This window comes from Saccharopolyspora erythraea (genome assembly GCF_018141105.1).
GTDB classification, from domain to species: domain Bacteria; phylum Actinomycetota; class Actinomycetes; order Mycobacteriales; family Pseudonocardiaceae; genus Saccharopolyspora_D; species Saccharopolyspora_D erythraea_A.
The window spans coordinates 7831807-8058549 of sequence record NZ_CP054839.1 but is presented as its reverse complement, the minus strand read 5'-3'; the positions used below and the strand labels follow the sequence as shown (position 1 = coordinate 8058549).

222 protein-coding genes, 4 tRNA genes and 3 pseudogenes (2 of these 229 cut by a window edge) are annotated in these 226743 nt (G+C 70.7%); 117 read left to right on the top strand and 112 right to left on the bottom strand.

What is annotated here, in order from left to right:
- The 5 genes from dcd to HUO13_RS36325 all read left to right on the top strand — a co-directional run.
- A protein-coding gene (gene dcd, locus HUO13_RS36345) for a dCTP deaminase (protein ID WP_211899347.1) crosses the window boundary here: on the top strand, positions 1-340 show its 3' portion. Its footprint begins 242 nt before the window's first position; 340 of the gene's 582 nt are visible here — the last part of the coding sequence; its start codon lies off the left edge, out of view; the stop codon is at positions 338-340.
- A 357-nt stretch (positions 341-697) separates the two neighbouring features.
- On the top strand, positions 698-2107 hold the full coding sequence (locus tag HUO13_RS36340; RefSeq protein ID WP_211899346.1) for a sugar porter family MFS transporter: 1410 nt from the start codon (positions 698-700) through the stop codon (positions 2105-2107).
- A gap of 741 nt (positions 2108-2848) precedes the next feature.
- Positions 2849-5275 carry a DEAD/DEAH box helicase gene (locus HUO13_RS36335; RefSeq protein ID WP_211903396.1) on the top strand — a complete coding sequence of 809 codons (2427 nt, stop codon included), beginning with the start codon at positions 2849-2851 and terminating at the stop codon, positions 5273-5275.
- The gene (locus HUO13_RS36330) at positions 5272-5976 is read left to right on the top strand and encodes an SWIM zinc finger family protein (RefSeq protein ID WP_249124327.1); all 705 of its coding nucleotides are present in this window, start codon (positions 5272-5274) and stop codon (positions 5974-5976) included. Before HUO13_RS36335 ends, HUO13_RS36330 begins: the two co-directional genes overlap by 4 nt.
- Before the next feature lie 484 nt (positions 5977-6460).
- Positions 6461-6685 (top strand): hypothetical protein, encoded by a 225-nt coding sequence (locus HUO13_RS36325; RefSeq protein ID WP_211899345.1) that lies wholly within the window; start codon positions 6461-6463, stop codon positions 6683-6685.
- A 174-nt stretch (positions 6686-6859) separates the two neighbouring features.
- Here the strand turns inward: HUO13_RS36325 and HUO13_RS36320 are convergent, their stop codons facing one another.
- On the bottom strand, positions 6860-9082 hold the full coding sequence (locus HUO13_RS36320) for a (Fe-S)-binding protein (protein WP_211899344.1): 2223 nt from the start codon (positions 9080-9082) through the stop codon (positions 6860-6862).
- 207 nt (positions 9083-9289) lie between these two features.
- Here HUO13_RS36320 and HUO13_RS36315 point away from each other — a divergent pair, with 207 nt between their 5' ends.
- A complete protein-coding gene (locus HUO13_RS36315) occupies positions 9290-9979 on the top strand; it encodes a GAP family protein (protein WP_211899343.1) in 690 nt (229 codons plus the stop codon).
- A gap of 113 nt (positions 9980-10092) precedes the next feature.
- Positions 10093-10518, top strand: a complete 426-nt coding sequence (locus HUO13_RS36310) for a DUF1707 SHOCT-like domain-containing protein (RefSeq protein WP_211899342.1) — start codon at positions 10093-10095, stop codon at positions 10516-10518.
- On the opposite strand, the gene HUO13_RS36305 is transcribed toward HUO13_RS36310, so the two are convergent.
- Complete coding sequence (locus tag HUO13_RS36305) at positions 10515-11522, bottom strand: LLM class flavin-dependent oxidoreductase (RefSeq protein WP_211899341.1); 1008 nt, start codon at positions 11520-11522, stop codon at positions 10515-10517. The genes HUO13_RS36310 and HUO13_RS36305 overlap by 4 nt on opposite strands.
- Positions 11523-11605: 83 nt before the next feature.
- Here HUO13_RS36305 and HUO13_RS36300 point away from each other — a divergent pair, with 83 nt between their 5' ends.
- Complete coding sequence (locus tag HUO13_RS36300; RefSeq protein WP_211899340.1) at positions 11606-12244, top strand: TetR/AcrR family transcriptional regulator; 639 nt, start codon at positions 11606-11608, stop codon at positions 12242-12244.
- A 26-nt stretch (positions 12245-12270) separates the two neighbouring features.
- Here the strand turns inward: HUO13_RS36300 and HUO13_RS36295 are convergent, their stop codons facing one another.
- Positions 12271-12771 (bottom strand): nuclear transport factor 2 family protein, encoded by a 501-nt coding sequence (locus HUO13_RS36295; protein ID WP_211899339.1) that lies wholly within the window; start codon positions 12769-12771, stop codon positions 12271-12273.
- A 150-nt stretch (positions 12772-12921) separates the two neighbouring features.
- Here HUO13_RS36295 and HUO13_RS36290 point away from each other — a divergent pair, with 150 nt between their 5' ends.
- Both HUO13_RS36290 and HUO13_RS36285 read left to right on the top strand, forming a co-directional pair.
- The gene (locus HUO13_RS36290; protein WP_211899338.1) at positions 12922-13245 is read left to right on the top strand and encodes a DMT family transporter; all 324 of its coding nucleotides are present in this window, start codon (positions 12922-12924) and stop codon (positions 13243-13245) included.
- Positions 13242-13847, top strand: coding sequence for a TetR/AcrR family transcriptional regulator (locus HUO13_RS36285; protein WP_211899337.1), 606 nt, complete (start codon positions 13242-13244; stop codon positions 13845-13847). The genes HUO13_RS36290 and HUO13_RS36285 overlap by 4 nt, the downstream gene beginning before the upstream one ends.
- A 1-nt stretch (position 13848) precedes the next feature.
- Here HUO13_RS36285 and HUO13_RS36280 read toward each other — a convergent pair whose 3' ends face one another.
- A complete protein-coding gene (locus HUO13_RS36280; protein ID WP_211899336.1) occupies positions 13849-15246 on the bottom strand; it encodes a purine-cytosine permease family protein in 1398 nt (465 codons plus the stop codon).
- A 236-nt stretch (positions 15247-15482) separates the two neighbouring features.
- On the opposite strand from HUO13_RS36280, the gene HUO13_RS36275 reads away from it, so the two are divergent.
- From HUO13_RS36275 to HUO13_RS36255, 5 genes are all read left to right on the top strand, one after another.
- The gene (locus HUO13_RS36275) at positions 15483-16265 is read left to right on the top strand and encodes a DUF4097 family beta strand repeat-containing protein (protein WP_211899335.1); all 783 of its coding nucleotides are present in this window, start codon (positions 15483-15485) and stop codon (positions 16263-16265) included.
- A 282-nt stretch (positions 16266-16547) separates the two neighbouring features.
- A complete protein-coding gene (dnaK, locus tag HUO13_RS36270) occupies positions 16548-18416 on the top strand; it encodes a molecular chaperone DnaK (protein ID WP_211899334.1) in 1869 nt (622 codons plus the stop codon).
- Positions 18417-18433: 17 nt separating this feature from the next.
- Positions 18434-19114, top strand: a complete 681-nt coding sequence (gene grpE, locus HUO13_RS36265; RefSeq protein ID WP_211899333.1) for a nucleotide exchange factor GrpE — start codon at positions 18434-18436, stop codon at positions 19112-19114.
- A 24-nt stretch (positions 19115-19138) separates the two neighbouring features.
- Positions 19139-20317 carry a molecular chaperone DnaJ gene (dnaJ, locus tag HUO13_RS36260; protein ID WP_211899332.1) on the top strand — a complete coding sequence of 393 codons (1179 nt, stop codon included), beginning with the start codon at positions 19139-19141 and terminating at the stop codon, positions 20315-20317.
- A 3-nt stretch (positions 20318-20320) separates the two neighbouring features.
- Positions 20321-20782 (top strand): heat shock protein transcriptional repressor HspR, encoded by a 462-nt coding sequence (locus HUO13_RS36255; RefSeq protein WP_282975526.1) that lies wholly within the window; start codon positions 20321-20323, stop codon positions 20780-20782.
- A gap of 478 nt (positions 20783-21260) precedes the next feature.
- On the opposite strand, the gene HUO13_RS36250 is transcribed toward HUO13_RS36255, so the two are convergent.
- Entirely contained in the window at positions 21261-22364 is a 1104-nt protein-coding gene (locus HUO13_RS36250; RefSeq protein WP_211899331.1) for an FAD-binding oxidoreductase, read from the bottom strand.
- A gap of 395 nt (positions 22365-22759) precedes the next feature.
- Between HUO13_RS36250 and HUO13_RS36245 the strand changes: the two genes are divergently transcribed.
- From HUO13_RS36245 to clpB, 6 genes are all read left to right on the top strand, one after another.
- Positions 22760-23605 carry a pyridoxamine 5'-phosphate oxidase family protein gene (locus HUO13_RS36245; RefSeq protein WP_432757806.1) on the top strand — a complete coding sequence of 282 codons (846 nt, stop codon included), beginning with the start codon at positions 22760-22762 and terminating at the stop codon, positions 23603-23605.
- A gap of 231 nt (positions 23606-23836) precedes the next feature.
- Positions 23837-24328 carry a MarR family winged helix-turn-helix transcriptional regulator gene (locus HUO13_RS36240; RefSeq protein ID WP_211899330.1) on the top strand — a complete coding sequence of 164 codons (492 nt, stop codon included), beginning with the start codon at positions 23837-23839 and terminating at the stop codon, positions 24326-24328.
- A 576-nt stretch (positions 24329-24904) separates the two neighbouring features.
- Entirely contained in the window at positions 24905-25666 is a 762-nt protein-coding gene (locus HUO13_RS36235; protein WP_211899329.1) for a MarR family winged helix-turn-helix transcriptional regulator, read from the top strand.
- The gene (locus HUO13_RS36230) at positions 25666-28230 is read left to right on the top strand and encodes an MFS transporter (RefSeq protein WP_211899328.1); all 2565 of its coding nucleotides are present in this window, start codon (positions 25666-25668) and stop codon (positions 28228-28230) included. Before HUO13_RS36235 ends, HUO13_RS36230 begins: the two co-directional genes overlap by 1 nt.
- Before the next feature lie 11 nt (positions 28231-28241).
- Positions 28242-29066: a YceI family protein gene (locus tag HUO13_RS36225; protein ID WP_211899327.1), complete on the top strand. Its 825-nt coding sequence runs from the start codon at positions 28242-28244 to the stop codon at positions 29064-29066.
- A gap of 192 nt (positions 29067-29258) precedes the next feature.
- Positions 29259-31841, top strand: coding sequence for an ATP-dependent chaperone ClpB (gene clpB / locus HUO13_RS36220; RefSeq protein ID WP_211899326.1), 2583 nt, complete (start codon positions 29259-29261; stop codon positions 31839-31841).
- A 104-nt stretch (positions 31842-31945) separates the two neighbouring features.
- Here the strand turns inward: clpB and HUO13_RS36215 are convergent, their stop codons facing one another.
- Positions 31946-32443, bottom strand: a complete 498-nt coding sequence (locus tag HUO13_RS36215) for a hypothetical protein (protein WP_211899325.1) — start codon at positions 32441-32443, stop codon at positions 31946-31948.
- A gap of 135 nt (positions 32444-32578) precedes the next feature.
- Entirely contained in the window at positions 32579-33805 is a 1227-nt protein-coding gene (locus HUO13_RS36210) for an MFS transporter (RefSeq protein WP_211899324.1), read from the bottom strand.
- A gap of 204 nt (positions 33806-34009) precedes the next feature.
- On the opposite strand from HUO13_RS36210, the gene HUO13_RS36205 reads away from it, so the two are divergent.
- From HUO13_RS36205 to HUO13_RS36175, 7 genes are all read left to right on the top strand, one after another.
- Positions 34010-34642 (top strand): TetR/AcrR family transcriptional regulator, encoded by a 633-nt coding sequence (locus HUO13_RS36205; RefSeq protein ID WP_211899323.1) that lies wholly within the window; start codon positions 34010-34012, stop codon positions 34640-34642.
- 478 nt (positions 34643-35120) lie between these two features.
- Positions 35121-37514, top strand: coding sequence for a LuxR C-terminal-related transcriptional regulator (locus HUO13_RS36200; RefSeq protein WP_211899322.1), 2394 nt, complete (start codon positions 35121-35123; stop codon positions 37512-37514).
- A gap of 216 nt (positions 37515-37730) precedes the next feature.
- Entirely contained in the window at positions 37731-38426 is a 696-nt protein-coding gene (locus HUO13_RS36195; RefSeq protein WP_211899321.1) for a hypothetical protein, read from the top strand.
- 32 nt (positions 38427-38458) lie between these two features.
- The gene (locus HUO13_RS36190; RefSeq protein ID WP_211899320.1) at positions 38459-39232 is read left to right on the top strand and encodes an SDR family NAD(P)-dependent oxidoreductase; all 774 of its coding nucleotides are present in this window, start codon (positions 38459-38461) and stop codon (positions 39230-39232) included.
- Between the two features lie 22 nt (positions 39233-39254).
- Positions 39255-39803, top strand: a complete 549-nt coding sequence (gene pyrE / locus HUO13_RS36185; protein ID WP_211899319.1) for an orotate phosphoribosyltransferase — start codon at positions 39255-39257, stop codon at positions 39801-39803.
- A 21-nt stretch (positions 39804-39824) separates the two neighbouring features.
- Complete coding sequence (locus HUO13_RS36180) at positions 39825-40484, top strand: hypothetical protein (RefSeq protein WP_211899318.1); 660 nt, start codon at positions 39825-39827, stop codon at positions 40482-40484.
- Positions 40484-41131 (top strand): TrmH family RNA methyltransferase, encoded by a 648-nt coding sequence (locus HUO13_RS36175; RefSeq protein ID WP_211903393.1) that lies wholly within the window; start codon positions 40484-40486, stop codon positions 41129-41131. The genes HUO13_RS36180 and HUO13_RS36175 overlap by 1 nt, the downstream gene beginning before the upstream one ends.
- Positions 41132-41228: 97 nt before the next feature.
- Here HUO13_RS36175 and HUO13_RS36170 read toward each other — a convergent pair whose 3' ends face one another.
- The 5 genes from HUO13_RS36170 to HUO13_RS36150 form a co-directional block, all read right to left on the bottom strand.
- Positions 41229-41912 carry a DedA family protein gene (locus HUO13_RS36170; protein WP_249124326.1) on the bottom strand — a complete coding sequence of 228 codons (684 nt, stop codon included), beginning with the start codon at positions 41910-41912 and terminating at the stop codon, positions 41229-41231.
- Positions 41913-42036: 124 nt separating this feature from the next.
- Positions 42037-42261 carry a hypothetical protein gene (locus HUO13_RS36165; RefSeq protein ID WP_211899317.1) on the bottom strand — a complete coding sequence of 75 codons (225 nt, stop codon included), beginning with the start codon at positions 42259-42261 and terminating at the stop codon, positions 42037-42039.
- Positions 42262-42361: 100 nt separating this feature from the next.
- Positions 42362-43498 carry an N-acetylglucosamine-6-phosphate deacetylase gene (gene nagA / locus HUO13_RS36160; RefSeq protein ID WP_211899316.1) on the bottom strand — a complete coding sequence of 379 codons (1137 nt, stop codon included), beginning with the start codon at positions 43496-43498 and terminating at the stop codon, positions 42362-42364.
- Positions 43495-44409 (bottom strand): ROK family protein, encoded by a 915-nt coding sequence (locus HUO13_RS36155; protein WP_211899315.1) that lies wholly within the window; start codon positions 44407-44409, stop codon positions 43495-43497. Before HUO13_RS36155 ends, nagA begins: the two co-directional genes overlap by 4 nt.
- Before the next feature lie 281 nt (positions 44410-44690).
- Positions 44691-45272 carry a SigE family RNA polymerase sigma factor gene (locus HUO13_RS36150; RefSeq protein WP_211899314.1) on the bottom strand — a complete coding sequence of 194 codons (582 nt, stop codon included), beginning with the start codon at positions 45270-45272 and terminating at the stop codon, positions 44691-44693.
- Positions 45273-45372: 100 nt separating this feature from the next.
- Here HUO13_RS36150 and HUO13_RS36145 point away from each other — a divergent pair, with 100 nt between their 5' ends.
- From HUO13_RS36145 to HUO13_RS36135, 3 genes are all read left to right on the top strand, one after another.
- The gene (locus tag HUO13_RS36145) at positions 45373-45654 is read left to right on the top strand and encodes a YciI family protein (RefSeq protein ID WP_211899313.1); all 282 of its coding nucleotides are present in this window, start codon (positions 45373-45375) and stop codon (positions 45652-45654) included.
- 208 nt (positions 45655-45862) lie between these two features.
- Positions 45863-46897: a class II fructose-bisphosphate aldolase gene (fbaA, locus tag HUO13_RS36140; protein WP_211899312.1), complete on the top strand. Its 1035-nt coding sequence runs from the start codon at positions 45863-45865 to the stop codon at positions 46895-46897.
- 94 nt (positions 46898-46991) lie between these two features.
- On the top strand, positions 46992-47405 hold the full coding sequence (locus HUO13_RS36135) for a DUF3151 domain-containing protein (protein ID WP_211899311.1): 414 nt from the start codon (positions 46992-46994) through the stop codon (positions 47403-47405).
- 34 nt (positions 47406-47439) lie between these two features.
- Here HUO13_RS36135 and HUO13_RS36130 read toward each other — a convergent pair whose 3' ends face one another.
- The gene (locus HUO13_RS36130) at positions 47440-47895 is read right to left on the bottom strand and encodes a DUF3995 domain-containing protein (protein ID WP_211899310.1); all 456 of its coding nucleotides are present in this window, start codon (positions 47893-47895) and stop codon (positions 47440-47442) included.
- An 83-nt stretch (positions 47896-47978) separates the two neighbouring features.
- Positions 47979-48482: a hypothetical protein gene (locus HUO13_RS36125; protein ID WP_211899309.1), complete on the bottom strand. Its 504-nt coding sequence runs from the start codon at positions 48480-48482 to the stop codon at positions 47979-47981.
- A 126-nt stretch (positions 48483-48608) separates the two neighbouring features.
- Between HUO13_RS36125 and HUO13_RS36120 the strand changes: the two genes are divergently transcribed.
- Positions 48609-49718: an FUSC family protein gene (locus tag HUO13_RS36120; protein WP_249124325.1), complete on the top strand. Its 1110-nt coding sequence runs from the start codon at positions 48609-48611 to the stop codon at positions 49716-49718.
- Between the two features lie 49 nt (positions 49719-49767).
- Here HUO13_RS36120 and HUO13_RS36115 read toward each other — a convergent pair whose 3' ends face one another.
- Together HUO13_RS36115 and HUO13_RS36110 are read right to left on the bottom strand one after the other, a co-directional pair.
- Positions 49768-50406 carry an HNH endonuclease family protein gene (locus HUO13_RS36115; protein ID WP_211899308.1) on the bottom strand — a complete coding sequence of 213 codons (639 nt, stop codon included), beginning with the start codon at positions 50404-50406 and terminating at the stop codon, positions 49768-49770.
- A gap of 141 nt (positions 50407-50547) precedes the next feature.
- Entirely contained in the window at positions 50548-51198 is a 651-nt protein-coding gene (locus HUO13_RS36110; protein WP_249124324.1) for a hypothetical protein, read from the bottom strand.
- A 155-nt stretch (positions 51199-51353) separates the two neighbouring features.
- Here HUO13_RS36110 and HUO13_RS36105 point away from each other — a divergent pair, with 155 nt between their 5' ends.
- The 3 genes from HUO13_RS36105 to HUO13_RS36095 all read left to right on the top strand — a co-directional run bounded on the left by HUO13_RS36105 (position 51354) and on the right by HUO13_RS36095 (position 55287).
- Positions 51354-52640: an adenylosuccinate synthase gene (locus tag HUO13_RS36105; RefSeq protein ID WP_211899307.1), complete on the top strand. Its 1287-nt coding sequence runs from the start codon at positions 51354-51356 to the stop codon at positions 52638-52640.
- A 150-nt stretch (positions 52641-52790) separates the two neighbouring features.
- On the top strand, positions 52791-53690 hold the full coding sequence (locus HUO13_RS36100; RefSeq protein WP_249124323.1) for a zinc-binding dehydrogenase: 900 nt from the start codon (positions 52791-52793) through the stop codon (positions 53688-53690).
- Between the two features lie 166 nt (positions 53691-53856).
- On the top strand, positions 53857-55287 hold the full coding sequence (locus HUO13_RS36095) for a DUF2637 domain-containing protein (protein ID WP_211899305.1): 1431 nt from the start codon (positions 53857-53859) through the stop codon (positions 55285-55287).
- Between the two features lie 207 nt (positions 55288-55494).
- On the opposite strand, the gene HUO13_RS36090 is transcribed toward HUO13_RS36095, so the two are convergent.
- Positions 55495-57105, bottom strand: coding sequence for a Na+/H+ antiporter (locus HUO13_RS36090; RefSeq protein WP_211899304.1), 1611 nt, complete (start codon positions 57103-57105; stop codon positions 55495-55497).
- A 130-nt stretch (positions 57106-57235) separates the two neighbouring features.
- Positions 57236-58339, bottom strand: a complete 1104-nt coding sequence (locus tag HUO13_RS36085) for a glycerophosphodiester phosphodiesterase (protein WP_211899303.1) — start codon at positions 58337-58339, stop codon at positions 57236-57238.
- 271 nt (positions 58340-58610) lie between these two features.
- Between HUO13_RS36085 and purD the strand changes: the two genes are divergently transcribed.
- From purD to HUO13_RS36060, 5 genes are all read left to right on the top strand, one after another.
- Positions 58611-59873 carry a phosphoribosylamine--glycine ligase gene (purD, locus tag HUO13_RS36080; RefSeq protein WP_211899302.1) on the top strand — a complete coding sequence of 421 codons (1263 nt, stop codon included), beginning with the start codon at positions 58611-58613 and terminating at the stop codon, positions 59871-59873.
- Between the two features lie 221 nt (positions 59874-60094).
- Positions 60095-60397 carry a hypothetical protein gene (locus tag HUO13_RS36075; RefSeq protein WP_249124322.1) on the top strand — a complete coding sequence of 101 codons (303 nt, stop codon included), beginning with the start codon at positions 60095-60097 and terminating at the stop codon, positions 60395-60397.
- A gap of 9 nt (positions 60398-60406) precedes the next feature.
- Entirely contained in the window at positions 60407-61624 is a 1218-nt protein-coding gene (locus HUO13_RS36070) for a transglycosylase SLT domain-containing protein (protein ID WP_211899301.1), read from the top strand.
- A 283-nt stretch (positions 61625-61907) separates the two neighbouring features.
- Positions 61908-63074: a pyridoxal phosphate-dependent aminotransferase gene (locus HUO13_RS36065; protein WP_211899300.1), complete on the top strand. Its 1167-nt coding sequence runs from the start codon at positions 61908-61910 to the stop codon at positions 63072-63074.
- 160 nt (positions 63075-63234) lie between these two features.
- The gene (locus HUO13_RS36060) at positions 63235-63396 is read left to right on the top strand and encodes a hypothetical protein (RefSeq protein WP_211899299.1); all 162 of its coding nucleotides are present in this window, start codon (positions 63235-63237) and stop codon (positions 63394-63396) included.
- 10 nt (positions 63397-63406) lie between these two features.
- Here the strand turns inward: HUO13_RS36060 and HUO13_RS36055 are convergent, their stop codons facing one another.
- Complete coding sequence (locus tag HUO13_RS36055; RefSeq protein WP_211899298.1) at positions 63407-64006, bottom strand: HAD family hydrolase; 600 nt, start codon at positions 64004-64006, stop codon at positions 63407-63409.
- A 32-nt stretch (positions 64007-64038) separates the two neighbouring features.
- Positions 64039-65061 carry a threonine aldolase family protein gene (locus tag HUO13_RS36050; RefSeq protein WP_211899297.1) on the bottom strand — a complete coding sequence of 341 codons (1023 nt, stop codon included), beginning with the start codon at positions 65059-65061 and terminating at the stop codon, positions 64039-64041.
- 174 nt (positions 65062-65235) lie between these two features.
- Between HUO13_RS36050 and HUO13_RS36045 the strand changes: the two genes are divergently transcribed.
- The 4 genes from HUO13_RS36045 to HUO13_RS36030 all read left to right on the top strand — a co-directional run bounded on the left by HUO13_RS36045 (position 65236) and on the right by HUO13_RS36030 (position 67635).
- Positions 65236-65754, top strand: a complete 519-nt coding sequence (locus tag HUO13_RS36045) for a SigE family RNA polymerase sigma factor (protein WP_009948776.1) — start codon at positions 65236-65238, stop codon at positions 65752-65754.
- A gap of 14 nt (positions 65755-65768) precedes the next feature.
- Entirely contained in the window at positions 65769-66437 is a 669-nt protein-coding gene (locus tag HUO13_RS36040; RefSeq protein ID WP_211899296.1) for a hypothetical protein, read from the top strand.
- Between the two features lie 250 nt (positions 66438-66687).
- Positions 66688-67011 carry a DMT family transporter gene (locus HUO13_RS36035; protein ID WP_009948778.1) on the top strand — a complete coding sequence of 108 codons (324 nt, stop codon included), beginning with the start codon at positions 66688-66690 and terminating at the stop codon, positions 67009-67011.
- A 42-nt stretch (positions 67012-67053) separates the two neighbouring features.
- Positions 67054-67635: a TetR/AcrR family transcriptional regulator gene (locus HUO13_RS36030; RefSeq protein WP_211899295.1), complete on the top strand. Its 582-nt coding sequence runs from the start codon at positions 67054-67056 to the stop codon at positions 67633-67635.
- 339 nt (positions 67636-67974) lie between these two features.
- Here HUO13_RS36030 and HUO13_RS36025 read toward each other — a convergent pair whose 3' ends face one another.
- From HUO13_RS36025 to HUO13_RS36015, 3 genes are all read right to left on the bottom strand, one after another.
- Positions 67975-69738, bottom strand: coding sequence for an ABC transporter ATP-binding protein (locus tag HUO13_RS36025; RefSeq protein WP_211899294.1), 1764 nt, complete (start codon positions 69736-69738; stop codon positions 67975-67977).
- On the bottom strand, positions 69735-71468 hold the full coding sequence (locus HUO13_RS36020) for an ABC transporter transmembrane domain-containing protein (RefSeq protein WP_211899293.1): 1734 nt from the start codon (positions 71466-71468) through the stop codon (positions 69735-69737). Before HUO13_RS36020 ends, HUO13_RS36025 begins: the two co-directional genes overlap by 4 nt.
- Positions 71469-71570: 102 nt before the next feature.
- Positions 71571-71825 carry a hypothetical protein gene (locus tag HUO13_RS36015; protein WP_211899292.1) on the bottom strand — a complete coding sequence of 85 codons (255 nt, stop codon included), beginning with the start codon at positions 71823-71825 and terminating at the stop codon, positions 71571-71573.
- Between the two features lie 398 nt (positions 71826-72223).
- Between HUO13_RS36015 and HUO13_RS36010 the strand changes: the two genes are divergently transcribed.
- The 3 genes from HUO13_RS36010 (at position 72224) to purB (ending at position 75273) form a co-directional block, all read left to right on the top strand.
- Positions 72224-72766 carry an RNA polymerase sigma factor gene (locus HUO13_RS36010; RefSeq protein ID WP_211899291.1) on the top strand — a complete coding sequence of 181 codons (543 nt, stop codon included), beginning with the start codon at positions 72224-72226 and terminating at the stop codon, positions 72764-72766.
- Entirely contained in the window at positions 72766-73614 is an 849-nt protein-coding gene (locus HUO13_RS36005; protein WP_211899290.1) for a hypothetical protein, read from the top strand. Before HUO13_RS36010 ends, HUO13_RS36005 begins: the two co-directional genes overlap by 1 nt.
- A 225-nt stretch (positions 73615-73839) precedes the next feature.
- Entirely contained in the window at positions 73840-75273 is a 1434-nt protein-coding gene (gene purB / locus HUO13_RS36000) for an adenylosuccinate lyase (protein WP_211899289.1), read from the top strand.
- A gap of 30 nt (positions 75274-75303) precedes the next feature.
- On the opposite strand, the gene HUO13_RS35995 is transcribed toward purB, so the two are convergent.
- Positions 75304-76050 carry a hypothetical protein gene (locus HUO13_RS35995; protein ID WP_211899288.1) on the bottom strand — a complete coding sequence of 249 codons (747 nt, stop codon included), beginning with the start codon at positions 76048-76050 and terminating at the stop codon, positions 75304-75306.
- Between the two features lie 119 nt (positions 76051-76169).
- On the bottom strand, positions 76170-76832 hold the full coding sequence (locus HUO13_RS35990; protein ID WP_211899287.1) for a TenA family protein: 663 nt from the start codon (positions 76830-76832) through the stop codon (positions 76170-76172).
- A 76-nt stretch (positions 76833-76908) separates the two neighbouring features.
- Between HUO13_RS35990 and HUO13_RS35985 the strand changes: the two genes are divergently transcribed.
- From HUO13_RS35985 to HUO13_RS35975, 3 genes are all read left to right on the top strand, one after another.
- Positions 76909-77802 carry a phosphoribosylaminoimidazolesuccinocarboxamide synthase gene (locus HUO13_RS35985; RefSeq protein ID WP_211899286.1) on the top strand — a complete coding sequence of 298 codons (894 nt, stop codon included), beginning with the start codon at positions 76909-76911 and terminating at the stop codon, positions 77800-77802.
- A 180-nt stretch (positions 77803-77982) separates the two neighbouring features.
- Complete coding sequence (locus HUO13_RS35980; protein WP_211903388.1) at positions 77983-78747, top strand: DUF2334 domain-containing protein; 765 nt, start codon at positions 77983-77985, stop codon at positions 78745-78747.
- 112 nt (positions 78748-78859) lie between these two features.
- Positions 78860-79261 (top strand): ATPase, encoded by a 402-nt coding sequence (locus HUO13_RS35975; protein WP_211899285.1) that lies wholly within the window; start codon positions 78860-78862, stop codon positions 79259-79261.
- Positions 79262-79349: 88 nt separating this feature from the next.
- Here the strand turns inward: HUO13_RS35975 and HUO13_RS35970 are convergent, their stop codons facing one another.
- The 3 genes from HUO13_RS35970 to HUO13_RS35960 all read right to left on the bottom strand — a co-directional run bounded on the left by HUO13_RS35970 (position 79350) and on the right by HUO13_RS35960 (position 81538).
- Complete coding sequence (locus tag HUO13_RS35970) at positions 79350-79985, bottom strand: MBL fold metallo-hydrolase (protein WP_211899284.1); 636 nt, start codon at positions 79983-79985, stop codon at positions 79350-79352.
- 73 nt (positions 79986-80058) lie between these two features.
- Positions 80059-81060: an NAD-dependent epimerase/dehydratase family protein gene (locus HUO13_RS35965; RefSeq protein ID WP_211899283.1), complete on the bottom strand. Its 1002-nt coding sequence runs from the start codon at positions 81058-81060 to the stop codon at positions 80059-80061.
- A 70-nt stretch (positions 81061-81130) separates the two neighbouring features.
- A complete protein-coding gene (locus tag HUO13_RS35960) occupies positions 81131-81538 on the bottom strand; it encodes a hypothetical protein (protein WP_211899282.1) in 408 nt (135 codons plus the stop codon).
- Positions 81539-81813: 275 nt separating this feature from the next.
- On the opposite strand from HUO13_RS35960, the gene purS reads away from it, so the two are divergent.
- The 3 genes from purS to purL are packed head-to-tail and all read left to right on the top strand — an operon-like array spanning position 81814 to position 85039.
- On the top strand, positions 81814-82053 hold the full coding sequence (gene purS / locus HUO13_RS35955; RefSeq protein ID WP_211899281.1) for a phosphoribosylformylglycinamidine synthase subunit PurS: 240 nt from the start codon (positions 81814-81816) through the stop codon (positions 82051-82053).
- Positions 82050-82751 carry a phosphoribosylformylglycinamidine synthase subunit PurQ gene (purQ, locus tag HUO13_RS35950; RefSeq protein WP_211899280.1) on the top strand — a complete coding sequence of 234 codons (702 nt, stop codon included), beginning with the start codon at positions 82050-82052 and terminating at the stop codon, positions 82749-82751. The genes purS and purQ overlap by 4 nt, the downstream gene beginning before the upstream one ends.
- Entirely contained in the window at positions 82748-85039 is a 2292-nt protein-coding gene (gene purL, locus HUO13_RS35945; RefSeq protein WP_211899279.1) for a phosphoribosylformylglycinamidine synthase subunit PurL, read from the top strand. The genes purQ and purL overlap by 4 nt, the downstream gene beginning before the upstream one ends.
- Positions 85040-85085: 46 nt before the next feature.
- On the opposite strand, the gene HUO13_RS35940 is transcribed toward purL, so the two are convergent.
- The 3 genes from HUO13_RS35940 to HUO13_RS35930 all read right to left on the bottom strand — a co-directional run bounded on the left by HUO13_RS35940 (position 85086) and on the right by HUO13_RS35930 (position 88135).
- Positions 85086-86114, bottom strand: coding sequence for a pentapeptide repeat-containing protein (locus HUO13_RS35940; protein WP_249124320.1), 1029 nt, complete (start codon positions 86112-86114; stop codon positions 85086-85088).
- A 163-nt stretch (positions 86115-86277) separates the two neighbouring features.
- Positions 86278-87405: a pentapeptide repeat-containing protein gene (locus HUO13_RS35935; protein WP_211899278.1), complete on the bottom strand. Its 1128-nt coding sequence runs from the start codon at positions 87403-87405 to the stop codon at positions 86278-86280.
- 22 nt (positions 87406-87427) lie between these two features.
- Positions 87428-88135, bottom strand: a complete 708-nt coding sequence (locus HUO13_RS35930) for a lysozyme (RefSeq protein WP_249124319.1) — start codon at positions 88133-88135, stop codon at positions 87428-87430.
- A 658-nt stretch (positions 88136-88793) separates the two neighbouring features.
- On the opposite strand from HUO13_RS35930, the gene HUO13_RS35925 reads away from it, so the two are divergent.
- Positions 88794-90857, top strand: a complete 2064-nt coding sequence (locus HUO13_RS35925; RefSeq protein ID WP_249124318.1) for a putative bifunctional diguanylate cyclase/phosphodiesterase — start codon at positions 88794-88796, stop codon at positions 90855-90857.
- Between the two features lie 236 nt (positions 90858-91093).
- On the opposite strand, the gene HUO13_RS35920 is transcribed toward HUO13_RS35925, so the two are convergent.
- Together HUO13_RS35920 and HUO13_RS35915 are read right to left on the bottom strand one after the other, a co-directional pair.
- Entirely contained in the window at positions 91094-93250 is a 2157-nt protein-coding gene (locus HUO13_RS35920; RefSeq protein ID WP_211899275.1) for a glycoside hydrolase family 15 protein, read from the bottom strand.
- Positions 93251-93597: 347 nt separating this feature from the next.
- Positions 93598-94182 (bottom strand): type VII secretion system-associated protein, encoded by a 585-nt coding sequence (locus tag HUO13_RS35915; RefSeq protein ID WP_211899274.1) that lies wholly within the window; start codon positions 94180-94182, stop codon positions 93598-93600.
- A 198-nt stretch (positions 94183-94380) separates the two neighbouring features.
- Between HUO13_RS35915 and HUO13_RS35910 the strand changes: the two genes are divergently transcribed.
- The 3 genes from HUO13_RS35910 (at position 94381) to HUO13_RS35900 (ending at position 97319) form a co-directional block, all read left to right on the top strand.
- On the top strand, positions 94381-94794 hold the full coding sequence (locus tag HUO13_RS35910) for a PRC-barrel domain-containing protein (protein ID WP_211899273.1): 414 nt from the start codon (positions 94381-94383) through the stop codon (positions 94792-94794).
- Between the two features lie 249 nt (positions 94795-95043).
- Positions 95044-96219: a S8 family peptidase gene (locus HUO13_RS35905; protein WP_211899272.1), complete on the top strand. Its 1176-nt coding sequence runs from the start codon at positions 95044-95046 to the stop codon at positions 96217-96219.
- Positions 96220-96515: 296 nt separating this feature from the next.
- A complete protein-coding gene (locus HUO13_RS35900) occupies positions 96516-97319 on the top strand; it encodes a DNA-binding response regulator (RefSeq protein WP_211899271.1) in 804 nt (267 codons plus the stop codon).
- Between the two features lie 44 nt (positions 97320-97363).
- Here the strand turns inward: HUO13_RS35900 and HUO13_RS35895 are convergent, their stop codons facing one another.
- Positions 97364-97570 (bottom strand): hypothetical protein, encoded by a 207-nt coding sequence (locus HUO13_RS35895; protein ID WP_249124317.1) that lies wholly within the window; start codon positions 97568-97570, stop codon positions 97364-97366.
- Positions 97571-97678: 108 nt separating this feature from the next.
- Here HUO13_RS35895 and HUO13_RS35890 point away from each other — a divergent pair, with 108 nt between their 5' ends.
- Positions 97679-98536 (top strand): DUF5753 domain-containing protein, encoded by an 858-nt coding sequence (locus HUO13_RS35890; protein ID WP_249124316.1) that lies wholly within the window; start codon positions 97679-97681, stop codon positions 98534-98536.
- A gap of 14 nt (positions 98537-98550) precedes the next feature.
- The gene (locus HUO13_RS35885) at positions 98551-98751 is read left to right on the top strand and encodes a DUF397 domain-containing protein (protein WP_211899270.1); all 201 of its coding nucleotides are present in this window, start codon (positions 98551-98553) and stop codon (positions 98749-98751) included.
- Between the two features lie 11 nt (positions 98752-98762).
- On the opposite strand, the gene HUO13_RS35880 is transcribed toward HUO13_RS35885, so the two are convergent.
- The gene (locus HUO13_RS35880) at positions 98763-99518 is read right to left on the bottom strand and encodes a class I SAM-dependent methyltransferase (protein ID WP_211899269.1); all 756 of its coding nucleotides are present in this window, start codon (positions 99516-99518) and stop codon (positions 98763-98765) included.
- Positions 99519-99623: 105 nt separating this feature from the next.
- Here HUO13_RS35880 and HUO13_RS35875 point away from each other — a divergent pair, with 105 nt between their 5' ends.
- Both HUO13_RS35875 and HUO13_RS35870 read left to right on the top strand, forming a co-directional pair.
- Positions 99624-100019, top strand: coding sequence for a sterol carrier family protein (locus HUO13_RS35875; protein WP_211899268.1), 396 nt, complete (start codon positions 99624-99626; stop codon positions 100017-100019).
- Positions 100020-100091: 72 nt separating this feature from the next.
- A complete protein-coding gene (locus tag HUO13_RS35870; RefSeq protein ID WP_211899267.1) occupies positions 100092-101195 on the top strand; it encodes an alpha/beta hydrolase family protein in 1104 nt (367 codons plus the stop codon).
- Between the two features lie 201 nt (positions 101196-101396).
- Here HUO13_RS35870 and HUO13_RS38475 read toward each other — a convergent pair.
- Positions 101397-101921 (bottom strand): annotated as a pseudogene (locus HUO13_RS38475) (SDR family NAD(P)-dependent oxidoreductase); the annotation flags it as partial.
- 75 nt (positions 101922-101996) lie between these two features.
- Here HUO13_RS38475 and HUO13_RS38280 point away from each other — a divergent pair.
- From HUO13_RS38280 to purM, 3 genes and pseudogenes are all read left to right on the top strand, one after another.
- Positions 101997-102802: pseudogene (locus HUO13_RS38280) on the top strand (helix-turn-helix transcriptional regulator).
- A gap of 224 nt (positions 102803-103026) precedes the next feature.
- Positions 103027-104550 (top strand): amidophosphoribosyltransferase, encoded by a 1524-nt coding sequence (purF, locus tag HUO13_RS35855; protein WP_211903385.1) that lies wholly within the window; start codon positions 103027-103029, stop codon positions 104548-104550.
- A gap of 110 nt (positions 104551-104660) precedes the next feature.
- On the top strand, positions 104661-105776 hold the full coding sequence (purM, locus tag HUO13_RS35850) for a phosphoribosylformylglycinamidine cyclo-ligase (protein ID WP_249124315.1): 1116 nt from the start codon (positions 104661-104663) through the stop codon (positions 105774-105776).
- A 68-nt stretch (positions 105777-105844) separates the two neighbouring features.
- Here the strand turns inward: purM and HUO13_RS35845 are convergent, their stop codons facing one another.
- Positions 105845-106495 (bottom strand): DUF305 domain-containing protein, encoded by a 651-nt coding sequence (locus tag HUO13_RS35845; RefSeq protein ID WP_211899266.1) that lies wholly within the window; start codon positions 106493-106495, stop codon positions 105845-105847.
- A 72-nt stretch (positions 106496-106567) separates the two neighbouring features.
- Positions 106568-106966 carry a DUF6153 family protein gene (locus HUO13_RS35840; protein WP_211899265.1) on the bottom strand — a complete coding sequence of 133 codons (399 nt, stop codon included), beginning with the start codon at positions 106964-106966 and terminating at the stop codon, positions 106568-106570.
- Between the two features lie 53 nt (positions 106967-107019).
- On the opposite strand from HUO13_RS35840, the gene HUO13_RS35835 reads away from it, so the two are divergent.
- A complete protein-coding gene (locus tag HUO13_RS35835) occupies positions 107020-107478 on the top strand; it encodes a DUF4396 domain-containing protein (protein ID WP_211899264.1) in 459 nt (152 codons plus the stop codon).
- Between the two features lie 758 nt (positions 107479-108236).
- Here HUO13_RS35835 and HUO13_RS35830 read toward each other — a convergent pair.
- Positions 108237-108416: a DUF3073 domain-containing protein gene (locus tag HUO13_RS35830; protein WP_009949167.1), complete on the bottom strand. Its 180-nt coding sequence runs from the start codon at positions 108414-108416 to the stop codon at positions 108237-108239.
- A 292-nt stretch (positions 108417-108708) separates the two neighbouring features.
- Here HUO13_RS35830 and HUO13_RS35825 point away from each other — a divergent pair, with 292 nt between their 5' ends.
- Positions 108709-109593, top strand: a complete 885-nt coding sequence (locus HUO13_RS35825; RefSeq protein WP_211899263.1) for a hypothetical protein — start codon at positions 108709-108711, stop codon at positions 109591-109593.
- A gap of 104 nt (positions 109594-109697) precedes the next feature.
- On the opposite strand, the gene HUO13_RS35820 is transcribed toward HUO13_RS35825, so the two are convergent.
- The 6 genes from HUO13_RS35820 to HUO13_RS35795 form a co-directional block, all read right to left on the bottom strand.
- Complete coding sequence (locus tag HUO13_RS35820) at positions 109698-110501, bottom strand: methyltransferase domain-containing protein (RefSeq protein ID WP_211899262.1); 804 nt, start codon at positions 110499-110501, stop codon at positions 109698-109700.
- Between the two features lie 86 nt (positions 110502-110587).
- Entirely contained in the window at positions 110588-111538 is a 951-nt protein-coding gene (locus tag HUO13_RS35815) for an asparaginase (RefSeq protein ID WP_211899261.1), read from the bottom strand.
- A gap of 52 nt (positions 111539-111590) precedes the next feature.
- Positions 111591-112151 carry an aerial mycelium formation protein gene (locus tag HUO13_RS35810; RefSeq protein WP_211899260.1) on the bottom strand — a complete coding sequence of 187 codons (561 nt, stop codon included), beginning with the start codon at positions 112149-112151 and terminating at the stop codon, positions 111591-111593.
- A 67-nt stretch (positions 112152-112218) separates the two neighbouring features.
- The gene (locus HUO13_RS35805; protein WP_211899259.1) at positions 112219-112935 is read right to left on the bottom strand and encodes a 3-keto-5-aminohexanoate cleavage protein; all 717 of its coding nucleotides are present in this window, start codon (positions 112933-112935) and stop codon (positions 112219-112221) included.
- 106 nt (positions 112936-113041) lie between these two features.
- Positions 113042-114184 (bottom strand): YgfZ/GcvT domain-containing protein, encoded by a 1143-nt coding sequence (locus HUO13_RS35800; protein WP_211899258.1) that lies wholly within the window; start codon positions 114182-114184, stop codon positions 113042-113044.
- Entirely contained in the window at positions 114181-114624 is a 444-nt protein-coding gene (locus tag HUO13_RS35795) for a Fur family transcriptional regulator (RefSeq protein WP_211899257.1), read from the bottom strand. Before HUO13_RS35795 ends, HUO13_RS35800 begins: the two co-directional genes overlap by 4 nt.
- Before the next feature lie 122 nt (positions 114625-114746).
- Here HUO13_RS35795 and HUO13_RS35790 point away from each other — a divergent pair, with 122 nt between their 5' ends.
- Positions 114747-115595 carry an aminodeoxychorismate lyase gene (locus tag HUO13_RS35790; RefSeq protein WP_211899256.1) on the top strand — a complete coding sequence of 283 codons (849 nt, stop codon included), beginning with the start codon at positions 114747-114749 and terminating at the stop codon, positions 115593-115595.
- A gap of 136 nt (positions 115596-115731) precedes the next feature.
- On the opposite strand, the gene HUO13_RS35785 is transcribed toward HUO13_RS35790, so the two are convergent.
- Positions 115732-116370, bottom strand: a complete 639-nt coding sequence (locus HUO13_RS35785; RefSeq protein ID WP_211899255.1) for an FABP family protein — start codon at positions 116368-116370, stop codon at positions 115732-115734.
- Between the two features lie 229 nt (positions 116371-116599).
- Between HUO13_RS35785 and HUO13_RS35780 the strand changes: the two genes are divergently transcribed.
- Positions 116600-117355 carry a class I SAM-dependent methyltransferase gene (locus tag HUO13_RS35780; RefSeq protein WP_211899254.1) on the top strand — a complete coding sequence of 252 codons (756 nt, stop codon included), beginning with the start codon at positions 116600-116602 and terminating at the stop codon, positions 117353-117355.
- Between the two features lie 119 nt (positions 117356-117474).
- On the opposite strand, the gene HUO13_RS35775 is transcribed toward HUO13_RS35780, so the two are convergent.
- The 6 genes from HUO13_RS35775 to HUO13_RS35750 form a co-directional block, all read right to left on the bottom strand.
- Positions 117475-117780, bottom strand: coding sequence for a DUF1416 domain-containing protein (locus tag HUO13_RS35775; RefSeq protein WP_211899253.1), 306 nt, complete (start codon positions 117778-117780; stop codon positions 117475-117477).
- A gap of 2 nt (positions 117781-117782) precedes the next feature.
- Positions 117783-118628, bottom strand: a complete 846-nt coding sequence (locus tag HUO13_RS35770; protein WP_211899252.1) for a sulfurtransferase — start codon at positions 118626-118628, stop codon at positions 117783-117785.
- A gap of 29 nt (positions 118629-118657) precedes the next feature.
- Entirely contained in the window at positions 118658-119107 is a 450-nt protein-coding gene (locus HUO13_RS35765; protein WP_211899251.1) for a DUF4395 domain-containing protein, read from the bottom strand.
- Positions 119108-119464: 357 nt separating this feature from the next.
- Positions 119465-119905: a TlpA family protein disulfide reductase gene (locus HUO13_RS35760; RefSeq protein WP_211899250.1), complete on the bottom strand. Its 441-nt coding sequence runs from the start codon at positions 119903-119905 to the stop codon at positions 119465-119467.
- Entirely contained in the window at positions 119902-120717 is an 816-nt protein-coding gene (locus HUO13_RS35755; RefSeq protein ID WP_211899249.1) for an LmeA family phospholipid-binding protein, read from the bottom strand. Before HUO13_RS35755 ends, HUO13_RS35760 begins: the two co-directional genes overlap by 4 nt.
- 88 nt (positions 120718-120805) lie before the next feature.
- Positions 120806-121570 carry an alpha/beta hydrolase family protein gene (locus HUO13_RS35750; RefSeq protein ID WP_211899248.1) on the bottom strand — a complete coding sequence of 255 codons (765 nt, stop codon included), beginning with the start codon at positions 121568-121570 and terminating at the stop codon, positions 120806-120808.
- Positions 121571-121764: 194 nt separating this feature from the next.
- Here HUO13_RS35750 and HUO13_RS35745 point away from each other — a divergent pair, with 194 nt between their 5' ends.
- The 6 genes from HUO13_RS35745 (at position 121765) to pstB (ending at position 127852) form a co-directional block, all read left to right on the top strand.
- Positions 121765-122535, top strand: coding sequence for a winged helix-turn-helix transcriptional regulator (locus HUO13_RS35745; protein ID WP_211899247.1), 771 nt, complete (start codon positions 121765-121767; stop codon positions 122533-122535).
- 129 nt (positions 122536-122664) lie between these two features.
- Positions 122665-123627 carry a mycothiol synthase gene (gene mshD / locus HUO13_RS35740; protein WP_282975493.1) on the top strand — a complete coding sequence of 321 codons (963 nt, stop codon included), beginning with the start codon at positions 122665-122667 and terminating at the stop codon, positions 123625-123627.
- Positions 123628-123859: 232 nt separating this feature from the next.
- A complete protein-coding gene (pstS, locus tag HUO13_RS35735; protein WP_211899246.1) occupies positions 123860-124975 on the top strand; it encodes a phosphate ABC transporter substrate-binding protein PstS in 1116 nt (371 codons plus the stop codon).
- Between the two features lie 85 nt (positions 124976-125060).
- Positions 125061-126149 (top strand): phosphate ABC transporter permease subunit PstC, encoded by a 1089-nt coding sequence (gene pstC / locus HUO13_RS35730; protein WP_432757805.1) that lies wholly within the window; start codon positions 125061-125063, stop codon positions 126147-126149.
- Entirely contained in the window at positions 126146-127060 is a 915-nt protein-coding gene (gene pstA / locus HUO13_RS35725; protein ID WP_211899245.1) for a phosphate ABC transporter permease PstA, read from the top strand. The genes pstC and pstA overlap by 4 nt, the downstream gene beginning before the upstream one ends.
- 15 nt (positions 127061-127075) lie before the next feature.
- Entirely contained in the window at positions 127076-127852 is a 777-nt protein-coding gene (pstB, locus tag HUO13_RS35720; RefSeq protein WP_211899244.1) for a phosphate ABC transporter ATP-binding protein PstB, read from the top strand.
- Positions 127853-128345: 493 nt separating this feature from the next.
- Here the strand turns inward: pstB and HUO13_RS35715 are convergent, their stop codons facing one another.
- Complete coding sequence (locus tag HUO13_RS35715) at positions 128346-128711, bottom strand: nuclear transport factor 2 family protein (protein ID WP_211899243.1); 366 nt, start codon at positions 128709-128711, stop codon at positions 128346-128348.
- Between the two features lie 94 nt (positions 128712-128805).
- Between HUO13_RS35715 and HUO13_RS35710 the strand changes: the two genes are divergently transcribed.
- Positions 128806-129618, top strand: coding sequence for a helix-turn-helix domain-containing protein (locus HUO13_RS35710; RefSeq protein WP_211899242.1), 813 nt, complete (start codon positions 128806-128808; stop codon positions 129616-129618).
- Positions 129619-129635: 17 nt separating this feature from the next.
- On the opposite strand, the gene HUO13_RS35705 is transcribed toward HUO13_RS35710, so the two are convergent.
- From HUO13_RS35705 to HUO13_RS35670, 8 genes are all read right to left on the bottom strand, one after another.
- A complete protein-coding gene (locus HUO13_RS35705; protein WP_211899241.1) occupies positions 129636-130562 on the bottom strand; it encodes an aminoglycoside phosphotransferase family protein in 927 nt (308 codons plus the stop codon).
- Positions 130563-130651: 89 nt separating this feature from the next.
- Positions 130652-131500 (bottom strand): helix-turn-helix domain-containing protein, encoded by an 849-nt coding sequence (locus HUO13_RS35700; RefSeq protein ID WP_249124314.1) that lies wholly within the window; start codon positions 131498-131500, stop codon positions 130652-130654.
- Positions 131501-131633: 133 nt separating this feature from the next.
- Entirely contained in the window at positions 131634-132281 is a 648-nt protein-coding gene (phoU, locus tag HUO13_RS35695; protein ID WP_211899240.1) for a phosphate signaling complex protein PhoU, read from the bottom strand.
- Between the two features lie 108 nt (positions 132282-132389).
- Positions 132390-134705, bottom strand: a complete 2316-nt coding sequence (locus tag HUO13_RS35690; RefSeq protein WP_249124313.1) for an LCP family protein — start codon at positions 134703-134705, stop codon at positions 132390-132392.
- 1163 nt (positions 134706-135868) lie between these two features.
- On the bottom strand, positions 135869-136723 hold the full coding sequence (locus tag HUO13_RS35685) for a GGDEF domain-containing protein (protein ID WP_211899239.1): 855 nt from the start codon (positions 136721-136723) through the stop codon (positions 135869-135871).
- Positions 136724-137047: 324 nt separating this feature from the next.
- The gene (locus HUO13_RS35680; RefSeq protein WP_211899238.1) at positions 137048-137473 is read right to left on the bottom strand and encodes a hypothetical protein; all 426 of its coding nucleotides are present in this window, start codon (positions 137471-137473) and stop codon (positions 137048-137050) included.
- A 10-nt stretch (positions 137474-137483) separates the two neighbouring features.
- Positions 137484-138647 (bottom strand): tRNA dihydrouridine synthase DusB, encoded by a 1164-nt coding sequence (gene dusB / locus HUO13_RS35675; protein WP_211899237.1) that lies wholly within the window; start codon positions 138645-138647, stop codon positions 137484-137486.
- Positions 138648-139000: 353 nt separating this feature from the next.
- Positions 139001-139612, bottom strand: coding sequence for a superoxide dismutase family protein (locus HUO13_RS35670; protein ID WP_211899236.1), 612 nt, complete (start codon positions 139610-139612; stop codon positions 139001-139003).
- Between the two features lie 156 nt (positions 139613-139768).
- Here HUO13_RS35670 and HUO13_RS35665 point away from each other — a divergent pair, with 156 nt between their 5' ends.
- A complete protein-coding gene (locus tag HUO13_RS35665; RefSeq protein WP_211899235.1) occupies positions 139769-140725 on the top strand; it encodes a DMT family transporter in 957 nt (318 codons plus the stop codon).
- Positions 140726-140893: 168 nt separating this feature from the next.
- Positions 140894-140969: transfer RNA gene (locus HUO13_RS35660), tRNA-Lys, on the top strand.
- A 97-nt stretch (positions 140970-141066) separates the two neighbouring features.
- Here HUO13_RS35660 and HUO13_RS35655 read toward each other — a convergent pair.
- The 13 genes from HUO13_RS35655 to HUO13_RS35595 form a co-directional block, all read right to left on the bottom strand.
- On the bottom strand, positions 141067-142155 hold the full coding sequence (locus HUO13_RS35655; protein ID WP_349253351.1) for a tyrosine-type recombinase/integrase: 1089 nt from the start codon (positions 142153-142155) through the stop codon (positions 141067-141069).
- 80 nt (positions 142156-142235) lie between these two features.
- Positions 142236-142418 (bottom strand): helix-turn-helix domain-containing protein, encoded by a 183-nt coding sequence (locus HUO13_RS35650; protein ID WP_211899233.1) that lies wholly within the window; start codon positions 142416-142418, stop codon positions 142236-142238.
- Positions 142419-142420: 2 nt separating this feature from the next.
- The gene (locus HUO13_RS35645; protein ID WP_211903420.1) at positions 142421-143983 is read right to left on the bottom strand and encodes a replication initiator; all 1563 of its coding nucleotides are present in this window, start codon (positions 143981-143983) and stop codon (positions 142421-142423) included.
- Positions 143984-144088: 105 nt separating this feature from the next.
- Complete coding sequence (locus HUO13_RS35640; RefSeq protein ID WP_249124312.1) at positions 144089-144964, bottom strand: hypothetical protein; 876 nt, start codon at positions 144962-144964, stop codon at positions 144089-144091.
- An 88-nt stretch (positions 144965-145052) separates the two neighbouring features.
- Entirely contained in the window at positions 145053-145238 is a 186-nt protein-coding gene (locus tag HUO13_RS35635) for a hypothetical protein (protein WP_211899231.1), read from the bottom strand.
- Between the two features lie 40 nt (positions 145239-145278).
- Positions 145279-145497, bottom strand: a complete 219-nt coding sequence (locus HUO13_RS35630; protein WP_211899230.1) for a hypothetical protein — start codon at positions 145495-145497, stop codon at positions 145279-145281.
- Positions 145494-146117 (bottom strand): GGDEF domain-containing protein, encoded by a 624-nt coding sequence (locus HUO13_RS35625; RefSeq protein ID WP_211899229.1) that lies wholly within the window; start codon positions 146115-146117, stop codon positions 145494-145496. Before HUO13_RS35625 ends, HUO13_RS35630 begins: the two co-directional genes overlap by 4 nt.
- Before the next feature lie 90 nt (positions 146118-146207).
- Positions 146208-146591: a hypothetical protein gene (locus HUO13_RS35620; protein ID WP_211899228.1), complete on the bottom strand. Its 384-nt coding sequence runs from the start codon at positions 146589-146591 to the stop codon at positions 146208-146210.
- Between the two features lie 48 nt (positions 146592-146639).
- Complete coding sequence (locus HUO13_RS35615; protein WP_211899227.1) at positions 146640-148187, bottom strand: FtsK/SpoIIIE domain-containing protein; 1548 nt, start codon at positions 148185-148187, stop codon at positions 146640-146642.
- 81 nt (positions 148188-148268) lie between these two features.
- Complete coding sequence (locus HUO13_RS35610; protein WP_211903419.1) at positions 148269-148454, bottom strand: hypothetical protein; 186 nt, start codon at positions 148452-148454, stop codon at positions 148269-148271.
- Positions 148451-148690, bottom strand: coding sequence for a hypothetical protein (locus HUO13_RS35605; RefSeq protein WP_211899226.1), 240 nt, complete (start codon positions 148688-148690; stop codon positions 148451-148453). The genes HUO13_RS35610 and HUO13_RS35605 overlap by 4 nt, the downstream gene beginning before the upstream one ends.
- A 24-nt stretch (positions 148691-148714) precedes the next feature.
- Entirely contained in the window at positions 148715-148888 is a 174-nt protein-coding gene (locus HUO13_RS35600; RefSeq protein ID WP_211899225.1) for a hypothetical protein, read from the bottom strand.
- A gap of 877 nt (positions 148889-149765) precedes the next feature.
- Complete coding sequence (locus HUO13_RS35595) at positions 149766-150122, bottom strand: hypothetical protein (RefSeq protein WP_211899224.1); 357 nt, start codon at positions 150120-150122, stop codon at positions 149766-149768.
- A 135-nt stretch (positions 150123-150257) separates the two neighbouring features.
- Between HUO13_RS35595 and HUO13_RS35590 the strand changes: the two genes are divergently transcribed.
- Positions 150258-151103: a GntR family transcriptional regulator gene (locus HUO13_RS35590; protein WP_211899223.1), complete on the top strand. Its 846-nt coding sequence runs from the start codon at positions 150258-150260 to the stop codon at positions 151101-151103.
- Complete coding sequence (locus HUO13_RS35585; protein ID WP_211899222.1) at positions 151100-151750, top strand: HAD family hydrolase; 651 nt, start codon at positions 151100-151102, stop codon at positions 151748-151750. The genes HUO13_RS35590 and HUO13_RS35585 overlap by 4 nt, the downstream gene beginning before the upstream one ends.
- A gap of 63 nt (positions 151751-151813) precedes the next feature.
- On the opposite strand, the gene HUO13_RS35580 is transcribed toward HUO13_RS35585, so the two are convergent.
- Positions 151814-152011: a MerR family DNA-binding transcriptional regulator gene (locus tag HUO13_RS35580; RefSeq protein WP_211899221.1), complete on the bottom strand. Its 198-nt coding sequence runs from the start codon at positions 152009-152011 to the stop codon at positions 151814-151816.
- Positions 152012-152146: 135 nt separating this feature from the next.
- On the opposite strand from HUO13_RS35580, the gene HUO13_RS35575 reads away from it, so the two are divergent.
- The gene (locus HUO13_RS35575) at positions 152147-152323 is read left to right on the top strand and encodes a hypothetical protein (protein ID WP_211899220.1); all 177 of its coding nucleotides are present in this window, start codon (positions 152147-152149) and stop codon (positions 152321-152323) included.
- A gap of 197 nt (positions 152324-152520) precedes the next feature.
- Here HUO13_RS35575 and HUO13_RS35570 read toward each other — a convergent pair whose 3' ends face one another.
- Positions 152521-152832 (bottom strand): hypothetical protein, encoded by a 312-nt coding sequence (locus tag HUO13_RS35570; RefSeq protein ID WP_211899219.1) that lies wholly within the window; start codon positions 152830-152832, stop codon positions 152521-152523.
- 6 nt (positions 152833-152838) lie between these two features.
- On the bottom strand, positions 152839-153372 hold the full coding sequence (locus tag HUO13_RS35565) for a hypothetical protein (RefSeq protein ID WP_211899218.1): 534 nt from the start codon (positions 153370-153372) through the stop codon (positions 152839-152841).
- Between the two features lie 1771 nt (positions 153373-155143).
- On the opposite strand from HUO13_RS35565, the gene HUO13_RS35560 reads away from it, so the two are divergent.
- Complete coding sequence (locus HUO13_RS35560) at positions 155144-156913, top strand: DUF262 domain-containing protein (RefSeq protein WP_211899217.1); 1770 nt, start codon at positions 155144-155146, stop codon at positions 156911-156913.
- A 1476-nt stretch (positions 156914-158389) separates the two neighbouring features.
- On the opposite strand, the gene HUO13_RS35555 is transcribed toward HUO13_RS35560, so the two are convergent.
- A complete protein-coding gene (locus HUO13_RS35555; RefSeq protein WP_211899216.1) occupies positions 158390-158698 on the bottom strand; it encodes a hypothetical protein in 309 nt (102 codons plus the stop codon).
- Between the two features lie 1706 nt (positions 158699-160404).
- Between HUO13_RS35555 and HUO13_RS35550 the strand changes: the two genes are divergently transcribed.
- Complete coding sequence (locus HUO13_RS35550; RefSeq protein ID WP_211899215.1) at positions 160405-161802, top strand: hypothetical protein; 1398 nt, start codon at positions 160405-160407, stop codon at positions 161800-161802.
- 409 nt (positions 161803-162211) lie between these two features.
- Here HUO13_RS35550 and HUO13_RS38470 read toward each other — a convergent pair whose 3' ends face one another.
- Positions 162212-162586: a hypothetical protein gene (locus tag HUO13_RS38470; RefSeq protein WP_432757804.1), complete on the bottom strand. Its 375-nt coding sequence runs from the start codon at positions 162584-162586 to the stop codon at positions 162212-162214.
- 158 nt (positions 162587-162744) lie between these two features.
- Here HUO13_RS38470 and HUO13_RS35540 point away from each other — a divergent pair, with 158 nt between their 5' ends.
- The 3 genes from HUO13_RS35540 to HUO13_RS35530 all read left to right on the top strand — a co-directional run bounded on the left by HUO13_RS35540 (position 162745) and on the right by HUO13_RS35530 (position 165532).
- Positions 162745-163278, top strand: a complete 534-nt coding sequence (locus HUO13_RS35540) for a hypothetical protein (RefSeq protein ID WP_211899214.1) — start codon at positions 162745-162747, stop codon at positions 163276-163278.
- Between the two features lie 323 nt (positions 163279-163601).
- Positions 163602-164405, top strand: coding sequence for a hypothetical protein (locus HUO13_RS35535; RefSeq protein ID WP_211899213.1), 804 nt, complete (start codon positions 163602-163604; stop codon positions 164403-164405).
- A gap of 206 nt (positions 164406-164611) precedes the next feature.
- Positions 164612-165532 carry a S1 family peptidase gene (locus HUO13_RS35530; protein WP_211899212.1) on the top strand — a complete coding sequence of 307 codons (921 nt, stop codon included), beginning with the start codon at positions 164612-164614 and terminating at the stop codon, positions 165530-165532.
- A 6-nt stretch (positions 165533-165538) separates the two neighbouring features.
- Here the strand turns inward: HUO13_RS35530 and HUO13_RS35525 are convergent, their stop codons facing one another.
- Positions 165539-165949: a DUF7144 family membrane protein gene (locus HUO13_RS35525; protein ID WP_211899211.1), complete on the bottom strand. Its 411-nt coding sequence runs from the start codon at positions 165947-165949 to the stop codon at positions 165539-165541.
- A 341-nt stretch (positions 165950-166290) separates the two neighbouring features.
- Here HUO13_RS35525 and HUO13_RS35520 point away from each other — a divergent pair, with 341 nt between their 5' ends.
- Positions 166291-168003: an FAD-dependent oxidoreductase gene (locus HUO13_RS35520; protein WP_211899210.1), complete on the top strand. Its 1713-nt coding sequence runs from the start codon at positions 166291-166293 to the stop codon at positions 168001-168003.
- An 18-nt stretch (positions 168004-168021) separates the two neighbouring features.
- On the opposite strand, the gene HUO13_RS35515 is transcribed toward HUO13_RS35520, so the two are convergent.
- From HUO13_RS35515 to HUO13_RS35505, 3 genes are all read right to left on the bottom strand, one after another.
- Positions 168022-168390: a hypothetical protein gene (locus tag HUO13_RS35515; RefSeq protein ID WP_211899209.1), complete on the bottom strand. Its 369-nt coding sequence runs from the start codon at positions 168388-168390 to the stop codon at positions 168022-168024.
- A 67-nt stretch (positions 168391-168457) separates the two neighbouring features.
- Positions 168458-168751: a DUF6221 family protein gene (locus tag HUO13_RS35510; RefSeq protein ID WP_211899208.1), complete on the bottom strand. Its 294-nt coding sequence runs from the start codon at positions 168749-168751 to the stop codon at positions 168458-168460.
- A gap of 131 nt (positions 168752-168882) precedes the next feature.
- On the bottom strand, positions 168883-169125 hold the full coding sequence (locus tag HUO13_RS35505) for a GNAT family N-acetyltransferase (RefSeq protein WP_211899207.1): 243 nt from the start codon (positions 169123-169125) through the stop codon (positions 168883-168885).
- A 12-nt stretch (positions 169126-169137) separates the two neighbouring features.
- Here HUO13_RS35505 and HUO13_RS35500 point away from each other — a divergent pair, with 12 nt between their 5' ends.
- A complete protein-coding gene (locus HUO13_RS35500) occupies positions 169138-169866 on the top strand; it encodes a DUF5134 domain-containing protein (protein ID WP_249124311.1) in 729 nt (242 codons plus the stop codon).
- A gap of 44 nt (positions 169867-169910) precedes the next feature.
- Here the strand turns inward: HUO13_RS35500 and HUO13_RS35495 are convergent, their stop codons facing one another.
- From HUO13_RS35495 to HUO13_RS35485, 3 genes are all read right to left on the bottom strand, one after another.
- On the bottom strand, positions 169911-170270 hold the full coding sequence (locus HUO13_RS35495; protein WP_211899206.1) for an FKBP-type peptidyl-prolyl cis-trans isomerase: 360 nt from the start codon (positions 170268-170270) through the stop codon (positions 169911-169913).
- 404 nt (positions 170271-170674) lie between these two features.
- Positions 170675-170881: a DUF5302 domain-containing protein gene (locus HUO13_RS35490; protein ID WP_211899205.1), complete on the bottom strand. Its 207-nt coding sequence runs from the start codon at positions 170879-170881 to the stop codon at positions 170675-170677.
- 85 nt (positions 170882-170966) lie between these two features.
- Complete coding sequence (locus HUO13_RS35485; RefSeq protein ID WP_249124310.1) at positions 170967-171827, bottom strand: helix-turn-helix transcriptional regulator; 861 nt, start codon at positions 171825-171827, stop codon at positions 170967-170969.
- 151 nt (positions 171828-171978) lie between these two features.
- Between HUO13_RS35485 and HUO13_RS35480 the strand changes: the two genes are divergently transcribed.
- Together HUO13_RS35480 and HUO13_RS35475 are read left to right on the top strand one after the other, a co-directional pair.
- Entirely contained in the window at positions 171979-172983 is a 1005-nt protein-coding gene (locus HUO13_RS35480; protein WP_211899204.1) for an aldo/keto reductase, read from the top strand.
- A 208-nt stretch (positions 172984-173191) separates the two neighbouring features.
- The gene (locus HUO13_RS35475; protein WP_211899203.1) at positions 173192-173626 is read left to right on the top strand and encodes a VOC family protein; all 435 of its coding nucleotides are present in this window, start codon (positions 173192-173194) and stop codon (positions 173624-173626) included.
- 42 nt (positions 173627-173668) lie between these two features.
- On the opposite strand, the gene HUO13_RS35470 is transcribed toward HUO13_RS35475, so the two are convergent.
- From HUO13_RS35470 to HUO13_RS35460, 3 genes are all read right to left on the bottom strand, one after another.
- Positions 173669-174238 carry a chorismate mutase gene (locus HUO13_RS35470; RefSeq protein WP_211899202.1) on the bottom strand — a complete coding sequence of 190 codons (570 nt, stop codon included), beginning with the start codon at positions 174236-174238 and terminating at the stop codon, positions 173669-173671.
- A gap of 96 nt (positions 174239-174334) precedes the next feature.
- Positions 174335-176287: a beta-N-acetylglucosaminidase domain-containing protein gene (locus HUO13_RS35465; RefSeq protein ID WP_211899201.1), complete on the bottom strand. Its 1953-nt coding sequence runs from the start codon at positions 176285-176287 to the stop codon at positions 174335-174337.
- 17 nt (positions 176288-176304) lie between these two features.
- Positions 176305-177480, bottom strand: coding sequence for a glycoside hydrolase family 27 protein (locus tag HUO13_RS35460; protein WP_211899200.1), 1176 nt, complete (start codon positions 177478-177480; stop codon positions 176305-176307).
- Between the two features lie 156 nt (positions 177481-177636).
- Between HUO13_RS35460 and HUO13_RS35455 the strand changes: the two genes are divergently transcribed.
- A complete protein-coding gene (locus HUO13_RS35455; protein WP_249124309.1) occupies positions 177637-178299 on the top strand; it encodes a phosphatase PAP2 family protein in 663 nt (220 codons plus the stop codon).
- Positions 178300-178307: 8 nt separating this feature from the next.
- On the opposite strand, the gene HUO13_RS35450 is transcribed toward HUO13_RS35455, so the two are convergent.
- From HUO13_RS35450 to HUO13_RS35430, 5 genes are read right to left on the bottom strand one after another with little or no spacing between them, the layout of a single operon-like run.
- Positions 178308-178961, bottom strand: a complete 654-nt coding sequence (locus HUO13_RS35450) for a response regulator (RefSeq protein ID WP_211899198.1) — start codon at positions 178959-178961, stop codon at positions 178308-178310.
- 8 nt (positions 178962-178969) lie between these two features.
- The gene (locus tag HUO13_RS35445) at positions 178970-180511 is read right to left on the bottom strand and encodes a sensor histidine kinase (RefSeq protein ID WP_211899197.1); all 1542 of its coding nucleotides are present in this window, start codon (positions 180509-180511) and stop codon (positions 178970-178972) included.
- Positions 180512-180550: 39 nt separating this feature from the next.
- Entirely contained in the window at positions 180551-181045 is a 495-nt protein-coding gene (locus HUO13_RS35440; RefSeq protein WP_211899196.1) for an alpha/beta fold hydrolase, read from the bottom strand.
- 52 nt (positions 181046-181097) lie between these two features.
- Positions 181098-181907, bottom strand: coding sequence for an NmrA family NAD(P)-binding protein (locus HUO13_RS35435; protein ID WP_211899195.1), 810 nt, complete (start codon positions 181905-181907; stop codon positions 181098-181100).
- Positions 181895-182335, bottom strand: a complete 441-nt coding sequence (locus tag HUO13_RS35430; RefSeq protein ID WP_211899194.1) for a nuclear transport factor 2 family protein — start codon at positions 182333-182335, stop codon at positions 181895-181897. Before HUO13_RS35430 ends, HUO13_RS35435 begins: the two co-directional genes overlap by 13 nt.
- Positions 182336-182454: 119 nt before the next feature.
- On the opposite strand from HUO13_RS35430, the gene HUO13_RS35425 reads away from it, so the two are divergent.
- Entirely contained in the window at positions 182455-183282 is an 828-nt protein-coding gene (locus tag HUO13_RS35425) for a helix-turn-helix transcriptional regulator (RefSeq protein ID WP_211899193.1), read from the top strand.
- Positions 183283-183325: 43 nt separating this feature from the next.
- Here HUO13_RS35425 and HUO13_RS35420 read toward each other — a convergent pair.
- A pseudogene (locus tag HUO13_RS35420) lies at positions 183326-184413 on the bottom strand (DUF418 domain-containing protein).
- Positions 184414-184621: 208 nt separating this feature from the next.
- Between HUO13_RS35420 and HUO13_RS35415 the strand changes: the two are divergent.
- On the top strand, positions 184622-185221 hold the full coding sequence (locus HUO13_RS35415; RefSeq protein ID WP_211899192.1) for a TetR/AcrR family transcriptional regulator: 600 nt from the start codon (positions 184622-184624) through the stop codon (positions 185219-185221).
- A 36-nt stretch (positions 185222-185257) separates the two neighbouring features.
- On the opposite strand, the gene HUO13_RS35410 is transcribed toward HUO13_RS35415, so the two are convergent.
- The 3 genes from HUO13_RS35410 to HUO13_RS35395 form a co-directional block, all read right to left on the bottom strand.
- On the bottom strand, positions 185258-185653 hold the full coding sequence (locus HUO13_RS35410; RefSeq protein WP_211899191.1) for a hypothetical protein: 396 nt from the start codon (positions 185651-185653) through the stop codon (positions 185258-185260).
- A gap of 364 nt (positions 185654-186017) precedes the next feature.
- Positions 186018-186638, bottom strand: a complete 621-nt coding sequence (locus HUO13_RS35405; RefSeq protein ID WP_211899190.1) for a YigZ family protein — start codon at positions 186636-186638, stop codon at positions 186018-186020.
- Positions 186639-187311: 673 nt separating this feature from the next.
- Positions 187312-188433 carry a 5-methyltetrahydropteroyltriglutamate--homocysteine S-methyltransferase gene (locus HUO13_RS35395; protein ID WP_211899188.1) on the bottom strand — a complete coding sequence of 374 codons (1122 nt, stop codon included), beginning with the start codon at positions 188431-188433 and terminating at the stop codon, positions 187312-187314.
- 174 nt (positions 188434-188607) lie between these two features.
- Here HUO13_RS35395 and HUO13_RS35390 point away from each other — a divergent pair, with 174 nt between their 5' ends.
- From HUO13_RS35390 to HUO13_RS35380, 3 genes are all read left to right on the top strand, one after another.
- Positions 188608-189762: an FAD-dependent monooxygenase gene (locus HUO13_RS35390; protein ID WP_249124308.1), complete on the top strand. Its 1155-nt coding sequence runs from the start codon at positions 188608-188610 to the stop codon at positions 189760-189762.
- Between the two features lie 500 nt (positions 189763-190262).
- Complete coding sequence (rsgA, locus tag HUO13_RS35385) at positions 190263-191345, top strand: ribosome small subunit-dependent GTPase A (protein ID WP_211899186.1); 1083 nt, start codon at positions 190263-190265, stop codon at positions 191343-191345.
- Positions 191342-191908 (top strand): GNAT family N-acetyltransferase, encoded by a 567-nt coding sequence (locus HUO13_RS35380; RefSeq protein ID WP_249124307.1) that lies wholly within the window; start codon positions 191342-191344, stop codon positions 191906-191908. The genes rsgA and HUO13_RS35380 overlap by 4 nt, the downstream gene beginning before the upstream one ends.
- Before the next feature lie 80 nt (positions 191909-191988).
- On the opposite strand, the gene HUO13_RS35375 is transcribed toward HUO13_RS35380, so the two are convergent.
- Both HUO13_RS35375 and HUO13_RS35370 read right to left on the bottom strand, forming a co-directional pair.
- A complete protein-coding gene (locus tag HUO13_RS35375; protein ID WP_211899185.1) occupies positions 191989-192189 on the bottom strand; it encodes a DUF397 domain-containing protein in 201 nt (66 codons plus the stop codon).
- Positions 192186-193043, bottom strand: coding sequence for a helix-turn-helix domain-containing protein (locus HUO13_RS35370; RefSeq protein ID WP_211899184.1), 858 nt, complete (start codon positions 193041-193043; stop codon positions 192186-192188). The genes HUO13_RS35375 and HUO13_RS35370 overlap by 4 nt, the downstream gene beginning before the upstream one ends.
- 172 nt (positions 193044-193215) lie before the next feature.
- Between HUO13_RS35370 and HUO13_RS35365 the strand changes: the two genes are divergently transcribed.
- Positions 193216-193449: a zinc finger protein gene (locus tag HUO13_RS35365; RefSeq protein ID WP_211899183.1), complete on the top strand. Its 234-nt coding sequence runs from the start codon at positions 193216-193218 to the stop codon at positions 193447-193449.
- Entirely contained in the window at positions 193446-193658 is a 213-nt protein-coding gene (locus HUO13_RS35360) for a hypothetical protein (protein WP_211899182.1), read from the top strand. Before HUO13_RS35365 ends, HUO13_RS35360 begins: the two co-directional genes overlap by 4 nt.
- Positions 193659-193802: 144 nt before the next feature.
- Here the strand turns inward: HUO13_RS35360 and HUO13_RS35355 are convergent, their stop codons facing one another.
- Together HUO13_RS35355 and HUO13_RS35350 are read right to left on the bottom strand one after the other, a co-directional pair.
- Entirely contained in the window at positions 193803-194633 is an 831-nt protein-coding gene (locus HUO13_RS35355; protein WP_211899181.1) for an aldo/keto reductase, read from the bottom strand.
- Between the two features lie 79 nt (positions 194634-194712).
- Complete coding sequence (locus HUO13_RS35350) at positions 194713-195924, bottom strand: MFS transporter (protein WP_211899180.1); 1212 nt, start codon at positions 195922-195924, stop codon at positions 194713-194715.
- Between the two features lie 393 nt (positions 195925-196317).
- On the opposite strand from HUO13_RS35350, the gene HUO13_RS35345 reads away from it, so the two are divergent.
- Positions 196318-197823 carry an arylsulfotransferase family protein gene (locus tag HUO13_RS35345; protein WP_249124306.1) on the top strand — a complete coding sequence of 502 codons (1506 nt, stop codon included), beginning with the start codon at positions 196318-196320 and terminating at the stop codon, positions 197821-197823.
- A 27-nt stretch (positions 197824-197850) separates the two neighbouring features.
- Here the strand turns inward: HUO13_RS35345 and HUO13_RS35340 are convergent, their stop codons facing one another.
- Positions 197851-198321, bottom strand: a complete 471-nt coding sequence (locus HUO13_RS35340) for a MarR family winged helix-turn-helix transcriptional regulator (protein ID WP_211899179.1) — start codon at positions 198319-198321, stop codon at positions 197851-197853.
- 57 nt (positions 198322-198378) lie between these two features.
- Between HUO13_RS35340 and HUO13_RS35335 the strand changes: the two genes are divergently transcribed.
- Positions 198379-198975: a hypothetical protein gene (locus HUO13_RS35335; protein ID WP_211899178.1), complete on the top strand. Its 597-nt coding sequence runs from the start codon at positions 198379-198381 to the stop codon at positions 198973-198975.
- Here the strand turns inward: HUO13_RS35335 and HUO13_RS35330 are convergent.
- The 4 genes from HUO13_RS35330 to HUO13_RS35315 all read right to left on the bottom strand — a co-directional run bounded on the left by HUO13_RS35330 (position 198920) and on the right by HUO13_RS35315 (position 203350).
- On the bottom strand, positions 198920-199672 hold the full coding sequence (locus HUO13_RS35330; RefSeq protein ID WP_211899177.1) for an ABC transporter permease: 753 nt from the start codon (positions 199670-199672) through the stop codon (positions 198920-198922). The two genes, HUO13_RS35335 and HUO13_RS35330, sit on opposite strands and share 56 nt — an antisense overlap.
- 116 nt (positions 199673-199788) lie before the next feature.
- Positions 199789-200745: an ATP-binding cassette domain-containing protein gene (locus HUO13_RS35325; protein ID WP_211899176.1), complete on the bottom strand. Its 957-nt coding sequence runs from the start codon at positions 200743-200745 to the stop codon at positions 199789-199791.
- Between the two features lie 216 nt (positions 200746-200961).
- Positions 200962-202668, bottom strand: coding sequence for an aa3-type cytochrome oxidase subunit I (gene ctaD, locus HUO13_RS35320; protein WP_211899175.1), 1707 nt, complete (start codon positions 202666-202668; stop codon positions 200962-200964).
- Positions 202669-202771: 103 nt separating this feature from the next.
- A complete protein-coding gene (locus tag HUO13_RS35315) occupies positions 202772-203350 on the bottom strand; it encodes an SACE_7040 family transcriptional regulator (RefSeq protein ID WP_211899174.1) in 579 nt (192 codons plus the stop codon).
- A gap of 97 nt (positions 203351-203447) precedes the next feature.
- Here HUO13_RS35315 and HUO13_RS35310 point away from each other — a divergent pair, with 97 nt between their 5' ends.
- The 3 genes from HUO13_RS35310 to HUO13_RS35300 are packed head-to-tail and all read left to right on the top strand — an operon-like array spanning position 203448 to position 208266.
- Positions 203448-205061: a carboxyl transferase domain-containing protein gene (locus HUO13_RS35310; protein WP_211899173.1), complete on the top strand. Its 1614-nt coding sequence runs from the start codon at positions 203448-203450 to the stop codon at positions 205059-205061.
- Between the two features lie 33 nt (positions 205062-205094).
- On the top strand, positions 205095-207113 hold the full coding sequence (locus HUO13_RS35305; RefSeq protein ID WP_211899172.1) for an acetyl/propionyl/methylcrotonyl-CoA carboxylase subunit alpha: 2019 nt from the start codon (positions 205095-205097) through the stop codon (positions 207111-207113).
- Between the two features lies 1 nt (position 207114).
- The gene (locus tag HUO13_RS35300; protein ID WP_211899171.1) at positions 207115-208266 is read left to right on the top strand and encodes an acyl-CoA dehydrogenase family protein; all 1152 of its coding nucleotides are present in this window, start codon (positions 207115-207117) and stop codon (positions 208264-208266) included.
- Between the two features lie 176 nt (positions 208267-208442).
- Here the strand turns inward: HUO13_RS35300 and HUO13_RS35295 are convergent, their stop codons facing one another.
- Entirely contained in the window at positions 208443-209123 is a 681-nt protein-coding gene (locus HUO13_RS35295) for a hypothetical protein (RefSeq protein ID WP_211899170.1), read from the bottom strand.
- Positions 209124-209594: 471 nt separating this feature from the next.
- Entirely contained in the window at positions 209595-209807 is a 213-nt protein-coding gene (locus tag HUO13_RS35290) for a heavy-metal-associated domain-containing protein (protein ID WP_211899169.1), read from the bottom strand.
- A gap of 295 nt (positions 209808-210102) precedes the next feature.
- On the opposite strand from HUO13_RS35290, the gene HUO13_RS35285 reads away from it, so the two are divergent.
- The 9 genes from HUO13_RS35285 to HUO13_RS35250 all read left to right on the top strand — a co-directional run bounded on the left by HUO13_RS35285 (position 210103) and on the right by HUO13_RS35250 (position 215588).
- Positions 210103-210342, top strand: a complete 240-nt coding sequence (locus tag HUO13_RS35285; protein WP_211899168.1) for a hypothetical protein — start codon at positions 210103-210105, stop codon at positions 210340-210342.
- Positions 210343-210605: 263 nt separating this feature from the next.
- Positions 210606-211220, top strand: a complete 615-nt coding sequence (locus tag HUO13_RS35280; protein WP_211899167.1) for a ScbR family autoregulator-binding transcription factor — start codon at positions 210606-210608, stop codon at positions 211218-211220.
- Positions 211221-211580: 360 nt separating this feature from the next.
- A tRNA-Glu gene (locus tag HUO13_RS35275) sits at positions 211581-211653 on the top strand.
- 16 nt (positions 211654-211669) lie between these two features.
- A tRNA-Asp gene (locus HUO13_RS35270) sits at positions 211670-211746 on the top strand.
- Positions 211747-211776: 30 nt separating this feature from the next.
- A tRNA-Phe gene (locus tag HUO13_RS35265) sits at positions 211777-211853 on the top strand.
- Positions 211854-212104: 251 nt separating this feature from the next.
- Complete coding sequence (locus HUO13_RS37960; RefSeq protein ID WP_249124305.1) at positions 212105-212428, top strand: helix-turn-helix domain-containing protein; 324 nt, start codon at positions 212105-212107, stop codon at positions 212426-212428.
- Complete coding sequence (locus tag HUO13_RS35260; RefSeq protein WP_249124304.1) at positions 212425-213279, top strand: IS3 family transposase; 855 nt, start codon at positions 212425-212427, stop codon at positions 213277-213279. Before HUO13_RS37960 ends, HUO13_RS35260 begins: the two co-directional genes overlap by 4 nt.
- A gap of 242 nt (positions 213280-213521) precedes the next feature.
- Positions 213522-215165, top strand: a complete 1644-nt coding sequence (abc-f, locus tag HUO13_RS35255; RefSeq protein ID WP_211899166.1) for a ribosomal protection-like ABC-F family protein — start codon at positions 213522-213524, stop codon at positions 215163-215165.
- Positions 215166-215240: 75 nt separating this feature from the next.
- Complete coding sequence (locus tag HUO13_RS35250; protein ID WP_211899165.1) at positions 215241-215588, top strand: YciI family protein; 348 nt, start codon at positions 215241-215243, stop codon at positions 215586-215588.
- 110 nt (positions 215589-215698) lie between these two features.
- Here HUO13_RS35250 and HUO13_RS35245 read toward each other — a convergent pair whose 3' ends face one another.
- The gene (locus tag HUO13_RS35245; RefSeq protein ID WP_211899164.1) at positions 215699-216370 is read right to left on the bottom strand and encodes a YczE/YyaS/YitT family protein; all 672 of its coding nucleotides are present in this window, start codon (positions 216368-216370) and stop codon (positions 215699-215701) included.
- A 61-nt stretch (positions 216371-216431) separates the two neighbouring features.
- Here HUO13_RS35245 and HUO13_RS35240 point away from each other — a divergent pair, with 61 nt between their 5' ends.
- The gene (locus HUO13_RS35240) at positions 216432-217883 is read left to right on the top strand and encodes a PLP-dependent aminotransferase family protein (RefSeq protein ID WP_211899163.1); all 1452 of its coding nucleotides are present in this window, start codon (positions 216432-216434) and stop codon (positions 217881-217883) included.
- A 226-nt stretch (positions 217884-218109) separates the two neighbouring features.
- Here HUO13_RS35240 and HUO13_RS35235 read toward each other — a convergent pair whose 3' ends face one another.
- Positions 218110-219447, bottom strand: a complete 1338-nt coding sequence (locus tag HUO13_RS35235) for a hypothetical protein (RefSeq protein ID WP_211899162.1) — start codon at positions 219445-219447, stop codon at positions 218110-218112.
- 182 nt (positions 219448-219629) lie between these two features.
- On the opposite strand from HUO13_RS35235, the gene HUO13_RS35230 reads away from it, so the two are divergent.
- The 4 genes from HUO13_RS35230 (at position 219630) to HUO13_RS35215 (ending at position 224883) form a co-directional block, all read left to right on the top strand.
- Positions 219630-220742: a S8 family peptidase gene (locus HUO13_RS35230; RefSeq protein WP_249124303.1), complete on the top strand. Its 1113-nt coding sequence runs from the start codon at positions 219630-219632 to the stop codon at positions 220740-220742.
- Between the two features lie 85 nt (positions 220743-220827).
- Positions 220828-221409, top strand: coding sequence for an RNA polymerase sigma factor (locus HUO13_RS35225; RefSeq protein ID WP_211899161.1), 582 nt, complete (start codon positions 220828-220830; stop codon positions 221407-221409).
- Positions 221410-221719: 310 nt separating this feature from the next.
- Positions 221720-222196 (top strand): hypothetical protein, encoded by a 477-nt coding sequence (locus HUO13_RS35220; protein WP_211899160.1) that lies wholly within the window; start codon positions 221720-221722, stop codon positions 222194-222196.
- Complete coding sequence (locus HUO13_RS35215; protein ID WP_211899159.1) at positions 222193-224883, top strand: CHAT domain-containing protein; 2691 nt, start codon at positions 222193-222195, stop codon at positions 224881-224883. The genes HUO13_RS35220 and HUO13_RS35215 overlap by 4 nt, the downstream gene beginning before the upstream one ends.
- A gap of 2 nt (positions 224884-224885) precedes the next feature.
- Here HUO13_RS35215 and HUO13_RS35210 read toward each other — a convergent pair whose 3' ends face one another.
- Positions 224886-226055, bottom strand: a complete 1170-nt coding sequence (locus HUO13_RS35210) for a pyridoxal phosphate-dependent aminotransferase (protein ID WP_211899158.1) — start codon at positions 226053-226055, stop codon at positions 224886-224888.
- A gap of 297 nt (positions 226056-226352) precedes the next feature.
- On the opposite strand from HUO13_RS35210, the gene HUO13_RS35205 reads away from it, so the two are divergent.
- Positions 226353-226743 carry the 5' portion of a DUF445 domain-containing protein gene (locus HUO13_RS35205; protein ID WP_249124302.1) on the top strand. 815 nt of this gene lie beyond the right edge of the window, so the window shows 391 of its 1206 coding nt (coding positions 1-391); its start codon is at positions 226353-226355; the stop codon falls past the right edge of the window.

The window sequence follows — 226743 nt, the reverse complement described above, 5'->3', positions numbered from 1 at the left end:
CGGCTCGACGTTCGAGCTCGTCAGCCTGCCCGACGACCTCGCCGGCCGCCTGGAGGGCAAGTCGTCGCTGGGCCGGCTCGGGCTGCTGACGCACTCCACCGCGGGCTTCATCGACCCGGGCTTCACCGGCCACATCACGCTGGAGCTCTCCAACGTCGCCAACCTGCCGATCACGCTGTGGCCCGGCATGAAGATCGGGCAGCTCTGCCTGTTCCGGCTCTCCAGTCCGGCCGACCACCCGTACGGCACCAAGCAGGCCGGGTCGCGGTACCAGGGCCAGCGGGGGCCGACGCCGTCGCGCGCGTACCTGAACTTCGTCCGCGCGGACACGAAGCGCTGACGCGGGTAGGGAACGAGCAGCGTTGACGCGCGCAGGCGCCAAGCGCTGACACGGTAGGCCTCGAGCGCTGGCGCGGGCTTGCGCCGCGGGTTGGCCTGGGAAGGCATCGAGTGCTGATGCCCGCCGCTGATAACAGCCAGTGTCGCGAGTCGCTGGTTGTAATCGGACGACTCCGCGCTGTTGCTGCTGGTCAGCGGCCGCAAAATAGAACATGAACGATTCAGAGGGCAAGGTGAGAAGCCTCACTCTGAATCGTGGAAGTCAAGTGCGGGTTCAGAACTTACGGTGTCGTGGCCCGGCGCACTGGAACGATCCCGCAAAGGGGCTGGATCGGCGAGCGGGCAGCGGGAGACCTCGATGTCGGTATCGCAGTCGCGAGCCCCTGGCGCTTCGACCGAACACCTGGGCCACGTGGTGATGATCGCCGGAGCGGCCGCCCTGGGCGGCTTCCTCTTCGGCTACGACACCTCCGTCATCAACGGAGGCGTCGACGCCATCCAGGCGCACTTCAACGTCGGGTCCGCGATGACCGGACTCACCGTCTCGTCGGCGCTGCTCGGCTCCGCCGTCGGGGCGGGGATCGCAGGCGGCCTGGCCGACCGGATCGGCCGGATCCGGGTCATGCAGCTCGCCGCGATCCTGTTCATCATCAGCGCCGTCGGTTCGGCGGTCCCCTTCGCGATCTGGGACCTCGCCGTGTGGCGCGTCATCGGCGGCGTGGCGATCGGTATCGCCTCCGTGATCGCACCCGCCTACATCGCCGAGGTCGCGCCCGCCGCGTACCGGGGACGGCTGGCCTCGCTCCAGCAGCTCGCGATCGTCCTGGGCATCGCCCTGTCGCAGCTGGTCAACTACGGGCTCGCCGCGGCCGCGGGCGGTAGCGCCTCCGGCATGCTCGGGCCGTTGCAGGCCTGGCAGTGGATGCTCGGCGTCGCCGCGATCCCGGCGGTGATCTACCTGGTCGTCGCCTCGGCGATCCCGGAGTCGCCGCGCTACCTGGTCGCCGCGGGCAAGCTCGACCGCGCGCGTGAGGTCCTGGCCAAGATCGAGGGTGGTGACCCCGACGCCAAGATCGCAGAGATCACCGAGGCCCTCGGTGGTGAGCACAAGCCGAAGCTGAGCGACCTGCGCGGCAAGTTCGGCGTCCTGCCGATCGTCTGGGTCGGGATGGCGATCGCCGCGCTGCAGCAGTTCGTCGGCATCAACGTGATCTTCTACTACTCGTCGTCGCTGTGGCAGTCGGTCGGTATCGACGAGAGCAGCTCGCTGCTGCTGAGCCTGTTCACCTCGATCGTGAACATCATCGGTACGTTGATCGCCATCGCCCTGGTCGACCGCATCGGCCGCAAGCCGCTGCTGGTCATCGGCTCGCTGGGTATGACGGTCTCGCTGGCCGTGACCGGCTGGGCCTTCAGCTTCGCCGAGGTCGTCGGCGAGGACGCGCACCTGCCCGCCCAGTGGGGTGTTGTCGCCCTGGTCTCCGCCTCGGCGTTCGTGCTGTTCTTCGCCGGCTCGTGGGGTGTGGTGATGTGGGTGCTGCTGGGTGAGATGTTCCCGGCCCGCATCCGCGCCGCCGCGCTGGCGCTCGGCACCGCGACGAACTGGGTGGCGAACTGGCTGGTCACGGTCAGCTTCCCGAGCCTGCGCGACTGGAACCTGCCCGCGACGTACTTCATGTACGCGGCGTTCGCGCTGATCTCGCTGGTGTTCGTGGTCCGCTACCTCAAGGAGACCAACGGCCGGTCCCTGGAGGAGATGGGCCGCTGATGCGCTGACCGCGGCAACACGGCTCCCGAGGGCGCCTCCCGACGACGTTGGGAGGCGCCCTCAGTGCTTTCCGGGGAATGGGGAATACGGACGCCGCCCTTTGCGTAGTAGGTACCGTACGGCGTACGGGTCGACTGGGAGGGGCGGTGGCCGTTGGCTTCGGCGGATCGTGCGGTGGAAGCGGCGGAGAGGCCGGAACCAGCGGAGATGCTGGAACGAGCGGCGGTAGCGGAACCAGCGGCGGCGCTGGGACGTGCGGCGGTGCCGGAACATGCGGCGGTGCCGGAACCAGCGGGAGTGTCGCAACCGGCAGAGGTGCCGCAACCGGCAGAGGTGCCGGAACCGGCGGAGAGACCGGAACCGGCGGAGACGCTGGAACGAGCGGCGGTGTTGGAAGCGGCAGAGATGCCGGAACCGGCGGACGTGTCGGAACCAGCGGCGGTAGCGGACGGGGCGGCGCTGGCGACTGCCTGGGGTTCGCGTGCGGTGGTGGCAGCGGTCCGGGCCCCGGTATCCGAACCGGCACGGACAGAGACGCAGGGGGACGGTCCGGCGGTGGCCGAGTCGGCGGGGAGTGAGCTGGCAGGGCCGTCGGCGAGTGATGGCGCAGCGGGCGAATCGCTGCAGAGCGGACAGTCGGTGCGCGAGGCGACGCAGCCCAGGGCGCAGCATCCCGTGTACGACCCCGCAGTACCCAGTCCGCTGGTGTTCGAGGCTGCCGACCCTCCCCGCCTGGGCCGGATGGCGGCGGCGGACGGCCGCGCGCTGGCGATCGGTGAAGCCGTCGAGGCGCTGCGCGTGGTCGGTGGTCCGTGGGCCGCGGCAGCAGTGCTGGCCCTGCGGCTTGTGGCGTCCGGGCAGGTCGTCCCGGGCGTCTCGTCAGGCGGCTTCGACCAGTGGACCGTCGGGCCGCTCGAACCCGACGACGTCGTGCGGGTCCAGCGGCTGGCGGCCGCTATCCCCGCCGGCGAAGAGCAGGTACGTGCGTTTCTCGACGCCGTGGCCGACTGGCTGCCGCGCACGCCGGATGGCGACGCCTTCGGTGGGATGGAACCGCGTCCGGTCTCCGGTCTTCCGATCTCCGGCGTGCGGGTGTCGCTGCGCATGGAGGTCGAGGACGACGGTGGGGCCCGCGCGGTGGTCCAGGTCCACAGCCTGGCCGATCCGGCGCTGGTGGCCGACGCCGCCGAGGTCTGGCGCGGTGCGCCCGCCTTCGGCGCGGACGCCCACGCCGAGACCGTGATCGCGTTGCGGCGGGCCGCGCAGGTGTGGGCGCCGTTGCGCCACCTCCTCGATGCCGAGGTGCCGGACGAGCTTGCACCCGATGACGACGATCTGAAGGACCTCCTGCGGAATGCCGGCAGGCTTGCGGATGCGGGTGTCCACGTGCATTGGCCGAAGCACCTCGTGCGTGACTTGACTGCGCAGGCCCACATCCGACCGGTCCGCGCAACCTCCACTGTGGACACTGACCTGTTGTGGTTCGAGTGGCGGGTGGCGCTCGGCGGCGACCCGCTCACCGCCGCTGAGATGGACGAACTGGCCCGCGCGCACCGGCCGATCGTGCGGCTGCGCGGCCGGTGGACGCTGGTCGATCCCGCGCTCGCCCGCAAGGCGTGGAAGCGCGAGCTGAAGCCGGTCACGACCGCAGCCGCGCTCGGCGCGGCATTGGCGGGGGAAACCGTGGGCGGCGAGCGCGTGCCGGTCACCGCCGAGGGTGGGCTCGCCGACCTGCGGGAACGGCTGGCCGGAAAGCCGGAGGTTTTCCCGCAGCCGGACGGACTGGCCGCGACGCTGCGCGACTACCAGCTCCAGGGGCTGAGCTGGCTGGCCCGCATCGCCGGCCTCGGACTCGGCGGCTGCCTCGCCGACGACATGGGGCTCGGCAAGACGGTCACGCTGATCGCCCTGCACCTGCATCGGCGCAGCGGGCCGACGCTGGTGGTATGCCCGGCGTCGCTGCTGGGCAACTGGGAGCGGGAGATCCGCCGCTTCGCCCCCGGCGTGCCGGTGCGGCGCTTCCACGGAGCGCGTCGTTCGCTGGACGACGCCGAGGGATTCGTGCTCACGACCTACGGGACGGTCCGCACCGACGCCGAAGCGCTGAACACCGTCCACTGGGGACTGGTCGTCGCCGACGAGGCCCAGCACGTCAAGAACCACCGCTCCAGCACAGCGAAAGCGCTGCGCACCATCCACGGCCGCGCGAGGGTCGCGCTGACCGGCACCCCGGTCGAGAACGATCTGGCCGAACTGTGGGCGATCCTGGACTGGGCGGCGCCGGGACTGCTCGGTTCGCTCGCCGGATTCCGCTCCAGGTGGGCGAAACCGATCGAGCGCGACGCCGGACGTGCACGGGGGTTGGCGGCGCTGCTGCGCCCGTTCCTGTTGCGGCGCAGCAAGTCCGACCCCGGCATCGCACCGGAGCTGCCCGCCAAGACCGAGACCGACCGGCCCGTGCCGCTCACGCGCGAACAGGCCGGGCTCTACGCGGCCGTCGTGCGCGAGACCATGGCCGAGATCGCCGAGAGCACCGACGTGGCGAGGCGCGGCCTGGTGGTGAAGCTGCTGACCTCGCTCAAGCAGATCTGCAACCACCCCGCGCACTACCTGGGCGAGGGCGCGGGAAATCTCACGGGCCGCTCCGGGAAGCTGGAACTGCTCGACGAACTGCTCGACACGATCCTCGCCGAGGGTGGTTCGGTGCTCGTCTTCACGCAGTACGTCGCGATGGCCGAGCTTCTGGAGGCCCACCTCCGCGGACGCGGGATCAGCACCAGGTTCCTGCACGGCGGGACCCCGGTGCCGCAGCGCGACGCGATGGTGCGCGACTTCCAGGAAGGCGTGGCCCCGGTCTTCCTGCTGTCGCTGAAGGCGGCCGGGACCGGGCTGAACCTGACGCGGGCCGACCACGTCGTGCATTACGACCGCTGGTGGAACCCCGCGGTGGAGGCCCAGGCGACCGACCGCGCGCACCGCATCGGCCAGACCCGGCCGGTGCAGGTCCACCGGCTGGTCGCCGAGGGCACCGTCGAGGACCGCATCGCCGAGGTGCTCCGCGCGAAGCGGTCGCTCGCCGACTCCGTCCTCGGTGACGGCGGTCCGGCGGGGCTGACCGAGCTGTCCGACGCCGAACTGGCCGAGCTCGTCGAGCTGAGGGGGGAATGATGAACGACCGCGTGCGGGGGTTTCCCGCGTTCGGGAAAGGGGCGCGCAGGCGCAGCCGCTCCGCGCGGACGTGGTGGGGCGACGCGTGGCTGCGGGCCGTGGAGGACGTCGCGCTCGACCCCGGTCAGCTCGTCCAGGGGCGCAGGTACGCGTGCGGAGGGCACGTCGGGCCGATCACCGTCAGCCCGGGCCGGATCGCCGCGTCCGTCGACGGCGACCACGACACCCACCGCACGTCGGTGTCGGTCGAGGTGCTGACCGATGCGGAGTGGTCGCGGTTGCTCGACCGCGTCGTGGCCCGCTCCGGGCACATCGCGGCGCTGCTCGACGGCGAGATGCCGCGCGAGCTGGTGGAGTCGGCCGACGACGCGGGTGTGCGGCTGCTGCCCGGCATCGGCGACCTGGAACCGGACTGCGACTGCCCCGGATTCGAGCACCCGTGCCGGCACGCGGCCGCGCTCGGCCACCAGGTGTCCTGGCTGCTGGACGCCGATCCGTTCGTGCTGTTGCTGGCGCGCGGCCGGGGCCGCGAGGAACTGCTCGCCGAACTGCGGCAGCGCCGCGCCTGCGCGGAACCGGATGCTCCGCTGCTCGAACCCGGTGAGTTGTCGCGGCTGGCCGACGGTGCGGTGGCGCGTGCGGCGCGGTTGCTGGCCGAGTGGGACGACGCGGATCAGCTCCTGGATCGCTTCGCCGGGTAGGAGCCGCGACACCCCGGGAGCCGACGTTCCAAGATCGAAAAGCATTCGGACGTGTGTCGCTCGGTCCAGTGGTGGCCGCGGAGAACGGCGCGGCGCGGCACCGGGGTGGGGGATACCGTTCGGGTAAGCGCCACCTGCGGAAACGCGCGCGATCCACAGCCTTTCCGGAGTGGAGCGCGCTCTCCGCCGCATCACCGCACCGGTGGGCGCAATGGTCCACGCGCCTCACGGTCGCGCCGGAAAGCGACACGCTTTTCGACCTGCGCCGTTGCGGCTCGAACATCATCCGGCGAGGAAACGTGAAACTACAACGGGTAGTCGCAGGCGAATTTTGAAGCCTATCGAAGGCTCGAATGCACCGGGACGGGTGGTCGTGCCCGATTGGGTCAGCGGGGCTGATCAGTTGCCCGTACTACTTGTCACCAGGCGATCTGAACAGTCGCCGGAGGAAAACCCAGAGTCAGACGAAGAGAGGTATTCACCAATGAAGGCTTCGAGCTTCCTCAAGCTGGCGGCGGCGGCCGGAATCGCTGTGGGGCTGAGCGCGTTCGCCGCTCCTTCGGCGCTGGCCGACGTCAACATCTCGGGCGGGGACCTGGCGACCGTGAAGCAGCACGGGCTGGTCAACAAGTCCGACCTTTCGGCGAACAACAAGTTCGACCTCCACCAGCACATCAAGGACAGCCTCCTCATCGAGCGCCACCACTGATCCCCCGCGCGGAGAAGGTCGGACCCCGAGTGGCACGCCCTTCTCCGCGTCCGCGCTCCGATTTCGGGTGCGGAAGAATTCGGTCCCGACGAGTTGGTTGAGCTTTTCGCTTACCGCGAATGCGAAGGAGGGGCGGACCCGGCCGGGTCCGCCCCTCCTTCTTTCGTCATCCGATCAGGCTTCGGCGCTCTCGGACTCCTTCGGAGTGTCCTCGATACCGCGTTTGACCGAGGAGAGCAGCAGCTGTGCGACGTCGACGACTTCGACGCTTTCGGCGGCGGTTTTCTCGTTCTGGCGGGCGGTCAGGCCGTCGGTGAGCATGACCCGGCAGAACGGGCAGCCGGTGGCGATCTTCGACGGCGCGGTGCCCAGTGCTTCGTCGACCCGTTCCAGGTTGATGCGCTTGCCGACCCGTTCTTCCATCCACATCCGGGCGCCGCCGGCGCCGCAGCACATCGACCGGTCGGCGTGCCGGGGCATCTCGCGGTAGGTGGCGCCGGAGGCGCCGACCAGATCCCGGGGCGGGGTGTAGACCTTGTTGTGCCGGCCCAGGTAGCACGGGTCGTGGTAGGTCACGTCCTCGGCGACCGGGGCGACCGGCACCAGCCGCTTTTCCCGCACCAGCTTGTTCAGCAACTGGGTGTGGTGCACGACCTCGTAGTCGCCGCCCAGCTCGGAGTACTCGTTGGCCAGCGAGTTGAAGCAGTGCGCACACGTCGCGACGATCTTGCGCTTGCCGGGCTCGCGGCCCTCGAACACGGAGTTGAGGACTTCGACGTTTTGCTGGGCCAGCATCTGGAAGATGAACTCGTTGCCCGCCCGCCGGGCCGGGTCGCCGGTGCAGGTCTCCTCCGGACCCAGCACGGTGTAGTTCACCCCGGCGATGTGCAGCAGCTCTGCCACGGCGCGGGTGGTCTTCTTCGCGCGGTCCTCGAACGCGCCCGCGCAGCCGACCCAGAACAGGTACTCCACATCGTCGGCGAGCTCGCCGTCGAACACCGGCACCTCGAAGTCCAGGTCCTCGGTCCAGGCCAGGCGGTCCTTGGAGTTCTGGCCCCAGGGGTTGCCCTTGTTCTCCAGGTTCTTGAACATCCCGCCCAGCTCGGTGGGGAAGTTCGACTCGATCATCACCTGGTAGCGGCGCATGTCCACGATGTGATCGACATGCTCGATGTCGACCGGGCACTGCTCCACACACGCACCACACGAGGTGCAGGCCCACAGCACCTCGGGGTCGATCACACCCAGCTCGTCCGGGCCACCCACCAGCGGCCGCTCGGCCTCGGCCAACGCGAGCGCGTCGATCTTGGCCAGTTTCTCCTCGGCGCCGTCGCCGGTGATGCCGACCTCGTCACCGGCCATGTCCTTGCTGCCGCCGGCCAGCAGGTAGGGGGCCTTGGCGTAGGCGTGGTCGCGCAGCGAGGTGATCAGCAGCTTCGGCGACAGCGGCTTGGCGGTGTTCCACGCCGGGCACTGCGACTGGCACCGGCCGCACTCGGTGCAGGTGGTGAAGTCCAGCCAGCCCTTCCACGAGAAGTCCTCGACCTTGCCCGCGCCGAACACGTCGGTGTCGGGGTCGGCCTCCTCGAAGTCCAGCGGCTTGCCGCCCGACATCATCGGCTTCAGCGCGCCCAGCGCGACGTCGCCGTCGTCCTCGCGCTTGAAGTAGATGTTGAAGAACGCCGAGAACCGGTGCCAGGCGATGCCCATGGTCATGGTCCGCGAGATCACGATCAGCCAGACCGTCGCACTCATCAGCTTGACGAAGGCGAAGACCGACACCAGGGCCGGGCTCGCCGGCAGCAGCGCGCCGACGGGGCCGGAGACGAACTCGGCCCACAGCGGCATCTCGTGCACGCCCAGCGCGGCCTTCGCCGCGCGCACGCCGAGGATGCCGATGCCCTCGATCAGCACCACGGCCTCGATGAAGTACGCCCAGGCGAAGTTCGACCCCTGGAAGCGGGAGACCCGCCCGGCCCGGCGCGGGTGGTTGCGCTGGCGGACGACGATCAGCACCAGGATGCCGACGATGGTGCCGACCCCGAGGATCTCCATGAGCAGGTGGAAGACCGCCAGGTCGTCCAGCACCGGCCAGCCCCACGTCGGCACGAAGACCTCGCCGTAGGCCTCGAAGAGCGCCAGGGAGCCGATCAAAAAGCCCCACATCACCAGCCAGTGCCAGACACCGACGTTGCGGAACTTGTTCATCCGCGTGTGCGCGGCGAACTCCTTGACCATGGTGGCCAGCCGGGCCATGACGGGACCGTTGCGGGTGCCGTCCGGTTGCCCGAGGCGGATGATCCGCACGAACCGGGCGATGGTCATGGCGAACATGCTCCAGGCGACGACGCCTAGCACGACCGAGATCGCGCCAAGCGTGAGCTGTACAGCACCCATGCTCGCGGCCTCCTGTTTCGGGGGTTGTCCGTTTGGGGAGCGTACGCCCTATTACTCGCCGGTAACCAGTGGGGCGGTGCTCTGTGGTGGGAACGCGGTGATTCTGCGAGGTTCGCTGGGTGAAAATCCAGCCCAAACTAACTGTGCAGTCGTACAGTTTTCTCGGTTACGATGGCTCCGCGACCGGAACTGGGGTTCGGAGGAAGCATGCCGTCGCTGCTGGGGTTCTATGGGTTGTCCCTGCTGGACGCCCTCAATCCGTCGGCACTCGTGGTCACGGTGCTGCTGCTGTTGCGCGGCGGTCCGTACCGGAAGCGGGTGGCCACATACGTGAGTGCGATATTCGCCACTTATCTCGTTCTGGGGGTCCTGATCTACTTCGGGCTCGACGGGGTGATGCGGCTGGCCGACAGCCTCGTCGTCGAGCGGGCCGGGTACGCCCTGGCCGCCGTGGGCGGCTCGGCGATGCTGCTCTACGCGCTGTTCCCGCCGAAGTCCGTGCGGGGCGGGGTGCGGATGCCGCAGCTGCCGGAGAACCTGCCGCTGCCGCTGGTGTTCACGGCGGGCCTCACGATCACCGTCGCCGAGTTCACCACCGCGCTGCCCTACCTCGGCGCCATCGGCGTGCTGCGCTCGCACACCGCCGACCCCGTGGCCGCAGTGCTGCTGCTGGTCAGCTACAACGCGATCTTCGTGCTGCCGCCGCTGCTGCTGATGGCGGGCTTCGCGGTGTTCGAGCCGCGCGTGCGGCCGAGGATGGAGGGCTGGCTCGCCCGGCGCCGGGAGAAGAAGGACGACACCTGGTTCTGGATCCTCGGCATCGTCGGCTTCCTGCTCGCCAGGGCCGGGATCGTGTACTGGGTGGGCGTCCTCGGTCTCCTCCCGCCCGCGAGCTGAAACCGTGGGGCACGAGGCGCCTGCTGGGTATCGTCGGTTGCGCACCGGTGACCGCCGGAGCGCTGGTTCGGTGGTTCCGGGTTCGGCCCGGCCATGCCTGGTGGGGGTCTCTGATGTCTGAGCCGGACTCGGTGCGCGCGTCCGACGCCGACCGCGAAGCGGTCGCCGAGCGGCTCCGCGCCGCCATGGGCGAGGGGCGCCTGGACCTCGCCGAGTACGACGAGCGGGTTCGCGCCGCTTACTCCGCGCGCACCTTGGCCGATCTCGTGCCGCTGACCGCCGACCTCCCCGCGCCGGCCCCGTCGAAGCAGCCGGCCGAGGTCGCAAGGAAGGAGCGCGAGCGCAAGAAGCTCGTCAAGGAGTGGCGTGACTGGGCGGGCATCTCCTTCATGCTCACCGGCATCTGGCTGGTGACCTGGCTGCCGTCGGGGCAGCCGTACTTCTTCTGGCCGATCTTCCCGATGGGCATCTGGGCCGTCGTGCTGGTAGCCGGGATGCTCTTCGGCGGCAAGGACGGCGGGGACGACGCCACGGCCTAGGCGGCCCGGGTGAAGACCTCCCGCGCTCGGCGGATGGTGTTCAGGGTCGCCGCGCGGGAGCCCGCGCCTTCGGGCATGAGCAGGACGCGGCCGACGCCCAGGGTTGCCGTCCGGTCGGCCAGCTGTGCTGCGCAGTCGGCGACGTCGCCGGCGACGTGGCAGTCCGCGAGCTTGGCCGCCTCGGCGCGGGCCTGCTCGGCGGTCGGGGCCGGGCGCGGCACCAGGGGTGTGACCAGCCGTGCGAGCTGGTGGTTCAGCTGCGCGATCCCGGTGGTCAGCAGCTCGCGCGCGGCCGGGGTGTCGTCGGCGACGGCGAAGTACGCCGAGTCGATGTTGTCCCGCGGGTCGAGCTGGTGACCGCAATCCGCCGCCGCGGCCGCGTGCTCGTCGAGCAGCGCGCGCTTCGTCCCCACGTCGACGAACGGGCTGAGCAGTACGGGCAACCCGCGCTCGCCCGCCATGCGCGCGGACTCCGCTGACGACGAGGCCAGCGCGAAGGGCGGGCCGGACCGCGCGGGTGCCGGCATCACCGCCACCTCGTCGAACCGGTACCGCTGCCCGCCTCCCTTCGCCCGCCCGTGCCGCAACGCGTCGTCGAGCAGCGCCACGGATTCGCCGATGTCGCGGAAGCCGGCCGGCCCGGTGCCGAGGATTTCCAGGTCCACCAGCGGTTGCCCGCGTCCGACGCCGAGCGTGAAGCGGTCGCCGGACAGGTGCTGCAGCACCGCGGCCTGTTCGGCGAGTGCGAGCGGGTGGTGGTTGGGCAGCACGGCCACCGCGGTGCCGACGTGCAGGTTCGTGCGGCCGAGGAGGAAAGCCGCCATGGTCAGCGCCGAGGAGTTCTGGGCCCGGGTGTTGAAGTGGTGCTCGGTCGTCCAGAGCTCGTGCCAGCCGTGCCGCTCGGCCTCGCGCGCGTAGTCCAGCGCCCACTCGAAGACCTCGCGACTGCCGGCATCGCTGCCGAACGAGTCGGTGAACAGGACGAGCCCGTACCGGGTGGTCATGTGCGCCTCCATTTTTCGTACTTGGGACGAAAAATGTAGCAGGAGGGGGCCGCCTGGTCGAGCGAGTGCGTTAGGTTCGGTGCGTGACCACCTCAGACGCCCCGCGGCGGCGCGGCAGGCCGCCGAAGCTGACCCGTCAAGCCGTCGTGGCGGCGGCGCTGGAGGTGCTCGACGAGTCGGGGCACGACGGGCTGACCATGCGCGCCGTCGCCGAGCGCCTCGGCGTGGGAAAGATGAGCCTGTACCACCACGTGGCCGACCGGGCGGAGCTGGAGCGGCTGGCCATCGAGCACCTGCTCGCCGAACTGCACGTGCCGGAGCCCTCGCTGCCGTGGCGGGAGCGGATCGCGGCGCTGGCGCACGGCGTTCGGGCGCTGGTGCGCAGGCACCCGAACGCCACGCCCCTGCTGGCGATGCGCGAGTACACCGACCCGGCGGCTCTGCGCCTGCCAGAGGCCGTGATGGCCGCGCTGCACGAGGCGGGCCTGCGCGGCGCGGAGGCGGCCGGAGGGGCGCGCCTGGTCTTCAGCTACGCGATCGGCTTCGCCCAGCTCGACCTCATCGGCTCACCTGATCCGGGTGCGTCTCCGATGGAGTCGCTGCCCGAGTCCGACTTCCCGCACGTCGTGGCGGGGGCCCGCGCGACCCGGCACCTCAGCCTGGACGCCCAGTTCGAGCTGGGCCTGCGCCCGCTGCTCGCGGGCCTGGCCCGCGCCGGGTAGGGCGGCCCCGGCGCGGGCGGGAAGCGTCAGGCGGCGTCGGTGACCCAGGGCGGCGGCGTGCCCTGCGTCCACTGCACCGCCAGCGACACCTCCCGGAAGCGCCAGCCGCCCCGCGTGCGCACCGCCTCGGCGGTGAAGCGCGCCCCGACGTCGAAGTGCGTGCCCGGCTGTTCGCCGCGCTGGTCGGTGGTCTCGCGCACGTGCACGTGGGTCATGATCGCGTTCCACCGCACGCGCGCCCGGTCGCCGTCGAGGTCGACGACGTGGTTGCCGGTCAGGTGCTGGGTCCGCTCGTACGGGGCCATGAGCGCGAGGCTGGACTCCTCGTAGCCCTCCAGCGTCCCGGCATCCCCCACCGGGTAGGAGAAGCGCACGTCGTCGGTGAACAACCCGGCCGCCGTCGCCGGGTCGAAGCGCCGCTCGTCGAGGCTCAGCGCGTAGCGGTCGACCAGCTCGCCGAGCTCGGCGCGGTCGGTCAGAACCCGGATCTGCGTGCGCAGCTCGGCGATCTCGTCATCCCTGGTCATTTCGGTCTCCCTGGTCGCGATCTCGTTCGCGCCGAAAGCCTGCGACCTCCAGTCGGCTAGAGGTCAAGTCGGCGGCGGGAGCGGTCCTGGGAGGCCGTATCCTGGACAAGTAGTGCGACCGTACAGGTTTTCGCGGGAAGGTGATGACAGGTGGCGTACCTGCTGTTGGCCGTGGCGATCCTCTCCGAGGTGACCGCGACGCTGTCGCTGAAGCTCTCCGAGGGGTTCAGCAAGCCGGTCCCCTCGGTCATGGTCGTCGTCGGCTACCTGGCCGCCTTCGCCGCGCTGGGCGCGGTGCTCAAGCTCGGCCTGCCGGTCGGCGTCGTCTACGCCATCTGGGCCGGTGCGGGCGTCGCGCTGGTGGCGGTCATCGGCGCGGTGTTCCTCGGCGAGACCATCACCGCGGTCCAGATCGGGGGTGTCGTGCTGATCGTCGGTGGTGTGCTCGCGCTCGAACTGGGAGGCGTGCATTGACCTCGCGGGCCCCGGAGACCGACGGGCGCCGCGCCAAGGGCGCGCGCAGGCGCCGCGCCATTGTCGACGCCACGCTGCGGGTCGTGGCCCGCGACGGCGTCGCGGGGGTGAGCCACCGCAACATCGCGCGCGAGGCCGGCGTGCCCGCGGCCTCGGTCGGCTACTACTTCGACAGCATCGACGACCTGCTGGTGGCGACGCTGCTCGACAGCGTCGAGGTGCTCATCGCGGAGATCGACCGGATGACCGGCGAGGTCGCGTCCAACGAGCAGTGGCCGGGGGCGGTGGCCCGGATGCTCGCCCGGATGATCGACGAGCACCGGGAACGCACCCTCGCCGAGTACGAGCTGTACCTGCTGGCCGCGCGCAGGCCGGCGCTGCGGCCCGCGGCGCGGCGCTGGATCGAGGTGGCGACCGGCTACGTCAACGGCGGGGAGGGCGGCGACCCGCCGGCGATGCGCGCGTTCTTCGCCACCATCGACGGTCTGATGATGCAGGCGCTGGTCGCCGACGAGCCGCCGACGGCGGAGGAGCTCGAAGCGTCCCTGCGCTACGTGATGCAGCCCGAGAGCTACCTGCGCTCGCTGGGCGTGATCTCGTGAGTCACTCCCTGGCGGCTGCCTCGGCGGTGGCGGTGCTGTGCACGCGGCGACGCATCGCCAGCCAGTAGATGAGCCCCGGCACCGCCAGCCCGAGCAGCCACGCGATGTCGGCGCCGCCGAGCCACGGCACCGCGAAACCGGTGAACACCTTCTCTACGTGCGAGAACGGGATCTGCACGAGGATGCCGAGCAGGTAGGCCACCAGCGCGGGCACGCACCAGCGCCCGTAGCGGCCGTCCGGGTCGTAGATCTCGTCGAGCGCGTACTTCTCCTTGCGCAGCAAGTAGAAGTCGACGAGGTTGATCGCGCTCCACGGGGTCAGGAAGTACAGCAGGAAGTGCAGGAACAGCACGAAGTTCGACAGGAAGTCGCCGCGTCCGAGAACCGCGATCGCACCGCCGGCGACGCCGACCAGCGCGATGTAGGCGATGCGCGTCGCCGGTGAAAGCTTCCTGGCCCCGCTGTTGAACGCGGTGAGCGTGGTGGCCACCGTCATGTAGCCGCCGTAGATGTTGAGGACGTTCACCGTGAACTTGCCCAGCGCGATGGCCAGCAGCAGCGGCAGCACCAGCGCCTCGCCGCCGAGCCCGACCACGTAGGCCACCTCGCGGCCCTTGAAGGCGTTGCCGGACACGGCGTAGGCCAGCGCGCCGAAGGACATCGCCCAGACCGCGCCGATCACCGTGCCCGCGTAGGTCCACCAGAACGTCGCGCGGATGGAGGTCGCCGACGGCAGGTAGCGGGAGGTGTCGGCGACGTAGGGCCCGAAGGTGAGCTGCCAGGAGGCGGTCAGCGACAGCGCGAGCAGGAACGCGGGGAAGTCGAGCTCGGCGCCGGCCAGGACCGCCGCGAAGTCGTGGCTGCCGAGCAGCCGGAACGTCAGGTACACGAACACCACGACCGACAGCAGCGACGCGATCCAGCCGAACCGGTGGATCAGCCGGTAGCCGACGATCGCGATCAGCGCCGACAGCCCGGCGTAGACCAGCACGCTCAGGTCCACCGGGAGGCCGGTGATCTCGGCCAGCGCCTGCCCGCCCAGCACGTTTCCGCTGGCGAAGTAGCCGAGGTACATCAGCACGACCAGCAGCAGCGGCAGCACCGCCCCGTGCACGCCGAACTGCGCCCGGCTCTGGATCATCTGCGGGATGCCGAGCTTGGGGCCCTGGGCCGCGTGCAACGCCATCGGGACCGCGCCGAGCGCGTTGCCCAGCGCGATCGCGACCAGCGCCCACAGCGGGTGCAGCCCGACCAGCACCGTCAGCGCTCCGGTCACCGCCGAGGTGATCTGCATGTTCGCGGCGAACCAGAGCGTGAACAGGATGCGCGGGCGCCCGTGCCGCTCGTCCTCCGGGACCGGGTCGATGGATCTGCGTTCGACTTCCAGGGATGTTGCCATTCCGCCTCCTCGGCGCTGCGCGTTGCGTTCCATTGGCGGGGGGACCACCCCGGTGAGCCAATGCCCGATCCGGAGCTGATGTCTGCGATCCAAGACTCCGGGGCGTGCGTTCGGCCGGTCCGCGGCCCCCGATCGGCGGCACCGGACCCGGGGACCGGATCAGGGGCGACCCCGATGTCCGGCCCTCGGGCCGGGCGTAAGTTCACTCCGGAGCGGATATGGGGGGGCGAAAAAGCATGGCCCGTGTGGGATTGGCGGTCGGTGGCGCGGCACTGGTGCTGCTGGGTGGAGCGGCGCTGGCCTGGGGGCAGTTCGGCGGTCAGGACCGGACGCGAACGGTGCCGGTGGACGGCGTCAGCGCTGTCGAGCTCCTCGAGGGTTCGGGTTCGGTCGCGGTCCGGTACGAGCCGGGAGCGCGCGGGGAGGTCCAGGAGCGGATCAGCTCGTCGGGCTTCTGGGGTGGCGGTGAGTCGCGGCTGCGGGTCGACGGCGGCAGGCTCGTGCTCGACACCAGCTGCGGCTGGAACTGCAGCGTCGACTACCAGGTGACCCTGCCCGCGCCCGTGCCGGTGACCGGCGAGCTCGGGTCGGGCGACCTCGAGGTGGCCGGGATGGCATCGGTCGACGCCAGGCTCGGCTCGGGCGGGGCGGACGTCCGGGACGTCGCCGGCGCGGTCTCGGTGGAGACCGGTTCGGGGTCGGTCTCGCTGGCCGGCCTCGGCGGCGACGTCGACGTGCGCACCGGCAGCGGCGGTGTGGACGGCCGGGAGCTGCGGGGCGGCCGGTTCCGCGCCGAGCTCAGCTCCGGGACCGTCGCGGCCGAGCTCACCGCACCGCAGGAGGTCGACGTCCGGACCAGCAGCGGCGGCATCGAGCTCGAGGTGCCGCAGGGGGCGTACCGCGTGCGCGCCGACACCGGCAGCGGCGGCGAGGAGATCGACGTGACCCAGGACCCGAACGCGCCCCGGAGCCTGGAGCTCTCCACGGGCAGCGGGTCCATCCAGGTCGTGCCCAGCTGACGACCGCGCCCACCCCGCGCCCGGTGCCGCCGGGCGCGGGGTGGGCGCGCGCCGGTGTCCTCCGGCGGCCTCGGCGGGTACCCGGACCAGCGAACACCCGTGCGGGAGCGGCCGCCGGGAACTCGAACACCTGCTCAGCCGTTGTCGAGGCAGAAAGCTTGAGTGTGACCGGCTCAACCGGCGTTTGACGAGACGCGGTCGGGCTCGGTAAAACTTGAGTCAGCAAGGCTCAAGGGCTGATCATGTCCTGGGCGTACTGGCAATGAGCAGGAGGAACCATCCATGGCGCGAGCGGTCGGTATCGACCTGGGGACGACCAACTCCGTCGTTTCCGTCCTGGAGGGCGGTGAGTCGACGGTTATCGCCAACTCCGAGGGCTCGCGGACCACGCCGTCGATCGTGGCCTTCGCGAAGAACGGTGAGATCCTGACCGGTCAGCCCGCCAAGAACCAGGCGGTGACCAACGTGGATCGCACGATCCGGTCGGTCAAGCGGCACATGGGCACCGACTGGAAGAACACGATCGACGACAAGGCCTACACGCCGCAGGAGATCTCCGCGCGCGTGCTGATGAAGCTCAAGCGCGACGCCGAGTCGTACCTGGGCGAGGACGTCACCGACGCGGTCATCACGGTCCCGGCCTACTTCGAGGACGCCCAGCGGCAGGCGACCAAGGAGGCCGGCCAGATCGCGGGCCTGAACGTGCTGCGGATCGTCAACGAGCCGACGGCGGCGGCGCTGGCCTACGGGCTGGACAAGGGCGAGAAGGAGCAGACCATCCTGGTCTTCGACCTGGGTGGCGGCACCTTCGACGTGTCGTTGCTGGAGATCGGCGAGGGCGTGGTCGAGGTCCGGGCCACCAGCGGTGACAACCACCTCGGTGGTGACGACTGGGACGAGCGCATCGTCGAGTGGCTGGTCGAGAAGTTCAAGTCCTCGAACGGGATCGACCTGACCAAGGACAAGATGGCGCTCCAGCGGATCAAGGAAGCCGCCGAGAAGGCCAAGATCGAGCTGTCCTCGTCGTCGACGGCCAACATCAACCTGCCCTACATCACGGTCGACTCGGACAAGAACCCGATGTTCCTGGACGAGACGCTGTCGCGGGCCGAGTTCCAGCGCATCAGCTCCGATCTGCTGGAGCGCACGCGCAAGCCGTTCGAGGCGGTCATCCGCGACGCGGGCATCAAGGTCGGCGACATCGACCACGTGGTACTGGTCGGCGGCTCGACCCGGATGCCCGCGGTGAGCGACCTGGTCAAGGAGCTGACCGGCGGCAAGGAGCCGAACAAGGGCGTCAACCCCGACGAGGTCGTCGCGGTCGGCGCGGCGCTGCAGGCGGGTGTGCTGCGCGGTGAGGTCAAGGACGTCCTGCTGCTGGACGTCACGCCGCTGTCCCTGGGCATCGAGACCAAGGGCGGCATCATGACCAAGCTGATCGAGCGCAACACCACCATCCCGACCAAGCGCTCGGAGACCTTCACCACCGCCGACGACAACCAGCCGTCGGTGCAGATCCAGGTGTTCCAGGGCGAGCGCGAGATCGCCGCGCACAACAAGAAGCTCGGCATGTTCGAGCTGACCGGGCTGCCCCCGGCGCCGCGCGGCGTGCCGCAGATCGAGGTCTCGTTCGACATCGACGCCAACGGCATCGTGCACGTCAACGCCAAGGACCTGGGCACCGGCAAGGAGCAGTCGATGACGATCACGGGCGGCTCGGCGCTGCCCAAGGACGACATCGACCGCATGGTCAAGGACGCCGAGGCCCACGCGGAGGAGGACAAGAAGCGCCGCGAGGAGGCCGAGGCCCGCAACCAGGCGGAGACGCTGGTCTACCAGACCGAGAAGGTCCTCAAGGACAACGACGAGAAGCTGCCGCAGGACGCCAAGGACAAGGTCAAGGCCGCCATCGACGAGGTCAACGAGTCGCTGAAGGGCGAGGACGTCTCGGCGATCAAGACCGCGGTCGAGAAGCTGGCCACCGAGTCGCAGGCCCTGGGCCAGGCCCTCTACGCCGACGCCGGTGCCGGCGCCGCCGGGGCCGACGCGGGTGCCGGTGAGGGTGCCGCGGGCGCTTCGGGCTCGGCCAAGGCCGACGACGACGTGGTGGACGCCGAGATCGTCGACGACGAGGACGAGAAGAAGAAGTGACGTCGGACAGGCCAGAGATGTCGCGGAACGAGGGTGAGCAGGAGCCGGTAGTGGTCAGGGATCGGCGCCGGATCGACCCGGAGACCGGCCAGCGCCGGACTCCGGCACCGGCCGAGAGCGAACCGAAGGTCGCCGGAAGCATCTCCGGGACGCTCGACGACGAAATCGCCGAAGCCGAAGCCGTCGTCGAAGAGGTCCCGTCGTCGGGCCTGCAGCAGCAGGTCGACGAGCTGACCAGCGACCTCAAGCGGGTCACCGCGGAGTACGCGAACTACCGCAAGCGGGTGGAACGCGACCGCGAGGCCGTGATCGAGGCCGCGAAGGCGTCGGTCGCGGGCGACCTGCTCACGGTGCTCGACGACGTCGAGCGCGCTGAGTCCCACGGCGACCTCAACGGAGCTTTCAAGGCCGTCGCCGACAAGCTCATCGGGTCGCTGAACGGGGCCGGGCTGGCGCCCTTCGGCCAGGAGGGCGACGAGTTCGACCCGTCGGTGCACGAGGCCGTGCAGCACAGCACGTCGCCGGAGGTCTCCGGGCCGACGGTGACCGCCGTGCTGCGGCGCGGCTACCGGTTCGGCGACCGGGTGCTGCGGCCCGCGATGGTCGCGGTCACCGACCACGAGCCGGGCGAGCAGCCCGCGGAGTCGGCGGCGGGTGAGCAGGCGCAGTCCGGTGAGAAGTCGGCAGACCAAGGTTGATACGAGCGGGAGGAGGGGCGTCCAGTGAGTGCCAGGGAATGGCTCGACAAGGATTTCTACGCCGAGCTGGGCGTCTCTTCCGACGCTTCGGCTGACGAGATCAAGAAGTCCTACCGGAAGCTGGCGCGGGAGAACCACCCCGACGCCAACCCCGGTAACAGCAGGGCCGAAGCCAAGTTCAAGGCCGTTTCCGAGGCGTACGGCGTGCTCTCCGACCCGGAGAAGCGCAAGCAGTACGACGAGGCCCGCAGGCTGTTCGGTGCCGGCTTCGGCAGCGGCCAGGGCGGAGGCGGCTTCGGCGGCTTCGGCGCCGGTACCGGAACCGGAACCGGCGGCTTCGACCTCGGCGACCTCTTCGGCGGCGCGCAGGCCGGCGGTGGCATCGGCGACCTCTTCGGCGGCCTGTTCGGCAACCGCCGCGGCGGCGCCACGTCGGCCAACCGCCCCCGGCGCGGCGCCGACGTCGAGACCGAGGTGACCATCGACTTCACCGAGTCGGTGCGCGGCGCGACCGTGCCGCTGCGCCTGTCGAGCCCGGCGACGTGCGTGACCTGCCACGGGTCGGGCGCGCGTCCCGGCACCCGGCCCCGCAGTTGCTCGACCTGCGCGGGGGCGGGGCTCGTGACGCGCAACCAGGGCGCCTTCGCGTTCAGCGAGCCGTGCCCGGACTGCCGCGGACGCGGGCAGATCATCGACGACCCGTGCCCGGAGTGCCGGGGCGAGGGAGTCAGCACCCGCACCCGCACCCTGACCGTCCGCATCCCGCAGGGCGTCTCCGACGGCCAGCGGATCCGGCTGGCCGGCCAGGGCGAGCCGGGCAGGCACGGGGCCGCGGCCGGAGACCTGTACGTGGTGGTGCACGTCAACCCGCACCGGGTGTTCGGCCGGTCCGGCAACGACCTCACGATCACCATTCCGGTGACCTTCCCCGAACTCACCCTGGGAACCACGTTGACGGTGCCCACGCTGGACGGCAAGGTCTCCTTGAAGGTCCAGCCCGGCACCAGCAGCGGCCGCACTTTGCGGGTCCGCGGCAAGGGCGTGGAGGGCAAGAGCGGCACCCGAGGGGATCTCCTGGTGACCCTGCAGGTCGCCGTTCCGTCCAAACTGGACGGCAAGGCGGAGGACGCGTTGCGCGCGTACGCGGAGGCGACCGCGGATCACGACCCTCGCGGGGACCTCGACGAGCTGCTCGGGAGGTAAGGCATGACCAGCGGTCGGAGTCGGGCGAAGCTGAGCATGACGGTCGGGTTCCCACCGGGTGCCAACGAGGACACGCCGGTCTTCGTGATCTCGGTGGCCGCCGAGCTGTCCGGGCTGCACGCCCAGACGCTGCGCAGCTACGACCGACTCGGGCTGGTCTCGCCCGGACGGACCGCGGCGGGCGGGCGCCGGTACTCGGCGCGTGACATCGCCCTGCTGCGCGAGGTCCAGCGGCTCTCCCAGGAGGAGGGCGTCAACCTCGCGGGCATCAAGCGCATCATCGAACTGGAGAACGAGGTCGATGCCCTGCGCGAGAAGGTGCAGGAGCTGATGACCGAGGTCGCCGCGGCGCACGCCGCCGCGGAGCAGGCGGCGGCGCAGGTGCACGCCTCGTACCGCCGGGACCTCGTCCCGGTTCGCCAGGAAACCGCGCTGGTCGTCTGGAAGCCCGACCGCAGGCGCTGAGCCAGCCGTGCCGTGCCGCCCCCCGCGTGGGGCGGCACGGTCACGTGGGGCACAGGGTCAGGAGCGGGCTCGGCAGGACTGGCCGGGCTGGCGATGACGGCCGGACCTGGCGATGACGGCGGGAGCCGGCGATGACGGCCCGGGCGGCGGTTGGGGCCGGATGCGTGTCCGGAGATCGGCAATGAGATCGGACTCTGATCGGCCTCTGGTCGAGAGTCCTAAATAGACAATTGGTGCGGCGTGTGTGCCGCACTCAAGCCGGTGCGACTACCGGTGACACGGCGCGGACCAGCGGTCCCCCGTGGCGTGGGCTGTCAACGGCCCGCGGCGCGGCAGCGCCCGGCCCGGTCCGCGACCACGATGTCGCTGAGATCGCCCGGGGTGGCCTGTCCGTACCCGCGATTTGCTCTGCCCAGGACGCCTGCCGGGACGTCGGGCCTCCCTGCGACGGCCCCCGCGTTGCTCGCGACGCCCCTGCTCAGTCCAGCGTGAACGGGTCGTACTGGATGTGGTCGAGCGGCGTGCCCGCTACCAGCATCCGCGACACGGTCGCGCGGATCATCGCCGGCGAGCCGCCGACCAGCACGTCGCGTTCCGACCATGCGCCGTAGCGGGTCACCACGTCGGCGAGCGTGCCGTGCTCGGCGCCTACGGCGCCCGGGTCGTTCTCCAGCACCGGGGTCACCGTCAGCCACGGGTTGCTCATCGCGACGCGCTGGAGGCCCTCGAGGTCGTAGAGGTCGTCGCGGTTGCGTCCGCCGTAGAAGAGCTGCACGCGCGGGTTGTCGCCGTACTGGGCGAGGTCGTCGATGATCGCGCGCATCGGCGTCAGGCCGGTGCCTCCGGCGATCATCAGCACGTCCCGGTCGCGCTGGCGGTCCACACCGAGGCGCCCCATCGGGGAACCGATGCGCCAGACGTCGCCCGGCCGGGCGTGACCGACCAGCGCGCGGCTGACCCAGCCGCCCTCCACGGACTTGATGTGGAACTCCATGGTGCCGTCCTCACTCGGCGCGTTGGCCGGTGTGAGGTAGCGCCACAGCCGCGGGCGCTGCGGAACCTCGACGCTCACGTACTGCCCGGGCTGGTAGGGCACCGGGTGGTCGGGCTGCACGCGCACGATCGCGACGTCCCAGCTCAGCCGCTCGTGGTGCACGATCTCGCCGTTGTACCAGGCGGGGCCCTCGTCGGCGGCCGCCGCTTCGGTCATCGCCGAGGCCATCACGGTGTAGGCCTCGGCCCATGCGCGCTCGACCTCGTCGGTCCACGACGAGCCCGCGTGCTTCTTGATCGAGGCCAGCAGCGCGGTCCCCACCGCCTCGTAGTGCGCGGAGACCACGCCGAACTTGCGGTGGTCCCGGCCGAGCTGGTGCAGGAACGGCAGCAGGTCGTCGGGGCGGTCCACCATCTGGATCACGTGGACGAGCGCGCGCAGCAACCGGCTGCGCTGCACCTCCATGTTCACCGCGAACAGGTCGCGGGTGGCCGGGGAGAGGCTGAAGAGCATTCCGTAGAAGAACCTGGCCACGTCATCGGCCTGCGGCTCCACTTCGGCCCAGCTCTCGCGGATCAGGCGGACCATCTGGCTGACCCCGGGAGATGGCTCGCGGTTCGGGGGAGGACCGGGGCTCAGTACGGCGTTCGCTGTCATGGTTCGGGCGCAGTCTTCTCCACGTAGGCGGTCGCACCGTTCGGGCACGTCGCTGTCGGCCAAGCGTCCCCCGACTAGGGGGGACCCTAACGTGTCCGCTGTGCCGCGTGCGCCTTGATGGCACTTTTGAGTGCATTTTAACTACATCTTGTTGATATTCCGGCTCTCCGTCGGGCGAACCTGGTAGCCGTCGCTGTTCGAACGAAGCGAGGCGTGACACGGTGAGGCGCGTGATCCCCGACCACTTACCCCCGGCCGGCCGTTTGCGTCCCCCGACCGGCCCATCGCATCCCCCGACCGGCTCCGTGCGATCCACGACGGGAGCAGTGCGCACCGCTGCCGGCCCGCTGCGTACCCCGGCCGGAACCGTGTTCCCGCAGCTCACCCCGAGCGGCACCGCCGACGACGACCTGCTGGAGCTTGAGCTCGCCGACCCGCCGTCCGCGCGGTCGTCCCAACCGGAACCGACGCTCGCGAAGGCGGACTCCCCGAACCGCTCCGACGACCCGAACGACCCCTTCACGGAGGGTCACCAGGGCGCTGCGCTGCCCGGGTCGGCGGGCGAGCACCTGCTCCAGTGCGCCTACGGCACCGCCAAGCGCGCCCGGCGCTTCTACGACGACCAGGTCCTCGACCACCTGAACCCGCAGATGAAGGAGTTCATCTCCCGGATGGAGATGGCCTTCGTGGCCACCTCCGACTCGCGCGGCGACTGCGACTCCAGCCTGCGCGCCGGTCCCCCCGGCTTCATCGAGGTGCTCGACGACCGGCACATCGCCTACCCCGAGTACCGGGGCAACGGCGTGATGGCCAGCCTCGGCAACATCAGTGAGAATCCGCACATCGGAATCCTGATGGTCGACTTCGTGTCCGACCTGATCGGCCTGCACGTCAACGGCAGGGCCCGCATCGTCGAGGACCCGGACCTGCGGGTCATCCACCCGGCACTGCCCGCGGAGTTCGACCGCGGTCGCACGCCCGAGCGGTGGGTGGTCGTGCAGGTCGAGGAGTCCTACGTGCACTGCCGCAAGCACATCCCGCGGATGGCTCCGGTCGTGCGGCAGCGGAGCTGGGGCACCGACGACATCAAGCGCAAGGGTGGCGACTACTTCGAGGCGAGGGGCACGCCCCGGCCGTGGCACCCCGCCGACGCCGAGGTCGGCGCGAGCTAGGCGACGCGGACGGCGGGTCCGGGGCCTGGCTGCGTCCGGCGGGACGGGCGATGGGACGGTGGGCTTCCCGCAACGACCGGCCCTTCCCGCTCGGCGGGATGTGCCTCTTCGCTCGAAGGGATCAGGGCCACGACCTGCCCAAGCCAGACATTTCGCAAGATACTGTCACCGGGGTCGCCGTGCGGGTGACCCCGGTCGGCGGAGCGCGCGAGCGCGGACGGTAGGAGAGTCGTGATCGAGCAGGAACAGGCCGGTGCTGCCGGCTCCGCCGGTGGCGTGCGGGACGAGGGCATCGACCGGCGCACGGCGGCCGAGTCCATCGAACGCGAGCTCGTGATGATGTTCCGCCGGGCGCGCAACGTGTCGAGCATGGTCGCCGAGCAGGTGCACCCGGACCTCGACCCGGCCTCCTACAGCCTGCTGCTGATGGTCGACGAGCACGGGCCGCTGCGGGGCATGGACGTCGCCGACCGCACGCGGCTCGACAAGTCCACGGTCAGCAGGCAGATCGCGACGCTGGTGGAGCTGAACCTGCTGGAGCGGGTGCCCGACCCCGACGACGGCCGGGCCCGGCGCATACAGCTCTCGGAGCTGGGGCGCGCCCGCCTGGAGCAGGTCCGCAACCAGCGGCGCAAGCACCTGCACGGCCAGTTCGCGAGCTGGACCACGCAGGACCTCAAGGACATGGCCCGGCTGCTGAACAAGCTCAACGGCATGATGTGACCCGCTGACGGCCGAGCGGGACGGGGCCTTGAGGTCCCGCGACCTGCGGTGACTCGCGGACGTCGTGGCGGCAACCCGCTGCGCGGCCCTCGCGGTCAGGGCATGAATTCGGCGGTTAGGGCGCACACGTCTCGGCTGCTGGCTCACGGCTTGGCTGGCGGCTCACGGCTCGGCTGCTGCCGCATGGCTCGGCTGCTGCCGCATGGCTTGGCCGGCGGCGCATGGCTCGGCTGGCGGCGCACGCCTTGGCTGCTGCCGTGCGACTTGGCTGGCGGCGCACGGCTAGAGGGAGCTGGCGCGCGGCTTCGCCTGGTGGCGCGCAGCCACGGCCGCCTGCTGGCGAAGCACAGGCTCCGGCTGTCCGCACGTGGGTCCGGCTGTCGGTGCGGGGTCCGGCTGTCTGCACGTGGGTCCGGCTGTCGGTGCGGGGTCCGGCTGTCTGCACGTGGGTCCGGCAGGGGTCCCTCCTCTCCCCGATCTTGATCTGCCTCACACGGCAATCTTTCGCCGCACATCAAGTTGCCTAACGCAACTAACCTTTGTATAGTTGCCTCGAGCAACTAAAGGGATGTAGCCATGGGACCCACGCCTGAACTCTGCAGCGAGCTGCTGCGCCCGCTGCGCTTCCTGATCGGCCTCAAGCACGTGGCGTTGCAGAAGGGCTTCCAGTTCAACGACGAAGTGCCCTACGCCGCGACCGGCCTGCTGGCCGAGCTCGTCCACCGCGGCGAGTGCCGGGCCTCCGACCTCGCCCAGCACCGGGTCGTCGACGCCTCGGTGGTCAGCAGGCAGGTGCACCAGCTCGAACAGGCCGGGATGATCACGCGCCGCCCCGACCCCGACGACCGGCGGGTCTCGCTGCTGCGCGCGACGGCCGACGGCGAGCGCGCGCTCGCCGCGCTGGAGCGCCGCAAGGCCGAGTGGCTCAGCCGGGCACTGAGCGAGTGGGACGACGACGCCGTCCGGCAGCTGGCCGATCTCCTGTCGACGGCGGCGAACGACCTGCACCGCGCGGCCCACGCGCAGGAGGAGGTATCGGCGGACGCGCGGCGGGTCGCCGAGCCGTCCGCCGCCGCGAAGCCCGCGCCCACCGCTGCTGAGCCAGCACCCGAACGGCCCGCAGTCCAGCGGCACGCGCCAGAGCGGACCACGCCTGCGCGGGACGCACCCGAACGGCCCTCGGTCCAACAGCCCACAGCCGAGCAGCCCACAGCCGAGCAGCCCACACCCGAGCGGGCTGCACCCCAGCAGCCCGCCCCCGCACAGCCCGTGCCCGAACACCACGCGCAGACCGCGACGCCCGCGCCCGCGGCGCGCACGACGACGGAAGGAGCCTGATGACAAGCTCGACGATCCGGCACGCGGCCCCCGAGCGGGTCGCGCCCGCGCAGGCGGACGGGACGTCCGAGCCGATGACCCACCGGCAGATCATGGAGGCGATGTCGGGCCTGATGCTGGCCCTGCTGGTCGCCATCCTCAGCTCGACCATCGTGTCCAACGCGCTGCCGCGCATCCTCGCCGACCTCGACGGCAGCCAGAGCCAGTACACCTGGGTCGTCACCGCGATGCTGCTGACCTCGACCGCGAGCACGCCGATCTGGGGCAAGCTCTCCGACCTGTTCAGCAAGAAGGCGCTCTACCAGCTCGCCATCACGATCTTCACGGTCGGCTCGGTGCTCGGCGGCTTCGCGCAGTCGATGCCGATGCTGATCGGCTTCCGCGCGGTGCAGGGCATCGGCATGGGCGGGCTGCAGGCGCTGATCCAGGTCGTGATCGCCGCGATGGTCTCGCCGCGCGAGCGCGGCCGCTACAGCGGCTACATCGGTGCGACCTTCGCGGTGGCCACGGTCAGCGGACCGCTGGTCGGCGGCCTCATCGTCGACACCCCGTGGCTGGGCTGGCGCTGGTGCTTCTGGGTCACGGTGCCGATCGCGGTCATCGCGTTCGTCGTCCTGGGCCGCACGCTGAAGCTGCCGGTCGTCAAGCGCCCCATCAAGATCGACTGGTTCGGCGCGCTGTTCCTCGTCGGCGGCGTGAGCCTGCTGCTGGTCTGGGTGTCGATGGCGGGCAAGCAGTTCGCCTGGGCCTCGCCGGAGACCGCCGCCCTCGTCGGTGGCGGCGTTGCCGCGCTGGTCGTCGCGGTGATCATCGAGAGCAGGGTCGGCGAGCCGATCGTGCCGCTGCGGATGTTCGCCAACGGCACCGTCACCCTGGCCACGATCGGCACCGTCGCGGTCGGTACGGCGATGTTCGGCGGCGCGGTCTTCCTGGGCCAGTACTTCCAGATCGCGCGCAGCTTCAGCCCCACCCATGCCGGTCTGATGACGCTGCCGATGGTCGGCGGGCTGTTCCTGTCCTCGACGATCTCGGGCCAGGTCATCTCCCGCCGCACCGGGCGCATCAAGCCGTTCCTGGTCGGCGGCGGCATCGTGCTGGTGGCCGGGATGGCGCTGCTGAGCACGATCGACCACGAGACGAACCTGGTGCTGGTCGGCTGCTACCTGGCCATGATGGGCATCGGCGTCGGCGCGCTGATGCAGAACCTCGTGCTGGCGGTGCAGAACACCACCGACAGCCGGGACATGGGGTCGGTCACCTCGGTCGTGACGTTCTTCCGGACGCTGGGCGGCTCGGCGGGGGTCTCGGTGCTGGGCGCGATCCTCGCGACCCGCGTCTCGGACTACATCGTGGAGGGGCTGGCAGGCACGCCCGGCGCCGCCCACGCGGGCGGAGGCGGCTCGCTCGACATCGACTCGCTGCCCGCGCCCGTGCAGGTCGTGGTCCGGGCCGCCTACGGCGACGCGATCGGGGACATCTTCCTCGTGTCCGCGTGCATCTCCGTGGTGACGCTGCTAGCTGTGCTGTTCATCAAGGAGGTCCCGCTGCGCACCACGGTTGATTCACAGCCCGCGCGGGGGGCTGTGGACAACTCCGCCGAAGCTGTGGACAAGTCGGTGGAAACCGGTGCGCACGAGTCCGCCGCCACCAGCGGCTATCCCCAGGTTGGGGGTGTGCGCGAAGGCACTGTGCACAGCCGCCGCGAACCTGTGGACAACTCTGTGAACAACGGGTCCGATGCCTGGTCAGAGCCGGTGAGGCCGCGGCCGTACACCACCGAAGGAGTGCAGTTGACGGGAATCCTCGACGATCTCCACCTACACGGTTCGGTGACAGACGCCTCCGGCGCTCCGGTCGAGGGCGTGGTGCTCACCCTCACCGACTCCAGCGGGCGCCAGGCGGGCCGGGTGCGCACCTCGGGCGACGGCCGCTACCGCCTCGAGGTCCCGCACGGCGGCAGCTACGTGCTGATCGCCTCCGGCGGCAGCTACCAGCCGACCGCGTCGATGGTCGTGATCGGCGACCGGCCGGTGTCCCACGACGTGCGGATGTTCGGCGCGGGCGGGGTCGCCGGCGTGGTGCGGGCCGGCGCGCGGGAGGTCTCCGGCGCGATGGTGCTGCTCACCGACGTCCGGGGCGAGGTCATCGGCTCCTGCGCCACCGGCGAGGGCGGCCGGTACGTGTTCGGCGGTCTGGTCGGCGGCATGTACGCGCTGACGGTCACCGCCGACGGATATCGCCCGACGGCGACCTCGGTCCACGTCGACGACGGCGAGCAGGTGCAGCTCGACGTGGCGTTGCAGGCCGGTACGACGCTCAGCGGCGTGGTGCGGGCCCCCGGGCTCGACGCCCCGGTGCCCGACGCCAGGGTCACCCTGCTGGACGCCGACGGCGTGGTCGTCGCGGCGGCCACCACCGGTGCCGACGGCGGCTACGAGTTCACCGACCTGCCGGAGGGCGAGTACACCGTCATCGCCACCGGCTATCCGCCGGTCGCGTCGTCTCTGCGCGTCGCGGGCGAGCAGGTCGCCCACGACGTCGAGCTGGGCCACCCCGGGAACTGAGCAGGAAAGGCATGCTGAACATGGACAACGGCCACGGCGCGGTGACCGCCACCGTGCGCGCCGGCGACGGCTGGCCGGTGCCCGGCGCGGCGCTGACCGTCATCGACCCGGCGGGCGCGCAGGTCGCCAGGGTGCAGGGCGACGACGACGGCTCGGCGGTCGCCGCCGGGCTGCCCGCGGGCACCTACACCACGATCATCACCGCGCTCGGCTACGAGCCGGTCGCGCGCACGACGATGGTGCACGAGGGCCGGGCGGCGGCGCTCGGAGTGGTCGAGCTGCGGCAGGTCGGCGGGTTCGACCTGCCCGCGCCGGGGCGGTGGCGGATCGACCCCGTGCACTCGTCGATCCGCGCAAGCGCGCGGCACCTGGGGATCAGCAGCATCCACGGCCGCTTCGCCGACTTCACCGGTGACGTCCACGTCGGCAACCCGATCGAGAACTCGGTCGTGGAGGTCGTGATCGACGCCAGGAGCATCGACACGGCCAACGAGCAGCGCGACGAGCACCTGCGCGGCGCGGACTTCCTCGACGTCGAGCGCTACCCGGAGATCGCGTTCCGGTCGACCGCGCTGCGTCCCCGCGGCGGCGACGCGTGGGACCTCGACGGCGTCCTGATGCTGTGCGGGGTGAGCAGGCAGGTGCGGCTGGACACCCGCTTCGCCGGCGTGGGACCGGACCCCTGGGGAGGCACGCGGGCGTCGGCTTCGGCGTCGGTGCAGCTGCGCCGGGAGGACTTCGCGATGAACTTCAACCAGGCGCTTCGCACAGGCATCGCGGCCATCGGCACCACGTTGCGCGTCGACATCGACATCCAGGCGGTCCGGCAGGGCTGAGGCGGCCCGGGAACGGGACTGGTCATCGGCTTCCCGGGGTTCGGGGGCATCCGAGACGCGTGCGGTCACCGGAGGGTGGCTGCACGCGCCTCTTCTTGCCGCTAGACTTGAGTGCCACCCGCTCAACTTTCCTAACGCTGACTCGTGACGGCGGCGGGAACCGGGTGGCAGGCAAGTGCGACGAGGTGAGGAATGGACGCTTTCAACCCGACCACGAAGATCCAGCAGGCGATCTCTTCGGCGGCGCAGGCCGCGACCGTCGCGGGAAACCCCGACGTCACGCCCGCCCACCTGCTCGGCGCCCTGCTCGCCCAGGGCGACGGGCTCACCGCGCCGCTGCTGTCCGCGGTCGACGCCGACCCCTCCGAGGTGCGTTCCGAGCTGGAACGGATCATCAACGCCCTCCCCGCGGCCAGCGGCTCCACCGTCTCGGCGCCGCAGCTCTCGCGGGAGGCGGTCCGGTCGCTGACCCACGGCCAGCACCTGGCCACCGAGATGGGCGACGACTACGTCTCCACCGAGCACCTGCTGGTCGGGCTGGCGACGGAGGGCGGCCAGGTCGCCGACCTGCTGCGCAGGCACGGCGCCACGCCGGACGCGCTCAAGGACGCCTTCGCCAAGGTGCGCGGGTCGGCCCGGGTGTCCAGCCCCGACCCCGAGGGCACCTACAAGGCGCTGGAGAAGTACGGCCAGGACCTCACCGACCGCGCCCGCCGCGGTGACGTCGACCCGGTGATCGGCCGCGACGCCGAGATCCGGCGCGTCGTGCAGGTGCTGTCGCGGCGCACGAAGAACAACCCGGTGCTGATCGGCGAGCCCGGCGTCGGCAAGACCGCCATCGTCGAGGGCCTGGCCCAGCGGATCGTGGCCGGTGACGTGCCGGAGTCGCTGCGCGGCAAGCGGGTCGTGTCTCTCGATCTCGGGTCGATGGTCGCGGGCGCGAAGTACCGGGGCGAGTTCGAGGAACGCCTCAAGGCGGTGCTCAAGGAGATCACCGAGTCGGCGGGCCAGATCATCACCTTCATCGACGAGCTGCACACCATCGTCGGCGCGGGCGCGACCGGTGAGGGCGCGATGGACGCGGGCAACATGATCAAGCCGATGCTCGCCCGCGGCGAGCTGCGCATGGTCGGCGCAACGACCCTCGACGAGTACCGCGAGCACATCGAGACCGACGCGGCCCTGGAGCGCCGGTTCCAGCAGGTGCTGGTCGGCGAGCCGAGCCCGGAGGACACCGTCGCCATCCTGCGCGGGCTCAAGGAGCGCTACGAGGTCCACCACGGCGTGCGGATCACCGACGGCGCGCTGGTCGCAGCCGCCACCCTCTCCGACCGCTACATCACCGCGCGGTTCCTGCCGGACAAGGCCATCGACCTGGTCGACGAGGCGGCATCCCGGCTGCGCATGGAGATCGACTCCCGTCCGGTGGAGATCGACGAGGTCGAGCGGGCCGTGCGCAGGCTGGAGATCGAGGAGATGGCGCTGGCCAAGGAGGAGGACCCGGCGTCGCTGGACCGGCTGGCCGCGCTGCGCTCCGAGCTGGCCGACCGGCGCGAGAAGCTCTCCGAGCTGACCGCGCGCTGGCAGGGCGAGAAGGAGTCCATCGACAGGATCCGCGTGCTCAAGACCCAGCTCGAGCAGCTTCGCGGCGAGTCCGAGCGCGCCGAGCGCGACGGCGACCTCGGCAAGGCCGCCGAGCTGCGCTACGGCCGGATACCGACGCTGGAGAAGGAGCTCGGCGCGGCCACCGAGGCCCAGAGCAGGCACAAGGCGATGCTGCAGGAGGAGGTCACGCCCGACGACGTCGCCGACGTGGTGAGCGCGTGGACCGGCATCCCCGCGGGCCGGCTGCTGGAGGGCGAGACGACCAAGCTGCTGCGGATGGAGGACGAGCTCTCCGCCCGCGTCGTCGGCCAGGCCGAGGCGGTGCGCGCGGTCTCCGACGCGGTGCGCCGGGCGCGCGCGGGCGTGGCCGACCCGGACCGGCCGACGGGCTCGTTCATGTTCCTGGGGCCCACCGGTGTCGGCAAGACCGAGCTGGCCAAGGCGCTGGCGGGCTTCCTGTTCGACGACGACCGGGCGATGATCCGCATCGACATGAGCGAGTACTCCGAGAAGCACTCGGTCGCGCGCCTGGTCGGGGCGCCGCCCGGCTACGTCGGCTACGACCAGGGCGGGCAGCTCACCGAGTCGGTGCGCCGCCGCCCTTACTCGGTGGTGCTGTTCGACGAGGTGGAGAAGGCGCACCAGGACGTCTTCGACGTGCTGTTGCAGGCCCTCGACGACGGCAGGCTGACCGACGGCCAGGGCCGGACGGTGGACTTCCGCAACACGATCCTGGTGCTGACCTCGAACCTGGGGTCGCAGGCCATCGCCGACCCCAACCTCACCGAGCAGCAGCGCGACGAGGCCGTCCGCGCGGTGGTGCACCAGCACTTCAAGCCGGAGTTCCTCAACCGGCTCGACGACGTCGTGGTGTTCCACGCGCTGTCGACCGAGGAGCTGACGTCCATCGTGGACATCCAGGTGGAGCGGCTGGCGCGGCGGCTGGCCCAGCGCAGGCTGGTCCTGGACGTGCAGCCCGCGGCTCGCGACTGGCTGGCGCTCAACGGCTTCGACCCGGTATTCGGCGCCCGGCCGTTGCGGCGGCTGGTGCAGTCGGCCATCGGCGACCAGCTCGCGAAGAAGCTGCTGGGCGGCGAGATCCGCGAGGGCGACAAGGTGCGGGTGGACACCAGCGACGACAACTCGGCGCTGGTCGTCGAGGCGGCCTGACGGCGCAGAGGGCGGTTCCGGCCGGAACCGCCCCCTGCGCGCGGGCGAAAAGGATCTCGGGGCCAGAGGGCACCCTGGGTTTCGCTACGCAAGGTGGCAGGCGCTCAGGCTCTCGCGGATGTGAACCGGGGACCGGCGTAGTGCTGCAACGCGCCGGCGAGCTGCTCCACCGGCTCCTTGAGCTCGTCGACCTGCACCACCGGCAGCCCCGACCAGCCGTTGCGCCGGATGACCGGCGCCTTGCTCCTGATCGGCGCCCCGGCGACCGGCCAGACCACCAGGAACGGCTTGTCGGAGGACTTGGCGCCCGGCTTGTGCTCGATCGTCAGCCCGGCCACCGCCTGCCACGGCAGCGCGCTGTCGACGCCCTGCGACGGGACCTTGAGCAGGAGCCCCCGCTCGTCGACGCGCATCTGGAACGGCCGAAGCGCCTTGATGAGCGAGACGATCCCGCCGACCAGCAGCACCGGCGACAGCAGGAAGATCAGGTTCATCCGGCCGCCCTCGAAGAACCAGCCGACCACCAGCACGGTGCCGAGCCCGCCCAGCGCCATCATGATCAGCGCGACCACCAGCGCAGTTGCGCTCTTGTGGAAATCCACTTCCGAACAACCCCCATGTCCTGTGCTTGCACGGGCGCGTCCCCCCGACGCGCCGGCGCAGGAGCTTAGGAGCGGTGGCACCGCGCTAACCGGCTTTTCGCCATCTCCACCCTGTGAAGCGGCTCGCACGCGGTGTCAGCGCCGGGCCAGCGTGGAGATCCCGGCGACCGCGGCGAACGTCCCGGCCGCCACCGCGAACACCACGGTTGCCGAGGTCAGGCCGAAGGCCGTGGTGAGGAACCCCAGGGTGACGCTGGGAACGCCGGCCGACAGGTAGGCGACGACGTAGATCATCGCCGAGGTGCCCGCCCGGTGCTCCGGCGTGGCCATGGAGGTGAGCAGCCGGAAGCCGCCCATGAACATCAGCCCCCAGCCGACGCCGAGCACGAGCGACGCCGCGAAGAACAGCACCGGGCTGCTCGCGACGACCGAGGTCGCCACCCCTGCCAGGGACGCGATGAGCAGAGGTGTCGCGACCAGCACCGCGCGCCGGCCCGGCCACCCGGCGAACAGCAGCTGCGTCAGTCCGCCGACACCGGCGAGCGTCGCCACCGCGAGCCCGCCGACCAGGTACGGCGCGCCGCTGACCATGCCCTTGGCCACCGACGGGCCGAGCGACATGTACATGCCGCCGACCGTCCAGGCCGCGAGCATCGTGGTCGCCAGGAGCGCGAAGTCGCGGCCGCGTCCGGCGGGGACCGTCGGTCGCTGCGGGCGCAGCAGCTCGCGCCAGGTGCGCCCGCTGCCGGCCACCTGCTCGGGCATCGCGAGCACGGCGGGCACCGCGGCGGCCAGCCCGACGAGGATCACCACGTAGCTCAGGGTGGTGGGGCCGGGCGCGTACTGCACCAGCGTCCCGGCCATCAGCGAGCCGAGCGCCATGCCCAGGCTCGCCGAGACGCCGTTGATCAGCGGACCGCGACTGGTGCCGGGAGGCTGGAAGTCCAGCAGGGCGCCGCTGACCGCACTGGTCGCAGCGCCCGTCGCCAGGCCCTGCAGGATGCGGCCGAGGTAGAGCCAGCCCACCGCGGGCGCCGTGGCCAGCACGACCACCGAGACGATCTCCACCGCCAGCGAGACCAGCAGCACCGGCCTGCGGCCGACGTGGTCCGACAGCGAGCCGAACATGATCAGCGACACCAGGATCGCCACCGCGTACACCGCGAACACCTCGGTGAGCACGGTCGTGGTGAAGCCCCAGCGCTGCTGGTAGATCGAGTACATCGGGGACGGCGCGGTCGAGGCCATCAGGAACACGCACAGGATGCCGCCCACCAGCCAGAAGGAGAGCGATCTGGGCAGCCGCCGCGGCAGCGCGGCGGCGCTGCGGCCGGAAGTGCGGGCGAGCTCCTGCGTGGTCATGTTCGGGGTCTCCCATCGGAACGGATCATTCCGTTCCGGAGCAACGCCGGCCGCGGAACGAAGTATTCCGCTCCGGGCGGAAAACTTTCACGTCGTTTTCCGGCGGGCTCGGCAGGCGTGTAGGAGTCGTCAGCCGGTGGGTCCGGTTCGCCCTGTTCGTCCACCTGCGGAACGGATGGTTCCGCTCCGGGGTATCGTGGGGGGATGGCGGCCCCTGGGAAGACGGTCTCGTACGACGACCGGGTCATCGCTGCTGCTCGCGAGGTGTTCGGCGAGCAGGGCTTCGCGGCACCGATGTCGGAGGTCGCCAAGCGCGCGGGGGTCGGGGTGGCCAGCGTGTACCGCCGCTACCCGAGCAAGCAGGCGCTCGCCGAGGCGGTCCGCATCGCCTCCTTCCGCCGCATCATCGCCGAGGCCGAGGGCGCGCTGTCCGAGGAGCCCGACCCCTGGTCGGCCCTGGTCCGGTTCATGTCCCGCTGCCTGGCCGCGGAGACGCCGATCGGCACCGTGCTGCCGCCGATCGACGAGCTGCACGTCTACTCAGACGAGTTCCACCCCTTGCAGGACCGGATGGCCGAGCTCGTCGAGCGGCTCGTCACCTCGGCGCAGCAGTCCGGCGCGATGCGCGGCGACGTGCACTGGACCGACATCCCGCTGCTGTTCAAGCACCTCAACCCGAAGCTGCCGATCGGCGAGGACCGCCGGGCCGCGCTGCGCGCCCGCTACCTGACCCTGGTCCTGCAGGGGTTGCGCGACGACCGGGCCGGGCCGCTGCCCGCTCCCGCACCCGACGTGGGCGAGTGGCGCGCGATGTGCGAAAACCGCGTCCGCGTCTGACGGGGAGCCACGGGCGCGCCGTCCTCGACGGCGGACGGCGGCGTAAGCACTTCGGCGAAGCGGCCTCCCCGCCGGCAAGCCGCAGCCCGCGGAGCGCGCGCACGCCCACCGGGGTGGGTGCCCGGCGTACCCCCATACGCCGGGCACGCGGTGCACACGGCCCTCGGGCCACGTCGCTGCCTGCCGGGTTGTGCGGTGCGCCGCGGCTCGCCGGACGCCCGCGCGCGGGTCGGCCTGCAACATCGCGACTGCTGATCACCAGGACACCACCGCGTCGTGGTGGTGCCGCGCGGCGAACCGCCGCGGACGCGTCCGGGCACGACGGCCCGAAGTGATCGCCTGAACACCGGCAGACACCTCAGCACGCGCGCGCCGGGCCCCGCATCCGCAACCGCTACTGAGGAAGGCACGGAGTTCGGGATGTACGTAGTGGCCGCTGGCTAGAGTTGGCCTCCGCGTTGTAAGGGGGTTGGACAGAGTGAGCAGGGCGGGGGAGCTGCCCGCGGAGGTCACGCGGTTCGTCGGCCGCACGGAGGCGCTGACCGAGGGCGCCCGGTGGCTGGCCTCGGGCCGGGACGCCGCGGGCGAAGGACGGCTGGTCGTGCTGACCGGGATAGGCGGCGCGGGCAAGACCCGCCTCGCGGTCCGGCTGGCGCGCCAGGAGCGCGACCAGGGGCACTACGACGAGGTCAAGCTCGTCGAGCTGGCCGGGGTGAGCGGCGGGGACGACGTCGTCATGGGGGCGATCAGCCGGGCCCTGGGCATCCGCCGCCACGACCAGAGCCCGCGCGCCGAACCCGTCGTGGAGCACCTCGGCGACCGCCGCGTCCTGCTCGTGCTGGACAACTGCGAGGAGCTGGTCGAGCCGGTGGGCCGGGCCCTGACGGCCCTGCTGCGCGCCGCTCCCGGCCTGTCCGTGCTGGCCACCTCGCGGCGGAGCCTGGGCCTGCACTCCTGCGGCGAGTACGACCTGCGCCTGGGACCGCTGGAGGTGCCCGCGGCGGACGCCGCCCCCGAGCGTGCCGACGCCTCCGAGGCGGTGGAGCTGTTCCGGGTGCACGCGGTCCGCAGCGCCCCGGGCTTCGTCCTGGACGCCTCGACGCGCCCGCTGGTCGTCGAGATCGTCCGGTTGCTCGACGGCCTGCCGCTGTCGATCGAGCTGGTGGCGTGCCGGTTGCGCGGCGCGAGCCTGCCGTCGCTGGCCGCGATGGCGCGCCGCTGGCTGCACGAGCTGACCGACGACGACAGGAGCGTGCCCGCTCCGCTGGCGGCGCTGCGCTCGGTGATGTGGTGGACCTACGAGTCGTGCCCGCCCGAACAGCAGCGGCTCTGGCGGCGCCTGTCGGTCTTCCGCGACGGTTTCACGCTCGCCGCGGCCGAACACGTCGGAGGTGACGACCTCGGCGGCGCCCCGGTGGACGAGCTTCTGCTGGAACTGGTCGACCGCTCGGTGCTCACGCTCGGCCGCCACGGTCGCTACCAGATGCTGGAAACGCTGCGCCAGACCGGACTCGACCGCCTCCGCGCCGCCGGTGAGGAGTCGGGGATCGCGGACCGGCACCTCGGCTACTACCGCCTGCTGGCCCACGACGCCGCCCGCGGCTGGTACTCGGAGCGCGAGATCGAGGCCCTGCAGGGCATGGGCCGGGAGATGCCCAACGTGCGGGCGGCGCTGTCGTGGTGCGAGACCGGCAACCGCAAGACCGACGCCCTGGTGCTGCTGTGCGACCTGGGGGCGCTGCGGATCTGGTGCTACGACGGCCTGCTGCCCGAGGGCGTGGACTGGTTCCGCAGGATCCTGGCGCTGCCCGCCGACGCGCCGCCCGAGGTCGAGGCCGTGGCGTGGGCGCACACGACGGTCATCGTGGTCTCCCAGGGGCTCGGCGCGCACACCGGGCGCGAGGTGCTGGCCAACGCCGAACGCGCGCTGGAGCGGACCGGTGACCCCGGTGCCGCGGCCGCCGTCGAGTACGCCCGCGGCACCTACCTCGGGTTCGCCGCGGCCTCGGCGGAGTCGGCCGAGGTGCTGGCGAACGCCCGCGAAGCGGCCCGCCGCGCAGGCGCGGCCGAAGGTACGGTCCACATGATCTCGCTGTTCCGCGCGGTGTTCCTGGCCAGCTACCGCGACGACCCGCGGGAGGCGCTGGCCGCGGGCCGGGAGCTGGTCGCCGACGCGGACCGGCACGGCGCCCGCTGGGCGCAGAGCTGGGCGGTGTGGCCGCTGGCCGTCGCCGAGACCGGGCAGGGCAGGCCGGAGCGGGCGCTTTCCCGCCTGCGCGACGCGCTGCGCATCCAGCTGGACATCGAGGACGCGTGGGGCCCGCCGTGGTTCGTCGAGCTGTGCGCGTGGGCGCTGGAGTCGCTGGGCCACAACCGGGCGGCGGCGCAGGTCTTCGGCGCCGCCCGGGCGTTGCAGGACGCGGTGGGGGCCGACCTCTTCGGGCTCGGGGTGTTCAGCGCGCGGCACACCGCCGCCTGCGACCGGGTGATGGCCGCGATCGGCCGGCGCGCCTTCGACACCGCCTACGAGCAGGGGCGCTCGGTCGGCGCCGCGTTCCGCGACGGCTCCCCGCGCCGGGACCACGCCGAGATCGTGCGGATGGTCCTGCGGATCATCGCGTCCCTGGAGGGGACCGCGACGCCGGTGCCGGGCGACGTCGCGTTGACGCGGCGCGAGACCGAGGTCGCGCGGCTGGTCGCGCACAACCTCAGCAACCGCGAGATCGCGGCCAGGCTGGTGATCTCCCCGCGCACCGTGGAAACCCACGTGCAGAACGTCCTCAACAAGTGGGGCGTCTCCAGCCGCGAGGCCGTGGCGCAGCTCGTCCCGGTGCGCCTTGCCGGCGCCGACGACACCGGGCCGGGCGGCTGACGGCCGCAACCGAGAGCTCTGCCGAACCCTCCACACCCCTTGACATACGCGGAAGCGTCAAAGACAGGCTCTGAAAGTCAGGTCGCCGAGGCCGGGATCTTCCTCGCCCCGCCGTCGTCATCGCAGGTCATCCGACGACGACTAGCCCGGTCCGGGTCGAACCCCCAGGTGATCTTCGTGTTCCGCGGCGATCGGACTACCCTGCGCTGTGTGGGTATGCCTGCCTGGGTCTGGTTCGCCGTTGCCGTCGTCGCGATCGGAGCCGGGGTCGCGCTGCTGATCACCGACCGGTCGCAGAGGACCTCGAAGAACAACCGCGAGCGACGCCGCTGGGCAGCGCTGCGCGGCTGGCAGTTCGCCGAGTCCGACCAGGTGCTGCCCACCCGCTGGGAGCGCGGCGCGCTCGCCCAGTACGGCGGGGCCACCGCCACCGACGTGGTCGCGGGCTCCACCTTCACCGCCGACGGCCGCCGCCAGGTCTACGTGCTCGACCTCGAGGTCAGCGGCCGCAGCGCCGCGGTCCTCGCCGCGATCCGCTGCCGCCGCAGCGCGCCGGCCACCGTCGAGCTGTGGCTGCCGGACGTGCCGGTGCCGCAGGACTCCGGGCTCGACCTGCTCGGCCCGGTCGGGGCGCGCTACGCCTTCGTCACCGACGTGGCGGCCGCGCGCCCGCTGGTCACCCCCGACCTGGTCGACGCGACCGAGGACATCGGCACCGACGTCACGGTGGTCTGGCTGGAGGGCGAGTGGGTGCTGGCCGCCATCGACCCCGCCGAGGCCGAGCCCGCCCGGCTGGAGCGCCTCCTGCGCGCCCTCGGTGAACTGGCCGACCTCGTCGACCCGTTCGACAGCGACCCGAACGAGGAACCCGGCGTGGCCGATCGCACGATGGAGGAGTCCGAGCAGGCGTGACTCGCTCGGCGGCCGGTGGATACGGTTCCGGTATGCCGACCGCACTCGTCACCGGTGCCACCTCGGGCATCGGCAACGCATTCGCCCGCAGGCTCGCCGCGGAGGGCTTCGACCTGGTCATCGTGGCCAGGGACGCCGAAAGGCTGACCGCGCTCGCCGAGCGGCTGAGCGCCCGGCACGGCATCCACGTCGAGGTGCTGCCCGCGGACCTGACCGACGCCGGTCAGCTCGCCACCGTCGAGAAGCGCGTCGGCTCCACCGACCAGCCGGTCGAGCTGCTGGTCAACAACGCCGGGTTCGGCACCTCCGGGACGTTCTGGGACACCCCGGCCGAGAAGTTCCAGACCCAGCTCGACCTCAACGTCGCCGCCGTGCTGCGGCTGACCCACGCCGCCGTCCGCGTGATGCGCGAACGCGGACGGGGTGACGTGGTCAACGTGTCGAGCGTCGCCGGCTTCTTCGCGGTGTCCGGCTCGACCTACGCGGCCTCGAAGGCGTGGGTCACCGCGTTCTCCGAGGGCCTCGCGGTGCCGCTGACCGGAACCGGGGTGCGGATCATGGCGCTGTGCCCGGGGTTCACCCGCACCGAGTTCCACGAGCGCGCGGGTCTGTCGATGAGCGGGATGCCCAAGGCGTTCTGGCTGGACACCCACACCGTCGTCCACGAGGCGCTGGCCGACCTGCGCGCGGGCCGGACCGTGTCGATCCCCGGCATCCAGTACAAGGCGCTGGTCGCGGTCGGGCGGCTGATCCCGCGCTCGCTCCAGCGGCGCATCGTCACCCGAGCGGCGCCTGACCGCACCTGAGCAGCGGGTACGATGGCCGCTCGTGGAAAAGGTCGACGAACAGCAGCGCAAGGAACTGGCCGGGCTGATCGAGCAGCTCGCCGTCGTGCACGGCCGGGTCGTGCTCTCCTCCGGCAAGGTTGCCGACTACTACATCGACCTGCGCCGGGCGACGCTGCACCACGCGGCATCCCGCCTGATCGGCACCCTGCTGCGCCAGCTCACCGCTGACTGGGACTACGCCGCCGTCGGCGGGCTGACGCTTGGCGCCGACCCGGTCGCGACCGCGATGATGCACGCCGACGGCCCGGTGCTCGACGCCTTCGCCGTCCGCAAGAGCGCCAAGACCCACGGCATGCAGCGCCGCATCGAGGGGCCCGGCGTCGAGGGCAGGCGGGTCCTGGCCGTCGAGGACACCTCCACCACCGGCGGCAGCGTGCTGACCGCCGTCGAGGTCCTGCGGGAGGGCGGCGCGCACGTCGTCGGCGTGGCCACCGTCGTCGACCGCGACACCGGCGCCCGTGAGGCCATCGAGGAAGCCGGGCTGCCGTACCGTTCGCTGCTCGGGCTGGCCGACCTCGGCCTGCGCTGACCGACCACTGGAGGAGTGGGCATGGGAGCCGTCGTCCTGATCGCGCTGGTCCTGATCGTGCTGATCCTGGCGGGTGGCGTGGGAGCCGGCCTCCTGCTCCGCAAGCGCCAGTTCGGCAAGTACCGCGAGCTGGTCGGACAGGGCGCGGGCTGGCGCCAGGTGCCCGCGAACCCGCAGCTCTGGCAGCGGGTCGCCGCGCTGCGGTGGTTCGCGGGCCGCCGTGGCCTGCAGGACTTCTTCCACATGGCGGGTGAGCACCGCGGCGTGCCGTTCGAGGTCGTGCAGTACCGGCGCCCGCCGGGCGTCGGCGAGCGCGTCTACACCGCCGCGGCCGTCGTCTACGTGCCGCGCCCGGTCCCGGGCCCCGGCCTCCACCTCGCCCACCGCGACTCCTGGACGCCGCTCGGGCAGGACGTGGAGGTGCCGACCGGGCACCCCGATTTCGACCGCTCGTTCCTGGTGACCTCGCAGAACCCCGACTTCGCCCGCGCCGTCATGCAGCCCGGCCTGGTCGAGGGGCTGCTGCGCGACGGCCGGATGCGCTCCCGCGTGGTCGAGTTCGCCCCGGAACACCTGGTGGTCTTCGCGACCGTGGTCGCGACCAAGGACGCGGTGCTGCCGATGCTGGACATGCTGGTCGACATCCGGGAGAACGTGCCGTGGCAGACGTTGGCGCGGTAGTGGACGAGCAGGAGCCGGGCCCCACCGAGTGGGGCACCACCGTCGGCGTCGGCCCCTGGGAAGGCCGGTGGCCCGACGACGAGCGCTACGACCCTGAGCTGCTCGCGCACGGCGACCGCCGCAACGTCGTCGACGACTACCGGTACTGGCGGCGCGAGGCGATCGTGGCCGACCTGGACCGGCGCAGGCACGGCTTCCACGTGGCGATCGAGAACTTCCAGCACGACCACAACATCGGCACGGTCGTGCGCACCGCCAACGCCTTCGCCGCGCGCGCGGTGCACATCGTCGGGCGCAGGCGGTGGAACCGGCGCGGCGCGATGGTGACCGACCGCTACCAGCACGTGCACCACCACCCCGACCTGGAGGCGCTGCGCGCCTACGCGCGCGAGCACTCACTCGCGCTGGTCGCCGTGGACAACACCCGGGGCTCGCGACCGATCGAGCGCACCGCGCTGCCCGAGCGCTGCGTGCTGCTGTTCGGCCAGGAGGGCCCGGGGCTGCGGGACGAGTCGCGGGAGGGCGCGGACCTGGTGGTGTCGATCGCCCAGTTCGGCTCGACCCGCTCGATTAACGCCGGTGTGGCCGCGGGGATCGTCATGCACACCTGGATCGAGCAGCACGCCGACCTGGCCACCGCCTGGTAGCCGGAGCCGCGCGAAAGGGCCCGCAGAACACCCGCGCGGGCCCCGGAAGGACCGGGACCCGCGCGGGTGCGGAGTCTTGGTCAGGCAGCGTCCTGGCTCAGGCGGCTGCCTTGGACTTGCGGCGTCGCTCGCGGACGTACTCGATGATGATCGGCAGGACCGAGACCAGCACGATCAGGATCGCCATGGCCTCCAGGTTCTCCTTGATCCACGGGATGTTGCCGAGGAAGAAGCCGAGCAGCGTCATGCCGACGACCCAGGCGACACCGCCGATGGCGGAGTAGAGGAAGAACTTGCGCTGGTCCATCTTGCCGACACCGGCGACGGCGGTGATGAAGGTCCGCACGATCGGCACGAACCGCGCCAGGATGATCGCGCGGGCCCCGTAGCGCTCGAAGAACTCGTGGGTCTTGTCCACGTGTTCCTTCTTGAACAGCTTCGAGTCGGGTTTGTTGAACAGCGCCGGGCCGACCTTGCGGCCGATCCAGTACCCCGTCACGTTGCCCACGAACGCGCACACCGTGAGGATCAGGCAGGTGAGCCAGATCGGCGTCTGGATCGCGTTGGTGGCGACGAACAGGCCGGTGACGAACAGCAGCGAGTCACCGGGCAGGAAGAACCCGACCAGCAGGCCGCATTCGGCGAAGATGATCAGCGCAACGCCGATCAGCGCGAACGGGCCCAGCGACCTGATGATGTGCTCCGGATCGAGCCAGTCCGGCAGCAGAGCGAGCGATGACGTGCTTGCGGCGTCGATGAGCGCGGGCAATTCGGGCGTCACGCCTGCCAACGGTACCTTGGCCGTGCTCGGACCGGCGGCCAGCCCGATCGCAGCCGGTGACCGGCCGGTCGCGGTGGCGGTGCGCGGCCTGATCGACACGTCGCGCAGCGGCGGACCGCCGGGTCTAGAGCGTCGAGAACACTCCGGCGACGGCGCCCGCGAACAAGCCCAGCACCAGCGCGAACAGCAGCACCCGCGCCACCGGCAGCCGTCGCCGGACCTCGGCGGGTGGCGGAGGGGCGCCGGGCGCGGGCGGGGCGCCGTGGCCGGCGGGGGTACCGCCGGGACTGCCGACGGCCTGGGCGCGCAGGGCCGCCGACAGCAGCCGCTCGGGGTTCTGCTCGTCCACGCCGCCAGCCTAGGCGGTGACCCCCGCCGCCCGCCGCCGAACCGCGCAGTGCCTGTTCCGCCGGATCACCGTGCCCCGCACCGAGCATCCGGGAGCGCGCTCACGCGTCGACCCAGCGCCCGTCCTTCATCACCCGGTGCAGGCCGAGGTCGTCGTCGAGCACGACCAGGTCGGCGGCCAACCCCGGCCGGATGGCACCGACCCGGTCGGACATGCCCAGCAGCGCGGCCGGGCGGGCGGAGGCGGCGGCGACCGCGGCGGTCACCGGCAGCCCGCACGCCACGAGGTTGCGGAACGCGACGTCCATGGTCAGGGTGCTCCCGGCCAGCGAACCGTCGGCCAGCCGGGGCTCGCCGTCGGTGACCGTGACCGGCAGCTTGCCCAGCTCGTAGACGCCGTCACCGGCCGCCGTCGCGCTGATGGCGTCGGTGATCAGCACCGTTCGGCCCGCCCCGGCGTGCCCGGCGGCGAGCTTGACCACGCCGGGGTGCAGGTGCACGAGGTCGCAGATGAGCTCCACGGTCACCCGCTCGTCGTCGAGCAGGGCGCCGATCGGACCCGGCTCGCGGTGATGCAGCGGCCGCATCCCGTTGAACAGGTGCGTCGCCACCGTCGCACCGGCGTCCACCGCAGGCACGACCTGCTCCAGCACCGCGTCGGTGTGCCCGACGGCCGCGATCACGCCGTTGTCGACGAGCAGGCGGACCGCGTTGACCGAGTTGTCCAGCTCCGGCGCCAGCGTGATCATCCGGATCGTCCCCTGGCCGGCGTCGAGCAGCTGCTGGACCGCGTGGGTCTCCGGCGGCCGCAGGATCGCCGGGTCGTGCGCGCCGCAGCGGGCGGAGGACAGGAACGGGCCCTCCAGGTGGATGCCCGCGATCCTGCCGTCGGTGACCAGCTCGCCGAGCGCGCCGATCTGCTTGCCCAGGTCGGCCAGCGGCGCCGACACCAGGCTCGCCAGCATCGTCGTCGTGCCGTGCGCGCGGTGGGTGTCGATGGCGGCCAGCGCCTGGTCCACCTCGGTGCCGGTGAAGGAACCGCCCCCGCCGCCGTGGCAGTGGATGTCGACGAAGCCGGGCACCAGCCACCGCCCGCCCAGGTCCATCGCGCCGGCCACCGCACCGGTGCCGACGTCTTCGATCGTCGAACCCGACACCCGCACCCAGCCGTCGTCGAGGACCCCGTCCGGGGTGACGACGCGCCCGCCTGCGAGCGTCAGCGAGGGGGACTCGTTCACCGTTGCAACCCTTCCGTCGCCAGCAGCGCCGCGCCCAGGCAGCCTGCCGTGTCACCCAGTTCCGCCAGTTCCAGCCGCGGCCTGCGGTGGAACGGCAGCAGCATCTCGTCCAGCCGCGCGGCCAGCGGGTCGGTGAGCAGGCGGCCCGCCATCGCCAGCCCGCCGCCGAGCACGATGCCCTCCGGCGCGAGCACCGCCGTCAGCGTCACCAGCCCCTTGGCCAGCGCGTCGACCGCCTCCTGCCACACCGCGGCGGCGTGCGGGTCGCCCGCGCGGACGGCGTCGGCGACCGCGGCGGCTCCGTCGACCGGGGTGCCGACGCGCGCGGTGTAGCGGCGGGCGACGGCGGCCGAGGACGCGACCGCCTCCACGCAGCCGGTGCCGCCGCAGGGGCACGGCTCGCCGTGCCCGATGTCGACGTGGCCGATCTCGCCGGCGTGCCCGCCCGCGGAGTAGATCTGGCCGTTGAAGACCAGGGCGGCGGCGATGCCGGTGCCGATGGGCATCACGATCACGTCGCGCATGCCGCGCGCCGCGCCGAAGCGGGCCTCGGCCAGACCGCCCGCCCGGACGTCGTGGCCGAAGGCCAGCGGCAGGTCGAACCGGGCCGCCAGCATGTCGCGCAACGGCTCCTCCCGCCATCCCAGGTTGGCCGAGTAGACGCCCATCCCCCGCTGCTCGTCGACGATGCCGGGCACGACGACGCCGATGGCGTCGGCGCCGTCGCGCAGCTCCTCCACGATCTCGGCGACCGTGTCGATCACGCTCTCGGCGGTGGAAGGGCCGTCGGCGCCGCGCGGGGTCCGCCGCCGGGTCTGCCGCAGCGTCCGCGCGTCGTCGGGCTCGACAGCCACCAGCGCGGCCTTCGTCTCGGTACCGCCGACGTCGACGGCGATCGCATGTGAGGTCACGAGCCGATCCTCCGCTACGGTTCCCCCAGTGGTCTACACCAACACGTGTGGTGTTGATTCTGGACGAACGGTCCCCGGCGGAGCGAGCCGGCCGTCGCGCGTCCCACGGGGCCCGCCCGGGGAGTACCCGCTCGGCGGCCTCGGGGCCCTTCAGAGGCTGTCTTTGAACTCATCTTGCGTGGCGGTGCCGGTCGCGGGGGTGGGCCAAGCGGCTGCGCCGCTTCCAAGACCAAAAACAGGCCCTCAGGATGCGGCGCGAGCCGCAGCGGTCAGGTGCTCGCTCAGTGCGATCGCATGATCCGCTGCAGGGCGTCCAGCGCCCGGCTCGCGGTCGACTTCACCGTCCCCTTGGACACGCCGGTGGCCTCGGAGATCTCGGCCTCGGAGAGGTCGCCGTAGTAGCGCAGCACGAGCACCTCCCGCTGCCGAGGTGGCAGCTCGGCCAGCGCGGCCACGACCGCCTGGTGCTCGGCGGTCAGCATCGCCAGCGACTCCGCCGACCTGGCGTCGGCCTGGTGCGGCGGCTGGTACTCGCGGGCGGTCTTGCGTCGTCGCAGCACCGAGCGGCTGCCGTTGACCACGGCGGTGCGCAGGTACCCGATGGCGGCCTTTGCATCGCGAAGGCCCGACCAGTTGCGGTAGAGCCCGGTGAACGCCTCCTGAACGACATCCTCGGCCGTGGCGGGATCGTCGACCAGCAGGATCGCCAGCCGGACCATCCGCATCCGCTGCTGCCGGTAGAGGTCCTCCAGCGTCAACGGCCGCTCGGCGGCCTCGGCGGAGGCTGTGTCCAGCGCTCGCAGGTGCCCCAGGGTGCGTTCGACGCTCCGCTCGACTCCGAGTCCGGAAGAATCGCCGACCATGATCCGGGAACCTACCCGCTCACCGATGCCCGCCGTCGCCCGACCGGGTAGCGTGCCTGCCGGACCTGGGATCGAAGGCGTCCGGAAGCGGAGGGCGAGGATGGCGAAGTTCGTGGTCGAGCTGGTGTACGGCGAGGACCGGGACCACCGGCTGGAGGTGCGGCCCGCCCACCGCGAGTACTCGAAGGATCTCGCCGCGCGCGGTGTGCTGCTCGCCGGCGGGCCCTACGCCGACGAGCGCGGCGCGATGCTGGTCTACGAGGTCGCCGACGCCGACGAGCTGCGCCGGGTGCTCGACGCCGACCCCTACACCGAGGCGGGCGTGATCGCCGAGACGACCGTCCGGGAGTGGAACGCCGTCACCGGATCGTGGGTCGCCTGAGCCATACCCCCAGGCGGGACGGCGTGTGAGTATGTCCACAGGAGCAGTTCTCATCTGAATCCTGTCACCGGCTGGAACGCCGGCCCCGCGTGCGGCACTGTGACTCGAAAGTGTCGTGCCGATCAGGCACGCCCGAGCGCGGTCCCTCACTAGGATGCGGCGCAACTCCCGCCACCCACACAGACTCCACCCCCGAGGAGGACGACCGATGCCCATCGCGACCCCCGAGGTCTACGCGGAGATGCTCGACCGGGCGAAGTCGGGCGAGTTCGCCTACCCGGCCATCAACGTGACTTCGTCGGAGACGCTCAACGCGGCGCTGCGCGGCTTCGCCGAGGCCGAGAGCGACGGCATCATCCAGTTCTCGACCGGTGGTGCCGAGTTCGCGTCCGGCACCAAGGTCAAGGACATGGTCACCGGTGCCACGGCGCTCGCCGAGTTCGCGCACGTGGTCGCCGCGAAGTACCCGGTCAACATCGCCCTGCACACCGACCACTGCCCGAAGGACAAGCTGGACGGCTTCGTCCGGCCGCTGATCGAGATCAGCCAGGAGCGGGTCAACCGGGGCGAGAACCCGCTGTTCCAGTCCCACATGTGGGACGGCTCCGCGGTCGAGCTGACCGAGAACCTGGAGATCGCCGCCGAGCTGCTCGACCAGGCGGCCAAGGCCAAGATCGTCCTGGAGATCGAGGTCGGCGTCGTCGGCGGCGAGGAGGACGGTGTCGCCAACGACATCAACGAGAAGCTCTACACCGCCCCCGGCGACTTCGAGCGCACCGTCGACACGCTCGGCGTCGGCGAGAAGGGCCGCTACCTGCTGGCGGCGACCTTCGGCAACGTCCACGGCGTCTACAAGCCGGGCAACGTCAAGCTGCGCCCGGAGATCCTGAAGCAGGGCCAGGAGGTCGCCTCGCAGAAGCTGGGGCTCGACGCCGGGTCCAAGCCGTTCGACCTGGTCTTCCACGGCGGTTCCGGCTCGCTGCTGGAGGAGATCCACGAGGCGGTCTCCTACGGTGTCATCAAGATGAACATCGACACCGACACCCAGTACGCCTTCACCCGCCCGATCGCGGACCACATGTTCAAGAACTACGACGGCGTGCTCAAGGTGGACGACGAGGTCGGCAACAAGAAGACCTACGACCCGCGCAGCTACCTCAAGGCCGCCGAGCAGTCGATGGCCGCCCGGGTCGCCAACGCCTGCGAGACCCTGAAGTCGGCAGGCCGGATGCTGGCCGGCTGAGGTCCGCGGACCGTCAGCGACGGCCCGTTCGCCGCGTGGATCCTGCGCGGTGGACGGGCCGTCGGCTTTTCCGCGCGGGTGAGAGGATGTCGGCATGACGCACGGGAACCTGCTGGAACCGCCGGCCACGCTGCTGCCGGAGAACGAGCCGGCGCGGGCCGAGCTCGCCGCCGGCACCGACGCCGCCGAGGTCGCCGCCCACCACCCCGCCTTCAGCGCCGCGTGGGCGCGGCTCGGTGAGCTGGCTCTGGAGTCCGGCGAGACCGTCGCCGCCTACGCCTACGCGCGCACCGGCTACCACCGCGGCCTGGACGCGCTGCGCAGGTCCGGCTGGAAGGGCTTCGGCCCGGTGCCGTGGAGCCACGTGCCGAACCAGGGCGTGCTGCGCGCCATCGCGGTGCTGGCCAAGGCCGCCAAGCAGATCGGCGAGGACGACGAGTACGACCGCTGCCGCCAGCTGCTCGCCGACAGCGACCCGGCCTCGCTGGAGGCGACCGGCCTGGCCTGACGGCCGTCGCGGCCCGGCGCGCCCGCGCGCCGGGTCAGCGGGTCCGCTGGTACCCGAGCGCGGCGAGACCGAAGAGGACACCGCCCGCGAGGAAGAACGGCTCGTAGAGCACCGTCGCGAAGTACGCCATCGCGTCCAGCTCGGCCAGGTGGAGCCGGCCCAGCAGCAGCGCCGCCCAGTCGACCACCGACGGCGCGCTGTGCACGACGAGCAGCGCGGCGGTGCCCCATGCGCCTGCCAGCAGCAGCCGACGCGGGAACCGGCGCCCCCAGTCCCGCACCAGGGCGAGCGCGAGCACTGCCGCACCCGCGCACAGCGGGATCGCGACGAGGTCGATGATCAGCAGCGGCAGGTTGCCCCGCACCGACAGCCCGGCGGGCAGGCCGAGCCGCCCGCCGAACAGCCAGTAGGCGTGGACGAGCGCGAACAGCGCGCCCCACGTCGCCGCGCCGTACGCCGCGGCTCGTGGTGAGTTCCTCGAGATTTCCATGCGGACACGATCGCCCGCGGCTGCCCCGGTCCGGTTCCCGCTCGGGAGCGGTCGTCCTCCCTCTCGGGAAGGATTCGCCGAAATCAGCAGAACTCCAGGCGGGACTTGAGGTCGTCGAGCCGGGCGTGCCAGTACTCCCGGGTCGGCTCGACGTCCTCGGCCGAGTCGAGCCGGTTGTGCTCGACGTGGACGCTGCTCCTGTCCGCGTCCTTGGCGATGATCGTGATGCTGACCCGGGATCGCTCGCCCCAGTCGAAGCGGGCCGATCCCGGCGCGGTCGCGGTCCGCAGCCGCAGCGGCGCGTCGGCCAGCCACTGCCTGCGTTCGCGGTCGTCGGTGAACGCGCGGTGCACCTGGGCCGCGCCCGCCGCGATCGTCCTGGAGACGGTGACCGCGGTGCGCATGCCGCGTTCCTGCTCGTAGCCGACGGTGATGCTCTGCGCCGACCAGTCGTCGACGCCGTGCTCGGCGCCGAGGTGGGCCGCTATCTCGCCGTGGGTGCGTCCGGCGGCTCCCCACCGGTCCAGCAGCGCGAACCACTCGTCCCAACCTCGCCCGGTGCGCTCGGTCAGCACCTCGTCGGACAACCGATCACGTTGACGTCCCGCACCCACCACGCACCTCCGACTCGCCGATCCGGATCAGAGACACCCTGTCCGCGGCGTTCGCGCAGGACGCGGACACCCGCGACGCCGCGCGTCGCGTGACGGACAATGTCCAGTGTGCATCGACTGCGCGAGGAGCTCAGCCGCCGAATGCGCCGCCTGCTGCGCACCGGGACGCCGATCGTGCAGTGCGCGGTGGCGGCCGGTCTGGCGTGGGCGCTGGCCAAGAACGTGATCGGACACCCGCAGCCGTTCTTCGCGCCGATCGCCGCGGTGATCTCGCTGGGCGTCTCGCTGGGTCAGCGGATGCGCCGGGCGCTGGAGCTGGTGGTCGGGGTGAGCATCGGCATCGGGGTCGGCGACATCCTGATCTCGGTGATCGGCACCGGCTGGTGGCAGATCGCCCTGGTGGTCGCGCTGGCGATGAGCACGGCGGTGCTGCTCGACAGCGGCGGCGTGATCGTGCTGCAGGCGGCGTCCTCGTCGGTGCTGGTCGCCACGCTGCTGCCGCCCGCGACGGCGGGCGGGCTGACCCGGATGATCGACGCGGCCGTCGGCGGCCTCGTCGGGTTCGTGGTGGCCGCGCTGCTGCCGGCCAACCCCCTCACGGTCGCCCACCGCAACGGACGGGTGGTGCTCGGCGCGCTGGCCGACGCGCTGCGCGGGGTCGCCGGTGCGGTGGCCGGGCTGGACACGGCGACCGCGTCCAACGTGCTGGCCGCGGCCCGCAAGAGCCAGCGTTCGGTGGAGGAGTTCCGCTCGGCGCTGGAGGCCGGGCACGAGATCGCCCGGTTCGCGCCGATCCGCTGGCGACGCCGTGGCGACCTGGAGCGCTACGAGACCGCGGCGACGCCGATCGACCGCGCGTTGCGCAACACGCGTGTGCTGGCAAGGCGGGCGCTCGCGGCGTTGCAGGACGGCGAGCCGGTGCCGCGGCCGCTGCCCGGTCTGCTGGAGGAGCTGGCGGGCGCGGTGGTGCTGCTGCGCGACGAGCTGGCGAGCGGCGTGGAACCGTTGCAGGCGCGGGAGACCGCCCGCGGGGTGGCGCGCAGGTCCACAGTGGAGCTGCTGGGTGAGGGCGACTTCTCGATGCAGGTGGTGGTCCTGCAGGTGCGGTCGATCGCGGTCGACCTGCTGCAGGCCACCGGGCTGAGCCGGACCGAGGCCATCTCCGCCCTGCCGCCGCTGCACCCGCGGGAGGAGCAGAAGGAGGACTGAGCCGCCCGCGCCGGGGCGCCGGTCATCGGCGCCCCGGCTTGGGGAGGTCTCAGCAGGTGCCGAGGGCGGTGTTGAGGGCGCCCTTCTCGGCGTCGGTGATGGTGAGCTCGTACTTGTGCTTGGAGGCCACCCACATCGAGGCGTAGGTGCAGTGGTAGTCGGTCTTGGACGGCATCCACTGGTCGGGCGTCTGGTCGCCCTTCTCCTGGTTGATGTTGTCGGTGACGGCGATCAGCTGCGGGCTTTCGAGGTCGTTGGCGAAGGCTTCGCGCTGCTGCTGGGTCCACTGGGCGGCGCCGGAGCGCCAGGCGGCGGCCAGCGGGACGACGTGGTCGATGTCGACGTCGCTGGGCTTGGTCCAGCTGCCGCCGTCGTAGGGGCTGTTCCAGGTGCCGGAGGTGGGGTAGCAGTCGGAGCCGGTCTGGACGTTCTCGCCGTCGCGCTTGAGCACGGCCTCGCGGGTGTCGCAGTTCTCGGCGCCCTCGCTCCAGTGCGGGAACTTCTCGCGGTCGTAGCCGTCCATGGAGCCCTCGGGGGCCACGGTCAGCTCGGCGAGCCAGCTCTTGGCGGTGGAGGCGTCCGGGATGGCGGGCGGCGTCGCCCCGGCCGGAACGGCCAGCCCGGCGGTGAGGGCACCGGCGAGGGGCAGGGCGAGCAACGTGGCGCGCAGCGATCGGTGGAGTGTCATGGCGTCCCTTTCGCAGGCAGCTTTTCGCCGATGACCATGAAGCAGCCAGGTGGCCGGATCAATGCCAAAGGGTGGCCGGCGGGTGACCTGACGTGAATTCGCCACCTATCGTCACACCGGTCGGTGACTTATGCACGGCGTTCAGCGGCCGGCAGCCAGCCGCAGGTCCTCGGTGTGCCGGTACCAGCCCCACTTCTCCGCGGGTCGCGGGTGCGCCACGCCGTCGCGGACCACGGTCGCCGAGCGGAAGCTCGCCTGCAGCGCCCGGCCGCGCACCACCTCCTCGCGCCTGCGCAGGAACGCGCGGCGCGTGGTGGTGACCCGGATGCCGTCGGAGGCGGGTTCCAGCATCGCCGACAATGGGTCGGAGGTCGGCTCCGGCAGCCGCGCCGCGTCCGGGTCCGGGGCGACCTCCATGCGCAGCGCCGAGCCGTTGAGCACCTGCTGGTCGTCGCAGTAGACCTGCCCGGTGATCGGCTCGACCACGCCGGAGGCGACCAGCACGCCGCCGGAGTCGTCCCTGACCAGCGGCACCGGCCGGACCGCGCCGTGCAGCGCCTGTTCGAACCCGGCGTCCCCGGTGGCCAGGCCGTAGAGGCGGGTCGCCGGCGACTCCGCGACCGGCACGTAGCCGACCTCCACGTGGGCGATCCGGTCCTTGCGCAGCAGGCGCAGCACGACGGCCGCCAGGTCGGCGTCGGTGCCGTGCACGAGCAGGCGGCCCTCGAGATCGGCCAGCAGCGAGTCGACGTCCGCGCGGCCCGGCGTGGCCGGGACGTCGAGCCATCGCACACCGTGTCCGCAAGGACGCGCTGTGCGATCGACGTTTCCGCAGGACAATGCAGTCGTACTCACGTTTGGCTCCTGGTTTACCCTGATCGACCGGCATACCCGTGGTGGACGCAGGTCCGCGTGAGCGACCACCCCAGTCCAGGTTGGAGTTTCACATGCCGGCGATCGTGCTGATCGGAGCCCAGTGGGGCGACGAGGGCAAGGGCAAGGCGACCGACCTGCTCGGCGAGCAGGCGCAGTGGGTCGTGCGCTACCAGGGCGGCAACAACGCCGGTCACACCGTGGTGCTTCCGGACGGGCAGGACTTCGCGCTGCACCTCATCCCGTCGGGAATCCTCACCCCCGGTGTGACGAACGTGATCGGCAACGGCGTCGTGGTCGACCCCGGGGTGCTGCTGGAGGAGCTGGCCGGGCTGGAGGCCCGCGACATCGACACCACCAGGCTGCTCATCTCCGCCGACGCGCACCTGATCATGCCCTACCACGTGGCCATCGACCGGGTCACCGAGCGCTACCTGGGCAAGAAGCAGATCGGCACCACCGGCCGCGGCATCGGGCCGTGCTACCAGGACAAGATCGCGCGGGTCGGCGTCCGGGTGCAGGACGTGCTCGACGAGAAGATCCTGCGGCAGAAGGTCGAGGCCGCCCTCGACATCAAGAACCAGATCCTGGTCAAGGTCTACAACCGGCGCGGGCTGGACGTCGACGAGGTCGTGGACACCGTGCTCGGCCAGGCCGAGAAGTTCGCGGGCCGGATCGCCGACACCAAGCTGCTGATCAACCAGGCACTGGACCGCGGTGAGACGGTGCTGCTGGAGGGCTCGCAGGGCACCCTGCTCGACGTCGACCACGGCACCTACCCGTTCGTCACCTCCTCCAACCCGACCTCGGGCGGTGCGTGCGCCGGTTCCGGCATCGGGCCGACCAGGATCAACGGCGTGGTCGGCATCCTCAAGGCCTACACCACCCGCGTCGGTGCCGGTCCGTTCCCGACCGAGCTGACCGACGACGCCGGGGAGAACCTGCGCAAGGCGGGCGGCGAGTTCGGCGTCACGACCGGGCGCTCACGCCGCACCGGCTGGTTCGACGCCGTCATCGCGCGCTACGCGACCCGCGTCAACGGCATCACCGACTACTTCCTCACCAAGCTCGACGTGCTCACCGGGCTCCAGACCATCCCGGTCTGCGTGGCCTACGACGTCGACGGCGAGCGCGTGACCGAGATGCCGATGACCCAGACCGGCGTGCACCACGCGGTCCCGGTCTACGAGGAGCTGCCGGGCTGGTGGGAGGACGTCAGCGGCGCCCGCGGCTTCGAGGACCTGCCCGCCAACGCCCAGGCTTACGTGAAGCGGCTGGAGGAGCTTTCCGGCGCGCGGATCTCGGCGATCGGCGTCGGCCCGGGCCGCGACCAGACCATCGTGCGACACACGATGGCGTGATTCTCGCGCTCGTCGACAGGCCCCGGTGCTCCGTGCCGGGGCCTGTCGCCTTTCCGGTGTCCTGGTCGCGGGATCACACCCGTTCGCCGGAATAGCGTCACCCGGAGTGCGGTTGTGGTGCACCGTCCGATCACCGCGAGAGAGGTCGTCATGCGCGCACTCCTGACCACGCCGGGCACCGCGTCCGGCCTGTCCCTCGGCGACGCCCCGGATCCGGTGCCCGCCGCGAACGAGGTGCTGGTCGACGTCGAGCACGTGTCGCTGAACCACGGCGAGGTCGCCTTCGCGCGGGCGCCGGAGGCCGAGCCCGGCGCGGTGCACGGCTGGGACGCCTCGGGTGTCGTCGCGCGCGCGGCCGCCGACGGCTCCGGTCCGGCCGTCGGCTCCCGGGTGGTGACCTTCGGCCTCGGCGGGGCGTGGGCGCAGCTGCGCGCGGTGCCTGTCGGCGAGCTGGCCGTGGTGCCCGACGACGTGTCGCTCGCGGTGGCCTCCGCCGTCCCGGCCGCGGGCGTGACGGCGCTGCGTGCGCTGCACCGGTCGGGCCCGCTGCTCGGGCGCCGCGTGCTGGTGACCGGTGCGTCAGGCGGTGTCGGCCGGTTCGCGGTGCAATTGGCGGCGCGGGGTGGCGCGCACGTGGTCGCGCTCTCCGGTCGCGGTGCGGGCCTTGCCGAGCTGGGCGCGCACGAGGTGGTGAGCCGTCTCGACGACGTGGGGCCGTTCGACGTGGTGATCGACAACGTCGGCGGTCCGCAGCTCGTGCGGGCGTGGGAGCTGCTGGAGCCCGGCGGTGTCGTGCAGAGCATCGGCTGGACCTCCGGCGAGCCCGCGACCTTCCCGCCGTACTCGACGGTGGGTCCCGCCAAGTCGCTGACCGCTTTCCGGATGGGTACCGATCTGAGAACGGATCTTGAATATCTGACTGGCCTGATCGCCGCGGGAGAGCTGACCGCCGACATCGGCTGGCGCGGTTCGTGGTTGCGCTACGACGAGGCCGCCAAGGCGCTGCTCGGAAGGGAAGTCACTGGTAAGGCCGTGCTCGACGTCGAGTGACCGGTGCGTCGCGGAGGTCCGCGACCGCGGCGACCTGCACCGCTTCGAGTGACCGATGGGGTGTCACTCGTTCGTGTTCGACTGTCTCTAGGATTCACCGGTGCCCCGCGACGATCACGCACCACCGCGCGGCACTGCTCATGGACCGGCTGTCTGAGGATGAACCTTGAGCGACCAGCAGAACACGAGCAAGAGCAAGGGCCTCTGGCTCTCCCGCGCGGCGCTGGGCTTCGTGGCGATGGCCGCGGTGATGGGCTGGGGCGCCAGCTTCGTCGGCCTGCACGCATACGGCCAGGACCAGATGGTCGGCTTCAGCTACTGGTCGGCGTGGCTGATCCCGGCGACCTTCGACGGCGCCGCCTTCGGCGCCACGCTGATCACCTACCGGGCCTCCATCCACGGCCGCAGCGCCCTGCGCGGCCGGCTGCTGATGTGGATCTTCACCGCGATCAGCTCGTGGATCAACTGGATCCACCAGACGACGCCGGAGGCGCGCATCGTCGCCGCCGGGCTCCCGGTCGCCGCGGTGGCCGTGTTCGACGTCGTGCTCGCCGAGCTGCGCGCCGACTACGAGGAGCGGCACGGCAAGCGCCGTTTGCGGCTGCGCCCCGGGCTCCTGCTGCTGAGGTGGCTGGTCGACCGCGGCGGCACTTCGGTGGCGTTCCGCAGGCAGGTCACCGACATCCCGGTCTCCGAGATCGCCGGGCTCGGCACGTCGACCACGGTCTCGACCGAGTCGCCCGCTTTCGTCGAGCCGCCGCGCGACGTCGCAACGACGGCCGCGCCGCAGGGGCAACCCGCGCGGCAGCAGGCGGTGGCCGCGACGGAACCGGCGGAGGCTCCGACGGTCGCCGTGGCACCGACCGCGCCTGTCGCGCGGCCGGTGGCCGCGGTCGAGGAGCGGGAGCGGGCGGTGCCCTTCGCGCCGAGCGCGCCCAGGCCGGAGCCGGTCCCGCACGTCCCGGCCGAGCCGAAGGCGAGCGGCGAGCCCGAGGTGCCCTCCGCGAAGGCCGGCGCGCCCGCCGCGGCGGCCGGCGCGCCCGCCGACCACCGCGAGCCCGCGAAGGCCGCTGGGGAAGTCCCTGCGCCGGCGGAGAGCGACGACAGGCCCGCGGCTGCGCAGGCACCGGAGTCCGGCGAGGCTGCCGACCCGCTGCCTGAGACGGCGGCGGACAAGGCCGAGGAGACCGCCGAGCCGGCTCTCGCGAAGGCGAGCGAAACCGTCTCGGTGGAGACCACCGAAGGCGACGCCGGGAAGGCAGCCGCCGAGGAGAAGCCCGACGACTCGTCCAGCAGCAAGGCCGACGAGTCGGCGACCGCCCGGATGGGCACCGCCGGGAAGGACGAGGACCCGGGCGAGAAGACGGAGGTCCTGCCCGTCGTGAAGCCGGATCAGATGACCGACCAGGACAAGCGCGAGGCCGCCCGCCGCGACTACCGCCGCTCCCTGGAGGACGGCCAGCCGCTGAGCGGAGTGGCGCTGGGCCGCCGCTACGGCTTCTCCGAGCGCTGGGGCCGCACGCAGATCGCCGCGGTGCGCGACGAGCGCCGCAGCCAGGAGCAGGCGGAGGAGCTGGTCGGCGCCGACCACGCCTGAGTGGCTGTCTTCGGACTTGCCTTGTGCGGCGGTTCCGGTGGCGGAACCTCAGGCGCCCTCTGGCTCCGGGATCTTTTTCTGACGTATCAGCCATACGCGGCGAAAAAGCTGTCCTCGCCAGAGGATGCCTGAGAACCGCGGCGGTTCCGGTTGCGGCGGTGGGCCAAGCGGCTGCGCCGCTTTCAAGATCGAAGTCAGGCCCACCGCTCAGCGGTTGCGCCAGGAGTTCTCCAGCGCGGCCTCCTGCAGGTCCAGCTCGCGCAGGACGCGGCGCAGGACCTCGTCGTCGAGGCGGCCCGCGTCGCGTTCGTCGGCCATGGCGGCCCGCTGGACCTCCAGCAGCTCCCGGCGCAGGTCGGTGAACACCTGCCGGGTGGTGTCCTCCCGCTCGTCGGGCGTCCTGCCGACCTGGTCGGCGGCGAGCATGCCCTGGTGCTCCAGCATCGTCCGGATGCGCGGCAGCACCCGGTCGAACCGCTCCTGGTCGCATTGCAGGTCTCGGGGGCTGAGCCGGTCGAGGTGGGCCAGCGCGGCGCCGGTGGCGATCCGCCTCGCCTCCGCCTCGGAGCGGTCGTCGTCCTCGGCCTCGCGCGGGTCGGTGACGCCGAGCCTGCGGATCAGCCACGGCAGCGTGGTGCCCTGGATGAGGATCGTCCCGACGGTGACGACGAACGCGACGAACTGGACCGTCTCCCGCGCCGGGAACGGCGCCCCGCTGGCGGTCGTCTCCGGGATGGCGCCCGCCGCCGCCAGGGTGACCACGCCGCGCATGCCCGTCCACGCCAGTACGGCGCTGCGCCGCCACGTGCCGCGGGGCTCCCCCGAGCGCAGCAGGTGCGACAGGCCGGGCAGGTAGTTCGACGTGTACATCCAGACGACGCGGAAGGCGATCGTCGCGAACAGGATCAGCAGGGCCGCCAGCACCACCCACCGGATGTCGCGCCCGGTCGAGACGACCTGGGCGATGACGTCGCTGAGCTGCAGGCCGATGTAGGCGAAGACCAGGCTCTCCAGCAGCAGGTTGATCGACTCCCAGACCGTGTGCTCCTGGAGGCGTCCGGCCGCGCGGGCGCGCGGCTGCTTGTGCCCGACGTAGAGGCCCGCGGCGACCACGGCCAGCACCCCGGAACCTCCGAACTGCTCGGCGAGCAGGTATGCCGAGAACGGCACGAGCACGCCGAGCAGCGTGGCGACCTGGACGTCGGGCACCCGGGTGCGCGCGGCGTGCGCGAGCACGCCGAACAGCAGCCCGACCGCGACGCCGACGACGACGGCCTGGCCGAAGACCCGCAGGTCCTCGGCGAGCGTCGGCGCGGTGCTGACGACCGCGACCATCGCCATCCGGTACAGCGTGAGGGCGGCCGCGTCGTTGATCAGGCTCTCGCCGCCGAGAATCGTCATCAGCGCGCGGGGCAGGTGGAGCTGCCTACCGATCGCCGAGGCCGTCACCGCGTCCGGTGGCGCGATCACCGCTCCGAGCACCAGCGCCGGGGCCAGCGGCAGGTCGGGGATGAGGACGAAGGCGAGCCAGCCGACGAGGAACGCGGTCACCACGACCTGGATCACGCCGTGGTAGGCGATCGGCCGGATGCGCGAGCGGAAGTTCGTGTAGGAGCTGCCCAGCGCGGCGGCGTAGAGCAGCGGCGGCAGGACCGCGGTCAGCAGCAGCTCGGGGTCGATGCGGAAGTCCTCGGTCCCCGGGACGAGCGACACCACGAGCCCGGTGAGCACCAGCAGCAGCGGTGCGGCGATCTCCCGGCTGCGCGCGAGCGCGGTGACCAGCAGCGCCCCGATCAGGACCAGCAGCAGTTGGGCCACCGCGCACCACCTCCGTCCGCGGTGGACAGGCTACGCACGGGCGGAGCCCGGTGGCTCTCGCCGCCTCCGGAGGACCGCGATGCGGACAGGCCCCTCGGCGCGGCACCGGGGCACCGCGCCGAGGACGGCCTCAGCGCGCGGCGTGCTCGTCGCGCGCGATGACGGCGGTGTCCGGGTGGTCGGCGAAGATCCCGTCGATGTCCTGGGCGAACAGCGCGGCGTAGAAGCCGAACACGTCGCCGTAGGCCGACGGCACGTCCGAGGAGCGGAAGTCGGCGGGCAGGAACTCGTTCTCCGCGCGGACCGTGTAGGGCACGACCTGCAGGCCCGCCGCGTGGGCGTCGGCGACGACGGTGGTCGGCTCAGTGAGCCGGCCCTGGTCGTCGACCGGCAGGACGACCTTGGTGTCCGGGCCGATGACGTCGGCGTAGCCCGCGATCTCCCGCAGCCCCTCGGGCTTGACCAGGTCGGCGTAGGTGCGCGGGTCTCCGGCCTCGATGAGGTCCTGCGGCGCACCGCTGTTGCTGATGAGCTGGACCAGCCCCACCTCCAGCGACTCGTCGAGCCGCTTGAGGTTGCCCACCTCGAAGGACTGCACCACGACCTTCGCGTGCCGCTTGTTCAGCCCGTTGCGGTCGAGGGTCCGCACCACGCCCGGCTCCAGCGGCAGGCCGATGCGGGCGAAGTAGCTCGGGTGCTTGGTCTCGGGGGCCACGCCGATCTCGCGGCCCAGCTCCTTGGACAGCCGCGCCCGCAGGTCCAGCACCTCCTGGAAGGTCGGCACCTGCCAGCGGCCGTTGTAGACGGTGTTGTTGGGGCGGATGTCGGGGATGCGCTCGACGGCGCGCAGCGTCTTGAGCTCCGCGAGCGTGAAGTCCTCGGTGAACCAGCCGGTCAGCTCCTGGCCGTCGATGACCTTGGTGGTCCGGCGGTCGGCGAACTCCGGCCGCTGGGCGACGTCGGTGGTGCCGCTGATCTCGTTCTCGTGCCGGGACACCAGCACGCCGTCCTTGGTGGGCACCAGGTCGGGCTCGATGTAGTCGGCGCCCATCCGGGCAGCCAGCTCGTAGGAGGCGAGGGTGTGTTCGGGGCGGTACCCGGAGGCGCCGCGGTGCCCGAAGACCTCGACGCGGTCGCCCGGTTGGGCGGGGGCCGCGCTCGCGGGGAGCTGGATCACCGTACCCAGCACCGCGGCTCCTGCGACGGCCAGCGCCGTCAGACGTGCCCGGATCATGGTTGGACCTCCGTGTGTGCTCCGGCGGCCTCGCGCCGGTCGACGATCAAGGCTCGGGCCCAACCCGAGCCGGTGCAAGCGACCATTCGCCCACCGGAAGTGGGACCGGCGCCGACCGGTGGGTGAACAGTGCCGGCCGGTGCGGGGACGTGGAGCTGAACAGGTGACGCCGACCACTCCCACGGTGCCCGGCTTGCGCCGGATGTCCGATCCGACACACCTGGACGGGGGCAGGGCTCGCCGACGGCACCGGAAGTTCTACGCTGCGCCCGTGCGAATCCTCGTGATTGGTGCCGGCGGCCGGGAGCACGCGATCGTGCTGGCGTTGTCCCGCGACCCGTCGGTGACCGCGCTGGCCTGCGCCCCGGGCAACGCCGGGACCGCCGCGCTGGCCGAATCCTATGGTGTGGACGTCGCCAAGCCCGCCGAGGTCGCGGAGCTGGCCAGGAAGTGGGCCGCCGACCTGGTCGTGTTCGGCCCGGAGACGCCGCTGGTCGCAGGCGCCGCGGACGCGGTGCGCGCCGCGGGCATCCCCTGCTTCGGGCCGTCGAAGGCGGCCGCGCGGATCGAGGGCTCCAAAGCCTTCGCCAAGGACGTCATGCTCGCCGCCGGGGTGCCCACCGCGCACAGCGAGATCGTGGACAACCCCGCCAAGCTCGACGAGGCCCTGCACCGCTTCGGGCCGACCTGGGTGGTCAAGGACGACGGCCTGGCCGGGGGCAAGGGCGTGCTGGTCTCCTCCGACTTCGACGCGGCCCGCGCGCACGCGCTGAAGCTGCTCGACGACGGGCACCCGGTGCTGCTGGAGTCGTTCCTGGACGGGCCGGAGGCGTCGCTGTTCTGCTTCGTCGACGGCACGACCGTGGTGCCGCTGCTGCCCGCGCAGGACTTCAAGCGGGTCGGCGACGACGACCACGGCCCCAACACCGGCGGCATGGGCGCCTACGCCCCGCTGCCGTGGGCTGCCGACGACCTGGTCGAGACCGTCGTGCGCACCGTCGTGCAGCCGACGGTCGACGAGCTGGCCGCGCGCGGCACCCCGTTCTCCGGGCTGCTCTACGCGGGTCTGGCGCTGACCTCCAGCGGTCCGCAGGTGATCGAGTTCAACTGCCGCTTCGGCGACCCCGAGACCCAGGCGGTGCTCTCGCTGCTGCGCACGCCGCTGGCGTCGGTGTTCAACGCGGTCGCCCACGGCGAACTGGCCGCCCTGCCGCCGCTGGAGTGGGAGCCGGGTTGCGCGGTGACCGTCGTCATCGCCGCCGAGGGCTACCCCGGCCGCCCGCGGGTGGACGACGTGATCAACGGCGGCGACGGCCGGGGCGTGCTGCACTCCGGCACCCGCAGGCGCGAGGACGGCGCGGTGCTCTCGGCCGGTGGCCGGGTGCTCTCGGTCGTGGCGAACGGCGACGACCTGGAGTCCGCCCGAGAGGAGGTGTACCGGCGGGTCGCCGGCGTGCACCTGCCCGGCTCGCACCACCGCACCGACATCGCGCTGCGCGCCGCGCGCGGCGAGGTCACCGTGCCCACCGCCTGAGCGCGCGACCGCCGAAAACGGGAGAACAGCGCGAAAATCGCATAACCGGCGAGAAGGCCGCGACGGCGCAGCGGAACGGGCGCCGCGAAACGAGTGAACCGCTCGGCGATTCCGGGAAATCCCGGCCGCCGGGCGGTTCGCTTTGGTAGGCATGAGCAGGGGATCCGATCTCCGCCGCGGATCGTTTCGCGTCATCGGCGGAAAAATCTAGGAGAGCGATTGTGACCAGAGCTGGTTACAACATGCAGGCGCTGGACGACTGCCGCGCGAAGCTGGACTCCAAGGCCGGGCCGGTCGGCGCGATCGGCGACGGTTTCGAGAACCAGCACGTGGACGCGGCGATCTTCGGCGAGCTGGACGCGGCGGGCGCGATCGCCTCGGCGATCAGGAACTTCGACACCACGGCCAAGCAGCAGTTCGACGCGGCCGAGCAGCTGCTGCGCAGCGCCGGCTCCGCGCTGGACGCGGTTCGCACCGACGTCGGCGACGTCGACGCGGCCAACGCCGAGTCGATGCGGGTCTGAGGCGGGCCGATGGGGATATCAGGCGAGATCGCGGGCCTGCCGGGCGGTGGCGAGCTCGCGGAACAGGTGCGCAGGATCGAGAACAGCCGGCCGGGTGACATCAGGCAGATCGGCACCAGGTGGCGCGAGTCGGCGGGCAAGACGGGTGAAAGCGGGCAGGACCTCTCGCGCGCGGTCGCCGGTCTGGACGGGGCGTGGGGCGGAGCCTCCGCCGACGCGTTCGTCGCCTACATGGGCAAGCTGACCGGTGGCTTCGACACCGCGCGGCAGTCGGTGGAGAGCTCGGCGGCGGCGCTGGACCGCGCGGCGCAGGTCGTGGAGACCGCCAAGGAGGCGGTGAACGCGATCGGCGAACGGGCGCTGGCCGACGCCAGGCGCGCCGAGCAGGACTACCAGAAGGCCGTCCAGGCCGCGGGCGGCGACGAGGAAGCCAAGAAGCGGGCGGCGCAGGAGCGCGACGACACCATCAGGCGGGCCATGCAGCAGCACGCGGGCGAGGCCCGCACCAGGATCGCCGAGGCGAACCAGGGGCTGGGTGCCGCGCAGGGCGAGCTGACCGGCGCCGCCGCGGGGATGGCCGACGTCTTCTCGAAGCTGCCAAAGGCAGGCGACGAGAGCTTCACCCCGGCTCCGGGTCGCAAGGTCGACTGGGACATGACCCCTCCGCCCCCGCCCGCGCAGTCCAACCCGCAGAGCACGGGTCCCTCGGGCGAGTCGGGTTCCGGTTCCGGTGGCTCCGGTTCGGGCGGTTCCGGTGGCTCGGGCGGGTCCGGCGGAGGCGGCGGATCGGACTCGGGCTCCGGCGGTGGTGGCGGCGGAGGCGGTGGCCTCGGCCCGAGCGGTGGGCCGCCGAGCGGCGGACCGCCCCCGGGCAACGTCGACCAGTGGATCCGCGAGGCGATCAAGATCCTGCAGGCCAACGGCATCCCGGTGACCGAGGAGAACATCGACGAGATCTGGACGATCATCGAGAAGGAGTCCGGCGGCAACCCGCACGCCATCAACAACTGGGACTCCAACGCCGCCAAGGGCACGCCGTCCAAGGGACTGATGCAGTGCATCGACCCGACGTTCCAGTCGTACAAGCTGCCCGGCCACGACGACATCTACAACCCGGTGGACAACATCATCGCCGGTGTCCGCTACACCTTCTCCCGCTACGGCGGCTTCGACGGCCACCCGGGGCTGAAGTCGATGTCGCAGGGCGGCGGCTACCAGGGCTACTGACGGGACGCCGGTCGCGGGCACACCGCGGCCGGCACCCGCTCGGCAGGCGCGGAACGGGCCCCCTTCCGCCGGGACTCGGTTCCGGCCGTTACGGGACGGCCTCGGCACTGCCAGTGCCGAGTCGGATTCCGGTGCCTTCGGGCCGTCCGCTGCCCGGGCTCGCCGGTCCGGCCGCTCAAGGCTCCCGGGGCTCGGTCCGCACCGGCACCGCGTTGCTCCCCTCGGGCGCCGCGGTCCGGGACTGGGCGTTGGAGTGCCGTGCGGCGCCTGGCACGCTGGGGCCATGCCAGACTCGTTGCTCGCCGCCGCCACCAGGGCCGACGTCCCGCCGTTCCACGTGATGGAGGTCGTGTCCGCCGCGGCTGCCCGGCAGCGCACCCGCGGCGACGTCGTGTCGCTGGCCGCGGGTCAGCCGTCGTCGCCCGCCCCGCGGGCGGTGCGGGAGGCCGCTGCCGACGCGCTGCACAGCCACCCGCTCGGCTACACCGAACAGCTCGGCCTCGCCGGGCTGCGCGAGGCGATCGCCGGGCACTACAACCGCACCTACGACGTGCCCGTCGAGGCGGGCGACGTCGTGGTCACCACCGGTGCTTCGGGTGCCTTCCTGCTGGCGTTCCTGGCCGCCTTCGACGCCGGTGACCGGGTCGCGCTGGCCCGGCCCGGCTACCCCGCCTACCGCAACATCCTCGCCGCCCTCGGCTGCGAGGTCGTCGAGCTGCCGTGCGACGAGTCGACCCGGTTCCAGCCCACGGTGGAGATGCTCGAGGCGCTGGACGAGCCGGTGCGCGGACTCATCGTGGCCAGCCCCGCCAACCCGACCGGGACGGTGCTGGCGAAGCGGGAGCTGGCGGAGCTGGCCGCCTGGTGCGAGCGCAACGACGTGCGGCTGATCAGCGACGAGCTGTACCACGGCATCAGCTACGAGGAGCCGCTGCACACGGCGTGGGAGTTCTCCCGCGAGGCGATCGTGGTCAACAGCTTTTCAAAACTGTGGTGCATGACCGGCTGGCGGCTGGGCTGGATGCTGGTGCCGCCCGGGCTGCTGCGCGCGGTCGACTCGCTGACCGGCAACTTCACGCTCTGCCCGCCCGCGCTGTCGCAGTACGGCGCGCTGGGCGCGTTCACCTCCGAGGCATACGAGGAGGTCAACGCGCACGTGCAGGTCTACCGGACCAACCGGGAGCTGCTGCTGGCCGGGCTCGCCGAGCTGGGCATCACCCGGGTCGCCCCCGCCGACGGCGCCTTCTACGTCTACGCCGACATCGGCCACCTCGCCGAGGACTCGATGGCGTTCTGCCGCAGGCTGCTCGAGGACACCGGCGTCGCGGTGGTTCCCGGCATCGACTTCGACCCGGTCGACGGCCACCGCTTCGTCCGGATGTCCTTCGCGGGCAGCACCGCCGACATCTCCGAGGCCCTGGCCCGGCTCGCGACCTGGCTCCGCCGCTGACCGCGACACCGCTGGTCGGGCCGGGGTGCCGGGCCGACCCCGAGAACCCTGAGTTTTCCCGGAATGTCGGTTCGGGGCGGTCGCGGTGGGCGGTTCCTCTGGCAGGCTGGAGGCACGGTCCGCTCGGGGGCCGCTGTCGGCCGAGTTGAGGTGGCTTCGGATGTTGTGGAAGGTGATCGGCGGGCTGCTGTTGCTGTGGCTCGTGATCTCGGTGGCCGGCGTGTTGTTCAAGGGCCTGTTCTGGCTCGCCGTCATCGGCGGCGCGCTGTTCGTCGCCACGGCGGCGCTGGGCTGGGCGAGGGACCGCAAGCAGCTCAAGTGACGAGGCACCGCTAGCCGAGGACGCCCAGCTCCCGCAGCTTCCGGCGGGCCGCCTCCGCGCCCGTCCAGGTCTCGGCGCGCAGGCCCGCCTCGCGCGCCGCGTCGATGTTCTCCTGCCGGTCGTCGAAGAACAGGCACTCCTGCGGACGGGCCGCGATGGTGTCCAGCAGGTGCAGGTAGATCGCCGCGTCGGGCTTGCCCAGCCGCAGGTCTCCGGAGAACACCAGGTGCTCGAAGTTGCGCGCCCACGGCTGCTGCTCGGCCACGCGGGCGAAGGTCGACGGCGCGTTGGACAGCAGTGCCAGGGTGACCCCGGCGTCCGCGAGCTCGTCGATCAGGCGCAGCGTCTCGGCGTCGGTGTCCAGCCAGCCGTTGGTGTCGGTGCCGGTCAGGGCCTCGATGCGGGTGTCGTCGACATCGACGTCGAAGTGCGCGCCCACCGCGCGCCAGTAGTCGGTGTCGGTGCCGCCCCGGTCGTAGGCGACCCGCTCGGCGAAGTAGGCCGTCTCGAACGACTCCGGGTCGGTGCCCAGCATCGCGGCCAGCTCCGGCAGCGCCCGCGTCCGCACGCTGATCACCTCGCCGTAGTCGAAGACCACCCAGCGCAGCACTCCAACCTCCCCGTCGGTCGACGTTCGCGGGCTCACCGGTCCGACCGGCCGATCCGGCGCAGGGCCTCCTCGATCGTCGCCTTGCCGACGTCGCGGTGGGTGACGAACCGGACTTGGCCGTTCATCGGGACGGCCAGCACCCCGGCCGTGCGCAGCCGCTCCAGGGTGCGACCGACGTCGGGAACCGCCGCGAGCACGATGTTGGTCTGCGGCGTCGACGCGTCCCAGCCGCGCTCGGCCAGCCCCTCGGCCAGCAGCCGCGCGTTGCCGTGGTCCTCGGCCAGCGAGTCGATGCGCTCCAGCGCCACCAGGCCCGCGGCCGCGAGCACCCCGCCCTGGCGGACCCCGCCGCCGAGCATCTTGCGCATCCGCCGCGCCTCGGTGACGAACTCCTTCGATCCGGCCACCACCGACCCGACCGGCGCGCCGAGCCCCTTGCTCAGGCACGCCTGCACGGTGTCGGCCCCGACGGTGAGGGCGGCGGGCGGCACCTCCAGCGAGACCGCCGCGTTCCACAGCCGGGCTCCGTCGAGGTGGACGCGCAGGCCGCCGTCCCGGGCCGCGGCGGCGAGCAGTGCGTGCTCGTGCGGCGGGATGACCGCCCCGCCCGCGCCGTTGTGGGTGTTCTCCAGGCACAGCAGCGTCGTGTGCAGGGCGTCGTAGCGGGCGCTCTGCCCGGTGTAGGTCCGGACCAGGTCCGCTGTGGGGCGCCCCGGCCCCGCGGTCCACTCCAGCGGCTGCGGCATGCCGCCGGCCAGCCAGGCCGCGGTGCCGAGCTCGAAGTCGAGCACGTGCGCGCCGCGCGGGGCGAGGAACCGGTCGCCGCGCTGGAGGTGCAGCGAGAGCGCGATCAGGTTGCCCATGGTGCCGCTGGGCACCCACAGGGCCGCCGCGGTGCCGAGGAGGCCAGCGGCCTTCTCCTCCAGCGCGCGCATCGTCGGGTCGTGGTCCAGCACGTCGTCGCCGACCTCGGCCGCGGCCATCGCCGCGGACATCTGCCCGTCGGGACGCGTGACCGTGTCGGAACGGAGATCGATTGGCGCCGCTTTGGTCACGAACCGATCACACCACACGAACACCGGTTCAGGGAATCGGCCCGGTGTGTGGCACCGGCCCGGGCTTCGGTATGAAGGTCGGGTGTGAGCTGGATCGCCGCCGCCCGCCGTGCAACGGTTGGGGCCGGGCGTTCCGTCCAACAGGTGGCAGTACTGACGAGCGGAGAGTTCCGCGTGGACCAGCGCGAGGAGCAGGAGTTCGCGGAGTACTTCGCGGCTCGGCGGGAGGCGGTGCGTCGGATGGCGTACATGATGTGCGGTGACTGGCACCGCGCGGACGATCTCGCCCAGACCGCGTTCATCGCGCTGCACCGCCATTGGCGCAAGGTCCGGGACAAGGGCGCGCTGGACGCCTACGTGCGCCGCACGCTGACCCGGGCGGTGATCGACGAGTCCCGGCGGCCGTGGCGCCGGGAGCGTTCCACCGAGGTCCTGCCGGACGCGCCCGAGGTCTCGGGCGAGGTGGCCAACGCGGTCGCCACCCGGCAGACGCTGCTGGCCGGGCTGCGCAAGGTCCCGCCGAAGCAGCGGGCGGTGCTGGTGCTGCGATTCCTGGAGGGACTCGACGTCGCGGGAGTCGCCGAGGTCATGAAGTGCAGCGAGGGCACGGTCAAGAGCCAGTGCGCGCGCGGTCTCACCGCGCTGCGCGAGGCCCTCGGTGACGAGCTCGGCGATCTCCGGTCGGCGTTGTGAGGAGGTGCGGTCAGGTGGACGAACGCAAGCTCGAGGAGCTGTTCCGCGAGGCGGTGCCCTCGGCGCCACCGGCGTCCTTCGACGAGGGCGACGTGGTGCGGGGCTCCCGCCGGATAACCGCGCGGCGCCGGATGGCGGCGGCGGGCGGTGGTGTCGCCGCTGCCGCGGTGCTGTTCGTCGGGGCCGGTTTCGGCACCGGCCTGTTCACGCCCGGTGACCAGGACACCGTCGCGTCTCTGCGCGAGTCCGGCCCGCAACCACCCGCGCAGCCCGCACCGACCAACGGCCCGATCGTCATGAACGACCCCGGTACGCGTTCCTCGTGTGGCGCGCCCGACGCCCGGCTGGCCGACGCCCTGGCGGGCGCGCTGCCGGAGGCGGCCGGACGGGCCGCGGTACCCGCGTCCGGCTCCTGCCCGTCGGGCTCGCAGTCGGCGGCGTTCGAGCTGACCGAGGGCGCGTCGACGGGCAACGTGAGCGTGATCGTCAGCCCCGCGTCGTCGGTCGGGGCGGAGCAGGCCAAACCGACCGAGGTGCGGCGACCGGACGGTACGGAGCAGGTCGTCCGCAAGGCGGTCAGCGGCCAGGTGCTCGTGGTGCGCAGCGACCCGGACGGCGCGACGGAGGCGCCGTTCGGGGAGCGGCTCGTCGCCATCGCAGACGGCCTCGCCGGCCGTCTCTGACAGCGCGAGGGCCGGGCGCCGAGGCTGCCCGGCCGCGCTGTCGGCCGCGAGGCGTGACCGTCGTGGTCCCGCCCAGCGGACCCTCACTCTCGCGCTCTGAATCCCCAGGCCAGCGCGATCTTCCTCGACGTCGGGCGGTGTCTTCCCTCACCGGAACGGTACATGCGTACCAAATTTTTGTACGGTAGTACCAGTCGGAGGCGATCGGGGCCCGTGCCGGTCGCCGGGCGAGTTGAAGTGAGAGGAACTCATGGCCTGGGTCGTGCTGATGCTTTCGGGAATGCTGGAAGCGGGTTGGGCCATCGCGCTGAAGATGTCCGACGGCTTCAGCCGGCTGTGGCCGACGGTCTGGTTCGCCGTGCTGGCCACCGGCAGCTTCGCCGGCCTGGCCTGGGCGATGCGGACCCTGCCGGTCGGCCCGGCCTACGCCGTCTGGGTCGGCATCGGCGCCGCGCTGACCGCCGTGATCGGCATGGTGTGGCTCGGCGACCCCGTGTCGGTGCTGAAGGTCGTCTCGATCGTGCTCATCGCGGCCGGCGTCATCGGACTGAACCTCAGCGGTGCCGCGCACTGACGCCTGCGGCGGGCGCGGCGCAACGCAATAGGATCGGCGACCATGACGACGGCCAGCACTCCCAAGGGTGAGCGACGACGGCAGGCGCTGGTATTGGCCGCCGCGCAGCTCCTGGCCGAGGGGGGTTTCGACGCGGTCCGGCATCGCGCGGTCGCCGACCGGGCGGGGCTGCCGCTGGCGTCCACCACCTACTACTTCTCCAGCCTCGACGACCTGGTCAGCGCGGCGGTCGAGTTCGAGGGCAGGCAGGAGCTCGCCGCGGCGCGGGAGTGCCTCGCCGGGCTCGGCGACGAACGGCTGCCGGCCGAGACCGTGATCGACCTGATCCTCGACCTGCTGCTGGGTTCCCGGTCCAGGGACGGGGGTGTCGAGCCGGTGCTGCTGCGCTACGAGCGCCTGGTCGGCACACCCCGGAGGCCCTACCTTGCTCCGCTGATCAGGGAGCTAAACGCGGAGTTGCAGGAGCTCGTGCGCGAGATCCTGGAACGCGGCGGCGTCGCCGGTGGCCCGGAGCAGGTGCGCCACCACTTCGCGCTGGTGGACGGCGCGGTCGTCAACGCCCTGATCGAGAGCGACCCGGACCCGCGCGGAGCGGCCCGCCGCATGCTGAGCACCCAGTTCTAGTCTTCGCCCGAGGTCCGTCGGCAGTGCGATCTGCGCCAGGCTGTTCGGAGCCAGATGCCCCGGCCGCGGCCAATCCCGCGTCAGGTGCGGGTTGCGGTGCGGTGAGAGCCTGTTTTTGAACCCGCCTTGCTGGGGGGTGTGGGCGGCGGAACCTCAGGCGTTCTCTCGCCGCGGGATCTCTTTCTCATGTATGCCGATACGCCACGAAAGAGCTGTCCTCGCGAGAGAACACTTGAGAACCCGCTGCGGTGCCGGTTGCGTAGGTGGGCCAAGCGGCTGACGCCGCTTCAAAGATCAAAAACAGGCTCTGGGGTTCGGCGCCCGGCGACGCGGCCCGCGTCAGGCGCGTTCCGGGGTCGCGGCCCGGTGCAGCTCGGCGTAGGAGCCGCCCGCCGCGAGCAGTTCCGCGTGGGTGCCGAGCTCGACGATCCGCCCCGACTCCATCACCGCCACCTGGTCGGCGTCGCGCGCCGCGTGCAGCCGGTGCGCGATGGCGATCACGGTGCGGCCCGCCAGCAGCGTCGACATCGAGCGCTCCAGGTCGCGCGAGGTCTCGTTGTCCAGCAGCGAGGTGGCCTCGTCCAGCACGAGGGTGTGCGGGTCGGCGAGCATGACGCGGGCCAGGGCGATCTGCTGCGCCACGGCGGCGGGCACCGGGTGCCCGCCCGCGCCGAGCACGGTGGCGAGCCCTTCGGGCAGCCGCGACGCCCACTCGCCGAGGCCGACGGTCTCCAGCGCGGCGAGCAGCCGCTCGTCGCTCCAGCCGTCGTCACCGGCGGGCAGGCACAGGTTGTCCCGCAGCGAGCAGGCGAACACGTGGTGCTCCTGGGTCAGCAGCACGACCTCGCGGCGCAGCCGGTCGGTCGGCAGCGAGGTGATCTCGGTGTCGCCGAAGGCCACCGAACCGGAGTCCGGCGCGTTGACCCCGGCGACGAGCCGCCCCAGCGTGGACTTGCCCGCACCTGATGGACCGACGATGACCAGGCGCTTCCCGGCCCCCACCGTCAGGTCGACGCCGTGCAGGATCTCCTGTCCCTCCCGGTAGGAGAAGCGCACGCCGCGCACGGACAGGTCGTGGCCGCGGTCGCGCTCGACGGCCGCGCCGCCCTCGCCGGGGCCGCTGACCGGTGCGCGGCCGACGCCCAGGATCCGGCGCAGCGCGGCGTTGCCGATCTGCAGCTCGTCGATCCACGCGAGCAGCTCGTCCAGCGGGTTCGACATCGCCTGCGCGTAGAGCACGACCGTGGTGATCGTGCCCAGCTCCACCGAACCCGCCGCGTACGCCCAGCCGCCGATCAGCAGGATGGCCCCGATCGGCAGGACGTAGGACATCTCCAGGCACGGCAGCCAGATCGTGAGCAGGTTGCGGTGCCGCTTCTCCTTGCCGACGGCGTTGCCCAGCACACGCTCGTTGTGCGCGATGCGGCGTTCGGAGAGCCGCAGCGCGTCCACGGTGCGCGCGCCCTCGACCGACTCGTGGGTGCTCGACTGCACCTCGGCCCACCCGGCCAGCACGCCCTGCAGCACCGGCCGGGCGCGCGGGTAGTACCAGCGGGTGCTCAGCACGATCAGGGGCACCGCGATCAGCATCCCGCAGGCCAGCAGCGGTGAGGTCACGACCATGGCGACCGCGGTCAGCAGGAGGGTGATCAGCGCGACGGTGATCTCCGGGACCGCGCTGCGCACGGTGTAGTCGAGCCGGTCGACGTCGGTGGTGGAGCGGCTGAGCAGGTCGCCGGTGCCCGCCGACTCCACGGTGCTCAGCGGGAGCCTCAGCGCGTGGCCGACGACCCCCTCGCGCGACTTGGCCAGCAGTTGCTCGCCGAGCAGCGTCGCGCGCATCCGCGCGGCCCGTGCCAGCAGCGCCTGCGCCACCAGCACGGCCAGGAAGACGCCGGCCAGCACGTCCACCCGCACTGTCGACGCGCCCGCCACGACCGAGTCGACCAGCATGCCGAGCAGCTGCGGACCTGCGAGCCCGACGACGGTTGCGGAGATGAACAGCGCCATCATCACGGCGTACGCACCGCGGTTGGCCAGCGCGGTGCGCCAGACCCAGTCGCGCACGGCGCGCTGGTCGGCCAGCGGGAGCCGGGTGTTCACGAGCTCCGTCCTTCCAGCGTCGCGGTTCTGTCGGCGGCCTGCCGCCACAGCGGGCTCTGGCTGACCACGACCGTGGTCCGCCCGGCCCGCAGCTCGCGGACCCGCCGCACGATCCGCGCCTCGGTGTGCGCGTCGACCGCCGAGGTCGGCTCGTCGAGCACGAGGACGTCGGCGTCCGAGCACAGCGCCCTGGCCAGCACCAGCCGCTGGCGCTGGCCACCGGACAGCGACCGCGCCCGCTCGTCGAGCACCGCGTCGGCGGGCAGCGCGTCGATCACGTCGTGGGCGTCGGCGGCGTGCAGAGCGGTCGGCACGTCGACGGCGGTGCCGAGGTCGAGCTCGGTGTGCACCGGGCCGGAGAACAGCAGGTCCTGGTTGTGCGCCAGCACGATCCGGCGGCGCAGCTCCGCCGGTGCGACCTCGTCGAGCGGGACGCCGTTGGCCAGCACGCGTCCGTGGGCGGCCCGCGGGTTCGCTTCCGCAGTCCGGTGATCGGAACCGTTCTTCGCGGCGGCGCGTGCGTTCGCTTGCGGTGGGTGGCCATCGGACCCGGCGCTCTGCTCGCGTCCGCCGTCGGAAGCACCGCTCGCCGCGTCGCCGTCGAGCGCGAACCGGTGGCCGGCCAGGCGTTCCGCCAGCGCCTCCCCGTCAGCGCCCGCGTCGATCACCGTGAGCTCGCCCGCGGCGATCTCCAGGCCGCGCGACTCGTCGCGCAGCGCGAGCGGACCGGTGTCCAGCGGCCTCGGCCGCTCCGGCGGTCCGGGCTCGGGCCGGGTGCGCAGCAGGTCGCACATGTGGCGGGCGGCGACCTTCGCGGTCGCGTAGGAGTAGGCGGCCTCGGTCGCCGTGCGCACCGGGATCACCAGGAACGCCGAGACGCCGTAGAAGGCAACCAGCTCGCCGACGGAGATCGTGCCGGCCAGCGCCAGCCGCGCGCCGAGCCAGGTGACCAGCACCGTGACCAGGCCGGGCAGCAGGATCTCGGCGAAGGCCAGCCACGCCTCCACCCGTCCGGACGCCACGCCCGCCGCGCGCACCCGCTGGCTGGAATCGACGAACCGCGCGTGGAACCGCGACTCCCCGCCGACACCGCGCAGGATGCGCAGGCCCGACACGATGTCGGTGGCCAGCGCGTTGAGGTCGGCCACCCGCTCGCGCTGGACCTCCTCCCGGCGGTGCAGCGGCGACAGCAGCGGGCCGATGCCGATGGTCGCCAGCGGCACGCCGACCAGCACCACGGCCCCCATCAGCGGCGAGAGCGCCAGCACCACGCCCGCGGCGATGGCGAACGAGACGAGCGAACCCGCGGCCCGCCCGACGACCTCGAACAACGCGGCGATCCGGTAGATGTCGGAGGAGCCGATGGCCACGACCTCGCCCGCCCGCACCTTGCGCGTCAGCGTGCCGCCCAGGCGGGCGACGTGGGCCAGCGCGAGCCGCTGCGAGGTGGCCGCGGCGTCGATCCACATCGTGTGCGAGACCCATTCCAGGCCGGCCGAGCCGGCCGTCTGCACCGCGCCGAGGCCGAGCACGACGAGCAGCCACGTCAGCAGCACGGAGGCGTCCCCGGTGCGGATGCCGTTGTCGATCGCGTTGCCGATCGCCAGGGGCATCAGCGCGGTCGGCAGCATCCAGAGCGCGCCGGTGAGCACCGCGACGACAGGCAGCCAGGGGCGCCGCCGCAGCAGCGACCACAGGAAACGGGATGAACCGCGCGTATCGGGAGTCATGGCGGACCAAACGGTAGTCCGGCCTGGTCAGCGCGGCGACTCATTTTCGCGCCGTCGCACCGCCGCGCATGCGGACGTGCCCGCAAGTCCGGGCGGAGCCGCTCAGAAGTCCCAGGAGATCGTGGACAAGCCGCGGCGATCGGCTTCTTCGGCGCATTGCGGGCAGCGTTCGGTGACGCTTTTCGAGTTCGGTTCCCGGCCGCTGGGCGTGGCCTGCGGAACCTTGATCAGGTCGTCGCAGAGCGTGGGCACCTGCTGGCCGGAGTACACCGCGCCGGGGCGCATCTTGGTCGCGTGCCTGAGCTTCAGGCCGGACCCGACGATCCAGAACACGTCGTGGCGATCCGGGCCGAACATTTCACCAGACCATCCGTTCGTTTGTTTTTCGGTCGGTTGACGCTGAACGACGAACTGGTGAACAGCCTGACATTCGGCCGCCGACCTGGCTACTATTTACACTTCAATTAAGGAATAGCACGTTCTCCGAATAGGCTTGTTCGCCGGTCCGGCGAGCTGACGAAGCGTCGATATGCGTGAAATCTGGTCATTCGTGCTGTTCTGAACGCAGTCGCCTGCCGCTCCAGACGGTCCCTTGCGCGACCGGCATGACGATCATCACATCCGAATCGGCCCCGCGGGTAGCGGGTTCCCGCCGCTTGGCAACCACCCCACCGCCCGCGCGTCCACCGCACGTGCAACCCCCTCCCTGCGCGGTCCGTACTACGAGGTGGTGGCGCGGAAAGGGGATCAGGCCGATGCGGGCGGAAGAGGAACGGTCTTTCCGCGAGTTCGCCACGAGCCGTGCCGTGGTGCTGCGCCGCTCGGCGTACCTGCTGTGCGGTGACTGGCACCTCGCCGAGGACCTCGTCCAGAACACCCTCCTCAAGCTCTACCGCGCCTGGCGACGGGTCGACGGGGACGCGGCCGACGCCTACGCGCGCAAGGTGCTGATGCGCGTGTGGCTCGACGAACGGCGCAAGCCCTGGCGTCGCTCGGAGAACCGCGACGGCGTCGTGCCCGACCCGGGAGACCCGCTGGCCGACCCGGCCGTGGCGGGCCAGCGAGCGCAGGCGCGCGACCTCGTCCTGCGCGCGCTGGCCGAGGTCCCGCCGCGGCAGCGGGCGGTGCTGGTGCTGCGCTACTGGGAGGACCTGCCGACTGCGGAGGTGGCCGCCGCGCTCAGGTGCTCCGAGGGCACGGTCAAGAGCCAGGCGTCGCGCGGCCTGCGCAACCTGCGGGCCGCGATCGCCAGAACCGCTCCCGACCTGGCCGGGGCGGGCGCGAGGAGGAGTGCGTGATGGATCCGGAACTGCTGCGCGAGGGCATGCGGACCGCCGTCGCCGACGAGCCGCCGCTGGGGTTCGACCCCGACGACGTGGTGGCCGAGGCGGCGCACCGGCAGCGGCGCCGCCGGACGACGGCCGCGGCGGTCGCTGCGGTCGTGGTGGCGGTGGTCGCGGGCCTGGTGCCCGCATGGCTGACCGACTCCGGCCTGACCCCGGCCGCACCGCCCGCCGCGCGTCCGGTGGAGTGGCCGCCGAAGGCGATGGCTCCGCTGCGGATCAGCGAGCCGGAACTGGCGGCGCGCGCCGCGCGGCTCGAGGCCGACCTCACGCGGATGGTGTCGCGGGCGGTCCCGGACTCCAGGGGGTTCCGCGCAGGCCGCCGGACCGGTTTCGTGCCCGCGGCCGACGGCGGCGGCTCGGCCAGCGTGAACGTCTCCGCCGACTTCGTCCGCCCGGTCACCAGCCCCGGCGTGGGGACCGCACCGATCAGGGTGCGCCTGGAGACCACCGTCTACGCGCCCGGTGCCGCGGGGCTGTCGGCGCGCGAGTCGTGCGCCCAGGAAGACCAGTACAAGGCGGTGCTGGACTGCCGGAGCTGGCCGCAGTCCGACGGATCGCTCCTCGTCGACGTGCTCACCCGGTTCCGCTCCGAAGGGACGGGGACGCCGGTGCACGACGTCTACCACTTCCGCACCGACGGAAGCGCCGTGCTGACCTCGGCCGCTTTCGCGACCGCCGAGGCCGGGGTACCCGCGTTCGAGCTGGAGCGCGTGATCACCAGTACGACCTCCGAACCCGCGATGAGCTCGAAGGAGCTCGCCACGCTCGCCACCGACCCGCTGCTGACCCTCTCCCGCTGACCACTGCGGTGGCGGTCGCCCGGGACCGCCACCGGGCCGCGCCGACGTGCGGGCGGGACCCCACCGCTCCCGCGCCGACGTGCGGGCGGGACCCACCGCTCCCGCGCCGACGTGCGCTCCACCGGCCCGCGGCCCGCGCTCCGACCGGTCGTCGGACGTTTGACCTGGTCAGCGGCAGCGGGGTGAGCGCCCCCGCCGCCGCGGGCGGCAGTATCCTGGCTGCTCGTGACGGTCAAGCCCAACCTCCCGAACGTGCTCGCCGCCCGCTACGCCTCGCCGGAGCTGGTGGAGCTGTGGTCTCCCCAGCACAAGGTCGTCCTCGAGCGGCGGCTCTGGCTCGCGGTGCTGCGCGCCCAGGCCGACCTCGGCATCGACGTGCCCGAGCAGGCGCTCTCCGACTACGAGCGGGTGCTGGAGCGGGTCGACCTCGACTCCATCGCCGAGCGCGAGCGCCAGACCCGCCACGACGTGAAGGCCCGCATCGAGGAGTTCAACGCGCTCGCCGGGCACGAGCAGGTCCACAAGGGGATGACCTCGCGCGACCTCACCGAGAACGTCGAGCAGCTCCAGGTGCGCCGCAGCCTCGAGCACGTCCGCGACCGCGTCGTCGCCGTGCTGGTCCGCCTCGGCAGACTCGCCGCCGAGCACGGTGAGCTGGTCATGGCCGGTCGCTCGCACAACGTCGCGGCGCAGGCCACCACCCTCGGCAAGCGCTTCGCCACGGCCGCCGACGAGCTGCTGGTCGGCTTCCGGCGGCTCGAGGAGCTGCTCGACCGCTACCCGCTGCGCGGGATCAAGGGACCGGTCGGCACCGCGCAGGACATGCTCGACCTGCTCGGCGGCGACCCGGCCAAGCTCGCCGAGCTGGAGCGCAGGGTCGCCGAGCACCTCGGCTTCGGCCGGGCGCTGACCAGCGTCGGCCAGGTCTACCCGCGTTCGCTGGACTACGAGGTGCTGACCGCGCTGGCCCAGCTCGCCGCCGCTCCCTCCAACGTGGCGACCACGGTCCGGCTGATGGCCGGGCACGAGCTGGTCACCGAGGGCTTCAAGCCCGGCCAGGTGGGCTCCAGCGCGATGCCGCACAAGATGAACACGCGCTCGTGCGAGCGGGTCAACGGCCTGGCGGTGGTACTGCGGGGCTATGTGTCGATGACCGGTGAGCTGGCGGGCGACCAGTGGAACGAGGGCGACGTGTCGTGCTCGGTGGTCCGCCGGGTGGCGCTGCCCGACGCGTTCTTCGCCTTCGACGGCCTGCTGGAGACGTTCCTGACGGTGCTGGACGAGTTCGGCGCGTTCCCCGCCGTGGTCGCCCGCGAGCTCGACCGCTACCTGCCGTTCCTGGCCACCACCAAGGTGCTGATGGCCGCCGTGCGGGCCGGTGTCGGCCGCGAGACCGCGCACGAGGCGATCAAGGAGAACGCGGTTGCGGTGGCGCTGGCCATGCGGGAGAAGGGCGCCGAGCGCAACGACCTGCTCGACCGGCTGGCGGCCGACGACCGGCTGCCGCTGGACCGCGAGGCGCTGGAGGCGCTGCTCGCCGACCGGCTGGCCTTCACCGGCGCGGCGGCGGCGCAGGTCGGCGACGTGGTGGCGCAGGTGGAGGCGATCGCCGCGCGCTACCCCGGCGCGGCCGCCTACACCCCGTCGCCCATCCTCTGACCTGCCGGGCGGGCGGCGACCGCCGCCCGCCTACCGGTCGCGCCAGAGGAAGAAGAACAACGACAGCGACATGACCAGCACGACGATGCAGGCGAGGATTCCCGCCGCCAGCGCTGCACCCATGCTGTCGCTCAGCACGGGGATGTCTCGCTCGCCGGGAGGGCCTTCCACGGTCACCCCGTCGTAAATGACGATGTAGCGGATCATCAGCACTATTCCCGCGCCGGAAGCGAGGGCCAGCAGGGGCAGCCCCCAGAGCGCGGCGGCTTCGCCGTCCCAACGCGGCATGTGACCTGGAGCGTCGGGGCAGTGGCGGAACAGCGCCTCGCCGATCCGGGCGCCGTCGGCGGTGCGGTCGTCGATCACCACCTTGGACCCGTCGGTGAACCTGACGGTGCACGGCAGGGATGCGACGGGGAAGTGCCGGGGCGACGGGGCCAGGGAGCTCACCTCCTGCCACGTCCAGCTCCGGCGTCCGAGCAGGGCGCGGCGTGCCAGGCCGTGCTCGTACAGCTCGACCGCCTCCCGCCGCCCGCCGCGAACGGCCCGGGACAGCCGGATCGCCGCCACCGGTAGTCCGCCGCCGATGAGCACCAGGGCGACACCCAGCACCCGGCCCGACCCGGGCACCGCCGCCAGGATGAAGAACGCCAGCAGCCCCACCCCGGCCAAACCCGCCGCGAGCGCCACCGCGCCGGTCCACCAGCGGCGGCGGTTGTCAACGGGGTGTGTGCTGAGCAGCCTGCCGAGCCGCGCGTCGATCGCTGCCGGTTCCATCGCCCGCGCCCTCCCGCCGCGGCCCCGCGGCTGTCGTGGGGCGCATTATCGGGCCGGGCGGCGGCGGGTCCGGCCGGTCCCGCCGGTGTTCACCGGTATGGCCCAACGCCGGCGGTGAGTCAGTCCCAGTGCGCGTTGAAGAAGTCCAGCTCGCAGCGCGTGGCCTGCTGGAACAGCCGCAGGCAGCGCGCCCGCGCGCGTTCGTCGAGCGCGGCGCCGACGCGGTCCAGCTCCCCGCACAGCCACTGCACCCACTGCCGGAAGTCGTGGTTGCGGTGCAGCTCGATCCACTCCGCGTGCACGAAGTTCTCCGGCGCGGCGGCGGGTGCCCGCATTGCCCACTCCAGGTAGCTCCACTCCGCGACGGTGAGCACCGCCAGCACGTCGGCGTAGCCGCCGCGCGCGTTGGTGTCGGCCATCAGCTCCCGGAACGCCACCGTCGCCGGGTCCAGCGCCGGGCTCGTCCGGTCGGACTCGCCGACGCCGAGCGCGTCGAAGGAGCGCTGGAAGTAGGTGTTCACCTCGCTGGTGACCACGGCGATGCTGGCCGCGATGGTCAGCCGGGACGAGTGGCGGTCCGCCTTGGCCAGCGCCGAGCCCAGCAGCGCGAGGAAGTCGTCGACGAACTGGAAGTCCTGCACCAGGTAGGAGCGCATCTTCGGGGTCGGGACCAGCCCCTCGAACAGCGCGTCGGTGAACGGGTGGGTGGTCACGGCGGTCCAGTCCGGTTCGCTGCGGCCGCGCAGCCACTCGGTGAAGGACGGTGCGGATGTCTCGGTCACGGCAATCCTCCTCGCCAGCCAGTCATACCAGCCCCGTCCGGCCGGGGCCTGCCCCCGATAGGGGAGAATCCGCCACGTGGTTGCACTCGCCGATTACCCCCAGATCGCGGCAGGCAAGGTCCGCCAGCTGCACGCCGTGGACGACGAACACCTGCTCCTGGTGGCATCCGACCGCATCTCGGCGTTCGACCACGTGCTGAGCACGCCGATCCCGGACAAGGGCCGGGTGCTGACGGCGATGAGCGTGTTCTGGTTCAACCTGCTCGCCGACGTCGTCCCGAACCACCTGGTCGCCTGGGACGACCCGCGCATCCCCGCCGAGGTCCGCGGCCGCGCGCTGATCGTGCGCAGGCTGGAGATGCTCCCGGTGGAATGCGTCGCGCGCGGCTACCTGACCGGCTCCGGGCTGCTGGACTACCAGCGCACCGGCGCGGTGTGCGGGGTCGTGCTTCCGGAGGGCCTGACCGAGGCTTCCCGGCTGCCGGAGCCGATCTTCACCCCGGCGACCAAGGCCGAGCTGGGCGAGCACGACGAGAACGTCAGCTTCGAGGCGGTCGCGGGGACGGTCGGCCAGGAGCGGGCCGCCGAGCTGCGCGAGCTGACGCTGCGGGTGTACGGGCGGGCGGCCGAGCACGCCCGCGAGCGGGGCGTGATCCTGGCCGACACCAAGTTCGAGTTCGGCGTCGCCGACGGCGGGTCGCTGGTGCTCGGCGACGAGGTGCTGACCCCGGACTCCTCGCGGTACTGGCCCGCCGACGGCTACGAGCCCGGCGAGGTGCAGCCGTCGTTCGACAAGCAGTACGTGCGCAACTGGCTGACCTCGGCCGAGTCGGGGTGGGACCGGGCCTCGGACACGCCTCCGCCGCCGCTGCCCGGCGACGTCGTCGCGGCGACGCGGGCGCGCTACGTCGAGGCGTACGAGCGGATCACCGGGCTGGACCTGGCCGACTGGCCTTCCCCGGCGGCCTGACCGCGCGACCGGCCGCCGACTGCGCCACCGGGTCGCCGACTGCGCCACCCGGCCGCTGATTGCGCCTCCCGGCAGCCTGCCGAGCCGGCGGTAGCGCTGGATTCGCCGGATCTGTTCCCGCCGGACATCTGCGGGTCAGGCGCAGGTCACCGGCGGAGTGCCCAATGGTGTGCCGTGAGCATGCCGCTCGTCGTCTCGCTGTCCGGGCTCGACCACCGGGTCCTGGACCATTGCGCGGACTTCGCCGCCGAGATGGATCGCCGCCGGGTACCGCTGTCGCTGCTGTTCGCGCCCAGGCCGGGCGCCGACGAGCAGTTGCTGGACTGGATCCGGCACCGCCGCCGCGGGCGGGACACCGTGGAGCTGCACGGATTCGGGCGCGGGGAGACCGCGACGGGCGTGCTGAGCCGCCTCGGACGCCCGGCGGCGACGCTGCGCAGGGCCGAGTTCGCCACCATCCCCGCGCACGAGGCCGGTCTGCGGCTGCTGCCCGCGCTGGCGATGCTCGACCAGCTCGGCCTGCGCACGGACACCTTCGTGCCGCCGAGGTGGTTCGCCTCCCCCGGCACGCTCATGGCGCTGCGGCGCCACGGGTTCGCGGTGTGCGCGGACGCGCTGGCGGTCCGGGAGCTGGAGGCCGGCCGGGTGCACCGGGCCCGCGTGCACTCGCTCGGCTCCGGTGAGCGCGCCGAACCGTGGTGGTGCCGAGCCCTGGTGCTGGGCGTCGGACGCGCAGCCCGGCGCGGGCGCATGATCCGGATCGCGGTGGACGCCGCCGGCCTGCGGCGAAGCGGGCCGAGGCAGGCGGTGCTGGACGCCGTCGACCTCGCCCTGCACCACGGCGCGCGGCCCACGACCTACGCCTCCTACGCGGGGCCGGTGCGCATCCCGCGTCCCCGCGAACCGCAGCACCGGTTGCGCAACACCGACCCGTTGTCGAGCTGAACGGGCAGATGAAAAGCCCTTCACAGCGGGTTCAGGGGCATCTCACCGGCTTCTCCGATGCTGGTTCCTGTCAGGGCGAGAAGCCGATCTGAAGGAACCGAGGCGGAAGATCATGCGTATTCGCAACACGAAGCGGGCCTGGCTGGTGGCGACCGCGGTGACGGCGGCGGTGGGACTCGGCGGCGCCGGTGTGGCGCTGGCTGGCGAGACCGGCGCGCCTCCGGCGCAGCAGCAGGCGCCCGGACAGCCCGGTGCGGTGCCCGGCCAGGGCCCGGCTGCCGGGCCCTGCGTCGACGACGACCGGGACGACCGGTTCGATGACGACAGGTTCGACGATCGGGACGACCGGTTCGACAACGACGCCGACGACCGCTTCGACGACTGCGATGACCGGTACGACGACGACCGGTTCGACAACCCGGCCGACGACCACGACGACCGGTTCGACGACCCGGCCGACGACCGCGACGACCACCACGACGACGCCGACGACGTCGCCGGACGCGACGACTGATCCCGACCGGCGGGAAGCACGGCCGTGAGCCCCCTCACGAGACGGGGTGCATCACGGCCGCTGCCTCCCAGCAGGGCGACAGCGCGGGTCAGAACCGGGTCGGCACCTCGCGGTCGAGGACGTTCACGGTCGTGTCCTCGGGGCCGAGCTGCTCGAACATCCGGTAGTGCATCTCGGGGCGGGCCAGCACCGCCTCGTGGATCGGCACCGCGACGCGCGGCCGGACCGCGCGCAGGAAGTCCACCGCCTCGGAGAGCTTCAGCCACGGGGCGCCCGTCGGCAGGCCGAGCACGTCCACCCGCTGCTGCGGCACGTGGAACGAGTCGCCCGGGTGGTAGAAGGCGCCGCCGTCGACCAGGTAGCCGATGTTGTCTACCAGCGGGAGGTCCGGGTGGATCACGGCGTGCTTGCCGCCGACGACGTCGACCGTCGTGGTGCCGAAGGACAGCGTGTCCCCCGGGGAGGCGGTGGTGACCCCGAAGCCCTTGCTCTCGGCGATCTCGGCCGAGCCGTGGTCGGCGATGAAGCGGGCGTGCGGGTTGTGCTCCAGCAGCGCGGGCACCCGGTCGAAGTCGAGGTGGTCCGGGTGCTGGTGGGTGATCAGGACGCCGTCGAGGTCCCGCAGGTCCTCGAAGCCCGGCGAGAACGTGCCGGGGTCCAGCAGCAGCCGCGCCGAACCGGTCTCCAGCAGCACGCAGGAATGTCCGAAGTGGGTGATCTGCACCTTCGCGCCCTTTCTCGCCCGCGTCGATTCCGGTTGTCACTCTGCCACAGCGGCGCGGGCGCGATAGGACTCCTCACCAGGCGCGTTGCGGCAAGTCGGCCAGCAGGGCGGCCTCCTCCCCCCGCGTGAGCCCGGCCTTGCGCTCCCGGTCGGTGCCGAGCCGGCGTTCGGTGTCGAGGGCGTCCTGGACGGTGCCGACGAGCGGCCGGATGCCGAGCCCGGCGCCCCAGGCGGCGGAGCCGTCGCGGGTGACCACGCCGTAGTGGGTCTTCGGTGCCCAGAACGGCAGCGACTTCGGGCCCGACCAAGGGTTGACGCCCGCCTCGGCCAGGTCGGCGGGTGCGACCGCGGCGAGTTCGGTGTCCTCCGGCGCGACGAGTACCGCGACCTCCCGCAGCAGGGAGCCCAGCTCGAGGACCGGCCCGGTGGCGTCGAAGGTGCCGGTGGTGCGCTGCTCCGCGGAGTCGACGATCCACTTCGCCAGCGCCACGACGTCGATGTGCTGGATCGGCTGCGCCGGCTCGTCGGGGACCAGCACCCGGCCGCCGCGCGCGAACCGGGCGGCCCAGTACCCGAAGCGGTCGGTGGCGTCCCGCGCGCCGGTGATCAGCCCGGGCCGGACGATGAACGCGCGGTCGCCGACGGTGTCGCGCACCGCGTTCTCGCTCGCGACCTTGATCGCGCCGTAGACCCCGGCGAGCTGGTCGTCGGGGATCTCGGCGGGCGGCTCGGTCAGCGGTTCCAGCAGCTCGCCGGTCGCCGTCGCGGTCTCCGCGTAGACGTTGACCGTCGAGACGAACGTCCAGTGCCCGGCCGTCGAGCCGACCGCCGCCAGCGCGTCCCGCACCCACGGGTAGGACATCTTGGCGACGTCCACGACGGCGTCGAAGCGCTCGCCCGCGAGCACGTCGACGCTCCCAGGGGCGTCTCGGTCGACCTTGACCAGGCGCGCGCCTTCCGGCACCGGGCCGGTGACGCCGCGCGCGGCGCACACGACTTCGTGGCCGCGGCGCACGGCGTCGGCGGCGACCGCGTAGGACAGGAACTCGGTTCCACCGAGCACGAGGAGTCTCATGCGATCACCCTGGCCCGCGATCTCCGCGTCGGCGACCGTTCTCGCTACCGGCGAACGCGGGCCTCGGCGGTCACTCGACGACGGTGATGGTCGTGCTCGGTCCGACGCCGCCGCCGACGCGGGTGCGGACCTCGTACACGCCCGGCGGCACGTCGGCGACGGTGGCGACCGCCGAGGCGTGGCCGTCGCGGTCGCCGACGATGCGGGCCACGCCCTCGTCGGCGCCCATGGGGTGTTCGGCGTCACGGACGAAGGCCGGTGACGAGATCCAGCTGACCGCCTCCTGGCCGTGGTCCAGGTCCAGGTGCAGCGTGTTGCCCGCCCGGACCACCGAGAGGTCGGCGGTCAGCCCCGGCTGCCCGGCGGCCTGCACCGCGGCGGCGGGCGCGGTCGCCGGAACTGCGAGCGTCGGGGCAGCGGACGCGAAGGCGAGGCCGCAGGCAATGGCGGCGGTCACGAGAACGGTTGGCTTGCGCATGGGTGCTTCCTCCCCGGGTCCGGGTTCGGCCGAGCCGGTCGCTCGCCGCCTTCCACATCCGTAAGACGCCTGGCCCGGGTGGAGGTTCAACAAGAAGTTCAACCGTGATGTCGGGAACCGGCGGCGAGCAGCCCGGGCCGTGAGCCACGCCGCAGCTCGGCGCCCCTGTCCTCACGGGCGAACTCCCAGGTCAGTTACCCTTTCAAAGTACTGCTGGCCATCCGACCGGCTCGCGAGCAGCCGGTGGATCCGCACGGAAACCGGGAGCAGCACCAGTGGCCCGAGTCGTTGTCGACGTCATGCCGAAGCAGGAGATCCTCGACCCCCAAGGTCAGGCGGTGGCCAACGCGCTGCCCCGGCTCGGTTTCGAGGGGATCTCCGAAGTCCGCCAGGGGAAGCGTTTCGAGCTGGAGGTCGCCGACTCCGTCGACGACGCGACGCTCGCCAGGATCGCCGAGACCCTGCTCGCCAACCCCGTGATCGAGGACTTCGCCGTCCGGCGGGTGGACGCATGAGCCCGGCGGAGGGCTCGAGCGCGGGCGCCAGGGTCGGTGTCGTCACCTTCCCCGGCACCCTCGACGACGTCGACGCCCAGCGCGCGGTGCGCCGCGCCGGCGCCGAGGCCGTGCCGCTGTGGCACGGCGACCACGACCTGCGCGGTGTCGACGCCGTCGTGGTGCCCGGCGGGTTCTCCTACGGCGACTACCTGCGCTGCGGCGCGATCGCCAAGTTCGCGCCGGTGATGACCGAGATCGTCGCGGCCGCGGGCAAGGGCATGCCGGTGCTCGGCGTGTGCAACGGCTTCCAGGTGCTGTGCGAGGCGGGTCTGCTGCCCGGCGTGCTCACCCGCAACGAGGGCCTGCACTACGTGTGCCGCGACCAGTGGCTGAAGGTGGAGAACAACACCAGCGCCTGGACGACCCGCTACGAGCGCGGTGCCGAGCTGCTGATCCCGGTCAAGCACGGCGAGGGCAACTACGTCGCCGACGAGGCCGTGCTCGACGAGCTCGAGGGCGAGGGCCGGGTGCTGTTCCGCTACGCCGGGGAGAACCCGAACGGATCGCGCCGCGGCATCGCGGGCATCACCGACGCCCGCGGCCGGGTGGCGGGCATGATGCCGCACCCCGAGCACGCGATCGACCCGCTGACCGGGCCCACCGACGACGGCCTCGGCATGTTCCTGTCCGTTCTGGATGCACTGGTGGCAGCGTGACCGACACCGACCTGCACGTGGACAGCGTCCAACACGCGAAGTCCACTCCCGACACCCCGCAGCCCTACGCGGAGCTGGGGCTCAAGGACGACGAGTACGCCCGCATCCGGGAGATCCTGGGCCGCAGGCCCACCGACGCCGAGCTGGCGATGTACTCGGTGATGTGGAGCGAGCACTGCTCCTACAAGTCGTCGAAGGTGCACCTGAAGTACTTCGGCGAGACCACGACCTCGGAGATGAAGGCGAAGATGCTCGCCGGCATCGGCGAGAACGCCGGGGTGGTCGACATCGGCGACGGCTGGGCGGTGACGTTCAAGCTGGAGAGCCACAACCACCCCTCCTACGTCGAGCCCTACCAGGGCGCGGCCACCGGTGTCGGCGGCATCGTCCGCGACATCATGGCGATGGGCGCGCGGCCGGTCGCGGTCGCCGACCCGCTGCGCTTCGGGCCCGCCGACGCCCCCGACACCAAGCGGGTGCTGCCGGGCGTGGTGGCCGGTGTCGGCGGCTACGGCAACTGCCTGGGGCTGCCCAACATCGGCGGCGAGGTCGTCTTCGACGAGAGCTACGCGAGCAACCCGCTGGTCAACGCGATGTGCGTCGGCGTGATGAAGACCGAGGACCTGCACCTCGCGCACGCCAGCGGCACCGGCAACAAGATCATCCTGTTCGGCGCCCGGACCGGTCTGGACGGCATCGGCGGCGTTTCGGTGCTGGCCTCGGAGACCTTCGAGGGCGACGAGAGCGGCGCCGGCCGCAAGAAGCTGCCCAGCGTCCAGGTCGGCGACCCGTTCGCCGAGAAGGTGCTCATCGAGTGCTGCCTGGAGCTGTACCACTCGGGCCTGGTCGTGGGCATCCAGGACCTCGGCGGCGCCGGGCTCTCCTGCGCCACCTCCGAGCTGGCCTCCGCCGGTGACGGCGGCATGCGGGTGGACCTGGACCAGGTGCCGCTGCGCGCCAAGGGGATGAACCCGGCCGAGATCCTCTCCAGCGAGTCCCAGGAACGCATGTGCGCGGTCGTGAAGCCGTCCGATGTGGACGCCTTCATGGACGTGTGCGCCAAGTGGGACGTCACCGCGACCGTCATCGGCGAGGTCACCGAGGGCGAGAACCTGGAGATCTACTGGCACGACGAGCTGGTGGTGGACGTGCCGCCGCGCACCGTCGCCCACCAGGGCCCGGTCTACGAGCGGCCCGTGGAGCGCCCGGCCGAGCAGGACCTGATCTCCGCCGACAGCGCGGCGACCCTGGCCCGGCCGTCCACGGCGGACGAGCTGCGCGAGACCGTGCTGCGGATGGCCGCCTCGCCGAACCTCTGCTCGCGGGCGTGGGTCACCGACCAGTACGACCGCTACGTGCGCGGCAACACCGTGCTCGCCCAGCCGTCGGACGGCGGCGTGCTGCGAATCGACGAGGAGACCGGCCGCGGCATCGCGGTCGCCACCGACTGCAACGCCCGCTACACCAGGCTCGACCCGTACGCGGGCGCGCAGCTCGCGCTGGCCGAGGCGTACCGCAACGTCGCCACCACCGGTGCGACGCCGCTGGCGGTCACCAACTGCCTGAACTTCGGTTCGCCGGAGGACCCGGGCGTGATGTGGCAGTTCCAGCAGGCGGTGCGCGGGCTGGCCGACGGCTGCCGGGAGCTGGGCATCCCGGTCACCGGCGGCAACGTCAGCTTCTACAACCAGACCGGCAGCAAGCCGATCCTGCCGACGCCGGTCGTCGGCGTGCTGGGCACCATCGACGACGTGACCCGCCGCATCCCCACCGGCATCGGCGGTGAGCAGGGCGAGACGCTGATCCTGCTCGGTGAGACCCGCGAGGAGTTCGGCGGGTCGGAGTGGGCCAAGGTCGTGCACGACCACCTCGGCGGCACGCCGCCGAAGGTCGACCTGGCCCGGGAGAAGCTGCTGGCCGAGGTGCTGGTCGCCGGTTCCCGCGACGGCATGATCTCCGCGGCGCACGACCTCTCCGAGGGCGGCCTCGCGCAGGCGCTGGTGGAGACCGCGCTGATCGGCGAGACCGGTGCGCGCGTGGTGCTCCCGGAGGACGCGGACCCGTTCGTCTGGCTGTTCTCCGAGTCGGCCGGCCGGGTGCTGGTCGCGGTGCCGCGCAGCGAGGAGCTGCGGTTCACCGAGATGTGCTCGGCGCGTTCGCTGCCGTGGGCCAAGGTCGGTGTCGCCGACGCCGGCTCGAAGAGCCTGGAGATCCAGGACATCGCCGACATCCCGCTCGCCGAGCTCCGCGAGGCGTGGGAGGGCACCCTGCCGAAGCTGTTCGGCTGAGGTCCGGGCCCGTGGGTCTTCCGGCTGCCATGGCGGCCCGGAAGACTCACGGGTCCGTTCGGAGTTCCGGCACCTCCCCTTGCCAGGTGGTGCCTGCGACGTCCACGCGACCGGCGAGGCGGACGGCTTTGAAGTTCGCTTCGCCGGCGAAGACGCAGCCGGTCATCGCCAGCGATCCCTCCACTGTGGAGTCCGCGAACTTCGTCCTGCCGCCGAAAGTGGTTCCGTCGAATTCGGCCCGGCCGTGCAAGTGCACCCTGCTGAACCACGCCCGGTCCTGGAATTCCGTCATGGTGCAGCGAAAAAGACTCGACAGCCGTCCTGATCCCGTCGTCATTCCGGTGAACCACGCGGGGCCGGTGACGACGCAGCGGCTCAGGTTGGTAGTGCTGTAGAGCCGCGCATACCGCAGGGTCATCGTGCCGATCCGGCGGCCGGACAGGTCGAAGTACTCCAGCGTGGCGCCGGTGAGATCGAGGTCGTAGCGCGGCGCTGCGACGTCGTCGGCGGCAGGCAGCAGATCGGCGATGATCCGCTGCGCGCTGAGCCGGACCTGGAGCTTGCGCTCGGCGTTGGCGGTGGCCGGACCGGGCCACTCGCCGTCGTCGTCCGGTTTCGCCGGTGCGTCGCCGTAGCGCGGGTGCAGGAACGGCCGCCGCAGGTAGGAGCACAGGACGTCGAGCACGGTCTGGGTGTAGGAGGGATTGCTGCGCGCGAGCCCTGCGAGCGCGTGCAGCGCGCCGACCCTGACCTGGTCGGCCTCGCTGCCGAGGAGTTCGACGGCGCGGGCGAAGCGTTCGTCGGAGACGCGGTCGCGGTCCAGCTCCGCCCGCCGGGTCTCCAGCTCCTGGCGCTGCCGCTCGACGTCCTGCCGCTGCTCCTCGACGCGGCGCCTGCGGTCGTTGAGCCACAGCGCGTAGAGCGCGACGATCGACCCCGCCGCGAGCCCGCCGGTCCGCAGCGCGTCCGCGCCGGTGGTCCGGGGGTCCAGGGCGAGCAACGCGGAGCTGACACCGACCAGTGCCAGCACCGCCAGCGCGATCGTCACGACCAGCCCCGCCCTGCGTTCACCCATGCGGATGATTATCGGGGTCCGTGATCATCCACGTGGCGAAACGGGGACTGTCGGTGCCAGTGGGCACACCCCCAGGCGAGCAGCGAGACCGCCGCGCTCGAACGGCGCTGCACTCGGCGGCCGGTGCCCTCGGCGCCCCTGTTCGCCGAGGTCCGGCGCGAGTTCACGCGGCGGACTCCCTGACCAGGTAGCCGTCATCGGCGGAGGCGACCAGCTCCCAGCCCACCGGCACCGACGACTCCCCGGACACCCGGATGTCGTGCAGGTGCGTCCGGGTGGGTTCGGTGCCCGGGGAGAACTCCAGCCCGCCGTCGAGGCGGGCGTGGCGCAGGTCCAGCTCACCTCCGAAGAACGTCCCCCGCAGGTAGAAGCACTCGGCGGCCTCGACGTGCTTGAGGTCCAGCGTGCCGTGGAACTCGGTGCCGTCGAAGCTGCACGGCTCGGAGGTGGCGCAGCCGTGCAGTTGCAGCCCGCCGAGGAACACCGCGCCGTCGGCGCGGATCCGCCCGAGGAAGCGGCTGTCCCGCAACGCCACGTCGCCGTGGATCCGCGCACCCTTGAAGTTCGTCGTGTGCCGGAACCGGCACCTGTAGGCCGCGATCCGCCCGACGACCCGGTTCGACAGGTTGAAGCGCTCCAGCCACGCCCTGGTCAGGTCGAGGTCGTAGACCACGGGGTCGTCGTCGCCGGTGGTGGGCAGCAGGTCGGTGATCAGGCGTTGCGCGGTCTGGCGCACGTGCCGTTCGCGCTCCAGCTCGTGCGGGATCTCCGGCCAGTCCGCATCGTCCTCCGGCAGGTCGCCGGGCGAGGTCCACTTCGGATGGTCGAAGGGCCTGCGCAGGTACGAGCACAGCACGTCGAGGACGGTCTGGGTGTAGGCCGGGTTGCCGGCGGCCAGCCCGGCCAGCGCGTGCAGCGCGCCTACCCGCACCTGGTCGGCGTCGTGGCCCAGCAGCTCGACGGAACGGGCGAAGCGTTCGTCCGCGACGCGTTCCCGGTCGTGCCCGGTGCGCCGGTCCTCCAGCTCCTGGCGGCGCTGCTCCAGCGCGTAGCGCTCGCTGTCCAGCCGCTGCCGCTCGGCTTCGAGCTCCTGGCGGCGCTCCTCGACCACGCGGCGCCGGTCGTTGAGCCACAGCGCGTAGAGCGCGACGACCGAACCGGCCGCGAGACCTCCGGTGCGAAGCGCGTCGGCACTGTTCACGCGGGGGTCGAAAACCAGCAGCGCGGTACTGGCGCCGGCCAGCGCCAGTACCGCGAGGGTGATGGTCAACGGCAGGCGGCGATCACGCATGGCGTGATCATCGCGCCTGCGGTCAGCCGTTGGCCAGTGCCTGCAGGCGGTCGTAGCCGCCGTTGAAGGAGTTCTGGTCGATCGGGGACGAGCTGTACTGCCAGATGGTGTGGAATCCCCAGTTGTACGGCAGCTTGCCCACCGAGCTTGCGTACCGGGCGACCCACAGCGGGTTGGTCGAGCTGAAGTCGCCGTTGACGCACGAGCTCCACCAGCTGGTGCTGGTGTAGATGACGGGCCAGCGCCCGGTGCGGGCGTGGTAGGTGTCGCTGAAGTCCTTGATCCACGCGGTCATCTGCGCCGGCGTCTTGCCGTAGCAGGTGCCGCCGTAGGGGTTGTACTCCATGTCCAGCGCACCCGGAAGCGTCTTGCCGTCCTTCGACCAGCCGCCGCCGTTGTCGACGAAGTAGTTGGCCTGGGCCGCGCCGCTGGATCGGTCCGGCAGCGCGAAGTGGTACGCGCCGCGGATCATGCCGATGTTGTAGGAGCCGTTGTACTGCTGGGCGAAGTACGGGTTCTTGTAACCCGTTCCCTCGGTCGCCTTGACGTAGGCGAAGCGCTTGCCCTGGTTCCACCAGTACTGCCAGTCGACGTTCTTCTGGTGGCCGCTGACGTCGATGCCCGCCACGGTCGCCTGCGCGTCGACGTCCTGCGGTGCCGCCTCGGGGTCTCCGCCTTCGTGCTTGCGGATCTGTGAGCCCATGTCGGCGTCGTCTGCCTGGTTGCTCATCGGCCGCTCCGTTCCTGGAGGGGGAGTTGCGGTCGCTTGCGCGGGGGCGCTGAACAGCAGAGCGCTCGCACAGGCAACCGATAGTAAGGAGATCCACCGTCGCCTGCGACCACGTCCACTCGGATGGTTCATCGCCGTCCCTCTCGGAGGATCATCGCCGCAGCTACCCCCGGGGGAGGGGCCGGGCGGCGTCTCACCTGAAAGTGTGGGCAGCTTTTTTCTTAATAGGTAGATCTCGTGTTATTTTCTCACCGTATCGGCCCAATCCGGACATTCCGCGGAAGGTCCTGCTGGTAAAGGTGGGATTTCGATGACCTGCACAACCCGGCGCCCGGGATGAGCGTCGAACACAGCGCGGACCGCACACGGTCCGTCACCGACCACGGGTTGCGCGCCGCCGCGGAAACCCGCTCCGCCGACATCATCTGTCCTGCTCACCCGGCGTTCATCGCTACTCTGGGTGCGGTGGGCGGATGTTCGACCACCGGGTAGTCGCGACCGTATGCTCCGGACGAGATGGCCTAGGCGACTACGACGACTGGAGGGCGTCGCAGGCATGACCGGCTGGACAGCGCCTGTGCCCGGCGCTCGCGAGGCGGCTGGGGTCGTGAGCCGGGCGGACAGGCGGCGTTACGCGTCGGCATGGGCACAGGCACTGATGGGAACCAGCTACGTGCCGATGACCAGCGCCGAAGTGGAAGGCCGCCTGTGCGGCTACACCGACCGGCTGGTCGACGCGCTGCTCAGCGATCCCTTCGACGCCGCACCGGCCCGCGACGTCGGGGTCGACCTGGTCGGCGTGCACTTCACCAGCGCCGAGTCCCTGGCCAGGACCGTCGACCTGATCGGCGCGAACCTGCTGCGCACGCTCAAGCTCGGCCCCGGACCGGACTGGGACTGCCGCATCGCGGCGCTGCAGGGCGCGGTCTGCTCCGGGTTCGTCCAGGCCGTGCGCAAGCGCACCCTCGACGAGCAGGAGGCCATCCGGCAGGCGGTGCTCGACGCCCGCGACTCCGTCGAACAGGCGCTGCGCACCAGCGAGGCGCGCTTCCGCGCCATCTTCACCGAGGCCGCGATCGGCATCGGCATCGCCGACATGAGCGGCCGGATCCTCGAGGTCAACGCTTCGCTGCGGCGGATCCTGGGCCGCCCGGCCGAGAAGCTGCGCGGCTCGATGGTCAACGACTGGATCCACCCGGCCGACAACGCCGGGATCTGGCGCCTCTACGAGGAGATGGTGCGCGGCGAGCGCGACCAGTACCGCGTGGAGAAGAAGTTCAGCAGGCCGGACGGCGGCACGGTGTGGACCGAGATGATCGTCTCGCTGGTGCGCGGCGAGGACGGTCTGCCGCTGTACCAGGTCGCGATGATCGAGGACGTCACCGACCGCAGGCTGCTCCAGGAACGGCTGCGCCACCAGGCCATGCACGACCCGCTGACCGGGCTGCCGAACCGGGCGCTGTTCCTGGAGAAGCTCGGCGTGGCGCTGGAGAACCACGGTCCGGGCGAGCGGGTGGCGCTGTGCTACATGGACCTCGACGGCTTCAAGGTGATCAACGACAGCCTCGGCCACCACGTCGGCGACGACCTGCTGGTCGCGGTGTCGGAGCGGCTGGCGCTCAGCGCGCGCGGCGAGAACCGGCTGGTCGCGCGGATGGGCGGCGACGAGTTCGTGATCCTCGTCCAGGACTCCCCGGGCACCGAGCAGGCCGTCGAGGTCGCCGACCGGGTGCTGGACGCGCTGGTCGAGCCGATCCGCATCGGCGGCCACGAGCTGTCGGTCTCGGCCAGCATCGGCATCGTCGAGCGCCCGGTGCGCGGCCAGACCGCGGCGGAGCTGATGCGCGACGCCGACGTGACGCTGTACTGGGCGAAGGCCGAGGGCAAGGGGCAGTGGGCGCTGTTCGACCCGGACCGCAACGCCACCGAGGTCGCCCAGTTCCGGCTGTCGGCGAAGATGCCCGCGGCGCTGGACAACGAGGAGTTCTACGTCGAGTACCAGCCGCTGATCGGCCTGCGCGACTTCGGCGTCGTGGGCGTGGAGGCGCTGGTCCGCTGGTGGCACCCGGAGCTGGGACGGCTCGGCCCGGACCGGTTCATCGGGCTCGCCGAGGAGACCGGCCTGATCGTGCCGCTGGGACGCTGGGTGCTGCGGCAGGCGTGCCGGCAGGCGCGGCAGTGGCAGGACGAGTTCGGCGACGCGGCGCCGTTCGTCAGCGTCAACCTCGCGGTCCGCCAGTCCCGCGACCCGAAGCTGGTGGACGACGTCGCCGCGATCCTGCGGGAGACCGGGCTGGAACCGTCGAGGCTGCAGCTCGAGCTGACCGAGAGCGCGATCATGGGCACCGCCGACGAGCCGCTGGACGCGCTGCGCGCGCTGTCCAGGATGGGTGTGCGCATCGCCATCGACGACTTCGGCACCGGCTACTCGAACCTGGCCTACCTGCGGCACCTGCCGGTGCACGAGCTGAAGATCGCCGGGTCGTTCATGGAGGGCCTTCGCGACGCGGAGCGCGCCGACCCGGTCGACGCGCGCATCGTCGGCACCCTCGTCGACCTCGCGCACGCGCTGGGGCTGACGGTCACCGCGGAGGGCGTGGAGACCCACGCGCAGGCCCGCCGGGTGGCCGACATCGGGTGCGAGACGGGGCAGGGCTACTTCTTCGCGCGTCCCTGCTCGCCCGAGCGGATCAACGCGATCATCGCCGACCACTTGGCATGAGCACCCGTCCTCCCACTGATCGGGTGAAATCAGCGATCACTTTCGGATGTCCCTCGATCGAGCGCCGATCACCCGTTCGCGCTAGTCGGTCGTTCGGGCGATGACCGGGGTCCTCCGAGTTGCGAACCCGGCAGGTTTCCGCCCAACCGCGGCGCACTTCGGTGACCGGACGGCACCCGCGGCGCACGTCCGAATTTGACCGCACGCGCTCCGCCGCCGGCGACCAGCCGCGCGCCCTAGCGGTCGCCGCGGCCGTTGCGCCTGCTGGCTTCGTGCCGTCCGTGCCCGCCGTAGAGCACCGCCGCCGAGTTGACCAGCGCGACGTGGCTGAACGCCTGCGGGAAGTTGCCGACGAACCGCCCGCTGGGCACGTCGTACTCCTCGGCGTAGAGCCCGACGTCGTTGGCCAGCGCGACCAGCCGGGAGAACATCTCCTCGGCCTCGTCCCGCCTTCCGCCCAGCGCCAGCGCGTCCACCAGCCAGAACGAGCACGCCAGGAACGCGCCCTCGCGGCCGGTCAGCCCGTCGACCCCGGCTGTGCTGGTGTCGTCGGAGGTGTTGTAGCGCTCGACGAGCAGTCCGTCGGGCTGCAACTCGCGCTGGATCGCGCGCACCGTGCTGCGCATCCGCTCGTCGTCGGCGGTCAGGAACCCGACGGCGGGCAGCAGCAGCGTCGCCGCGTCCAGCGTCCGGCCGCCGTAGTACTGCGTGAACGCGCCGACCTCGTCGTTGAAGCCGTGCTCCAGAACCTCCGCGCGAACGGTGTCGCGGATGCCGCGCCAGCGGTACAGCGGGCCCGGCAGCCCGTCCTCCTCGATGGCGCGCACCGCGCGGTCGAAGGCCACCCACACCATCACCTGCGAGTGCGTGAAGTACCGCTCCGGACCGCGCACCTCCCACAGCCCGCGGTCGGGCTCACGCCAGATGTGCTCGAGGTGGCGCATCATGCCGCGCTGCACCGCCCACGATTCCGGCGTCTCGGTCAGGCCGCGCTCCCTTGCCAGGTGCAGCGCGTCCATCACCTCGCCGTAGACGTCGAGCTGGCGCTGCCGGTGCGCGGCGTTGCCGAGCCGCACCGGCGCGGCGCCCTGGTAGCCGGGCAGCCAGTCCGCCTCCCACTCCAGCAGGTGCCGCTCGCCGTTGACGCCGTACATGATCTGCAGCTCGCGGGGGTCGCCCGCGGTCGCTCGCACGAGCCAGCGCCGCCACGACTCGGCTTCCAGCTGGCAGCCGAAGTTGTCCAGCGCCAGCAGCACGAACGTCGCGTCGCGCAGCCAGCAGTAGCGGTAGTCCCAGTTGCGGTCGCCACCCAGCGCCTCCGGCAGCGACGCGGTCGGGGCGGCGACGATCCCGCCGGTCGGCGCGTAGGTCAGCGCCTTGAGCGTGGCCAGCGACCGGTACACCGCGTCCTGGTGCGGACCGTCGTAGACGATCTTGCGGGTCCACGTCCGCCAGAAGTCCTCGCTGTCGCGGACTTCCTGCTCGGGGTCCATCGGCGCCGGCAGCTCGTCCGGGTCTGGGGACCACTGCATCACCCACGACACCCGCTCGCCGGCGCGCACGGTGCAGACCGCCTCGTGCGCGCGCTTGTGCGGCACCGGCCTGGGCAGGTCGTCGCCGCGCAGCACCACCGTGTGCGGACCGGCGACGGCGAGGATGTACTCGTCGAGCACCGGGTCGGTTTCCCGGACCCGCCGCACCCACGGCGTCGTGTCGCCGTAGGCGAAGCGCACGACCCAGCGCATCCGGACCGCGACCTCGCCGGAGAGGCATTCCACCATCCGCACCAGGCAGGGCTGGTCGTCGTGGTTCTTCTCGTGCGGCGGCATGCTGTCGACGACCCGCACGACCCCGTCGTCGGTGTGGAAGTCGGTCTCCAGCACCAGGGAGTTCTCCCGGTACCTGCGTTCGACGCGGCGCACCGGCGCGACGGGGGCGATCTGCCAGTGACCGTCGTGGTCGGCGCCCAGCAGCCGGGCGAAGCACGACGGCCAGTCGAAGCGGGGCAGGCACAGCCAGTCGACCGAGCCGTCCTTGCCGACCAGGGCGGCGGTCCGCAGGTCGGACAGGAGCGCGTAGTCCTCGATCAGCCCCGGGCCACCGCGGTCGGTGTCCAGACCGCCGGGATTCGCATCGGCTGACGGCGACCCGTCGGTGGTGATCGCGCCGCCGTCAGCGCCGTCCGGGGCACTCGGGCCACCGGGATCAGCGGCCTGCTCGCCGTGCTCGGTACCCGCCACGCCCTGGTCCGCAGCGGGCTCGGCGAGGTCGGCCCCGAGTTCCCCCAGGTCCGGTCCGTGCTCGTCCGGTCCGGCATCGGGTTCGGCCGGATCAGCTCGGTCTCCGGTCCGGCCGGTGTCCTGAGTGCCCCGTCCGCCGGGAGCGTCCGTCATCGGTGATCCCCCGTCCTGGCCGTCGGCCCTGCCACGAGCGTCGACGACATCGCGGCGCGCCGAGCGGTGCGGGAGCCGCGGTCGCCGAGCCCACCCGGAGCGAACCACGCCGCGATCGTCCGCCGCCGAGGCTATGCACGCACGCCGACGCCGTCCACCCGCGCACCGCCGGCGTCGATCCGTGCACCGCCGGCGTCGATCCGTGCACCGCCGGCGTCGCCCCGCACCCCCCGCCCGAGTCCACGGAGTTCGCCCCTACCCGCGGAGTTCGTCCGTGCGAGGACCGCGTTCGCCCGCGCGTCCTCGGCGCCCGGGTCCGCCAGCCCCGCGGACCCGGGCGCCCGGGGTCATCCCCGTTCCGAGGCCGCCTGCACGAGCACGCTGTGCGGGATGATCGCGCGGATCGCGTCGTCGACGTTGAGCCCCAGGTCCAGCCCGCTCAGCACCTCCGGCAGGTCCGCCCCGGGCACCCGGCGGAAGCCGGGCCAGCTCCGCGGGACCCGCGACTCCGAGGTGCACGCGGGGACGAGCTGCGAGCCGTCGTCCATCTCGGCGGCGAAGATCGCGTCGTCCTCGCCCTCCTCGGCGTAGAGCAGGATCTCGGCGTCGAGGACCGCGGGCGGCAGGTCGCTCTCCGGCGCCTGTCCGGTGGCGATCCGGTGCAGCACCTGCTCCAGCTCATTGGTCGGCTCCGGCAGCGAGACCGCCATCTCCGACGGCACGTACTCGTCGTTGAACTGGAAGTCCTCGTCGATCTCGCCGTCGTCGTCGATGCGGTATGCGCCGATGACCCCCTCCGGCGGCACCTGGTCACCGGACTCCTGGTAGCCGGGATCGACGATGTAGAGCCAGGTGCCGGGGGTCTGCCTGGCCTCCTCGCGCATCTGGTCGGTGATCGGCGGCGGCGCCGGGCGCTCGGGCTGCTGGGACATCGGAACTCCGTCCTCGGGGTGTGCTGGTCGTCGGGCGTCGCCCTGCGTTGTACCCGTCGAGGGTGCCAGTAGCCACCTGGACTGTGCCGAGTGGACGGACCCGGTTGGAAGTCATCCCTTTCGAGGTGCCGCCCGGACCGCGGAGGTAGCAGACTGGCAGGGGTGCGGCGGGCGCCGGGGTCGGGGAGGTGGGCGAGGATGATCGGGCAGCGTGAGGCGTTGCGGTTGTTCGGCTGCGAGGTCTTCGACCCGGACGGCCAGCGGATCGGCATCGTCGGCCAGCTCTTCCTGGACGACATCACCGAACAGCCCGCCTGGATAACCGTGCAAACTGGACTGTTCGGCACCAACGAGAGCTTCGTGCCGCTGGAGGCCGCGGCCTTCGACGGCGACACGCTGACCGTGGCCGTCACCAAGGACGCCGTCCGGCAGGCGCCGCGGGTCTCGCTCGACGAGGGCGACCTGCCGCCGGAGCAGGAGCAGGCGCTCTACCTCTACTACGGCGTCACCTATGGAGTGACCCCGGAATCACCCGATGAGGAACCCGACGTATCCGCTGAGTACGTGGAAGCCGTCCGGCTGCGGCTGCGCCGCTGGGTCGCGGCGAGCTGACGGGACCGCCCGGCGCGCGGCGGCAAAACTGTGATCCACTCCGCCCCGAGGCGGCGTGGACGAGCGCGTTTCCCCTCCGGTTCCCAGTAAGAAACCCGCAGCTGGGAAAGGTTTCATCCCCCGGAACGACCTGGTGGCGACTACTCGCCAACGCGGCCCGATCGTGGATGCCCGTGGTTACGTTCCGTTCCGAAACACCGCCGAGTCGCGTTCGGCCCCACCCGAACGCCACTTATTGGAGGGGACCACATGAAGAAGCTGCTGTACGGCACCGGAGCCAGCGTCGCGGCGGCGGCGCTGGTGTTCGCCGCCGCCCCGGCGGGCGCGGCTCCGCAGCCGGAGCTCGCCCCGCTGACCGAGCACCCGCACGCGGCCGCCGCGGGTGCCGACGCCGACACCTACATCGTCAACCTCAAGGACGGCATCGCCCCGCAGGGTGTCGACCACGAGCTGGGCGTGCAGGCCAGGAGCGTCTACACCAAGACCATCAACGGCTTCTCCGCCAAGCTCAGCAAGGAGCAGCTGCAGAAGGTCCGCGAGAGCGGCAAGGTCCAGAACGTTTCGCAGAGCTTCCGCATCCAGGTGCAGCCGCAGACCAAGGCACCGGCGATCGGTTCCTGGGGTATCGACCGCATCGACCAGCCCGAGCTGCCGCTGGACGACAAGTACGAGCCGAAGGGCACCGGTGAGGGCGTGACCGCCTTCATCCTCGACACCGGCATCGACCCGTCGCACCCCGACTTCGGCGGCCGCGCCTCGGTCGGCTTCGACGCCACCGGCGGCAACGGCCAGGACGGCCACGGCCACGGCACCCACGTCGCGGGCACGATCGGCAGCGACACCTACGGCGTGGCCAAGGGCGCGAAGCTGGTCGGCGTGAAGGTGCTCGACGACCAGGGCAGCGGCACCACCGAGCAGATCATCAAGGGCATGGACTGGGTCGCCCAGAACTCCAACGGCCCGTCGGTGGCGAACATGTCGCTGGGCGGCAGCAAGGACCCGGCGCTGGACGAGGCCGCGACCAACCTGGTCAACGACGGCGTCTTCCTCGCGGTGGCCGCCGGTAACGAAAGCCAGGACGCCGCCAACGTCTCGCCCGCCAGCGCCGAGGGTGTGTTCACCACGGCCGCTTCGGGCCAGGACGACGCCTCCGCCGACTTCACCAACTTCGGCAAGGTCGTCGAGGGCTACGCGCCCGGCGTGGACATCGTCTCCACCGTTCCCGGTGGCGGCACCGAGACCATGAGCGGCACCTCGATGGCCAGCCCGCACATGGCCGGCGTCGGTGCGCTGTTCCTGCAGGCCAACCCCGACGCCAAGCCGGCGGACGTCATCACGGGTCTGCAGGGCCAGGCGGCCAAGGGCGTGGTCAAGAACGCGCCGCAGGACACCATCGCCGACCTGCTGCAGATCGGCGAGCTGTGACGCGGCGGTGAACCGCGGTAGACAGCGGTGACAACAGCGGGCCCTTCCCCGACACGGGGGAGGGCCCGCTGTCTTCCCATTATTCCCGCAGTTCAGGGCGCTGCCGTGGACCGCGAGGGGGAACGCGGGACTACGCTGAACGGAGCTAATCCGAAGGTTGTTCGACTAAATCCTTCTAAAGTCGGTTCCTGGCGTGCGTCCGCGGTGGTTACGTTTCTGATCGAGGGGGTGTTCGGTGCCCGTTGCGGTACTGATCCGAAGCAGTGCTGCCTGGGCACATCGAGGAGGGGTGTTCCGTGCTACCCGGATACACCGAAGCGCTGGAGCGCACGCAGGCTGACGGTCGGGAGACCCGCGACTCGTCGGTGACCGAACGAGCGGTGCAGGCCCAGGTCGAGGCCAGGGAAGCGGTCGCGTCCGTCGCCAAGGCCGCCAAGGCCCAGTCCGGCAGCGGGGGCGTGCTCCAGGTGGTCAGCGGCGCCAAGCGCGTCGGCTGGGCGGCCTACGAGCTGCAGCGCAACGCCAACCACCTGGTGCAGGGCGTGGCCAAGCCGCCCTACATCACCACCGGGCCGCTCGACTCGCTGGAGTCGCGCAAGCTCGCCGAGGGCGTGGAGTTCCAGGTGCTCTACGACCGTTCGGCGCTGGCCCGCCCGCCGCAGCTGGAGATCACCTCGAAGCTGGTCGCGCTGGGCGAGCAGGCGCGGGTGATCCACGTCGCGCCGACCAAGCTCATCGTGGTCGACAACGAGATCGCGCTGCTGCCGCTGACCGCGAGCGAGACGTCGGTGGAGAGCGCGGTGGTGATCCGCAGCTCGGCGATGCTGGCGGCGCTGGCCCGCATCTTCGAGGATCTCTGGCGGTTCGCCGCGCCGTTCAGCCCCGACCAGGACCCGATGATCGGCGACAACCAGCCGTCGGAGGAGGAGCGCTGGATCCTTTCGCTGCTCGCCTCCGGGGCCACCGACGACACCATCGGCAGGCTCATGGGCTTCAGCGCCCGCACCGCCCACCGGCGCGTCCGGGAACTGATCGCCAGGCTCGGCGTGGAGACCCGCTTCCAGGCCGGGATGCAGGCCGTCAAGCTCGGCTGGCTGTAGCCCGGGAACCTATGGGGTGGAGCCCGCCCCACACGCCGGACGTCTCACACATCCGCGACTTGCGCCGCCCGGAACGCGCCCAGCGCCTCGGTGGCCTTCGCGACCAGGTTCGCCAGCCCCGACTCGGTCGCGGTCAGCTCCAGCACGTCACCGCCGGCGCCCACCCGCAGCTCGATCACGTCCTTGCACACGTTGTAGTCGATCGGGCAGCGGTCGATCATCGCCCACGCGCCCATTTCCAACCCGCTCAACGCCCTTGCTCCTTCCGCTCGGAAACCATGATCGAGACGCTAGCGGCTAAACCTTTAGCCGCGCTATGACTCGATAGAGTGGTGACTCCGTGATCGCGGCTCGGAAGAATGATCGGCATGGCGGCACGAACAGATCCGGCGGCGCTGCGCTGGCTGGTGGGCATCGAGTTGAGGCACTTCCGAAGCCGGGCGCGCATCTCGGCGGCAGCGGCGGGCAAGGAGATCCGCACGAACCAGAGCAAGATCGCGCACATGGAAAGCGGCCGGTACCGGCAGAAGCCGGACGAGGTCGCCGTTCTGCTGAGGCACTACGGTGTCCCGCAGTCCGAAGTGGACCGCGTGGTCGCCATCGCCAGCCAGGACGACGGCCCGGCCTGGTGGGAACCGTGGCGCAAGGTCGTCTCCGACGACTTCGGCATCTTCCTCGGCCTGGAGGGCATGGCCGACCGCGAGTTCCGCTACGACCCGATGGGCATACCGGCACTTTTCCAGACCGAGGGGTACGCGATGGCGGTGACGGCACTGAGCCACCGTGTTTCGCTCGACCGGCAGGACATGGTCGTGGAGTTGCGGATGGAACGGCAACGACGACTTTTCGAAGATGAGCCGTTGAAGGTCCACGCCGTGATCGAGGAGTCCGTGCTCCGGCGGGTCGCAGGGGACGCCACTGTGATGCGCGATCAGTTGGAAAGGCTGATCTACCTGGGAGAACTCCCGAACTTGACGATCAACGTCCTGCCCACCGCACGTGGTATCCGGGCAGCCATGTTCGGCGACTTCAACCTGCTCAGCCTGCCCAGTGGCAGAGAGGTCGTGTACCTGGAATCGTTGTACGGCTCCGAATACGTGTACGACAGAGACGCCGTGCGTGGATATAACCTGATGGTGAACAGCGTCCAGGCCGACATGCTCGACGAGCAGGAATCCGTCGCTCTGATCAAGTCGGTGATGGCCGAGACCACGTAGCTCGGAGGTGCCCCGTGAAGGCCACTGATCTGCCCGGAGCCTTATGGCGGAAGTCGAGCCGCAGCGGGGACAACTTCAACTGCGTGGAGATCGCCCGCTCGGGCTCCGTCGTCGGGATCCGGGACTCCAAAGACCCCGACGGCGACATCCTCGCCGTTTCCCCCGCCGCGTTCCGCCGCTTCGTCGGCGGGCTGCGCTCCGAGCAGATCGGCTGACGAAGTCCGGCTCAACCAGCTCCTCGAGCCGCGCTGCCCGTGAGCTGTGCGCGCAGGACCGTGAAGGTCGGGTTGGCGAGCAGTCCTTCCCAGAACTCCGGCCCACGCGCTTCCAGCTCTGCCGGGGGGACGACGGTCCTCTGGCGGTGCAGGTTGGTGAATCCCACGCGCTCCAGCGAGGACTCGACAACGCCCGGTGGCCAGTAGAAGGACTCGAACTCGAACGGTGGCTCGACCTCCACCCGCACCGTGGTGCGGATCCGGCCGTCCGCTTCCCCGAGGGGCGTGCAGGTCAGCCCATAGCGGGAGTAGTTGGCGAGTCCGTCCCAGTCCGCATACGGGTTGGGGTACAGCAGGACCAGGTCGCCGCCGGGCCGAACGTTGGCGGCGAGACACGACAGCATGTGCTCCAGCGCGGCCGCCCCGGGGGCGTAGCCGACCAGCCATATCGCGGTGACCACGTCGAACGTTCCGAGCACCGGCAGTTCCGAGGCGTCGATGTGGTCGTACCGCACGCCGAGCGGTTCGGCGCTCTCGACGCGTCGGGCGTGCGCGATCATCTCCTCCGCCGAGTCCACACCCAGCACCTCCGCGCCGGCGCGGCGGAACAGGCGCGGGTAGAAGCCCGTGCCGCATCCGACGTCCAGCACCGACTTCCCGGAGAGCGGCGGCACGGCCGCCATCAGCGTGGCGACCTCGGCCGATCCGATCGGAATCCGCTTGACCTGTTCGTAGGTCTCGCCAAGAACGTCGTACTGATCCGTCATCTCGCGCACCTTAATGTCACACGCTTTACGGCGGCTAATGCTTGTTCGCTCCGTACTCGCCGGGCTGCGCTCCGGGCGGGTCCGCTGAGCCATAGGCTCGTCGGCATGTCCAAGCGTCGAGCCGTCGATCCCCGGGAACTCCGCGCTGCCGTGATCGCCGTGCGCGCGTGGCTGGCCGACGAGGAGGAGCCGAAGCCGCCGCGAACCGATCTCGCCGCCGCCGTCCGGTTGAGCCTGCGGACGTTGGAGCAGGTCGCGCCCGGTCGAAGCGTCGAGGTGCGGGTGCCGCCGTTCGCCGCGGTCCAGTGCGTGGAGGGGCCGCAGCACACGCGCGGCACCCCGCCGAACGTCGTCGAGACCGACGCCCGGACCTGGCTGCTGCTCGCCACCGGCCGTCTGACGTGGGCGCAAGCGCTCGACTCCGGCAGGCTCACCGCATCGGGCTCCCGCGCGGACGTCTCGCAGTGGCTTCCCCTGGTCAGCGCCGATCAGGGACCGTGAGCCCCGTAGATCAGGGCTGAGCCAGGGGCCTTCCGGACGAGGCGGAGTGCGGGCAAGCACGAATCTTGGGGCATGAGACGAACTCTTGGTGCTATCGCCGCCGCCTCCGTGGCGTTGCTGGTGCTGACGCCGAACGCCGCGGCCGCGCGGGACACCGCGAAGCTCGCGCTGCCGGAGCCTTCCGGTCCGCACGCGGTCGGGACGACCGCCCTGCACCTGCGCGACGACGCGCGCCCGGACCCATGGGTGCCGGAGGAACGCAGGGAACTGATGGTCTCGCTCTGGTACCCGTCCGAGTCGCGGCACGGGCCGCGCGCCGCGTACGTGACGCCGACCGAGTCCGAGCTGATCCTCGAGTCGGCCGGGGTGACGGGCGTACCGGGCGAGGTCCTGAGCACCACGCGCACGCACGCCCGCGTCGGCGTGCGGCCGGTCGACGGCGAGTTTCCCCTCGTGGTGCTCTCGCCCGGCTTCTCGCTCCCGCGCACGTCGCTGACCGGGCTGGCCGAGGACCTGGCGAGCCGGGGATACGCGGTGGCCGCGATCGACCACACCTACGAGGCGAGCGCGATCACCTTCCCGGACGGGCGGGTCACCGGCTGCCTGCTGTGCGGGGCCGATCCGGACGGCGAGGTGGTGGCCGGTTCGCGGGCCGCGGACATCTCGTTCGTCCTCGACCGGCTGACCGGCGAGGACCCTCTCTGGAGCAGGAAGATCGACGCTGACCGCATCGCGATGGTCGGCCATTCCATGGGTGGGGCCGGTGCGGCGCGGGTGATGCTCACCGATCCGCGGGTCCGCGCGGGGATCAACATGGACGGGACCTTCCACCCGGCGTTGGACACCGATCTCGGCCGGCCGTGCATGATGCTCGGGTCCGACCAGCACGGCAGGCCAGGGGCCGACGAGTCCTGGGACGGGACGTGGCCGAACCTGACCGGCTGGAAGCGGTGGCTTTCGGTCGCCGGGGCGGCGCACTCCTCCTTCACCGACTACTCGCTGCTGGGGGAGCAGATGGGCGCGGAACTCGAGGACGAGCCCATCCGCGGCGAACGTGCCGCCCGGATCACCCGCCTGTACGTGGCGGCGTTCCTGGACATCCACCTGCGGGGCCGTGAGCGGCCGCTGCTGGACGGGCCCTCGCCGCGGTTCCCGGAGGTCCGCTTCGAGAAGTAGGGCCACCGGGCCGCGCTCACCACGGCACCGGTGTCCCGTCCCACGAGAAGAACGCGCCGGTGGGGCCGTCGTCCGGCAGTAGTGCCAGCCGCACGGCCCCCTCGGCCCCTCCGCCGGGTCCCCGCCGCTAGCCGCGGCCCGGGGGTTGAGGTCCGTTGCCCGCAGCCCGGTCGCGAGCGCGTTGACCTTGAAGCCTTCGTCGGCGAGCGTCTGGGCGTAGTGGATGGTGAGGGCGTTGAGCGCGGCTTTCGACGACCGGTAGGCGGAGGCTCCGCCGTGTCCGGCCGCGAACTGCGGGTTGGTGCCGGTGCTCCAGGTCAGCGACCCGGTGCCGCTGGAGACGTTGACGATGCGGGGACAGGCAGAGCGGCGCAGAGCAGGCAGGAAGGCGTTGGTCACCGCGAGGACCCCGAAACGTTGGTCTCGTAGGTCCGCCGGAACTCCTCGACGTCGGACTCGGGCGGCGAGGCGAGCGTCTCCGAGATGCCCGCGTTGTTGACCAGGACGTCCACCGTGCCGCCGAGCGGCGGCCGCGACGCTTTCGGCGTCGGTGACGTCCAGGTGCAGGAGCCGGGCACCCCCGCCGATCTCCTCGATGGCCCGGCGGCCGCGCTCGGTGTCCCGGGAGCCGACGTGCACCGTCAGCCCCGCTTCGGCCAGCTTCCGGGCGATCTCCTTGCCGATACCCTTGTTGGCGCCGGTGACCAGCGCTGTCGAATCGCTCATGCGCCGACGTTCCCAAGGGGCGGGACCCCTCATCCAGGTACGGACGATCCTCCCCGGAGCTCGTGAGGAGGCGGTATGACACGGACGGAACTCGCGCACTTCCTGCGCACCAGGCGGACGCGGCTCGACCCGGCGCGCGTCGGCCTGCCCGCCGGAGGGAACCGCCGCACCCCGGGGCTGCGCCGCGAGGAGGTCGCCCTCCTGGCCAACATGTCCGTCGACTACTGCGTCCGCCTGGAGCAGGCGCGCGGCCCGCGGCCGTCGCAGCACGTCCTGGAGGCGCTCGCGGACGCCCTCCGGCTCCCGCCTGCCGAGCGCGCGCACCTCTTCCGGCTGGCCGGTGCGAGCGCGGCACCGCCCGCCCGCCCCGTCCGCCGCGTCCGGCCGCACGTCGCCGAGATGCCGCACCGCATGCCGGACGCGGGGGCCGTCGTCACCGACGCCACGTACGACGTCATCGCCTGGAACCCCCTCGCCGACGCCCTCCTGGCGACCTGCGCGGGGAGCCGAACCTGGCCCGGCGGCACTTCCTGCGGCTCGGGAACCGCGAGAGCTCCGGGTCGGAGGAGTTCGGCCGGATCGCGGCGGCACGCCTGCGGGCCGCGGGCGCCCGCTACCCGGGCGACGAACGGCTGTCCCGCCTGCTGGCGGAGCTGCGTGCGAACAGCGAGGAGTTCCGCGAGCTCTGGGGCACCCTTCCCGTGCACGCACCCGGTCACCGCACGAAGGTGATCACCATCCCGGGGCCGGGCGGCTCCGCGTCAACTGCGACGTGCTGCCGGTCCACGACGACGACCAGCAGATCGTCTTCATCACGGCCGAAACCCGGCTCCCGCGCCGAGCGCGCCTTCCGCCACCTGCTCGGAGGGCGCCGGGGGTGACGGCCTGCGATACCGGTCACGAGCCGCCACTGCCCGTGCTGTGACCAGCCTCAACGGGGCTTCGGAGAACGGCAGGACACGAACGCCTTACAATGAGGTGTAACTCCGGCTCCGTCCCCAGGGAGTTCTCGGTGGTCACCGACCGGCCCGACCCGGACCTGACAGTCAGCACGTCCCCGACTTCCCCGGCACCCCAGCCACCGGCGCCATCGGCAGCCGACCCGCTGGAGCAGGACGTCCCGCGCGAGGAGTGCGGCGTGTTCGGCGTGTGGGCGCCGGGCGAGGAAGTCGCCAAACTGACCTTCTACGGACTGTTCGCCCTCCAGCACCGCGGCCAGGAGGCGGCGGGCATCGCCGTCGGCGACGGCTCGCAGGTGCTGGTTTACAAGGATCTCGGCCTGGTCAGCCAGGTGTTCAACGAGCAGGTGCTGGCCTCGCTGCGCGGCCACGTCGCAGTCGGGCACGCCCGCTACTCCACCACCGGCGGCGGATCCTGGGAGAACGCGCAGCCCACCTTCCGCACCACCGCGACCGGCAGCGGCCTGGCGCTGGGCCACAACGGCAACCTGGTCAACACCGCCGAGCTGCAGGAGCGCGTGGCGGCCGAGGGCGTGGACTCCTCGGCGAACACCTCCTCGCCCGCCAACGGCTGCGACCGCGCCACCAGCGACTCCGACCTGGTGTGCGGGCTGCTCGCCGCGCACGCCGCCGACAAGGGCATCGAGCAGGCGGCGATGGAGCTGTTCCCGACCGTGCGCGGGGCGTTCTCGATGGTCTTCGCCGACGAGTCGACCCTCTACGCCGCCCGCGACCCGCAGGGCGTGCGCCCGCTGGTGCTCGGCAGGCTGGAGCGCGGCTGGGTCGTGGCCAGCGAGACGGCGGCGCTGGACATAGTGGGCGCCTCCTTCGTGCGCGAGGTCGAGCCGGGCGAGCTGCTGGCCATCGACGCCGACGGCCTGCGCTCCTCGCACTTCGCCAACCCGAAGCCGAAGGGCTGCGTCTTCGAGTACGTCTACCTGGCCCGGCCCGACACCACCATCTCCGGCCGGTCCGTGCACAGCACCCGCGTCGAGATCGGCCGCAAGCTCGCCGCCGAGCACCCGGTCGAGGCCGACCTGGTCATCCCGGTCCCGGAGTCCGGCACGCCCGCCGCGATCGGCTACGCGCAGGCCTCCGGCATCCCCTACGGCAACGGGCTGGTCAAGAACGCCTACGTCGGGCGGACCTTCATCCAGCCGTCGCAGACCATCCGCCAGCTCGGCATCCGGCTGAAGCTGAACCCGCTGCGCGAGGTCATCCGCGGCAAGCGGCTGGTCGTGGTCGACGACTCCATCGTGCGCGGCAACACCCAGCGCGCCCTGGTGCGCATGCTGCGCGAGGCGGGCGCCATCGAGGTGCACGTCCGCATCGCTTCGCCGCCGGTCAAGTGGCCCTGCTTCTACGGCATCGACTTCGCCTCCCGCGCGGAGCTGATCGCCAACGGCCTCGACCTCGACGGCGTGCGCCGCTCGATCGGGGCGGACAGCCTCGGTCACGTGTCGCTCGATGGGCTGATCGCGGCGACCGAGCAGCCGCGCACCCGGCTGTGCGCGGCGTGCTTCGACGGCGAGTACCCGATCCCGCTGCCCGAGGACGCCAAGATCGGCAAGTACCTCCTGGAAGGCATGGGGGACAGGGGGCTCTCCGGGCCGGCGGAGCCGGTCCAGCCCGCGGGCTACGGGGCGGCCGACGCCCTGCGCCGGCCCTGATCCGGGCCGGTCAGATACCTCAGGGGTTCGCCTGACGCGCGTAGCGTGGGTCGTGCTACACAGTCGCGCGTCCGGCGAATCGCAAACTCGCACCAGATGTGGAGCCAGTCGTGTCCGAAGACCTGCTGTCGGGGTCGAGCGTGAACAACGAGCAACCGTCCGCCACCTATGCCGCGGCGGGCGTGAGCATCGAGGCGGGTGACCAGGCCGTCGAGCTGATCAAGCCCTGGGCCCAGCGCGCGACCCGGCCCGAGGTGCTGGGCTCGCTCGGCGGCTTCGCCGGGCTGTTCCAGCTCAAGCTGGACCGCTGGAAGGAGCCCGTGCTGGCCTCCTCCACCGACGGCGTGGGCACCAAGCTCGCCGTCGCGCACGCGCTCGACCTGCACGACACCATCGGCATCGACCTGGTGGCCATGGTCGTCGACGACCTGGTCGTCTGCGGTGCCGAACCGCTGTTCCTGCAGGACTACATCGCCGTCGGCAAGGTGGTTCCGGAGCGGGTGGCGGCCGTGGTCAAGGGCATCTCGGAGGGCTGCGTGCAGGCAGGCTGCGCGCTGCTGGGCGGCGAGACCGCCGAGCACCCCGGGCTGATGAGCGAGGGCGAGTACGACGTGTCGGCGACCGGCGTCGGCGTGGTCGAGGCCGACTCGATGCTCGGCCCGGACCGCGTGCGCCCCGGCGACGTGGTGATCGCGATGGGTTCCTCCGGCCTGCACTCCAACGGGTACTCGCTGGCCAGGAAGGTGCTGCTGGACATCGCGCGGATGCCGCTGTCCGGGCACGTCGAGGAGTTCGGCCGCACGCTCGGCGAGGAACTTCTCGAACCCACCCGCATCTACGCCAAGGACTGCCTCGCGCTGGCCGCCGAGGCCGAAGTCCGCACGTTCGCGCACGTCACCGGTGGTGGCCTGGCGGCGAATCTCGCCCGGGTCATCCCGGAGGGCCTGACGGCCGTGCTCGACCGCGGCACCTGGACGCCGGACCCGGTGTTCCGGCTGATCGCCCAGCGCGGCCGGGTCGAGACCTCGGAGATGGAGCAGACGTTCAACATGGGCGTCGGCATGGTCGCCGTGGTCACCGCCGAGGACGTCGACCGCGCGCTGGCGGTGCTCACCGCCCGCCACGTCCCCGCGTGGGTGCTGGGCGAGGTCGCCAAGCAGCCGACGGTCGAGGAGGCCGGCGAGCACGACCGCGTCGTCCTGCGCGGCAACCACCCCCGGTTCTGACCCGGGCCTCCACCTGACGCGACCGGTCGGGCCCGCGCGGAGTCCGTGCAGGCCCGATCGGTGTTTCGTCAGCGCTGCAGCAGCGCCGTCATCTCGTCGATCTCGGCCTGCTGCGAGTCGATGATCCGCTGGGCCATCGCCCTGGCGTCGGGGTTCCGGCCGTCCCGCAGCTCGGTCGCGGCCATGTCCACGGCGCCGCGGTGGTGCTCGATCATCATCCGCAGCCACATCTCGTCGAACGCCGGGCCGCGGGCCTGTTCCAGCACCCGCATGTCGTCGGCGCTCATCATCCCGGCCATGTCGTGACCCATGCCGTCGCCGGACTCCCCGGCGTGGCCGGGCCGGCCGTGCTCGCCGTGCCCCTGCGCGGGCTGCCCGCCCGGGTCGTGGCCTTCGTGACCACCGCTCCCGGCCGCGCCCCACGCCGCCAGCCATCCGCCCAACTGGTCGATCTCGGGCTGCTGTGCGGCGCGGATGCGGTCCGCGAGGCTGACGACGGCGGGGTCGGTGGTACGACTCGGCACCTGGTCGGCCATCTCGATCGCCTGCCGGTGGTGCGGAACCATGCCCTGGGCGAACGCGACGTCTGCCTGGTTGAAGGCGCTCTGCTGCTGTTGCGGAGCGGCGGGTGGTGTCTGGGTCTGGGCCCCGGTCGCGCAACCGGCGGCGAACAGTGCGGAAGCGGCCACCATCGCGGCGGCCAATGAGCGCGTGCTCATCAGAAGTCTCCTCGGGTTGAACTCAGGCGTGTCCGGGCTCCGGTCCGGTGGGAACCGGACCGGCCTGACCCGTCACAGCCGGAGCACCCGCAGGCGGTAGATGTCGGGAACCACGCAGGGCGGCGGGAGGTGCCGCCGCCTGCCGTCGATGAGCCGGTGGAACAGCGTGCGCCGGAACGGGCGGGCGGTTCCCGCCCACCACAGCGCCAGTAGCCCCAGCGCGGCGGCGGCGATGATCGCCAGGCACAGGTGGAGGGAGGAGTGGCCGGAGCCCCGCATGTCGCAGCAGTCCGAGCTCGACCGCTCGTGGTGCTGCTGTTGCGCGTCGTGCGCGCTGTGGACGTGCTCCACGGCGGTCGGTGGCGGCGCCTCGTGCGGCACCGGAAGCTGGTGCATGGCAACGACGCCGAACAGGACGAGCGCGATGAGGACAAGGCGGGTCAGCCCGCCGCCTCGCCGGTTCGTCCGCATGTCCGGGAATTTACCCCCAGGGGGTAAGCGTTGCCGGGTGCGGGGGTGAGCTCATGACGACGGCGTCCAAGGCTTCCTGGTCGGTGGCCGCATCGGCGACCTTGCACTGCCTGACCGGCTGCGCGATCGGCGAGGTCCTCGGCATGGTGATCGGCACCGCACTCGGACTGCACGACGCCACGACCATCGTGCTCGCGGTCGTCCTCGCGTTCGTGTTCGGCTACGCGCTAACCATGCGCGGCGTCCTGCGCACCGGAGTCGGCCTCGCCGCCGCTCTCAAGCTCGCGCTGGCCGCCGACACGCTGTCCATCACGGTCATGGAGATCGTGGACAACGCGGTCATGGTCATCGTTCCCGGCGCGATGGACGCCGGGCCGCTGTCGGTGCTGTTCTGGGCGGCGCTGGCGTTCTCGCTGGCGGTCGCGTTCGTGGTGACCTGGCCGCTGAACAAGTGGATGATCGGCCGTGGCAAGGGCCACGCCGTCGTCCACCACGTTCACCACAACGACTGAACCGCACCGGGAATCATCCGCCGCGCCCGGCCGTTGTACGGGGCGCCGGTGTGCGCGTGCCCCCGGGCTCCAACAAGCGCCTGCTTGGAATACCGTTCGGCTGGAGCCTTGCAGAGCCACCCGCCGAGAGGCGGCCCGCACACCGGCCCTCGCTTCTTCGGCGCTGCGCGCCTTCGCTCGGGCCTCTTTTCCTTGCGGGGGCCGAGCCCCCGCAGGCCCCCACGGTGCGGTGGTCGCTTTGCCCGGTGCTCCTTCAGCTTGTTGAGCGTTCCCGGCCTGGGTTTCGACCAGCCCCAACGTCTTCCGGGCTCGAAACGGCTTTTCCCGGCTCGGATGCCTTCATCCGCTGCTCTGGCCCACTTGCGGGTGGAGAGTGCGCTTGCTGCGTGACGGCTGCACCGTGCGCGGGATTGCCGCTGGGAACGGGAGTTCCGTCGCCGGCAGTGCCGATCCGCTTCAGGTGCCTTGGCCGCGCTGCGCTTGGCCTTGCCCGCAAGGCGTTCGATCCCTGGGCACGACATCGACGCGAGCGGCGGTCGCCGGGTTGGCGGCGCCACTCACGTCGGTCGTCGGATTCGAATAGGGATGTTCATGCCCGTCGGGTGTGCGTCGTGGAGCTCATCGCCGCACACCGGACGGGCATGTGGTGACCACAGCTCGTCAACCCACCCGCCACGGGTTGGATCACGGCGGCTTCCGGCAGCACAGACCACCGAGTGAGCAGCACCTGCGTGCTGCTCACTCGGTGGAGTTGTGCGTCAACGCCGGTAGTCGTCGTACCCGTCGTCGTATGAGTCGTCGCGGTCCTCGTCGGACCGCTCGCCAGGTGACTCCGAGGACAGCTCGCGCTGCAACGCCTCGACGTCCATGGCGGGGGAGCTGTATTTAAGCTCGCGGGCCACCTTCGTCTGCTTGGCCTTAGCCCGGCCGCGCCCCATGGCTCGACCCCCTCGCGCAGGGTGCGCGGGGCGGCCAGGGGAACGGCGGCCCCGCATGATCTCGACAACTTTTCCTGTAACTACCGTACCGTGTCGATGCGGTTCGATGCGACGTGGTGCCTGCACTGAGTCCACGTGTCGTCGGTGACGTACGCCCCACCCCGTCGGTGCGGGTCGGCGCGGTGCCGCCGGGGCGCTGTTCGCGGACCTTCCGGCCGGTCGGTCCGGGGCTCGCGGGGCGCCTCGGCGGCCTGCCGAAGCCGTCCTCACCGGGCATGGGACGATGCTCGCTGTGCCAGAGCCGTTCGTCGCCTACCTGAGGGTGTACGAACCCCTGTCCTCATTCGACTCCCCGCTGCGCGAGGCGCTGGCCTCCGCGGTGCGCAACAGCCCGGTGGAGCCCTTCGAGGCGGGGGTCCGCGAACAGGACGTGTGGTTGCGCAGCCAGGTCGCCGCGCCGCCCCGGCTGCTGCCCGGCGAGTCGCCGGACGGACATGCGCTGGAGGCGCGGGAGGTCATGGTCCTGGAGCCGGAGGACGTCCCCACCGGACCGGCCGCCACCGTGGGACCCGGCCCGCTGGTGTGCCCGATGGACCTGCGCGGCCGGTCGGCCGCGGCGCTGGTCGGTTTCCTCGGTGACGCCGAGATCCCGCTGCGCTCGGCGGTGCTGTCGTTGCCGGTGGAGAAGGCCAGGGTCCACGCCAGCGCGGTGGTCGGGGAGCTCGCGGGCAAGGCGGTGCACGTGCTGTCGTCGACGTGGACGGTCCCGCTGCCCTGGTTCGTGTTGGTCGACCCCACCGAGCGCAGGCTGGTCGCCTCGGCGGACGGCAGCCGCAAGCGGGTCTCCTGGCGGGCTCCGATGGCCGACGCGCGCCGCCGGGTCGCGCGGGCGCACTCGGTGGCGCGGGAGTCGCTCGGCGAGGAGGGTCCGACCAAGATCCTGCGGGAGACCGGCCGCTGGCTGGAGCGCTTCCACCCGCACTCCGCCGTCGAGCTGGACTACGGCGGCCTGGTGCAGATGATGAGCGACAGCGACCTGATGGCCGACACCTCGGCCGAGGACGTGCACGCGATCGTCGACGCGATGGAGTCCGGTGACGCGGGCGAGGTCGGCGAGCGCTACGAGGCCCTGCGCGACTTCTGGTCCGAGTTCGCCGCCCGCGAGCGCTACAACTGAGCGACGCGGCGGCGCTGCTGCCGACCATCTCGGGGAACTCTTCAGAACCTCGGAAGCCTTGTCAATCCGGGATCGCCGACATCGTGAACGTCCATGAGCGATCCCTAGGGGCGGCAGATGATCTCGCCGTTGAGGACGGCGAACCAGCCGTCGGCGGCCTCGGTCCACTCGTGCCACGCGGCGGCCAGCTCGTCGAGCCGCTCCCGCGTGGCCAGTCCGGCGGTGACGGCCTGCTCGGCGAAGGACGACATGCGGACCCGGTCCGCCCACAGGCCGCCCCACCACGCCCGTTCCTCCGGCGTCGCGAAGCACCACGCCGTCGCGGTGCAGGTGACATCGGTGAAGCCGGCCTCCAGCGCCCAGCCCTTGAGCATCCGGCCGCCGTCGGGGTAGGCGTCGTTGTGGTGCGCCACGCGGCGGTAGAGGTCGAGCCAGTCGGCCAGCCCGCTGTTGTCGGGTGACCAGCGCATGCCGCCGTAGTCGGCGTCGCGTGCGGCCACGACGCCGCCGGACCGGCACACCCGGCGCATCTCACGGAGAGCGGCGACCGGGTCGGTGAGGTGTTGCAGCACCTGGTGGGCGTGCACGACGTCGAAGGAGTCGTCGGGGAACGGCAGGTGGTAGACGTCGGCGGTGCGGAACGCGACGTTGGCGGTGCCTCGCGCTTCGGCCTCGGCCCGCGCGGTCCGCAGCGGTTCGTCGACGTTGTCGACGCCGAGGACCGTGCCGGGGCCGACCAGCCCGGCGAGGTCCACTGTGATCGTTCCCGGCCCGCAGCCGACGTCGAGGACGTCCTGGCCGGACCGCAGGTGCGGGATCAGGTAGGCCGCCGAGTTCTCCGCCGTGCGCCAGCGATGCGACCGCAGCACGCTCTCGTGGTGTCCGTGGGTGTACTGATCAGCGCACATGGGCGCGTCCCGAAATGTGAAACGATCGTGTCAACATGCGAACACGTTAGATCGCCAGGCGCTGGTGGCGGAAGTGTCGCGGTGGGTCAGAAGACGTCCGGGAGCAGGCGTGCGGCGCCGACCGGCCGGCCTCCGCCGAGCACCGGCGGTTCGCCCAGCGCGTCGAGCGCGGGGCCGTCCACGCCGAACGCACGCAGCGCCCCGACGGCCACCGGTGCCCTGCCGCGGGCCGCTCCGTCGGCGATCTTCACCGCGACCGCACACCCATCAGGCAGTGCGAAGGCGAAGACGCCCTCCGCGCCCTCTTTGGACAGCAGACCCGGGACCGCCCGCATCAGCTCCGTGTCCAGCCTGCCGGTCCCCGCGACGAGCCAGGGGTGGCCGCGCATCGCGTCCGCCACGCGGCGGCCGAGATCGCCGCTGAGGGCCAGATTCCGGAACATGCGTGCCAATCCGGTGAGCGGCATCGCGAACAGCGGCGCGCCGCAACCGTCCACTGCGGTCACCCGCACCTGCCCACCGCACAGATCCGCCACGGTTTCGCACAACGCCACCTGCAACGGGTGCCGCGGATCCAGGTAGTCCTCAGTGGACCAGCCGCGCAGGACGCACGTGGCGAGCATCGCCGCGTGCTTCCCCGAGCAGTTCATGGTGATCGGCCGCTTGCCGTGGCCCGAAGCGATCAGCTCGTCCCTCGCGCTGTCGAGCAAGGGCCAGTCCGGTGGGCAACCGAGCGCGTCCTCGGCGAGACCGTGCCGGCGCAGCACTTCCCGGGCGCGCCGGACGTGGTCGGGCTCGCCGTTGTGGGACGCGGCGGCGAGCGCGACGTCGGCGTCGTCGGGCAGCTCCAGCCCCGCCCGCAGCATGCCGACGACCTGCGCGGGCTTGTTCGAGGAGCGCGGGTACATCGGCGAGTCCACATCGCCCACCGCGCGCAGAACCGAGCCGTCGGAGCCCAGCACGACGACCGAGCCGTGGTGCAGGCCCTCGCGCATGCCGTCGCGGACGACCTCGACCAGCGGGACCGGGCGGTTCACGACCGGACCCGGTGGGTCGGTGGTTCGGCCGGGTCCACCGGCCCGCCGGTCCTCACGACTTGTCGCGTTCCTCCGCCAGGAGCTGGTCGACCGAGGCCGCGCCCTCCCGGTAGCGGCGGGCGATCTCGGCGTTGAGCCGGTCGACGACCTGCTGCACCTCGCGGCGCCGCGCCGACACCGAGTCCTCCTCGGCGGTGTAGTGGTGCAGCGTGGTGTCGAGCTTGGCGTCCGACAGCGACATCACGTCGGAGAGGTCGACGTCGGAGACCAGCGCCTCGACGTGCCTGCGGTGCGCCTCGGCCCGCGACGGCTCGATCGTCTGGTACCGCCCGGAACCGGCGGCCGGGCCGACCGCGTTGTCGGACAGGATGTTGACCAGCTGCTCGACCACCGAGGCGGAGCCGCCATCGCGCCGCCTGCGCTGCTCTGCGCGCACGATGTCGATCCGCGCGTGCAGCACCCTGCGCAGGTAGGAGAGGTCGGTCTCCTCCTGCGCGGCCTCGTCGCGAAGCCCGCGGACCTCGCCCAGCTCGCGTTCCTCGATGCCACTGGCGTAATCCGGGGACAGGACCCTGTCGATTCGGCGCCGTCCACCCGGGCGGACTTCGATCACGTGTCCATCCTCCGGTAACTCGTGCGTACCCGCCAGCACTTCCGCTGACCTCGTCCGGGCACTGCTGTCAGGTGAGGACCTCCGCGGCGTCGGCCAGCGGAGGTCGTTGGGCGATCTTGGCCAGTCCGGCGGCACGCGCGACGAGCTGCGCGTTGTCGCGGGCCGGGGTGTCCTCGGCGTACTCGGTGGTGTCGGCCAGCCCGACCCGCAGGTGACCGCCCGCGGCGAGCGCCGCCAGCATCACCGGCATGCTCGCGTCTCCCGCACCGGCCGCGGTGTAGGAGACCCCTTCGGGCAGCAGATCCAGCGCCGCCGAGAACGTCCGCACGTCACCAGGCATACCCTGCCCGTCAAACACCAGCACCACGTGCGAGGCGTCCGGGGGCAGCTTGCGCAGCTCGTCGAGGCTGGTCGCCTCGTAGTGGACGGCCGTGCCCAGCGCGGCGGCCCGCGCCCGGAGGTCGTCGGCGAACCCGTCGGGTGCGCCGAGCGGGCAGACGACGATGTCGGCTCCGGAGTCCAGCAGCGCGCCCAGCGGCTCGGACCGGGCGTGCGCGGTGATGCGGATGAGCTGCGTCGACCGCTCCCGCACCGCCATCACCACGTCGGCGAGGACGGTGTCGGCCCGCGGGAACAGGTCGACCACCGACGCGCCGACGCGCTCGCAGTCGGCCACCGAGCGGGCGACCTCCTCCGGCGAGACCGGCAGACCCGGTACGTCGTCGGCGGAGTGCACCCCCGTCGGTGCCACGGACAGGACCGTGCCGTTCGGCAGAGCTGTCATGCCGTCGATACTGGCACAGCGCGGCCCCGGCGCGCGGGGATCGTCCGCACCACTCGGCTCCACCGGCGGCGCCGGGCGGCGGCCGGCGCGGGCGCGCGGCGGATGATCAGCGGCCCTTCAGGCCCTGCGCGGCGATCCTCCCCGGCGGCTCGCCGGTGTCCGGCGGGACCGAGTCGGGGTCGACGGCCGCGGCTACCGCCCGGTCCTGCTCCGGGTCGCCCGCCACCAGCTCGGTGTCCACCGGTGCGGTGCGCTTGAGCAGCGCCAGCGCGACCGGGCCCAGCTCGTGGTGCAGGACCACCGTCCCGACCCGGCCGACCTTGCGCTCCCCGTGCCACACCGGATCACCGGTCTCCGGCCGGATCTCCACCGAGCCGTCCAGGTGCAGCAGCACCATCCGCCGCGGCGGCTTGCCGACGTTGTGCACCTTGGACACGGTCTCCTGACCGCGGTAGCAGCCCTTGGCAACGTGTGCGGCGACGTGCACCCAGCCCAGTTCGTGCGGGATCGCGCGGTCGTCGGTCTCGAATCCGACCCTCGGACGCAGCGCCTCGACCCGCAGCGCGTCGTAGGCCATCGTCCCGGCCGGACGCACGCCCGCGTCGGTCAGCTTCGTCCACCACTCGACCAGGTCCGCGCGCGGCACCACCAGGTCGGCGGTGAACAGCCCGCGGAACGGGACCGTCCGGACGAACCCGCCGCCCGGCAGGCCGGCGACCTCGTCGCCTCCGGACGGGACGGTCGCGAACTTCGACAGGAGCTGGGCGGCGTCCGGGCCGATGACCGACAGCAGCGCGAACTCCTCGCTCGCGTCGCGCGGCTCGACCTTGGACCAGAACCGCATCGCCTCCAGGTACTCCAGCAGCGACTGCCTGCCGTCCACGCCGAGGCTCGGCAACGCGCTGGTCGCCTGCGCGCCCGGCTCGGTGTCCAGGTACACGACGCCCTCGTGGTGGGCGACCATCACGTGGCAGTCGACGTGGCCGTGGCTGTCCAGCACCAGCGCCTCGGTGGCCCGGCCGTCCGGGAGCTCGGTCATGTGCTGCGACAGGACCAGGTGCAGCCAGCTCAGCCGCTCCTCGCCGGGCACCGCGATCACCTGCCGGTGCGACCGGTCGACCACCACGGCCGACCTGGTCGCGGAGCGCTGCTCGGCGAACGGGTCGCCGAAGTGCCACGGCACTCCGGGGTCCGCCGAGTCGTCCGGCGGCGGGACCGCGCCGGGCAGCTCCAGCAAGGGTGAGTTCATCGACGCTCCTCGACGTGGGGGGTTGCTTCGCGGCACTTGCGGCACACACCGGACAACGCCAGGTGCGTGGCGTCCAGGGTGAAGCCGCGCGCCGCGTCGAGCCGGTCGGCGAGGTCGCCGAGCAGCTCGGTCGGGACCTCGTCGATGTCGTCGCAGCGGTGGCACACCAGGTGCACGTGCTCGTGCTCTTCGACCGAGTAGGTGGGTGCGCCGTGCCCGAGGTGGGTGTGGCGGACCAGCCCGAGCTCCTCCAGCAGGTCCAGCGCCCGGTAGACGGTGGTGATGTTGATCGTCGCGGCGGTGCCCTGGACCCGTTTGCAGACCTGCTCCGGCGTGGCGTGCTCCAGCTCGCGCACCGCGTCCAGCACGAGCTGGCGCTGCGGGGTCATCCGCATGCCGCGCTGGTGCAGGGTGCTGCGCAGCGATCCCCGGTCTGTCACTGCCTGCTCCTGTGTTCGGCGCGTCGGCTTGGCCTCATCGATCGTAACTCCGCGCAGCCGCGGACCGGGTCGCAGCCGGATGCCGCCGGTCGGGATCGCGCCGGAGGTCCTAGGCTGCGCTCATGCGCGTACTGGCACTTCTAGACGGGACCCTGGCCGATCCGGAGGCGCCGCTGCTGCGCGCTGACGACCTCAGCGTGATGCGCGGGGACGGCGTCTTCGAGACGATCCTGGTCGCCGACCGCAAGCCGCGGGAGCTCGGGCCGCACCTGGACCGGCTGGAGCGCTCCGCCCGGCTGCTCGAGATGCGGCTGCCGGAGCGGTCCGCGTGGGAGCGCGCGGTGGACGCCGTGATCGACAACTGGCCGTGGGAGACCGACGGGCAGATGGCGCTCAAGCTGGTCTGCTCGCGCGGCGTCGACGGCGGTGACGGCACCCCCTCGGCTTTCGCGATGGGCATGCAGATCGGGCCGGACACGATCCGCAAGCGCCGGGACGGCGTGTCCGTGGCGACCCTGGACCGCGGCATCGCGCCCGACCTGATGGAGCGCGCCCCCTGGCTGCTGCTGTCGGCCAAGACCCTGTCCTACGCGGTCAACATGGCCGCGATGCGGGAGGCTGAGTCCCGAGGCGCCGACGAGGTCATCTTCGTGGCCACCGACGGCACGGTCCTGGAGGGACCGACCTCCACCGTCGTGCTCGCCAAGGGCCGCACCCTCTACACCACTCCGCCCAGCACCGGCATCCTGCGGGGCACCACGCAGGGCGCGGTGTTCCGCGCCGCGGAGGAGGCGGGCTGGCAGACCCGGGTGGAGACCTTCCCCGCCGAGGAGCTGCTGCGGGCCGACGGGCTCTGGCTGGCCTCCAGCGTCCGGCTGCTCACCCAGGTGCACACCGTCGACGGCACCCGCATCGCCGCCGACGCCGACCTGCACGCCGAGCTCAGCAAGCTCTACGAGTCGAACTACTGAGCCCGCTCGGCGGCTGTCTTCGAACTCACCACGAGGGTGGGCCAAGCGGCCGGTGCCGCTTCGAAGATCAAAGACAGGCTGCCGGCACGAAGGGCCCGCTCGCGCACGAGCGGGCCCTTCGCGGGTTCCGAGGGGATCAGCCGACGACGCGGTCCAGCTTGGCCGACAGGCGCGGCTGGAGCTCGTGCTCGGAGGTCGCGCGCTCCTCGACGTAGGCCAGCGCACCCTCCACGACGCCGTAGAGGCGGCTCGCGGCGGTGGCGTCCTCGGCGCTGGGCGTGCGGATCACCGCGTCGGTGGCGAACTCCCAGGTGGTCTGGTTGCGCGGCTTGCCGAAGAACATCTCCGAGACGCCACCCGCGTGCACCAGCAGGAACTCGATGGTGTCGTCGGCCTGCGGGCGCAGCCAGCCGACCTCGCGGAAGTCGGGCGCGACGACCTCACCGCCCTCGCGGTCGAGGCGCCATGCGCGGCTCTCGTAGAACACGAACGGCCGCCCGTCGTGGGCGAAGGTCACCTGCTGGCGGAACCAGTACGACTCCGGCAGCGCAGGGTGCTTGGCCTCGCCGTCGCCGCGCCACACGCCGACGAGCGGCAGCAGCGCCAGGCACGCCTGGTTCAGCTCCGCGCCGAGCCGCAGGTTCGCGGTGTCGCCGACGCCGGGCAGGTCGTCGAACTGCGGGACGTTGCGCCCGCGGGTCTGCTCGGCGCGCTCGGCGGCGGCCTGCACGGCCGCGTCGCCCGAGCCGCGCTCCGGCTGGTCACTCGAAGTCATCGGACGAAGGTTACCTGGTCAGGAGCTCAGTCGTTGTAGAGGCGGTACACCACGTAGAAGGCGAACCACAGCACCGCGATGGTGGCGAGGCCGAGCATGCCGACGAGCGAGTAGTGCAGGAAAGCAATCAGGTCCACGTGCAAGAGGATAACCACCGCGAGGCCCCGGTGGGGTGTGGCGTCGGGCATGATCTGGGGCGACGCATCAGGTGAGGAACTGGACGGAACTGATGGACTTCGACACCCTGCGCGAGCGGGCGCTGGCCTACCGGGAGGACCTGCTCGCCCGCAAGGAGAAGATCGCGCCCGCCGAGTTCGGCTGGTACCCGTACGACACGATGGCCAACATCCTGCACCTGGACGCGCTGCTGTCCGGGCCGCGGCGCTCGGTGTTCGACTCCATCGCGGGCGGCCGCGTCGCCGACATCGGCGCGGCCGACGGCGACTTCGGTTTCTTCCTGGAGTCCGAGCTCGGCTGCCAGGTCGACCTGATCGACAACGCGCCGACGAACTTCAACGGCCTGCGCGGCGCCCGCAGGCTGGTGGAGGAGCTGTCGTCGTCCACGCGGGTGCACGAGATCGACCTGGACAGCCAGTTCGACCTGCCCGCCGAGCACTACCACGCGGTGTTCTTCCTCGGGCTGCTCTACCACCTGAAGAACCCGTTCTACGTGCTGGAGGCGCTGTCGGCGCGGGCCGACCTGTGCTTCGTCTCCACCCGGATCGCCCAGCTCGCCCCCGACCACCAGACGCGGCTGAAGGACCAGCCGGTGGCCTACCTGCTGGACCCGCGGGAGGCCAACAACGACGCCACCAACTTCTGGATCTTCTCCGAGACCGGCCTGCGCAGGCTGTTCGACCGCACCGGCTGGGACGTGCTCGACTTCGTCACCGTCGGCTGCACCGAGGGCTCGGACCCGGCGGCCCAGGACCGCGACGAGCGCGCCTTCGCGCTGCTGCACTCCAAGGCCGCCGCGGGCCGCTGAGTGCCTGTCTGCGCACTCACCTCGCGCAGCGGTTCCGGTGGCGGAAACAACAGGCGCTGAGACGCCGAAGGGGCCGGTGCCGCGATCGGCACCGGCCCCTTCTCGGCCTGCTCCAGCCGTCAGGCCACCGCGATGTCCACCGGGTGGACGCCCGGGCCCTCGGCCGAGACGTCGGCCTGGCCCTTGCCGTCCCGGTGCAGCGCGCGGACGGTCCAGCTGCCCGGCGCCGCGTAGAAGGTGAATTCGCCCTCGGCCGACGACACGACCTCGGCGGTGAACTCGCCGGAGCCGTCCAGCAGCCGGACGAACGCACCGCCCACCGGCTGGTCACCGGCGCGCACCTTGCCGGTCACCACCACCTGGTCGGTGTCGGCGGCGACCGTCGTGGTGCCCTGCTGCGGCGCACCGCATCCGTTGGCGCTCATGCTCACGCTCCCTGTTCCTGGGGGTTCTCGATCGGCACGCCGACCAGCGAGCCGTACTCGGTCCACGAACCGTCGTAGTTCTTGACGTTGGTGTGCCCGAGCAGTTCCCGGAGCACGAACCAGGTGTGCGACGAACGCTCCCCGATCCGGCAGTAGGCGATGGTGTCCTTGCCGGTGTCCAGCCCGGCCTCGCCGTAGACCTGCTTCAGCTCCTCGTCGGACTTGAAGGTGCCGTCCTCGTTGGCAGCCTTGCTCCACGGCACGTTGATCGCCGACGGGATGTGGCCGGCGCGCTGCGCGGACTCCTGCGGCAGGTGCGCCGGGGCCAGCAGCTTGCCTGCGAACTCGTCAGGCGACCGCACGTCGACGAGGTTCTTGTTGCCGATCGCGTCGACGACCTCGTCGCGGAAGGCGCGGATGGAGGCGTCGGGCTCCTGCGCCTTGTAGGCGGTGGCGGCCCGGTTCGGCTCCTCCTTGGTCAGCTCGCGGCCGTCGAGCTCCCACTTCTTGCGGCCGCCGTCGAGCAGCTTGACGTCGGAGTGCCCGTACAGCTTGAAGTACCAGTAGGCGTAGGCGGCGAACCAGTTGTTGTTGCCGCCGTAGAGGATCACGGTGTCGTCGTTGCCGATGCCCTTGGCGGACAGCAGCTTCTCGAAGCCCTCCCGGTTGACGAAGTCGCGGCGGACGTGGTCCTGCAGCTCGTTCTTCCAGTCCAGCTTGATGGCCCCGGGGATGTGACCGCCGTCGTAGGCGGTCGTGTCCTCGTCCACCTCCGCGAACACGACACCGTCGGTGTTCAGGTTCTGCTCGGCCCAATCGGTGGAGACCAGGACCTCTTCACGACTCATCGAGCGACTCCTTCTTCCAATCTCGTCGGTTATCGAGTGTCTGTTGTGGACAGTCCGGCCGGTGCGAACCGACGGAGCACCAGGTACATCTGGCAGCCGAGGCAGTAGCCGAACGCCGCGTTGAGCAGTGCCGCCACCAGCGCCAACGCGTTCGCCACGAGGCCGGGCGAAGTCCAGCCCGCGGCATAGGCGACCGTCGCGACCAGCGTGAACACGAACCCGACCCCCTGCGAGAACCGCACCGGCGCGGGGTCCTCGCGCTCGGCCTCGGCGACCGGGGACAGCCGTGGCTGCACGGCCTGCCGGTACACGTAGCCCCAGGGGTTCAGCCGCATCCCGATGAACGCGCACATCGCGAAGAGGACGGTCTGCGCGGCCAGCACGCGCCAGCTCGCGGTCACCAGGCCGAGTGCGAGGATCACGCTGGTCAACGCTGCGGTGAAGCGAACCCCGCGGGGGTCCAGAGTTCCGGCGGACATGGAGGGCCCTTTCGGTGACCGTTGGACTTGCTTGCCAGCTCGTCAGGCGGTGGGATGCCTACCCCCGCAGGGGCACAACCGCGCAAGCGCCGTGGACATCCGCACTACCGCCCGGTCAGTGCCTCCAACACAGGCTGCTGCACACGCGGCAGTAGTCCACCGCGCGCCTTCTGGTCAGCAGAACGTGCACGAGCGCGAGGTTACTCCGGAGACCGGGTGTCGGAAAGGATGTTCACCAGGTGAGACGCCCGTGGGCCGACCGGGCGTCCGGAAACCGCCGTTCAGAGGGGCCGCGGCGGGTGTGGGCGGGGTGGGAGGCGGGCAGCCGTTCGGCCGAAGCGCGGGGGGTCGGGGCGGTCAGGCCAGCAGGGGCCGCAACGCCGCGTCCAGCTCGTCGCGGCGGGGCACGCCGCCGACCCGGAAGACCTCCCGGCCCGCGCCGTCGAGCACCAGCGTCGTGGGCGTGCGGTGCACGCCGAGCGGCGTCGACCACTCCGGGTGGTCGGTGAGGTCGACCTCGACGTGGCGTACGCCCTCGGTGCGCCCCACGAAGTCGGCGAGCAGGATCCTGGTGTGTCTGCACGGCGCGCAGAAGGTGGTGGAGAACTGCAGCAGCGTCACCGGCGCCGCGGGCTCGTCGTCGAGCCGCGTGCGCAGCTCCTCGGGCAGCTTGTCGTACAAGGTCACCTCGGCTCCGCCTTCCCGGACGCGCACCCTGCCCTCGCGGCCGCGCCACACCAGCCCGAAGACCAGCGCGACCACCACCGCGCCGAGCAGCGCCCACACCCCGGAGGTCATCCCGTCGTCATCCCGCCCGGGCCGATCGTCACGTTGGCCGCGCTGCCTTCCACGATCAGCGCGCCCCGCTCGACGCCCACCGCCGTCGGCGTGACCTCGAACGGCAGCAGTCCCGGGTCGAGGCTGGTGTTGAACTGCTCCAGCACCGAGCGCTCGAAGACCTCCGGCAGCGGGATCTCGCCGTAGGAACCGGTGACGATGTCGAGCTTGCGCGGCTCGATCTTGAGCTGGCCGTTGAGCAGCGACAGCACCGCGATCACCTTGACCTTGGTCTGCTCCCCGGCGATGTTGACCGACCCGTCGAGCTGCACGGTGGTCCGGGTCCGGTCGACGGTGCTGCTGGGACCGCTCTGCTCGGCGTCGCCCGAGCCGTCCGAGGAGCCGTCCTCGCTGGTGAGGGCGTCCTTGGGAGCCGGGTTGATCGTCAGGTCGGTGATACCGATGAAGCGGCCGACGTCGGAGGCCTTGAGCTTGACCCGCCCGACCAGCTCGTCGACCTGGATGCGGTCGGCCTTGCCCGCGACCACATCGGGCGTGGAGACGCGCGCGTGGTGCAGGTCGGCCTCGATGCCGACCTCGCTGAGCTGGCCGACCTTCACCGCCTGCGCGGCGAGCTGCACGTCCCGGAAGTCGCCGACCGCCGCCTGGTAGAGGAACGGGAAGCCGTTGATGCGCACCGAGGGGTCCTCGTTGAGGGCCAGTTGCTGGCGCATCTTCTTCGACACCTGGTACTCCGCGATCGCGGCCGCGCCGAAGTCGGCGGCCACCAGCAGGCCGATGACGATGACGAGCGTGATGGCGAGCTTCTTCACGGCGAGCGTCGTCCGTTCCTGTCGGGTCCGTGGCGCTGGTGCAGCCTGGACGATGTCCCGCCTCGGCGGCAACCACGATCGTGTGAAGTCACTTTATCGGCAGCTCGCGCACCGGATCGGCAGCCCACGCGGCGATGCGGTCGACGAGGCCGGGTGTGGCGGCGCTCTCGGCGTGGCGCATGCCCGGCTCCAGCCACAGCTCGGCGCGGGCGGTCTCGGCGAGCGCGACCGCGTCCGAGACCGGGAAGTAGTGGTCGTCGGCACCGTGCACGACCAGCGCCGGGGTCGGCGGCACCCGGCCGGCGAGCTCGATCGGCGAGATCGGCACGTCCTGCCACGGCGGCGCCAGCCGCACGCCGATCAGCCGGGCGCTCCACCGGCCGTGCGGCTGCTCCAGCAGCCAGTGCACGCGGCGCATGGCCGCGGTGTCGCGCACCCACCAGCGCGCCGGGCTGCTCACTGCGACCACGGCGTCCGGCCGGTCGGCGGGGCCGGACAGCGCGGTCTGGCGCAGCACGACCGACCCGCCGAGGGAGAAGCCGACGGTGACCACGCGGCGGCAGCCGAGCGCGCGCATGTGCGCCACCGCGGCGGCGATGTCCAGCGCCTCGGCGGGGCCGACGGTGGTGCGCCCGCCGGAGCGCCCGTGCCCCCGGAAGTCGATGCCCAGCACCGGCGCGTGCGCGCTGAACCGCCGCAACACGCGACGAACCCACGGCTTGCGGATGTGGTTGGTGAAACCGTGACCGACCACGACGCCGACCTCGGCCGGCAGCCCGGGACCGGTGTACAGCAACCCCTCCAGCGCGGTACCGTCCGCGGCGGTCAGCGCCACCGCGCGGGTACGACACACGCCCGTAACCTGCGTTCGCTTTCTGTTCACAATTGTGACCCGGATAGCTCGACCTGGGCTTTTCCCAGGTGTTTCGGTTATTCTCCTAGCCATCCACAGGCAACGAAGCCGGGTCGCCCGCTGGTTCTGCTCTGCGCGGACGACCGATTCCGCAGCCCCGGCTGTTCCATGGCCCTGGGATGGAGGCATTCCTCATGAGCTCTGAGCTACTCCTGCTCACCAGCGACCGCGACTGCCAGACCGTGCTGCCCGCACTGGGTCTGCTGCCGCACCGGGTGCGCGTGCTGCCTCCGGAACCGGGCGCGATCCTCTCCGCGGGCACCCACGACGTGGTGCTCGTCGACGCCCGCACCGACCTGGCCGGCGCCCGCGACCTGTGCCGCGTGCTCGCGGTGGGCGACGCTCCGGTCCTGGCGGTGGTCAACGAGGGCGGTCTGGTCACCGTCAGCGCCGAGTGGGGCGTGGACGACATCCTGCTGCCGACCGCCGGTCCGGCCGAGGTCGACGCCCGGCTGCGGCTGCTGACCACGCGGCGCGGCGCCGACGCCGGCGAGGGCGACGGCTCGCTGACCGTGGGCGACCTGGTCATCGAGGAGGCGACCTACACCGCCCGCCTGAAGGGCCGCGCGCTGGAGCTGACCTACAAGGAGTTCGAGCTGCTGAAGTACCTCGCCCAGCACGCCGGCCGGGTGTTCACCCGCGCCCAGCTGCTGCAGGAGGTCTGGGGCTACGACTTCTTCGGCGGCACCCGCACCGTCGACGTCCACGTGCGGCGGCTGCGCGCCAAGCTCGGCCCGGAGTACGACGCCATGATCGGCACCGTGCGCAACGTCGGCTACAAGTTCGTCCGCCCGTCGCGCTCCAGCCAGCCCGCGTCGCCGATCGTCGCAGAGGAACGGCAGGAGGCAGAGGTGCTGGCCGACGCCCCGGCGCAGCGCGGCGAGGAGTCCGCGGTCGCCCGCTGACCCCACCACCGACCGCGCGGCCCCGGCCCTCCCGAGCGGAGGACCGGGGCCGCGTTGTTGATCGAGGTCACCGGTTCCGGCCACGGTCGAAGGGGCCGGTCGCCCGCCCGGACCGGTACCGTTCGAGGCGTGCAGCTCACGTGGCGAAACGGACTTGATGAGGCGGAAGCGGCCGAGGTCATGGCCCTGCTGCAGGAGACGGAGCAGGCCGACGGGGTCGCCCCGGTCGGCGAGCACGTGATCCTGCGGCTCAAGGCGCACCTCGACGTCGTGCACCAGATCGAGCCGGTGCAGGCCGACGTGCCCGGCTCCGAGCACTTCATCGTGCGCGACTCCGGGGGCGAGCTCGCCGGCTACGCGCACGTCGACACGGCCGAGGAGAAGACCGCGGGGCAGCTCGTCGCCGAGCTGGCGGTGCACCCGCGTCACCGGCGGCGCGGCGCGGGGGCGCGGCTGGTCGAGGCGCTGCTCGACCGCGCGGACCTGCCGGTCGAGCCCAGCCCCGACGACACCGACACCGCGAGGCTGCGGATCTGGTCGCACGGCGAGCACCCGGGCGCGCTGCGGCTGGCCGAGCGCTACGGCCTGGTGCGCGCGCGTGAGCTGTGGCGGATGGGCCGCTCGCTGGACGCCGAGCTGGCAGAGGCCGAGCTCCCGCCGGACGTGACGATCCGTGCATTCCGGACGGGTGTGGACGAACCAGCCGTGGTCCGGGTCAATCACCGTGCGTTCTCATGGCACCCGGAGCAGGGCGCCATGACCGAGGACGATCTTCGGGTCAAAGAACGCGAGGACTGGTTCGACCCCGCCGGTTTCCTGCTCGCAGTGGACTCGCGCGACACGCTGCTGGGCTTCCACTGGACCAAAATTCACCCGGACGGCACTGGTGAGGTCTACGTGGTCGGCGTCGACCCCGACACGCAGGGTAACGGTCTCGGCCGGTCACTCACGGTGGCCGGTCTTCGCCATCTGCAGGCGAAGGGCTGTGGCCAGGTGATGCTCTACGTGGAGGCGGACAACACCGCGGCGGTCAAGGTCTACCAGCGGCTGGAGTTCGAGCGCTGGGACACCGACGTGCAGTTCGGGCGGTAGTCCGTACCCTGCGCGGCAGGTCACTGACCGCAAACGCCGAGATCACGGTGGGATTGCGAGATCACCCGGTGGGACGTGTGTCTCCTTACTAAGCGTGCCTTGTTCACCTGGGGTTCACCTCCAGGGCGGCGCGTGTCCACTCCGGCTGCTTAGCGTTCTGAACGGCGGCAGACAGCTACGGGCTCGGGCCCTGCCGCGCAACCGCCGATGTTTCCCTGAGTGGAGGAACGAAGTGAAGATCAAGCGGCACAGCGCTGCGCTCGGCTTCATCGCAGCGGGCACGCTCGTGCTCTCCGCCTGTGGCAGCGACCAGAACGTGCCCCAGGGGGGCGGCAACCCCGCGCTGGACGCCGTCCAGGTGGAGTGCGGCACCAAGCCCGTCTCGGCCGAGGGTTCGTCGGCGCAGAAGAGCGCGATGGACGTCTTCGCCCGCGACTACGGCCTCAAGTGCGCCGACCAGAAGCTGAACTACACCAAGTCCGGTTCCGGCAAGGGTGTCGCCGCCTTCACCGCCGGCCAGATCGACTTCGGCGGCTCGGACTCGCCGCTGAGCGACGAGAAGGGCGAGGTCGCCGCCGCCGCCCAGCGCTGCCAGGGGAACCCGGCCTGGAACATCCCGATGGTCTTCGGCCCGATCGCGATCTCCTACAACGTCCCCGGGGTCAGCGACCTGACGCTGAACCCGGACGTGATCGGCAAGATCTACCAGGGCCAGGTCAAGAAGTGGAACGACCCGGCGATCGCCGCGCTGAACCCGGGCAAGCAGCTTCCGGACATCGACATCGTCCCGTTCTTCCGCTCCGACGAGTCGGGTACCTCCGACAACTTCCAGAAGTACCTGAGCACGGCGACCAACGGTGCGTGGACCGGTGAGGGCAAGCAGTTCCGCCCCGGCCCGGGCGTCGGCCAGGGCCGCGACGGCAGCGACCAGGTCGCGCAGTCGGTGAAGGCCACCCCCGGCGGCATCACCTACGTCGAGTGGTCCTTCCCGAAGAACCTCGGCCTGGGCATCGCCAAGATCGACAGCGGCGCGGGCCCGGTCGAGCTGAACACCGCCAACGTCGGCAAGGCCATCGAGGGCGCCAAGATCGAGGGCCAGGGCAACGACCTGAAGGTCGACCTCGACTCGATCTACGGCAACAAGGCCCCAGGTGTCTACCCGGTCGTGCTGAACACCTACGAGATCGTCTGCTCCAAGGGCTACGACCCGGAGACCGCCAAGGCCGTCAAGGCCGTGCTGACGGTGGCCGCCAACGCCAACCCGCAGGAGCTGGAGAAGGCCGGGTACGTGCCGCTGCCCGAGGCCTTCAAGACCAAGGTCCTCGAAGCGGTCAACGCGATCTCCTGATGCAGGGAGCCGGCGGGTCCGTCCGGAGCAGCCACCGCTGCCCCCCGGATCCGCCGGGCCGAGAAGTGAGAGGCTGCAACAAGCAGTGACCGACTCCACGAGAGCCGAGACACGCCCTGCGGGCACCGGTGAGGACACCGGTGCCCCGCGGGGCGTTTCGGCGCCCAGCCCCGGACCGGAGGCCACCATTTCCGCTCCAGAGACCACAGCGGACGCGCCCGGCATCTCGTCGGGCAAGAAGGTCGTCCGCATCGGCGACCGCGTGTTCTCCTCGATCGCGACCGGATCCGGCGCGTTCGTCGTGGTGCTCATCGCGGCGATCGGGATCTTCCTCCTGATCCGCGCGGTGCCCGCATTGCAGGTCAACCAGGAGAGCTTCCTGTTCAGCGGTGTCTGGGACACCCGCAACCCGAGCAGCCTGCACTTCGGCGTGCTGTACCTGGCCTGGATCACGGTGGCCAGCTCGCTGGTCGCGCTGATCCTGGCGATGCCGATCTCCTGCGGGATCGCGCTCTTCCTCACCCAGTACGCGCCGCGCAACCTGGCCCGCCCGTTCGCCTACATCGTCGACCTGCTGGCCGCGGTCCCGTCGGTGATCTACGGCCTGTGGGGCTTCCTGGTGCTGGCGCCGGTGCTCAAGCCGATCGCGATGTGGATGAACACCAACCTCGGGTTCATCCCGCTGTTCGCCGACGGCAACTCCGACACGCTGATCAGCGGCGGCAACGTCTTCACCGCGGGCGTCGTGCTCGCCGTGATGATCATCCCGACGATCACCGGTGTCAGCCGCGAGGTCTTCCAGCGCACGCCCACCTCGCACATCGAGGGCGCGCTGGCGCTGGGCGCGACCCGATGGGAGGTCGTGCGCACCACGGTGTGGCCGTTCGGCCGCAACGGCTTCATCGGCGGCTCGATGCTGGGCCTCGGCCGCGCGCTCGGCGAGACGATGGCGCTGACGATCATCCTCAGCGCCACCTTCGACGCGCCGCGCTACAGCATCTTCGACGCCGGCGCGACCTTCGCGTCGAAGATCGCGCTCGGCTCCGGCGAGTTCAACAACAACCTGCAGGTCGGTGCCTACATCTCGGCCGGTCTGGTGCTGTTCATCATCACGTTCGCGGTGAACGCGCTGGCCAGGTGGATCGAGAGCGCCAGCGGTAAGGGGAAAGAATGAGGACCGACACCGCCGACGTGGACCGGCTGGCGACGCCCCCGGCGTTCCAGCACCTCAGCCTCGGCCGGAAGCTGAAGAACAACCTGGCGACCACGCTTTTCGCCGCCGCGTTCGTGCTGGCCGTCATCCCCCTGCTCTGGGTTCTGTTCACGCTGCTGCAGCGGGGACTGACCCCGCTGCTGAGCGCTGACTGGTGGTCGCACTCGTTCTACGGCCTGCTGCCCAACGACTTCGGCGGCGGCATCTACCACGCGCTGGTCGGCACCCTGATGCAGGGACTGGTCACCGCGGTCATCGCGGTGCCGCTGGGCGTGATGGTCGGCATCTACCTGATCGAGTACGGCCGGGAGTCGCGCCTGGCCAGGGTCGCGACGTTCATGGTCGACATCCTCAGCGGCCTGCCCTCGATCGTGGCCGGCCTGTTCATCTACGCGCTGTGGATCACCACTTTCGGCCTCACCCGCAGCGGCTTCGCGGTGGCGCTGGCGCTGCTGCTGCTGATGCTCCCGGTCGTCGTGCGCGTCACCGAGACGATGCTGCTGATCGTGCCGGACGAGCTGCGCGAGGCGTCGTACGCGCTGGGCGTGTCGAAGTGGAAGACGATCGTGCGGATCGTGCTGCCCACGGCCCTGTCGGGCATCCTCACCGGCGTCATGCTCGGCCTCGCCAGGGTGCTGGGCGAGACGGCGCCGCTGCTGATCCTGGTGGGCTACGCCAGCTCCATCAACTTCAACCTGTTCCAGGGCGAGATGGCGTCGCTGCCGCTGACCATCTTCATGGAGCGCAGCACCGGCACGGCTGCCGGTGACGCGCGGATGTGGGGCGCCGCGCTGACGCTCGTCGTCGTCATCATGCTCATCAACCTCTTGGCGACGCTGTTGTCCAAGATGGTCGCGGTCAAGACCAAGTAGGGCGGTATCCAACTCATGGCCAAGCGTCTCGACATCAAGGACCTGAACCTGTTCTACGGCAAGTTCCACGCCGTGCAGGACGTGACGTTGCAGGTGCCCGCCCGCAGCGTCACCGCGTTCATCGGCCCGTCGGGTTGCGGCAAGTCCACGGTGCTGCGCTCGCTGAACCGGATGCACGAGGTCATCCCGGGCGCGCGCGTCGACGGCAAGGTCCTCCTCGACGGCGAGGACGTCTACGACGGCAAGGTCGACCCGGTGCAGGTGCGCCGGACGATCGGCATGGTGTTCCAGCGGGCGAACCCGTTCCCGACGATGTCGATCAGGGACAACGTCGTGGCCGGGCTGAAGCTGTCGGGCGAGAAGAACAAGAAGCACCTCGACGAGATCACCGAGAGCGCGCTGCGCGGCGCGAACCTGTGGGAAGAGGTCAAGGACCGGCTCGCCAAGCCGGGCGGCGGCCTCTCCGGCGGTCAGCAGCAGCGGCTCTGCATCGCGCGGGCCATCGCGGTCAAGCCGGACGTGCTGCTGATGGACGAGCCCTGCTCGGCGCTCGACCCGATCTCGACGCTGGCGATCGAGGACCTGATCGCCGAGCTCAAGCAGGAGTACACGATCGTCATCGTCACCCACAACATGCAGCAGGCCGCCCGGGTCAGCGACCAGACGGCGTTCTTCAACCTGCGTGCCGTCGGCCAGCCCGGCGAACTGGTGGAGATCGACGAGACCGGCAAGATCTTCTCCAACCCGAACCAGAAGGCGACCGAGGACTACATCTCGGGTCGGTTCGGTTAAGGCGCCAGATGGCGCCTTAAAACGGCGCGGTAGCGCCATCCGGCCGGAGGTTGAAGCGCCAGATGGCACTTCAAAATGGCGCGGTAGCGCCATCCGGCCGCAGGTCGGATGAGCTTTACGGGGTTGGGACCGAGCGGTCCCAACCCCGTTTTCGTCTCTGCGGGCGGGGGCGCGGGAGTTTTCGACGTACTCACCCTGGCTTTGCGGGTCGCTTTGGGTGTGTGGTTTCTGGGGCGCTCGCCGCCCCCAGGCCCCCGGCAGGTCTCCGGGATGAGCGGGTTTTCGAGGCATCCTGCGGTGGGGCGGTTGGCGGTTCTCATCCCGTCGACCTCCACGAGGGCTATCAGACCGCGTCAAGGGGGCCGGCTTTTCGAGGCAGCCTGCGGTTGACATCTAGCGGGCCCCCTTGACCCGGTCTGCTCGGGCTGGCGCCAGGTCGACGGGATGAGAACCACGGCACCGCCCTGTTGGGGGCGTTGCCGTGGGTGTTCGCTCAGGCTGCCGGAACTTTGTCCAGGAAGCCGAGTACGGACTTGATGCGTCCGGTGTCGTCGAGGACGGCCACGTCGAAGCCGGCCACGACCGCTTCACCGCCCTCCGGCCCCAGCTCCCAGGTGAAGCGGCCGATGTGGTGGTGGGCGTCGACGGGCTGTCCGAGCCGGAAGTCGAAGTCGGGGAACTGCCCCTGCACGGCCGCGATCATGCCGTCGATGGCGCCCCTGCCCGCCACGTCGGCGAGCGGGTCGGTGTAGGTGGCGTCTTCGGTCCAAAGCTGGTCGATGGCGGCGCGCCTGCGCTGCGGGTCGCGCTCGTTCCAGCTCGCGATGTAGCGGCCGATGATGTCGTCGAAGTCGCTCATGGTGCTTCCCCTCGGAGGGTGCGGGCCCCGGTTGGCCCGTCGTTGCGATCAATGCTGGGGTGCCGGGGTCGTCGCGTCGATTACCTCCGGGGTAATGGCCCTGGCGACTAGATTTCCTGTTGTGGCTACGACGAAGCGGGCGGTGGGAGAGCTGCTGCGCGAGTGGCGTGAACGACGCAGGCTCAGCCAGCTCGCGCTCTCCATCGAGGCGGACATCTCCACCAGGCACCTGAGCTTCGTCGAGACCGGGCGGTCGCGGCCGACCAGTGACATGGTGCTGCGCCTTTGCGAGCACCTGGACGTGCCGCTGCGGGAGCGGAACGGCCTGCTGCTCGCCGCCGGGCACGCGCCGGTCTACCCCGCCGGCGACCTCGGCACACCGGAGATGAGCGAGGTGCGCGCCGCGCTGCGGCAGGTGCTCACCGGGTACGAGCCCTACCCCGCGCTGGTCGTCGACCGCGGCTGGAACCTCATCGACGCCAACGCCGCCGTGGGGATGTTCCTGGCGGGTGCGGACGAGGATCTGCTGGTCCCGCCGATCAACGTCCTCAGGCTCAGCCTGCACCCGCGGGGCATCGCTCCGCGCATCGCCAATCTCGGCGAGTGGCGTGCCCACGTCCTCGGACGCCTGCGCAGGCAGGCGGACGCGACCGCGGATCCGGGACTTGAGCTGCTGCACCAGAAGTTGCGCGAATACCCGTGCGACCAGCCGGAACCCGACATCGAACGTCCGGTGGCCGGGGAGGTCGCGGTCCCACTGCGCTACCGCCACGAAGGCCGTGAGCTGGCGTTCATCAGCATGACCGCCGTTTTCGGCACCCCGCTCGACGTCACCCTCGCGGAACTGGCGATCGAGTCCTTCCTCCCCGCCGACCCGGCGACGGCCGAGGCACTGCGCGACGCGTAGCGAGCGGCACTTCTACTTCAGTGCGTGGTCGGCAGGCTGCCGGCATTGGTGCCGAGCGTGGACAGGAACGTGCGCACGCCCTCCTCCCACCCATCGACGTGGGGGACGCTGGTGTGGAAGGCCACCACGGACAACGCCAGGTGCAGAGCGCGGAGCTCGGAAAGGGCGCGCATCCGGTCGGGGTCGGGGTTGTGGTGGCGGGCGACGGCATCCGGGTCGGACCAGAACAGCATCGAGAGGTCCCACTCCCGGGGGCCGAGGCAGGTGTCCTCGAAGTCGCACCACACCAGGCCATCGCGGCCGTGGATGAGAGTCTCGGTGTGAAGGTCGCCGTGCAGCGGCTGGAGGTCGCCGCTCGGCGCCTCCCACCATGGCCGGAGGCGGTCGGCGGCCGACCGGAGCTGGTCGATCTCCTGGTCGGTCAGCACGCCCCTGGCGCGGTCCAGCGCGGCAAGGCCGAGCGGGACCTCGTTCGCCACCGGGGCCAGCAGGGGCAGGTTGCCCGGGTACTCGCGCAGGACGCTGTGGAGGTCGACGAGCATCGCCGCGTAGTCGTCGGTGCTCGCGGTGCGGTCGGGGTCGGGCTCCACGTACGACCAGAAGGTGATCGTGAACCCGTCGTGCTCGTGCGGTCCCGGGGGCAGCTCGCCGCTGGGCGTGATCACGGGTGCGCCCTGCCCGGCCAGGAAGGTCGTCATGTCGATCTCGCGGCGGAGCCAGTCCGCCATCGGTTGCCGCAGCTCGGTCAGGTGGGTCGGGATCCTCGCGACCACGGGCGCCGGCCGCAGGTGGACCACCACCGAGACCACGTCGGCGAGCACGGTCGGCTCCTCGACCCGCAGCCCGTGCGACCGGGCCAGGCCGACGGCCGCGTCCACGGCGCGCGACGACTTCTCGGCATGCCATGGCGGCAGCCGCTGCCGCAACTCATCCAGCGTCGACACCGAGCGCCACCCCCAACTACCAACGGCAATTCGTGCCGCTCGACGGTAGCGCGGCGCACCGGAATCGGCCGATTGGCGCTGTGCGGCCGTCAGGTGTACTGGTCGGCGATGGCGGAGATGAAGGCGCTCGAGTCCTTCGGGTTGAGCGCCGCCTTGCACACGTGCTCGAACGCCGCGAGGTAGCCGCGGGTGTCGGCGGGCTTGTCCAGGAACCGCGAGTTCGCCGTGTCGCCGACGTGCACCACCTGCGGGTCGGCGTCGTCGGGGAACGAGAACACCGAGATCCGGTCGCCCATGAGCGGATGCCCGCCCGCGGCGAAGGGCAGCACCTGGATCGTCACGTTGCGCCGGTAGCCCATCAGCACCAGGTGCTCGAGCTGCTGGCGCATCACGGCCGGGCCGCCGACCGCCCGCCGCAGCGCGGCCTCGTCGAGCACCGCCCACAGCTCCAGCGGCTGGTCCCCGAGCAGCCGCTGCTGCCGGGTGTGGCTGACCGTCATCCGCTCGTCGAGCTCGGCGGCGGACGGCTCGGAAAGGCCGAACACGGCGCGGCCGTAGTCGGCCGTGTGCAGCAGCTCCGGGATCGGGTCCGCGCCGTAGCAGCTGACCGCCTTCGCCGCGGTCTCCAGGCCTAGGTAGGTCTCGAAACCCGGGCGCTGCGCGGTGGTCGGGTACTGCTGCCACCAGCCGCGCTGCTTGGAGTCCTGCGCGAGGTCGACCAGCGCCGCCACCTGCTCGTCGGTGGCCCCGTAGAACTCGGCCATCAGCCGCACGTCGGAGGTGCGCACCGGCACCCTGCCCAGCTCGATCTGGCTGATCTTGCCCTGGGAGCAGTCCAGGTGGGCCGCGACCTCGCGGTGGGTGCGCCCGGCGCCGTCGCGCATCTTGCGCAGCTCGGCGCCGAGGCGCCTGCGGTGCACTGTCGGGCTCTTACGCACGCCGCACCTCACGTGGCGGCCGGATCGCTGCTCTCACCCGATCGAGGATCGCACAAGACGATCGAGCTAGCGAGCAATGAGACCGAGTATTAATACGCCGATCTCGGCACCCGCTCCGACCTGCGTGAACGGCTCAGCTCGTCGGCATCTTCCCGGTCACGGTGAACACGACCCGCCGCGCCACCGACACCGCGTGGTCGGCGAAGCGCTCGTAGAACCGGCCCAGCAGCGTCACGTCCACCGCGGCGGCGACACCGTGCGACCACTCGGGGCTCATCATCACGGTGAACAGGTGGCGGTGGAGGTCGTCCATCTCGTCGTCGTCCTCCTCCAGCCCCCGCGCAGCCTCGACGTCCTGGGTCTGGATGACGGTGCGGACCCGGCCGGCCAGCTTGACGGCGATCCGGCCCATTTCGGCGAAGTGGGGCTGGACGTCCTCGGGCAGTACGGGGTGCGGGTGCCTGCGGCGCGCGGTCTTGGCCACGTGCAGGGCCAGGTCGCCCATCCGCTCCAGGTCCTCCGCGGCGTGGATGGTGGAGATGACGGTCCGCAGGTCGCCCGCGACCGGCGCCTGGAGGGCGAGCAGCCCGAAGGCGTGCTCCTCGGCGCGCGCCCGCGCCTCGTCGACCTGGACGTCCTCTTCGATGACCTGCTCAGCGAGTCCGAGATCGGTCTCCAGGAGTGCCTTGGTGGCGCGCTCCATCGCCGTGCCGACCATCGTGGACATCGAGGCGAGCTCATCGGCGAGCTTGCCGAGCTGTTCCTGGTAGACCTCACGCATACGGACCAGAGTACGTCTCGGAGGAATCGGACAAGGCGCGCCATGGTGAACCAGGGGTGAACGAGTCGTGATCGACCCGTTCGGCGCAGAGCAGGACTGTGTCCTGGCTCACTTGGCGCATACGTCGGTGCCCGCGTTGACCGTCGCGAGGTTGTCGGGCACCTGCGCGGGCGCCGTGCTCGGGGCGTGCACCGCGCCGTCGAAGCCCGCGCCCAGCTCCAGCCGCAGCACCGACCCGGCGGAGGCGTCCTCGACCAGCTGGGCGCCCGGGACGCTGCCCGCGAGCAGCTTGGCCGCCTCGGCGTTGGCCGGGCTGTGCTTGATGACCGTCCCGCTCGCGGCGGGGCCGGACTGACCGGTGCCCGTGACGTTGAACCCGAACTCCCGCAGCCGGTCACCGGTGGTCGACGCCAGGCCGCTGGACCCGGTGGTGTTGACGACCTCCACCTTGACCTGCGACGGCTGGAGCGCCGGCAGCGGGCGCGCGGTGAAGGCGGTCGCCATCGGGCCGGTGCCGCCGCTGGGCGTGGAACCGCCGGTCCCGCCGCCGCTGGCGGGCGGGGTGACCGGGACGCCCTCGATGATCGCCCGGAACAGCGCCTCGTTGTCGGCCGCGCGCAGCTCCTCCCGCCCGTCGTCGTTGGCGTAACCGGTGGTCGGGACGGTGATGAAGGTGACCTTGCCGGGATCCAGGCCCTGCATCGACTGGCCGAGCTCGAGCAGCCGGTCGGTGCCGACGTTCTCGCCGAATGTGTTGGCGGCGACCGCGTCGACGAAGCCGCTGAGCTTGTTCGGGTCCAGCAGCACCTGGCCGGACATCGTCTTGCGCAGCAGCGCCGACAGGAACAGCTGCTGGCGCTGCATCCGGCCGTAGTCGGCGGTCACGTCGCCCTGCACGTGCCGGGCGCGCACGTAGCTCAGCGCCTGCTGGCCGGTCAGGTTGTAGTGGCCGGGGTTGGGCAGCACGGTGCCGATCACGTCGTCGACCACGGGCTTCTGGGTGCAGATGTCGACGCCGTGCACCGCGTCGACCATCGACTTGAAGCCCTGGAAGTCGATGCCGAGGAAGCTGGTGATCGACAGCCCCGAGAGCTGCTGGATGACCTTGGTGGTGCACTTCGGCCCGCCCACCGCGTAGGCCTGGTTCAGCTTCGCCTTCTCCTGCGCGGGCGCCTGCTGTCCGGTGTACTTGCCGGTCGCGGCGTCCCACCGCTCGCACGCCGGGATCGCGACCTCCAGGTCGCGCGGGAAGGACACGACCACGACGCGGCTGCGGTCGGCCGGGATGTGGGCGATCATCGTCGTGTCGGCGCGTGCGCCGGGCTCGTCCTCGGTGTTTCCCACACCGTCGCCGGCGGTGGCACCCGCCCGGGTGTCCGAGCCGATCAGCAGGAAGTTCTGGTCACCGGTCTGCTTGGCCGCGTCCTTGATGTCGCCCGAGTTCGGGTCGAGCGAGGCGACCTCGCGGAACCTGGCGTCCACCCATGTCTTGGCACCCCACATGGTGCCGATCGTGACGAATATGGTCAGCGCGGCGGCCACCGCGAGCGCCTTGACGAGCAGGCCGGTGCGCCGCTTTCGCTGCTGGCGCTTCCACTCCACGCGGGAGGCCCCGGCATCGCGCCCCTCGACGTAGTCGAACGGCATGTCGGTGCCGAGCTCGGGCTCGCGGCGCTTGCCGAACAGCCACGAGTACTTCTCGCGGCGCGCGGCCTCCTCCTCGGCGATCTGGTCGTGCACGGCCGAGAAGCGCGCCAGCGTCGCGTCGATCGCGCGGACCTCGTCGTTGTCGTCGCCCTCGTCATCGTCGTCGAAGTCGTCGAATGCGTCGGCCTCGGACTTGTCCTTGGACTGCGAAGAGCTCGCGTCGGTGCCCAGGGCCGCGACTATGGACGTCTTGTCGGCGGAACTGCCGCCGACCGGCCGCGCGAGCACGGTCGCGTCGGGGCCGGAACCGTCGTCCTCGGACGTTTCGCGCTTGGGCTGCTTGGCGGCCGGAACCCTCGCGACGACCGTCTCGTCGCCGCTCTGCGGGCCCGGCTCGGCCGGAACCGCGGCGTGCTGGGTCGTCGCCTCCAGGTCGGGGTCCGGCGCGGGGCGGCCGGGCGCCTTCGCGCGCGGCGGTCCGCTAAGCCGGCCCGGCGCGGGACCGGAGGCGGGCGCACCGGGGCCCGCGGGTGCCTGCGGACCGGCCGGCGGTGCGGAAGGCCCGGAAGCCGGGCCGCCCAGAGCTTCGGTTATGCGCGTCGCCTCGGCGGCGGAAGCGTCCGCGGCGCCGCCATGGCGGCACCCGCCGCTCCGCTGCCGCGGCGCCCATGGGCGGCGGCCCGCCGGCGGGACGGGGCGGTGCGGGACGGCCGCGTCGGCCCGCGGGCGGCTCGGCCGGACGCCGGGTCGCGTCCGGGCCCGGAGCAGGCGGCTCACCGCGGCCAGGGGCCTGCGGACGCCGAGGCGGCGTCCATGCGTCGTGCGAAGAGGAACGCGGGTCGGCAGCTGGAGGCGGGGCAGGCCGCTCAGGAGCCGGACGCTCGGGCCCCGGAGGGGGACCAGGACGGCGGGAAGCGTGCGGAGCGCGCGGATCGGCGCCGCCGGGCGGACCTTGCGGCGGACGCTGTGCTTCCGGCGGCTCCGGCTGCACGTGGCGTCCGGTTCCCTGCGAGACGGCTCGACGGCCGGAAGGCCGCGGCTCGTCGGCCGACGGACGCGTCTCGGCTTGGTGCGGGCCGGTGCCCCGCGGCTCGGCTTGGTGCGTGCTGGTGCCTCGGGGTTCGGCTTGGTGCGGGCCCGTTCCGCGGGGCTCGGCCTGGTGCGGTCCGGTGCCTCGCGGCTCGGCGGCACGCGGTTCGGCGGCGGGAGGTTCGGCGGAGTGCGAACGGGACCGGCGCGGCTCGGCCGGAGGCGTGGCGGGGCGCTGCTGGCCGGACGCGGGACCGGGCTGTCCCGCCGGCGGGTGCGCGGACTCCGGCGGCTCGGGGCGGGCGCGCCTGCGGCCGCCCGTCTCGCTCGGGCCGGGCGGGCCGGGCGGGCCGGGCGGGCCGCCGCGCTGCGGGCGCCCGCCTGCCGGCGGCTGCCACGGCTGCGCGGTACCACCGCTCGGTTGCTCACCGTTCGCCGGCGGCTCGGCCTGCCTGCGGTGGTGCGAACCCGTGCCGGGGGCCTTGCCGTGCTTGGAGAGCAGGTCGATGACCCGGGTACCGCCGGTGCCGTCGTCGCCCAGCGCGCGGCGGCGCCTGCCGCCGCCGTTGGTGCTCTCGGCCGGTTGCTCCTGTCCAGGATCCTGCTCGGGACGGGAACGTCGGTGCGCGTTCATGCCTTGGCGGGGGTCCTGCGGCACCCGTTTTCCCTCCCACCTCGTGATCGATCATGTGCAATGGTTCGCCGTCGCCGGCGATCAACCCCCCGCAGCTGTATCGCTCAGCGCTCTCGAGATAGTACGGCTGATCGCCCGAACTGACGATAGTGCAGACAATTTCTTCACAATCAGTGCACGATCATGCCTGCCTGCTAGGCCAAAACACGCAAGTGTGTTAGGCCACTTGCCCGGCGCGACCCGCTCGTTGCCACCCCGGGTCGGGGCGCGGTTGCGATCAGTAACCGCCGGAGCGGTGCCCGGACGCGAGACGGACCTCGCTGCCCGTGCGGTAGGCGACCGCGTTGCGCCCGGACTGCTTCGCCGCGTAGAGCAGGGCGTCCGCGCTGATCAGCTGCTGTTCGGCCGATGGCGGTGAGGCGTCGGAGCCCAGTGTGGCGTGCTGCTCGTGCGCGACGCCGATGCTGACCGTGACCCGCAGTCCCGGCGCCATCTGCCCCCAGGGGAACCGCTCGATGCGGGCGCGGGCACCTTCGCAGGCCGCGACCGCCGCCGCAGCGTCGATGGTCGGGAACACCAGCACGAACTCCTCGCCGCCGTAGCGGGCGCAGAACGCCCCCGTCGGCAGCACCTCCTGCAGGAGGTCGACGACCCGCTGCAGCACGCGGTCGCCGAGCAGGTGTCCGTAGGTGTCGTTGACGTGCTTGAACCAGTCCAGGTCGACCAGCGCCACCGCGAGGCCGTCGGCCTCGGGGTCGTCGCTGACCAGGTCGGCCAGCCGTTCGTCGAGGTAGCGCCGGTTGTAGCTGGCGGTGAGGCTGTCCCGGCGGCTCTGCTCGCGGGCCTCGGCGTGCTCCCGGCGCAGGCGCTTGACCTCGTGGCGGAGCTGCTCCGGCACCCTGGGTGTGTCCTCTGTGGACATGAGGTCGAGAGCCGAGCGCAGGTGGTGGTAGGCCTGCCGCCACTGCCCGCGCGAGGCCAGCAGGCTCGCGATCGACTCGTGCAGCTCGGCCATGCCCGCGCCGTCGGCCAGGTCGCGTCGCCTGCCGGGAGGCGGTGTCGGGCACCGGGCCGACGCGGAGTCGTCGCGCAGAGGTTCCGGGCCTGCGAAACCGTTGCGCAGTCCGGTCATCGCACTCACCTCCCGTCCGTGGTGTCGTCGGGTGTGACGGATCGCTTGAGCTGGTCCGGCTCATGCGCGCCGCTAATTCGCTCATCCGGCTGACCCTGCGTTGCTCTGAAATGGTGAGCGCCGCTCGAGTCTTCGGCTCTTGGATGTGTACCCGCAGGAGGGGTCACTTCGGAAGCGAATCGGTTCGGACCCACCCGCACGGACGAGCAAAACCGCGTGTGTTTTCGATCACGCCATCGCAACTCCATCGCAACTCCACCGAGGCCGTGTTACGGCGCCTGCGCCGAAAGTGGGAGAACGGTGATCGACCGGGCAGCGAGTCGTTCACGACGGGCACGGCGCGAAGCCGTGCACGCGGCCGTCGAGGACGACCACGTGCTGCGAGCCGACCTGCCTGCCGACCACGGTGCCATCCCGCCGCAGGACCACTTCGACACCGATGATCCACACCTCGCCGCGCGGCGGGCCCGCGCCGTCCGGGGAGAAGCCGGGATCCGGTCGCAGCGTGGACATCGCCGGGTCCAGCTCGACGGTGGTGTCGCCGAGATCGCAGGTCTGGTCGGCGAAGTCCGGATGCTGGGTGCGGGCGAGGAAATCCCGCTGTGCGGCCGGACCCAGCCGCGCGCCGGTGTTGTAGTCGGAGAAGTACTGCCGTACCGGATCCGTGCCGGACGGCGCGCATCCGGCCACGGCCAGCCCGAGCAGCAATCCACAGTGGACGAACGCTCCGGTGCGCGGCGCGGTGGACATCGGCGCCGGCTCAGCCGCCGCTGTGGTCGATCTCGGCAGCGGTGGGCACGCACAGGTCGTCGGGGTCGTCCAGCCAGCCCTCCGGCAGCACGACGCGCCCCGCAGAGCCCTGCCTGCCGCGCGGTCCCTCCGCGTCGACCGGGAACGGGACGTCGTGGTCGAGCTGCGCCAGCAGGTCGTCGAGCTCGGCGAGCCCGGAGACCAGCCCGAAGCGGTGCCGCAGGTCCGAGCCGACCGGGAAGCCGCGCAGGTACTGGGCCATGTGCTTGCGCAGGTCGCGCAGGCCCTTCTCCTCGCCCATGTGGTCGGCGAGCAGCTCGCCGTGCCTGCGCAGGACCCGGCACACTTCGCCCAGGTTCGGCCCCTCCGGCACCGGCTCGCCCGCGAAGGCGGCCTGCAGGTCGCGGAACAGCCACGGCCTGCCGAGGCAGCCGCGCCCGACGACCACGCCGTCGCAGCCGGTCTCGGCGACCATCCGCAACGCGTCGTCGGCGCTGAAGATGTCGCCGTTGCCGAGCACCGGGATGGTGCGCACGGTCTCCTTGAGGCGGGCGATGGCGGACCAGTCGGCCTGGCCGGAGTAGCGCTGCGCGGCGGTGCGGCCGTGCAGCGCGACGGCCGCGGCGCCGTTGTCCTCGGCGATGCGCCCGGCGTCGAGGTAGGTGATGTGCTCGTCGTCGATGCCGATGCGGAACTTCACGGTCACCGGCACGCCCGCGGGCTCGGCGGCGCGCACCGCGGCGCGCACGATCTCGCCGAACAGCCTGCGCTTGTACGGCAGGGCGGAACCGCCGCCCTTGCGGGTCACCTTCGGTACCGGGCAGCCGAAGTTCATGTCGACGTGGTCGGCGAGGCCCTCGTCGACGATCATCCGCACGGCCTGGCCCATGGTCTCCGGGTCGACGCCGTAGAGCTGCATCGAGCGCGGGTGCTCGTCGGGGTCGAAGGTGACCATCTGCATGGTCGTCGGATGCCGTTCGACCAGCGCCCGGCTGGTGATCATCTCGCAGACGTAGAGGCCGGCCCCGTACTCCCGGCACAGCCGGCGGAACGCGACGTTGGTGATCCCGGCCATCGGCGCGAGCACGACCGGCGGGTCGACCTGGTAGGGGCCGATCCGCAGGGGCGCGGTGCGGGTCGCGGGCGGCGCGACCGGGGTGTCGAGTGCGGTCATCGCGGCCCATTGTCCCCGATGCCGGGGCGATCACAGCCGTGACGTCGGCCCCGCCCGGCGCCGACCGGTTGGTGGAGCGGCCGCGACGACCCGAGCGGCCCTGCCGCGCCCGCCGCGATCGTGCTTGTGACCACGGCGGCGGTCGTCGCCGTGCTCGCCGTCTGCGAGCGGGGCGACCGAGCCCTCACCGACCTCCGGCTCCTCCGTGCCACCGCCCAGGCATGCGGCCGAACCCGTCGCACCTGCTCCGCCCCGGCCATGCCGCGTGAGGGCATGATCCGGCTTCGGCCCGGCCGCGAAGGCCGACTCCGGAGCCGGGCCGCAGCGATGCCGCGCGCCGCGCGGCGAACCCGTCAGAACTTGGCGGTGACGCAGGCCAGGCGTGCGCCGGCGGTACCGGCCTTGCCCGGTTCGGTGTGCGTGTGCGTCTCGTGGATGACGAACGAGTTCGCGTCGTTGCGGTTCGCGAACTGCCAGTTGCCCTTGGCGCTCGGGTTCGCGTTGCCCTGGGCGTCGGTGTGGAGGTCCAGCCAGACCTCGTTCTGCGGGTTGGCGTATGCGGGGTCGACCGACGGTTTGACCGGGTCGAGGTTCTGCTGGAAGTGCGGCCCGGCGTCCTCGCCGGTCGGCCCGCAGGGCTTGGTGTGCACGTGCGCGCCGTAGGTCCGGTTCGGCTGCAGGCCGGTGAGCGCGACCTTGATCTCGGTCTGGCCGTCGCCGATCCGCTGCGAGCTGATCTTCGCGGTCGCGCCGGGCGGGACCTGCACCTGGTCGTAGGTGACCGCCGCCGCACCCGGCCGATAGGGCTCGTAGGTGCCGGTGGTCTCGATCGGCGCGGACGCCTGCGGGCTGGGTTGTCCGGCGGGCGGAGGCTGCGTGTTCTCCGCGCTGCCGCAGCCCACGAGCAGCGCGCTTGTGGCGCACAGTCCGACGAGCGAGCCGAGCGCTCGGGTTCGGTGGAGCATTTCGTTCACTGTCCCCTTCTGGTCACTGACTGGAACCAGACCGATTCTGCCCGTAACGGAAGCGCTCGGCACCGGTCGTCGGTCCTACTGGGCGGCCGCTTCCCACGGAGAGGGATCGCGCACCTGCCCGTTCGCACCGCGCACTAGGTTGGCGGCATGGTTTCCGCGCAGGGGAGCGCCGGTCGGGACCGGACGTGGCTGGTAGCAGTCGCCACCGCGATGTGGGGCACCGACGCGTTGTTCCGCAAGCCGCTGGCCACCAGCCTGCCTTCGGCCAGCGTCGTGTTCTGGGAGCACGTGATCATCGTGCTGTTGCTGGCGCCGTTCCTGCCGCGGGCGTGGCGGGCGTTCAGGGCTTGCGGCGTCCGGGAGCGGATCGCGGTCGTGGTGATCGGCGCGGGCTCGTCCGCCCTGGCCACCGCGCTGTTCACCGCCGCCTTCAAGGCCGGCGACCCGGTTACGCCGCTGGTGTTGCAGAAGCTGCAACCGATCTTCGCGGCCGTCGCTTCGCTGGCTCTGCTGCGCGAGCGGATCCGCGGGCGCTACCTCGCCTTCGCCCTGCCCGCGCTGGCAGGCGCGTGGCTGCTCGCCTTCCCCGACCCGCTGGGCATCCAGGTCTCCCAGCTTCGGCCCGTGCTGCTCGCGCTCGGCGCGGCGGTGCTGTGGGCGGCGGGGACCGTGCTGGGGCGCATGGTCAGCAGGGTCGTGCCAGCCCGGGACGTCACGACGCTGCGGTTCGCGATCGGGCTGCCCTCGGCGGCGCTGATCCTGCTGCTGCGCGGCGACCCGGTGGCCGTCGGCTGGGAGAACGCCCCGGGCCTGGTCCTGCTCGCGCTGGTGCCCGGCCTACTCGCGCTCTGGCTGTACTACACCGGGCTGCGCACCACCCCGGCGGCGCGGGCGACCCTGGCCGAGCTGTCGTTCCCGGCCACGGCGGCGATCGTCGGCGTCGGCGTCCTCGGAGCGGAGCTGACGGCGACGCAGTGGGCCGGCTTCACCGCGGTGGTCGCGATCGTCGCGGCGCTGGGCTGGCACGAGCGGGTAAGCCGCACCAAGCTCGTGACCGCACCCGAGCCCGACCAGCGGCCCGCCGAGAGCGTCACCAGCCGTTGAGCCCCTGGTTTCCCATGCCCACAGCGCGCTCCGGGCGCCCTCCTGTCCACAGTGGATGATCGGTCGGCGGTGGCTCGGCGCCACCCGGCGAGCCACCGCGGGCCCGCCCGCCGGGAACTTCCGCCCACTCGGCCACGAGATCAATCCGGCCTTGTAATCTAGGCATACGGGGCGTTAGCTCAACTGGCAGAGCAGCGGACTTTTAATCCGCGGGTTCAGGGTTCGATCCCCTGGCGCCCCACCAAAACCCCAGGTCAGGCCGGGTGTGGCCGAGTCATGCCGCCTCCGGCCCGCCATTAACCCTCCAAAAACGACGAGAGGTCGTCCGTGGAGGTCGGCGGCTAACCGTCCGAGCGGGGGTCGTCGGTGAGAGCCTCCTCCAACGCTACTGCCGTCGTCGGGCTGACCACTGCCCGCTCCATATACACATCCTGGGTCAGCGACGGTCGTGAATGCCCGAGCAGATCAGCGATCAACCGTGCAGTGAGCCCCGCCTCATCGAGGATGGTCGCGGCGGTCTTGCGGAACACGTGCGAGGTGACCCAGGCGAAGCCCTCGCTCCCGCGCGTCTCCCGAAGGACCCGACGCACGTTCGACGGGTCGCGCAGGCCGCCGAGGCTGTCCGGGAATGCCGGCTCGTCGGGGCTGTCGGCCGCAGCGTAGCGCCGCTTGAGCATGTCCAGAGCCCACGAGGTCAGCGGGATGGTCCGATCGCCATGCTCGGACTTCGTGGACTTGCGGATCAGCCCCTTGCCTTTGACCCTGACAACGGTGTGGTCTACCGAGACCGTACCGTTCTCAAAGTCCACGTCCTCCCAGTACACAGCGAGCGCTTCACCGATTCGGACGCCCGTGGCCAGCATGAACCGCGACAGGTCTGGGAGGTCCCACCGCGCGGCCTTCTCGTCGTCCTCCAGCTGCGCGATCCACCGAACGCGTTCTTCCCGGGTCAGAGCCCGCGGCTTCTTCCGCCGCCGACCTCCAAGGCGAGCCGCCTCCCGGGTCGGGTTCGACGCCAGCGCACCGTGACGCACGGCATAGCCCATCACCCCGGAGACGATGGACCGGGCGGTCTTGGCCATGGCCACGCTCTTGGTCGTCCGCAGCTTCTGCAAGAACGCTTCAACGGCCGGAACCGTCACCTCATAGCCGACACGCAGCTCACCAAGTGCCGGCATCACATGCCGCTTCAGATTGCTCCGGTACTGATCCAGCGTGGTCGGTGACCGATCACCGGCGTTCACGTCGCGCTCGACCGAGCTGAGCCACTGCTCAGCCACTTCGCGAAACCGCGCTTCCGGTTTGATCTTGCCTCCGTGCTGAGCGCTCCTGCGCTCGGCAAGCGCTGCCTTGAGCGCCCTCTCGGCAGCCGCGGCGGTCCGACCGTTCCGTTCAACCTTCCGGGTGACGCCGTCGGAGTCCCGAAACATCGTGACCGCTTGCCAGCCCGCCGCGGTGCGGGCCGTCCTGATCTTGCCGTGAGTCCCGATCGGGAGAGGTGGACGAGGCATCAGACCACCGCCTCTGGCTGGGACTCGAACCACTCCTCGACATCAGCGGGCTTGTACCGGACATACTTGCCAACCCGGTGCCCTGGCGGGCCGCCGCCACGACTCCGCCACTGGTAGACGGTGCCGACCGGGACGCCGAGGTAGGCGGCGACGTCCTGTGGCCCCCAGAGGTTGCGGATCATGGTCAGTCTTTCCTTTCGGTTGAGTAGCGGTGTTTGCGTGTTTGGCGGGTGCGTTCGGCGATGGCTTCGGCGAGTTCGCGGGCGTCGTCGGTGTCGTGGCCGACGCGGACCATGTCCCAGTGGTTGATCACGGTCACGGTCTCTTCGTCGGTGATGCCGGCCTCGGCGAGTGCGTGTTCGTGGCGCCAGGTCTGGCGGTCGCCGCGGATGCGCTTGAAGGTGGTGGAGTAGGCGCGGGACTTGGACAGGAAGTGGCCTCGGAAGGCGAGCATGTGTGCCCAGTGCCGGAGCTTCAGTTCGTCGATCGGGTCCGGCTTGCCGCGTGCTGCCGCGTCGGGGTCGTGGCGGTGGAGTACGGCGGTGCGGGTGGCCCAGCCGCCGCCCTGACAGGTCTCGCAGTGCCCCACGGCCTCGCAGCCGCACCCGTCGGGCTGGTGTTCGCCGTCGGGGTGGCACTCGGGGCAGATGACGGGGGCGCCGAGGTCCCAGGCGGTCTGGATGATCCGGCGGTGGTGCTCGGTCACGGCCAGGCGGTCGATGTGGCCTTGGGAGCGGATCGGGCGGTCGGTGGCGTCACTCTTGCCGGTGCCTTTGGTGGCGTACTTGGCCACGTAGGAGGCGATCCGGTCATCGCTGATCGCACCGTGCTCGTCCTCCACCTCGGTGGCAGAGGCCGGCCGAATGGGGCGAACGTCGACCTGCTCACCCCAGCCCAGTTCACGGGCCTGGCCGTCGATCTCAGGAGAGGTCACCGACACCGCCGCATGCGCGGAGTGGATCGCCTCGGTCAGCAGCTCGACGGAGCCCCACGCGGGGGTGGCGTCGTCGGGTCCGTCCGGGCCGTCGAGGCGAACCACGGCGTGGAAGTGGATCGTGCCGCGCCGCTGGTACTCGGCGACCTTGGCGAACGACAGCCGGAAGTGATCCTTGATCTCGGCCACCCGGATACCGGCGGCCACCGCGAGGTGGCGGCGAAGGTACTTGGTGAACAGCGACCACAGCTTCCCGGCGTGGGCGTTCCACAGCACGTGCCCCGTGTAGTCGTAGCCCTCCGGATCGGTGGGCTGACCGAGACGGGGGTCGGCCGGGTGGTGATACGAGCCGCACGAGCACGGCAGAGCCTTCCCGCGGACCGAGGTGCGGCGGTTATGCACCGGGCCGAACGAGGGTGCGGTCAGGGTAAGGAACACGCGGGGTTTGTCGGCGACGGTGACTGGCACGTCTTTGGTGCCGCCGTTCAGGCCCGCGCGGAGCAGGTGGAAGGCGTCGGCGGCGTAGCGGTCGGAGCAGGCCACACACACCGATTCGCGGCGGTTGCCGCACGGCACGAGGATCTGTCCGTGCCGCTCTGAGGGGCGGCCGTCCGACCGGGGAAGGACTGCTCCGGTGGCTGCATCCGTCAGCGCCCAGTGGCCGGTCATGCGGATCGGGTGGGTGCATCCGCCGGTGCTTTCCACGTCCGCGCGCCACTGTTGGTAGCCGCTTGCCTGCACGTGCCGGGCAATGCCGTCCGAGGCCCTCTGTTGTTGGTAGTCGGCGGGTGTGAGCAGGGCGGATAGGGGCATCCGCATCACCTCCAGAGATGACGAAGGCGGGACACCACCCGTGTGATCAGGTGATGTCCCGCCGAGCTGAGCGAGTTCGTGTTTTCAGTTGTGGCGCAACAGGATTCAGGCCGACGCGCCCACGGTGGCCATGACGTCGTCGAGGACCTGGCGGGCCTGCTGCGGGGGCAGCTTGACCACCGACTGCACGTCGGCCACCGTCATCTGCTGCCCCTGTGCAGTGCGTTCCTCCCGGACACGCCTGATCGCGGCCATCAGCGACTCTGGCAGCCGGATCGCCGGTTTCCGTGCCGGTTCGGCCTGAACCGCGGGTGCCGTTTCGGCACGGTCCGGCTGTGCCGTTTCGGCAGGTTCCGAGCATGTCGGGTCGGCATCGGGCGCAGGTGCCGGTTCGGCAGGCTCGGCCGGTGTCGATTCCGTTGCCGCAGCGTCGCTCGCGGCTTGCTGTTCGCGTTTGTCCGCGTCGGCGTAGGCCCGCAAGATGACCTGCCGGGTGCGGGCCATGATGATCGGAATGACTTCGGCGATGCCGTAGACGATCACCGGGATCGCCACGTGTACCACCAGCGAACCGAGGTTGAACGCTTCCTCGGTGAACACTGTGATCAGTGGCGGGTAGACGTTCATGAACAGCGTGGAGCCCAGCAACACGTGCTTGAGGCGTCCCCACCAGGTGTGGCCCGGCTTAACCCCGTGGGAGAGGATCACGGCCTCGAAGTTCAGGATCGTGATCAGCAGCCCGGCGAACATCGGCTCCACCGTCCACGCCGCCCACCACAACGGATCGGACTGCTCGGTGTCCCCGGCGAGGAAGCGGTGCACGCCCTCGGTGGTGAAACACAGCCCAAGGGCGAGGAAGAACCACAGGCCGGTCACGGTGCGCCGACACATCCGCTCGACCTGTACCGCGACCAGGTCGGCATTGCGAGCCAACCTGCGCAGCTGGCCGGCCTCGTCGATGTCGTCGGACAGCTTGCGCACCCGCCGTGTCTGCCCTGGCCGCACCTCTCCGCCTAGCTCCTGGCGCTGCTTGCGTCGCAGGCGCATCAGCTCGTTTCCCTCCCCGTTGTTACTCGCTACTGGGCTTGACCAGGGCGATCAGGCCCCGCACCAGCAGCACCAGGCCCAGGCCAATCCCGATTGCCCACGCGGGGCTGACCAGCCACACCAGCGCCAGCACGCCGAGCACGGCGAGGACCAGGCCGAGGGTGATCAGCACGCCCTTGCCGGTGAGCTGGATCTGAACGATGTGCATCAGTGATTCCTCCTTGTGTTTCGCAAACGACGGACGTTGATCAGTGCTCACGGTGTGCCGACAGGGCGTAGGTCTCGGCGAGAATCTGCGATCCTGCGGCGAGAAATTCCTCGAACTGGTCAGGGCGCATGAGGCACACAGCGCCCGGCGCCGAGTCGTCGCAGGGAAAGGTGATCGACAATTCCACTCCGTTGGGAGTGGGCGCCGCCGCGACAATCGCGTGGGGCGCTGCGGCGTAGAAGTACGGAGTCCGGGTCATGAGGACTTCCTTTCGGAATCGGCGGAGCGGTGAGCGATGACGTGCTGCACGGTGAGGGGGGCGCGGTCGGGGGCGCTGTGCTTGCGCCCGTACATGAACCGATCCGCGCGGCCCATCAAGGTGGACAGGTCGACCGCGGAGGCGGTGTCGACCGCCGCGCCCAGGGACAGGGACACCCGGGTGGGAAGGCCGTTGACGGTCCGGATGGCCTCGATGGCGGTGGTGTACTCGCCGAGGCGGTCCTCCGGGCTCTCCCAGGGGCGCAGACCGGTGAGCAGGACGGCGAACTCGTCACCGTGCAGCCGCACCGGCAGTTCCCCCGGGCGGGCGGTGTCAGTGAGTGCGCGGGCGATGCAGACGAGCACCGAGTCGCCGAAGAAGTGGCCGTGGGTGTCGTTGTAGGTCTTGAAGTGGTCGACGTCGCCGACCAGCAGCCCGACCCGGTGGCCGGGGTGGCGTCGGGCGTGCCGGGTGTAGGCCCGTTCCAGGGCGTCGCGGTTGGCCAGCCCCGTGAGCCGGTCGGTGTGCAGCCGACGGGCCAGGGACCGGGCGTGTAAGCCGTAGAGCAGTCCGGCACCGGTCGCGCCGGAGCTGACGGATAAAGCGATTTCTGCCAGCATTGCGGGTACCTCCAAGTGGGGTAGGCCCGCCCGGACTCCGCCAAGAGTCATCCGGGCGGGCCGCTCAATAGATGGGGATCGGTGCCGGCCTCAGCTTCGTGCGGCGGCGCGGAGCTGGGCGACGGTGAAGACCACGGGTTCGCCCTGCTCCAGCAGGTGCCGGTAGCGCGGGGTCAGTGCGGCGCGGTACGGGGTGTAGAGGCACACCGGGATGCCGCCGTCGAGGCGGCCGGTCACATCCAGGTGCACCGCGCCGCCGTTCAACTGCTTCAGGCAGGCCCCGGCCTGGTCCAGGGAGTCCGCCCAGGTCACCAGGGTCACCAGCGGTTCAACGCCGGTGGCCTGACACTGCAAACCGGTGTAGCGACTCCACGAGAGCGTGACCGGTTCCGGCAGCCGGTGATCGTTGATGTGGACCACCAGGGCGGTGAGCGCATCGCGCATCGAGGACGGGTTCAGGGTGTGCGAGGTCATCACAACCACCTCCAAGGGGGTTGAGTCGGAAATCGGGTTGGGGAGTGCTCAGGCGATCTCTTCGTCGGCGTCGTCTTCGCCTTCGAACTGGTCGATCTCTTCGAACCCGGAGTCGGACTCGCCGCCGTCCGGGTCGTTGCCGTCGTCGTGGTCGTCTTCGAGGGCTTCGAAGTCCACCTCGGACCAGTGCGGTTCGTCGGAGCGCTGCTGCTGGTCGGGGCCGGTGGTGGCGGTGGTGTCGCGGTGCAGCGGGATCACCGTGGCCCCGCGGTCGGTGCAGAAGGTCACCAGCTCGGTGATGTCGGCGTCGGTGACATACGGGGTGCGGCAGCGCAGCGGCTCGCGGCGGCCGTCCTTTTTGACATAGGCCACGCCGGGCAGAAAGGCGGGGATCTTGTCGGCGAACGCGCCCATGTCGCGCATGCCTTCCCCCAGGCACATGTCCACATACGACGCGGAGTCCAGCCGCAGCGCGACCTTGGTGGGGAACAGCCCGCGCATGGGGATCACGTCCTTGGTCGGTTCCTGCGTGGCGCCCCAGACGCGGCCGTTGACCGACCGGAACTGGGTGAGCGCGGTGGAGATCAGCGGCTCGAACGCGCGCATGATGTCCTTTTCGCCGTAGGCGGTCAGCGCTGAGAGCTCGTCGACGAGCAGCACATCCAGCGGCGTCTCGGCGGACACGGTCGCGGTGCGGATGCCCCGACGGCCCAGGTCGAGCTTGCGCTCGTCGAGCGTCTTCACGTACTTCTTCGTCAGCTCCAAGCCGTCCTTGGCGTTGTCGGCGAACTCGTGGAACATCGCCCGTCCGGCGCCGAACTCCTGCCCGCCCTTGGGATCGATCACCCAGAGCCGGACGTGGCCGGCCTGGATCAGCGGAGCCACCGCCCGCAGCAGCGACCACAGCCACGAGCCCTTGCCCGCGCCCGTCGCACCGCCGAACAGGATGTGCAGATCCCTCTTCAGCAGGTCGAACGCCAGATCCCGGCCGTACTCATCCCGGCCGATCACCACGTTCGACAGATCCACCTGCCCGGTCGCCGGGTGCAGCTCGGGCAGCGGGATATGCATCTCGTCGAACGGCTCCCGGCGCTGGAGGTCCAAGGCGAGCTTGCCCGGCTTGACCAGCCGCACGTTGCCTACCCGTGCCTTGAAGGAGTGGGTCAGCCGCCCCAGCACGCCCTCGAAGTCCTCGGGCTGCTGGCCCTTGGCCATGCGGATGAACAGGGTGTCCCACACCCACGTCGAGCGCACGCCCACCAGCTTGGGCACCATCATCTGGCCCCGGTGGTCGCTGGTGACCAGGTTGCAGGCGAACACGATCTTCGCCCACTGCCGCTGGTAGATCAGCCACCGTCTCCACCACGCCCGCAGCAGCCGCCCCGCGAAGCGGTCGAACGTCGGCTTGTCCAGCAGCCACCACGACGCCCCCGCGAGAACCGCGATACCGGCGGCCATGAGGACCGTTTGGTAGCCGACCCAGAGCACGGCCGAGCCGAGCACCACCGTCGAGGACGACGAGCGCGGGTGCTTCACCACGAACCGGGCGCCGTCGCGGATCGGACTTCTTTCGGTATTCACGCGCGTGTCGGTCACGACCAAACTCCCTTGTGTGCAAACGAAAGCGGGACACCGAACCGCGGTGTGGTTCGATGCCCCGCCGAGCTACCGCCGGTGTCAGCTCCGGCGCTTGACCATCTCCAGGTGCGCGACCAGATCGCCCACCGAGTTCCTGAGCTTGTTCAGCGAGGTCCCCATGCCCTTCGGGACCCCGAGCTGGCGCAGCGTGCCCGACAGCGACACCATCCCGCTGTCGACCTTCCTGACCACGCCGTGCACCTCATCGCTGTTCCGGAACTTCACTTCGGATATCCCTTCGCCACACTCGGTCCGCCCTTCTTGCCGATGTCAGCCCGCACGGCCGACAACGCCGCCCGGACCTTGGCCGCCAGGTCCTCGGCGTGCTCCAGGTCCCGCTTTTCCACCACGGAATCCGCCAGGAACTCCACCGCGTCCAGGCTCTTGTCCAACTCATCGATGCATCCGGTGATCTCGTGCAGCCTTTCGACCGCCTTGGTGTTCTTGTTCACCAACGGCATCTAGCAATCCACCTCCCTTGTCCGTTACTCACTTGCCTCATCGATAGCGGCAGCCAACCGGCGCTGACTGTCCTCCATCTCTGCGATCAGTCTGGAAAACAAGTCCTCCCAGCCCAGCGTGGAAAACTTCTGATTCAGCCCGCCGATTCCGGTCAGAATGCGCGCGGGGTGATCGATCTCGGTTCGCGGATCAGTCATTCGGCCTCTCCCGTGAACGAAGGATCAGCTCCCGCACCGAGCGCGCGGCACGATCGAGAGCGCGAGCGGACCCGACCGCCTGCTCTTGGGCGTCCCAGACCCGCCGCGAGCGCGGGACCGACATCGCTTCCACCGCGCCGATGTACCGGTCAAGCTCGTCAAGGATCTGGCCCGAGATCCTCAGCAGGTCCCGGTCCGTCTGACGGGCCATCCGGACCCCGAAGGACCGGCACGACCGGCACGGCTTCGTCACTGCGCCGCGATGCTGTCGACACTGCTCCAGTGCGATGTCCGCCGCGATCCGGGCTCTCTGTGCGATGACCACCCGCACGGGCGTGTTCTCGCACCAGAAGCACCGCCCCGACAAGGGCAACTCCCGAACCCACTCGCGGCAGCGCGGACACCGCTGCCCAAAATTCACGGCCTCCGGATCGCACGTCGGGTGATACCGACGGCCGGGAAGCCGGATCTCCTTGCGGCACTTCGCGCAATTCGTCACAGCCAACCCCCTCATGCCCTACGGCTTGCCCAGGCATCCGGAACCGTGAAAACCAGCGCCGTCCACCGTGATCACCTCCTGCCGAAAAAACCGGATCTCTTGCAGTGCTTGTCCCGCGAGTGCGGGTAGAGCCACCGGTCGCAGTGACACGCCGGGCAATACGCCAACGACATACAAACCCCTTTCCGTTTGGAACGCCATAAGAACCCCCGGAAACGACCGCCGAAACGGCCGGGCCGGGGGCCAATACGGCCTCCAGTGCGTCAATTCGCACCGGAAAAAGGCATGGCTCGGCCCACTATGGAATTCTCAAAGAACAAGCAGCAGAAAAGCTTGGAAGAAAAGTGAAGAGGTCAGGTGGCCTCTACGCGAGGTTGATCAACCGGCGAGCTTGATCCCGGTCGCCCGCCAGGACAGGCCCGACATCGTCCGGCCGTTGAACTCGTTCTCCCAGTGCGAGACCCGAGGGTTGATCAGCTCGACGACCACGCCGTCCTCGATCTCCTCGCCGGGCTCGGTCTCCAAGGTCAGCTTGACCTCGGAACCCTTGCCCGCCGGGCGACCGTCAGCGGTCGGGCGCGGCTTGATGTAGAGCATCACCACCCACTGCTGCGAGCCGTCGCGCGGGTCGGTCGCCGGGACCATCTGGCCATCCTTCTCGATCATCTTCAGCGTCGGGTCCTCCACGACCCGCGCCTTGTGGGCCTCCAGCAGGACCGGGATGTTCTTCAGCACGTGTGCCTCCAGAGCAGTTCTTGTTTCTGGCCAGCTTGGCTAGCCATGTACAAGGTAGGTCAGCCTGGCTAGCCATGTCAACAGGTTGGCCAACATGGCTAGCCAAATGCGGAGCCGACGCGATAACCTGGGCAAATGAGCGAACTAGACCCCGACGACCCGCGTCCGCCGTACCAGCAAGTTTCGAACGCCCTGCGCGCGGCGATCCTGACGAAGACCCTCAAGCCAGGCGACAAGTTGGCCTCTCAGGGGGAGCTGGCCAAGCGGTACGGGGTCGCGCGGGCAACGGTGCAGCAGGCCCTTCGCATCCTTCGTGACGAGGGACTGGTGGTGTCACGCCAAGGCAGCGGTGTCTTCGTCCGTGAGCGGACTGAACGCCCGGTCGGCCTCCGGCCTCATCTGGAGCACGCGTTCAGTCAGCCGCAGGTGTCGATCGACTTTGCCGGGTTTTCCGGAGAGACGTTGCATGGCGCCCTGACTGAGCCGCTCGATCGCATCCGAAGCGGTCGCGCGCGCCCGGAGTCAGTCCGAGTGAGGCTGCTGGTTCCTGACACGGAGGTTCCGTGGACCCTGCCGGCCAGGGTTGATGACATGCAGGACAGCCCGGCCTTCCGCAAGCGCGCGGCCGGAATCATGCAGCGGCACACGCTCGCGATCGTTGATTCGATCAACGAGATGGGGCGGCTTGGACTCGTTGCCGACTCGAAGGCTGAACTTCGCGTCTACCCCGCTGTGCCGCTGTTCAAGCTGTACCTGATCAACAAGTCCGAGGCGTTCTTCGGCTACTACCCAGTGCGGGAGCACTCCGTGGTGCTGGACGGCGACGAGACGCCGATCTGGGACCTCATGGGCAAGGACGCCACCCTCTTCCACCACGCTGCTGAGCCTGACGAGGAGTCTTTGAGTTCTCTCTTCATCGAGCAGTCCCAGATGTGGTTCGACAGCATTTGGAGCACCGTCGCGCGAGAAGTCCGCCGATGACGAGCCCGCCTGCGATCATCGAGGCCAGCGCTGCGGTGCTGCTCGACTTCGACGGCCCTGTGTGTGCCGTCTTCGGCGGCCTTCCCGACCACGAGGTGGCGGCCGAGCTGCGCGACCTCTTCGACGGCGACCTTCCCGCGGCCGTGAACCAGAGTCGGGACCCGTTCGACGTTCTGAAGTACGCCACGAGTCATGGCGACCTGGCGGCGGACGTAGAACGCCGGCTCCGGGAACTCGAAGTGCGCGCGGTCGAAGTCGCGCCACCAACACCAGGCACGTCCGAGGTGCTCGACACGCTCTGGGCGCGTGGGATGCCGGTAGTGATCGTCTCGAACAACTCCACGGCCGCTGTCTCGACGTACCTCCAGGTCCACCGCATGGGGCACACCGTGGTTGGAATCTCGGCGAGGAGCGGTCCGAACGTTAACCAGCTCAAGCCCCATCCCTACCTGATCCAGGAAGCGATCGGACTCCTTGACGTCCGTGCTGATGGCTGCGTGATGATCGGGGACTCAACAAGCGACATCGAGGCCGGGCAGCGCGCAGGGACCAGCGTTATCGCCTATGCGAACAAGCCCGGAAAGCGGGAGCGGTTCGAGCCGCTGGCGCCTACGGCGATCATCGAGCGGATGCGCGAACTCATCTAGGCCGTATCAGGACTGACCTCTCGGGCCGTTGGGTGTCTCCCAGCGGCCCGAGAGCATGCATGCCTACAGCGTGTCTGGGGAGTCCGTGCGAAGCCTTCGAATTTGCTCGCGTACCTCGTCGATGTCCCACCGGTAATGGCCGCCGAGGGTGATCTCGGTTGGCTCCAGCAGGCCAGCCTGCACGTAGCGGGCCACCGTGCGCGGACTGATCCCGAGCTCGCGCGCCAGCTCACCCGTGGTGACAAGCCGCCTCTGGTTCACACCATCGACTGTCGCAGTTGACGCGTTTGTCTACCTGTCGGCAGACTTGTTCGACGCGTTCGAGTCGTTCGGCTCGATCGACGTGTATGTCTCGTTCTGGAGGAAGCCATGTCGAGCCGATCACGATCAATCGCAGTGCTCGTTCGTGCCGCCCAATGGGAACTCGACGACGCCGCCCACGAGATCAGTCGGGGCTGCTACACCGATGAGCAGCGAGCCGCGCTCGCCGAGCAGTTGGTGGCCCTTGCGCAGGTGCTCAGTGCTCGCCCCGATGAGCCCATCGTCGTCGAGCACGCTCCCGACCACCCCTGACCTGAGTGTCCAGAGCAGGGCAACGCTGATCGATCGAGGCCCGGACAATGGCTCTGTGACCGAGGAGCTTCCACCGCTGATTACGAGCACCGACCTTGCACACAAGCTCGGTCTGTCGCGGCGGACGCCCAGGCTCGGACATAGAACCGGGGCTCGGAACGAAGATCGTTCCGAGCCCCGGTGTGTCGGTGCCCCAGTCAGGTTTCGAAGGTCACGACGGCGCTGCGCTCGCCGTAGCCTGGGGTTTCCCCAGCCAGCCACAGCGTCTTGAGGAAACCGCGGTTGGTCCAGGTACCGGCGAAGAGCACGAAACAGCCTGGGTCGGCCTGGTGCTCCTGGGCCCAGGCCAGGGCCTCACGCACATCGCACCCGTTCAGGATGTGGGTGCTCAGTACCGCACCCTGCCGCTCACCGTCGTCGTCGTAGTGCCATGACCACAGCTCGACCAGGAACGTCGTGTGGTCCTGCCGATCACAGACGAGCTGGTCGTCGAACTCTTCTACGTCCATAGCTCCCTATGGTGCACACGGAATCTCATTGCTGGTCGACGTCAGTGAAAGTGGCTGAGGCTTAGCGCCGGCCACCGGGGTCATGAGGGCGTGGAACTCGCCGTACCACCAGGTCGGGCTTTGTGAGCTGCACGGCGCTGAGCTGGTGCGATCGTTGCCCAGCGTCGATGCGCCCCAGTTCTGGGCAAACGAGATCGGGCTTCCGGACTGCGGCAGCCAGTCGCCCCAGTAGTAGTACATCTCGCCAGTGATCTCGATGTGGTCCACCGGCGTCGTGCAGTTGACCGAGGCTTTGACCCCGGCACCTCGGGTGCTGGTCCTGACATGCGGGTACCCGTTCTGCTCAATGCGGCATTCCGCTTGGATCCCCGGCGAATCAGTGGTCGGCCCAGGAACGGTGAACTTGACCACGGCGGGTGCGCTGCTCGGCGGTGGCGCCGGTGGCGCATCCACAGGGGTCTTCGCGATGGCGGTGGGCGCTGCAATCAGCGCGAGCATGGCGGCTGAGAGCGCCGCTCCTGCAATACGTCCCATTTTCACGGGCGGTGACGCTACAAATGATCACTCGGTGTCGAGCCCGGTTCGATCAGTGCCACCCGAACGGAGCATGCCACGGAACGTAGGAGCGGGCTGTGTCGCTCGTGCCACAGCAGGGTCCGTCCGGCGTCGCTGCCGACGCAGACCAGCCATGACCTGCGTGTCCAGAGTTTCTTTTCTTCATCAAGGGCGGCCCCTGCGGGGCCGCCTGCCTGCCGTATGCGAGCCCCGGCCAGGCCGGGGGCACGCCGGGCGTGCGGCGCAAGCGCCGGTCCCGGCGACCCCCGGCGGCCGGGGCGCAGAAGGAAGGCAGGCGGCCAGGAACCGCGCAGGGGCCGCAGTGATGAGCCAGGAGCACCAGGACCGCAAGGACCAGGAGCACGACGAGACGCGGTAGGGCGAACCGCGGAATCTGTGCCGAAGACGCCGGCGGTTTGCGTGCTTTCCCGGACAAACTCAACGAACCAGTGCTGGGCGCGCTGCGAGGGTAGGCGGCTTACCAGTTCCTACGGGCATGCCAACCTTCCGTAAGCGCAGCGGGTTACCTGGCGGTGGTTACCCGTCGAAACCACTGAGAATAAGGTTGCTATCTTGCGGAGATGTCTGTCACTGTGGCAAGTGCGCCTGTTGCTCTAGGCATAGTGGCCGAGCCCGTGCGCCAGCGTAAAACGTTCTCTATCGCCAGGGTGTCCCGGAAGTAGCCGACCAAGGCTCTCTCGCCACCCTAGCCTGTTCTGTCGCCACGATCAGGCAGCGTAGACAAGATCACCGACAGGCGAGCCCACGCCGGATCCATCGCATGCTCGCCCGCCGAGCCGCCAGCCCCAGCCGAGTCCGAAGCTCCGTCCTAGACAGCACGTTGCCCCCGCGACCGAAATCACGGGGGCAACGACTAGGGACGCTTCGACAGCAGACTCAAAAATGAGTCCTGCCTGCGGCACTGTCGCACCGCATCGGCAGCCGCCCGCATATGGGCAACCCCTCCGCGTCTGTAGGTGTAGCACAGAAGCCCCAACACCAACGCTCGGTCAATAAGCGCTGCGATGGCAATGGCTCCCAATGCCACACTCAATATTCCCACGGTCCACTCCTACCTTCAGAGAAAACCGGGGCTATGGTTGACCGCCAGGACCATCGTAGCGATCGATGGACTGGGGGACCACGCTGGGTGTCCGTCGGTCAGGTAGACGGCCAAGACTGCGTCGCGGCCGGCGAGGGCCTACCGATCGTCAGGCGCTCGTCAGTACGGTGGAAACGGCCGGAAAACGACGAGAGTTACGAACACGGTTTCGCCTGCTCATGGCTGGTATTGCGACCGATCGTGCTGGTCGCAAACCCCCTGGCGGAAGTTCCGCTTCAACGTCTGATCACTAAACCGAAGGGTCCGCACTGCAAAGCGGCGCGAACCCTTTTGGTGTCCTTGGGGCGAAGAGGCTGCTGCGGGGTCGTTATGAAGGCGAGGACTTCCCTCGATCAGCTCACTGTTCAGGGGTTTTTAGGAAGCTGGTCGAGAACCTCCGTGAGCCAGCCTTCAGGAGGACGCATTCAGTCCGGCAGCGTGGTCATCAGCGTCGATTTTTGGTGCCGCAGGGCGCGCTGGGGCCTGGGCGCTTGGCCGGGTCGCGCCTGGAAGCATAGGCGAGCTTCTTTGTGTTCGACTTTGCAGGCTCCAGCACACCCAGCTGGCGTCGCGGGCAAATCTACGAAAGGTGTTTAGCGTCACTGTGATTTGCGGTAGCCTGCAGATCGCCCGCAGTCACACGAAGGAGCCGAGTTGGAATTCGATGCAGTTCAACGCACGATCGGGGAGATAATTCTGACGGGTGAACATATCGTTCCCCGTTATCAAAGGCCCTACGCGTGGGATGACGAGAACGCATTGGATCTATGGAACGATATTAAAAATAGCGCCGATAAGGTGCACTTTCTCGGCAACATGGTCGTGCATCCCTCAGGAAGTGACCGCTGGGACATTGTCGATGGACAGCAGCGCCTTACAACTGTACTGATTGCAATCAGGGCAATCAAGGATGCGTACGAAAAGATTGGCGAGTCTGGCCGAGCGCAAGGATTGTCCAATTATCTGCAACGTGTCGACCTGTCTGGAAATCAAGTTTTCCGCCTTCAGCACCGAACTGAATCCGGATTCCTGCAACTAAGGATATTTTCAGAACCTGAGTCTGAAATCCGAAAAGCAAGCCCTAAAAGTGACTCCGAGAAGGCGCAATATGCAGCCTATGAAATCTTTACGAAAGGAATCGAGGAAGAGCAGGCTGAGTCAAATGGGTCAGGCGTAGAGACTCTCGATGCGGTACGCGATCGATTTCTTCGATCGAGTGTAGTTTACGTTCGCGTTGACGATCGGCAGAACGCGTTTAGAATCTTCGAGACCCTCAATGATCGCGGTAAGAGCCTGAACCAAGTTGACCTGGTTAAAAATCAAGTAATCTCGTCTATCCCAGCTACCGCCGCCAGACAAGAAGAGACCCTTTGGGGAGAAAGTGTAAACCTAATTGAAACTAGCAACTGGTCGAAGGTCAAGGCTGAAGATTTTCTTGGGTACGTCTGGAATTCGACCTCCCATCAGCCTGACAATGAGATTGTAGCAATTAACAGAATTCGGCGATCTGTTGATCTTTTCATGCGCAGCAGTGGAACTCCAACGGAGCGCGCGCGCGATTTCATTCTCCTATTTAATCAAACAGCAGCAATATTCAAAGAGTTTGATAAATGCCTTGCTTCTCCGAATGGTAAGCATTGGCAGGACTTGGTTCCCGCCGATCGTTGGCGCCATGATCGATACGCAGACATCGACAGATCCTTGTATGGATGCCTGGTTCCGCAATCAAACTTGCCTCTAAACCTGCTTTTTTCTTTGCTTCGAAATTACATCTATGGCCCGAACTGCGGATACATATCTAAATCCCGTTTGGTTGACTTTTTAAATACGGTGGAGAGCCTTCAGTTTAGGTGGTCCATCTCTCAGCGTCCCTCGACTTCCACAATTCGTAGAGCGTATCGGCGAGCGGCTTATGCCGTAGATTCCGCAAGGGGGGCAAACGATGTAATCGAAGCTCTCCGCTCTTTCGCGCATGATGCAAACTCCCTCATGCCCACTGATGCGCAGTTTAAAGATGGACTTAAAAAGCTAACCTATTTTACGCAGCGGCCCCAGGATGTCCATCGGGTTCGCCGCACGCTGGAGAAAATTGAAGAATACTGGGGGGAATCGAAGCTTCCAATGAACCAATCCATGACCCTTGAGCACATCGAATCACAGGGGGGCAAATCAATCAACTCTAGACAGAATTTCTGGATTGGAAAGCTGGGCAACCTCATGCTTCTACCCATGGAGGTCAATAGTGCCCTGCCTACTGCCTTCCGCGATAAGGCACCTATATTGCAAGAGTGGTCCAACGGCAGGGATTCTGTTTTGCAGGCACAGGCCTTGGTCGGACAATGGGATAATGCGATGGCAAATAAGCGCATGGAAGAGATTCTGGATGCTGCTGTTACTGTTTGGCCAAAAGAGATAGCGATCTGATATTCGCCAGTGCTGAGATGCAGAAAGCGGGCCTGCCGGCCACTTCGGAACTTATAGTCGGTTCGGGGTAACCTAGCCCCTTCGAGAGACAAGGGAATCTAGCTGCGCAGTGGGCCAAAGGTGATGCCTCGCCTCAAGTCGCTGTACGCTCCGCCACCAAGGCGGGCAGCTCTGCCACAGCGTCGTGACGTCGGCGCCGTTCGCGAGTCATTCTCTGCCCGCCGAGCGCCCCCGGTCCATCGGCCGGGGGCGTATCAGTCCGTCTACACGCCGCTTTTCGCGAGGGGCTCGGGTGACAACTTTCGGCTTGCCCCGGCAAGATCATCCGTGCACTTAACGTGCACAAAACGATGTAAAACGTTCGCAGCTGACCATCCACAGTGACCATTTGCGTTCGCTATCCGCGCTGATTACGGCTAGTACTGGCAAGTACCGGCAAACGACGTCAGGTGCGGCCAAGAAATCCGCGGGTTCAGGGTTCGGGGCGGTCAGCGGTCTCCCCTCGATGGCGTAGCGCCGGCACTGGGTACCGTCGGGCTGGCGATCAGTGGGACTGGGCGTGCTGCGGAGTGCGGCAGGTGCGGCGCAGCAAGATCATTCCCACACTTTTGCCACGCTTATTGACCGAAAACAGCGTCAGAAGGCGACAAGCAACGGCATGTGCGTTTGCGAAAGTCGCTGGGCATGGCAGGTAACGGCAACTAGTGTCAGAGTCCTCCCACGACCCGTCAGGTCGTGGGTTCAAATCCCACCTGCCCCACCACCACCGCTGGTCACAGCAGTGCGGGGAAAGCAAGGGAAGATCGCTTCCACGCTTTCCCACCTTTGTTCACCGAACCACTCAACCCCGCTCAGCGCCCGTGCCGCCTGCGGGCCGACCACCCGCCGTCCCATGTAGACGTCGAGCGTCGTCGAGACCTTCGAGTGCCCGAGCTGGTCGGCGATCTGCCGAGCCGACAGCCGAGCACTGTCAAGAGCCGTCGCGACCGATCTTTCTGCACCTTGAGGCACAGATTATGACAAGAAGCCGTATTCACTTCAAAATTGCGCAGCTCCGCCATCTCCGGAATGACAATGCCGTAGAGGCGTTGACGATAGGTGTCCAGTGAGGTCGGAGACCGATTCCCTAGCTTCACAGCTTCTTCGAATCCACTGATCCACAGCTCGGCCGTCTCGGAAAACTTGCTTTCCTCAGTGATTTCCGCCGAGTTCGACGGAGTCGCCCGATCGCGAATCAGTAGTAATGGCCGAGAAAACGGCGTATATGCAGGTCAGCACAGCATACGAGGGTGGTCCGTCAGTGCTGTCTTCGACGGACCTTACCCTCGTAATCCGCCCATTCCGCCGCCGACGCTACCGGAATCCCAATCGACGATGCCGCACCACATCTGGCACAGCCCCGACGGATTCGAATTCGCCGCCGGAGATTACAACGACACGATGGTCGCGTCCGCTCGGCCGAGGTAGCCCGCGCGCTCACCCTGCGTGACGCACCAAGGCGGGGCCTGCGTCTCGACGTTCAAGTACCATTTGTTCTTGGATTTCGCTAAGACTCATGTGTTCAAGTTCTGAAGGCAGTTCAATGATCACCGACGTAATGAGGTCATCCCCATCCGGATAGTCAGAGCTTGCCTGACCCCGCGCAGCGGCCAGTTGAGATCGGCTAATTTCAGCCTTGACCTCGACATCTTCTGTGAATGTTCCAACCTGGCCAGTAGACGATAGACGACATACTGCGATAGCAATGATTTTTCCGGCATCATCTGCAAGTACAGCAAGATTCATAATTACTATCCCTTCAATTACCACATGAGGTAGAAGTCCACAGATTGCTGCAATGCATTCTCAACTACAACGCTGGTAAAGATATCGGGATGGGGATTCCGCCGATCAAGGCGTGGCTGATACATGCCAAAATCATGGCTCCGGATAACAGTATCAGCTGACAACGCGGAAGGACGCAAGATGGAAGCCCCTCCACCTTGTCCCGGCGACACACCGGTTATATGCCACCGTACATCTGTGTTCCGCTCTTGTCGATGCGGTCCAACAGCTCCCATTTTGCTTACCCCCCCAGCTTCAGTGTGATGAAAAACACTATCGACTTACCCTCGCTTCAGTGTGATGAAACCCGCTATGGGGTTCCGTGCCGCCTGCACCTCGTCGTCGCTGGGCATGCTCGCCGCAGGGGGCTCGCCGACGACGTCGGCGGGATCGCGCACCTCATCCGACCAGCCACCGTGACCACCTCTCGTCATCCTGGGATGGGCCGACCGCACCATGTGACTGGCCGCCGCAGGCAGAGGCGGAGGTCAGGAGATGCCAAGAAATTGCCAATAATCGACGGCCAGGGACGTCCGCCAACGGCAGACAACCCGCCTGGCGAGGCATCCATCAGTGCAGGTGAGGGCAGGTATCGACAGGCAGCGGCAAACGTTGCCGATCATGGAAACGGGATCAGAAGGTTCTGGGTTCATGAGGCAGGCCGTTGCAGGTGCAGCACGCGCTGAGTCACGCACGTCGGCCGGCTCCTGCGACGCGCCTAGCCCTCTCCTTTCCCTCTAAAAACAACGACAAACGACCGCCAAGGCTGGCTGACGTTGACCATGTACGAATGGAATCAGTCGAGGTCACGGCAGGTATCGACAGGCATCGTCAAGTGTTGCCAAGCTTCGCCTCAGAATCCGCGGGTTCAGGGTTCGATCCCCTGGCGCCCCACCAAAACCCCAGGTCAGCGGCCTGGGGTTTGGCTTTTTCAAGATCACTACCACACTTTGCCCACACAAGACGCTGAGGCTCATTCAAGGGCGGCCCCTGCGGGGCCGCAGTGTTGAGCAGGAGCACCACTGGGACCAGGAGCCCGAAGCCGGGACAGTGGACCGCGGATTCCGGGGCGAAGTGGCCGGCGGATTGGTGTCCTCCCGGGCATGCTCAACGGACCAGTGCTGGGCACCCTGCGAGAGTGGGCGGCTCGCCAGTTCCTACGGGCATGCCAGCGTTCCGGCGGCGTAGTGGATTACCTGGCCGTGGTCTCTGTGCTTGCACTCCAGCTTTGTTGTGAGCCCTCCGGGGCGGAGATCGGGCGTTGCCTTCGCCGTGGCCTCTAAAGGATCTGACGGCGCGGTCGACATGGCGTTGTTCTTCCGCCAAGCAGGCGAATGGGTGCGGAGGTCAGCTTCACGCTGGATCGGGTGCCCGGTAGGTGCCCCACCAGCACGAACGCGGCAGTGAGTGGTCTCTCGAAGGCGACGTCAGTGCCAGTATCGACCGGATCTTGGAGATTTCCGTGAGACGCAGGCTGTCGTCATGGCAAGCAACGAACCAAGATGCGACGCCCGCTGCGGGAACCGATGATGGCAATCGGGTGGTGGTTATATAGATCGGAGGCTTCGAGGCGGAACCCATGTCCCTAACGCTTGCGGCCACCGAGCGGCACCGGGGCGTCGCCCGGCAGCTGACCGGCGCGGCCTCGATTGTCAAGGAAGGTCACCATGCGCTTCTCTTTCAAGCTTAGCAGTGTGACGTGTCATTCGGTGAGATCGACGCCAGACAGTGACTGGGGAAGTGCCGATGGCGTCCGCGTCTATTTTCTCGCATTCACGGCCAGCGGATATCGAGATCTTCTCATCAGTGGCCGGGAATCTCCGGAACCGGCGGTCAACGATAATTACAGCTTCATGCCTGGCAAGACACTCGACCTGGTCAAATATCCCCCGATAGGGCGTTCCGACTGGACGACCCACACGGTGGACCTGGGGGAGACCGACCGCATCGCAATCGCCGTTATAGGGATAAACGAAGGCCTTCCCTATATAGGTGGCGGTGGTGGCGGATGGTGGCAGGGACCCGTTACTGCCTCAAGCTTCGAGGAGACAGCCAAGGAAATTGCGAAGGAAGCGACAAAGGCATCTACGGCTGCCGGGGGCGTGGCGGCTGTCGGCATCTCGGCAGGATTCGAGCTCCTCAAGGCGGCTCTGGAACATACGAATGGTCCAGACTGTCGCGGCCTAGTATTTGTCTACCAGGCGGAACTTAGCTTGAAGAAACTACTCCAGGATCTTATTCGCTATAAGAGCCTCTCCTGGCAACTAGGAACAAATAATGGAAATCAGGCACTCGGCATCGTCAGCAATTTGTCCGTGCCCGCCGGATGCGGTTCCCCGCGATACGAGGTGGAACTGGGCATCACTCGTGAACAACCGCTTTTGCTCAGTGTAGAACAGCGACCAGGCGAAACAAGACCCGGAGTTCCGCAGAGGTATGAAGGCTCGTACAGTCCATGCGTACCCGAGGAATGGATGTACATATCGCCCACCTTTCAGGATTGGGAGACAATTCTCACGCCGAGCTTCTACTATTCGACCCTGAAGCCCACGTGGTACATCAACGATCATGAAATTACTACGCACAGCGGAGCATTTGAGCTGGTGACCGATGTACTCCTGCCCGGCGCCGAGAAGTCCGTGCAGAAGCAGGTCACCGTGGCTTTCCTGCGCGAAACGCACGCGGGTATCGAAAGGCTAGTTCTCAAGACCGTGGGAGAGCACGGAAGTTACTGGTTCACCGTAGGATGGTATCTGAGCTTCGAAGGAAATTACCCGCCTCCGGCCCCGAATAATGACCGCTTGCCGCCGCCTTGGCTCCTGTTCGAAGAACAATTTGTTTCCATAGCAGGGTACACCATCGACGGAAACGAACCGTATCGCCGATACCAGCATTGCGTCGCACATCACCAGGCAATCTTCAACAAGATTTGGTACCCGAAGAACACGCCGATTGGTCCTTCTCCGCACCAGCAGATCCGACACTTCGAAGAGGTGATGCGCGACGTGAAGTATGTGGCGGAAGGAAAGCTATCCCTTGCGCAACTGCGGAAGCGGTATCGGTAGCCACGGCTATGGGGTCCATGGAGCACGACTGCGCCACGACGGGCAGCTCCGCCACAGTGCCGCGACGTAGGCGCCGTTCGCGAGTCATTCTCAGCCCACCGAGCGCCCCCGGCTCGTCAGCCGGGGGCGTCACGCGACAGCATCCAAGCGCCGCAGTGCCATACTTTAACCACACAAAACAACGAGAAACGACGAGTAGTGACCGTCTGCAACGGACGTTTGCATTCGGAATTTCCAGCGTGCTGGTGACCAACGGCAGCCATTGAGGAACAACGGGAAGGAAAGCCCCGTAATCCGCGGGTTCAGGGTTCGATCCCCTGGCGCCCCACCAAAACCCCAGGTCAGAGCACCTGGGGTTTGGCTTTTTCAAGATCACCGCGTGCACTTTACGTGCACAGGGCGGACTGAGCTATGCATCCCACGCCTGCTCCAGCGCCGAGGCTGCCTGCCTGCTGACCGCCTTGCGGCCCATGTACACATCCTGGGTCATCGACGGCCGGGAGTGTCCGAGCTGATCAGCGATCAGGCGGGCGGTCAGCCCCGCCTCATCCAAGGTCGTAGCCGCGGTCTTGCGGAAGGTAGGCGGCAGAGACTCCGTGCAGGGGCCGCAGTGATGCCACCCCGGATCGTGAACGCGGAGTCTGTCGCTGGCTGGGGAGGCATTCATTTCGGGTTCCTTCTCGCGCGCCGGAATATCGAAGTTCCGGGTGGATACTTTTGGATAGGTCCCGTTGGTAGAAGACGACAGCGATAACCGGCTGCCGTCGTGGTGGTTGCCCGACAACGCGGGTGGGGATTTCCCCGGTTAAAACGGGGGGAAGAGGCCGTCTTTCCGGGGGTGAGCCCCATCGATAACGGTCGGTGGCCGGTGTCTACTACTGCATCCGGGGAGCGTCCCCGAAAAGGAAGACCGGCCGGTTATGGCCAACATGGGAGTTTTTGATGTCCGATTGGACGGCAGAGCGGGTGCGGGAAGAACTGCGGAGCGCGCAGGTGCTGCCTTGGTCGCCTCGTGTTGTGCTGCCCCTGCAGCCCATTCCGGGAACTGAGACGGTCGACCACCGTCACCGGATCCGCCGCGGGTGGTCTCTGGCAGCTCGCATGCTGTGGGAAGCCTTCAACGCCATGGGCGGGCCACCTGATTCAAACGGGGAACTCGACTGCACGGTCGGGCATTGGGTGCCGGAAGCGTTCCGGCGAACCGCTGCTGCCCGGTTCGCCGGGCTGACCGAACACGCCGAGTCCGGACAATGGCTGCTTTGCGAAAATCGCGAATGGGCCGTTGCCGCCGAGGGTGATCCGCTCACCGTGCGGTGGCGCAGCAGCACCGATCCCGTCAGCTCGATACGCGAATCCGGGCCCAGAGAGGTCCGCTACCTCGAAGTCCGGTTTCCGGACGACTCAGCGGTCGGCGTGAAGATGGATGCACCTGACCGCGCTCTGATCGTGCGAACGCACCACAGCGCGGCACTATAAGAACGCAGGCGCTGGAGCGAGAGGCACGTTTGGTACAGGCGTAGTCGAGGCTTGCCCTGAGCGCGGACTTCGCGGACTACGTCAGCGGCCGGACGGACGCCGCGTGATGAAGCCGACTGTGAGCGGCCGGTCCGTCGTGGCTGGCGGGTGGGTTGCCTGGCCGTGGTCCCTCTGCGGAAGATGGTGCGAGAGGTGCTGCCGGTCGAGGGGCATGGCGATGCTCGCGGCGAGCAGGCCTGCTAAGGCCTGTTCGGCCGGTCCCCACGGGGCCGGGGGCGCCCGGCATGATCAGCGTGCCGGGCCGCCGAGATAGGGGGAGTTCCATGAGCGACGTCGAAGTCACCGAGCTGAGCGAGGAGAGCTACCGGGACCTCACCGTCCTGTCCTTCCACGCGCAGGAGGTCGACGACGCCGAGCGCGCCCGCGGCCTCGCCCCTATCTACGACGAGATCCGCGGCAGCGGCGCGGCCGCCAGCGATGAAGGCAGCGAGCTGCACGCCAAGCTGCAGGCGATGCGCGGGGAATGGGAGGATCCCGACCCGACGACCTGCGAGGTCAGGGTCAGCCGCGAGGGCGTCAAGGTGCGCCGGTCCGGCGCGTGGAGGGTGACCTGGATCGAGAAGGCCGGCGACGGCGACTCCAAGGAGATCTCCACCCTCCACCGGGAAAAGGACTTCGCGCAGGTCGGGCAGGGCTCCACCGAGGGCACAGTCGCGGTGGACCTGCACAACCACTGGGTCTACGACTCCTCTGCCGGCAAGGACGGCGACGTCGTGACGGTCACCTTCGGACCCGGCGAGACCGTCAAGACCGTCTCGTTACCGCGTGTCGAACCGCACCGGCGCGCCACGCTTGAGCTGCGGCTGGCCAACCCGCGCTGGATCGAAGGCAGCGGCGAGCTGAGCTGCGGGCTGAGCATGCTCGACGACCCCAAGCACCTCTCCGCCGATGAGCAGGCCGTCCTGCAGCGCCACCAGGAGAAGCTCACCGAGCTCCAGAAGCGCGCCGACCAGGGCGACAGGGCGGACAAGCTGAAGGTCGCGCAGGTGCGCGCGCAGGGCCCGCCGCTCTCGATTTGGGTGACCCGCCAAGCGACCTACACGAGCAAGGTCCCCGCGGCCGAGTGACCCACCGCACTCGAACCTGAGTTGAAGGTGCTGACGCCGTACCGGCAGGTCAGCACCTCGGAGCGGCCGGCTGCTCACTGTCGATGCTCGCTCAATTGCGCTCTGTTTTCCCTATGTGTCCTCTCGCACAGCCCAGCCTCGGGCGCGCTGGACGCCCTTCCCGGAGCGGCCCTAAAGTCGGCCGCTTCCGCGTGAAGGGCCACCCAATGCGTCTTTGTCTTTCCATCACCGCGATCGCGGCGTCGCTGCTGGTCGCGCCTGCCGCTACTGCTGCCGGTGCGGCGCCCCAGGTCATCGGCGGCCAGAACGCGGTCGACTCGTACCCGTTCATGACGAGCCTCGATCACAACGGCAGGTTCTTCTGCGGTGGCTCGCTGGTCGCCCCTGACTGGGTGCTCACGGCCGCGCACTGCGTGTCGGATCCGGGGGCGAACGGGTCGCCCGTCGCGCGTCCGGCCGAGGGCGTGAGCGCGCGAGTCGGCAGTGACGACCGGGTCACGGGCGGTAGCACCGCCAAGGTCGCGCAGATCGTGGTGAACCCCGAGAACAAGGAGTCCACGGCGGATCTCGCCCTGCTGCGACTGGATCACGCGGTCCCGCAGAAACCCGTCAAGCTCGCGACGAGCCCGGAGGCGCCGGAGTCCTTGACCCGTGTCATCGGCTGGGGCAGGACCAACGAGAACAGCCAGGACATCCCGCGCGACCTGCAGGAGCTCAGCGCGCGGGTCGTCCCCGGCGACCGGTGCACGGCGGGGATGGACCAGGCTCGGAACATCTGCGGGCAGGGAGCCGTCCCCGGCACCAACCTCTGCCAAGGCGATTCGGGCGGCCCGCAGCTCCGAGGCAGGCCGGGTGACTGGGAACTGGTCGGTGTCACCAGCGGGCCCGCCGACGAGGACGGCAAGTGCGGATCCGGCTACGGACAGTGGAACGCGGTCTCGTCCTACCGGACCTGGATCGACACCACGATCCACAATCGCGCCTCCGCGTCGACGGGCCAGGGAGCTCGACACGCGACGGCAGCCCCGCTCTCCCTGCTTCCTCAGGTGCCGGTGCGGGACCGCCTGTCGGCTGTCCGCCTCCTGGCTGTGCAAGCGGGTATTCCGGGCATGCGCCCGGACGCCTGAACCCGGCTACCTGCGGCGGGCCTCCCGGCCGTGGGCGACCAGCGCGTAGATCACGAGCACGTCGAGCACGATCACCACTGCCGACCACAGCGGGTACGCCGCGAAGAAGGCGATGTTGGCCAGCACGCTGATCACGGCGATGGCGATGCCCACGGCACGTGCCCAGGTGCGGCCGCCGAACAGCCCGATCCCGGTGGCGGCCAGAACCGCACCCGTGATCAGGAAGCTCCAGCCGACCCCGGCGTAGCTGACCTCGAGCGCGACTCCGGACGGCGTGATGAGCGTCGATCCCGAGCGGCTGAAGGCGATCAGCCCGTTGATCACCTGGACGATGCCGGCCAGCAGCAGGACGGTGGCCGCGAAGTACACCCAGCCCACCCAGCCGGTGCGCGCGGGCCGTGCGCCGTGCGTTGCCATGGTCGATCTCCTCTCCTCGTGGCCACGTCGCTCGACCACGTGTCGAGGCCGCTGTCGAGAGCAACCCTGCGGGAAGCCCGATCCCCGTTCCAGGGACCAAAGGCCCCAGGCCGGAGTCCGCGCGACCTGCTTGGGGCTTTCGCCTCTTACCAGCCGCAACACCCGGTCCGAGGCTGGGTCGCGCATGGTCGGACCGAACCGGGAGCTGAGCGCGCTGCGCGCCCTCGGTCTCGGCGAGGCGATCCCGAGCAGGGATGAGCCGCCGCGCACCGTCCGCGGGCAGCGGAAATCCGCACTCCGCGCCCGGATGGCGGGTGCGGGGCCGGAACTGGAGTGGGTGCATGTCCGGCGCTGTGCTTGTCGCCGTCGACGAGGATCCGGATGCGCTGCGTGCCGTCGAGCGGGAGTTGCGCGAGCGCTACGCGCGTCACTACCGGGTCCTGTGCGTGCGCTCGTCGCACGAGGCGCGCGGATACCTCGACGACCTCGCGGCAACCGATGACGAAGTCGCCCTGGTTCTTTCGGGACAGCGGCTGGCGGGGATCACTGCGAGCGAGCTGCTGGACCACGCCCGCCGCCTTCATCCGCACGCGAAGCGCGGGCTGCTGATCGGGTGGGGAGACTGGGGCGATCGAGCGACCGGCGAGGCGATCTTCGACTCGATCGCCCGCGGGCGCATCGACCACTACGTGCTCAGGCCGTCGGCTTCCCCGGACGAGCTCTTCCACCAGGCGATCTCGAGCCTGCTGCTGGAGTGGGCGGAGGCGCGGCGAGCCTCGCCGTACACGATCCACGTGGTCGCCGAGTCCTGGTCCGGCCGGGCCTATGAACTGAGGGAGCGGCTCGGGCGCTGCGCGATCCCGCACTCGTTCTGCCTGGCCGACTCGAGCGAGGGGCGCGCCCGAGTCGCTGAGGTCGGCGAGGGCGTGGATCTGCCGGTCGTCATCTTCCCCGACGGCAAGGTGCTGACGGACCCCACCGACGCCGAGATCGCGATGGCGGCGGGCTCACCGGTGAACCCGGAGCGGATGGAGTTCGACCTGGTGATCGTCGGCGCCGGGCCCGCTGGTCTGTCGGCGGCCGTGTACGGCGCGTCGGAAGGGTTCAGCACGCTGGTCGTCGACGAAGGCGGGCTGGGCGGCCAGGCGACCTCCAGCTCGCTGATCCGCAACTACCTGGGTTTCCCCCGCGGCATCAGCGGTCGCCGCCTGGCCCAGCAGGCTTACGACCAGGCGTGGGTGTTCGGCGCGAAGTTCGCGTTCATGCAGCGGGCGACCGCACTCCGGCGCGAGCACGACGAGCACTTCATCACCCTGTCCAACAGCGTCCGGGTGCGTGCCCGCGCGGTGCTCCTTGCGACCGGCGCCAGCTACCGCCGGCTGGACGTACCCGCGCTCGACGCGCTCAGCGGGGCAGGTGTCTTCTACGGTGGTCCGGCTTCCGAGGCGCCTGCCATGGCCGGGCGCGAGGTCTACGTCCTCGGCGGCGGGAACTCCGCGGGGCAGGCTGCCGTGTATCTGACTCGCTACGCCCGGCGGGTCACCCTCGTCATACGTGCCCGGTCGTTGCGCGCGGGGATGTCGCACTACTTGGCGCGCGAGGCGGAGGCGACACCGGGACTGCGGATCCGTCTCGGCAGCGAGATCGTCGGCGGCGGAGGCACGGGACGGCTCGAGCACCTCGTGCTGCGCGACCGGGAGGACGGCAGCGAGGAGACCGTCTGCGCCGACGGGCTCTTCATCGTGATCGGAGCGCGCCCGCACACCGAGTGGCTGCCACCGGAGGTTGCCAGGGACGAGCGGGGATTCGTCCTCACGGGAGCCGGCCTCCGCGACGACCGCACCTGGCCGCTCGATCGCGATCCGCTGCTGCTCGAGACGAGCATGCCGGGCGTCTTCGCGGCGGGCGACGTCCGGTCCGGTTCGGTGAAGCGGGTGGCCTCCGCGGTGGGGGAAGGCTCGGTGACGATCCAGCTCCTCCACCAGCTGTTCGCCGCCAACGCGCTGCACCCGCGCGGCCGCCCGCAGGAGCCCGCGACCCCCATCGGACGGTGATGCGCCGTCGTGCCTGCTTCAGATCAGGACCTCGTCGTCCGGCCGCACCTCCAAGGGCACCACCCGGTACAGCTCGTCCGTCCCGTGGCTGCCGTCCGCGAAGGCGCACAACACCGTTGACCGGTCATCCCAGCGCACCGCCTCGTGCCCGCTTCGCGCGGCGGACTCCTCGACCTCGGCCTTGGCCTTCCCGCGGCTGAGGTACACGTGCGCCCAGTACTTCGTCGTTCGTGCCTGGTCGGTGTGGTCTTCGACCAGGTACACCACGCTCGGCCGCGCCGCGGCCGAGCGCCCGGACGGCCGCAGGAAGCGGGCCACGGCGAGCATGACGAGGGCGAGCACGAGCAGCGTGACGATCGGGTAGATGAGGGAACCGGTGTCGATCATGGACCCGCATCGTGCCCGGTGCGCGTGTCAGCCCCGTGTGCGGGGCGCCGCGGCGGCGGGCGGTGTCCTACGGGCGCCACTCCTCGCGGAACTCCGGGTGCCCGGCGTATTCGAGGGCGAGGTTGGTGACGGCCCGCTCGACGGCCGCGAGGTACTTCGACCCCTGGGGCTCCGTGCGCAGGCTGGCCTGGCACTCGTCGAGAACGAATCGCTTGACGTCCACGGTCCGGAGGTGGCGGTCGACGACGTCCTGCGAGGCCGCATGACCGCGTTCTGCTGCCGCCGCCGCGCCGCCGAAGCTGAGTTTGGCGGCCTCCTCGTCCAACCGGGTCCGCACGAAGTCCACGAGTGCGATGTCCACGCTGCTCCCTCCCCGAGGCAGGTCTTTCCGCCCCGGTGACATTGCCCTAGCGATCTTCCGAAGGGGAGGCCCGAGATGGCGAGTTCGCCTGTCCGTGTCACACCCCGCGCACGCACGAGAACCCGAACGACCTACCCCCGCGCGCGGTCGCCGACCCGCAGCCCGAGGAAGAGGATGTCGTGGACCACGCCGTCCAGGTCGGCCATCTCGGGGAGCCGCCCCCACTGCTCGAAGCCGTGCGCCCGGAACAACCGGACGCTGGGTTCGTCGGCGGCGAAGACGCACCGCGACCAGATTCCGCGCCCCCAGCTCCGGGCCGTAGCCATCCTGCCCAGGCCCCTGCGGAGTTCGGGCACGGTCTGCGGGGTGGGCACGGCGGTGGCAAGGTGACTACCTCGGCTACCCGGCTGCCGAGCTACCCGCGCACTGGAGGGGCTATGGGCGGGCCCGCGTGGCTGCGCTGGTGCCTGCTCGTGGTCATCGGCACCTTCACGCTGCTTGCGCTGGTCCGGCAGGTGTCCGGGCTGTGGCGGGTCGAGGGCGGCCGGGCGATGGCCGTCGACTTCCCCGTCGCGTTCACGCACGTGCTCATGGGCGTGGGGATGTGCGCGCTGTTGTTGCCGGGGCCGGGCACGGCGGTGGCCGTGTGGTGGCAAACGCTGTTCCTGGCGGGGGCGGTGTGGACGTGCGTGCTGGCCTACCGGAGCCGGGACCCCGGCGGCGCGGCGGGCACGGCCCTGTACACGCACCTGCTGGTGATCGACCTGGCGATGTTCTACCTGTTCGCCGCCGTGCGGGCGCCGGATGCGGGCCCCGGTCCGCAGGTCCGGCCGCTGGAGCCGGCGGCACCGGGGCACCCGCACGATTCGCCGCTGTTCGACATCCGGGTGATCGACGGCGGCGGGGCCGGCATCGCGCTCCCGCTGGTGGCGCTGGTGCTGACGGCCTACTTCGTGCTCCGCGCGGGCTTCTCGGCGACCGACCTGGTCACCGGCCGGGACGGGGAGCGCGCCGGCCCCGCCGTCGTGCCGTTGCCGCTCAGCGCACGGCTCGACCACGCCACGGCACTGGTGATGCAGCTCGGGTTGGCGTACATGTTCTTCACCCTGCTCTGACCGGCTCTGGCGGGACGCCCGTCCCACCAGAGCCGGCCCGGCGCTCAGCTCGCGTCGATCAGGTCGATCACGAAGACCAGGGTCTTGCCCGAAAGCCGGTGCCCGCCGCCTGCCGGGCCGTAGGCCAGCTCCGGCGGGACGGTGAGCTGGCGGCGCCCGCCGGCCTTCATGCCGGGGATGCCCTCCTGCCAGCCCTTGACGAGACGGCGCAGCGGGAACCTGACGGTCTCGCCGCGGTTCCACGACGAGTCGAACTCCTCGCCCGTCTCGTACTCGACGCCGACGTAGTGGACCTCGACCACGCCGTCGGCGACAGCTTCGACGCCGTCGCCCTCCACCAGGTCCTTCACCACGAGCTCGGCGGGCGGGGGACCCGCCTGGAACTCGACCTCCGGCTTGTTCATCCGCTGCGTTCCTTCCTGGCCCTGTCAGACGAGCGACAGGTTCCGCGTAGTGGCGTTCACCGTAACCGCGCACTTGCGGGCCAGAGCGCTCACACCGCGTCGCGACGCTTCCACACCGGCACCGTGTCCTCGCCCCGGTGGCTCTCGGGCGGCGACAACCTCCTCTGGCGCCCCGGTTCAGGACCCCTGCGGCCGCGTGCGCGTTCGTGCGTGGTGGGTCTGCTGCCCCCGGCGACTCTGGTTGTTATTAAGCACCAGGCGATACACTTTGAAAACTCCGGTGCGGACCCGACTCCGCTCCGGAAACCCAGTCAGGGGGTGCGAATCGCCGCTGCGTCCGGCCGGACGCAGCGGCGATTCGTCATCCCGGCCCGGGAGGGTACTCACCCCGCCGGGCGCCTCGCTCAGCCGGACTTGCGGCGGAAAGTGCGCTTCTGACCCACGCGGCTGTGCGTGGCGTCGGCCTTCGAACGGTGGTCCTGGTGCGCCTCGCCGGCCTTGGTGCGGCCGTTCTTGCGCTCCAGGGCCTCGCGCATCCGGCGCTTCAGGTCCTCAGGTCGGCCATCCGGCTTGTTGTCAGGCCCGCTCGTCTGCTCCGGTACGTCTGCCATGCGAACCTCCTGGGGCAGCGGCCTGCGACCGCGCTGGTCTACGACGTCGAACATTGCACGGCGGCGGCCTGCGGGCCACCGGTTTTCAGGACGTGACCTCGGTGCGCTGCTCCCGGGCGACGTGGGCCAGCAGGCGCATGGCGTCCTCGTCGGGCGAGCCCGGCGGGGCCTGGTAGACCACGATCCGCTGCGGCGCGCCGCTGACGTCGAGCGCTTCGTAGGCGAGGTCCATGCGGCCCACGGCGGGGTGGTTGAACGACTTCACCCCGCCGGACTTGGGCTGCACGAGGTTGCGCCGCCACATCGCGTCGAACTCCTCGCTCTTGCCGGATAGCTCCTCGACGAGCGCGGTGAGCTCCGGGTCGCAAGGGTTGTCGCCGAAGGTCGAGCGCAGGTGCGCGACGGACTCCTGCGCGACGTTGCGCCAGCGCACGAACAGGGTGCGCGCGCTGGGGTGCAGGAACAGGTAGCGCAGCGAGTTGCGGCGCTCGGGCTCCCACTGCTCGATGCCGACCAGCAGGGCCAGTCCGGAAGGGTTCGACGCGACCAGGCGGTTGGCGCGGTTCAGCACGTAGGCGGGCGACTCGCCGAGCTGGTCGAGCAGCCGCACCACGGTGGGCCGCACCGGTTCCGGCTCGGGCGCGGCCTTGCCGCGGTGCGGGTGCGCGGCGTGCCTGGCGAGGTTGTGCAGGTGCTGCCGCTCGGCGTGCGCCAGGCGCAGCACGCGGGCCAGAGCCTCCAGCACCGAGTCGCTCGGGTGCCGTTCGCGCCCCTGTTCGAGCCGCGTGTAGTAATCCATGCTGATCCCGGCCGCGGCCGCGACCTCCTCGCGGCGCAGCCCCGGGGTCCTGCGCACGCCACCGCCTGCCGGAATGCCGAGTTCTTCCGGTTTGCGCCGGTCGCGGCACGCCTTCAGGAAGTTGCCGAGCTCGTTCTTGCTGCCCACACCACCGATGTTGGCACAGCCGCGCGCCCCGGGACCCCGCTTCGCCTGGGTGCGTCACACCCAGGAAGCCCGCGTCCAGGAAACATGCGGCCTGCCCGGAGCTCGCGACCCCGCCCATGCTCGGTGAGGTACGGCCGACGGAAGGGATGAGATGAGCGACAAGCAGGTGAGGCTGGGTGTCCGCGGCCCGGTGGTGGGCGCGCAGGGACTCGGCTGCATGGGCATGAGCGAGTTCTACGGGCCGACCGACCAGGACGAGGCGCGCCGCACGCTGGAGCACGCCCTGGAGCGGGGCGTGACCCTGTTCGACACGGCCGACATGTACGGCATGGGCGCGAACGAGGAGTTCCTGTCGCCGTTCGTGAACGCGCACCGGGACGAGGTGACGCTGGCGACGAAGTTCGGCATCGTCCGCGACCCGGCCGACCCGGGCAGGCGGGAGATGCGCGGCGACGCCGAGTACGTGCGCAGCGCCGCGGAGGCGAGCCTGCGCAGGCTGGGCGTGGACGTGATCGACCTCTACTACATGCACCGCCGGGACCTGTCGGTGCCGATCGAGGAGACCGTCGGCGCGATGGCCGAACTGGTGCAGGCGGGCAAGGTCCGCCACCTGGGCCTGTCGGAGGTGACCGCGGGCGAGCTGCGGGCGGCGTCGGCGGTGCACCCGATCGCCGCGGTGCAGAGCGAGTGGTCGGTGTTCAACCGCGACGTCGAGAAGGCGGTGGTGCCCGCGGCGGCGGAGCTCGGTGTGGGGTTCGTGCCGTACTCGCCGCTGGGGCGCGGGTTCCTGACCGGGGCGTTCACCGACGCCGCGAAGCTGGGCGACGGCGACGTGCGCGAGATCTTCCCGCAGTACACCGGGGACAACGCCGGTCACAACGTCACGCTGCTGGAGCCGATCCGCCGGATCGCCGAGCGGGACGGCGTGACCATGGCGCAGGTGGCGCTGGCCTGGGTGCACGCGCGGGGCCGGGTCCACGGCCTCGGCGTCGTCCCGATCCCGGGAACCCGGCGGCGGACGCGCCTCGACGAGAACGTTGCGGCGCTCGGCCTCGATCTGTCCACTGAGGATCTCGCGGAGCTGGAGGCGATCGCCGGGCAGGTGCAGGGCACCCGCTACGCCGACATCAGCTTCGTCTCGGCCGGCCGGGAGTGAATCGCTGGACCTGCGGGGGATTTCGCCACGCCCCCGCAGGTCCGCCGGGTCCGTCCACTGAGGTGTCTGTCGTGGCCGGAGGAATCCGCAACCTCGCTCCAAAGCCTCGGTTCGGTGCGCACGGGGTGAAGTCCGGCACCGGCCATGAGAATCCGCCTGCTCGAACGATATGTCGCCAGAGAGCAGCGCGCGCCACTATGGTGGATCGATGGCGTCGATCAAGCAGTTCCAAGTCACCTTCGACTGCGCGGAACCCGAGCGCGTCGCTCGTTTCTGGTGCGAGGTGCTGGGGTACGTCGTGCCCCCGCCACCGGAGGGGTTTGCCACTTGGGACGATTTCGATCGCTCGCTGCCGCCTGAGCGTCAGGGTTCGGCGTTCGCCTGCGTTGATCCCTCAGGTGTGGGCCCGCGGCTGTACTTCCAGCGCGTTCCCGAAGGCAAGGTCGTCAAGAACCGGCTGCACCTCTGCGTGCGCGCCGGCACCGGGCTCGTGGGTGAAGAGCGCCTAGCCACACTCGAGGCCGAGTGCACACGACTGGCCGCGCTCGGCGCGGTACGCGTGCGACTGCTGCGTGCCGATGGCGTCAACGAGTCGTGCATCGTGATGCAGGACATCGAGGGCAACGAGTTCTGCCTCGACTGAGGGGCCGCGAGCGTGTCCTCGTTCTGCGGCCTCCGCAAGCTCTCACCGGTGCGCTTCGCACACCGAGGGCAGGGCGCGTCCGACGGCGGTGCCGTGCAGGGCGTCGAGCCGCATCTCGTGTCCGACGGCCAGGAAGGCCCCGGCGAGCCGGGGGCCGCAGGACGGGTGCTCGCGCAGCGGGGCCGAGTCGCGGATGTCCTCCAGCAGCTCGTTGTTCAGGCGGTCGATGACCGGCCGGATCTCGCCGAGGTCGGGCCGCTCGGTGGGCTGTGCGGCGGGGTTGGCCGCCCAGTACGCGTGCAGGCCGTGCTGCACGAGCTTGTTCGCCTCGATCTGGTCGCGGAAGATCCGCTTGACGACCTCGGGGTCGATGCCCATCCCGGTGGCCTTGGCCGACATCGCGTCGAGCACCTGCTGCTCGCGGGCGGGGTCGTCGATCGGCTGGTCGGTTCCCCACTTCGCGGCGGCGACCTGGTCGGCGGTGGCGACCCGGTCCGCGGCGGTCTCGACCAGCGGGACCAGGGAGTCGTCGGTGGCCGGTGACGCCGCCGCCGTACCGCCGGTCAGGGCGGCGACGGCGGCGGCGGTGAGCAGGAGTGAACGGATTCGCACGGCGTGACCTCTCGTGGCGAGAACGGTGTCGCCGTCGACGGTAGCGGGCGGGCCCCGTCCTCCACATGCCTGTGAACAAACGGAACCCGCCCCGATTCAGCGCAGTTCCGGTGCCTCCCGGAGGAAGACGTCGAGCACGCCGTCGCCGACCCGGACCGGGCCCTGCGGGCGCGTCTCGCCCGGAACGGTGTGGATCTCCCCGGCCCGGCGCTGGAGCTGCGCGGCTTCGGCGAACTTCGCCCGGGCGTCCTGCTCGTTCCCGTCGACCCGGGCCTTCAGCCCGTCCGCGGTGAGCACCAGCGCGTCGCCGAGCAGGTCGGTCGCGTCCAGCCAGGGCGCGGCGTCGGACGCGAACGCCTCGTCGGCCACGCCCGACCTGATCCGCTCCGGAGCGTTGGCGATCAGCGACGCGTAGGGCCGCAGCGCGGCCAGCGCCCCGGCCTTGTCGCCCGCCTCCCACGCGGCCCGGAACTCGTCCAGCCGCCGCGCGAGCTCCGGTGCCTGCGGCTGCCATGCGACGCCGTCGCCGGTCGGGGCCAGGTGCTCCAGGTCGAAGAACGTCAGCAAAGCCTCCGCCGTCGGGCCGTCGCCTCCGGCGAGGTGCCGAGCCGACTCGCGCCAGGCGCGGAGATGGTCGTAGGCGGTGTCGTTCCAGGTGAAGTCGGCGGCTCCGAACTCGGCGACCTTGCTCGCCGAAGCCTGGTTCATCGGGTTGAGCACGATCCCGGAGAGCTGGCCGTGCAGGCCCGGCTCGCGCTCGGCGTACGGGGCGAGCAGCAACCTGCCCTCGGTGGCGTCGAAGTCGTTGACCGGGTAGTTGTCCCAGACGAAGACCTTCCGGCCCCACACCCGAGCGGCCTGTCGCGCCTGCTCCACGGTGATCTCCACCGGGATCACCCCGACGCCGGTCCACATCATCTCGACGCGCTCGTCGAGCTGCTCGCGGATGGTGCGCTTGTACGGGCTGTCCTCGGTGTCGGAGTACTCCGTGGGCACCGTCTGCAACGGCTTGGCGCCCTCGTGGGTGTCGACGAACTCCTTCTGCAGCCGGTTCAGCAGGTCCACCTGGGCCTGTCCCGCGCTCTGCTGCGACGGCGCCCCGTACTTCTGCTCGTCGCCCGCGCAGTTCCACTTCGTGTAGTCGATGTCGTCCAGCGGCAGCGAGAACGCGCGCACGCCGAGGTCGTACATCGCCTGGAGCTTGGCGGTGAGCGCCTTCCAGTCGTCCTCGCTGCTGTAGCAGATGGACAGTCCCGGCGAGAGCGCGAAGGTGAACCGGACGTGGCCGCGCGAGCCCTGGTCGACCAGTTCGTCCAGCTCGGCGAGCTTGTCCCGCGGGTACGGCTCGCGCCACTTCTCGCGGTGGTACGGGTCGTCCTTGGGGGCGTAGACGTAGGTGTTGAGCTTCAGGTCGCTGTAGAACGCGAGCTGGTCCAGCCGTTCCCGGTGGGTCCAGGGGCTGCCGTAGAAGCCTTCGATCGCGCCCCGCAGCGGCATCAGCGGGCGATCGACGACGGCGGTGCCCGCGATGGAACCGGGACGCGCCAACTGGCTCAGGGTCTTGGCCGCGTAGAAGACGCCATCGCCGTCCACGCCGCCGAGCACGACGGTGCGTCCGGCGGCGGCCAGGGCGTAGCCCTCGGCGGGCAGGTCCGGCGGAACCTCGACACCGGCGTCGCGCAGGCCCCTGGCGACGTCCTCGGTGGTCAGCGCCCCGACCCGGACGGTCAGCCCGCCCGGTGCGGGACCGCCCGCCTCGACCACGTCCACCTGTTGTGCGCCCGCGGCCCGGAGGGTCCCGGCCAGCAGGTCGCGCGTCGGCTGGTCGACCTCGCGGTCCACCACGACGGTGACGCGACCGGGCACGGCGACATCGGTGCCGAGCGGTCTGATCTGCTGTGGCTGCGGCGTCACCTGCGGCACGCGGTCCGGTGCCGCCTGCGGCGGGGGCGACTCCGGCGCGGCGGCCGACGCGGCTCCGGCCGCGGTCGCCGCCGCGAGCAGCACGGCTCCGGCGAGGCTGAGAACGCGGGTGTGCGCTCTGGTCACGGCTCCTCCTCTGCGCATCAGGCTTCGCCCGGCCACACGCGGTACGCCACGGCTCCGTGCGACGGGACCGACGCGCCCAGCTCGCCGTCGCTCTGGCTCTCCCCACCGGTCCACAGGTCGCGCACCCGGTATGCGCCGGCGCCGGGCAGGCCGACCTCCTCGGCGGTGGCGCCGATCCGCTGCTCCTGGCCGCTGCGGTTGAACAGCACGACCGCGACCGAACCGTCCGACACGGGCTTGGCCCACACCTCGGTCTCGCCGTCGTCGCGGACCCGGTAACCCTGCTTGCCGCCCCAGTCCTGGTTGATCGCGATGAGCTCGGGGTTGAGCAGGATGCCGGCGGTGGGCTCGTCCATCGACCGCAGGTCGTTGCCCGCCAGCAGCGGGGCGTTCAGCAGCGCCCACAGCGAGAAGTGCGCTCGGTACTCGGTGTCGGTCATGCCGCCGTTGCCGACCTCGAGCATGTCCGGGTCGTTCCAGCCGCCGGGCCCGGAGTGCTGCTCGATGCCGACCTGCTGGTCCAGCAGGCTCGTCATGCTGGACCACGAGTCGCTGATGTCGCCGGTCGTGCGCCAGAGGTGGCCGCCGACGTCGCGGCCCCAGTTCCACGGGTCGTTCTCGCCCCACTCGCAGATGCTGTAGACGATCTGGCGGCCGGTCGCGCGCAGCGCCTCGCCCATCTTGGCGTAGCGCTCGACGGCGGGCCTGCCCTCGTTGTTGCAGTTGTCGTACTTGAGGTAGTCCACGCCCCACTCGGCGAACGACCGCGCGTCGGTCTCCTCGTGGTCGAGGCTGGCGGGCAGGCCCTGGCACGTCTTGGTGCCCGCCGACGAGTAGATGCCGAGCTTCAGGCCCCTGGCGTGCACGTGGTCGGCGAGGGCCTTGATGCCGGAGGGGAAGCGCTGGGGGTCGGCCTGCAACCGCCCTTCGGCGTCGCGTTCCGGGGCCATCCAGCAGTCGTCGATGTTGACGTAGGTGTAGCCGGCGTCCTTCATGCCGGACGCGACCATCGCGTCGGCGGTCTCCCTGATCAGCCGTTCGTCGATGTCGCAGGCGAACTTGTTCCAGCTGTTCCAGCCCATCGGCGGCGTGGCCGCCGGGTCCTCGGGCGCGGCGGCGGCCGAGGTCGCGGAAGTGGTGAGCAGGAGTGCCGTCGCGAGCAGTGTTCCGGCCAGCAGTGTCCGTTGATGCACAGAATCACCCCGTTTCGAACGCGAATCAACACCTTGGCTCATTGGCCCAGACCTGTACACCTCCGGATGGGGCAGAGCGGCGACTTACGAAAGTCAATGCGGGTGGTGCCGAAAGAGCGCGGTGCCCACCCGTGCCTGATCCATAGCTTCGGCCGGGTGTTCACCGAGAGTTCGCATCCGCATCCGGCGGTCAACGAGATCGAGGACGTGCCGGACATCAGCGCGCACTGGTACCGCGCCGTCACCGACCTGGCCGCCGACGCGCCCGGCTGGCTCCGCGCGCCGGCACCGATCGCCACCGAGACGATCATCCTGGTCTTCCTGGGCCTGCTCGTCCTGACGTGGTGGCGGGCCAGAGCCGGCGGCGACCGGCAGCTGACCGCGGCGCTGCTGGCGCCGGTCGCGACCGCGCTGGGCTACCTCGGCAGCGAGCTGCTCAAGACGTGGTGGCAGCAGGAACGCCCGTGCCGCGTGGTGCGCGACATCGCGACGACGCTCGCCGAGTGCCCGGAGCCCGGCGACTGGTCGCTGCCGAGCAACCACTCCGCCATCGCCGCCGCTTCGGCCGTGGCGCTGGCCTTCGCGTGGCGGCGGCTGACGGTGGTCGCGGTCCTCCTCGCGCTGCTGGAGGGCTTCTCGCGGGTGTACGTCGGGGCGCACTACCCGCACGACGTGGTCGCGGGCTTCCTGCTCGGCGGTCTGGTCGCTACCGCGGTGATGCTGCTGACCGGGCCGCTGACGCCCGCGACCCACCGCATCCGCTCGCACCGCGCGTTCCGAGCCGCCCTGCGCTCGCGGCAGGCGACCGCGTCCCGTTGACGCGCGGGTCAGCGGTCCTCGTCGACGAGCCCGGCCTCGTAGGCGAGGATCGCGGCCTGCACGCGGTTCCGGAAGCCGAGGTGGTTGAGGATCGTGCTGACGTAGGCCTTCACGGTGCCCTCCACGACGTGGACGCGCCGCGCGATCTCGGCGTTGGAGAGGCCGGCGCCGACCAGGGCGAGCACTTCCCGCTCCCGCTCGCTGAGCCCTTCGATCCGGTTGCGCGCGGCGACCTCGCGGGAAAGGCGCGGGCCGCCGAGGTCGCGGATCACCCTGCGGGCGACCGGCGGGGACAGGTACGCCCCGCCCTCGGCCGCGGCCCGCACGCCCAGGACCAGCTCGCGCGGGTCACCGGTCTTGAGCAGGAACCCGCTCGCCCCGCCGTGCAGGGCGCGGGTGATGTAGTCGTCCTCGTCGAAGGTGGTCATGATCAGCACGGCGGTACCCGTGCCGCGCAGCCGCTCGGTGGCGGCCAGGCCGTCCAGCACCGGCATCCGGATGTCGAGCACGGCGACGTCGGGCCGGTGCCGGTGCACCAGGTCCACGGCCGCCCGGCCGTCGGCGGCCTCGGCGACGACCTCGATCTCCGGGGCCGACGCCAGGATCGCCCGCACGCCCGCGCGGATCACCGCCTCGTCGTCGGCCAGCACGACCCGCACCATCGAAATCCCTACCTCCCGGCGATGAAGTCCTTGCCGACCAGCACGTCCGCCCGGAAGCACAGCCGGTACAGCTCGAGCCGCCGCTCGTCGAAAGGATTGTGGTGGGTGCTGTAGTACAGGCACTCCGCACCCGGTGGTCTCGGCGGGTCGCTCCGCGGCGGATCGTCGATCCGGGTGCGCGACGGCAGGTACGGCTCGACGTCGGCCCGCGACTGCCCCGGCCGCAGCCGCTGGTAGTCGGCCGGGGACAACACCGACGTCACGGCGTCGTACGCCGCGATGGCGCCGGCCAGGGTCGCCAGCCCGACCACGCAGCCGGTGGCGACCGCGATCGCGACGGTGCGGCTGCTGCGCACCTTCCGCCGCGCCGCGGCCAGCCGGGCGGCGGACTCGGAACCCTCCGAGGCGGGTGCGATCGGTTGCGCCTCCTGCGGAATCCGGGCCCGCACGGTGAACTCGCCGCCCCGTTCGCCCGCGTGGAACTCGCCGCCCGCCAGGCGCACCCGCTCGGCCAGCGCGACCAGCCCGTACCCGCCACCGCCGGTGCTCTCGCCCGTGGCGGAGTTCGCGACGAGAACGCTCGTTTCGCCGGGCTCGTGGTCGACGCGCACCGACACCTCGGCGCCGGGCGCGTGCTTGGCGGCGTTGGTCAGCGCCTCCTGCACGACCCGGCACACCGCGCGCTGCCGCATCGACGTCGTGTCCGGCGGTTCCCCCGACTCCGCCAGCCGGATCCGCATGCCGGAGTCCTCGGCGCGTTCCACCAGCTCCCGCACGCTCCCGCCCGGGGCGAGCGGTGGCGGCTCCTCGCGGAGCATCTCGACGACCTCGCGCAGGCGCTGCGCCGCCGAGGTCACCGCGGCCCTGGCCTCGCCCGCGACCTCCCGGTGCCGGGCGTCGAGGTCCGGGGCGACCTCCAGCCCGCCGATCCGCAGCGCGACCAGGCTCAGCTCGTGGCCGAGCAGGTCGTGCATGTCGCCCGCGATGCGGGTGCGCTCGCGCAGCCGCGCCTGCTCGGCGATGATCCGCTGCTCGCGTTCGAGCTGCTCGGCGCGTTCCCAGCCCGCCCGCACCAGGTCCCGGTACTGGCGGCGGTGACGGCCCACCAGCCACGGGACCGTGCCGAGGAACGCGATGCCGATGACGGCGACGAGCAGCGCGCCGTCGTCCCGGGTCGCGACCGCCACCAGGGCCGACACTCCGGCGGTGGTCCAGGCGAACCCGGCGGCCGCCCGGCGCGGCTCGGCCACCCGCACCCCGGCGGAGTAGCTCATGGCCACGGCCAGCGGCAGCATCGCCACGAGCCCGACCTCGGTCGGGGCGGAGCGTGCCACGGTGGCCAGCGCCCACGCCGTCAACGCCACGAACACCGCCCACAGCGGGCGCGGCCTGCGCAGGGCGACGGCACCCGCGACGACGGCGAGCCCGATGACGCACTCCCACCACGCGAACCGGCCAGTGTGCGAGGTGGCCACCGCCCACCACACCGGAAGCCCGAGCACCGCCCACAGCAGCGCATCCCGGACCTTCGGCGAATGAAGGACTCCCACCCGGCAGACGCTAGCCGAGCGCCGGGCCCGCGCGGCGGCTCAGCGGACGGGCAGGCGTTCGCGGATCAGCGCCGTCACCAGCTCCGGACGCTCCCGGTGCGCGTCGTGTCCGGTCGGCGTCTCGACCACCTCCACCGCGGGGTTGGCCTCCGACGCGGCGACCAGCTGCTCGCGCGTCCACCGCTCGAAAGCCCGCCAGGCGTCGCGGTTCGCGGCGGGCAGGATCTCCGCCGCGGAGCGGGTCGACCTGGTGATCACGAGCGGGCAGCGCACGCGGCCGTGGTCGTGGGAGGAAGCCGTCTGCGACGTGGCCGCCGTCGTCGACGGCCCGGCGGCCGGGGTCGAGCCGTGGCCGCGCAGGTCCAGGGCGACCGGTCGGTGGCCGAAGGCCCGCAGCCGGGAGGCGAGCTCGTCCCAGTGGGAGCCGGAATGCCCGCCTCCGTGCAACAGCACGACCGCCCGGCCGTCACCGCCGTGGTCGCTCACGTGGACGGGCACCGGTCCGTCGTGCACGGTCTGCTCGATGGTCGTCACGCGGCCGGCAAACCAGCGGTACCGGTGCCCATCCACTCGTTTTCGCGCTTGCTCAAGCCATGTGCGCTGCGACGAAGTCGCGGAACGAGCGCGGTGGACGCCCCGTGAGATCCTCGACGACCGACGTCGTGCGGTCCTCCGAGCCCCTGCGGATGTCGGCGTCGACGGCGGCCAGTGCCCGCGAGTACGGCTGCGGCAAGAACGCGGACAGACGTCGGGTCTGTTCGTCCACGCTCACCTCGGTGTAGCGGACCGGACGCCCGGTGACCTCGGTGATGATCGCCGCGGCGGCGGAGTAGCTCAGCGTCTCCGGCCCGGTCAGGGTGTGCTCGCGAGCCGGGGCCGGGCCGGTGAGCACCTCGGCGGCGACCGCCGCGATGTCCTCGGCGTCGATCCAGCCGAGCCTGCCCGGGCCGCTCGCGCTGACGATCTCGCCGCGTTCGCGGATGCCGGTCGCCACCGGGTGCGCGCCCAGGAAGTTCTGCATGAACCCCGACGGCCGCAGGATCGACGACTCCGGCATCCGCTGGACCGCCCGCTCCAGCTCGACGATGCCCGGGGCGCCGGGCAGCACCGCCAGCGACCCGAGCAGCACCACCCGGCGAACCCCGGAAGCAGCCGCCAGGAACGGCTCGACCAGCGGCATCGGTTCGAGCGTGGCCAGCGGCGGCACCAGGTAGGCGACCTCGACGCCTTCGAGCGCAGGGCCGTGCGTGGCCGGATCCGCCCAGTCGAACCGGACGTGGTCGGCGGCGCTCCGCGGATGCCTGCTCGCGACCCTGATGTCCGCGCCCCGCGCGCGCAGCGCCGCCGCCAGCGGGCGGCCGGTGTTGCCGGTCCCACCGGTGATCAGGATGCGCACGACGGCTCCTCCCGTAGCGCCGAAACCAGCGCGGGCAGCTCACCGGCGGCCCGCGCGGCCATGACAGGACTCCAGTAGTCGCGGTACCGGGTGATCAACCCGTCCCGCACGGTGATCACGGCGATGTAGCGCATCTCGTACTCGCCGCCGGTGCTGACGGTGCGGCCGTGCGCGGTGAACTCCGCGATGATCGTGTCGGGGTCGAGCGTGCGGTGCACCTCCACGGCGGGGAACTCGCGGATGTCCATGCGGTCCGGGTAGTCGTGCAGGTACTCCCACAACGCCTCCCGGCTGTCCAGGCGCGTCGGAGAACCCGCCTCGGCGAACGGGAACTCCAGCACGCAGTCCGCGGCGAACAGCTCGGTGAAGGCGCGCATGTCCTTCTCCAGCAGCAGTCGCAGCGCCTCGTCGAAAACCTTCGTGGGCAAGCCGAACCTCCTCTTGTCTGCTGCAAGCCTCGTCGCCTCGGCCGCTCGCGGGAACGGCCGTCGAAGCCCCGGACCGCCAATCCGTGGATGGCTGGTGCGGGTGGTGGCAGGCTGGGGCCGTGGACAGGCACGAGCTCGCGCAGTTCCTGCGCAACCGCCGCGAGTCGCTGCGGCCCGCCGAGGTGGGGCTGCCCGCGGGGACCGGCCGCCGCCGCACCCCGGGACTCCGGCGCGAGGAGGTCGCCTGGCGCGCCGGGGTGTCGGCGAACTACTACGAACGCCTGGAGCAGGCCCGCGCGCCGCGGCCGTCTCCGCAGGTCGTGGCCGCGCTGGCGCGGGCGCTGCGGCTCGGCGACGACGAGAGCGCGCACCTCGCGCGGCTGGCCGGGCAGACCCCGCCGTCGCGCGAGCGGCCCGCCGCCGAGGTGCCCGAAGGCGTCCGCATGCTGCTGGACCGGGTCGGCGCGGTGCCCGCCTACGTGCTCAACGCCCGGCACGACGTGCTCGCCTGGAACGCGATGGCCGCCGAGCTGCTCACCGACTTCGCGGCGCTGCCGGTGGCCGAGCGGAACCTGCTGCGGCTGTCGGTCCGCTTCGGCGAGCAGTGGTGCCGGGGCAGCGCCGACGGTTTCCTCCGGCAGGCCGCGGCGGACCTGCGGCAGGCGGCGGTCCGCTACCCGTCCGATTCCGGGATCGCCGAGCTGGTCAGGCACTGCTCGGCGGTGAGCGCGGAGTTCGCGGCGAACTGGCACGCGCACGACGTGCGTGGCCCGCAGACGCTGCGCAAGCGCATCAACCACCCGGAACTGGGCGCCCTGGACCTGGACTGCCAGACGCTGCACGTTCCGGGCACCGACCAGCGCCTGGTGACCTTCAGCGCCGAACCCGGCAGCGTCGCCCACGACAAGCTGCTGCGCCTGCAACTGCACGCGCTGCGGAACACGTGAGCGGTGGCGCCGGGCAGGCGCCACCGCTCACACCCCCGGTCGGTCAGGCGCGCGCTCCGCGTTGCGGCGCCCGGTAGGCCCAGTTCCAGACCAGCTCCAGCGGCCCGCGCTCGAAGCGCCGCAGCCAGAGCGAGGACAGCACCATGAACGACAGGCAGATGCCCGCCCACGCCCCGATCACCCACCACGGCCGCGCCGCGTCGAGCTCGGACGCGAGCCCGAATCCCCAGCCGTAGCAAAGGATCGCGGCGACCAGGTTCTGGAAGACGTAGCAGGACAACGCGGTGCGGCCCACCGAGGTCAGGCCCCGGCGCAGCAAGCCCGGCGCCGACCGCATGGCGTACACCGCGGACGTGACGAGTCCGAGCAGGCCCAGCGCCACGACCGGCGGCAGGACGTAGCGGTCCACCATGAACCACTGCTCCCCGCCGAACGCCGTCAGCAGGTTCAGCGGTGCGCCGACGCCGAACCCGATGATCATCAGCTTCGCGCGCAGCCGCCTGCCCCGCTGGTCGTCACCGAACACACCCGCTCGCATCAGCCGTGCGCCGAGCAGGAACAGCACGGTGGACATCGGGATGATGAAGATCGCCTCCAGCCGGTAGGCGAACAGCCCGTCCAGCCGAGCGGCGATCTGCTCCGGCCAGCTGCCGTCGGCGAACAGCGTGCTGCCGCCGCCGGAGTCGAGGGAGACGACGCCGGCCATCAGGCCGAGGGTGACCCAGCTGATGAACGCCACGTGGATCGAGGCCATCACGATCATCCACCACCGGACCGCGCGGTCGCTGCGGCCGATCAGGTAGGCGACCAGCATCGACGTCACGGCGTAGCTCATCAGGACGTCGAACCGAAGATCAGCACGAAGTGCAGCAGGCCCTCGGTGAACAGCAGCGCCGCGCGCCACAGGTACCAGCCGGGCCAGCGCTGCCCGCGCCGCCGCGCCGAGCGGTACTGCAGCTCCAGGCCGACGCCGAACATCAGCGTGAGCAGCGCCAGGAACTTGCCGTTGGCGAGGTAGCGCAGGAACGCCTCCACGTTGGCGGCGAAGGTGCCGGTGTCGGCGGCGGACAGCAACCCGGCCGGACCCTGCGGGTCGGTGAAGATCCAGATGTTGGTGCCGAGCGTGCCCATGATGGCCACGCCGCGTACGACGTCGAGAGCGCTGATGCGACCGCCGGACGTGCTCCGCGTCGTCGGCTGGGCGTATGCGGTGGTCATGGATTCCCCAGTGGTGGTTGTGGTGCAGCTCGCCGCGCTGGCTACGCACGGTTACAATGCGTTTGCATCGTAACCAGTCGGCCGGTGTTTTTGCAATGCGATTGCATGGGAAAGGGGTGTCGTGCCGAAACGGGTGGACCACGCGGCGCGTCGGGAGCAGATCGCCGACGCGCTGATCCGCATCGCGAGCCGCGAGGGCCTGGAGGGCGTGAGCCTGCGCGACGTCGCGGCGGAGGCGGGCGTGTCGATGGGCGCGGTGCAGCACTACTTCGGGACCAAGGAGCAGATGCTGCTGTTCGCCACGACCCACGCCAACGGCAAGGTCTCCGAACGGGTCCGCGAGCACCTGGCGCGCGCCGACATCGCACCGACACCGCGGGAGGTCGTGCGGACCGTCATGATCGAGATGCTGCCGGTCTCGCCGGAAGGGCGTTCGGCGCTGCTGGTCAGCATCGCGTTCATGCTCCGGGCGCTCAACCAGCCGGAGATGGCCGAGGTCTACAACGCGGAATGGCCGAAGGTGGTGGGCTTGTTCACCGATCAGCTGCGCGCGGCGCGGGGCGACGGCCTGCTGGTTCCCGGCGTCGATCCGGAGCGCGAGGCGGAGCTGCTGCTGGCCGTCCCGGACGGGCTGGCGGCGGGTGTCCTGCTCGGCAGGCGCAGCGGCGACGAGGCGATCGCGGTGATCGACTACCACCTCGACCGCATCTTCCGGTCGTGACCGGACGTGGCGCCGCGGGGCGCCGCCGCCCGGGGATCAGAGTTCGCCGGTGCTGAACCCGAGCTGGTCGCCGACCCGGCCGACGCGCGGCACGTACCGCTCGCCGACGGTGGCGAGCAGGTCGACGGTGGTCTCGGTGCCGAGGACGATCCCGCGCGTGCCGGGGAAGTCCTGCTCGGGCGTGCTCAGCGCCCACACGTCGCAGCGGCAGCCCTCGGTGAGCAGCAGCAGTCCCTCGGGCTCCAGCCGGCTCTGCCGCAGGTCGAGCATCGCGTAGAACAGGCTGGTGCCGCTGCTGCGGTAGGTGTGCGGGGGCAGCTCGACCTCCAGGTAGACGCTGCGGCCCTGGACCCACCACCTGGCCTGGGCGATCAGGCTCTCGCACAGGCCGGTGCCGGGACGTTCGCGGAAGACCGTGACCTCGCGCGTCACCGGGGTTTCCTCGGGATACCCCGTGGGATTTCGCATTCCGACCTCTCAGTGCGGGCGGTTCCGCGGGCGGGTTCCCCCGCCGCGCTCGGCTGCCGCCGGACTCGGACGTCGCCTGGCCAACGCCTTCACGCACGCCCTCCCAGGCGTCGAAGGTGAACACAACGGACCGTGACGTTAGCGGAACACGCGGTTACGGAAAGTCGATAACCGGCCTATTCGGCCAGTGGTCATACCCACAGCGCGCTCTGGGCTGTTCGGCGGTAAAGATGCCTGCCACGACGGCCGAAGGGGTGAAATCACAAGGGCTTTTTCGATCCACACGGGATCACCGCTTGAGAGCGTCCAATGTGGATGGACAGTCGCCTCAGGTCTCTACCTCGGCGTGGGTCAGGTCTCCGAGGACCATCGACGCGGAGCCGCCCGTCGCCTCGGCGAGCCATGCCTCGAACTCCGCCACCGACGACTCGCCCACGCCGATGTCGATGCGGACCCGCTCGCCGTACTCGACGCCGGTGATCCGGTGGCCCGCCGAACGCAGGTCGTTCTCCAGCTTCCCGGCCTGCGGGTGGTCCACCGTCGTGGACACGATCCGCACCGGACGGCGCTCGAGCAGCCCGACGTGCTCCAGCGCGGCCGACACCGCGCCGCCGTAGGCGCGGACCAGGCCGCCCGCGCCCAGCAGGACGCCGCCGAAGTAGCGGGTGACGACGGCGGCGGTGTTTGTGAGCTCGTTGCGGCGCAGCACTTCCAGCATCGGCACGCCCGCCGTGCCGGCCGGCTCGCCGTCGTCGCTGGACTTCTGGATCTCGCCCAGGTCGCCCAGCACGAAGGCCGAGCAGTGGTGCCGGGCGTCGTGGTGGAGCTTGCGACGGGACTGCACGAACTCGCGAGCCTCGGATTCGCTGGTCACGCGCGCGAGAGCGCACAGGAAGCGGGACTTCTTCACCTCGAGCTCGAACTCGCCGGCCTGCCTGATCGTGCGCATGGTCAAGACCCGGACGAGGAGGGTCGCGGGGCCGGCCGCCAGGGCCGGGCTGCGGTGCCTCCGGTCAGCGCGTGCCGGTGGTTCGGCCGGGAACACCGGTCGGGGCTGTGGGCGGACACCCGGCTCATCCTACCGGCGGTTCCCGGCGTGCCTGGGGCGCTGGATTCGGGGCCCTCGGGCGGCATCCGGCGGCCTCTGCTCCCATTTGCCGGATTTCCGGTCACTCTGGGTGATGTCACTCACGATGACTTACATCACACCAACGAGCTAATCCGGCCCTTCGGAGGGCTTGAAACAGCAGGTCAACGCGTCAATTCGAGGATCACTCGGACGCGGTTTCCCGAATCGCCGCCAAGACACGTAACGTCCCCCCTCATGGAGCAGTCATCGAGTCCGTTTGAACCCGGCACGCGAGTGCGTGCTTCGTTCGGCCGGTTTCGTGATCAGACGGGAACGGTGGTGGAGGCCGCCACCGGGCTGCCCGACGTCTTCGACGGCCCGGTGCTCTGGGTCCGCTTCGACGGCGACGAGGAACCTGGGCTGATCGCGGGCAGGTTCCTCGAACCAGCCGCCTGAGCCGGACGTCTGCGAACCACGGCCGGGCGCTGCCCGGGCCGGCGTTCGGGGCCGTTCGCGGTCGACGACCGCTCGCCTGCCGACGCGGGCGGGGCCGTCAGCCCCACACCTCGGCGGCCGTCTCGGCGACGAGCCGCAACTTGGCCATCTGCTCGTCGTAGGTGAGCGCGTTCCCCTCCTGCGTGGAGGCGAAGCCGCACTGCGGGGACAGGCAGAGCTGGTCCGGGTCGACGTACCGGGCCGCTTCGTCGATGCGCCGCTTCAGCTCGTCCTTGGACTCCAGCTCGCCGCGCTTGGTGGTGACCAGGCCCAACACCACGACCTTGCCCTTGGGCACGAACCGCAGCGGCTCGAACCCGCCGGAGCGGGCGTCGTCGAACTCCAGGAAGAACCCGTCCACGTCCAGCCGGGAGAACAGCGCCTCGGCGACGAAGTCGTAGCCGCCCTCGGCCACCCACGACGAGCGGTAGTTGCCGCGGCACATGTGCGTGGTCACCGACAGCGTGTCGGGGCGGTCCCGCAGCGCGGCGTTGATCAGGTCGATGGTGCGCTCGTGCTCGTGCTCGGCGTCGTCGCCCCTGGCCGCCAGCTGCTCCCGCTGCGCCGGGTCGTTGAGGTAGGCCAGGCTCGTGTCGTCGAGCTGGAGGTAGTGGCAGCCGATGTCGGCCAGCGCCCGGATCTCGGCGCGGTAGGCGGCGGCGAGGTCGGCGCGGAACTGCTCCAGGTCCGGGTACACCGACTCGTCGATCGCCGCGCGGCCGCCGCGGTAGTGCAGCATCCCCGGCGACGGGATGGTCAGCTTCGGGGTGGCCCGGCCCGCCTTGTCGGCCAGGAAGCGGAAGGCGTCGGCGAAGATCGGCTCGGCGAGGCTGATCCGGCCGTCGACGCGCATGTCCGGGGTGGCGAACTCGATGTCGCCGTCGGCGTTGTGGAACCGGACGGTGAGCTCGGAGTCGGTGACCTTGCTGACGCCTTCGAGCTGGTACAGGAAGTCCATGTGCCACGAGGAGCGGCGGAACTCGCCGTCGGTGGCGCTGGAGAGCCCGGCCTCCTCCTGCATCGCGACCACCTCGGTGATCGCCTCGTCCTCCACCGCGCGCAGCTCGTCGGCTCTGATGCGGCCCGCGGCGTGTTCCTCCCTGGCCGCGAGCAGTCGCTGGGGGCGGAGGAGACTGCCGACGTGGTCCGCGCGGAAGGGCGGGGAGACGCGAGTGCTCATGGCCCGAACGTAGTTAGCCGACGGCGCGCCTGCATAGTCCGGACTTCAACGATCGGTTCTCGGACGTGCAACGGGTCCGCAACGCGCATGAGCTGTGACGAAGGACAAACCGGTCCATCCGGTCGTCTGGATAAAATCGGCACGACAGCACCGTCGGTGAATTGGATGGAGACGATGCGGGTTCTCGTGGTCGGGGCAGGTATCGGAGGACTCGCCGTCGCCAACGGGCTGGTCGAGCAGGGTCACGACGTCCAGGTGTTCGAGCACGCCGAGGCGCTGCGCGACGGCGGCGCGGGTGTGACGGTCTGGAGCAACGGCACCGCGGCGCTGCGAGACCTCGGCGTCTCGCTCGACGGCGTCGGCCGGGAGCTGCACAGCCTGCGGTCGGTCACCGAGAGCGGGCGGCTGCTGTGGGAGGCCGACCTGGACGCGGTCACCGAGCGCCTCGGCTCGCCGACCGTCGAGATCCCGCGCCGGACGCTGATCGTCAAGCTCGCCGAGGCGCTGCCCGCCGAGGTCCTGCACTTCGGACGGCGCTGCACGGGCGTGACCGAGGCCGAGGACGGCGTGGTCGTCCGCTTCGACGACGGCAGCGTCGCCACCGGTGACCTGGTGATCGGCGCCGACGGCCAGCGCTCGGCGGTGCGCCGCTCGGTGCTCGGCGGCCCGCCCGCCAAGCTCACCGGGTGGGCGAGCTGGCAGGGCCTGACCCGCAGCGACCTGCCCATCGCGCACGGGTCGCGCACCCTCAACATCGCGGGCCGAAACGCCCACGCCGGGCTCATCCCGGCAGGCGACGGGCTGCTGCACTGGTGGTTCGACATGCCGTGGCGCGAGGGCGACCCCGAGCTCTCGGTCGCCGACCTGCGCGCGGCCTTCCGCGGCTGGCCGGAGCCGGTGGAGGAGCTGCTGTCCTCGGTCACCGACGACGACCTCGGCTTCTTCCCGCACATCCGCCACCAGGTGCCGCGGGTGTGGGGCGGTCCGCGCAGCACGCTGCTCGGCGACGCGGTGCACGCGATGCCGCCCGCGGTCGCGCAGGCGGCCAACCAGACCCTGGAGGACGCCTGGCTGCTGTCCCTCCTGCTGCCCAACATCGACGGGCTCAGCGCCGATCCGGAACCGCTGCTGCGCACCTACGAGCAGGAGCGCAGGCCGCGGGCGGTGAAGGTGTCGCGCACCGCGGCCCTGACCTCGGCGCAGCGCAGCACCCCGTTGCAGCGGCTGGGCAGGTTCCCGAAGTGGGTGGCCACCCGCAGCCAGGTCGCGTCGCTGCGTTCGGGCAGCAACGTCCTGCAGGCGCTGACGCCGCAGGTCGAGGTCGCCTGAAAACCGTTGGACCCGGTGCCGCCGCGTCGGGTTGAATGTGTCCGCAGGCCGTGTTCCGCGATCGGGAAGCTCCAGGAGGTGACGTCGATGGCCGCCTGGGTGAGTGCTGCCACACGCAGCGCCCGGACCATTCGAACGTCCCGGGCCCCGGTCGCACGTTCTCTCGCCGCCTGAGCCTTCTCTTAGACGTCGGCTCTGCATCTGCTCGGCGAACGGACCGCTGATCCCGTGAGCTTCCCGCGCGTCCTCGCGGCGCGCCGCTGAACGCTCGCGTGCTCGGACCTGCTCGCGCACGTGCCTGGCCGGGGCTCCTCATGACAGGAGCTCTCCCGTTGTCACAGCAATCCGATTCCGCACGTCAATCCAGTTCCGCACGTCCGGCTGGGTCCTCACGTCAATCCAATTCCGCACGTCCGGCTGGGTCCTCACGTCAATCCCAGTCCGCACGTCCGGCTGAGCCCGCACGTCCGGCTGACGCCGAGTCGTCCGCGCCGGCCGAGGTGCCTTCGGACTCCTCTGCGGCCCGCCCTGAGAGCGACGCCGCTTCGTCCCTGTCGGCCTACGGCTGGGACGACGACCTGGAAACCTCGTTCGCTCCGCACCGGCGGGCCGGTCTCGTCCCCGCCCGCGTCGTCGGCGTCGACCGCGGCCGGTGCGACGTCGTCACCGGGGCGGGGCCGCTGCGCGTCGCCTTCTCCGCCGCCGACGGTCCTTGCACCGGGGACTGGGCCGCGGTGCGCCCGGCAGCGGGCGGCGAGCCGGAGCTGGTCGCGCTGCTGCCCCGCCGAACGGCGATCGTGCGGGCAGGCTCCTCGCGGTCGTCGCACGGCCAGGTGCTGGCCGCCAACGTCGACACGGTCGCCGTGGTCGTGTCCGCGGCGGTGCGGCTCAACGCGGGCCGGGTCGAGCGGCTGCTCGCGCTGGGCTGGGAGAGCGGCGCGGTGCCGGTCGTCGTCGCCACCAAGGCCGACCAGGCGGCCGACCCCGGCGGCCTGACCGCTGAGCTGGCCGGCCTGGCGCCCGGCGCCGAGGCGGTCGCCACCAGTGCCGTCACCGGCGAAGGGCTCGACCGGCTGCGCGGGCTGCTTACCGGCACCGTCGTGTTGCTCGGGGCGTCCGGCGCGGGCAAGTCCACCCTGGCCAACGCCCTGCTCGGAGCCGACGACCTGGCCACCGGTGACGTCCGCGCCCAGGACGGCAAGGGCAGGCACACGACCGTGCGCCGCGAGATGGTCGCGCTCCCGGACGGCGGGGTGCTCATCGACACCCCGGGGCTGCGCGGCGTCGGCCTGTTCGGCGCCGAGGAGGGGCTGGAGCGGACCTTCGCCGAGATCGAGGAGCTCGCCCTCGGCTGCCGGTTCACCGACTGCGCGCACCACATCGAGCCGGGCTGCGCGGTGCAGGCGGCGATCGAGTCGGGCGAGCTCGGCGCCCGCCGCCTCGACAGCTACCGCAAGCTGCAACGTGAGAACGCCTGGATGGCCGCGCGCAGCGACGCCCGGCTGCGCGCCGAGCGCGAAGAGCGCTGGAAGGCAATCACCAAGCAGCAGCGGGCTGCCTACAGGTTCAGGGGGAGGAAGTGAACGACGACCGCAAGCCGCCCCGGGGATCCGGGGCCACTTCCGAGGAGCGCAGCCGGACCGTGCAGTGGCACACCAGGCCCGAGACGGCCGACGACATCGCCGCCATCCGCGCGGTCAACCTGGCCGCGTTCCCGACCCCGCTGGAGGCCGACCTCGTCGACGCGCTGCGCGCCGACCCCGCCTGGATCGACGGCCTGTCGATCGTGGCCGAGACCGCCGCGGGCGAGATCGCGGGGCACGCCCTGCTGACCCGCTCCCACGTCGACGGCGCTCCGGCGCTGACGCTGGGGCCGTGCGCGGTGCGACCGGACCACCAGCGCACAGGTGCCGGTTCGGCCGCGATCAGGGCGGGGCTGGAGGCCGCCCGCGCCATGGGCGAGAACCTGGTGCTGGTGCTGGGACATCCCGAGTACTACCCGCGCTTCGGCTTCACAAGAGCCTCGGAGTTCGGGATCGGGCTGACCATCGAGGTGCCGGACGAGGCGATGATGGCGCTCGCGCTCGACCCGCGTGGCGAGGTGCCGAGCGGCACGGTCGAGTACCCGCCACCGTTCGGCATCTGACCGGACCTCGACAGGACACAGTGGACGCAGAACACCCCCGCTCCGGGAACCGGGGCGGGGGTGTTCGCGGCTTCAGCGGTTCAGCGGTCGAACCTGCCGCCCTTGACCGCGGCCACGAAGGCCGACCACTGGCCACCGGTGGTGGTGAAGTGCCCGGCGGCGCGGTCCTTGGTGTCCCGGACCGCCGCGCCACCACCCACGCGACCGACCTCCACGCAGTTGGTTTCCTGGTTGCTGCGGCTGGACTTGCGCCAGCCGACGGGCTGCTGAGATACCGTCACGTCGTCGTCTCCTCACGGTTGATGACGTCGGCGATGAGCTCACGCGACTTGGTCGGACTCATCGCCACCCGATCGATATCTTCTCGTGCGGAGACGAACGCGCGCACGTCTCCTTCGTCGCGCAGAAACGCGCTTGACCTGTGGTGCTCCAGGTGCACCACGGGCGCCGCCTTCACGAACTCCAGCAACACGAACGGCCCTACGTGGGCCGGTGTCCACCCCGCAGACTGTGGGATGACGCGGATCTCGACGTTGTCGCGTTCGCCCATCTCCAGCAGGAACTGGAGCTGGTCCAGCATCACTTCGGGTCCGCCGATCGACTGGTGCAACGCCGCCTCCAGCATCAAGGCAGCGAATCGCACCGGCGAGCGTCGTCGGGTGATCAGCTCTCTGCGGCCGAGCCGCATCATCACGCGCTTGTCAGTCTCGCCATCGGGTATGCCCGCGCTCATGATCGCCCGCGCGTAGTCAGCAGTCTGCAACAAGCCAGGTACGACGATCGGCGAGACGTCGGTGATGGACGTTGCGATCCGCTCGAACTCCAGCAGCGCGGCGAGCTGGTCTGCCTCGCCGACCGGGCCGACCGACACCGTGTTGGGTGGTTCCGAGACCGCGTCTCGCGCCAGCCGCATGAGCCGTTCACGTGCGGCCGTGTTGAGCCCGAGCACGGCGCAGACCGCGGCGACCGACTCGGTTGACGGCACCCGCTCGCCGCGTTCCCAGCGAACAACGACCGAGTGCGAGACGTCGAGCGCACTCGCGAGCTTCCGCAGCGTGAGTCCGGATTTCTCGCGAGCATCCCGAAGTTCCGCGCCGAGGACGTAGGCGCGAGGTGCGGGAGTGGTCTCGTTCATGCACCGGACCCTAATGCAGCCCGAGATGCGCAGTGACCAGCCGATCAGGGGATTGATCAAGTGGTCTCGGGACCACAATCATTGGTCTCGTAATCAACGAGACCGCGAGACCGGAGGTCGCGATGCACTGTACTGGCCGTGAGTCGGACGCCACACCGCGGACGGTGCCGTGATGTACGCCCAGCACCCGTTCCACTGGGTGCCCGCCAACGGAGCGAGGCACGCGAGCATCGATCCGCAAGGGGCGGGCAACGCGTATGTCCCCGGCGTCGAGATCACCACGCTGTGCACGCGGCGCGTTGCTGCTGAGACGGGCGACATGGCGTGGTTGTGGGAGACCTGCCCGGAGTGCAACGCCGCCGCCCGGGTGCTCGCGGGGTTGCCTCCGATGGTCGGTGCCCGATGACGCGTCCGAATCTCCGCGAGCTGGCGCAGATGATGCGCGGCGTGGTGCTCGCGCTGGGGCTCGCTGCTGACGACGTCGAACGTGGCCGCTACGACGCAACCGAACGCGAGCGTCTGGCGGGCTGTCTGGACCGGGTGTCGGCGGCACTGCGCAACGACGCCGAACAGAGCAGCCACCTAGTGATCGATTCAAGGGCGGCCGACCGTTGATCGACGTGGTGGGAGCACGGCCGACTTCCCCTCCCAGCCTGGTGCTCCCACCGCCACCACGTGCCTGGTTGCGTTCTCTCGCCCGACACGCAGAACACCCCCGCTCCTGCAACGGGGCGGGGGTGTTCGCGGTGTGGTGGACGGTCAGGCGCCGAGGACGTCCGGGTCCGGTCCGACGCGGTTGCCGGTCTCCAGACCGGAGATCACGGACATGTCGTCGTCGGCCAGCTCGAAGTCGAAGACGTCGAGGTTCTCCCGCACGCGGGAGGGCGTCACCGACTTCGGGATCACCACGTTGCCGAGCTGGATGCTCCAGCGCAGCGTGATCTGCGCCGGGCTCTTGGCGTACTTGTCGGCCAGCGACCGCAGCGTCTGGTCCTCCAGCAGCCCCTTGCCCTGGCCCAGCGGGCTCCACGCCTCGGTGGCGATGCCGTGCTCGCTGTGGAAGGCGCGCAGGTTGGACTGCGGGAGGTTGGGGTGCAGCTCGATCTGGTTGACCGCCGGCACCACGTCGGTCTCCTCGGACAACCGGCGCAGGTGCGGGATCTGGAAGTTGGACACGCCGATCGACTTCGCGCGGCCGTCGGCGTGCAGCTTCTCGAACGCCTTCCAGGTGTCGACGTAGGCGTCCTTGCCCGGCACGGGCCAGTGGATCAGGTACAGGTCCACGTAGTCCAGGCCGAGCCGGGCCAGGCTCTCGTCGAAGGCGCGCAGCGTGCTGTCGTAGCCCTGGTCGTCGTTCCACAGCTTGGTGGTGACGAACAGGTCCTCGCGGCGCACGCCGGACTCGGCGATGGCCTTGCCGACACCTTCCTCGTTGCCGTAGACCTTGGCGGTGTCGATGCTGCGGTAGCCGGCCTCGATCGCGGTGCGGACCGGTTCCACCACCTCGTCGGCCGGAACCTGGAAGACCCCGAAGCCGAGCTGGGGCATCTCCGCGCCGGTGTTGAGGGTGATGCTGGGAACCTGAGTCATTTGTGTTCTGCCTCCAGAGGATTCGAACTTGCGTTGCTGACCGGGCCGCCCCCATCACAGCACGGCCTGCGAGGCCGGGCTAGCCGGACACCTCGCTCATCGCGACCGGCTCGGCGCGCTCGGTGGCGCGGGCCGGCTGCGCGGTGCGCGACCTGCGGTCCAGCTGCCCGGAAACCACCGCGAAGCCCAGGCCGACCAGGGCCAGAAGGGCGCCGACCCAGCTCGGAGAGGTGAGTCCGAAGCCGCCCGCGAGGACCAGGCCGCCCAGGTAGGCGCCCAGCGAGTTCGCGATGTTGAACGTCGACTGGATGCTCGCCGAGCCCAGCGCCGGGGCCTCCTTGGCCTGGTCCAGGATCCTGGCCTGGATGCTGGGGATCGCGGCGAAGCCGAACGCGCCGATCAGGAACACGTTCACCGCCGCCAGGACCGCGCTGTGCGAGGCGAACACGAACGCCGTCAGCGCGACCGCGAGCAGGGTGAGGAACACGTACAGCGTCCGCATCGGAGCGCGGTCGGCCAGCCGGCCGCCGACGGCGGTGCCGACGGTCATGCCCACGCCGAACAGCGCCAGCAGCAGGGTGACCGCGGTGGGGGTGTAACCGCTGATGTCGGTGAGGACCGGCTTGATGTAGGTGTAGAAGGAGAACGTCGCGGCGAAGCCGAACACCACGATGGCGAAGGCCAGCCACACCTGCGGGCGGCGGAACGCCTTGAGCTCGCCGCGCACGCTAACGTCGGTCGGCTTGGGCTGCTGCGGCACCAGGGTGACCACGGCCGCCAGCGCCACCAGCCCGATCACCGCGACCAGGCCGAACGTCCAGCGCCAGCCCATGGCCTGGCCGAGCAGGGTGCCCAGCGGGACGCCGACGATGTTGGCCACGGTGAGCCCGATGAACATCATCGAGATGGCCTGGCCCCGCTTGTCGGTAGCCACCAGGCTCGCGGCGACCACGGCGCCGATGCCGAAGAAGGCGCCGTGCGGCAGGCCGGCCACGAAGCGGGCCGCCAGCAGCAGCCCGTGGGTGGGCGCGAGTGCGGAGAGCAGGTTGCCGATGGTGAACAGCACCAACATGCTGTTCAGCATCGTCTTGCGCCGCGCCCGCATGCCCGCGATGGTCAGCAGAGGTGCGCCGACGACGACGCCGATCGCGTACAGGGAGATGTAGCCGCCCGCGTCGGAGATCGACACGTGCAGGTTCGACGCCACGTCGGGCAGCAGCCCCATCATGACGAACTCGGTCGTTCCGATGCCGAAAGCAGCGATGGCCAGTGCCAGCAGGGCAATGGGCAAGGAGTACTCCTCGAGAACAACGTGCCGGGCGGGAATCGGTGCTCGCACCTCGGCCGTCCGCCGCTCGATGGCTGGCGGGAACCGGCTGAGGGAACGATTCAGGAACGCGGCAATCGATGGCGCCTCCCAGACGTCATCAACAGTAGACGTCCGGGAGCTGTTCCCGCGAATCGCTATGAAGCGCCTCACTTCGCAGGCCAGAAACCGTGCATAGTGGACAGTCGAGGGTTGGGTGGCCGCACAGTCCGGAGCCGCTGGAGATGTGCGCACTGCCCATCGGTCCAATTCCCTTCCGCGCAGTGAAAGCGTGGAAACTTTAAGAAATCGGCTGTTCGACGATGTTCGACCGGTGGTAGACGTGTCGGCCTGATCTTCGGGTGGACGGAGCGCTTCATGGACCGGGCAGTCCGGCACGACTCACGCCGAACGCTGTGGTGGAACTCGCTGGTGGCAGGGCCGGTCGTGGTCCTGGCCGCACTCGCGCTGCTCTTCGCCTCCGCGACGGCGGGCAGTGCGCAGTTCATGGACGAGGGCGAGGGCTCCGGGGCCCCGCCGCAGCCCAGCCACTTCGTCACCCGCCCGGACCTCACGCCGCCGGTGGTCAACGTCGAGACGCCGGCCGACGGGACCGCTCCCGGCTACGTCTTCCTGGCCCCCTACGGCAAAGGAGCCCAGGGCGGGCCGCTGATCGTCGACGACACCGGCCAGCCGGTGTGGTCCCAGCCCGTCGGCGACGGCGTCGGCCAGTTCGGCATGGACTTCAAGGCGCAGCAGTACCAGGGCAAGCCGGTGCTCACGTGGTGGCAGGGGCGCCCGCACCCGGGCTTCGGCTCCGGCGAGTACGTGATCACCAACCAGTCCTACAAGCAGATCGCCACCATCCGGATGGGCAACAACCTCCAGGCCGACCTGCACGAGCTGGTCATCACCCCGCGCGACACGGCGCTGGTGATGGCCTACAACACCGTGCAGCTCGACCGGCCGGTGGTCGAGGGCGTGATCCAGGAGATCGACATCGCCAGCGGCCGGGTGCTGTTCGAGTGGCACAGCCTCGACCACGTCGGGCTCGACGAGTCGAACGTCCCCGCGCCCGAGGGCAAGCCCTACGACTACGTCCACCTGAACTCGATCCAGGAGACCGCCGAGGGTGACCTGCTCGTCTCGGCGCGGCACACCAGCGCGCTCTACCTCGTCGACCGCGAGACCGGCGCCGTGCAGTGGCGGCTCGGCGGCAAGCGCAGCGACTTCCAGGTCGCCCCGGACGCCGCGTTCGCCTGGCAGCACGACGCGCGCCGGCAGCCCGACGGCACGCTCACCCTGTTCGACAACGCCTCCGACCGGCCGGGCCCTGCCTCGCGGGCCCTGGTGCTCGGTGTTGACCAGCAGGCGCGCAAGGTTTCGCTGGTCAAGGCGTTCCCGCACCCGAAGGGAACCACCAGCGTCAGCCAGTCCAGCCACCAGGTCCTGCCCGGCGGCAACCACTTCGTCGGCTGGGGCTCGCAGGCGAACTTCACCGAGTTCGACGCCGAGGGCAACGTCGTCATGCACGGCGAGTTCGGCGACGGCATGCCGTCCTACCGTGCGTTCCGGCTGCCGTGGGTGGGCGCGCCCTCGGAGCCGCCGGTGGCGGCGTTGCAGCCGGGTGCCGACGGCGCGCCGACGGTCTACGCGAGCTGGAACGGCGCCACCGAGGTCCGCGGCTGGCGCGTCCTGGCCGGACCGGCCGCCGATCAGCTTCGCCCGGTGGCCGACGTGGCGCGCAGCGGCTTCGAGACCGCCGCCGCCCTGCCCGCTCCGGAGGCGTTCGCCGCGGTCGAGGCCCTCGACGCGGGCGGCAACGTCATCGGCCGCTCCGCTCCGGTTCAGGCTCCGGCCGCGGTTCCGGCGTTCGCGGGCTGACCCGGAGGGCTTCGCGCCTGGCGCCGGTCACCCGAGGTGGCGGTAGCCGGGGTGCACGCCCGGCGTCAGGTCGTGGTGCTCGGCCAGGCGCCGCAGGAGGCCGGCCAGCTGTTCGCGTTCCGAGGTGTCCAGCGGGCCGCAGAAGTCGGCGTCGTGTTGGGCCGCGACCTCCCGCACCTGCCGCATCAGCTCCTCGCCCTTGTCGGTGAGCGTCAGCTCGTAGACGCGGCGGTCGCGGGCGCTGCGCGCCCGGACGACCAGGCCGCGGCCCTCCAGCTCGTCGACGAACGAGACGACCTTGCTCGGTAGCATGCCCAGCCTGCCCGCGAGCTGCTGCTGGCTCAGCCCCGCCTCGGTGCCGATCATGCGCAGCATGCCGACCTGCGGCGGCGTGAGGTCGAGGGCCGCGACGCGCTCGGCGAAGAGCATCGCGGCGCGCGTGCCGAGCTGGGTCAGCAGGAAGGCGGGACCGGATCTTGCGTGGGGCTGCGGTGGCACCCCGATACTCTACCAATCACGAATCGTTCATGGTACAAATAATTCGTGAATGGAGCCATGCTGCGGAGTGGCCGCCGGACGAGCGCCGCCCTGTCGCCGAAGGCCCGCAAGGCGGTGCTGACGGCGCACGTGATCGCCTCGGTCGCCTGGATCGGCCTGAGCGTCTGCCTGCTCGTGCTCGGGCTGACCGGGCTCCTGCACGCGGACCCGCAGGTGAGCCGCGCCGCCTACATCGCGCTCGGCGTGGTCGTGACGCCCGGTCAGCCCATCAGCGGGCTGGCGCTGGTCTCGGGGATCGCCCTGTCGGTCGGCACGAAGTGGGGGCTCCTGCGCCACTGGTGGGTGGTGGTCAGCCTGGTGCTGACCGCCGTCATGACCGCGCTCGTGCAGCTGTCGCTCGCCCCGCTGATGCGCGGGGCCGCGGCGAAGGTGCTCGCCGCGGCCCCGGAAGTCCCCGTCGCCGACGCGGTGGGCGGCGACGCGGTCTCGATCGTGGTCGCCCCGGCCGTCGCCATCACCGCGCTGAGCTTCGTCGCGGCGATCAACGTCTACAAGCCATGGGGCCGGACCAGCCGGTCCGGCCCCGCCCACCCGGCGGCTACACGCCGCGGCGCATCGCCCGGTTCCCCAGCCACATCCCGATCCAGGCGATGAGCCCGGCCGCGACGACGCCGTAGAGCACCGGCATCTCCGCGAAGCGCCCGTCGAACAGCGCCCGCTCCGCCTCGACGATGTGGGCGACCGGGTTCAGCCTCGAGGCGGCCTGCAGCCACCCCGGACCGAAGTCCATCGGCAGCAGCACCCCCGACAGCAGCAACACCGGGAACAGCAGCACCTGCGTCACCATGTAGAACAGCTCGCCGCTGGGGTGCGACACGATCGCCAGCACGAACGACAGCGCGCCGAGCCCGACCGCGAACAGCGCCAGCAGCGCCAGGCCCGCCAGCACGCCGAGCACGTGCAGCCGGAACCCCATCGGCAACGCCACCGCGATGATCAGCACGGCCTGCACGACCAGCAGCAGGAACTCCTTGAGCGTCCGGCCCACCAGCATCGCGCTGCGGTTCAGCGGCGTGACGAGCATCCGCTCCATCGAGCCGCTGCCCAGCTCGACCAGCAGGTTGTAGCCGGCCATCATCGGCCCGAACAGGCACATCATGATCAGCACGCCGGGCACGAACCACTGCCACGTCGACTCACCGCCCGCGGCGGTCCCGCCGAGCAGCGGTCCGAACAGGAACAGGAACAGCAGCGGCTGGGCCATGCCGAACACCATGGCCAGCGGTTCCCGCCAGGCGGGTGCGAACTCCCGGGTGAACACCGTGGCGGTGTCGCGGACGAAGCTGCTCATGCGTCGGCTCCCTCGCGGGCTGGTGGGGGTGGACACGCGGTCGGTCACGCCGGCTCCCGCGGGCTGCGGCGCGCTCACGCCACCTCCCGCGGGATCAGGGGCACCATCTCGGTCGGTCACGCCGCCTCCTTCTCGCTCTCGCGCAGGCTGCGGCCGGTCAGCCCGAGGAAGACGTCGTCGAGGGTGGGCCGCGAGGTCTCGGCCGCGGTGACCTTGACGCCGGCCGCGTCGAGGGCCCGCAGGTAGTCGGGGAGGGCCGTCGTGGCATTGGGCACCCGCACGCGCACGGTCGTGGCCTCCAGCGACGATTCGCCGAGCCGCGACCCGATCTCGGCGGCCACCGCCGCGCCGGATGCGTCCTCGGCCACCACCGTGATGCGGTCGCCCGCGAGGTCGCTCTTGAGCTCCTCGGCGGTGCCGTCGGCGATGATCCGGCCGTGGTCGATGATCACCACCCGCTCGGCCATCGTGTCGGCCTCCTCCAGGTAGTGCGTGGTGAGGAAGAGGGTGGTGCCGTGCTGCTCGCGCAGCCGCAGGACGTGCTCCCAGATGTTGGCGCGGCTCTGCGGGTCCAGGCCGGTAGACGGCTCGTCCAGGAACAGCAGTTCCGGCCGGTGGATCAGGCCCATCGCGATGTCGAGCCTGCGGCGCTGGCCGCCGGAGAGCGTGCCCGGCTTGCGCTTGGCCAGCGGCGTGAGCTCCAGCAGCTCCATGATCTCGTCGGCGCGCCTGCCCGCCTCCGACCGGCCGAGGCCGTAGCAGCGGCCCTGCGTCACCAGCTCGTCGCGGACCCGGAAGTTCTCGCCGGCGCTGTTCTTCTGGCCGACGTAGCCGATGCGTGCGCGCACCGCGGCGGGCTCGGCCACCACGTCGTGGCCGGCGACCGTGGCCGTGCCGGAGGTCGGCGGCAGCAGCGAGGTCAGCATGCGCAGGCTGGTCGACTTCCCGGCGCCGTTGGGGCCGAGGAACGCGACGAGCTGCCCTCTGTCCACGTCCAGGTCGAGACCCCGCACCGCCTCGACGCTCTCCTTCTTGACCTTGAAACTGCGGGTCAGTCCGCGGGCATGGATCAACCTCGGCCTCCTCTGGGCTGGGCATGACGAAGAAACCCCTGGTCAGGGGTTTGCTTTCGGATGAATTGATCCTGTGTGCACCGAATGCCGCCTGTCAAACGTGAACAGGACATTCATGTTTGGGCTGACCTGCGGAAACGTCCGCCAGACATAAATGCCGGCGGAATTGTCAAACAGCCCCTGAAATGGGCTTTCCCCGCTTCGGTAAAGAAACGGTCACGAAGACGACTTGCTGCCCCGAATGGACAGCGTCGCGTGCGCCTCGGACTCCAGCCGCTCGGCCATGTGCGGGTAGTGCAGCTCGAACGCGGGCCGGATCGAGCGGATGCGCGGCAGGTCCGTGAAGTTGTGCCGCGGCGGCGGGCAGGAGGTCGCCCACTCCAGCGAGTTGCCGTGGCCCCACGGGTCGTCGACGTCGGCCACCTCGCCGAAGCGGTAGCTCTTGAACACGTTCCACAGGAACGGCAGCATCGACGCGCCGAGGATGAAGGCGCCGATCGTCGAGACCATGTTCAGCGCGGTGAACCCGTCGGACTCGAGGTAGTCGGCGTACCGGCGCGGCATGCCCTCGTCGCCCAGCCAGTGCTGCACCAGGAACGTCATGTGGAAGCCCACGAACGTGAGCCAGAAGTGCAGCTTGCCCAGCTGGTCGTCCATCATCCGGCCGGTCATCTTCGGGAACCAGAAGTAGACCCCGCCGAACACCGCGAACACGATCGTTCCGAACAGCACGTAGTGGAAGTGCGCGACGACGAAGTAGGTGTCGGTGATGTGGAAGTCCAGCGGCGGCGAGGCCAGCAGGATGCCCGTCAGCCCGCCGAGCAGGAACGTCACCAGGAACCCGACCGCGAACAGCATCGGCGACTCGAACGTGACCTGGCCCTTCCACATCGTCCCGATCCAGTTGAAGAACTTGATGCCCGTCGGCACCGCGATCAGGAACGTGGCGAAGGAGAAGAACGGCAGCAGCACCGCGCCGGTGGCGAACATGTGGTGCGCCCACACGATCACCGACAGGCCCATGATCAGCAGCGTGGCGAACACCAGCCCGGTGTAGCCGAACAGCGGCTTGCGGCTGAACACCGGGATGATCTCGGTGATGATGCCGAAGAACGGCAGCGCCACGATGTAGACCTCGGGATGCCCGAAGAACCAGAACAGGTGCTGGTAGAGGATGGCGCCGCCGTTGGCCGGGTCGAAGACGTGCCCGCCCAGGTGGCGGTCGACCAGCAGGCCGAACAGCGCGGCGGTCAGGATCGGGAACGCCATCAGCACCAGCAGGCTGGTGGCGAAGACGTTCCAGGTGAAGATCGGCATCCGCCACATCGTCATGCCGGGGCAGCGCATGCACACCACGGTCGTGATCATGTTGACCGCGCCGAGGATGGTGCCCAGACCGCTGACGATCAGGCCGGTGATCCACAGGTCACCGCCGTAGCCGACGTTGAGGGTCGACAGCGGGGTGTAGGCCGTCCAGCCGAAGTCGGCCGCGCCGCCGGGCATCAGGAAGCCGCTCATCACGATCAGCCCGCCGAACAGGAACAGCCAGTACGAGAAGGCGTTGAGGCGGGGGAACGCGACGTCGGGCGCGCCGATCTGCAACGGCAGGATGACGTTGGCGAAGCCGAAGACGATCGGCGTCGCGAACAGCAGCAGCATCACGGTGCCGTGCATCGTGAAGAGCTGGTTGTACTGCTCCTGGGACAGGAACTGCAGGCCGGGCGAGGCGAGCTCGCCGCGGATCAGCAGCGCCATCGCGCCGCCCGCGATGAAGAACCCGAACGCGGTGATCAGGTAGAGCAGCCCGATCTGCTTGGGGTCGGTGGTGTGCAGCCACGGCACCAGCCGCTTGCCCTTGAGCGGGCGTGCTCGGCCGGACGCCCGCGTCGGCACCGCCGTGGGGCGCGCTTGGACCGTGGCCATGGCCTGCCTCCCTGGCTTGCCGACCTCGACGATTCCAGTCTTCGCCCCTGGTCAGCCCGGTGCAAACCGTGTCCTTGATCCGTTCGGGTGAGATCGTGCCGGGTCAGCCGCCCGGAACCGCCGCGGGCGCGGAGAGGGCGTTGAGCGCCATGCGGTGCAGGAGGTCGGACATCGACCCGGTGCCCAGGTGGGCGCTGTAGGGCGTGGAGTTGATGAGCCCGAGCACCGCGTGCGCCGCCGCGCGGGCGGTGGGCTCGTCGAGGTCGGTCCGCACCCGGCGCAGCACCTCCACCCAGACCTCGACGTAGCCGCGCTGCAGCTCGCGCACCTTGCGGCGGTCGGCCTCGGCGAGGCTGTCGAGGTCGCGCATGTGCACGGTGATCAGCGCCGGGTTGGTCAGCGCGAACTCGACGTGCCAGCGCACCAGCTCGTCGAGCGCGGCGCGCGGGTCGGCCGCCGCGGCGACCCGGCCCTGGCCGCCGTGCAGCAGCCGGTCGCTGATGCCGGTGAGCATCTCGGCGAGCATCCCGTCCTTGCTGCGGAAGTGCCGGTACAGCGCGGGGCCGGAGATGCCGACGGCGGCTCCGATGTCGTCGATGCCCACGCCGTGGAAGCCGTAGCGGGCGAACAGCTCCGCGGCGGCTTCCAGGATCTGCTCGCGCCGGGACTGCTTTGCCTCCATCGTGTCGATACTAGACGAAGGGGTTAGTCGCCGTTAACATCGATCCCGTTGGTTAACGATGACTAACGCGCTGAACCGCGGAAGGTGTGCACAACGCATGGATGCGCCCGTCCTCACCACGGCCGTGGACCCGGCCTCGGAGTCCTACGCGCGCTACACCGAGCACCACGGCAAGCTCGTCGCCGACCTCGACGCCGAGCTCGACCGCGCCCGCCTCGGTGGGCCGGAGAAGTCCCGCCTGCGCCACGTCGAGCGCGGCAAGCTGCTCCCCCGCGACCGGGTGGACGCGCTGCTCGACCGCGGCTCGCCGTTCCTGGAGCTGTCCACGCTGGCCGCGCACGGCCTCTACGACGACGAGGCGCCCTCGGCCGGGATCATCACCGGCATCGGCCGAGTTTCGGGCCGCGAGTGCGTCGTGGTCGCCAACGACGCGACCGTCAAGGGCGGCACCTACTACCCGATGACGGTCAAGAAGCACCTGCGCGCCCAGGAGGTGGCGCTGCACAACAACCTGCCGTGCATCTACCTGGTCGACTCCGGCGGCGCCTTCCTGCCCAGGCAGGACGAGGTGTTCCCGGACCGCGAGCACTTCGGGCGGATCTTCTACAACCAGGCGACCATGTCCGCGCGCGGCATCGCGCAGATCGCCGCCGTGCTCGGCTCGTGCACCGCGGGCGGCGCGTACGTGCCCGCGATGAGCGACGAGGCCGTGATCGTGCGCGAGCAGGGCACCATCTTCCTCGGCGGCCCGCCGCTGGTGAAGGCCGCCACCGGCGCCGAGGTGACCGCCGAGGAGCTCGGAGGCGGTGAGCTGCACTCCCACACCTCCGGCGTCACCGACCACCTCGCCGCCGACGACCCGGACGCGCTGCGCATCGTCCGGTCGATCGTGAGCACCCTCGGCCCGCGCGCGGCCCGCCCGTGGGACGTCGCCCCGGTGGAGGAGCCGGTGGTCGACCCCGGCGAGCTCTACGGCGTCGTGCCCACCGACAGCCGCACCCCCTACGACGTGCGCGAGGTCATCGCCCGCGTCGTCGACGGGAGCCGGTTCGCCGAGTTCAAGCGCGACTACGGCCCGACCCTGGTCACCGGCTTCGCGCGCATCCACGGGCATCCCGTGGGCATCATCGCCAACAACGGCATCCTGTTCAGCGAGTCCGCGATGAAGGGCGCGCACTTCATCGAGCTGTGCGACAAGCGCTCGATCCCGCTGGTGTTCCTGCAGAACATCTCCGGCTTCATGGTCGGCAAGGAGTACGAGGCGGGCGGCATCGCCAAGCACGGCGCGAAGATGGTCACCGCGGTGGCCTGCGCCCGGGTCCCGAAGTTCACCGTGGTCATCGGCGGCTCGTTCGGGGCGGGCAACTACTCGATGTGCGGGCGGGCCTACTCGCCCCGGTTCCTGTGGATGTGGCCCAACGCCCGGATCTCGGTCATGGGCGGCGAGCAGGCGGCCTCGGTGCTGGCCACCGTCCGCCGCGACCAGTACGAGGCGCGCGGACAGGAGTGGACGGCCGAGGACGAGGAGTCGTTCAAGCAGCCCATCCGCGACCAGTACGAGAACCAGGGCCACCCGTACTACTCGACCGCCCGGCTGTGGGACGACGGCGTGATCGACCCCATGCAGACCCGCACCGTGCTCGGCCTGGCGCTCTCAGCAGCTGCCAACGCGCCGCTGGAGCCGGTCGGCTACGGCGTCTTCCGGATGTGACCGGTGACCACCCCGAGACCTGGAGGGACTTCGATGGTGCAGCACTTCGACTCGGTGCTGGTCGCCAACCGCGGTGAGATCGCGGTCCGGGTGATCCGGACGCTGCGGCGGCTCGGCATCCGCTCGGTCGCCGTCTACAGCGACGCCGACCGCTCGGCCCGGCACGTCGCCGAAGCCGACACCGCGGTCCACATCGGACCGCGCGCGGCGGGCGAGAGCTACCTCCACATCGAGCGGATCATCGACGCCGCCCGGCGCACCGGCGCGCAGGCGATCCACCCCGGCTACGGCTTCCTCGCCGAGAACAGCGCGTTCGCCGGCGCCTGCGCCGAGGCGGGCATCGTCTTCATCGGCCCGCCGGCGTCGGCCATCGACTCGATGGGCGACAAGATCCGCGCGAAGCAGACCGTGCAGGCCGCGGGCGTGCCGGTGGTGCCCGGCCGCAGCGAACCGGGCATGTCCGACGCCGACATCCGCAAGGCAGCGGTCGACGCGGGCTTCCCGGTGCTGCTCAAGCCGTCCGCGGGCGGTGGCGGCAAGGGCATGCGGGCCGTCCACGACGAGTCGGCGCTGGACGAGGCGATCGCGTCGGCCCGGCGAGAGGCGCGGGCGTCCTTCGGCGACGACACGCTGTTCGTGGAGCGCTACGTCGCGCGCCCGCGCCACATCGAGGTGCAGGTGCTGGCCGACGCGCAAGGCGGCGTCGTCCACCTCGGCGAGCGCGAGTGCAGCCTCCAGCGCAGGCACCAGAAGATCATCGAGGAGGCGCCGTCGCCGCTGCTCGACTCCGAGACGCGGGCGCGCATCGGAGCCTCGGCGGTCGACGCGGCCCGCTCGGTCGGCTACGTCGGCGCGGGCACGGTCGAGTTCATCGTCTCCGCCGACGCACCGGACGAGTTCTTCTTCATGGAGATGAACACCCGCCTGCAGGTCGAGCACCCGGTGACCGAGCTGGTGACGGCCGTCGGCGCCGAGCGCGGCATCGACCTGGTCGAGCAGCAGGTCCGGGTCGCCGCGGGCGAGCCGCTGCCGTGGGCGCAGGACGAGCTGCGCATCGAGGGGCACAGCGTCGAGGCCCGCGTCTACGCCGAGGACCCGACCCGCGGTTTCCTGCCCACCGGCGGTGACGTCCTCGCCGCGCACGAACCGGCGGGCACCGGCGTCCGGGTCGACTCCGGGGTCTGGACCGGGATGGCGGTCGGCTCCGACTACGACCCGATGCTGGCCAAGGTCATCGCCTGGGCACCGGACCGCGCCGGCGCGCTGCGCAGGCTAGACGCCGCGCTCGCCGACACCGCGGTCCTCGGCGTGCACACCAACGTCGCTTTCCTGCGCTCGCTGCTGGCCCACTCCGACGTGCGCGCAGGCCGGCTCGACACCGGACTGGTCGAACGCGATCTCGACGACCTCGTGGCCGCGAGCGCGACCACCCCGCACGAGGTCTACGTCGCCGCCGCCCTCGACCGGCTGCTCGCCGACGAGCCTGCCGGCCCGGTCGTCGACCCCTGGGACGTGCCCGGCGGCTGGCGGCTCGGCGCCCCCGCGCCCGCCGTCTGGCGGTTCGCCGGACCGGAGGAGCAGGTCGAGGTCCGCATCCGGGGCCGCGCGGCCGACGCGGCGGTCACCGTCGGCGACTCGACCGGCCCCGCCCGCGCCGAGCTCCGCGACGACGTGCTGACCGTCACCTACCGGGAACGCACCCGCCGCTACCGGGTCGCCCGCGGCGACGGCGTCACCTGGCTCGCCGCCGACGGCCACGCCTGGGCGCTCACCGAGCACCGGCTGCTGGCCGACCGGGGGCCAGGCGCCGCGGGGTCGGACGGCGCCGTGACCAGCCCGATGCCGGGCACCGTCCTCGTCGCCGACGCCACCACCGGCCAGCAGGTCCGGGCCGGCCAGACCCTGTTCGTCGTCGAGGCGATGAAGATGGAGCACACCATCACCGCCCCCGTCGACGGCGTCGTCACAGAAGTACACGTCCGAAGAGGACAGTCGGTCGGGCTGGACCAGCCGCTGGCCGTCCTCACCGCAGGTGCCCACGAGGAGGCCTGAGATGGTGGATCACCGGCTGAGCGAGGAACACGAGGCGCTGCGCGAGAGCGTGGAGACCTTCGCCCGCAAGGAAGTCGCGCCGGTCATCGGCGACTACTACGAGCGCGAGGAGTTCCCCTACCCGCTCGTGGCCACGATGGGCCGGATGGGCCTGTTCGGACTGCCGGTCTCCGAGGACTACGGCGGCATGGGCGGCGACTACTTCGCGCTGTGCCTGGCGCTGGAGGAGCTGGCCAGGGTCGACTCCTCGGTCGCGATCACCCTGGAGGCGGGGGTGTCGCTGGGCGCGATGCCGCTCTACCGCTTCGGCAGCGAGGAGCAGAAGCGCACCTGGCTGCCCGCGCTCGCCACCGGCGAGGCGCTCGGCGCGTTCGGGCTCACCGAACCCGGCGGCGGCTCCGACGCGGGCGCGACCCGCACGACGGCAGTGCTGGACGGCGACGAGTGGGTGATCAACGGCTCCAAGGCGTTCATCACCAACTCCGGCACCGACATCACCTCATTCGTCACGGTCACCGCCGTCACCGGGGAGAAGCCCGGCGGCGGCAAGGAGATCTCGGCGATCATCGTGCCGTCGGGCACCCCGGGCTTCACCGTCGCCAAGAAGTACTCCAAGGTCGGCTGGAACGCCTCCGACACCCACGAGCTGTCCTTCGACGACTGCCGGGTGCCCGCGGCGAACCTGCTGGGCGAACGCGGCCGCGGGTACGCCCAGTTCCTGTCGATCCTGACCGAGGGCCGGGTCGCCATCGCCGCGCTCGGCGTCGGGCTGGCGCAGGGCTGCGTCGACGAGTGCCTGCGCTACGCGGGCGAGCGCGAGGCGTTCGGGCACAAGATCGGCGAGTACCAGGCCATCCAGTTCAAGATCGCCGACATGGAGATGCGCGCGCACACCGCGCGGCTGGCCTACTACGACGCGGCGGCCCGCATGCTGTGCGGCGAGCCGTACCGCAAGCAGGCGGCGATCGCCAAGCTGGTCTCGTCCAACGCGGCGATGGACAACGCCCGCGACGCGACCCAGATCTTCGGCGGCTACGGGTTCATGAACGAGACGCCGGTCGCCCGGTTCTACCGGGACGCCAAGATCCTGGAGATCGGCGAAGGCACCAGCGAGGTCCAGCGGATGCTGATCGCCAAGGAGCTGGGTCTCTAGAACCCGCGGCGGTGCGGGTCCCAAGCGGCTGGACACCGCTTGTGAAACGGCCCTGGCGGTCCGGCAGACGAAGCAGCCGTGCGCTCGGAGAAGCGCACGGCTGCTTTCGCTGAATCTGCCGACGGAGTCAGTCGGGGGTGTCCCCGTCGGCAGAAACCCTGGTCCGTTCCAGCGCGTCAGCTGAAGAACGGGCTCACCCGGGACTGGTGGCCACCGCGCGGCATGGTGATCTCGGTGTCGGTCTCCTCGGGGTCGCCGTACGGCTGCTGCGGGCCCGACTGCGGGTAGTGCCCCGGGTAGGTCTCGTCGTAGCCGTCATTGGCTTCCTGCGGCCACGCCGGGGGCTGCGCGGGCCCCGGGGGCTGCGGGCGCCCCGGGCGCGGCTGACGGGTCGTCGGCGGCTGTGTCGTCGGGGGCTGTGTCGTCGGAGGTTGAGCCATGGGCGGGTGTCCGCCGTGCTGCTGCCCGGGCGCCGGCACCTGCTGCGTCGGCGGCTGGACGTGCTGCGTCTGCTGGTGGGTCGGCTGCTGCGTCGTCGCGGAGTCCTGCGGCTGCGCGGGAGCGTCCTGGTCCTCCAGCGCCAGGTGCTGCATGACCCAGTCCCGCGCGAGCGCGGCGGGAGAGGTGCCCTGCTTCGCCGCGAGCTCCTTGAGCTTCTCGTTGGCCATCAGGGGCAGGCGGAGCTGGTAGACCTGCGAGACGCCGAAGCGGCGCCCCGAACCAGTCGTCTCGACGCTCTCCTCCGGCGCGAGCGCCGCGAGGTAGTCGTCGAGCTCGTGATCCGGCTCGGCCACCTCCGGTTCGGCGTAGCTGTCCGCCTTCTGCCGGCGCCCGATCTTGGTTCGTCCTAGAGCCACGCGGACACGATAACGGTTCGATTGCGATCAGCACACCGGCGTGTTCTGCGTCACACAGTGGAGGGCCCCCGCGCCAGGGGGAGGAGCACGGGGGCCCGGAGGGGATCTCCACAGTTGCTGACCGGGGGTTCGTCAGCGTCTGCGATTGTGGCACGGCGTCCCGGGCCGTGGGGAGAGATCAGCGGCCATCGTTTCGATGACAACCGGAGGCGCGGTTTCCGGTGCCCCGGACCTGCGGATCTCCTCGTCGTAGGGCGTTTCCGGCTCGATTTCCGGTGCCCGCTCCGCTTGATCGGCCCGCCGTGTGTTGGCGCGCCACGCCGTGCGTTGGCGGGGCCGCGGTTCAGGTGCGCTCGCGCGCGCGGTTGGGGTCCGGAAGCCCGCCGCGGGCGGCCACACGCCGGCAGGCGGTGGCACAACTCACGACGGGCCGGGCCGGGCCGGGCCGGGGCGGCGATCCGCCGCTCGCGCTCAGTTCCAGGCGGAGATGTCGTAGCCCGCCTCGCCCACGGCGGCGGTGGCGGCGTCGCGGCTCAGCTCCTGCTCGCTGGTCACCGACACCAGGCCGCTGTCGAGGGCGACCTGCACGTCGGTGACGCCGGGGATCTCGGAGAGTTCCTCGGTGACCGACTTCACGCAGTGTCCGCAGGTCATGCCGGTGACGGTGAACGTCTGGGTGCTCATCGGGGGTCCTTTCGCGGTCGGACTGGCCGGACTGCCGCCGACTATATACCCCTGGGGGGTAGGAGCGGAGGCGCCCGGGCGGAGGCCGCCCGAGCCGCGCCCGAGGTCCGGAGTGGACGGGAGTGCCCGGTTCGGGTCGCCGGGTTGCCGATGTCGTGGCGACGGGTCAGCATCCGATGTGGATCGAGGCCGGCAAGGTCGATTACTCAGCGTCGACGTCAAATCACTCTGTGGGGGGCTGCGGCTGTTGACAACCTGTGGATAGCCTGCGGCGAAACCCGAGCGGGGAGGCACCATGTACGGGTCGCTCGACGTAAGAAAGTTCTTGTGGCAACAGGAAGACGGGCTGTCGCGGTCCGCTTCCGGCGTGCCCGCTCAGCGCAGCGGGGAACCCAACCGGATATCACCCGAGCAGGTCCACCGGGCGCGGATCGCGGTCGCGCGCCGGGCGGAGAACGCGGCCGACTGCCGCCTGCTGCTCGACATGCTCGGCCTGGTCCCCGATGCGGACGGGGAGGCACCGGTCACCCGGTGATCGGTGTGAGCCGCACACCCCCCGGTTCGCGGCTCACACCGAACGCGGGCGGCCGACAGCGGCCACCGCGGGGAAACATACCTGTCGGTCTCTTTTTCCGGAGCCGCCAGGTCCGGCTCGGCGGATGTGCGGCCACCGAACACCGGATAGGCACCGGGCGGGCCCACGCGGTAACTTCGCGACGTAGTTGATCAACTGTTCGTGGGCCGCGACGCTGAGGTCAGGCAGGCCGCGGCCGACGACGGAGTCGCCGGAGCCGCGTCATGCCCCAGCAGCGTCGGGCGCAAGCCACTCGGCGGACCATCCTGGTCGCGGCCGCGGAGGAGTTCGACCGCGTCGGCTACGAGGCGACCACGCTCAACGGCATCCTGCGGCGGGGTGGGGTCACCAAGGGCGCCTTCTACTTCCACTTCGCGTCCAAGGAAGACGTCGCGCGGGTGCTCGTCCGGGAGCAGCGCGAACGCTGGCCCGCGCTCTGGCGGCGCTGGGTCCGTCAGGGCCTTGACCCGTTGTCCACGGCGATCGGCCTGGTCGACGAGCTGCTCGCGGCGCTCGACGAGGACGTGGCGACGCGCGCCGGAATGCGCCTGGCCTGCCGGCGCGAGGTCGATGCCGCCACCCCGCCGGACTGGGAACAGGTCCTGGCCGAGCTGCTCGGCCGCGCCGCTGACAGCGGCTACCTCCTGCCTGCGGTCGATCCCCGCGCGCTGGCGCGGGTGGTGTACGCGGCGCTGGTAGGCGCGCGGACGATCGATCGCGGGGCGGCGTCCACCGGGCGCACCGCCGAGGTGTGGCGCGTCGTCCTGCGCGGCGCCGCGACTCCGGAGTGGCTTCGGACCAACCCGATGCTCCAGCCGCCCGACGAACGGCCCCGCTGATCTGCCGGCGGGCTGCCGCTTGGTGGACGCCGCGCTGATCGTGAGGCGTGGATCACAATATCCGCCGAGACTCGTTTTCCGGCCCGGATCGCCCCCTGGAAGCCCCGGCGGGGGTGCTGGGTGGCGGAGGTGGGCCACTGGGTCGACGGGAGATAGTCGATGGAAATGGCTGGTCGGATGGCATATGGTGGCGATCGACGCAGTCGGCCGGCGTGGTCGCCGCGGGGGTTCGTGAGGTTTGGGGACCCCCCCGTTGTGGGGCGCTGGGGGGTGTGTCGTAAGCTTTCACTGCTCCCAACGGGGCGCCCCGAAAGGGAAAGCCGGTTGGAGGCGAGGCCGGGTCGGTTCCGAATCGGCCAAGCCCCCATCGTCTAGCGGCCTAGGACGCCGCCCTTTCAAGGCGGTAGCGCGGGTTCGAATCCCGTTGGGGGTACGCAACAACAGAACATGGCCCAGTGGCGCAGTTGGTTAGCGCGCCGCCCTGTCACGGCGGAGGTCGCGGGTTCGAGTCCCGTCTGGGTCGCCACAGCGGTTCGGCTTTGAGCCGGGCGCGAACGGCCAGGTAGCTCAGTTGGTACGAGCGTCCGCCTGAAAAGCGGAAGGTCGGCGGTTCGACCCCGCCCCTGGCCACCACCAAGAGCTGCGAACAGCCCCTACCGATCTGAACTGCTCCCCGGAAGTTGGACTGAGAAATTCAGTTCCGGCGTCCGGGGAGCAGTCGTATGGATGGACGTAGTTCGCTGTCTGGGGTGCAGCGGGAGGCGGCGGTAGCGTGGTTCGAGCAGGGCTTGGCTGATAACGCGGTGTCGACGTTGCTTGACGTGGCGCGGTGGCCGGTCCGGCGCTTGTATCAGCGGTGGAAGATCCATGGCAGAGGAGCGCTGGTGAGCAAGCCGGGCAAGCGGTCGTTCTCGTTCGAGTTCAAGCTGGCCGTGGTGGAACGCTTCCTCGCTGGTGAGCCGGCCTCGGAGCTGGCCGCCGAGCACGACCTGTCGTCACCGCAGCTGGTGAAGACGTGGGCTCGGATGTATCGGCGGCAGGGCGAGGACGGGCTGCGCCCGAAACCGAAAGGCCGCCCACCTCAACCACCCGACGACACCGACGGCCCTAGCGAGGTGGAGCAGTTGCGGCGGGAGAACGCCCGCCTGCGAGCGGAGGTCGCTTACCTGGGAAAACTGCGGGCCTTGAGGGAGCAAGAACGGCGGTGAAGATCCAGGCCGTCCTGTCTCTCAAGGCTGAACATTCGCTCGCTGACCTGCTGGCTGTCGCCGGGCTTGCCCGGTCGACGTTCTTCTATCACCAGGCCCGCTCCCGCAGGGCTGATCCGCAGGCTGAGCTCAAGGCCGCGATCACGACATCGTTCGAGGACAACCAGGAGCGCTACGGGCATCGCCGTGTTCATGCGGTGCTGGTCAAGAAGGGCTGGCGGGTGGCGAAGAAGACCGTGCTGAAGCTGATGCGGCAGCTCGGCCTGGCCTGCCGCGTCCGCCGCCGTCGCCGCTATAACTCCTTCAAGGGTGAGGTGGGTAAGACCGCCCCGAACCTGCTGGCCCGTGACTTCACCGCCAGCGCCCCGAACCAGAAGTGGGTCACCGACGTGACCGAGTTCGCCATCGGCGAGCAGAAGGTCTACTTGTCGCCGATCATGGACTTGTTCGACCGGCAGATCATCGCCTACCAGGTCGGCAGCTCACCCACCCTCACACTGACCAACACGGCGCTCAAGGACGCCCTCGCGTCACTGGAGGCCGGTCAGGCGCCGCTGGTGCATACCGATCAAGGGTTCCACTACCAGCACGCCTCCTGGCGCAAACTGCTCGCCGGTGTCGGCGCGACCCAGTCCATGTCCCGCAAGGGCAACTGCCTCGACAACGCCGTCATCGAGAGCTTTTTCGGGCACCTCAAAGAAGAACTCTTCCACCACGCCACGTTCCTCAACGCGGCCGCGTTCATCACCGCGTTGCACGAGTACATCGCCTGGTACAACACCGACCGCATCTCAACAAGACTCGAGGGCCTGAGCCCGGTGCAATACCGGACACAGGCCCTCGCCGTCTAACCCCTTAAGCTCTCACTTAACCAGTCCAACTCCAGGGGACCAGTTCAATCTCGGTGGGGGCTTCTTCTTTTCCCGGTCCTGCGATCGTTGGGCAACGGCATCCGGCGGTTGTACTGGACCCCGGAGGCTCGGTGCCCGCGATCACGCCGCCCGCGAGCCCGTGGCCAGCCGCGCGGCTCTGGCCGGGTGACCCGCTTATTGATCCCGGTGTGCCTGCGCGGGTTGATATTCTCGGCGGCCTGATGTCTGCAACCCTCGTCGCCAGGAACCTCGCCGCCGGGCACGGTGACCGCTCCCTGTTCACCGGGCTCGAGCTCGTCGTCGCACCCGGCGACGTGATCGGACTCGTCGGCGCGAACGGCGCGGGGAAGTCCACGCTGCTGCGCCTGCTCGCCGGAATCGACACGCCGGAGCACGGCGAGGTCCAGCTCTCACCGCCCACCGCGACCGTGGGCCACCTGCCGCAGGAACCGTCGCGCCGGCCCGGCGAGACGGTCCGGCAGTTCCTCGCCCGCCGCACCGGCGTCGCCGCTGCGCAGCGCGCGATGGACGACGCCATGCAGGCGCTCTCCGACGGGGCGCCGGGCGCCGACGACGCGTACGCCGTCAGCCTGGAGCGCTGGCTCGGCCTGGGCGGCGCCGACCTGGAGGAGCGCGCCGAAGGCGTGGCCGACTCGCTCGGCCTGTCGGTGAGCCTCGATCAGGAGATGGTGTCGCTGTCCGGCGGCCAGGCCGCCCGCGCGGGACTCGCGTCGCTGCTGCTCTCCCGCTACGACGTGTTCCTGCTGGACGAGCCGACCAACGACCTCGACCTGGACGGCCTCGAGCGCCTGGAGGATTTCGTGCGCGGGCTGCGCGCCGGCACCGTCGTCGTCAGCCACGACCGCGAGTTCCTGTCCCGCACCGTCACCAAGGTCCTGGAGCTGGACCTCGCCCAGCAGCAGATCAACCTCTACGGCGGTGGCTACGACGCCTACCTGGAGGAGCGCGAGGTCGCCCGCAGGCACGCCCGCGAGGCGTACGAGGAGTACGCGGACAAGAAGTCCGCACTGGAGGCGCGGGCGCGCACGCAGCGCTCGTGGATGGAGAAGGGCGTCAAGAACGCCCGGCGCAAGGCCACCGACTCCGACAAGATCGGCCGCAAGTTCCGCTCCGAGTCCACCGAGAAGCAGGCCGCCAAGGCCCGCCAGACCGAGCGCCTCATCGAGCGGATGGAGGTCGTCGAGGAGCCCCGCAAGGAGTGGGAGCTGCGCATGGAGATCGCGACCGCACCCCGCTCCGGCGCGATCGTGGCCTCCCTGCACGACGCGGAGGTGCGGCGCGGCGACTTCGCATTCGGTCCCGTGACGTTGCAGATCGACTGGGCGGACCGGGTCGCGATCACCGGGGACAACGGCTCGGGCAAGTCGACGTTGCTCGGCGCGCTGCTGGGCCGCGTCGAGCTGGACTCGGGCCGGGCGGAGCTGGGCTCCGGTGTCGTGGTCGGTGAGGTCGACCAGGCCCGCGCGCTGTTCCACGGCTCCGAGTCGCTGCTCGACGCGTTCTGCGCGGCGGTGCCCGACACCGAGCCGACCGAGGTCCGCACGCTGCTGGCCAAGTTCGGGCTCAAGGCCGACCACGTGCTGCGCTCGGCGGCCACGCTCTCGCCCGGCGAACGGACCCGGGCCGCGCTCGCCCTGCTCCAGGGCCGCGGCGTCAACCTGCTGGTGCTCGACGAGCCGACCAACCACCTCGACCTGCCCGCCATCGAGCAGCTGGAGTCGGCGCTCGAGTCCTACCAGGGCACGTTGCTGCTGGTCACCCACGACCGTCGGATGCTCACCGCGGTCCGCACCACCCGCCGTCTCGAGATGGCCGACGGCAAGCTCACCGAATCCCACGTGTGAGCCGCCGGTTCGCAGACCGGGATTGTCAGACCCCGGTGCGATGATCGCGGCACCACGGAAGTGAAGGAGCCGTCGATGAAGTTCGCGCTGGTGATCGTCGAGACCGAGGCGTCGCGACAGCGGATCCGGCAGGACCGCGCCGCGCACCGCGCCGCCTACGAGCAGTGGATCGGTGCCGTCGCCGGTGCGGGAAAGCTTGTCGGCGGCGAGGCTTTCGAGACCGAGCACAGCCTTGCGGTCACGGTCCGGCGCGACGCCGACGGCTCGCACGTGGTCACCGAGACGCCGTTCGCCGGCGAGTCGGAAACGCTCGGCGGCTGGTTCGTGGTCGACGTCGAGGACCGCGCGGAGGCGATCGAGCTGGCCAAGGCGCTGGAGACTCCGGAGACCGTCGAGGTGAGGCCGCTGCGGCAATCGGCCTGAACCGCAGTTCGGGGCAATTGGAAACGCCCCCGCGCTCAACCGGCCTGGGGGTCACCGGGAGTGCGGGGGCGTACAGTCCACCCCTGGGGGTCAGGTGGACGACACCAATGTTACTTCGTGGTACTCGAGATGTCTCTAGTACCGGAGATCTTTTTTCTCGAGATCACCACCCGGGGTAGGAATAACTGGGTGACCGGCCCGATCGCGAGGGCGTACACCACGGTGCCGAGGCCGGCGGTCCCTCCGAGGAGCCAGCCCGCGACCAGCACGGTGATCTCGATCCCGGTCCGCACCACCCGCACCGACCAACCGGTGCGGGCGTGGAGCCCGGTCATCAACCCGTCGCGCGGCCCCGGTCCCAGGCGCGCCCCGACGTAGAGCGCGGTGGCGAAGCCGTTGAGCACGACGGAGCCGATCATCATCGGCAGTTGCCAGACGAACGCGGTCGGCGCCGGGGTCACCGCGAGCGCCAGGTCGACCGAGATCGCGATGACGACGACGTTGGCGACCGTGCCGATGCCGGGTCGCTGCCGCAGCGGCACCCACAGCAGCAGTACGACGGCGCCGGTCAGGGCTGTGACCGCGCCGAAGGTCCAGCCGGTCAGCCGGGCGAGACCGTGGTGCAGCACGTCCCAGGGACCGAGACCGAGTCCGGCTCGGACCATGAAGGCCATGCTCGCCCCGTAGAGCACCAGTCCGACGACGAGCCGGATCAGGCGGCTGGCGGGTTGGACGCCGATGCGCAGCGGTGTCAGGTCCACATTCGGTGCGGTTGAGGCCATGTGCACCGTTGTAGCGCATATTGGTATTCAAAACGACGTCCAATATTGCACAATTGGATTCATGGTTTATCCGTCGGCCAGTCACATCACCGGGCGCAAGCTCGCTGAGCTGCTCGGATCGTGGAGCGCTGACCAGCGGCGGTCCTCGCAGAGCCTGTTCCAGTACGTGAAACAGCTCGTGCTGGACGGTCGGCTGCCGCCGGGGACCAGGCTGCCCGCCGAGCGCGACCTCGCCGAGACACTCGGCGTGAGCCGGACGCTCGTCGCCCGGACGCTGGAGCGGCTGCGCGAGAGCGGGTTCGCCGAGAGCCGGCGTGGCGCCGGGTCGTGGGTGACCCTGCCGGGCGGCAAGTGCTCCCCGACGCCGCACGGCGGCTGGTACCCGTCGGCGTCCGGCAACGAGATCATCGACCTCGCGCAGGCGACACCCACCGCGCCTCCGGAGGTCGCCGAGGCCATCGACCGGGCGCGGCTGCGCCTGGTGGAGGAGATCACCGGGCACGGCTACCACCCGCAGGGCCACCCGGTGCTGCGCGAGCGCATCGCGGAGCGCTACCGCCGCAGGGGCCTGCCGACCCGCCCGGAGCAGATCCTGGTGACCAACGGTGCGCAGCACGCCTTCGCCCTCGTGCTGCGGATGCTCGTCGCGCCGGGTGAGCGGGTGCTCGTCGAGCACCCGACCTACCCCAACTCGCTCGAAGCGATCCGGGGGGCCAACGCCTCGCCGGTCGCGGTTCCGATGGTGCCCGGCGGCTGGGACCTGGAGCTGCTCGAAGCGACGCTCCGCCAGGCCGCGCCACGGCTGGCCTACCTCATCCCGGACTTCCAGAACCCGACGGGCGCGCTCATGGGCGAGGCCGACCGGTCCGGGCTGGTCGCGATGCTGCGCCGTTCCCACACCACCGCCGTGATCGACGAGACGCTGGTCGAGGTGGACCTGACCGGCAGCGCTCCGCCTCCGCCGGTGGCGAGTTTCGCGGAGCGCAACGTGATCACCGTCGGCTCGGCGAGCAAGGCGTTCTGGGGTGGGCTGCGGCTGGGGTGGCTGCGCGCGCCCGAGGACGTGGTGCAGCGGATGGTCGTCGGCAGGGCGCAGCTGGACCTGGGATGTCCTGTGCTGGAGCAACTCATGCTCGCCGAACTGCTGGCGGATTCCGAAGAGATCCTGCGGCGGCGCAGGGAGGAATGGGCCGCCCGCCGCGACTGCCTCGCCGCCGCGCTCGGCGAGCAACTGCCGGACTGGAGCTTCCGCGTCCCCGATGGCGGCCTGTCGCTGTGGTGCGACACCGGCGCTCCGATGGGCAGCAGGCTGGTGATGGCTGCTGCGGAACACGGGGTGCGGCTGGCGCCGGGCTCGCGGTTCGCGGTCAACGGATCGCAGGAGTCACGGGTCCGGCTGCCGTACGCGCTGCCCGAAGAGCACTTGGTGGAGGCCGTCCGCCGGCTGGCGAAGGCCGTTTCGGCGCGAGGAGAGGTGGCTGCGGCTCCCGCGCCGGAGCCGCAGGTCACCTGAAGCCCTGGGCCACCCGCCGGCACGGCCCCTCGTCGTGCCGGTGGGTGGCTTGGGCGGGGCTCCGGTGCCGCAGGGGCATTGCGACACCGGAGCCGGGGCACCACCCAAGGGCGTTTCCGACAGGCTGCTGCCGGTGTCAGGCCGGGTCAGTGGTGCCCGCATCCGATCCGTCCGGGCGCAGTCGGCGGACCGGAGTCTGTGCGGTGTTTTGGAAGAGCTCCGACGATCAGTCGGGCGAAGCGGGAAGTTCGAACGGCACGAGCCTGCCGGGCCGGACCGTCTCCCGGCCGGCAGGTGTGCTGGGCAGCGCGTCGGGCAGGTCGGGCCCGGACGGCAGGATCGCCGCCATGGTGCGCACACCACCGCTCGCGCCGACGGAGGGTCCCCCCGCTGACGTCGGCGGCGGATTCGGGACCGGAGCCGGCGGCAGCGGCGCCTGGTCATCGCGGGTGTGGTGGTCGTGCCGCGAGAACCCTGTTGCCGCGAGGCGTGAAGCCCGGTCGCGCGCAACGGGACCGGTGGGCGCGGCTTGCGTTCCCTGCGTGCTCACCTGCGGCGACAGCGATAGGTCGTGCGGTGCGATGGGAGTCGAGGGTGGGCCGAGGTGCGGTTCGGGGACTTCCAGGAGCGGCGGTGTTCCGGCCTCCGGCTCGCTGGGGTCCGGCTCGTCGGCGAACAGCGTGACGTCGGGCAGGTCCAGGCGCTGCGCGTGCGGCCACGCCGCTACGGGCTTGGGCTGCTGGGCTTTCTCGACTCGGCGCGCGGGCGATGCCGCCTGCACCCGACCGCTCGGGTCAGCCGCCTCGATGCGATTCGCGGCGCTGCCCTGCTGTGCGGCTTCGATCCTGTTCGCGGTTCCGCCGTCCTGGGCGACTCGGTCCGCCTGTGCGGTTTGCACCCGATCCGTCGCGCTGGCGTGCTGGGTGCTCTCGATGCGCTGAGCCGCATGGCCGGCCTTGATCCTGTTCGCGGCGCCGCCCTGTTCGACCCTGTCTGCGGTTCCGCCCTGCTGGGCCGTTTTGACCCGGTCCGCGGCGCCTTGCTGGGCTGCTTCGACTCTTTCCGCGGCGCCGCCTTGCTGGGCCGATTCGACGCGGTCAGCGGTGTTGCCCGACCGGGCTTCGACGCTCTGCGCGGTCCCGCCCTGCCGGGGTGCCTCGAGGCGATCCGCCCCGGTGCTCGACTGGTCGGCTCCGCCAGCAGTCGTGCCCTGCCTGGCCTCTGCCGCACCGTCCCGCGCTGTTGCGTCCTGCTGTTGCGCGGTGCCGCCTTCCGGGCCGGGGGCGAGGCGGAGCTGCGTCTCGTGCCGTAAGGGCTGCGGGGCTTCGCCGTGCAGGGTGATCCCGACGGTTGCCAAGCCGTCGCCGGACTTGCCGTCGGCGATGGCGGCGGACGTACCCGCGAACCAGGCGCCGGCGAGGACGCCTCCGACGACCACCGCCCGGGCGGCATGGGCGCGGAGGCGGGACCAGCGGCTGCGCGATGCGCAGTATCCGGTCACCTTCATCACCGCCCTGTCGGTACGTTCGCGCCGTATCGTCTCCCGCGCCAGGATGGTTGGCACCTCACTCGGGGTTCAACCACCCGTACAGGCGGTGTCGTGCCGCCGAATGCAGTGATCACCGGGAGACCGTTCTGATTCTTCAGGTAGAGCACCGCCTTGCCAAGGTCGAACAGCTCGCCGGTCGGGTGATTGCCGGACGCCCGATGGCGTGTCCGCTGTGGACCTGACCACACTCACCCAAAGTGTCCCTTGTGGATCAGAGCGAAGCCTTCAGCGCCGCTGAGCTCCGGGACCGCTGGGCGCGACGCGGTCACGACCTCCTGCTGCACGACCCGGACGGGCCTGCGGAGTGCCTGGTGCGACGCGGTGAGCTGGTGGCGCGGGCCGATGCCGCGGGCGTGGTGGCGGACAGGCTGCGCCGCTGGGTCGACGAGGTCCGCCACGACACCGCACTCAGCGTGGCCAGGCTCCGGCTTCGGCCTGCTGAGCAGGACAGATGCGTCGACATCGCCCGGGAGAACGACGGGGTCGCGGCCAACCACGTCCACCTCGGCTCCGCGCTGATGTTGGGCACTCCGGTGATCTGGGGCACCGGGTCCGAGGTCGAGGACGCGCTGCCGGTTCCCGCCCCTCCCGACACGTCGTGGCGGCGGCGGGTCACCGTCGGCGTGCTCGACACCGGCCTGGACCCGCATCCGTGGTTCCGGTCGCGGCCGTGGTTCGAGGGCGTGCCCGAGGTGCTCGACGCCGACGACGATTCCGGTCAGGACCGCCAGGCAGGGCACGGCACCTTCGTGTCCGGTGTGGTGCTCCAGCACGCACCCGGCGCGGTGATCCGGTCTCGCGGCGTGCTTTCCCCGCTGGGATTCACCGACGACGTCACGGTCGCCGCGGGTCTGCGCTCGCTGCTGGACGAGAGGCCGGACGTCGTCGTGCTGACCGCCGGCTGCCACACCCCCGACGACGTATGCCCGCCGATCCTGCGGGCCGAGATCGAACGCTTCGGTGCCGCGGTGGTCGTCGCCGCGGCGGGCAACCACTCGCTGTCGCGCCCGTTCTGGCCCGCGGCGCTGCCGTCGGTGATCGCGGTGGCAGCCACGGGCGACGACGGCGCGCTCGCGGACTTCTCCAACTCCGGGCCGTGGGTGGACGCGGCCGCGCCCGGAGTGGACGTCGTGAGCAGCTACGTCCGGCTGCGGCCGAAGGGTGCGCGCACGTACGGATTCGCGCGTTGGAGCGGTACTTCGTTCGCCGCTCCCCGGGTCGCGGCCGCTGCGGCGGTCGCGCTGGAGACCGGCGGCACTGCGGCAGCGGCCCGGCAGGAGGCGCGGCGGCGTTACCCGTTCGGGCGTTAATCGGGAAAGCCTGAATCCAGCGGACCCCTTCGCTTCTCTTATTCGCGGGCGATGTTGATCGATCGAGAGGCGAAGGGAAGTCGTCATGCGCGAGGTCCGGGAAGTCGGTGGCTCGGCGGCACTGGTGCACAGCGCGGTGCGCGGCAGCGCTCAGGCGTGGGAGGAGCTGGTGGACCGCAACGGCCCGGTGGTGTGGGGTGTGGCCAGGGCGTACTGCTCGAACCACACCGACGCCGAGGACGTGTACCAGGCCACCTGGTTGCTGCTGGCCGAGAACCTCGAACGACTGCGGAGTCCCGACGCCCTCTCGGGGTGGCTGGTGACCACCGCGCGCCGGGAGTCCGCCCGCCTCGCCCGGGCACGGCAGCGCGAGGCGCCTACGGGTGTGGACCCGGCGCTGTTCGACGTCCCGGACCACGACGACGGACCGGAGAGCAAGGCCCTGCGCTCGATCACCGCCGCCCGCTTGTGGCAGGCGTTCGGCCAGCTCTCGCAGCGCTGCCAGCAGTTGCTGCGCGTGCTGGCGGTCGCCCCGGAGACCAGCTACGCGCAGGTGAGCGAGGCGCTCGGCATGGCGCGCGGAACCATCGGACCCAAGCGCAGCAGGTGCCTTGCGCTGCTCCGGCAGCGGATGACCTCGCTCGGCGGAGCGGAGGAGGCGGCGTGATGAACCTGCGGAAGAGCTGTGGTGGAGCCGGAGGCTTCGGCTTCGGCACGGTGTCGTGTTCCGGCGTTGGTGGTCTTGCTCGAGGGATCCGTGGTGGCTGGTCGCTTGTCCAGCGGGACGTCCACCTTGCGCCGGACGATGGGGACCTTCGACCGGTCTCCGGTCCCATGCGTGATCTCCGCGCGCGAGACGTTGCCTGCGCCGTGCAACAGGATCGACGCGTGGAACGGCTGCCCCGTCAGTCCGGGCTGTCCGTCCACTCCTTTCTCCACCGCCGAGCCGGTGCGTCCGTGGAAGGCAGGGCTGTGCGATGAGAGTGCGACCTCCGGCCGAACTGCGGGTCCTGCGCGACCTGTTCGAGACCTGTGATCCGGCGCCGCAGCGGCTCGTCGAGGCGGCCTACGCAGCGGCGTCGCGGAAGTGGTCGGGCGGCGGCTCGACGGCGCTGCGGTTGGTCGGCGACTCGGCGGACGCTCCGGCTCGGACCCGGCGTGCGGGCATGTGCGACGCCAGGGTGCTCACGTTCGCGATGCCCGGGCGGATGCTGGAGATGGACCTGATCCCGACCACCGAGGGCTTGTTCCGCGCGGTTGGGCTGGTGCTCGGCCGTCCCGGGCACAGCGCCCCCGCCGGTGACGTCGTGCTCCGGCACGCCACCGGCGAGAGCGTCGGTGCGCTCGACGAACGCGGTGGGTTCGCGGTGGACGACGTCCCCCGGGGACCGCTGAGCGTGGTGTTCCGGCAGGAGCGGTCCACTCCCGCCGTCGCGGATTGGCTGGTCTGTTGAGCGCCGGGACCGCCGTCCGGACGGTCGGCGAGACGAGGATCGAGACCGCGCTCGGGTGGCGGGGGCGTGCGAGCACCGCTCCGGAGGAGGCCCTGCGCCACGCCGAGCGCTGGCTGTCGGAGCCGGTTCGCGATGTCGAGTTCCGGGTGCTCGCCAGGCATGTCGCCGCCCTGGCGGAGGTCGAGCGGGGCAGGCTGCGGGACGCGCGCAAGCACGCGCGGCTGGGCCTGACGGCGGCGCGGCGCGGTGGGCTGGAGGAGCGCGAGGCCCAGCTCCGGCTGACTCTCGCCTGGATCGAGTTCGACCGGGGGATGGCCGACGCCTGCTGGGAGCACCTCCTCGCCGCCGAACCACGGCTGCGCGGGCGGGACCGGCGGCGCGCGGTGTGCCTTCGCGGGCTGCTGTACTGCCAGAACGACCGGTTCCCCGAGGCGATCACCCAGCTCACCGAGGCTTTGGCGCAGCTGGACCCGGATCAGATCTCCGGGTGCGAGGACTCCGTGCCGGAGGAGCCCGAGCGCTCGCAAGAGTGTCAGTCGAAGGAAGACCTGCGGTGGGTGGCCAACGCGCTACTCGGACGCGGGCTCGCGTGGATGTACTCGAACGGCCTGGAGGAGGCCGAAGCCGACCTGGCGCGCGCCGAGCGGATCTTCGCCTCGGCGGATCAGCCCGGACGGGCTGCCGGTTGCAGGCACAACCGCGGCTGCGTGGCGTTCCGGGCCGGCGACCTGCCCAGGGCGCTGAGGCTGTACTCAGCGGCGTTGTCGATGGGCCTCGACACCGAGTCGAACCCGGAGGCGCTGGTCGACCGCGCCGAGGCGCTCGCCGCGGCCGGGCTCACCGCCGAGGCGCGCACCGAGATGGAGCGGGCTGCGGACCGGCTGGCCGCGCGGGGACGGGCCGTGCGGCTTGCCGAGACCAGGCTCGCCCTCGCCGGGTGCGCTCTCCGGGACGGCGACGCGCGGGCGGCTGTCGAAGCCGCCGGTGCGGCCCGGCGGTTGTTCCGCGCACAGCGGCGTCCCGCCTGGGCGGCGCTCGCGGCGGCCACCGAGTGGCAGGCGAAGCTGCGCAACGGACACCGCTCGCGGTATGCGCTGGTCGCGGCGCGACGGGCGGGCGTGGTGTGCGCCGGCTTCGGCTGGTCCGCGGCGGCAGCGGAGCTGTGGCTCGTCGCGGGGCGCGTGGCGGGCGGAGCCGGTATGCCCGCGTTGTCGCGCAAGCTGCTGTCCCTCGCGGCGGCCTCGAGCGAGGACCCGAGGGCGGGTGCGTCGCAGCTCGCGGTCGGCTGGCACGCCAGGGCGCTGCTCGCCGAGCAGGCAGGGGACCTGCCGGGCGTGTTCGCCGCGTGCCGGGGCGGGTTGCGGGCGGTCGAGAGCTACGCGGCGGCCATGGCTGCGTTCGAGCTGCGAGTGCACACCTTCGGGCTGGCAGCCGACCTCGCGGGCACAGCGGTGACCGCGGCGTTGCGCGTCGGCGACCCGGAGCTGGTGCTTCGCTGGACCGAATGCGCACGTGCCAGCGCGTTGCAGCGCCGGGCGCTGCAACCGCCTGCCGATCCGGAACTGCGCCGCTCGCTGGTCGAGCTGCGCGCGGCAGTGGCGGACACGCGCGGTTCCAGGAACGGTGCCGCGCTGCGGCGGGTCGAGGCGCTGGAAGGCCGGGTGCGCCGTCGCGCGATGCTGGTCAACGGTGCCACCGAGGGTGCGTGGGGCCGCTGGGAGCTCGGCGATGTCGTCGCCGAGCTCGGTGACGCGGTGCTGCTCAACTTCTTCACCGTCGACGGTCGGCTGCGCGCTGTGTCCATTGTGGATGGAGTAGTGCGGCTGCACGCGCTGGGAGCCGAGTCCGCCGTGGTGGGCGAGGTGGCGAGGTTGCGCAATTTCCTGTCCAGGCAGGCGGAAAAGCCCGACAGCGCGGTCCGTGCGATGTTCGACGGCTGGGTGCTCGGGTCCGCCGAGATCATCGCCGAGCGGGTGTTGGGGCCGGTCGCCGGTGAACTGGAAAGGGGACGCCCGCTCGTGGTCGTGCCCACCGGCAGCCTGCACGCGCTTCCGTGGGCGGCGCTACCCCCGCTGCGCGGGCGGGGCGTGACCGTCGCGCCTTCGCTGCGGTGCTGGTTGCGCGGAGCGGCCGACATCGCCGAGACCACTCCCGGGGCCCGGGAGGTCTGGGTCGCGGGGCCCGGCCTGGAGCACGCCGAGCGCGAGGTCGCCGACCTGCACGCGGCCGCAGGTGGCGAACTGCTCACGGGAGCCGACGCGACGGCCGAACGCGTTCTGGACACAGTGGACGGAGCAGGCACCGTGCACGTCGCCGCCCACGGCCGGTTCCGCGGCGACCAGCCCCTGCTCTCCTGCCTCGAGCTCGCCGACGGTCCGCTCTACGGCTACGACCTGGACCGCCTGCACCGCGGTCCGACGACCGTGGTGCTTTCGGCGTGCGAGGTCGGCCAGTCGGCGATCAGCCCCTGCGACCAGCTCAGCGGGCTGGCCGCCGCGCTGCTCGGCCGCGGCACGGCAACCGTGATCGCCAGCGTGATCCCGGTTCCGGACGAACGAACGGCCGAGGTCATGGTCGCATTGCACTCCGCGCTGCGGCGCGGGGTGCCGCCCGCGACGGCACTGGCCCAGGCGCAGGCGGCACACGGCGAATCCGGGTTCGTGTGCCTCGGATGCGGAGGACGCTGATGTCAGCGCAGCTTGTGGAGCCGTTCGACGGCCTCGTTCAGGACCTCGTCGCGCTTGCAGAACGCGAAGCGAACCAGGTGCCTGGTCGCGTCGGGGTGGTCGCAGAACACCTGCACCGGAATCGCGGCGACCCCGATCCGCTCGGGCAGCTCGCGGCACAGCTGCGCCCCGTCGCTGAAGCCCAGTGGGCGAACGTCGGCGCAGATGAAGTAGGTGCCCTCGCTGGCCAGCACGTCGAAGCCCGCTTCGGCCAGGCCGTCGGAGAGCATGTCTCGCTTGCGCTGGAGGTCCAGCCGCAGTTGCTCGGCCCAGTCGAGCTCGTGCTGGAGCGCGTGGGCGACGGCGGGCTGGAACGGTGCACCGCCGACGAAGGTGATGAACTGCTTGGCGGCGCGCACCGCGGCGACCAGCTCCCGCGGTCCGCAGACCCACCCGATCTTCCACCCGGTGGCGCTGAAGCTCTTGCCGACGCTGGAGATCGACAGGGTGCGCTCGGCCATGCCCGGCAGGGTCGCCAGCGGCTTGTGCTTGCGCCCGTCGAACAGCAGGTGCTCGTAGACCTCGTCGGTGATGGCGATGACGTCGTGCTCGCGGCAGACATCGGCGATCGCCGCCAGCTCGTCGTCGGTGAACACCGTTCCGGTGGGGTTGTGCGGAGAGTTCAGCACCAGCGCGCGGGTCTGCGGCCCGACGGCCGCGCGCAGCGCGTCGACGTCGAGCACGAAGCGGTGGTCCGGTCCCTGCGTGAGCGGCACGGTCCGGCGCACGCCTCCGGCCATCGCGACCGCGACGGGGTAGGCGTCGTAGTAGGGCTCGATCAGCACGACCTCGTCGCCGGGTTCAACCAGCGCGAGCATCGCGGCCGACATCGCCTCGGTGGCCCCGACGGTCACCAGGATCTCGCCTTCGGGGTCGTGCTCGATGCCGTAGCGGCTGCGGCGGTGCGCGGCGATCGCCCCGCGCAGCTCGGGCGCGCCGGCGCCCGGCGGGTACTGGTTCACGCCGTCGGCGATCGCCTGTTGCGCGACTCTGAGCATGCCCTCGGGACCGTCGGTGTCGGGGAAGCCCTGACCGAGGTTGACCGCCCCGGTCCGCCTCGCGAGCTCGGTGATCTCCGCGAAGATCGTGGAAGTGAACGGTCGGAGCCGGGCGGTGAGAGCAGGAGTACGCACGTTGCCGCAGCGTAGTCGAAACCGCCCGGGATCAGCAGATGCCGAACGTGCGGCTTCGCACCGCCAATCGGCCTCGGCGGACCCCGCCACCGGGGACGGATGTGGCAGTCGTCGGGGCACCATCGCAACGACGGCCGCGAGGCTGCTGCCTGAGTCAGGGCCGTGGTTGCGCCTTGATCCGCGTACCAAATGTCCGTTACGAGCGGTGTCGCGAGGTCAGGGTCTGAACACTGCCACAATCGAAGTGTGCAGCGTACTGCGGTATCCGATGAGGAGAAGCGCCGGAGCCTGCGGCGGATGAAGGCCGTGGCCGGCGGGTTCCTGCTGGTCGCGACCCTGATCTACGTGATCGCCCGCTGGCAGGAGAACGGCGGGGCGGCCTGGGCGGGCTACGTCCGGGCGGCGGCCGAGGCGGGAATGGTCGGCGCCCTGGCCGACTGGTTCGCGGTGACGGCGTTGTTCCGCCGTCCGCTGGGACTGCCGATCCCGCACACCGCGATCATCCCTACCCGAAAGGACACCCTCGGGCGCAGCCTCGGCGACTTCGTCGGGACCAACTTCCTGTCGGAGCACGTGGTCCGCGACAAGCTGCGTCGAGCCGAGATCAGCAAGCGGCTCGGCGGATGGCTCAGCGAGCAGGACCACGCCGAGCGGGTCACCTCGGAACTCGCGACCGCGGTGCGCGGCG

Bases quoted from the DNA above. Each gene is read 5' to 3' on its own strand.
- HUO13_RS35405 (WP_211899190.1), bottom strand. From the start codon at position 186,638: ATGCGCACGATCAGGCAGGCCGGCGAGTTCGAGCTCGAGGTGAAGAAG.
- HUO13_RS35715 (WP_211899243.1), bottom strand. From the start codon at position 128,711: ATGAGCGACTTCGACGACATCATCGGCCGCTACATCGCGAGCTGGAAC.
- HUO13_RS35605 (WP_211899226.1), bottom strand. From the start codon at position 148,690: ATGCCGTTGGTGAACAAGAACACCAAGGCGGTCGAAAGGCTGCACGAG.
- HUO13_RS36255 (WP_282975526.1), top strand. From the start codon at position 20,321: ATGACCAGCGGTCGGAGTCGGGCGAAGCTGAGCATGACGGTCGGGTTC.
- HUO13_RS36065 (WP_211899300.1), top strand. From the start codon at position 61,908: ATGCCAGACTCGTTGCTCGCCGCCGCCACCAGGGCCGACGTCCCGCCG.
- HUO13_RS35590 (WP_211899223.1), top strand. From the start codon at position 150,258: ATGAGCGAACTAGACCCCGACGACCCGCGTCCGCCGTACCAGCAAGTT.
- HUO13_RS35490 (WP_211899205.1), bottom strand. From the start codon at position 170,881: ATGGCAGACGTACCGGAGCAGACGAGCGGGCCTGACAACAAGCCGGAT.
- HUO13_RS36305 (WP_211899341.1), bottom strand. From the start codon at position 11,522: ATGACCACCCGGTACGGGCTCGTCCTGTTCACCGACTCGTTCGGCAGC.
- pstB (WP_211899244.1), top strand. From the start codon at position 127,076: ATGGCCAAGCGTCTCGACATCAAGGACCTGAACCTGTTCTACGGCAAG.
- HUO13_RS35890 (WP_249124316.1), top strand. From the start codon at position 97,679: ATGATCGGCATGGCGGCACGAACAGATCCGGCGGCGCTGCGCTGGCTG.
- HUO13_RS35820 (WP_211899262.1), bottom strand. From the start codon at position 110,501: ATGTGCGCTGATCAGTACACCCACGGACACCACGAGAGCGTGCTGCGG.
- purQ (WP_211899280.1), top strand. From the start codon at position 82,050: ATGAGCCCGGCGGAGGGCTCGAGCGCGGGCGCCAGGGTCGGTGTCGTC.
- HUO13_RS35670 (WP_211899236.1), bottom strand. From the start codon at position 139,612: ATGCTCCACCGAACCCGAGCGCTCGGCTCGCTCGTCGGACTGTGCGCC.
- HUO13_RS36205 (WP_211899323.1), top strand. From the start codon at position 34,010: ATGGCGGCCCCTGGGAAGACGGTCTCGTACGACGACCGGGTCATCGCT.
- HUO13_RS36225 (WP_211899327.1), top strand. From the start codon at position 28,242: ATGCTGAACATGGACAACGGCCACGGCGCGGTGACCGCCACCGTGCGC.
- HUO13_RS36130 (WP_211899310.1), bottom strand. From the start codon at position 47,895: ATGGAAATCTCGAGGAACTCACCACGAGCCGCGGCGTACGGCGCGGCG.
- HUO13_RS35805 (WP_211899259.1), bottom strand. From the start codon at position 112,935: ATGACAGCTCTGCCGAACGGCACGGTCCTGTCCGTGGCACCGACGGGG.
- HUO13_RS36250 (WP_211899331.1), bottom strand. From the start codon at position 22,364: ATGGTCCGCCTGATCCGCGAGAGCTGGGCCGAAGTGGAGCCGCAGGCC.
- HUO13_RS35600 (WP_211899225.1), bottom strand. From the start codon at position 148,888: ATGACTGATCCGCGAACCGAGATCGATCACCCCGCGCGCATTCTGACC.
- abc-f (WP_211899166.1), top strand. From the start codon at position 213,522: ATGTCTGCAACCCTCGTCGCCAGGAACCTCGCCGCCGGGCACGGTGAC.
- grpE (WP_211899333.1), top strand. From the start codon at position 18,434: ATGTCGCGGAACGAGGGTGAGCAGGAGCCGGTAGTGGTCAGGGATCGG.
- HUO13_RS35880 (WP_211899269.1), bottom strand. From the start codon at position 99,518: ATGACGGATCAGTACGACGTTCTTGGCGAGACCTACGAACAGGTCAAG.
- HUO13_RS35650 (WP_211899233.1), bottom strand. From the start codon at position 142,418: ATGATCCGCAACCTCTGGGGGCCACAGGACGTCGCCGCCTACCTCGGC.
- phoU (WP_211899240.1), bottom strand. From the start codon at position 132,281: ATGCGTGAGGTCTACCAGGAACAGCTCGGCAAGCTCGCCGATGAGCTC.
- HUO13_RS36135 (WP_211899311.1), top strand. From the start codon at position 46,992: ATGACGCACGGGAACCTGCTGGAACCGCCGGCCACGCTGCTGCCGGAG.
- HUO13_RS35345 (WP_249124306.1), top strand. From the start codon at position 196,318: ATGGACCGGGCAGTCCGGCACGACTCACGCCGAACGCTGTGGTGGAAC.
- HUO13_RS35685 (WP_211899239.1), bottom strand. From the start codon at position 136,723: ATGACCGGACTGCGCAACGGTTTCGCAGGCCCGGAACCTCTGCGCGAC.
- HUO13_RS35365 (WP_211899183.1), top strand. From the start codon at position 193,216: ATGTACGCCCAGCACCCGTTCCACTGGGTGCCCGCCAACGGAGCGAGG.
- HUO13_RS35965 (WP_211899283.1), bottom strand. From the start codon at position 81,060: ATGAGACTCCTCGTGCTCGGTGGAACCGAGTTCCTGTCCTACGCGGTC.
- HUO13_RS35390 (WP_249124308.1), top strand. From the start codon at position 188,608: ATGCGGGTTCTCGTGGTCGGGGCAGGTATCGGAGGACTCGCCGTCGCC.
- HUO13_RS35765 (WP_211899251.1), bottom strand. From the start codon at position 119,107: ATGTCCGCCGGAACTCTGGACCCCCGCGGGGTTCGCTTCACCGCAGCG.
- HUO13_RS35550 (WP_211899215.1), top strand. From the start codon at position 160,405: ATGCGCTTCTCTTTCAAGCTTAGCAGTGTGACGTGTCATTCGGTGAGA.
- HUO13_RS36150 (WP_211899314.1), bottom strand. From the start codon at position 45,272: ATGGTCGGCGATTCTTCCGGACTCGGAGTCGAGCGGAGCGTCGAACGC.
- HUO13_RS36310 (WP_211899342.1), top strand. From the start codon at position 10,093: ATGTCTGAGCCGGACTCGGTGCGCGCGTCCGACGCCGACCGCGAAGCG.
- HUO13_RS35785 (WP_211899255.1), bottom strand. From the start codon at position 116,370: ATGACTTCGAGTGACCAGCCGGAGCGCGGCTCGGGCGACGCGGCCGTG.
- HUO13_RS35220 (WP_211899160.1), top strand. From the start codon at position 221,720: ATGAGAGTGCGACCTCCGGCCGAACTGCGGGTCCTGCGCGACCTGTTC.
- HUO13_RS35630 (WP_211899230.1), bottom strand. From the start codon at position 145,497: ATGACCCGGACTCCGTACTTCTACGCCGCAGCGCCCCACGCGATTGTC.
- HUO13_RS36230 (WP_211899328.1), top strand. From the start codon at position 25,666: ATGACAAGCTCGACGATCCGGCACGCGGCCCCCGAGCGGGTCGCGCCC.
- HUO13_RS36100 (WP_249124323.1), top strand. From the start codon at position 52,791: ATGCGCGCACTCCTGACCACGCCGGGCACCGCGTCCGGCCTGTCCCTC.
- HUO13_RS35515 (WP_211899209.1), bottom strand. From the start codon at position 168,390: ATGATCGACACCGGTTCCCTCATCTACCCGATCGTCACGCTGCTCGTG.
- HUO13_RS36030 (WP_211899295.1), top strand. From the start codon at position 67,054: ATGACGACGGCCAGCACTCCCAAGGGTGAGCGACGACGGCAGGCGCTG.
- HUO13_RS36105 (WP_211899307.1), top strand. From the start codon at position 51,354: ATGCCGGCGATCGTGCTGATCGGAGCCCAGTGGGGCGACGAGGGCAAG.
- HUO13_RS35225 (WP_211899161.1), top strand. From the start codon at position 220,828: ATGCGCGAGGTCCGGGAAGTCGGTGGCTCGGCGGCACTGGTGCACAGC.
- HUO13_RS35960 (WP_211899282.1), bottom strand. From the start codon at position 81,538: ATGCGCAAGCCAACCGTTCTCGTGACCGCCGCCATTGCCTGCGGCCTC.
- HUO13_RS35980 (WP_211903388.1), top strand. From the start codon at position 77,983: ATGCCGCTCGTCGTCTCGCTGTCCGGGCTCGACCACCGGGTCCTGGAC.
- HUO13_RS36145 (WP_211899313.1), top strand. From the start codon at position 45,373: ATGGCGAAGTTCGTGGTCGAGCTGGTGTACGGCGAGGACCGGGACCAC.
- HUO13_RS35930 (WP_249124319.1), bottom strand. From the start codon at position 88,135: ATGAGCAACCAGGCAGACGACGCCGACATGGGCTCACAGATCCGCAAG.
- HUO13_RS35770 (WP_211899252.1), bottom strand. From the start codon at position 118,628: ATGAGTCGTGAAGAGGTCCTGGTCTCCACCGATTGGGCCGAGCAGAAC.
- HUO13_RS36295 (WP_211899339.1), bottom strand. From the start codon at position 12,771: ATGACCAGGGATGACGAGATCGCCGAGCTGCGCACGCAGATCCGGGTT.
- HUO13_RS36120 (WP_249124325.1), top strand. From the start codon at position 48,609: ATGTCCAGTGTGCATCGACTGCGCGAGGAGCTCAGCCGCCGAATGCGC.
- HUO13_RS35800 (WP_211899258.1), bottom strand. From the start codon at position 114,184: ATGAACTCACCCTTGCTGGAGCTGCCCGGCGCGGTCCCGCCGCCGGAC.
- HUO13_RS35480 (WP_211899204.1), top strand. From the start codon at position 171,979: ATGAGCGACAAGCAGGTGAGGCTGGGTGTCCGCGGCCCGGTGGTGGGC.
- HUO13_RS36340 (WP_211899346.1), top strand. From the start codon at position 698: ATGTCGGTATCGCAGTCGCGAGCCCCTGGCGCTTCGACCGAACACCTG.
- HUO13_RS36085 (WP_211899303.1), bottom strand. From the start codon at position 58,339: ATGATCCGGGCACGTCTGACGGCGCTGGCCGTCGCAGGAGCCGCGGTG.
- HUO13_RS35475 (WP_211899203.1), top strand. From the start codon at position 173,192: ATGGCGTCGATCAAGCAGTTCCAAGTCACCTTCGACTGCGCGGAACCC.
- dnaK (WP_211899334.1), top strand. From the start codon at position 16,548: ATGGCGCGAGCGGTCGGTATCGACCTGGGGACGACCAACTCCGTCGTT.
- HUO13_RS36235 (WP_211899329.1), top strand. From the start codon at position 24,905: ATGGGACCCACGCCTGAACTCTGCAGCGAGCTGCTGCGCCCGCTGCGC.
- HUO13_RS35520 (WP_211899210.1), top strand. From the start codon at position 166,291: ATGTCCGGCGCTGTGCTTGTCGCCGTCGACGAGGATCCGGATGCGCTG.
- HUO13_RS36115 (WP_211899308.1), bottom strand. From the start codon at position 50,406: ATGACACTCCACCGATCGCTGCGCGCCACGTTGCTCGCCCTGCCCCTC.
- HUO13_RS35710 (WP_211899242.1), top strand. From the start codon at position 128,806: ATGGCCCTGGCGACTAGATTTCCTGTTGTGGCTACGACGAAGCGGGCG.
- HUO13_RS35450 (WP_211899198.1), bottom strand. From the start codon at position 178,961: ATGGTGCGGGTCGTGCTGGCCGACGACGAGGCGGTGATCCGCGCGGGC.
- HUO13_RS36010 (WP_211899291.1), top strand. From the start codon at position 72,224: ATGCGGGCGGAAGAGGAACGGTCTTTCCGCGAGTTCGCCACGAGCCGT.
- HUO13_RS36280 (WP_211899336.1), bottom strand. From the start codon at position 15,246: ATGGCAACATCCCTGGAAGTCGAACGCAGATCCATCGACCCGGTCCCG.
- HUO13_RS36035 (WP_009948778.1), top strand. From the start codon at position 66,688: ATGGCCTGGGTCGTGCTGATGCTTTCGGGAATGCTGGAAGCGGGTTGG.
- HUO13_RS35300 (WP_211899171.1), top strand. From the start codon at position 207,115: ATGGTGGATCACCGGCTGAGCGAGGAACACGAGGCGCTGCGCGAGAGC.
- HUO13_RS35310 (WP_211899173.1), top strand. From the start codon at position 203,448: ATGGATGCGCCCGTCCTCACCACGGCCGTGGACCCGGCCTCGGAGTCC.
- HUO13_RS35360 (WP_211899182.1), top strand. From the start codon at position 193,446: ATGACGCGTCCGAATCTCCGCGAGCTGGCGCAGATGATGCGCGGCGTG.
- clpB (WP_211899326.1), top strand. From the start codon at position 29,259: ATGGACGCTTTCAACCCGACCACGAAGATCCAGCAGGCGATCTCTTCG.
- HUO13_RS35495 (WP_211899206.1), bottom strand. From the start codon at position 170,270: ATGAACAAGCCGGAGGTCGAGTTCCAGGCGGGTCCCCCGCCCGCCGAG.
- HUO13_RS35910 (WP_211899273.1), top strand. From the start codon at position 94,381: ATGATCGGGCAGCGTGAGGCGTTGCGGTTGTTCGGCTGCGAGGTCTTC.
- HUO13_RS35530 (WP_211899212.1), top strand. From the start codon at position 164,612: ATGCGTCTTTGTCTTTCCATCACCGCGATCGCGGCGTCGCTGCTGGTC.
- HUO13_RS35315 (WP_211899174.1), bottom strand. From the start codon at position 203,350: ATGGAGGCAAAGCAGTCCCGGCGCGAGCAGATCCTGGAAGCCGCCGCG.
- HUO13_RS35760 (WP_211899250.1), bottom strand. From the start codon at position 119,905: ATGACCTCCGGGGTGTGGGCGCTGCTCGGCGCGGTGGTGGTCGCGCTG.
- HUO13_RS36315 (WP_211899343.1), top strand. From the start codon at position 9,290: ATGCCGTCGCTGCTGGGGTTCTATGGGTTGTCCCTGCTGGACGCCCTC.
- HUO13_RS35655 (WP_349253351.1), bottom strand. From the start codon at position 142,155: ATGTTTCGGGACTCCGACGGCGTCACCCGGAAGGTTGAACGGAACGGT.
- HUO13_RS35585 (WP_211899222.1), top strand. From the start codon at position 151,100: ATGACGAGCCCGCCTGCGATCATCGAGGCCAGCGCTGCGGTGCTGCTC.
- HUO13_RS36060 (WP_211899299.1), top strand. From the start codon at position 63,235: ATGTTGTGGAAGGTGATCGGCGGGCTGCTGTTGCTGTGGCTCGTGATC.
- HUO13_RS36180 (WP_211899318.1), top strand. From the start codon at position 39,825: ATGGGAGCCGTCGTCCTGATCGCGCTGGTCCTGATCGTGCTGATCCTG.
- HUO13_RS35665 (WP_211899235.1), top strand. From the start codon at position 139,769: ATGGTTTCCGCGCAGGGGAGCGCCGGTCGGGACCGGACGTGGCTGGTA.
- HUO13_RS35245 (WP_211899164.1), bottom strand. From the start codon at position 216,370: ATGGCCTCAACCGCACCGAATGTGGACCTGACACCGCTGCGCATCGGC.
- HUO13_RS36210 (WP_211899324.1), bottom strand. From the start codon at position 33,805: ATGACCACGCAGGAGCTCGCCCGCACTTCCGGCCGCAGCGCCGCCGCG.
- HUO13_RS35905 (WP_211899272.1), top strand. From the start codon at position 95,044: ATGAAGAAGCTGCTGTACGGCACCGGAGCCAGCGTCGCGGCGGCGGCG.
- fbaA (WP_211899312.1), top strand. From the start codon at position 45,863: ATGCCCATCGCGACCCCCGAGGTCTACGCGGAGATGCTCGACCGGGCG.
- HUO13_RS36330 (WP_249124327.1), top strand. From the start codon at position 5,272: ATGATGAACGACCGCGTGCGGGGGTTTCCCGCGTTCGGGAAAGGGGCG.
- HUO13_RS35635 (WP_211899231.1), bottom strand. From the start codon at position 145,238: ATGCACATCGTTCAGATCCAGCTCACCGGCAAGGGCGTGCTGATCACC.
- HUO13_RS35745 (WP_211899247.1), top strand. From the start codon at position 121,765: ATGAGCTCTGAGCTACTCCTGCTCACCAGCGACCGCGACTGCCAGACC.
- HUO13_RS36325 (WP_211899345.1), top strand. From the start codon at position 6,461: ATGAAGGCTTCGAGCTTCCTCAAGCTGGCGGCGGCGGCCGGAATCGCT.
- dusB (WP_211899237.1), bottom strand. From the start codon at position 138,647: ATGACCGCACTCGACACCCCGGTCGCGCCGCCCGCGACCCGCACCGCG.
- pstA (WP_211899245.1), top strand. From the start codon at position 126,146: ATGAGGACCGACACCGCCGACGTGGACCGGCTGGCGACGCCCCCGGCG.
- HUO13_RS35620 (WP_211899228.1), bottom strand. From the start codon at position 146,591: ATGACCTCGCACACCCTGAACCCGTCCTCGATGCGCGATGCGCTCACC.
- HUO13_RS35280 (WP_211899167.1), top strand. From the start codon at position 210,606: ATGCCCCAGCAGCGTCGGGCGCAAGCCACTCGGCGGACCATCCTGGTC.
- HUO13_RS35870 (WP_211899267.1), top strand. From the start codon at position 100,092: ATGAGACGAACTCTTGGTGCTATCGCCGCCGCCTCCGTGGCGTTGCTG.
- HUO13_RS35920 (WP_211899275.1), bottom strand. From the start codon at position 93,250: ATGACGGACGCTCCCGGCGGACGGGGCACTCAGGACACCGGCCGGACC.
- HUO13_RS36190 (WP_211899320.1), top strand. From the start codon at position 38,459: ATGCCGACCGCACTCGTCACCGGTGCCACCTCGGGCATCGGCAACGCA.
- HUO13_RS36335 (WP_211903396.1), top strand. From the start codon at position 2,849: ATGGCGGCGGCGGACGGCCGCGCGCTGGCGATCGGTGAAGCCGTCGAG.
- HUO13_RS35975 (WP_211899285.1), top strand. From the start codon at position 78,860: ATGCGTATTCGCAACACGAAGCGGGCCTGGCTGGTGGCGACCGCGGTG.
- HUO13_RS35835 (WP_211899264.1), top strand. From the start codon at position 107,020: ATGACGACGGCGTCCAAGGCTTCCTGGTCGGTGGCCGCATCGGCGACC.
- HUO13_RS36070 (WP_211899301.1), top strand. From the start codon at position 60,407: ATGGGGATATCAGGCGAGATCGCGGGCCTGCCGGGCGGTGGCGAGCTC.
- HUO13_RS35395 (WP_211899188.1), bottom strand. From the start codon at position 188,433: ATGAGCACTCGCGTCTCCCCGCCCTTCCGCGCGGACCACGTCGGCAGT.
- HUO13_RS35525 (WP_211899211.1), bottom strand. From the start codon at position 165,949: ATGGCAACGCACGGCGCACGGCCCGCGCGCACCGGCTGGGTGGGCTGG.
- HUO13_RS35540 (WP_211899214.1), top strand. From the start codon at position 162,745: ATGTCCGATTGGACGGCAGAGCGGGTGCGGGAAGAACTGCGGAGCGCG.
- HUO13_RS35250 (WP_211899165.1), top strand. From the start codon at position 215,241: ATGAAGTTCGCGCTGGTGATCGTCGAGACCGAGGCGTCGCGACAGCGG.
- HUO13_RS35775 (WP_211899253.1), bottom strand. From the start codon at position 117,780: ATGAGCGCCAACGGATGCGGTGCGCCGCAGCAGGGCACCACGACGGTC.
- HUO13_RS35830 (WP_009949167.1), bottom strand. From the start codon at position 108,416: ATGGGGCGCGGCCGGGCTAAGGCCAAGCAGACGAAGGTGGCCCGCGAG.
- ctaD (WP_211899175.1), bottom strand. From the start codon at position 202,668: ATGGCCACGGTCCAAGCGCGCCCCACGGCGGTGCCGACGCGGGCGTCC.
- HUO13_RS35680 (WP_211899238.1), bottom strand. From the start codon at position 137,473: ATGTCCACCGCGCCGCGCACCGGAGCGTTCGTCCACTGTGGATTGCTG.
- HUO13_RS35780 (WP_211899254.1), top strand. From the start codon at position 116,600: ATGGACTTCGACACCCTGCGCGAGCGGGCGCTGGCCTACCGGGAGGAC.
- HUO13_RS35875 (WP_211899268.1), top strand. From the start codon at position 99,624: ATGTCCAAGCGTCGAGCCGTCGATCCCCGGGAACTCCGCGCTGCCGTG.
- HUO13_RS36320 (WP_211899344.1), bottom strand. From the start codon at position 9,082: ATGGGTGCTGTACAGCTCACGCTTGGCGCGATCTCGGTCGTGCTAGGC.
- HUO13_RS35925 (WP_249124318.1), top strand. From the start codon at position 88,794: ATGGGAACCAGCTACGTGCCGATGACCAGCGCCGAAGTGGAAGGCCGC.
- HUO13_RS36005 (WP_211899290.1), top strand. From the start codon at position 72,766: ATGGATCCGGAACTGCTGCGCGAGGGCATGCGGACCGCCGTCGCCGAC.
- HUO13_RS35285 (WP_211899168.1), top strand. From the start codon at position 210,103: ATGTACGGGTCGCTCGACGTAAGAAAGTTCTTGTGGCAACAGGAAGAC.
- HUO13_RS35305 (WP_211899172.1), top strand. From the start codon at position 205,095: ATGGTGCAGCACTTCGACTCGGTGCTGGTCGCCAACCGCGGTGAGATC.
- HUO13_RS35570 (WP_211899219.1), bottom strand. From the start codon at position 152,832: ATGGACGTAGAAGAGTTCGACGACCAGCTCGTCTGTGATCGGCAGGAC.
- HUO13_RS35625 (WP_211899229.1), bottom strand. From the start codon at position 146,117: ATGCTGGCAGAAATCGCTTTATCCGTCAGCTCCGGCGCGACCGGTGCC.
- HUO13_RS35790 (WP_211899256.1), top strand. From the start codon at position 114,747: ATGCGCGTACTGGCACTTCTAGACGGGACCCTGGCCGATCCGGAGGCG.
- HUO13_RS35935 (WP_211899278.1), bottom strand. From the start codon at position 87,405: ATGCGTGATCGCCGCCTGCCGTTGACCATCACCCTCGCGGTACTGGCG.
- HUO13_RS36195 (WP_211899321.1), top strand. From the start codon at position 37,731: ATGCCTGCCTGGGTCTGGTTCGCCGTTGCCGTCGTCGCGATCGGAGCC.
- HUO13_RS35535 (WP_211899213.1), top strand. From the start codon at position 163,602: ATGAGCGACGTCGAAGTCACCGAGCTGAGCGAGGAGAGCTACCGGGAC.
- HUO13_RS35335 (WP_211899178.1), top strand. From the start codon at position 198,379: ATGCTGCGGAGTGGCCGCCGGACGAGCGCCGCCCTGTCGCCGAAGGCC.
- HUO13_RS35370 (WP_211899184.1), bottom strand. From the start codon at position 193,043: ATGAACGAGACCACTCCCGCACCTCGCGCCTACGTCCTCGGCGCGGAA.
- HUO13_RS36275 (WP_211899335.1), top strand. From the start codon at position 15,483: ATGGCCCGTGTGGGATTGGCGGTCGGTGGCGCGGCACTGGTGCTGCTG.
- HUO13_RS36020 (WP_211899293.1), bottom strand. From the start codon at position 71,468: ATGACTCCCGATACGCGCGGTTCATCCCGTTTCCTGTGGTCGCTGCTG.
- HUO13_RS35840 (WP_211899265.1), bottom strand. From the start codon at position 106,966: ATGCGGACGAACCGGCGAGGCGGCGGGCTGACCCGCCTTGTCCTCATC.
- HUO13_RS35330 (WP_211899177.1), bottom strand. From the start codon at position 199,672: ATGAGCAGCTTCGTCCGCGACACCGCCACGGTGTTCACCCGGGAGTTC.
- HUO13_RS35645 (WP_211903420.1), bottom strand. From the start codon at position 143,983: ATGCCCCTATCCGCCCTGCTCACACCCGCCGACTACCAACAACAGAGG.
- HUO13_RS35290 (WP_211899169.1), bottom strand. From the start codon at position 209,807: ATGAGCACCCAGACGTTCACCGTCACCGGCATGACCTGCGGACACTGC.
- HUO13_RS35995 (WP_211899288.1), bottom strand. From the start codon at position 76,050: ATGGAACCGGCAGCGATCGACGCGCGGCTCGGCAGGCTGCTCAGCACA.
- HUO13_RS35555 (WP_211899216.1), bottom strand. From the start codon at position 158,698: ATGAATCTTGCTGTACTTGCAGATGATGCCGGAAAAATCATTGCTATC.
- HUO13_RS36015 (WP_211899292.1), bottom strand. From the start codon at position 71,825: ATGTTCGGCCCGGATCGCCACGACGTGTTCTGGATCGTCGGGTCCGGC.
- HUO13_RS35915 (WP_211899274.1), bottom strand. From the start codon at position 94,182: ATGTCCCAGCAGCCCGAGCGCCCGGCGCCGCCGCCGATCACCGACCAG.
- HUO13_RS35240 (WP_211899163.1), top strand. From the start codon at position 216,432: ATGGTTTATCCGTCGGCCAGTCACATCACCGGGCGCAAGCTCGCTGAG.
- HUO13_RS35845 (WP_211899266.1), bottom strand. From the start codon at position 106,495: ATGAGCACGCGCTCATTGGCCGCCGCGATGGTGGCCGCTTCCGCACTG.
- HUO13_RS35355 (WP_211899181.1), bottom strand. From the start codon at position 194,633: ATGACTCAGGTTCCCAGCATCACCCTCAACACCGGCGCGGAGATGCCC.
- HUO13_RS35940 (WP_249124320.1), bottom strand. From the start codon at position 86,114: ATGGGTGAACGCAGGGCGGGGCTGGTCGTGACGATCGCGCTGGCGGTG.